General features: G+C 67.8%; 202 protein-coding genes, 2 tRNA genes and 8 pseudogenes (2 of these 212 only partly in view). 84 read left to right on the forward strand and 128 right to left on the reverse strand.

Features of this window, described 5'->3' with window-relative positions:
* The 3 genes from ACHMXA_RS18700 to ACHMXA_RS18710 all read right to left on the reverse strand — a co-directional run.
* Positions 1–364, reverse strand: partial view of a tripartite tricarboxylate transporter substrate binding protein gene (locus tag ACHMXA_RS18700; RefSeq protein WP_176664121.1) — the start only. 626 nt of this gene lie to the left of the window's left edge; only the first 364 of its 990 coding nucleotides appear in the window; it begins with the start codon at positions 362–364; the stop codon falls past the left edge of the window.
* A 97-nt stretch (positions 365–461) separates the two neighbouring features.
* On the reverse strand, positions 462–1,871 hold the full coding sequence (locus ACHMXA_RS18705; RefSeq protein WP_395316140.1) for a sensor histidine kinase: 1,410 nt from the start codon (positions 1,869–1,871) through the stop codon (positions 462–464).
* Positions 1,864–2,571, reverse strand: a complete 708-nt coding sequence (locus ACHMXA_RS18710; RefSeq protein ID WP_395316141.1) for a response regulator transcription factor — start codon at positions 2,569–2,571, stop codon at positions 1,864–1,866. Before ACHMXA_RS18710 ends, ACHMXA_RS18705 begins: the two co-directional genes overlap by 8 nt.
* Positions 2,572–2,766: 195 nt before the next feature.
* Here ACHMXA_RS18710 and ACHMXA_RS18715 point away from each other — a divergent pair, with 195 nt between their 5' ends.
* Genes ACHMXA_RS18715 through ACHMXA_RS18735 form a run of 5 tightly spaced genes read left to right on the forward strand, consistent with a single transcriptional unit; the run spans position 2,767 to position 9,267 of the window.
* A complete protein-coding gene (locus ACHMXA_RS18715) occupies positions 2,767–3,930 on the forward strand; it encodes an efflux RND transporter periplasmic adaptor subunit (protein ID WP_395316142.1) in 1,164 nt (387 codons plus the stop codon).
* Positions 3,923–7,018: an efflux RND transporter permease subunit gene (locus ACHMXA_RS18720; protein ID WP_395316143.1), complete on the forward strand. Its 3,096-nt coding sequence runs from the start codon at positions 3,923–3,925 to the stop codon at positions 7,016–7,018. The genes ACHMXA_RS18715 and ACHMXA_RS18720 overlap by 8 nt, the downstream gene beginning before the upstream one ends.
* Positions 7,019–7,031: 13 nt before the next feature.
* A complete protein-coding gene (locus tag ACHMXA_RS18725) occupies positions 7,032–8,534 on the forward strand; it encodes an efflux transporter outer membrane subunit (RefSeq protein ID WP_395316144.1) in 1,503 nt (500 codons plus the stop codon).
* Entirely contained in the window at positions 8,531–8,911 is a 381-nt protein-coding gene (locus ACHMXA_RS18730) for a RidA family protein (RefSeq protein ID WP_395316145.1), read from the forward strand. Before ACHMXA_RS18725 ends, ACHMXA_RS18730 begins: the two co-directional genes overlap by 4 nt.
* Positions 8,911–9,267, forward strand: coding sequence for a hypothetical protein (locus ACHMXA_RS18735; protein WP_395316146.1), 357 nt, complete (start codon positions 8,911–8,913; stop codon positions 9,265–9,267). The genes ACHMXA_RS18730 and ACHMXA_RS18735 overlap by 1 nt, the downstream gene beginning before the upstream one ends.
* Here the strand turns inward: ACHMXA_RS18735 and ACHMXA_RS18740 are convergent.
* The 6 genes from ACHMXA_RS18740 to ACHMXA_RS18765 all read right to left on the reverse strand — a co-directional run bounded on the left by ACHMXA_RS18740 (position 9,231) and on the right by ACHMXA_RS18765 (position 15,310).
* Entirely contained in the window at positions 9,231–10,304 is a 1,074-nt protein-coding gene (locus ACHMXA_RS18740) for a phospholipase (protein ID WP_395316147.1), read from the reverse strand. The genes ACHMXA_RS18735 and ACHMXA_RS18740 overlap by 37 nt on opposite strands.
* Positions 10,301–10,714, reverse strand: coding sequence for a type II toxin-antitoxin system VapC family toxin (locus ACHMXA_RS18745; RefSeq protein ID WP_395316148.1), 414 nt, complete (start codon positions 10,712–10,714; stop codon positions 10,301–10,303). The genes ACHMXA_RS18740 and ACHMXA_RS18745 overlap by 4 nt, the downstream gene beginning before the upstream one ends.
* A gap of 7 nt (positions 10,715–10,721) precedes the next feature.
* A complete protein-coding gene (locus ACHMXA_RS18750) occupies positions 10,722–10,979 on the reverse strand; it encodes a type II toxin-antitoxin system Phd/YefM family antitoxin (RefSeq protein WP_176664130.1) in 258 nt (85 codons plus the stop codon).
* A 66-nt stretch (positions 10,980–11,045) separates the two neighbouring features.
* On the reverse strand, positions 11,046–13,421 hold the full coding sequence (locus ACHMXA_RS18755; protein WP_176664131.1) for a Tex family protein: 2,376 nt from the start codon (positions 13,419–13,421) through the stop codon (positions 11,046–11,048).
* 81 nt (positions 13,422–13,502) lie between these two features.
* The gene (locus ACHMXA_RS18760; protein ID WP_395316149.1) at positions 13,503–14,507 is read right to left on the reverse strand and encodes a sensor histidine kinase; all 1,005 of its coding nucleotides are present in this window, start codon (positions 14,505–14,507) and stop codon (positions 13,503–13,505) included.
* A gap of 8 nt (positions 14,508–14,515) precedes the next feature.
* Positions 14,516–15,310, reverse strand: a complete 795-nt coding sequence (locus tag ACHMXA_RS18765; protein WP_395316150.1) for a LuxR C-terminal-related transcriptional regulator — start codon at positions 15,308–15,310, stop codon at positions 14,516–14,518.
* Between the two features lie 383 nt (positions 15,311–15,693).
* Here ACHMXA_RS18765 and ACHMXA_RS18770 point away from each other — a divergent pair, with 383 nt between their 5' ends.
* From ACHMXA_RS18770 to ACHMXA_RS18800, 7 genes are all read left to right on the forward strand, one after another.
* Positions 15,694–16,383 (forward strand): hypothetical protein, encoded by a 690-nt coding sequence (locus ACHMXA_RS18770; protein WP_176664134.1) that lies wholly within the window; start codon positions 15,694–15,696, stop codon positions 16,381–16,383.
* A 78-nt stretch (positions 16,384–16,461) separates the two neighbouring features.
* A complete protein-coding gene (locus ACHMXA_RS18775; RefSeq protein WP_395316151.1) occupies positions 16,462–17,310 on the forward strand; it encodes a hypothetical protein in 849 nt (282 codons plus the stop codon).
* A 16-nt stretch (positions 17,311–17,326) separates the two neighbouring features.
* Complete coding sequence (locus tag ACHMXA_RS18780) at positions 17,327–17,656, forward strand: hypothetical protein (RefSeq protein WP_395316152.1); 330 nt, start codon at positions 17,327–17,329, stop codon at positions 17,654–17,656.
* Between the two features lie 64 nt (positions 17,657–17,720).
* Complete coding sequence (locus ACHMXA_RS18785; RefSeq protein WP_176664137.1) at positions 17,721–18,227, forward strand: hypothetical protein; 507 nt, start codon at positions 17,721–17,723, stop codon at positions 18,225–18,227.
* Positions 18,228–18,283: 56 nt separating this feature from the next.
* Positions 18,284–18,646, forward strand: coding sequence for a GIY-YIG nuclease family protein (locus tag ACHMXA_RS18790; protein ID WP_395316153.1), 363 nt, complete (start codon positions 18,284–18,286; stop codon positions 18,644–18,646).
* A 115-nt stretch (positions 18,647–18,761) separates the two neighbouring features.
* Entirely contained in the window at positions 18,762–19,328 is a 567-nt protein-coding gene (locus tag ACHMXA_RS18795; RefSeq protein ID WP_176664139.1) for a DUF2239 family protein, read from the forward strand.
* A 50-nt stretch (positions 19,329–19,378) separates the two neighbouring features.
* Positions 19,379–20,752, forward strand: a complete 1,374-nt coding sequence (locus tag ACHMXA_RS18800; protein ID WP_176664370.1) for an MATE family efflux transporter — start codon at positions 19,379–19,381, stop codon at positions 20,750–20,752.
* A 24-nt stretch (positions 20,753–20,776) separates the two neighbouring features.
* Here the strand turns inward: ACHMXA_RS18800 and ACHMXA_RS18805 are convergent, their stop codons facing one another.
* Positions 20,777–21,253: a VOC family protein gene (locus tag ACHMXA_RS18805; protein ID WP_176664140.1), complete on the reverse strand. Its 477-nt coding sequence runs from the start codon at positions 21,251–21,253 to the stop codon at positions 20,777–20,779.
* A gap of 166 nt (positions 21,254–21,419) precedes the next feature.
* On the opposite strand from ACHMXA_RS18805, the gene ACHMXA_RS18810 reads away from it, so the two are divergent.
* Positions 21,420–22,742 carry a serine hydrolase domain-containing protein gene (locus ACHMXA_RS18810; RefSeq protein WP_395321321.1) on the forward strand — a complete coding sequence of 441 codons (1,323 nt, stop codon included), beginning with the start codon at positions 21,420–21,422 and terminating at the stop codon, positions 22,740–22,742.
* Here the strand turns inward: ACHMXA_RS18810 and ACHMXA_RS18815 are convergent.
* Positions 22,727–23,065 (reverse strand): antibiotic biosynthesis monooxygenase family protein, encoded by a 339-nt coding sequence (locus tag ACHMXA_RS18815; protein WP_176664141.1) that lies wholly within the window; start codon positions 23,063–23,065, stop codon positions 22,727–22,729. The genes ACHMXA_RS18810 and ACHMXA_RS18815 overlap by 16 nt on opposite strands.
* 119 nt (positions 23,066–23,184) lie before the next feature.
* On the opposite strand from ACHMXA_RS18815, the gene soxR reads away from it, so the two are divergent.
* Together soxR and ACHMXA_RS18825 are read left to right on the forward strand one after the other, a co-directional pair.
* Positions 23,185–23,658, forward strand: a complete 474-nt coding sequence (soxR, locus tag ACHMXA_RS18820; RefSeq protein ID WP_395316154.1) for a redox-sensitive transcriptional activator SoxR — start codon at positions 23,185–23,187, stop codon at positions 23,656–23,658.
* A gap of 136 nt (positions 23,659–23,794) precedes the next feature.
* Positions 23,795–24,319 (forward strand): HD domain-containing protein, encoded by a 525-nt coding sequence (locus tag ACHMXA_RS18825; protein WP_395316155.1) that lies wholly within the window; start codon positions 23,795–23,797, stop codon positions 24,317–24,319.
* Here the strand turns inward: ACHMXA_RS18825 and ACHMXA_RS18830 are convergent.
* The 11 genes from ACHMXA_RS18830 to ACHMXA_RS18880 all read right to left on the reverse strand — a co-directional run bounded on the left by ACHMXA_RS18830 (position 24,316) and on the right by ACHMXA_RS18880 (position 37,060).
* On the reverse strand, positions 24,316–25,794 hold the full coding sequence (locus ACHMXA_RS18830; RefSeq protein ID WP_395316156.1) for a flavin-containing monooxygenase: 1,479 nt from the start codon (positions 25,792–25,794) through the stop codon (positions 24,316–24,318). The genes ACHMXA_RS18825 and ACHMXA_RS18830 overlap by 4 nt on opposite strands.
* Positions 25,795–25,812: 18 nt before the next feature.
* Positions 25,813–27,414 carry an MFS transporter gene (locus tag ACHMXA_RS18835; protein WP_395316157.1) on the reverse strand — a complete coding sequence of 534 codons (1,602 nt, stop codon included), beginning with the start codon at positions 27,412–27,414 and terminating at the stop codon, positions 25,813–25,815.
* Positions 27,415–27,562: 148 nt separating this feature from the next.
* The gene (locus ACHMXA_RS18840; RefSeq protein ID WP_395316158.1) at positions 27,563–28,195 is read right to left on the reverse strand and encodes a membrane integrity-associated transporter subunit PqiC; all 633 of its coding nucleotides are present in this window, start codon (positions 28,193–28,195) and stop codon (positions 27,563–27,565) included.
* Entirely contained in the window at positions 28,192–29,853 is a 1,662-nt protein-coding gene (locus ACHMXA_RS18845) for an intermembrane transport protein PqiB (RefSeq protein WP_176664147.1), read from the reverse strand. Before ACHMXA_RS18845 ends, ACHMXA_RS18840 begins: the two co-directional genes overlap by 4 nt.
* The gene (locus tag ACHMXA_RS18850; RefSeq protein ID WP_256098944.1) at positions 29,850–30,494 is read right to left on the reverse strand and encodes a paraquat-inducible protein A; all 645 of its coding nucleotides are present in this window, start codon (positions 30,492–30,494) and stop codon (positions 29,850–29,852) included. Before ACHMXA_RS18850 ends, ACHMXA_RS18845 begins: the two co-directional genes overlap by 4 nt.
* Positions 30,495–30,601: 107 nt before the next feature.
* Positions 30,602–31,249: a paraquat-inducible protein A gene (locus ACHMXA_RS18855; protein ID WP_395316159.1), complete on the reverse strand. Its 648-nt coding sequence runs from the start codon at positions 31,247–31,249 to the stop codon at positions 30,602–30,604.
* 20 nt (positions 31,250–31,269) lie between these two features.
* Positions 31,270–32,742, reverse strand: coding sequence for an MFS transporter (locus ACHMXA_RS18860; protein WP_395316160.1), 1,473 nt, complete (start codon positions 32,740–32,742; stop codon positions 31,270–31,272).
* On the reverse strand, positions 32,742–33,974 hold the full coding sequence (locus ACHMXA_RS18865) for a multidrug effflux MFS transporter (RefSeq protein ID WP_176664150.1): 1,233 nt from the start codon (positions 33,972–33,974) through the stop codon (positions 32,742–32,744). The genes ACHMXA_RS18860 and ACHMXA_RS18865 overlap by 1 nt, the downstream gene beginning before the upstream one ends.
* Before the next feature lie 72 nt (positions 33,975–34,046).
* On the reverse strand, positions 34,047–35,378 hold the full coding sequence (locus ACHMXA_RS18870) for an LLM class flavin-dependent oxidoreductase (protein ID WP_395316161.1): 1,332 nt from the start codon (positions 35,376–35,378) through the stop codon (positions 34,047–34,049).
* A 10-nt stretch (positions 35,379–35,388) separates the two neighbouring features.
* Positions 35,389–36,249: a CmcJ/NvfI family oxidoreductase gene (locus ACHMXA_RS18875; protein WP_395316162.1), complete on the reverse strand. Its 861-nt coding sequence runs from the start codon at positions 36,247–36,249 to the stop codon at positions 35,389–35,391.
* A gap of 13 nt (positions 36,250–36,262) precedes the next feature.
* Positions 36,263–37,060: an SDR family NAD(P)-dependent oxidoreductase gene (locus tag ACHMXA_RS18880; RefSeq protein ID WP_395316163.1), complete on the reverse strand. Its 798-nt coding sequence runs from the start codon at positions 37,058–37,060 to the stop codon at positions 36,263–36,265.
* Positions 37,061–37,258: 198 nt separating this feature from the next.
* On the opposite strand from ACHMXA_RS18880, the gene ACHMXA_RS18885 reads away from it, so the two are divergent.
* The 3 genes from ACHMXA_RS18885 to ACHMXA_RS18895 all read left to right on the forward strand — a co-directional run bounded on the left by ACHMXA_RS18885 (position 37,259) and on the right by ACHMXA_RS18895 (position 40,838).
* Complete coding sequence (locus ACHMXA_RS18885; RefSeq protein WP_395316164.1) at positions 37,259–39,130, forward strand: M48 family metallopeptidase; 1,872 nt, start codon at positions 37,259–37,261, stop codon at positions 39,128–39,130.
* 81 nt (positions 39,131–39,211) lie between these two features.
* Positions 39,212–40,507 carry an MFS transporter gene (locus ACHMXA_RS18890; RefSeq protein ID WP_395316165.1) on the forward strand — a complete coding sequence of 432 codons (1,296 nt, stop codon included), beginning with the start codon at positions 39,212–39,214 and terminating at the stop codon, positions 40,505–40,507.
* 166 nt (positions 40,508–40,673) lie between these two features.
* A complete protein-coding gene (locus tag ACHMXA_RS18895) occupies positions 40,674–40,838 on the forward strand; it encodes an HHHH-motif protein (RefSeq protein ID WP_176664156.1) in 165 nt (54 codons plus the stop codon).
* Positions 40,839–40,916: 78 nt separating this feature from the next.
* On the opposite strand, the gene ACHMXA_RS18900 is transcribed toward ACHMXA_RS18895, so the two are convergent.
* Together ACHMXA_RS18900 and ACHMXA_RS18905 are read right to left on the reverse strand one after the other, a co-directional pair.
* Positions 40,917–41,537 (reverse strand): pyridoxamine 5'-phosphate oxidase family protein, encoded by a 621-nt coding sequence (locus ACHMXA_RS18900; RefSeq protein ID WP_395316166.1) that lies wholly within the window; start codon positions 41,535–41,537, stop codon positions 40,917–40,919.
* Positions 41,534–42,703, reverse strand: a complete 1,170-nt coding sequence (locus tag ACHMXA_RS18905; RefSeq protein ID WP_395316167.1) for an MFS transporter — start codon at positions 42,701–42,703, stop codon at positions 41,534–41,536. Before ACHMXA_RS18905 ends, ACHMXA_RS18900 begins: the two co-directional genes overlap by 4 nt.
* Positions 42,704–42,781: 78 nt before the next feature.
* On the opposite strand from ACHMXA_RS18905, the gene ACHMXA_RS18910 reads away from it, so the two are divergent.
* Positions 42,782–43,669: a LysR substrate-binding domain-containing protein gene (locus tag ACHMXA_RS18910; RefSeq protein ID WP_395316168.1), complete on the forward strand. Its 888-nt coding sequence runs from the start codon at positions 42,782–42,784 to the stop codon at positions 43,667–43,669.
* Here ACHMXA_RS18910 and ACHMXA_RS18915 read toward each other — a convergent pair.
* Positions 43,666–44,532 carry an NmrA family NAD(P)-binding protein gene (locus ACHMXA_RS18915; RefSeq protein ID WP_395316169.1) on the reverse strand — a complete coding sequence of 289 codons (867 nt, stop codon included), beginning with the start codon at positions 44,530–44,532 and terminating at the stop codon, positions 43,666–43,668. The genes ACHMXA_RS18910 and ACHMXA_RS18915 overlap by 4 nt on opposite strands.
* A gap of 138 nt (positions 44,533–44,670) precedes the next feature.
* Here ACHMXA_RS18915 and ACHMXA_RS18920 point away from each other — a divergent pair, with 138 nt between their 5' ends.
* Positions 44,671–45,609: a LysR substrate-binding domain-containing protein gene (locus ACHMXA_RS18920; RefSeq protein WP_395316170.1), complete on the forward strand. Its 939-nt coding sequence runs from the start codon at positions 44,671–44,673 to the stop codon at positions 45,607–45,609.
* Positions 45,610–45,666: 57 nt separating this feature from the next.
* Positions 45,667–46,890 (forward strand): MFS transporter, encoded by a 1,224-nt coding sequence (locus ACHMXA_RS18925; RefSeq protein ID WP_395316171.1) that lies wholly within the window; start codon positions 45,667–45,669, stop codon positions 46,888–46,890.
* A 263-nt stretch (positions 46,891–47,153) separates the two neighbouring features.
* Here the strand turns inward: ACHMXA_RS18925 and ACHMXA_RS18930 are convergent, their stop codons facing one another.
* The 6 genes from ACHMXA_RS18930 to ACHMXA_RS18955 form a co-directional block, all read right to left on the reverse strand.
* Positions 47,154–47,975, reverse strand: coding sequence for a DNA/RNA non-specific endonuclease (locus ACHMXA_RS18930; protein ID WP_395316172.1), 822 nt, complete (start codon positions 47,973–47,975; stop codon positions 47,154–47,156).
* A complete protein-coding gene (locus ACHMXA_RS18935) occupies positions 47,969–49,384 on the reverse strand; it encodes a trypsin-like serine peptidase (protein ID WP_395316173.1) in 1,416 nt (471 codons plus the stop codon). The genes ACHMXA_RS18930 and ACHMXA_RS18935 overlap by 7 nt, the downstream gene beginning before the upstream one ends.
* A 110-nt stretch (positions 49,385–49,494) precedes the next feature.
* Complete coding sequence (locus tag ACHMXA_RS18940) at positions 49,495–50,031, reverse strand: methylated-DNA--[protein]-cysteine S-methyltransferase (RefSeq protein WP_395316174.1); 537 nt, start codon at positions 50,029–50,031, stop codon at positions 49,495–49,497.
* A complete protein-coding gene (locus ACHMXA_RS18945) occupies positions 50,031–51,263 on the reverse strand; it encodes a YbfB/YjiJ family MFS transporter (RefSeq protein ID WP_395316175.1) in 1,233 nt (410 codons plus the stop codon). Before ACHMXA_RS18945 ends, ACHMXA_RS18940 begins: the two co-directional genes overlap by 1 nt.
* Before the next feature lie 67 nt (positions 51,264–51,330).
* Positions 51,331–54,408 (reverse strand): FAD-binding and (Fe-S)-binding domain-containing protein, encoded by a 3,078-nt coding sequence (locus ACHMXA_RS18950; RefSeq protein ID WP_395316176.1) that lies wholly within the window; start codon positions 54,406–54,408, stop codon positions 51,331–51,333.
* Positions 54,409–54,465: 57 nt separating this feature from the next.
* The gene (locus ACHMXA_RS18955) at positions 54,466–55,161 is read right to left on the reverse strand and encodes a GntR family transcriptional regulator (protein ID WP_176664166.1); all 696 of its coding nucleotides are present in this window, start codon (positions 55,159–55,161) and stop codon (positions 54,466–54,468) included.
* A gap of 120 nt (positions 55,162–55,281) precedes the next feature.
* On the opposite strand from ACHMXA_RS18955, the gene ACHMXA_RS18960 reads away from it, so the two are divergent.
* The 3 genes from ACHMXA_RS18960 to ACHMXA_RS18970 all read left to right on the forward strand — a co-directional run bounded on the left by ACHMXA_RS18960 (position 55,282) and on the right by ACHMXA_RS18970 (position 58,387).
* Entirely contained in the window at positions 55,282–56,523 is a 1,242-nt protein-coding gene (locus ACHMXA_RS18960) for a pyridoxal-phosphate-dependent aminotransferase family protein (protein WP_395316177.1), read from the forward strand.
* A gap of 85 nt (positions 56,524–56,608) precedes the next feature.
* Complete coding sequence (locus ACHMXA_RS18965; protein ID WP_126181873.1) at positions 56,609–57,586, forward strand: tripartite tricarboxylate transporter substrate binding protein; 978 nt, start codon at positions 56,609–56,611, stop codon at positions 57,584–57,586.
* Between the two features lie 30 nt (positions 57,587–57,616).
* Positions 57,617–58,387, forward strand: coding sequence for a fumarylacetoacetate hydrolase family protein (locus ACHMXA_RS18970; RefSeq protein WP_395316178.1), 771 nt, complete (start codon positions 57,617–57,619; stop codon positions 58,385–58,387).
* Here the strand turns inward: ACHMXA_RS18970 and ACHMXA_RS18975 are convergent.
* A complete protein-coding gene (locus tag ACHMXA_RS18975) occupies positions 58,336–59,298 on the reverse strand; it encodes a LysR substrate-binding domain-containing protein (protein ID WP_395316179.1) in 963 nt (320 codons plus the stop codon). The genes ACHMXA_RS18970 and ACHMXA_RS18975 overlap by 52 nt on opposite strands.
* A 93-nt stretch (positions 59,299–59,391) precedes the next feature.
* Between ACHMXA_RS18975 and ACHMXA_RS18980 the strand changes: the two genes are divergently transcribed.
* Both ACHMXA_RS18980 and ACHMXA_RS18985 read left to right on the forward strand, forming a co-directional pair.
* A complete protein-coding gene (locus tag ACHMXA_RS18980; protein WP_395316180.1) occupies positions 59,392–60,582 on the forward strand; it encodes an MFS transporter in 1,191 nt (396 codons plus the stop codon).
* A gap of 44 nt (positions 60,583–60,626) precedes the next feature.
* The gene (locus ACHMXA_RS18985) at positions 60,627–61,148 is read left to right on the forward strand and encodes a GNAT family N-acetyltransferase (RefSeq protein WP_395316181.1); all 522 of its coding nucleotides are present in this window, start codon (positions 60,627–60,629) and stop codon (positions 61,146–61,148) included.
* Positions 61,149–61,178: 30 nt separating this feature from the next.
* Here ACHMXA_RS18985 and ACHMXA_RS18990 read toward each other — a convergent pair whose 3' ends face one another.
* Positions 61,179–63,944 (reverse strand): diguanylate cyclase domain-containing protein, encoded by a 2,766-nt coding sequence (locus ACHMXA_RS18990; RefSeq protein WP_395316182.1) that lies wholly within the window; start codon positions 63,942–63,944, stop codon positions 61,179–61,181.
* Positions 63,945–64,118: 174 nt separating this feature from the next.
* Positions 64,119–65,552 carry a PLP-dependent aminotransferase family protein gene (locus ACHMXA_RS18995; RefSeq protein ID WP_395316183.1) on the reverse strand — a complete coding sequence of 478 codons (1,434 nt, stop codon included), beginning with the start codon at positions 65,550–65,552 and terminating at the stop codon, positions 64,119–64,121.
* Between the two features lie 102 nt (positions 65,553–65,654).
* Between ACHMXA_RS18995 and ACHMXA_RS19000 the strand changes: the two genes are divergently transcribed.
* Positions 65,655–66,107 (forward strand): carboxymuconolactone decarboxylase family protein, encoded by a 453-nt coding sequence (locus ACHMXA_RS19000; protein ID WP_395316184.1) that lies wholly within the window; start codon positions 65,655–65,657, stop codon positions 66,105–66,107.
* A gap of 34 nt (positions 66,108–66,141) precedes the next feature.
* Here the strand turns inward: ACHMXA_RS19000 and ACHMXA_RS19005 are convergent, their stop codons facing one another.
* On the reverse strand, positions 66,142–66,549 hold the full coding sequence (locus ACHMXA_RS19005) for a PaaI family thioesterase (protein WP_176664174.1): 408 nt from the start codon (positions 66,547–66,549) through the stop codon (positions 66,142–66,144).
* Positions 66,550–66,578: 29 nt separating this feature from the next.
* Entirely contained in the window at positions 66,579–67,295 is a 717-nt protein-coding gene (locus ACHMXA_RS19010; protein ID WP_395316185.1) for an FMN-dependent NADH-azoreductase, read from the reverse strand.
* A gap of 120 nt (positions 67,296–67,415) precedes the next feature.
* Here ACHMXA_RS19010 and ACHMXA_RS19015 point away from each other — a divergent pair, with 120 nt between their 5' ends.
* Both ACHMXA_RS19015 and ACHMXA_RS19020 read left to right on the forward strand, forming a co-directional pair.
* Entirely contained in the window at positions 67,416–68,342 is a 927-nt protein-coding gene (locus ACHMXA_RS19015) for a LysR substrate-binding domain-containing protein (protein ID WP_395316186.1), read from the forward strand.
* Between the two features lie 77 nt (positions 68,343–68,419).
* Positions 68,420–70,006 carry a serine hydrolase domain-containing protein gene (locus ACHMXA_RS19020; RefSeq protein ID WP_395316187.1) on the forward strand — a complete coding sequence of 529 codons (1,587 nt, stop codon included), beginning with the start codon at positions 68,420–68,422 and terminating at the stop codon, positions 70,004–70,006.
* A 66-nt stretch (positions 70,007–70,072) separates the two neighbouring features.
* On the opposite strand, the gene ACHMXA_RS19025 is transcribed toward ACHMXA_RS19020, so the two are convergent.
* Positions 70,073–70,276, reverse strand: coding sequence for a hypothetical protein (locus ACHMXA_RS19025; protein WP_176664178.1), 204 nt, complete (start codon positions 70,274–70,276; stop codon positions 70,073–70,075).
* A gap of 152 nt (positions 70,277–70,428) precedes the next feature.
* Between ACHMXA_RS19025 and ACHMXA_RS19030 the strand changes: the two genes are divergently transcribed.
* Positions 70,429–71,145, forward strand: coding sequence for a hypothetical protein (locus ACHMXA_RS19030; protein ID WP_395316188.1), 717 nt, complete (start codon positions 70,429–70,431; stop codon positions 71,143–71,145).
* A gap of 6 nt (positions 71,146–71,151) precedes the next feature.
* On the opposite strand, the gene ACHMXA_RS19035 is transcribed toward ACHMXA_RS19030, so the two are convergent.
* From ACHMXA_RS19035 to ACHMXA_RS19045, 3 genes are all read right to left on the reverse strand, one after another.
* Positions 71,152–71,415, reverse strand: coding sequence for a hypothetical protein (locus ACHMXA_RS19035; protein ID WP_395316189.1), 264 nt, complete (start codon positions 71,413–71,415; stop codon positions 71,152–71,154).
* Between the two features lie 24 nt (positions 71,416–71,439).
* Positions 71,440–71,685, reverse strand: a complete 246-nt coding sequence (locus tag ACHMXA_RS19040) for a hypothetical protein (protein ID WP_176664181.1) — start codon at positions 71,683–71,685, stop codon at positions 71,440–71,442.
* A gap of 368 nt (positions 71,686–72,053) precedes the next feature.
* Entirely contained in the window at positions 72,054–72,956 is a 903-nt protein-coding gene (locus ACHMXA_RS19045; protein WP_395316190.1) for a LysR substrate-binding domain-containing protein, read from the reverse strand.
* 135 nt (positions 72,957–73,091) lie between these two features.
* Between ACHMXA_RS19045 and ACHMXA_RS19050 the strand changes: the two genes are divergently transcribed.
* Positions 73,092–73,763: an FMN-dependent NADH-azoreductase gene (locus tag ACHMXA_RS19050; protein WP_395316191.1), complete on the forward strand. Its 672-nt coding sequence runs from the start codon at positions 73,092–73,094 to the stop codon at positions 73,761–73,763.
* A gap of 13 nt (positions 73,764–73,776) precedes the next feature.
* Here the strand turns inward: ACHMXA_RS19050 and ACHMXA_RS19055 are convergent, their stop codons facing one another.
* From ACHMXA_RS19055 to ACHMXA_RS19160, 22 genes and pseudogenes are all read right to left on the reverse strand, one after another.
* Positions 73,777–74,682 (reverse strand): SDR family oxidoreductase, encoded by a 906-nt coding sequence (locus ACHMXA_RS19055; protein ID WP_176664184.1) that lies wholly within the window; start codon positions 74,680–74,682, stop codon positions 73,777–73,779.
* An 81-nt stretch (positions 74,683–74,763) separates the two neighbouring features.
* A complete protein-coding gene (locus tag ACHMXA_RS19060) occupies positions 74,764–75,702 on the reverse strand; it encodes a glutathione S-transferase family protein (protein ID WP_395316192.1) in 939 nt (312 codons plus the stop codon).
* 32 nt (positions 75,703–75,734) lie between these two features.
* Positions 75,735–77,379 (reverse strand): annotated as a pseudogene (locus ACHMXA_RS19065) (isovaleryl-CoA dehydrogenase).
* Positions 77,380–77,486: 107 nt separating this feature from the next.
* The gene (locus ACHMXA_RS19070; protein WP_395316193.1) at positions 77,487–78,503 is read right to left on the reverse strand and encodes an NADP-dependent oxidoreductase; all 1,017 of its coding nucleotides are present in this window, start codon (positions 78,501–78,503) and stop codon (positions 77,487–77,489) included.
* Positions 78,504–78,532: 29 nt separating this feature from the next.
* Complete coding sequence (locus ACHMXA_RS19075; RefSeq protein WP_176664188.1) at positions 78,533–78,997, reverse strand: PaaI family thioesterase; 465 nt, start codon at positions 78,995–78,997, stop codon at positions 78,533–78,535.
* Positions 78,998–79,006: 9 nt separating this feature from the next.
* Complete coding sequence (locus ACHMXA_RS19080; protein WP_395316194.1) at positions 79,007–79,804, reverse strand: SDR family oxidoreductase; 798 nt, start codon at positions 79,802–79,804, stop codon at positions 79,007–79,009.
* Positions 79,805–79,832: 28 nt separating this feature from the next.
* Entirely contained in the window at positions 79,833–80,135 is a 303-nt protein-coding gene (locus tag ACHMXA_RS19085; protein ID WP_019652558.1) for a Dabb family protein, read from the reverse strand.
* A 20-nt stretch (positions 80,136–80,155) separates the two neighbouring features.
* Positions 80,156–80,416 carry a hypothetical protein gene (locus tag ACHMXA_RS19090; RefSeq protein ID WP_395316195.1) on the reverse strand — a complete coding sequence of 87 codons (261 nt, stop codon included), beginning with the start codon at positions 80,414–80,416 and terminating at the stop codon, positions 80,156–80,158.
* Positions 80,416–82,269 carry an acyl-CoA dehydrogenase gene (locus tag ACHMXA_RS19095; protein WP_395316196.1) on the reverse strand — a complete coding sequence of 618 codons (1,854 nt, stop codon included), beginning with the start codon at positions 82,267–82,269 and terminating at the stop codon, positions 80,416–80,418. Before ACHMXA_RS19095 ends, ACHMXA_RS19090 begins: the two co-directional genes overlap by 1 nt.
* Before the next feature lie 169 nt (positions 82,270–82,438).
* Complete coding sequence (locus tag ACHMXA_RS19100; protein ID WP_395316197.1) at positions 82,439–83,614, reverse strand: acetyl-CoA C-acyltransferase; 1,176 nt, start codon at positions 83,612–83,614, stop codon at positions 82,439–82,441.
* 64 nt (positions 83,615–83,678) lie between these two features.
* Positions 83,679–85,154, reverse strand: coding sequence for a M20 family peptidase (locus ACHMXA_RS19105; RefSeq protein ID WP_395316198.1), 1,476 nt, complete (start codon positions 85,152–85,154; stop codon positions 83,679–83,681).
* Positions 85,155–85,185: 31 nt separating this feature from the next.
* Entirely contained in the window at positions 85,186–86,304 is a 1,119-nt protein-coding gene (locus tag ACHMXA_RS19110; RefSeq protein ID WP_395316199.1) for a 3-hydroxyacyl-CoA dehydrogenase NAD-binding domain-containing protein, read from the reverse strand.
* A pseudogene (locus ACHMXA_RS19115) lies at positions 86,267–87,292 on the reverse strand (enoyl-CoA hydratase-related protein); the annotation flags it as partial. The pseudogene ACHMXA_RS19115 and the gene ACHMXA_RS19110, both read right to left, overlap by 38 nt.
* 239 nt (positions 87,293–87,531) lie before the next feature.
* The gene (locus ACHMXA_RS19120; protein WP_395316200.1) at positions 87,532–88,227 is read right to left on the reverse strand and encodes an ABC transporter ATP-binding protein; all 696 of its coding nucleotides are present in this window, start codon (positions 88,225–88,227) and stop codon (positions 87,532–87,534) included.
* A 1-nt stretch (position 88,228) separates the two neighbouring features.
* Positions 88,229–88,999, reverse strand: coding sequence for an ABC transporter ATP-binding protein (locus tag ACHMXA_RS19125; protein ID WP_395316201.1), 771 nt, complete (start codon positions 88,997–88,999; stop codon positions 88,229–88,231).
* Entirely contained in the window at positions 88,996–90,339 is a 1,344-nt protein-coding gene (locus tag ACHMXA_RS19130) for a branched-chain amino acid ABC transporter permease (RefSeq protein WP_395316202.1), read from the reverse strand. The genes ACHMXA_RS19125 and ACHMXA_RS19130 overlap by 4 nt, the downstream gene beginning before the upstream one ends.
* 4 nt (positions 90,340–90,343) lie before the next feature.
* Positions 90,344–91,297 carry a branched-chain amino acid ABC transporter permease gene (locus ACHMXA_RS19135; protein WP_176664197.1) on the reverse strand — a complete coding sequence of 318 codons (954 nt, stop codon included), beginning with the start codon at positions 91,295–91,297 and terminating at the stop codon, positions 90,344–90,346.
* 77 nt (positions 91,298–91,374) lie between these two features.
* Entirely contained in the window at positions 91,375–92,616 is a 1,242-nt protein-coding gene (locus tag ACHMXA_RS19140; protein ID WP_176664198.1) for a branched-chain amino acid ABC transporter substrate-binding protein, read from the reverse strand.
* A 198-nt stretch (positions 92,617–92,814) separates the two neighbouring features.
* The gene (locus tag ACHMXA_RS19145; RefSeq protein ID WP_176664199.1) at positions 92,815–94,044 is read right to left on the reverse strand and encodes a branched-chain amino acid ABC transporter substrate-binding protein; all 1,230 of its coding nucleotides are present in this window, start codon (positions 94,042–94,044) and stop codon (positions 92,815–92,817) included.
* 149 nt (positions 94,045–94,193) lie between these two features.
* Positions 94,194–95,837: a 3-(methylthio)propionyl-CoA ligase gene (locus ACHMXA_RS19150; RefSeq protein ID WP_395316203.1), complete on the reverse strand. Its 1,644-nt coding sequence runs from the start codon at positions 95,835–95,837 to the stop codon at positions 94,194–94,196.
* A gap of 114 nt (positions 95,838–95,951) precedes the next feature.
* Positions 95,952–97,835 carry a CocE/NonD family hydrolase gene (locus tag ACHMXA_RS19155; protein WP_395316204.1) on the reverse strand — a complete coding sequence of 628 codons (1,884 nt, stop codon included), beginning with the start codon at positions 97,833–97,835 and terminating at the stop codon, positions 95,952–95,954.
* Between the two features lie 77 nt (positions 97,836–97,912).
* Positions 97,913–99,670: a carboxylesterase/lipase family protein gene (locus ACHMXA_RS19160; RefSeq protein ID WP_395316205.1), complete on the reverse strand. Its 1,758-nt coding sequence runs from the start codon at positions 99,668–99,670 to the stop codon at positions 97,913–97,915.
* Between the two features lie 281 nt (positions 99,671–99,951).
* Here ACHMXA_RS19160 and ACHMXA_RS19165 point away from each other — a divergent pair, with 281 nt between their 5' ends.
* The 6 genes from ACHMXA_RS19165 to ACHMXA_RS19190 all read left to right on the forward strand — a co-directional run bounded on the left by ACHMXA_RS19165 (position 99,952) and on the right by ACHMXA_RS19190 (position 104,707).
* Positions 99,952–100,989: an AraC family transcriptional regulator gene (locus ACHMXA_RS19165; protein WP_395321323.1), complete on the forward strand. Its 1,038-nt coding sequence runs from the start codon at positions 99,952–99,954 to the stop codon at positions 100,987–100,989.
* Positions 100,990–101,051: 62 nt separating this feature from the next.
* Positions 101,052–102,533 (forward strand): YdiU family protein, encoded by a 1,482-nt coding sequence (locus ACHMXA_RS19170; RefSeq protein WP_395316206.1) that lies wholly within the window; start codon positions 101,052–101,054, stop codon positions 102,531–102,533.
* Positions 102,530–102,940 (forward strand): peptide-methionine (R)-S-oxide reductase MsrB, encoded by a 411-nt coding sequence (gene msrB, locus ACHMXA_RS19175; RefSeq protein WP_126020174.1) that lies wholly within the window; start codon positions 102,530–102,532, stop codon positions 102,938–102,940. Before ACHMXA_RS19170 ends, msrB begins: the two co-directional genes overlap by 4 nt.
* Before the next feature lie 29 nt (positions 102,941–102,969).
* Positions 102,970–103,515 (forward strand): septation protein A, encoded by a 546-nt coding sequence (locus ACHMXA_RS19180; protein WP_176664203.1) that lies wholly within the window; start codon positions 102,970–102,972, stop codon positions 103,513–103,515.
* A complete protein-coding gene (locus ACHMXA_RS19185; RefSeq protein ID WP_395316207.1) occupies positions 103,512–103,790 on the forward strand; it encodes a BolA family protein in 279 nt (92 codons plus the stop codon). The genes ACHMXA_RS19180 and ACHMXA_RS19185 overlap by 4 nt, the downstream gene beginning before the upstream one ends.
* Positions 103,791–103,921: 131 nt before the next feature.
* The gene (locus ACHMXA_RS19190) at positions 103,922–104,707 is read left to right on the forward strand and encodes a peptidylprolyl isomerase (RefSeq protein WP_176664205.1); all 786 of its coding nucleotides are present in this window, start codon (positions 103,922–103,924) and stop codon (positions 104,705–104,707) included.
* Positions 104,708–104,830: 123 nt separating this feature from the next.
* Here the strand turns inward: ACHMXA_RS19190 and purL are convergent, their stop codons facing one another.
* Positions 104,831–108,799, reverse strand: coding sequence for a phosphoribosylformylglycinamidine synthase (gene purL, locus ACHMXA_RS19195; protein ID WP_395321324.1), 3,969 nt, complete (start codon positions 108,797–108,799; stop codon positions 104,831–104,833).
* Positions 108,800–108,955: 156 nt separating this feature from the next.
* Here purL and map point away from each other — a divergent pair, with 156 nt between their 5' ends.
* From map to ACHMXA_RS19210, 3 genes are read left to right on the forward strand one after another with little or no spacing between them, the layout of a single operon-like run.
* Positions 108,956–109,780 (forward strand): type I methionyl aminopeptidase, encoded by an 825-nt coding sequence (map, locus tag ACHMXA_RS19200; RefSeq protein ID WP_176664206.1) that lies wholly within the window; start codon positions 108,956–108,958, stop codon positions 109,778–109,780.
* Positions 109,781–109,814: 34 nt separating this feature from the next.
* A complete protein-coding gene (locus tag ACHMXA_RS19205; protein WP_395316208.1) occupies positions 109,815–112,421 on the forward strand; it encodes a [protein-PII] uridylyltransferase in 2,607 nt (868 codons plus the stop codon).
* A 28-nt stretch (positions 112,422–112,449) separates the two neighbouring features.
* Positions 112,450–113,487: a sensor domain-containing diguanylate cyclase gene (locus ACHMXA_RS19210; RefSeq protein WP_176664208.1), complete on the forward strand. Its 1,038-nt coding sequence runs from the start codon at positions 112,450–112,452 to the stop codon at positions 113,485–113,487.
* Positions 113,488–113,502: 15 nt separating this feature from the next.
* On the opposite strand, the gene ACHMXA_RS19215 is transcribed toward ACHMXA_RS19210, so the two are convergent.
* Together ACHMXA_RS19215 and ACHMXA_RS19220 are read right to left on the reverse strand one after the other, a co-directional pair.
* Positions 113,503–114,825 carry a bifunctional diguanylate cyclase/phosphodiesterase gene (locus ACHMXA_RS19215; protein WP_256098924.1) on the reverse strand — a complete coding sequence of 441 codons (1,323 nt, stop codon included), beginning with the start codon at positions 114,823–114,825 and terminating at the stop codon, positions 113,503–113,505.
* A gap of 172 nt (positions 114,826–114,997) precedes the next feature.
* A complete protein-coding gene (locus tag ACHMXA_RS19220; RefSeq protein ID WP_395316209.1) occupies positions 114,998–115,354 on the reverse strand; it encodes a hypothetical protein in 357 nt (118 codons plus the stop codon).
* A 188-nt stretch (positions 115,355–115,542) separates the two neighbouring features.
* Here ACHMXA_RS19220 and ACHMXA_RS19225 point away from each other — a divergent pair, with 188 nt between their 5' ends.
* The 3 genes from ACHMXA_RS19225 to ACHMXA_RS19235 are packed head-to-tail and all read left to right on the forward strand — an operon-like array spanning position 115,543 to position 118,277.
* The gene (locus tag ACHMXA_RS19225) at positions 115,543–116,220 is read left to right on the forward strand and encodes an HAD family hydrolase (RefSeq protein WP_395316210.1); all 678 of its coding nucleotides are present in this window, start codon (positions 115,543–115,545) and stop codon (positions 116,218–116,220) included.
* Positions 116,217–117,872 carry a phosphoglucomutase (alpha-D-glucose-1,6-bisphosphate-dependent) gene (gene pgm, locus ACHMXA_RS19230; RefSeq protein WP_395316211.1) on the forward strand — a complete coding sequence of 552 codons (1,656 nt, stop codon included), beginning with the start codon at positions 116,217–116,219 and terminating at the stop codon, positions 117,870–117,872. The genes ACHMXA_RS19225 and pgm overlap by 4 nt, the downstream gene beginning before the upstream one ends.
* A gap of 6 nt (positions 117,873–117,878) precedes the next feature.
* Complete coding sequence (locus ACHMXA_RS19235; RefSeq protein ID WP_395316212.1) at positions 117,879–118,277, forward strand: PPC domain-containing DNA-binding protein; 399 nt, start codon at positions 117,879–117,881, stop codon at positions 118,275–118,277.
* A 3-nt stretch (positions 118,278–118,280) separates the two neighbouring features.
* Here the strand turns inward: ACHMXA_RS19235 and ACHMXA_RS19240 are convergent, their stop codons facing one another.
* From ACHMXA_RS19240 to ACHMXA_RS19255, 4 genes are all read right to left on the reverse strand, one after another.
* Positions 118,281–119,642 (reverse strand): homoserine dehydrogenase, encoded by a 1,362-nt coding sequence (locus tag ACHMXA_RS19240; RefSeq protein ID WP_395316213.1) that lies wholly within the window; start codon positions 119,640–119,642, stop codon positions 118,281–118,283.
* A 273-nt stretch (positions 119,643–119,915) separates the two neighbouring features.
* Positions 119,916–120,974, reverse strand: a complete 1,059-nt coding sequence (locus tag ACHMXA_RS19245; RefSeq protein WP_395316214.1) for an amino acid ABC transporter permease — start codon at positions 120,972–120,974, stop codon at positions 119,916–119,918.
* The gene (locus tag ACHMXA_RS19250) at positions 120,971–121,975 is read right to left on the reverse strand and encodes an amino acid ABC transporter permease (protein ID WP_395316215.1); all 1,005 of its coding nucleotides are present in this window, start codon (positions 121,973–121,975) and stop codon (positions 120,971–120,973) included. Before ACHMXA_RS19250 ends, ACHMXA_RS19245 begins: the two co-directional genes overlap by 4 nt.
* Before the next feature lie 124 nt (positions 121,976–122,099).
* Entirely contained in the window at positions 122,100–123,134 is a 1,035-nt protein-coding gene (locus tag ACHMXA_RS19255) for an amino acid ABC transporter substrate-binding protein (RefSeq protein ID WP_395321326.1), read from the reverse strand.
* 173 nt (positions 123,135–123,307) lie between these two features.
* On the opposite strand from ACHMXA_RS19255, the gene ACHMXA_RS19260 reads away from it, so the two are divergent.
* Positions 123,308–123,703, forward strand: a complete 396-nt coding sequence (locus ACHMXA_RS19260; protein ID WP_176664217.1) for a DoxX family protein — start codon at positions 123,308–123,310, stop codon at positions 123,701–123,703.
* Between the two features lie 6 nt (positions 123,704–123,709).
* Here the strand turns inward: ACHMXA_RS19260 and def are convergent, their stop codons facing one another.
* The 5 genes and pseudogenes from def to smc all read right to left on the reverse strand — a co-directional run bounded on the left by def (position 123,710) and on the right by smc (position 131,587).
* Entirely contained in the window at positions 123,710–124,249 is a 540-nt protein-coding gene (def, locus tag ACHMXA_RS19265) for a peptide deformylase (RefSeq protein WP_395316216.1), read from the reverse strand.
* A 45-nt stretch (positions 124,250–124,294) separates the two neighbouring features.
* Positions 124,295–124,705: a hypothetical protein gene (locus tag ACHMXA_RS19270; protein ID WP_395316217.1), complete on the reverse strand. Its 411-nt coding sequence runs from the start codon at positions 124,703–124,705 to the stop codon at positions 124,295–124,297.
* A 130-nt stretch (positions 124,706–124,835) separates the two neighbouring features.
* Positions 124,836–126,923: an NAD-dependent DNA ligase LigA gene (gene ligA / locus ACHMXA_RS19275; protein WP_395316218.1), complete on the reverse strand. Its 2,088-nt coding sequence runs from the start codon at positions 126,921–126,923 to the stop codon at positions 124,836–124,838.
* Positions 126,924–126,948: 25 nt separating this feature from the next.
* Positions 126,949–128,053 (reverse strand): annotated as a pseudogene (locus ACHMXA_RS19280) (cell division protein ZipA C-terminal FtsZ-binding domain-containing protein).
* 18 nt (positions 128,054–128,071) lie between these two features.
* Positions 128,072–131,587 (reverse strand): chromosome segregation protein SMC, encoded by a 3,516-nt coding sequence (gene smc / locus ACHMXA_RS19285; RefSeq protein WP_395316219.1) that lies wholly within the window; start codon positions 131,585–131,587, stop codon positions 128,072–128,074.
* 114 nt (positions 131,588–131,701) lie between these two features.
* Here smc and ACHMXA_RS19290 point away from each other — a divergent pair, with 114 nt between their 5' ends.
* Both ACHMXA_RS19290 and ACHMXA_RS19295 read left to right on the forward strand, forming a co-directional pair.
* Positions 131,702–132,460, forward strand: a complete 759-nt coding sequence (locus ACHMXA_RS19290) for a hypothetical protein (RefSeq protein ID WP_176664223.1) — start codon at positions 131,702–131,704, stop codon at positions 132,458–132,460.
* Positions 132,461–132,589: 129 nt separating this feature from the next.
* On the forward strand, positions 132,590–133,282 hold the full coding sequence (locus ACHMXA_RS19295; protein ID WP_395316220.1) for a mobilization protein: 693 nt from the start codon (positions 132,590–132,592) through the stop codon (positions 133,280–133,282).
* A 16-nt stretch (positions 133,283–133,298) separates the two neighbouring features.
* Here ACHMXA_RS19295 and fabG read toward each other — a convergent pair whose 3' ends face one another.
* Genes fabG through ACHMXA_RS19345 form a run of 10 tightly spaced genes read right to left on the reverse strand, consistent with a single transcriptional unit; the run spans position 133,299 to position 142,844 of the window.
* Complete coding sequence (fabG, locus tag ACHMXA_RS19300) at positions 133,299–134,030, reverse strand: 3-oxoacyl-ACP reductase FabG (RefSeq protein WP_395316221.1); 732 nt, start codon at positions 134,028–134,030, stop codon at positions 133,299–133,301.
* A complete protein-coding gene (locus ACHMXA_RS19305) occupies positions 134,027–134,503 on the reverse strand; it encodes a hydroxymyristoyl-ACP dehydratase (protein WP_395316222.1) in 477 nt (158 codons plus the stop codon). The genes fabG and ACHMXA_RS19305 overlap by 4 nt, the downstream gene beginning before the upstream one ends.
* A complete protein-coding gene (locus tag ACHMXA_RS19310) occupies positions 134,500–135,270 on the reverse strand; it encodes a class I SAM-dependent methyltransferase (RefSeq protein WP_395316223.1) in 771 nt (256 codons plus the stop codon). The genes ACHMXA_RS19305 and ACHMXA_RS19310 overlap by 4 nt, the downstream gene beginning before the upstream one ends.
* On the reverse strand, positions 135,267–136,088 hold the full coding sequence (locus ACHMXA_RS19315; RefSeq protein WP_395316224.1) for a polysaccharide deacetylase family protein: 822 nt from the start codon (positions 136,086–136,088) through the stop codon (positions 135,267–135,269). Before ACHMXA_RS19315 ends, ACHMXA_RS19310 begins: the two co-directional genes overlap by 4 nt.
* 17 nt (positions 136,089–136,105) lie before the next feature.
* A complete protein-coding gene (locus ACHMXA_RS19320; protein WP_395316225.1) occupies positions 136,106–138,520 on the reverse strand; it encodes an MMPL family transporter in 2,415 nt (804 codons plus the stop codon).
* Entirely contained in the window at positions 138,520–139,140 is a 621-nt protein-coding gene (locus ACHMXA_RS19325; protein WP_176664378.1) for a LolA-related protein, read from the reverse strand. The genes ACHMXA_RS19320 and ACHMXA_RS19325 overlap by 1 nt, the downstream gene beginning before the upstream one ends.
* On the reverse strand, positions 139,130–140,155 hold the full coding sequence (locus tag ACHMXA_RS19330) for an acyl-CoA synthetase (RefSeq protein WP_395316226.1): 1,026 nt from the start codon (positions 140,153–140,155) through the stop codon (positions 139,130–139,132). The genes ACHMXA_RS19325 and ACHMXA_RS19330 overlap by 11 nt, the downstream gene beginning before the upstream one ends.
* Positions 140,155–141,867, reverse strand: coding sequence for an AMP-binding protein (locus tag ACHMXA_RS19335; protein ID WP_395316227.1), 1,713 nt, complete (start codon positions 141,865–141,867; stop codon positions 140,155–140,157). Before ACHMXA_RS19335 ends, ACHMXA_RS19330 begins: the two co-directional genes overlap by 1 nt.
* Positions 141,868–141,883: 16 nt before the next feature.
* Positions 141,884–142,528 carry a hypothetical protein gene (locus ACHMXA_RS19340; RefSeq protein WP_395316228.1) on the reverse strand — a complete coding sequence of 215 codons (645 nt, stop codon included), beginning with the start codon at positions 142,526–142,528 and terminating at the stop codon, positions 141,884–141,886.
* Positions 142,529–142,532: 4 nt separating this feature from the next.
* Positions 142,533–142,844 carry a phosphopantetheine-binding protein gene (locus ACHMXA_RS19345; protein WP_093194980.1) on the reverse strand — a complete coding sequence of 104 codons (312 nt, stop codon included), beginning with the start codon at positions 142,842–142,844 and terminating at the stop codon, positions 142,533–142,535.
* Positions 142,845–143,084: 240 nt separating this feature from the next.
* Here ACHMXA_RS19345 and ACHMXA_RS19350 point away from each other — a divergent pair, with 240 nt between their 5' ends.
* On the forward strand, positions 143,085–144,605 hold the full coding sequence (locus tag ACHMXA_RS19350) for a helicase HerA-like domain-containing protein (protein WP_395316229.1): 1,521 nt from the start codon (positions 143,085–143,087) through the stop codon (positions 144,603–144,605).
* A 24-nt stretch (positions 144,606–144,629) separates the two neighbouring features.
* On the opposite strand, the gene ACHMXA_RS19355 is transcribed toward ACHMXA_RS19350, so the two are convergent.
* The 3 genes from ACHMXA_RS19355 to ACHMXA_RS19365 form a co-directional block, all read right to left on the reverse strand.
* A complete protein-coding gene (locus ACHMXA_RS19355; protein WP_395316230.1) occupies positions 144,630–145,277 on the reverse strand; it encodes an NrsF family protein in 648 nt (215 codons plus the stop codon).
* Positions 145,274–145,864, reverse strand: coding sequence for a sigma-70 family RNA polymerase sigma factor (locus ACHMXA_RS19360; RefSeq protein WP_395316231.1), 591 nt, complete (start codon positions 145,862–145,864; stop codon positions 145,274–145,276). Before ACHMXA_RS19360 ends, ACHMXA_RS19355 begins: the two co-directional genes overlap by 4 nt.
* A gap of 73 nt (positions 145,865–145,937) precedes the next feature.
* Complete coding sequence (locus ACHMXA_RS19365; RefSeq protein WP_176664238.1) at positions 145,938–146,246, reverse strand: hypothetical protein; 309 nt, start codon at positions 146,244–146,246, stop codon at positions 145,938–145,940.
* A 153-nt stretch (positions 146,247–146,399) separates the two neighbouring features.
* On the opposite strand from ACHMXA_RS19365, the gene ACHMXA_RS19370 reads away from it, so the two are divergent.
* From ACHMXA_RS19370 to ACHMXA_RS19420, 11 genes are all read left to right on the forward strand, one after another.
* Positions 146,400–147,710, forward strand: coding sequence for a GTP cyclohydrolase II (locus ACHMXA_RS19370; protein ID WP_218088127.1), 1,311 nt, complete (start codon positions 146,400–146,402; stop codon positions 147,708–147,710).
* A complete protein-coding gene (locus tag ACHMXA_RS19375; RefSeq protein WP_176664239.1) occupies positions 147,707–149,116 on the forward strand; it encodes a URC4/urg3 family protein in 1,410 nt (469 codons plus the stop codon). The genes ACHMXA_RS19370 and ACHMXA_RS19375 overlap by 4 nt, the downstream gene beginning before the upstream one ends.
* A 44-nt stretch (positions 149,117–149,160) precedes the next feature.
* Entirely contained in the window at positions 149,161–149,793 is a 633-nt protein-coding gene (gene upp / locus ACHMXA_RS19380) for a uracil phosphoribosyltransferase (RefSeq protein ID WP_093194973.1), read from the forward strand.
* A gap of 196 nt (positions 149,794–149,989) precedes the next feature.
* Positions 149,990–150,994 carry a BMP family protein gene (locus ACHMXA_RS19385; protein WP_176664240.1) on the forward strand — a complete coding sequence of 335 codons (1,005 nt, stop codon included), beginning with the start codon at positions 149,990–149,992 and terminating at the stop codon, positions 150,992–150,994.
* 8 nt (positions 150,995–151,002) lie between these two features.
* A complete protein-coding gene (locus tag ACHMXA_RS19390; protein WP_176664241.1) occupies positions 151,003–151,956 on the forward strand; it encodes a 5'-methylthioadenosine/S-adenosylhomocysteine nucleosidase in 954 nt (317 codons plus the stop codon).
* A complete protein-coding gene (locus ACHMXA_RS19395; protein ID WP_395316232.1) occupies positions 151,947–152,696 on the forward strand; it encodes an alpha/beta fold hydrolase in 750 nt (249 codons plus the stop codon). Before ACHMXA_RS19390 ends, ACHMXA_RS19395 begins: the two co-directional genes overlap by 10 nt.
* Positions 152,693–154,297 carry an ABC transporter ATP-binding protein gene (locus ACHMXA_RS19400; RefSeq protein WP_176664243.1) on the forward strand — a complete coding sequence of 535 codons (1,605 nt, stop codon included), beginning with the start codon at positions 152,693–152,695 and terminating at the stop codon, positions 154,295–154,297. The genes ACHMXA_RS19395 and ACHMXA_RS19400 overlap by 4 nt, the downstream gene beginning before the upstream one ends.
* Entirely contained in the window at positions 154,297–155,361 is a 1,065-nt protein-coding gene (locus ACHMXA_RS19405) for an ABC transporter permease (RefSeq protein WP_395321328.1), read from the forward strand. The genes ACHMXA_RS19400 and ACHMXA_RS19405 overlap by 1 nt, the downstream gene beginning before the upstream one ends.
* Positions 155,358–156,281: an ABC transporter permease gene (locus ACHMXA_RS19410; RefSeq protein ID WP_176664244.1), complete on the forward strand. Its 924-nt coding sequence runs from the start codon at positions 155,358–155,360 to the stop codon at positions 156,279–156,281. The genes ACHMXA_RS19405 and ACHMXA_RS19410 overlap by 4 nt, the downstream gene beginning before the upstream one ends.
* Positions 156,281–156,754, forward strand: a complete 474-nt coding sequence (locus tag ACHMXA_RS19415; RefSeq protein WP_176664245.1) for a hypothetical protein — start codon at positions 156,281–156,283, stop codon at positions 156,752–156,754. The genes ACHMXA_RS19410 and ACHMXA_RS19415 overlap by 1 nt, the downstream gene beginning before the upstream one ends.
* A 95-nt stretch (positions 156,755–156,849) precedes the next feature.
* Positions 156,850–158,136 (forward strand): amidohydrolase family protein, encoded by a 1,287-nt coding sequence (locus ACHMXA_RS19420; RefSeq protein WP_176664246.1) that lies wholly within the window; start codon positions 156,850–156,852, stop codon positions 158,134–158,136.
* Between the two features lie 28 nt (positions 158,137–158,164).
* Here the strand turns inward: ACHMXA_RS19420 and ACHMXA_RS19425 are convergent, their stop codons facing one another.
* A complete protein-coding gene (locus ACHMXA_RS19425; RefSeq protein ID WP_395316233.1) occupies positions 158,165–159,010 on the reverse strand; it encodes an NAD-dependent protein deacetylase in 846 nt (281 codons plus the stop codon).
* A 69-nt stretch (positions 159,011–159,079) separates the two neighbouring features.
* Here ACHMXA_RS19425 and ACHMXA_RS19430 point away from each other — a divergent pair, with 69 nt between their 5' ends.
* Positions 159,080–160,075 (forward strand): Bug family tripartite tricarboxylate transporter substrate binding protein, encoded by a 996-nt coding sequence (locus tag ACHMXA_RS19430; RefSeq protein ID WP_395316234.1) that lies wholly within the window; start codon positions 159,080–159,082, stop codon positions 160,073–160,075.
* Between the two features lie 30 nt (positions 160,076–160,105).
* Here the strand turns inward: ACHMXA_RS19430 and ACHMXA_RS19435 are convergent, their stop codons facing one another.
* The 7 genes and pseudogenes from ACHMXA_RS19435 to icd form a co-directional block, all read right to left on the reverse strand.
* Positions 160,106–160,558, reverse strand: a complete 453-nt coding sequence (locus ACHMXA_RS19435) for a DUF3574 domain-containing protein (protein ID WP_395316235.1) — start codon at positions 160,556–160,558, stop codon at positions 160,106–160,108.
* Between the two features lie 23 nt (positions 160,559–160,581).
* A complete protein-coding gene (locus ACHMXA_RS19440) occupies positions 160,582–161,316 on the reverse strand; it encodes a CatB-related O-acetyltransferase (protein ID WP_395316236.1) in 735 nt (244 codons plus the stop codon).
* Between the two features lie 23 nt (positions 161,317–161,339).
* The gene (gene sbcB, locus ACHMXA_RS19445) at positions 161,340–162,779 is read right to left on the reverse strand and encodes an exodeoxyribonuclease I (RefSeq protein ID WP_395316237.1); all 1,440 of its coding nucleotides are present in this window, start codon (positions 162,777–162,779) and stop codon (positions 161,340–161,342) included.
* Positions 162,780–164,226, reverse strand: a pseudogene (cls, locus tag ACHMXA_RS19450) (cardiolipin synthase).
* Between the two features lie 109 nt (positions 164,227–164,335).
* Complete coding sequence (clpA, locus tag ACHMXA_RS19455; protein ID WP_176664252.1) at positions 164,336–166,657, reverse strand: ATP-dependent Clp protease ATP-binding subunit ClpA; 2,322 nt, start codon at positions 166,655–166,657, stop codon at positions 164,336–164,338.
* Positions 166,658–166,724: 67 nt separating this feature from the next.
* A complete protein-coding gene (clpS, locus tag ACHMXA_RS19460; RefSeq protein WP_176664253.1) occupies positions 166,725–167,084 on the reverse strand; it encodes an ATP-dependent Clp protease adapter ClpS in 360 nt (119 codons plus the stop codon).
* Positions 167,085–167,332: 248 nt separating this feature from the next.
* A complete protein-coding gene (icd, locus tag ACHMXA_RS19465) occupies positions 167,333–168,592 on the reverse strand; it encodes an NADP-dependent isocitrate dehydrogenase (RefSeq protein WP_395316238.1) in 1,260 nt (419 codons plus the stop codon).
* A gap of 219 nt (positions 168,593–168,811) precedes the next feature.
* Here icd and ACHMXA_RS19470 point away from each other — a divergent pair, with 219 nt between their 5' ends.
* From ACHMXA_RS19470 to ACHMXA_RS19480, 3 genes are all read left to right on the forward strand, one after another.
* Positions 168,812–169,135 carry a cell envelope biogenesis protein TolA gene (locus ACHMXA_RS19470; protein ID WP_126020304.1) on the forward strand — a complete coding sequence of 108 codons (324 nt, stop codon included), beginning with the start codon at positions 168,812–168,814 and terminating at the stop codon, positions 169,133–169,135.
* A gap of 96 nt (positions 169,136–169,231) precedes the next feature.
* Positions 169,232–169,489 (forward strand): hypothetical protein, encoded by a 258-nt coding sequence (locus tag ACHMXA_RS19475; protein WP_395316239.1) that lies wholly within the window; start codon positions 169,232–169,234, stop codon positions 169,487–169,489.
* 97 nt (positions 169,490–169,586) lie between these two features.
* Positions 169,587–170,057, forward strand: a complete 471-nt coding sequence (locus tag ACHMXA_RS19480; RefSeq protein ID WP_176664255.1) for a DUF192 domain-containing protein — start codon at positions 169,587–169,589, stop codon at positions 170,055–170,057.
* 70 nt (positions 170,058–170,127) lie between these two features.
* Here ACHMXA_RS19480 and ACHMXA_RS19485 read toward each other — a convergent pair whose 3' ends face one another.
* Entirely contained in the window at positions 170,128–170,709 is a 582-nt protein-coding gene (locus tag ACHMXA_RS19485) for a superoxide dismutase (RefSeq protein ID WP_395316240.1), read from the reverse strand.
* Positions 170,710–170,758: 49 nt separating this feature from the next.
* A complete protein-coding gene (gene xseA / locus ACHMXA_RS19490) occupies positions 170,759–172,072 on the reverse strand; it encodes an exodeoxyribonuclease VII large subunit (protein ID WP_395316241.1) in 1,314 nt (437 codons plus the stop codon).
* Positions 172,073–172,385: 313 nt separating this feature from the next.
* Here xseA and ACHMXA_RS19495 point away from each other — a divergent pair, with 313 nt between their 5' ends.
* The 6 genes from ACHMXA_RS19495 (at position 172,386) to adk (ending at position 176,189) form a co-directional block, all read left to right on the forward strand.
* On the forward strand, positions 172,386–173,018 hold the full coding sequence (locus ACHMXA_RS19495; RefSeq protein ID WP_395316242.1) for a MotA/TolQ/ExbB proton channel family protein: 633 nt from the start codon (positions 172,386–172,388) through the stop codon (positions 173,016–173,018).
* A gap of 11 nt (positions 173,019–173,029) precedes the next feature.
* On the forward strand, positions 173,030–173,455 hold the full coding sequence (locus ACHMXA_RS19500; protein ID WP_395321330.1) for an ExbD/TolR family protein: 426 nt from the start codon (positions 173,030–173,032) through the stop codon (positions 173,453–173,455).
* The gene (gene lpxK / locus ACHMXA_RS19505) at positions 173,456–174,469 is read left to right on the forward strand and encodes a tetraacyldisaccharide 4'-kinase (protein WP_395316243.1); all 1,014 of its coding nucleotides are present in this window, start codon (positions 173,456–173,458) and stop codon (positions 174,467–174,469) included. It abuts the gene before it with no gap.
* A complete protein-coding gene (locus ACHMXA_RS19510) occupies positions 174,450–174,632 on the forward strand; it encodes a Trm112 family protein (RefSeq protein ID WP_176664260.1) in 183 nt (60 codons plus the stop codon). The genes lpxK and ACHMXA_RS19510 overlap by 20 nt, the downstream gene beginning before the upstream one ends.
* Positions 174,629–175,402 carry a 3-deoxy-manno-octulosonate cytidylyltransferase gene (kdsB, locus tag ACHMXA_RS19515; RefSeq protein WP_395316244.1) on the forward strand — a complete coding sequence of 258 codons (774 nt, stop codon included), beginning with the start codon at positions 174,629–174,631 and terminating at the stop codon, positions 175,400–175,402. Before ACHMXA_RS19510 ends, kdsB begins: the two co-directional genes overlap by 4 nt.
* Positions 175,403–175,532: 130 nt before the next feature.
* Positions 175,533–176,189: an adenylate kinase gene (gene adk, locus ACHMXA_RS19520; protein WP_176664262.1), complete on the forward strand. Its 657-nt coding sequence runs from the start codon at positions 175,533–175,535 to the stop codon at positions 176,187–176,189.
* 45 nt (positions 176,190–176,234) lie between these two features.
* Here adk and ACHMXA_RS19525 read toward each other — a convergent pair whose 3' ends face one another.
* Positions 176,235–177,200, reverse strand: a complete 966-nt coding sequence (locus tag ACHMXA_RS19525) for an asparaginase (protein WP_395316245.1) — start codon at positions 177,198–177,200, stop codon at positions 176,235–176,237.
* Between the two features lie 73 nt (positions 177,201–177,273).
* Between ACHMXA_RS19525 and lexA the strand changes: the two genes are divergently transcribed.
* From lexA to ACHMXA_RS19570, 9 genes and pseudogenes are all read left to right on the forward strand, one after another.
* The gene (gene lexA, locus ACHMXA_RS19530) at positions 177,274–177,957 is read left to right on the forward strand and encodes a transcriptional repressor LexA (protein ID WP_019652457.1); all 684 of its coding nucleotides are present in this window, start codon (positions 177,274–177,276) and stop codon (positions 177,955–177,957) included.
* 114 nt (positions 177,958–178,071) lie between these two features.
* Positions 178,072–178,482, forward strand: a complete 411-nt coding sequence (locus ACHMXA_RS19535) for a hypothetical protein (protein ID WP_395316246.1) — start codon at positions 178,072–178,074, stop codon at positions 178,480–178,482.
* Positions 178,483–178,571: 89 nt separating this feature from the next.
* Positions 178,572–179,578: pseudogene (locus ACHMXA_RS19540) on the forward strand (D-2-hydroxyacid dehydrogenase family protein).
* A complete protein-coding gene (locus tag ACHMXA_RS19545) occupies positions 179,575–180,732 on the forward strand; it encodes an MFS transporter (RefSeq protein WP_176664265.1) in 1,158 nt (385 codons plus the stop codon). The pseudogene ACHMXA_RS19540 and the gene ACHMXA_RS19545 overlap by 4 nt, the downstream one beginning before the upstream one ends.
* A gap of 150 nt (positions 180,733–180,882) precedes the next feature.
* Entirely contained in the window at positions 180,883–182,403 is a 1,521-nt protein-coding gene (locus ACHMXA_RS19550) for a 3-hydroxyacyl-CoA dehydrogenase (protein WP_176664266.1), read from the forward strand.
* A 33-nt stretch (positions 182,404–182,436) separates the two neighbouring features.
* On the forward strand, positions 182,437–183,219 hold the full coding sequence (locus ACHMXA_RS19555) for an oxepin-CoA hydrolase, alternative type (protein ID WP_395316247.1): 783 nt from the start codon (positions 182,437–182,439) through the stop codon (positions 183,217–183,219).
* A 77-nt stretch (positions 183,220–183,296) separates the two neighbouring features.
* The gene (locus tag ACHMXA_RS19560; RefSeq protein ID WP_093202289.1) at positions 183,297–184,016 is read left to right on the forward strand and encodes a Crp/Fnr family transcriptional regulator; all 720 of its coding nucleotides are present in this window, start codon (positions 183,297–183,299) and stop codon (positions 184,014–184,016) included.
* Between the two features lie 50 nt (positions 184,017–184,066).
* Positions 184,067–185,173: a phosphotransferase gene (locus ACHMXA_RS19565; RefSeq protein WP_176664268.1), complete on the forward strand. Its 1,107-nt coding sequence runs from the start codon at positions 184,067–184,069 to the stop codon at positions 185,171–185,173.
* Positions 185,174–185,201: 28 nt separating this feature from the next.
* Entirely contained in the window at positions 185,202–186,473 is a 1,272-nt protein-coding gene (locus tag ACHMXA_RS19570) for an acyl-CoA dehydrogenase family protein (RefSeq protein ID WP_176664269.1), read from the forward strand.
* An 80-nt stretch (positions 186,474–186,553) separates the two neighbouring features.
* On the opposite strand, the gene ACHMXA_RS19575 is transcribed toward ACHMXA_RS19570, so the two are convergent.
* The 5 genes from ACHMXA_RS19575 to ACHMXA_RS19595 form a co-directional block, all read right to left on the reverse strand.
* Entirely contained in the window at positions 186,554–187,051 is a 498-nt protein-coding gene (locus ACHMXA_RS19575; protein WP_176664270.1) for a GNAT family N-acetyltransferase, read from the reverse strand.
* Positions 187,048–188,385, reverse strand: a complete 1,338-nt coding sequence (gene glmM, locus ACHMXA_RS19580) for a phosphoglucosamine mutase (protein ID WP_176664271.1) — start codon at positions 188,383–188,385, stop codon at positions 187,048–187,050. Before glmM ends, ACHMXA_RS19575 begins: the two co-directional genes overlap by 4 nt.
* A complete protein-coding gene (gene folP, locus ACHMXA_RS19585) occupies positions 188,382–189,200 on the reverse strand; it encodes a dihydropteroate synthase (RefSeq protein ID WP_395321332.1) in 819 nt (272 codons plus the stop codon). The genes glmM and folP overlap by 4 nt, the downstream gene beginning before the upstream one ends.
* Positions 189,201–189,325: 125 nt before the next feature.
* A complete protein-coding gene (gene ftsH, locus ACHMXA_RS19590; protein WP_176664272.1) occupies positions 189,326–191,242 on the reverse strand; it encodes an ATP-dependent zinc metalloprotease FtsH in 1,917 nt (638 codons plus the stop codon).
* A gap of 166 nt (positions 191,243–191,408) precedes the next feature.
* A complete protein-coding gene (locus tag ACHMXA_RS19595; protein WP_126181958.1) occupies positions 191,409–192,077 on the reverse strand; it encodes an RlmE family RNA methyltransferase in 669 nt (222 codons plus the stop codon).
* A gap of 33 nt (positions 192,078–192,110) precedes the next feature.
* Here ACHMXA_RS19595 and ACHMXA_RS19600 point away from each other — a divergent pair, with 33 nt between their 5' ends.
* Positions 192,111–192,590: a YhbY family RNA-binding protein gene (locus ACHMXA_RS19600; protein ID WP_019652443.1), complete on the forward strand. Its 480-nt coding sequence runs from the start codon at positions 192,111–192,113 to the stop codon at positions 192,588–192,590.
* Between the two features lie 5 nt (positions 192,591–192,595).
* Positions 192,596–193,354: a glycosyltransferase gene (locus tag ACHMXA_RS19605; protein ID WP_176664273.1), complete on the forward strand. Its 759-nt coding sequence runs from the start codon at positions 192,596–192,598 to the stop codon at positions 193,352–193,354.
* A gap of 62 nt (positions 193,355–193,416) precedes the next feature.
* On the opposite strand, the gene ACHMXA_RS19610 is transcribed toward ACHMXA_RS19605, so the two are convergent.
* The 21 genes and pseudogenes from ACHMXA_RS19610 to rpsB all read right to left on the reverse strand — a co-directional run bounded on the left by ACHMXA_RS19610 (position 193,417) and on the right by rpsB (position 215,164).
* Entirely contained in the window at positions 193,417–193,842 is a 426-nt protein-coding gene (locus ACHMXA_RS19610) for a DUF4149 domain-containing protein (RefSeq protein WP_176664274.1), read from the reverse strand.
* 11 nt (positions 193,843–193,853) lie between these two features.
* A pseudogene (gene greA / locus ACHMXA_RS19615) lies at positions 193,854–194,331 on the reverse strand (transcription elongation factor GreA).
* Positions 194,332–194,399: 68 nt separating this feature from the next.
* Positions 194,400–195,269, reverse strand: coding sequence for a Kdo hydroxylase family protein (locus ACHMXA_RS19620; RefSeq protein WP_395316248.1), 870 nt, complete (start codon positions 195,267–195,269; stop codon positions 194,400–194,402).
* A 17-nt stretch (positions 195,270–195,286) separates the two neighbouring features.
* Positions 195,287–198,535, reverse strand: coding sequence for a carbamoyl-phosphate synthase large subunit (gene carB, locus ACHMXA_RS19625; RefSeq protein WP_176664276.1), 3,249 nt, complete (start codon positions 198,533–198,535; stop codon positions 195,287–195,289).
* Positions 198,528–199,721, reverse strand: coding sequence for a glutamine-hydrolyzing carbamoyl-phosphate synthase small subunit (carA, locus tag ACHMXA_RS19630; RefSeq protein WP_093202317.1), 1,194 nt, complete (start codon positions 199,719–199,721; stop codon positions 198,528–198,530). Before carA ends, carB begins: the two co-directional genes overlap by 8 nt.
* A gap of 142 nt (positions 199,722–199,863) precedes the next feature.
* A complete protein-coding gene (locus ACHMXA_RS19635) occupies positions 199,864–200,649 on the reverse strand; it encodes an RNA methyltransferase (protein ID WP_176664277.1) in 786 nt (261 codons plus the stop codon).
* Positions 200,650–200,661: 12 nt separating this feature from the next.
* Positions 200,662–201,387, reverse strand: coding sequence for a ribonuclease HII (rnhB, locus tag ACHMXA_RS19640; RefSeq protein WP_256098926.1), 726 nt, complete (start codon positions 201,385–201,387; stop codon positions 200,662–200,664).
* Positions 201,359–202,507 (reverse strand): lipid-A-disaccharide synthase, encoded by a 1,149-nt coding sequence (lpxB, locus tag ACHMXA_RS19645; protein WP_176664278.1) that lies wholly within the window; start codon positions 202,505–202,507, stop codon positions 201,359–201,361. The genes rnhB and lpxB overlap by 29 nt, the downstream gene beginning before the upstream one ends.
* A gap of 10 nt (positions 202,508–202,517) precedes the next feature.
* Positions 202,518–203,307 (reverse strand): annotated as a pseudogene (gene lpxA / locus ACHMXA_RS19650) (acyl-ACP--UDP-N-acetylglucosamine O-acyltransferase).
* Positions 203,308–203,341: 34 nt separating this feature from the next.
* Positions 203,342–203,791, reverse strand: a complete 450-nt coding sequence (gene fabZ, locus ACHMXA_RS19655; protein WP_021007523.1) for a 3-hydroxyacyl-ACP dehydratase FabZ — start codon at positions 203,789–203,791, stop codon at positions 203,342–203,344.
* A gap of 23 nt (positions 203,792–203,814) precedes the next feature.
* On the reverse strand, positions 203,815–204,792 hold the full coding sequence (lpxD, locus tag ACHMXA_RS19660; protein ID WP_176664281.1) for a UDP-3-O-(3-hydroxymyristoyl)glucosamine N-acyltransferase: 978 nt from the start codon (positions 204,790–204,792) through the stop codon (positions 203,815–203,817).
* Between the two features lie 14 nt (positions 204,793–204,806).
* Positions 204,807–205,358 (reverse strand): OmpH family outer membrane protein, encoded by a 552-nt coding sequence (locus tag ACHMXA_RS19665; RefSeq protein WP_176664282.1) that lies wholly within the window; start codon positions 205,356–205,358, stop codon positions 204,807–204,809.
* Positions 205,359–207,791 carry an outer membrane protein assembly factor BamA gene (bamA, locus tag ACHMXA_RS19670; protein WP_176664283.1) on the reverse strand — a complete coding sequence of 811 codons (2,433 nt, stop codon included), beginning with the start codon at positions 207,789–207,791 and terminating at the stop codon, positions 205,359–205,361. It abuts the gene before it with no gap.
* Positions 207,792–207,829: 38 nt separating this feature from the next.
* Positions 207,830–209,203: an RIP metalloprotease RseP gene (rseP, locus tag ACHMXA_RS19675; RefSeq protein WP_176664284.1), complete on the reverse strand. Its 1,374-nt coding sequence runs from the start codon at positions 209,201–209,203 to the stop codon at positions 207,830–207,832.
* A 27-nt stretch (positions 209,204–209,230) separates the two neighbouring features.
* Positions 209,231–210,391 carry a 1-deoxy-D-xylulose-5-phosphate reductoisomerase gene (ispC, locus tag ACHMXA_RS19680; protein WP_395321335.1) on the reverse strand — a complete coding sequence of 387 codons (1,161 nt, stop codon included), beginning with the start codon at positions 210,389–210,391 and terminating at the stop codon, positions 209,231–209,233.
* 26 nt (positions 210,392–210,417) lie between these two features.
* Positions 210,418–211,264 (reverse strand): annotated as a pseudogene (locus ACHMXA_RS19685) (phosphatidate cytidylyltransferase).
* 21 nt (positions 211,265–211,285) lie between these two features.
* Entirely contained in the window at positions 211,286–212,008 is a 723-nt protein-coding gene (uppS, locus tag ACHMXA_RS19690; protein WP_176664287.1) for a polyprenyl diphosphate synthase, read from the reverse strand.
* A gap of 8 nt (positions 212,009–212,016) precedes the next feature.
* Positions 212,017–212,577: a ribosome recycling factor gene (gene frr / locus ACHMXA_RS19695; protein WP_176664288.1), complete on the reverse strand. Its 561-nt coding sequence runs from the start codon at positions 212,575–212,577 to the stop codon at positions 212,017–212,019.
* 11 nt (positions 212,578–212,588) lie between these two features.
* Entirely contained in the window at positions 212,589–213,311 is a 723-nt protein-coding gene (gene pyrH / locus ACHMXA_RS19700) for a UMP kinase (RefSeq protein WP_019652424.1), read from the reverse strand.
* A 96-nt stretch (positions 213,312–213,407) separates the two neighbouring features.
* Complete coding sequence (tsf, locus tag ACHMXA_RS19705) at positions 213,408–214,331, reverse strand: translation elongation factor Ts (RefSeq protein WP_176664289.1); 924 nt, start codon at positions 214,329–214,331, stop codon at positions 213,408–213,410.
* Between the two features lie 80 nt (positions 214,332–214,411).
* A complete protein-coding gene (rpsB, locus tag ACHMXA_RS19710; protein WP_176664290.1) occupies positions 214,412–215,164 on the reverse strand; it encodes a 30S ribosomal protein S2 in 753 nt (250 codons plus the stop codon).
* A 211-nt stretch (positions 215,165–215,375) separates the two neighbouring features.
* On the opposite strand from rpsB, the gene ACHMXA_RS19715 reads away from it, so the two are divergent.
* On the forward strand, positions 215,376–216,698 hold the full coding sequence (locus tag ACHMXA_RS19715) for an amidase (protein WP_176664291.1): 1,323 nt from the start codon (positions 215,376–215,378) through the stop codon (positions 216,696–216,698).
* Between the two features lie 53 nt (positions 216,699–216,751).
* A complete protein-coding gene (locus tag ACHMXA_RS19720) occupies positions 216,752–218,005 on the forward strand; it encodes a D-amino acid dehydrogenase (RefSeq protein WP_176664292.1) in 1,254 nt (417 codons plus the stop codon).
* Here the strand turns inward: ACHMXA_RS19720 and ACHMXA_RS19725 are convergent.
* Positions 217,995–218,423, reverse strand: a complete 429-nt coding sequence (locus ACHMXA_RS19725; RefSeq protein WP_176664293.1) for a hypothetical protein — start codon at positions 218,421–218,423, stop codon at positions 217,995–217,997. The genes ACHMXA_RS19720 and ACHMXA_RS19725 overlap by 11 nt on opposite strands.
* 53 nt (positions 218,424–218,476) lie before the next feature.
* On the opposite strand from ACHMXA_RS19725, the gene ACHMXA_RS19730 reads away from it, so the two are divergent.
* Positions 218,477–219,937 (forward strand): NAD(P)H-hydrate dehydratase, encoded by a 1,461-nt coding sequence (locus tag ACHMXA_RS19730; RefSeq protein ID WP_176664294.1) that lies wholly within the window; start codon positions 218,477–218,479, stop codon positions 219,935–219,937.
* 5 nt (positions 219,938–219,942) lie between these two features.
* On the opposite strand, the gene ACHMXA_RS19735 is transcribed toward ACHMXA_RS19730, so the two are convergent.
* A complete protein-coding gene (locus tag ACHMXA_RS19735; RefSeq protein ID WP_176664295.1) occupies positions 219,943–220,707 on the reverse strand; it encodes an SDR family oxidoreductase in 765 nt (254 codons plus the stop codon).
* 58 nt (positions 220,708–220,765) lie between these two features.
* Positions 220,766–223,036 (reverse strand): ribonuclease R, encoded by a 2,271-nt coding sequence (rnr, locus tag ACHMXA_RS19740; RefSeq protein ID WP_371132159.1) that lies wholly within the window; start codon positions 223,034–223,036, stop codon positions 220,766–220,768.
* Positions 223,037–223,117: 81 nt separating this feature from the next.
* Between rnr and ACHMXA_RS19745 the strand changes: the two genes are divergently transcribed.
* Together ACHMXA_RS19745 and ACHMXA_RS19750 are read left to right on the forward strand one after the other, a co-directional pair.
* Positions 223,118–223,202 (forward strand) — tRNA-Leu (locus ACHMXA_RS19745).
* Between the two features lie 209 nt (positions 223,203–223,411).
* Positions 223,412–223,496: transfer RNA gene (locus ACHMXA_RS19750), tRNA-Leu, on the forward strand.
* Positions 223,497–223,577: 81 nt separating this feature from the next.
* Here the strand turns inward: ACHMXA_RS19750 and rimO are convergent.
* Positions 223,578–224,041, reverse strand: partial view of a 30S ribosomal protein S12 methylthiotransferase RimO gene (rimO, locus tag ACHMXA_RS19755; RefSeq protein ID WP_176664296.1) — the end only. It continues 943 nt past the right edge of the window; only the last 464 of its 1,407 coding nucleotides appear in the window; the start codon falls outside the window, past its right edge — the gene reads right to left on this strand; its stop codon occupies positions 223,578–223,580.

The following is a 224,041-nucleotide window of genomic DNA, read 5'->3' on the forward strand; positions in this document are numbered from 1 at the left end:
CCAGGTCTTTTCGCGGGTCGTAGGGCAGCTTCGGGTAGAGCGTGGTGTTGGCCGCATAGGCCGCGATGACAACACCGAAAGTGCTGCCGTCTGGCGGCGCCTTGGCGACGGCGTCGACACCGATCAGGCTGTTGGCGCCGGGCTTGTTGTCGATCAGCACCGGCTGGCCGAGCCGGGTCTGCAAGCCCACCTGCACGAGCCGCGCCATCTGGTCGGTGAAGCCGCCTGGCGTGTACGGCACGACGATGCGCACCGGCTTGTTGGGCCATGCGCCCTGCTGCTGCGCGAACGCCGGAAGTGCAAGGCTCGCGGCGGCCGTAGCAAAAGTGAAGCGGCGGCGCGAGAGCAGCGTGGCATGAGGCATGGTGGGGGTCTCCTTCGTTGGTTCGGAATGCATCCGGCCATTCTCGGAAGGGCCGGCCATACCCGCGGTCAGGGTTTGCCCGCCGCGCCTTTCGTATTCAGCGCGCCAGCCGCAACCGCATGTCGAAGCGCGCACCGCCGCCCGCTTCGTTCGCCGCCTCCATGCGCCCGCCTTGCGCATGCACCACCGCCTGCGACAGCGCCAGCCCCAGGCCGAGGCCGGGCGTCTTCTCGTCGGAACGCGCGGCGGCGCCGCGGTAGAAGCGCTTGAACAGGTGCGGCAGTTCGTCGCCGCGAATGCCCGGCCCGTGGTCCGACACGCTGACGATCGCCTCGTCGGCCTCCAGGTCGGCGCGCACGCTCACGTTCACCACCGTGTCGGGCGGCGAGAACTTGAGTGCGTTGTCCAGCAGGTTGGCCAGCGCCAGGCTGGCCGCACCGCGGGCGACGCGCGCGTCGACGGGGAACGGCGCGTCCAGCGACAGGGCGAGCCGGCGTTCGCGCGCCAGCGGCTCCAGGCGCCGCAGGGCCTCCTCGGCGAGCTGGTTCAGCGACACCGTTTCCACCGCGTCACGCTCCTGGCCGGCGTCGAGGCGGGCCAGCACCAGCAGTTCCTCGACCAGCAGCGTGAGCGACTCGACCTCCTCCAGCGAGGAGCGCAGCGTCTCGACGTACTCGGCCGGCTCGCGCGGCCTGCGCAGCGCCAGTTCGAGTTCGGTGCGCAGGCGCGAAAGCGGCGAGCGCAGCTCGTGCGAGGCATCGGCGGTGAAGCGCCGCTGCGCCTCCATGCCCTGCTCGATGCGCGCGAGCATGTCGTTGAGGGTGTCGACGAGGCGGCCGATCTCGTCCCTGGTGCCGGGGTGCGGCAGCCGCTCGCCGAGGTTCGCGTCGCCGATGCGGTGGGCCTGCAGCACCACGTCGTCGATGGCGCCGAAGGCACGCCGGGTGATGAGCGCGCCTGCCGCGCCCAGTGCCAGCAGAAGCGCGCCGCCGAGGATGATGAACAGCGCGCTGGCCATGGCCACAGTGCGGTTCACGTCGTCCAGCGACCCCGCCACCTGCACCGCGAGCAGCGATCTGCGGCCCGGCACGGGCACCGAGACCATGCGCGTGGGCTCCTCGCCGTAGCCGTCGAGCGTCTCGAAGACGGTCTCGCCTGCGGCGAGCCGCTCGCGCAGAGCGGCCGGAATGGGCAACTGCGCCTCGCCGAGGTTGCTGCTGCGCGCGAGCACGCGGCCGTCGGCATCGACGATCTGCACCAGCCGGTCGAGCCGCACGAACGAAGGCGCGCCGGGGCCCGGCGGCGCCTCGTGGACGATGACAGTGTCGCCCTCGCCGGCCGCCAGCAGCATGCCCATCTCGGTCTCGGCCAGCGCCAGCAGCGCGGCGTCGAGTTCGCGGTGCACGTTGCGCGAGAACACCAGGTAGGAGGCGAAGGCGGCGACCGCCATCACCACCACGATCACGCTGACGTGCGCCAGCGCCAGCCGCTTGCGGAAACTAATCATGAAAGACGCTTCCGCCCCCGTTGGCATCCTCGGCCAGCGCCAGCCTGAAGCCGCGCCCGCGCACCGTGTGGATCAACGGCACGCACGGCGGCGCATCGACCTTGCGGCGCAGGTTGCTGATGTGCACGTCGATCAGGTTGTCGATGGAGATCAGGTCGTCCTTCCACACCTGCTCGGCCAGGCGCGAGCGGCTGACCACCTCGCCCGCGTGGCGCAGCAGGATCTGCAGGATCGCGAATTCCTTGTGCGTCAGCTCCAGCACCATGCCGCCGCGCAGCACCCGCTGGCTCATCGGATCGAGGCTCAGGTCGGCCAGCGCGAGCACCACCGGCCGCACCAGTTCGGAGCGGCGCAGCAGCGCGCGCACGCGGGCCAGCAGCTCGTCGAAGGCGAAGGGCTTGGTCAGGTAGTCGTCGGCGCCGGTGTTGAGCCCAGCCACGCGGTCGCCGAGCGCGTCGCGGGCGGTGAGCATGAGCACGGGCGTCTTGCAGCCGCGCTGGCGCAGGTCGCGGCACAGGGTTAGGCCGTCCTTTCCGGGGAGCATCCAGTCGAGCACGATCAGGTCGTAGGCGACGACGAAAGCCTCCTCGTCGCCCTCTTCCGCGGTGTGGACCACGTCGACCACGAAACCCTCCTCCTGCAGGCCCCGGGCCAGCAGCCTAGCGGCCTTGCGGTCGTCTTCGATCAGCAGAATTCTCATGGCGCGGATCATGCCGTGCGTTCCTGACCAACGGCCACCGGGCCACCGGCCCGGATCCTTAAGAGAACTTCAGGATTTCTTGGGAGCTTCTTCAGGCGACTTTTCCTACGCTCTGCGGCAGGAGACGGGAGCGGATCGAGGGCATGGGAAGGCGTCCCGTGCACGGCGCGCCCGTCCCGCGAGATCCGTATCGCGATGAAGAAGAAATCCCTCTACCAGATCACCCCCGCGCGCATCGTCTTCGGCGTGATGACCTGCGCGGCCCTGTGCGTCGACTCCTTCGACGGCGCCGCCCATGCAGCCACCACGGTGGCCGCCGCCCCCGCGCCGATGCTGGTGCGCCAGGGCAACCGCCTGAGCGTGCCCGCCGGCTCGCCGCTGCGCGACCGGCTGCTGGTCGCCACCGTCGGCCAGGGCACGCTGCCGCACGAGGTGAGCCTGCCCGCCACGGTGGAAGCCAACCCGGCGAGCACCGTCAACATCCTTCCGCCGCTGACCGGCAGGCTGCTCGAGCTCAAGGTGCGCCTGGGCGACACCGTCAAGCGCGGCCAGGTGCTCGCCACGATGAGCTCGCCCGACCTCGCGCAGGCCGTGGCCGATGCCCAGAAGGCCCGCGACGCGCTCGACCTCGCGCAGCGCGCGCTGGTACGTGCGCGCGGCGTGAACGAGGCCGGCTCCAACGCCGCCAAGGACGTGGAAGCGGCCCAGAGTGCCGTCGCCCAGCAGACGGCCGAATTGCGCCGCAGCGAGGCGCGCCTGCGCAGCCTGGGCGCGGACGGCGGCGGCACCCAAGCCGGCCAGGCCGGGCAGGTGCTGAAGATCGTCGCCCCCGCCTCCGGCACGGTCACGGCGCTGAACGCGGCCGCCGGCTCGAACCTGAACGACGCCAACGCGGTGCTGATGACGGTGTCGAACCTCGATTCGGTCTGGGTCACGGTCAACGTGCCCGAGAGCGCCGTGGGCACGGTCGCGCCCGGGCAGAACGTGGTGGTCACGCTGGCCGCCTACCCGGGCCGCAGCTTCAGCGGCAAGGTCGCCTTCGTGAGCGCGGTGCTCGACGCCGACACGCGCCGCGCCCGCGCGCGCATCGTGTTCGCCAACCCCGACGGCATCTTCAAGCCCAACATGTACGCGACGGCAGTGCTGGGCGTGCCGCAGGGCTCACAGCCGCAGGTGCCGTCATCGGCATTGCTGATGAACAACGACAGCGTGAGCGTCTTCGTCGAGGCCGAGCCCTGGACCTTCGTGCGGCGCACGGTGGAGCTGGGCCGGGAAGACGGCGACAAGGTCCGCATCCGCAACGGCCTGTCCGCGGGCGAGCGCGTGGTGGTGCGTGGTGGTGTGCTGCTGAATGATTAACCTCATCATCACCCAGTTCTTCCGCCGCAGGCACCTGGCCTGGGCGATGTCGGTGGCGCTGGTGCTCTTCGGTGCGTGGTCTTGGACGCAGATGACCGTGGAGGCCTACCCTGACCTCGGCGACGTCACCGTGCAGGTGACCACGCAGGTCAACGGCCTGGCCGCCGAGGAGATCGAGCAGCAGATCACCACGCCACTGGAGCGCGCGCTGAGCAACACGCCGGGGCTGGCCTCGATCCGTTCGAGCAGCACCTTCGGCCTCTCGCTCATCACGCTGACCTTCAAGGACGGCACCGACGACTACTTCGCCCGCCAGCGGGTGACCGAGCGCATCGGCCAGGTCAGCCTGCCCTCCGGCGCGCAGCCCGGCCTGGGGCCCGTGGCGGGACCGGCCGGCGAGATTTACCGCTACACGCTGGAGTCGGACACCAAGAACCTGATGGAGCTGTCGGAGCTGCAGCGCTGGAAGGTGATTCCCGCGCTCAAGCAGGTGGCTGGCGTGGTCGACATCAACAACTTCGGCGGCTTCACGCGCGAGTTCCAGCTGGAGCTGGACCCGGCGCGCCTGCAGAAGTACGGGCTGGTGCTCAACGACGTGGTCACGGCCATCAACAACAACAGCGCCAACGCCGGCGGCGGGCGCATCGCGCGCGGCGACCAGAGCTACGTGGTGCGCGGCATCGGCCAGATCCGCACGCTGGACGACCTGGGCTCCGTGGTGGTGTCGCAGAGCAGCGGCTCGCCGGTGCTGGTGCGCGACCTCGGGCGGCTGCAGTTCGGCCACCAGGAGCGCGGCGGCATCCTCGGCAAGGACACCAATCCGGACACCATCGAGGGCATCGTGCTGATGCTCAAGTACGAGAACCCCTCGCGCGTGCTGGAGGGCGTGCACAAGAAGATCGACGAACTGCAGGCCGAGCTCGCGCCCATGGGCGTGAAGATCGTGCCCTACATCGACCGCGACGACCTGGTAAAGCTCACTGTCGACAAGGTTACGCACACGGTGCTCGAAGGCATGGCGCTCGTGTGCTTCGTGCTCATCCTCTTTCTGGGCAGCCCGCGCAGCGCGGTGGTGGCGGCGGTGGCCATTCCGATGTCGCTGGTGACGGTGTTCATCGTGATGCACTTCACCCGCATGCCGGCCAACCTGTTCTCGCTGGGCGCGATCGACTTCGGCATCATCGTCGACGGTGCGATCGTGGTGATGGAGGCCATCCTGCGGCGGCGCGAAGAGGAGCCGCACGCCACGCTCACCGAGGGCAACATCCTCGAGACGGTGAGCCACGTGTCGGGGCCGATCTTCTTCGCCACGCTGATCATCATCACGGCGTACTTTCCGCTCTTCGCCTTCGAGCGCGCCGAGGGCAAGCTGTTCAAGCCGATGGCCTTCACGGTCGGCTACGCGCTGGTGGGGGCCCTGCTCTGCGCGTTGACGCTCATTCCCAGCCTGGCCTACGTGGCGCTGCGCAAGCCGAGCAAGCCCTTCGTCAACAAGCCGCTGGTGTGGCTGACGGGCGCCTATCGCCGGGTGCTGGCGCGGCTGCTGGAGCTGCCGGCCATCGCCTACGGCCTGAGCGTGGCGGCGCTGGCCGCGGTGGTGGTGCTGGGCGCAACGGCCGGGCGCGAGTTCCTGCCCGACATCGACGAAGGCGCCTTGTGGCTGCAGGTGCAGCTGCCCTCGGGCCTGTCGCTGGACAAGGCCAGCGAGATGGCCACCGAGCTTCGGCACGTGCTGCTCGAATACCCCGAGGTCTCGTACGTGGTGACGCAGCTCGGTCGCAACGACGACGGCACCGACCCGTGGACGCCCTCGCACATGGAGGTGCCCGTGGGCCTCAAGCCGTATGGCGAGTGGCCGGCCGGCGTGAAGAAGGCCGACTTCGTGCGCACGCTGACCGAGCGCTTCGCGCGCATGCCGGGCTTCGACGTGGGCATCAGCCAGCCGATCATCGACGGCGTGAACGACGCCGTGGGCGGCGCGCACAGCCCCCTGGTGCTGCGCATCTACGGCGACGACCTGAAGGAGAGCCGCCGCATCGGCAACCAGATCGTCGACCTGCTCCAGACGGTGCGCGGCACGGCCTCGGCCTCGCTGTTCCAGGAGCCGCCGATTCCCCAGGTAGTGATCCAGCTCAACCGCGAGGCGGCGGCGCGCTTCGGCGTGAACGCGAACGACGTCGCCAACCTGATCCAGACCGGCATCGGCGGCGCGCCCGTCATCACCGTGTACTCGGGCAACCGCACCTACAACGTGTCGGTGAAGATGCCCAAGAGCGCCAAGGGCAACACCGAAGCCATCGGCGCGCTGCTGCTCAACAGCTCAAGCGGCGCGAAGGTGCCGCTCGCGCAGGTGGCCGACATCCGGCTGCAGACCGGCGAAAGCACGATCTCGCACGAGATGAACGAGCGCCAGATCACGGTGCGCGTGGACAACCGAGACCGCGACCTGGCCTCCTACCTCGACGAGGCGCGCGAGCGCATCGCGAAGGAAGTGAAGTTCGACCCCACGAAGACCCGCCTGCAGTGGGCCGGCCAGTTCGAGAACCAGCAGCGCGCGCAGGCGCGGCTTGGGGTCTCGCTGGCCATCGTGGTCGGGATCATGGCGGTGCTGCTGTTCTTCCAGTTCGGAAAGATCCGGCAGGTGGCGCTGATCCTGGGCGTGGTGCCGATGGCCACGCTGGGCGGGCTGATCGCGGTGCACGTGGCCGGCGAAACGCTGAACGTCGCCACGGCCGTAGGCTTCATCGCGCTCTTCGGCGTGTCCATACAGAACGGGATCATCATGGTCGCCAACTTCCGCCGCGTGCGCGGCGAAGGGCTGGCGCTGCAAGCTTCGGTGCTCGAAGGCGCGACCGAGCGGCTGCGGCCGGTGCTGATGACGGCCACGGTGGCCTCGGTGGGCATGCTGCCCGCCGCCCTGGCCACCGGCGTGGGCACCGACGTGCAGCGCGGCCTGGCGACCGTGGTGGTCGGCGGGCTGGTGGTGTCGACGCTGCTGACGCTCTTCATCCTGCCCACGCTGTACTTCGCGATGGAACGCCTGTTCGAACGCAAGGGCTGGGGCACGCGCTCGCGGCGCGACCGGTAGGGGGAACAGAGAAATGAAAAAGAAGACGAACCTGGCCACGCTCGTCACGGCCGGCATCGCGGCGATGCTGCTGGCCGGCTGCGCGGTCGGTCCTGACTATGCGCGCCCGCAGCTGAACCTGCCCGAGCGATACACGGCTGAGCCGCCTGCGAGCCAGGTGGCCGAAGGCGTGCCGCTCGCGCATCTTTCGCCCGAGCTCGACGTGCCCGCCCAGTGGTGGCAGGCCTTCTGCAGCGAGCCGCTGAACGCGCTGGTCACCCAGAGCCTCGCCGGCAACCCGACCATCGAGGCGGCCGATGCCGCCCTGCGAGCCGCGCAGGAGAACGAGGCCGCCGATCGCGCCGCTTTCTGGCCCAGCGTGGCGCTGGGCTATTCGCCGACGCGGCAGCGCGTGGCCAAGGCGGTGGCGAGCCCGGTGTCGTCCAACGCGAGCCTCTACACGTTGCATACGGCGCAGGTGACGGTGTCGTACACGCCCGACGTGTTCGGCGCCACCCGCAGGCAGGTGGAAGGCGCGCAAGCCAATACCGAGCTGCAGCAGTTCCAGAGCGTGGCCGCAAAGCTCACGCTCAGCAGCAACGTGGTGACCGCCGCGATCACCGAAGCCTCTTTGCGCGCGCAGCAGGCGGCCACGCTGAAGATCATCGCGGGCCAGAAGGAAGTGCTGCAGGCCTATCGCCGGCAGCTGGCGCTGGGCCAGGCAGCGCCGGCCGACGTCGACGCGCAGGAGGCCGCGCTGGCCGCCACCGAAGCGACGCTGCCGCCGCTCGACCGGCAGCTGGCGCAGCAGCGCAACCTGCTGGCCACGCTGGCCGGCCGCTTTCCGAGCCAGGGCGTGGAGGCGCGCTTCGATCTGGATGCCCTGCAGCTGCCGGCGGAGCTGCCGCTGACCTTGCCTTCCAGCTTGGTCGAGCACCGCCCCGACGTTCGCGCGGCCGAGGCGCAGCTGAAGTCGGCGAGCGCCGCCATCGGCGTGGCGGTGGCCGCGCGGCTGCCGAACGTGACGCTGGGCGTGAATTCGTACGGCTCCTCGGCCTACCGGCTGGCGGATCTGTTCAAGTCGTCCTCGCTCTTCTGGACGGTGGCCGCGAGCGTGACACAGCCCATCTTCGACGGCGGCGCGCTCAAACACCGCGAGGCCGCCGCCCGCGCATCGTTCGACCAGGCGGCCGCGCAGTACCGCGCGACGGTGCTCGCCGCCTTCCAGGACGTGGCGAACACGCTCGAAGCCATCGACGCCGACACCCGCGCGCTGCAGGCGGCGGTGAAGGCCGAGCGCGCGGCGTCGCAGAGCCTGGCGCGCACGCAGGCGCAGGTACGGCTGGGCGATGCCAGCGCGCTCTCGCTGCGCATCGCCCAGCAGGCCCAGCAGCAGGCGCTGCTCAACCTGGTGCAGGCCCGCGCGCTGCGGCTGACCGACGCGGCCGCCCTCTTCCAGGCGCTGGGCGGCGGCTGGTGGAACGCGCAGCAACCTGCCATCGTCTCGTCCTCCTCCAAATCTCCCGCATCGCCATGAACATCATCCGCCACGACATGGGCCCCCGCTTCAGCGAGATGGTGACCGTCGACCTGGGCGCCGCACGCCTGCTGTACCTCTCGGGCCAGGTGGCCGAGAACCCCTCGCTCGACATCACCGGGCAGACGCGCGAGATCCTCCATCACATCGACCGCCTCCTGGCCACGCAGGGCGCCACCAAGCAGGATCTGGTGAGCGTGACGATCTACCTGCGCACCGTGGGCGACTACGCCGCGATGAACTCGGTGTGGGACGAATGGGTGCCGGCGGGACACACTCCCGCGCGCGCCACGGTGGGGGCGAAACTGATCGACTCCGAGTACCGCGTCGAGATCCAGGCCACGGCAGCGATCGCGGTGACAAGGCCGGCACCGTGATGCGACTGTTCCTGCTTGGAGTGCTGACGCTGGGCGGCTGCTCGGCCTTCGATGCGCATTCCTTCGACCGCTCCGCCGGCTGGCGCGCCGCCGAGGTCGTCAGCGTCGGGCGCGCGGACGAGCTTGCCGCCACGGCCGATCGCGATTGCGGCTCGGACGGCGGTGCCGCGGCGCCCTATGCCGTCGTGCGCTACCGCAACACAGGCGTGCACAGCCGCTCGCTAGGCACCGGGCGCTGGCCTGCAGGCGCCCGGCTCAATGTCGGCGACGCGGTGGAAGTGAACGTGCTCGACTGCGCCGTGCCCCTGGCGCTGCCGGGTCAGAGCGGCAGCAGCTCCGGCACGCCGTCGCGCTGAAGCCAGCCCTCGAACTCGTCGGACAGCCGCCGCGCCTCGCGCGTGGCCCGGCCCCAGGCGCCGATGCGCGCCTGCGCGTCGTTGGCGAAATGGATGAAGTCCTTGCGGTCGGGCAGCTTGCCGTTGGGCAGCGACCGGACCCATTCGGGGTCGGGCGCGAGCACCACCATGCGGTCGAGAAAACCGCTTGCCTTGTGGCGCCAGCGCAGGCCCTTGTCGAGCCAGCCCGGCACCACCGCCTGCTGGAAGTGCGGGTACAGCACGATGCCTTCGTCGGCCGGCTGGTAGTCCAGGTGCAGGTGGTAGTCGGTGATGCCGCCGTCCCAGTAGGCGCCGCGCGGCGCGCCGGGAATGTCGTGCACCGCCGCCAGCAGGAACGGGATGGAGCACGAGGCCTGCAGCACCATGTTGAAGTTGGCCTCGCTCAGCGCGTGCTGGCGCGTGCGGAAGTCGCGCGTGGCGAAAGGCAATGGCGCGCCGGGCGTCGAAAACACGCAGCGCTCCAGCCACGCGCCCAGGCTCTTGCGGTGCAGGCTGTTGGTGGCGAAGGCGCCGAGGTACCCCACCGGCGTGCGCGCCCTGCCCTCGCGCCCCAGGATGTGCCGGCCGCGCGACGTCACCACATGCAGGCGGTAGCGCGGATGGCTCAGCACCTCGCCGATGCGCCCGCCGTAGAACGATTCGAGGCTCTCGGCGAAGCGCTCGCTGAGCTGGCTCGGACTGAGCTTCTTCTGCCCCGGCGGCACCTCGAACTGCTGGTGCACGTAGTCGTGCTCGAAGCGCTCGAAGGCCACGTCGGGATCCGACAGGCAGGCCGTGGACAGCCGCCACGCGCCGATCGACGCGCCCACCAGGTGCACCTGCTGGCTCGACTGCGGCAGCCAGCGTCCGAAGATGAAGCGGTCGAGCGGCCCCAGGATCAGTCCCTTCGGTCCGCCCGCCGCGCCGGGAATGGTGCGCACGTCCTGCGGTCGCAGGCCATGCTGCTCGATGTGCTTGCGGGCTGCGGGGCCGGCGTAGATGCGCAGGGCTTTCATGTCTTCGCCTGCTCGAATGGGTTCAGCACCTCGACGCCGAACCCGGCGAAGTCGCTGACGTTGCGCGTCACCACGGTCAGCGCGTGCTGCCTGGCGGTGGCGGCGATCATCGCGTCCTCGTACAGCGTGTCCGAACTGCGATGCATCAGCTTCGCCCAGAGCCTGAAGGTTTCCGCATCCATGGGCAGGACGTTGTACGAGGCGGCAACCATGGCCGCCCATTGCTCGATCTCGTCGGCCTTGGCTGCGTCCTGCTCGCGCGTGAGTTCGATGCCGGCCTGGATCTCTCCGAGCGTCACCGCCGAGAGATGCAGGTCGCCGTCCGCGATGGGGGCGATCCACGCGAGCACCGCGCCGTGCGGGCGGGGCCTGCGGAGTTCGGAAATGACGTTCGTGTCCAACAGGTACATGCCGGCCTCAGCGCATCGGGGTGACGCGGCGCCTGCGAGCGCTACCCCGCTGAGGGACGAGAAATTCGGTGCGGGCTTCCTCCGAAAGCAGCAGATCCTTGAGCGACGGCTTGGCGCTCGCGTGCAGGCGCCGCCACTCAGCAGCCGGAACGAGCACGGCTGCTTCAGCGCCGCGCTTCGTCACCATCTGAGGCCCGTCGACCAGGCAAGCCTCCAGGAATTCACTGAAACGCGCCTTGGCGTCTTGAACCGGCCAGGTTTTCATGGCGGATCACCCATTCATAACTAGTTAGATGACTAGTTTAATGGGCAATCGCCCTTTCGGCAGGACTTACTTGCGAAGCCCCTGCAGCTTGGCGAAGGCATTGGCCATCTGCCCCGCCGGTTGCGGCGAGCTGTCGCGGCGGCCGTGCTGCTGCTGGCCGCGGCCTGCCCCTTCGAAGCGGTTGTCGCGCGGGCCATCGCGGCGTGCGGGGGCGGCGTCGAGCTTCATCGACAGGCCGATGCGCTTGCGGGCCACGTCCACTTCCATCACCTTGACCTTGACGATGTCGCCGGTCTTCACCACCTCGCGCGCGTCGTTCACGAACTTGTGGCTCAACTGGCTCACGTGGACCAGGCCGTCCTGGTGCACGCCGAGATCGACGAAGGCGCCGAACTGGGCCACGTTGCTCACGGTGCCTTCGAGCACCATGCCCTCCTTCAGGTCGGCGATGTCTTCCACGCCGTCGTTGAAGCGCGCCACCTTGAAGTCGGGGCGCGGGTCGCGGCCGGGCTTCTCGAGTTCGCCCAGGATGTCCTTGACGGTGATGACGCCGAACTTCTCGTTGGCGAAGAGCTCGGGCTTCAGCGTCTTGAGCATGTCGGCGCGGCCCATCAGCTCGGTGATGGGCTTGCCGGTCTTCACGATGATCTGCTCGACCAGCGGATAGGTTTCGGGGTGCACGCCGGTGATGTCCAGCGGATCGGCGCCGCCGCGGATGCGCAGGAAGCCCGCGCTCTGCTCGAAGGCCTTGGGGCCGAAGCCGGTCACGTCCAACAGCTGCTTGCGGGTGGAGAACGCGCCGTTGGCTTCGCGCCAGCGCACCACCGCCTTCGCCACGCTGGACGACAAGCCCGACACGCGGCTGAGCAGCGGCACGCTGGCGGTGTTGAGGTCCACGCCCACGGAGTTCACGCAGTCTTCCACCACGGCCTGCAGCGTGCGGGCGAGTTCGCTCTGGTTCACGTCGTGCTGGTACTGGCCCACGCCGATGCTCTTGGGGTCGATCTTCACGAGTTCGGCCAGCGGGTCCTGCAGGCGGCGCGCGATGGAGGCGGCGCCGCGCAGGCTCACGTCCACGTCGGGCATTTCCTGCGAGGCGAATTCGCTGGCGGAGTACACCGAGGCGCCGGCCTCGCTCACCACCACCTTGTCGACCTTGAGTTCGGGCGCGCCGGCCTGCGCGGCCATCTTGGCCAGCAGCTTGATGAGGTCGGCGGCCAGCTTGTCGGTCTCGCGGCTGGCAGTGCCGTTGCCGATGGCGATCAGGTTCACGCCGTGCTTGGCGCACAGCTTGCCCAGGGTGTGCAGGGAGCCTTCCCAGTCCTTGCGCGGCTCGTGCGGGAACACGGTGGCGGTCTCGACCAGCTTGCCGGTGGAATCGACCACGGCCACTTTCACGCCGGTGCGGATGCCGGGGTCCAGGCCCATCACCACGCGCGGGCCGGCGGGCGCGGCCAGCAGCAGGTCGCGCAGGTTGTCGGCGAACACCTTGATCGCGACCTTCTCGGCGTCTTCGCGCAGGCGGGTGAACAGGTCGCGCTCGGTGGACAGCGCCAGCTTCACGCGCCAGGTCCAGGCCACGCACTTGCGGATCAGGTCGTCCGCCGGGCGGCCCGAATGGCTCCAGCCCAGGTGCAGCGCGATGCGGCCTTCGGCGATGCTGGGCTTGCCTGGTTCGGGCTCCACGGGCAGCACCAGCTTGGCGTCCAGGATCTCGAGCGCGCGGCCGCGGAACACGGCCAGCGCGCGGTGCGAAGGCACGCGGCCGATGGGCTCGTCGTATTCGAAGTAGTCGCGGAACTTGGCGACATCGGCGTTGTTCTCGTCCTTGCCGGCCATGAGGCTGGAGCGCAGCAGGCCCTCGTTCCAGAGCCATTCGCGCAGGCTCTGCACCAGCGCGGCGTCTTCGGCCCAACGCTCGGAGAGGATGTCGCGCACGCCGTCGAGCACGAGCGGCACAGTGGAGAAATCGGGGCCCGGCTTGCCGTCGTCGAGCGTGGTGGCGGGTTGCAGGAAGGCCTTGGCTTCCACGGCGGGGTCGAGCGTGGGGTCTGCCAGCAGCTTGTCTGCCAGCGGCTCGATGCCGAACTCGCGGGCGATCTGGCCCTTGGTGCGACGCTTCTGCTTGAACGGCAGGTAGAGGTCTTCAAGCTCCTGCTTGGTGGGCGCCAGCTCGATGGCGGCGCGCAGATCGGGGGTCAGCTTGCCCTGTTCGTCGATGGCCTTGAGCACGGCCACGCGGCGGTCTTCGAGTTCGCGCAGGTAGGAAAGACGCGCTTCAAGTTCGCGCAGCTGGGTGTCGTCGAGGCCATCGGTGGCTTCCTTGCGGTAGCGGGCGATGAATGGAACCGTGGCGCCTCCGTCGAGCAGTTCGACGGCGGCCTTCACCTGGTTCTCGCCGACCTTGATCTCGACGGCGAGCTGGCGAATGATTTTCTGCATGTCTTGAGCGCGTCCCTGGCAAAGCGCGGGAGTTTGCCATAGGCGGGAACGGCATCCGCGCCGGGTCGCCCGGCGGGCGTGTTACAGCATGCTTTCGTGTTCGGGCCGTGCTTCGGGCTGCTGCGGCGGCTGGCCGGCCGCCTCGCAGGGCACCACCAGCCGCACGCACAGGCCGTGCGGCGCCACGAGAGAGATGTCGAGCTCGGCCCCGATCGCCTCGGCGCGCGAATGCATGCTGCGCAGCCCCTTGCCGAGGCTCTCGGGAAAGTGCCCTTCCCCGGCCGGCAGGCTGCCCGGCGCGCCCAGCCCCCGGCCGTTGTCCCGCACTTCGAGCGACATCGCCCGGCCGCTCTGCTGCGGCTCCACGCGCAGCTCGACGCGGGTCGCCCGGGAGTGGCGCAAGGCGTTGGACAAGGCCTCCTGCGCCACGCGACAGACCTGCGACGCGGTTTCAGCCGGCATGGGGAAGGTTTCGGAGTCGGGCGAGACGCTCCAGTCGAGCGCGATGCCCATGCGCTCGAACGCGGGCCTCAGCCGGTAGCGCAGATGGCCCAGCCGCTCGACCACGGTGCTGTCGCCCTGGTCGTCCAGGTCGTCCACGGTCATCTGCAGTTCGAGCAGGCAGGCCTGCAGCGCCATGGAAAGGCTGTCGGACCCGCCCGACCTGGGGTCCTGGCTGGCCAGCAGCGCCACCAGCCTGGAGCCGACGCCGTCGTGCAGGTCGTTGGCGATGCGGCGGCGCTCGGCCATCACCGCCTGGGCCTGGCGGCAGCGCGATGCGCGCCGCTGCGAGAAATACCAGATGCCCAGGATCATGCCCAGCACCAGCACGTTGACCACCTGCAGCGCCCAGAAGGTGAACGGCATGTCCTGCGCCATGACCGTGATGGCCGACCCCGCCCTGATGACCTGCGCGGCTACCGGCGTCAGGTGCAGCGCGCCGGCCAGCGCGGCCCACATCAGCAGCCGCCGGCGCGAGACGCGCGAGTAGAGCCACGTCAGCAGCAGGAGCCACGAGCCGATCGACAACCACACGAACTGGTCTTCCAGAATGTGCGGAAGCTGAAGCACCTGCGGCGCGAGCATGGCATGCCCTACAGGAGCCCCCGATGGGAGGCGAAGCTCACGGCCTGCGCGCGGGTATGGGCGTGCAGCTTGCGATAGATGTTCTTGACGTGCGCGTTGACCGTCTGGGCGCTGATGGTGAGCTGCAGCGCGATCTCCTCGGTCACGTAGCCCGTTGCTACAAGTCGCAACACTTCGCGCTCCCGGGTGGATAACGTGGCCTTGCTGTCCGGCGGGCGCACCGGGTTCACGTTGGAGCGCTTGTGGTCGAGGTGCACGAGCAGCCGGCGGGCCAGCCGCGGCGTGATGGCGGCGCCCCCGTTCACCACCTGCAGCACGGCCTGCGCATAGCTCTGGAACCACGCGTTCTTGACGAGGTAGCCTGAAGCTCCGAGCTCGAAGGCATGCAGCACCTGGGGTTCGTCCTCGAGCGCGGAGATGACGATGATCTCGGCCGCGCTGCGATGGCGCTTGGCCTCCTCGATCAGCTCGAATCCGCTGCCGTCGCCGAGGCGGATGTCGACCATGAGAACGTCGAATTCATGCTGCATCAGCAGCCGGCGTCCCTCGCGCAGGGTAGCGGCCTGGCCCTCGATCTGGATGCGCAGGTCGCCCAGCAGTTCCTGGGCGATGACGCGCCGCACGAAGGGGTCGTCGTCCACCAGCAGGACGCGTACTGGTTTGGTTTGCTGCCCTGTAAGGAAATCGGGCCACGGGAGGGTATCGGCGGAGGGAGCGAGGAGCCCTCCGAACTGCCCCGGGTTCGCATATTTCCTAGACCCATTCCCTGAATCTGTCAACGAAATGTCGAGATCGCTTTCCATTTCAGCCCCTTTGTGACAACAGGTTCACCTTGTTCGTGACGAAAAGTTAATCCATTTCCATTCAGATTTTTGGTTTCAGTTTTTTTGATTACTTTGGTTGCATTCTGTTTCGATTCGAGACCGCTGTCCATCGGAAGTTGTACTTTTCCCTTTGTCCCGGCACGTAAAGATGTCCTCCGGGTCGCTCGCGGGAGGGGCTGGAACACGCCTTTCGCCATAGCCTCCCTCTACCCAGCACTGGGCATTCTTCATTCGCTTCCCCGCCAAGAAACTGCATCCCGGTCGACGCGGAAACCATTTCAGCCCCCGCTTCTGACCGTCAGCTGATGGCCGGATGCTCCGGCGATCGGGTTCGTTTCACCACCATCTCTCGAGGAAGCATCATGAAGAAGACTCTCATCGCCATCGCAGTGGTCCTGGTAGGAAGCGTCGCCTCTGCCACGAGCACCACGGCCCTTGCCGCCACCAGCACGACGACCGGCTCTTCCAGCTCGGCCGGCTCGGTGGCAGCCAGTTCCGGCACGGGCAGCGCACTGAGCTACAACGCGGCAAATTCCAGCTCGTCGGCCTCGGCCAACGCGGGGGGCGGCGCCGTGAGCTTCCCGGGCCTGCGCATCGGCGGCGCCACCGCCAGCGGCACGGCAACGACCCAGGGCAGCGTGACCAGCATGGCCGTGACGACCGGCAACGGCCTCGCAACGGGTGGTGCCAACGCCCAGGCCAATGCAGGCGCATCGGCCAATGCCAACTACAGCGCAGGCGGCCCGAACTCGGTGAGCGGCAGCGCCGGCGGTACCGCCTCCTCCACCACCAACAACACGGCGGCAACGGCGGCCGGCCCCGGCGGCGGCATCGCCATCGTGACGCGCACCTCCGGCACGACGTCGGGCTTCAGCGCCTCCTCGGGCGCCATCAACGGCTTCATCAACGGCACCACCACCTCGGCCACCGCGGGCTCCACCGGCGGCTCCTTCGGCGTGACCAATGTCAGCTTCGGCAACGCGGGCGGCTTCAGCAACGGTGGCGGCACCGGCGGCCTGGCCGGCGCCGGCTCGACGGCTTCGGCACCCTGAGCTTCACCGGCATCCGGTTGTTGCATTCGGAAATGGGGAGGGGTGCGCCCCTCCCCCGCCACCAAAGGAGTCGAGAAAATGAAAAAACTTATTGTCCTGGCCTTGCTGGGCCTGTCCGCGGGCGCGATGGCGCAAACCACGGCGGGCGGAGCCAACAACCAGTCATCGAGTTCGGCCACCACCTCGGCACAGGGCAACAGCCAGGCCGTGAACTTCAACACCACCAACCCGTCGACGGTGACCCAGAACGTCAACAGCAGCGGCGCGACGACCAGCACCATCGACTACCGCGGCAGCTACACCATCAAGAACGTGCCATCGGTCAACGGCCCCAACCTGACGACCAGCAACGACACCTGCATGGGCAGCACCAGCGCCAGCGCGAACGGCCCGGGCGTCGGCCTCAGCTTCGGCACCACCTGGACGGACGAGCACTGCAAGCGGCTGAAGATGAGCCGCGAGCTCTGGAACAAGGGCATGAAGGCTGCCTCGCTCGCCATGGACTGCATGGACCCCGCGGCCTTGGCCGCGCTGGAGATGACGGGTACGAAATGCCCGCAGTCGATGACGGCGGAAGAGCGCGTCTCGGCCTACGGCCCGCAGGCATCGGCCAGCGGTGCGCCGGCCTCGCCGCCTCGCCCGGTGGCCGCCGCGCCTGTCGTGCCAGCCGCGCCTCCTGCATCGCCGGCGATCGTGCCCGCTTCGGCCGCCCCGTTGCCGCCGCCACCGGCTCCCGTCGCCGAGGCGGCGCCGCAGCAGGTGGCCGCCGCGCCCGTTGCCGAGCAGGAGCCGCTCGCCGTGACGACCCCGGTCGCCAGCGCGACGGTGACGCCGATCGACCCGCGCGACGCTGCCGCCATCCGCGCCGCGCACCTGCTCGACGGCCGGTTCGACGACGGCCCCGGCCCGCGGACGGTTCCGCAATGACCGCGCGGAGCCTGAAATGACCAGGACCGTACTTCTCCTCTGGCTGGCGGCCTGCTGCGCGACGACGACGGCCGCGGCCGCTTCCGTCGCGCAGCCCACGCTGCGCGTCGAGCGGATGAACATGGGTAGCGGCCTTCAGAACGCACGGGGTACCGAGAATGCGGAAGCGGTAGGTTCGCTGGGTGTGTGGCACGTGCCGCAGTACATGCCGGGCTACCCCACCGCGGCGACGATCTGGCCGCGCGTGATCGTGATCCAGTGCACCAGCGACCTGTGCGCCGGCTACGAGGTCACGCCCGAGATGGGCCGCGGCGAATACCTGTTCTTCGTGCCCGCCGGCAAATAGACGGGCAGGCTTGGCGAGCAGACGGGGAATGGGGGACGGGACCGCGTTGCCTTACGCTAGCGGGATGCCCACATTCCCGCGCGTCTTGCGCGCCCTGCTCCGCGCCATCGGCACCGCGCTGGTCGTTCCGCTGCTGCTCTTCGAGGAATGGGGCTGGGAGCCGCTGGCGGCGCTCGCGGCCCGGCTGTCGCGCCTTCCCTTCTGGGCCGCTCTCGAAGAAAGGCTGCGGCGCCTGCCGCCCTGGGGCGCGCTGCTGGCCTTCTTCGTTCCGGTGCTGTTGCTGCTGCCGGTGAAGGTGCTGGCGCTGTTCCTGTTCAGCCGCGGCCATGCCGCCACCGCCCTCACCGTGCTGGTGCTGGCCAAGCTCGTGGGCACGGCCATCGTCGCGCGGATCTTCCAGCTGGTCGAAGGGCCGCTGATGCGCATTCCCTGGTTCGCCCGCTGGTATCCGCGATGGAAGGCGTGGAAGGACCACGTGCTCACCATCGTGCGCCAGAGCCGCCCCTGGCGCGTGGTGCGGGCGCTCAACCGGCGGATCGCCCGCGGCTGGCGGCGGTTGAGGGAAGGCTGAATTAATTTACCCGGGTTATATTGCGATTCATATTTAACCCGGGTAATATCCGAAAAATGAACCTCTCCACGGAAAGCCGCCGCGCCCTCGTGCGGCAATACAAGGAAACGCCGCGCCCCGCTGGCGTCTACGTCATCCGCAACGGCTCAATCGGCCGCGTCTACGTGGGTGGCAGCCTGGACGTCGAAGGCGCGATGAACCGCGCGCGCTTCGAGCTGAACATGCGCAGCCACCGCAGCAAGGCGCTCGGGCAGGACTGGATCGCGCACGGCGCAGGCCATTTCAGCTTCGAGGTGATCGACCGCGTCAAGGAGCGCGAAGACCCCGCCTTCAATCGAAAGGCTGAACTCGAAAGGCTTCTTTCGCTCTGGCAGGAAGAGCTGCAGTGCTTCGGGCCGAAGGGCTACAACACGCGTTGAAACATGCACCGGGCACCCATGCGACACATGGCGAAGAGATGACGCGCACCAAAGCGCGGCAGCGAGTAGATTACGCACCTCGTTTCGCTTGGTACCCCCAGGAACAAACACCCGAATGTCATCCGACACCCCCACCACCCTGACCGTTTTCTTCGGCTTCCAGCGCGTCGCACAGGGCAGCAAGGCCGAAGTGCTCGACCAGCTGCGCCGCCGCGACGATCCCGGGCCCTATCTCGTGTTCGACGACCAGACCGGCGCGCAGCTCGACCTCGACATGCGCGAGCTTCCGCCCGAGCTGCGCGACCACGAAACCGAGCATCGCGACGATGCCCCGCGCGGCGTCGGCCGTCCCAAGCTCGGCGTGGTCGCGCGTGAAGTCACGCTGCTGCCGCGCCACTGGGACTGGCTCGGCCGCCAGCCCGGCGGCGCCTCGGTCGCGCTGCGCAAGCTGGTCGACGACGCCCGCCGCGTGAACGCGGAGCGCGACATCGTGCGCGCCGCACAGGAAGCGGCCTATCGCTTCATGACCGCCATCGCGGGCAACCTGCCGGGCTTCGAGGAAGCCACGCGCGCATTGTTCGCCGGCGAGGAGCAGCGCTTCGCCAACCTCATAGAAACCTGGCCCGCGGACGTGCGCGCCCATCTGCAGAAACTGTCGGCCGCCGGCTGGCGCACCCAATGAGAACGACAACCGAGACAACAGGGTCCGGCGGCGCTGCCGACCCGAGCGGAATGCAAGGCGTGCCCGTGGCGCCGGTCAACGCGCCAAGGCCTCTGTGGAAGGTCTTTCTTTTCTTCCTTGCGCCGATGTTGCTCAGCAACATCCTCCAGTCGCTCTCGGGCACGCTGAACAACGTGTACGTGGGGCAGATGCTCGGCGTGGGCGCGCTGGCGGCGGTGTCGAGCTTCTTCCCGGTGATGTTCTTCTTCATCGCCTTCATCATCGGCCTGGGCGCCGGCGCCTCGGTGCTCATCGGCCAGGCCTGGGGCGCGCGCGATGTCGCCAAGGCCAAGGCCGTGGCCGGCACCACGCTCACCGTCGGCGTGCTGATGGGGCTGGTGATCGCCGTGTTCGGCGGCGCGTTCACCACGCCGATGCTGGCCGCCCTGGGCACGCCGCCCGACGTGCTGGCCGACTCCACGCGCTACGCCCGCATCATGCTGATCGCGATGCCGGGCGTGTTCGTGTTCCTGCTGGTCACCGCGATGCTGCGCGGCGTGGGCGACACCGTCACGCCGCTGCTCACGCTGCTGATATCCACGCTGATCGGGCTGGTGGTCACGCCCGCGCTCATCCGCGGCTGGGGCGGCTTGCCGCAGCTCGGCGTGGCCAGCGGTGCATGGGCCTCGGTGCTGTCGTTCGCGGTGGCGACGACCTGGCTGGGCTTTCGCCTGCGCCAGCGCAAGAGCCCGCTCGCGCCCGACGCGCAGTTCATGCGCAACCTGCGCATCCAGCCGCAGCTGCTGAAGGCCGTGCTGCGCATCGGCGTGCCCACCGGCGTGCAGATGATCGTGGTGGCGCTGGCCGAGGTGGTGCTGCTGTCGATGGTCAACGGCTTCGGCTCGAACGCCACGGCGGCCTATGGCGCCGTGAACCAGGTGGTGGCCTACGTGCAGTTCCCGGCCATCTCTATCGCTATCACCGCGTCGATCCTCGGCGCGCAGGCCATCGGCGCGGGCCGGGCCAACCGGCTCGGCGCCATCGCGAAGACGGCGCTGCTGATGAACCTGGTGCTGACCGGCGGACTGGTGCTGCTGGGCTACCTGTTCTCGCGGCCGCTGATGGGCTTCTTCATCACCAGCGCGCCGGTCATCGAGATCGCCCAGACGCTGCTGCACATCATGCTGTGGAGCCTGGTGGTCTTCGGCATGGCCTCGGCGCTGTCGGGGATCATGCGCGCCAGCGGCTCGGTGCTGGTGCCGACGCTGATCTCCATCTTCTGCATCCTGGGCGTTGAGGTGCCGGTGGCATGGGTCATGAGCCACCGCATTGGCCTCGACGGGATCTGGGTCGCCTACCCGGTGACCTTCGGCGCGATGCTGCTGCTGCAGACCGCGTACTACCAGCTGGTCTGGCGCAAGAAGTCGATCCGCCGGCTGGTGTAGCCGCCGCGCTCCTCGACCGTTTTCCTACTTGCCGTCGAAGGCGCGCTGAACCTCGGCAAGGTCGAGCTTGACCATCTTCATCATGGCCTGCATCGCCCGGTTGGCCTTGGCCTCGTCCTTGTCCTGGAACATGCGGATCATGGCCATAGGCGCGACCTGCCATGAGACGCCGAAACGATCGGTGAGCCAGCCGCACTGCACCGGCTCGCCGCCGCCTTCGAGCAGCCTGTCCCAGTAGTAGTCGACCTCGGCCTGCGTTTCGCAGGGCACGAACATCGAGATGGCCGGGTTGAACTTGTATTGCGGGCCGCCGTTGAGAACCATGAACTTCTGCCCGTCGAGCTCGAAGGTCGCGGTGAGCAGCGAGCCCTTGCGCTCGGGGTTGGCATCGCCCCAGAGCAGCGTGTCGGTCACGCGCGAATTCGGGAAGATGCTGCTGTAGAACTTCAGCGCCTCCTCGCCGTTGGTGTCGAACCAGAGACAGGGAATGATCTTCTGCATGGGGTCTCCTTTGTTCAATGATGAACCTGAGAGTTCAGTATCGAAGCACCAGGAGAGCCTTGTCAACCTGTGCCACAGCTGTCAGTGGGAAGTTCCCATGCGCCGATGCGGGCCACAATGCCTGATGCCTGACCCGATCCCAAGCCACTCCAGGCGCCGCAGCGCGATGCTCGCGGGCCTCATCGCCTCCGCCCTCGCATCGGCTTTGGCAGCGCACGCGGCCGACGCTGCAGCCTTTCCCGATGCTGCCGCCAGCGACCCCGCCACGCTGGGCTGGATGACCGGATCGCCGCCCCCCGCCGACCGCACGCTGCGCTTCGAGGACGGCAGCTACTTCCGGTTTCCGGAGATGCGCTGGAGCGTGTCGAACTTCCGCCAGTTGATGCCGACGATGAACGTCTCGCGCGGCCTCGGCGCCCCTGCCATCGTGCCTCAGGCCCTGCGCAGGGACATCGATGCGCTCGGCTTCACGCCCATCGGCGCGACCGAGCCAATGAGCTGGGAACAGTCGCTCGCCGCCACCTACACCGACGGCATCGTTGTGCTGCATCGCGGGCGCATCGTCTACGAGCGCTATTTCGGCGTGCTGAAGCCGGACGGCCAGCATGGCGCGATGTCGGTCACCAAGTCGGTGGTCGGCACGCTCGGCGCGATGCTGGTGGCCGAAGGCACGCTCGACGAGCGCAGCACGGTGGCCGACTACGTGCCCGAGCTGTCGAAATCCGCCTTCGGCAACGCCACCGTGCGGCAGGTGCTGGACATGACCACCGGCCTGAAGTTCAGCGAGGACTACGCCGATCCCAATGCCGAGGTCTGGGCCCATGCGCAGGCCGGCAATCCCTTGCCGAAGCCCAAGGACTACACAGGGCCGCGCAGCTACTACGAGTTCCTGCAGACGGTGCAGCCCGAAGGTCGCCACGGCGAGGCCTTCGGCTACAAGACCGTCAATTCCGACGTGCTGGGCTGGGTGATCGCGCGCGCCACCGGGCGCAACGTGGCACAGCTGCTGTCCGAACGCATCTGGAGCCGCATCGGCGCCGAGAAAGACGCGTACTTCACCGTCGATTCGATCGGCACGCCCTTCGCCGGCGGCGGCCTGAACACCAGCCTGCGCGACCTCGTGCGTTTCGGCGAGCTGCTGCGCAACGACGGCCGCTTCCAGGGCCGGCAGATCGTGCCGAAGGCGGCCATCGACGACATCCGCCGCGGCGGCGACAAGGCCGCCTTCGCCAAGGGCGGCTATCCGCTGCTGCAGGGCTGGAGCTACCGCGACATGTGGTGGGTCACGCACAACGACCATGGCGCCTACATGGCGCGCGGCGTGCATGGCCAGCGCATCTACATCGACCCGAAGGCGCAGATGGTGATCGCGCGCTATGCCTCGCACCCGGTGGCCAGCAACTCGGCCAACGACCCGATCACGCTGCCGGCCTTCGAGGCACTGGGCCGGCACCTGCTGTCGCAGGACAAGCCTCAGGCGATCCGGTAGAAGCCCTGGTCGGGCCGCACGCCCGCGTTGCTGGTGAACGCCACGGGGTCGAAGCCCTCTTCGGCGAACTTCTTCTTCACGAACTCGGCGGCCGAGGCCACGGCCTGCTCGTCGGCCCATTCGACCAGCGTCAGCACGTTGAATTCGCCGTTGCCGCCGGTCTGGTCGAGCACATGGGCACGCAGGCAGCCCGGCAGGGCGCGCAGCGTCTGCTGGATGCGCCGCATCTGCGCGATGAATTCCGCGCGCACGCCGGCCGGCACGACGAACTTGTCGACGCGAAAGACAGGGCCGGATGCGGAAACGGTGGCGTTGTTCGACATGAAGCGGATTCCTTGAAGATAAGAATGAAGAAAAGGCGCACGGGACAGGCGCGCTGGAAGTTATTCTCAAACCTCAAGTAAAGCTGAGGTCAAGCGCTTTCACCGCTTTTCTCTTCCCCATGAACGACGCACTGCAAAAAGCCGGCATCTCCCCTGCACTCACCGTCGGCGAGGTCGCGCGCCGCAGCGGCGTCACCGTGGCCACGCTGCATTTCTACGAGGCGCAGGGGCTCATCGACAGCACCCGCACCGCGGGCAACCAGCGGCGCTATCCACGCACGGTGCTACGGCGCGTGGCTTTCGTGCGGGTAGCCCAGAGGGTAGGCATTTCGCTTGCCGAGATCGGCGCCGCACTGGCTACCCTCCCCGCGTCCGCCGCGCCCAGCCGCGAGGATTGGGCCCGGCTCTCGGCCTCGTGGCGTGCCGAACTGGACGAGCGCATGACGCAGTTGCAGAAGCTGCGCGACACCCTCGACGACTGCATCGGCTGCGGCTGCCTCTCGATCGACCGCTGCAAGCTGCGCAACCCGCTCGATCGGCTCGGCGCCGAGGGCCAGGGGCCGCAGCGGCTGCTGGTGAAACGAGGCGCCTGAAAAAATCAGGCGCCCGCGCCGAAGACTCCCCGTCAGCGAGAGATCTCGGCCGCATTGACCGCGCAGGCCTGCGGCCGCAGGCGCCAAAGATAGTGCGCCGCCACGAAGGCAGAATGGAAAAAACAAAGGACGCCGAATGACGAGTACTTCATCCACCCCCGAGGCCGCCCGCGCCTACGCCGTCGAAATGCACGGCGACCAGAAGTACGGCACGCATCCCTACGTGCACCACCTCGACGCCGTCGCCGCCCTGCTCCAGCCCTACGGCGACAAGGCGCGCATCGTCGGCTATCTGCACGACGTGGTCGAGGACACGGCGGCGACCGTGGCCGACGTGCGCTCTCGCTTCGGCGACCTGGTCGCCTCCTGCGTGGCACTGCTGACAGACGCGCCCGGTGCCAACCGCAAGGAGCGCAAGGCCAGGACATACGCCGCGCTGGCCGAGGTGAAGGGCGACGAGGAGCTCGCGCTGCTGGTGAAGGCCGCCGACCGGCTGGCCAACGTGCGCGCCTGCGTGGCCGACGGCCACCGCGCCCTGTGGGACACCTATCAAGGGGAACACCCGACCTTCAGGGCGGCTGCATTCAGGGCCGGGCAGTGCGATCCGCTGTGGAGCGAGCTCGACACGCTGCTCTCTCCACCGAACGCACCCGCGCCCTAGCCGACACGCGGGTTCGCGAACTCCATCACCCCGTCATCCACCCGGCCGAAACGCAGGCTCACCAGATCGCGCGCGTAGTTCTGGTACGCCCGCCACGGCGCGCGCGAGCCCTGCTTCGGAAAGCTGTCCACCGCGCGCTGCACGTAGCCCGACGAGAAGTCCAGCCAGGGCTCGGGCACCAGGGACGGGTCGGTGTTGCGGGGCGTGCACTGCCTCCAGCCGTGCTTCTGCATGTGGTTGAGCACGCGGCAGACGTACGCGCATGTCAGGTCGCTCTTGAGCGTCCACGAGGCGTTCGTGTAGCCGAATGACGAGGCCAGGTTGGGCACGTCGCTGTACATCATTCCCTTGTAGTTGAAGGTCGCGGCCGGGTTCACGCGGCGGCCGTCCACGTCGATCTGCACGCCGCCCAGCACCTGCAGTTCTAGCCCGGTCGCGGTGACGACCACGTCGGCTTCCAGTTCCCTGCCCGACTTCAGCCTGATGCCGCCCTGCGTGAAGGCGTCGACGTGGTCCGTGACCATCGACGCGCGCCCTGCCCTGATGGCCGCGAACAGGTCGCCGTCGGGCACGAGGCACAGGCGCTGGTCCCACGGGTTGTAGCCCGGCGTGAAATGCGTGGCGACGTCGTAGCGGGGCCCCAGGGCCTGCCGCACGCCGCCGAGGATCATTCGCTTCACACGATCGGGCTTGCGCCGCGCGAGGCGGAAGAAGTACATCGACAGAAGCACGTTCTTCCAGCGCGTGAGGCCGTAGGCCATTCCGGCCGGCAGGAAACTGCGAAGCCGATGGGCGATGGGGTCCCGCGCCGGCCGCGCGACCACGTAGGTCGGCGAGCGCTGCAGCAGCACCACGTGCGAGGCCGTCTTCGCCAGCGCCGGCACCAGCGTCATCGCGGTCGCGCCACTGCCGATCACGATCACCTTCTTGCCGCTGCAGTCGAGATCCTCGGGCCAGTGCTGCGGATGGACGATGCGGCCCCTGTAGTCGCCGGCGCCGGCGAACTCGGGCGTGTAGCCGGCCTCGTACCTGTAATAGCCGCTGCACAGAAAGAGGAAGTTGCAGCGCATGCGCAGCGGAGTCCGTTCGGGGCCGCGCTCGACATCCACGCTCCAGCAGGCGTCGGGCGTGGACCACGAGGCGCGCACCACGCGGTGGTTGAACCTGATCTTCCGGTCGATGCCGTACTGCTGCGCCGTCTCGCGCAGGTAGCCCAGGATCGACGGCCCATCGGCGATGGACTCCTCTTGCGTCCACGGCCTGAACGAATAGCCCAGCGTGTACATGTCGGAATCCGAGCGCACGCCCGGATAGCGGAACAGGTCCCAGGTGCCGCCGCTGCGCTCGCGTCCCTCGAGGATCGCGTAGCTGCGCTCCGGGCAGTTCTTCTGCAGGTGGTATCCGGCGCCGATGCCGGAAAGGCCGGCACCCACGACCAGCACGTCGACGTGCTCCTGCCGATCTTCTTCCTGCATCGACATGTCTCCTTCTGCTCAGTTCTTCCTTTCCGCACCTCCCACCGGAGCGCCCCGGATCATCAGCCACGCGCTCGCTGCACTCAGCACGGCCAGCGCGGCGCTCGACAGCATCACCCAGCGAAAGCCCGCGACGAAGGATTCGGCTACCGCCCGTTTCGCGGCGGCGACCGTGGCCGCATCCACGCTCGGCGGCATCGCCGCGCCGGCCAGCTTGCTGCGCTCGCCCTCCAGAAATGCTGCCACCTGGGCCGAAGCGCCCATGTCGCGCAGGTGATCCGCCAGCACCGCGTCGAAGGCCCAGGCCATGAGCGCGCCGAACACCGCGATCGCCAGCACCGCCGCCGCGCGCGACACGGCGTTGTTCACGCCCGATGCCACGCCCGCCAGCTCCGGCCCGACCGCATTCATGACCGTTGTTGTCAGCGGCGCCACCGTCACCGTCATGCCGAAGCCCAGCACCACCACGGCGGGCAGGAAGCCGCTCCAGTAGCTCGCCCCCACGCCCGGCAGCGCGAAGAGCGCGAAACCCACCGCCGCGATGGCGGGGCCGACGACCAGCGGCATGCGCGGCCCGAAGCGGTCCACCAGCTGCCCGGCCCACCCCGAGAGCGCGAACATGATGAAGATGAAAGGCAGCAGCGCCGCACCCGCCACCGTCGCCGAGTAGCCCTGCACCTGGATCAGGTTGAGCGGAAAGAAATACAGCCCGCCGCCCAGCGCCGCATAGAGCAGCAGCGTCAGCAGGTTCGCGCCGCTGAAGTTGCCGATGCGCAGCAGCTCCAGCGGCAGCATCGGCGCTCGCACCCTGCGCTCCGCAACGAAGAAGCCCGCGCCGCCCAGCGCGCCGATGGCCAGCGCCGAAAGCACGGCCGGCGAACGCCATCCCTGTGTCGGCGCCTCGATGAAGGCGTAGACGATGCCGCCGAGCCCGGCCGTGGCCAGCAGCGCGCCCCACAGGTCGAGCCCGCCGCTGGCGGAAGCGCCGCGGCTTTCGGGCACGTGGCGCCACACGATCCACAGCACCAGCAGCGCCATCGGCACGTTGATGAAGAAGGCCCAGGTCCAGGAAAAATGATCGACCAGGAAGCCGCCCAGCACCGGCCCCACCGCCGCCGTGATGCCGCTGAAGCCCGACCAGGTGCCGATAGCCTTGCCGCGCTCCTTCTCGGGAAAGGCTGCGCTGATCAGCGCGAGGCTGCCCGGCACCAGCAGCGCCCCGCCGATGCCCTGCACCGCCCTCGCGGCGATGAGCTGCTGCACGTTGGCCGCAAGCCCGCAGGCCACCGACGACAGCGCGAAGATGCCGACGCCGATCGCGAAGATGCGCCGCCGCCCGTAGTGGTCGCCGAGCGCCCCGCCCACCAGGAGCAGCGCCGCCAGCAGCAAGGCGTAAGACTCGACCACCCACTGCGCCTGGAAGGCCGTGGCGTGCAGGTCGGACTGGATGGCCGGCAGCGCCACGTTGACCACCGTTCCGTCGATGAAGGCCATGCTGGAGCCGACGATGGCTGCAGCGAGCACCCAGGGCTTGGAGGCATCGGGGCAGCCGCCCTCCTCCGGGCGGGCGCCGTGCAGGATCAGCGTGTCATCGCAGGGCGCCTTGCCGATCTGAGCCATGGGGTCTCCTTATGCGGGATTCCGGTTTTGCTCCTTCCCCCACTGGGGGAAGGTTGGGATGGGGGCTGCCCCCAACCATACGCCATGCTTCATCCGGCGCCGCATGCCCCCACCCCGGCCCTCCCCCAGCGGGGGAGGGAGAAAGAGATCAGGTCACGCAGGCAGTCGCAGACGGATTCGCCCGCGCCGCGCTCACGCTGCGCGCCATCGCAGCGGCCGCCGCCGCCGTGACACGCTGCGCTCCTTGCGCCACCGCATCCATCCCGCCGCCCACCGCTTCGCCCAGGTTCAGCTGGCACACCACCGTGCGCGCCTCGTCCGAGCGCCGCAGCGTCCAGCTGAAGCCGGCGTCGACGCGGCCGCCTTCCACCGCATCGAACTGGCGCAGCTGCACCGCGATACGCCACACCGGCTGCGAGCCCTGCTTGCCGCCCCTGGTCACGTCGAGCGCGCCCAGCCGCCCGGCGATGCCGCTGGCCAGCGCGTCGCGCAGCTCGTTCTCGAAGGACGAGGCCCAGCGGTGCTGCTCCAGCACCTCGACCTGCACGCTGCCGTTGGGCTGGCGCACCACCATCTGCGGCCGCGCGAAGCGCTCGGGCACGGCCACGGGCGCGAGCTCGATGTAGAGCGGCGCGGCGCCGCCGACGGTCGAAGGCGCGGCATCGGCCACGGCCAGCGGGCTCGCCAGCGTGTAGTAGTTGTCGGGCTTGCTGGCGCAGCCCGCGAGCACGGCCAGCAGTGCCGCTGTCGCGGCCACGGATGCGATGTGGTTCTTCTTCATTTCTTGCCGTCGTCCGGTTTGCCGCGCAGCAGCGACTCTGGGTGGCGCTCGAGGTAATCGGTCAGCACGCGCACCGAGCCTGCGGCCCGCGTGAGCTCCTGCAGCGTCTGGCGCATGTCCTGCTGCAGCGGCGAGTCGTCGGCCAACGTGCGCTCGGCGCTGTTCACGGTCTTGCGCACGTCCTTCATGGCCGCGGCCAGTTCGGGCGTGACGTCGTTGTTGATGCGGCTGACCGTCTGCTCGGTGGTCGTGAGCGTCTTGTTGAGCGAGGCGAGCGTGGTGCGCAGGTCGCCCGCGATCTGCTCGTAGGGCACCTTGTTGAGCTTGGTCGCGATCTCCTGCACCTGCGACTGGATCTCGTCGAGGCTGTTGGCCACCGTGGGCAGCTCGATCGGGTTCTTCGACAGGTCGATCTTCGCGGGCGGCGCCTTCGGGAAGAAGTCGAGCGCCACGTAGACCTGGCCGGTCAGCAGGTTGCCGTTGCGCAGCTGGGCGCGCAGGCCCTTCTCGGCCAGGAAGCGCAGCCGCTCCTGCTGGGTGGCGCGCGACTCGGTGCCGCTCTCGCCCGCGCGGCGGCGCAGGCGGTCGGGGTAGACCTGCACCAGCACCGGCATGCGGAACTCGCGCTCGGCGCGGTCGAATTCCACGCCGATGGACTTGACCTCGCCGATCACCACGCCGCGGAAGTCCACCGGCGCGCCCGGCGTGAGGCCGCGCAGCGACTGGTTGAAGTACATCAGCAGGGTCTGCGAGGGCCCGTCGGGCTCCTTCATGGCGGAAGACTCGTCCTGCGCCAGCGTGAAGGCCGCGTTCTCCTTGGCGACCGGGCCCATGGCGTCGTCGGGCGCCTGGAAGGCGATGCCGCCGAGCAGGATGGTCGCCAGCGACTGCGTGCGCAGCGTGAAGCCGCTGGCGCTCAGCTGCGCGTCGATGCCGCTGGCCTGCCAGAAGCGGGTGTTCATGCCCACGAACTTGTCGTACGGCGCGTTGACGAACACGCGCAGCGTCACGCCGCGCCCGTCGCCGTCGAGCTCGTAGGCCGCCACCTGGCCGACCTTGATGCGCCTGAAATACACCGGCGAACCCACGTCGAGCGAACCCACGTCGTTGGCGCGCAGCAGGAACTGCTTGCCCGAGTCGTCGCGCGTGACGATGGGCGGCGTCTCCAGGCCGGTGAACTCGCCCGCCGTTTCCTTCGACACGCCCGCGTCGGCGCCGATGTAGGCGCCCGACAGCAGCGTGTTGAGCCCCGAGATGCCCGAGGTGTCCAGGCGCGGGCGCACCACCCAGAAGCGCGAGTCCTGCGCCGTGAAGCTCTGTGCGTCCTTGTTGAACTGCACCAGCACGCGCACGTGCGAGCGGTCGCGCGCCAGACGGAGGCTGGTGACCAGGCCGATCTGCACGTCCTTGTACTTGACGGCGGTCTTGCCGGCCTCCAGGCCCTCCGCGGTCTTGAAGGTCAGCACCACCTCGGGGCCGCGCTCCATGATGATCCGCGCCACCAGCGTGATGCCCACCAGCGCGGCCACGATGGGAATCAGCCAGATCAGCGACGGCAGCCACTCGCGCCGGCGCACCACGCGCGGTTTGGGCAAGGGCGACTGGTCGGGCTGGCCGGACGGCGCCGCCCCGTCCCTGGATTGGTCTTCTTCACTCATGCTGGTTTCTCGTCCCTGTTTCCATGTGTCTGTGCACCTTCCTCTTCGTCGCGCAGGATGGCCTGGTCTTCCCTGCTGTCCCAGGTGAGCTTCGGGTCGAAGCTCAGCGAGGCCAGCATCGTCAGCACCACCACCGAGCCGAAAGCCGCGATGCCCACGCCCGCGGTGATGACCGCGAAGCCCTGGATCTGCACCAGCCCCGTCAGCAGCGACACCACGAACACGTCGAGCATCGACCAGCGGCCGATGATCTCGATGATGTGATAGAGCTTCGCCCGCTCCCGCCGCCGCCAGCTGCTGCCGCGCTGCGCCAGCACCACGAGCAGCAGCAGCACGGCCAGCTTGAACAGCGGCACCAGGAAGCTGGCAATGAAGACGATGGCCGCCAGCCCGTAGGCACCCGACACCCAGAAATAGATCACCCCGCTCAGGATGGTGTCGTTCTGGGTGCCGAACAGCGTGCGCGTGATCATCACCGGCAGCAGGTTGGCCGGTATGTACATCATGCAGGCCGCGATGAGGAAGGCCCAGGTGAGCTTCAGGCTCTGCGGCTTGCGCGTGTGCAGGTGCGTGCCGCAGCGGCCGCAGGGCTCGCCGTCCTGCGCGTCCTTCCAGACGGCGCCGCAGTGGCGGCAGGCCATGTAGCCGAGCGAGGCAGCGGTGGGAGCCCGCGAGTCCTCGTCGTGATGGTGATGATCGCTGGAGGCCGCGAGGCTTCCGAGGCGCTGTCCAAAGCGGCCCAGCGGCTTCATGCCGATGCCCCACCCTTCTCTTCGACCTTCTCGTCGCCCTTCGGCCGGAACGCCATTCCCCAGAACGCGCCCGGATCGAACGACAGCACCGCCGTCAGCATCACCGTGAGCGCCATGAAGGCCCACAGCGCCGGCCCCGGCACCACCGTCGCCATGCTCGAAAGCTTGACGATGGCCACGAGAACGCCGAGCAGGAACACCTCGATCATTCCCCAGGGCCGCAGCGACTGCATCGCCCGCACCAGCAGCGCGAAGCCCACCGGCCGGTGCTCGCGGCTCAGCGGGATCAGCAGGTAGGCCAGAATGCAAAGCTGCAGCAAGGGAAAGAGGATGGTCGTGGCCAGCACCAGCAGCGCCACCAGCGACATGCCCTCGGCGCTCAGCGCCATCACGGCGCCGGCCAGCGTGGTCTGGCTGCGCAGGCCCTGGAGCTCGATCTCGACGATGGGAAACAGGTTCGCGATGGCGAACATGATGAGGCAGGCCACCGTCAGCGGAAGGATGCGGCGCTCCTGCTGGCCCGGGTGCCGGTCGAGCTCGGTGCCGCAGCGGGGACAGCGCGCCACGTCGCGCGGCTTCAGCGGCGTGCGGGCGTAGACCGCGTCGCAGCCCGGGCAGACCACCGTTTCAGGTACTTCCTTCATGGGTGAGTACCCTAACTGATTCAGCCGCCGTGGCTTGTCGTCCTGAGTCGCAGCGTGCTGAAAACCGCCGCAACCGCGGCAAAACTCGCCGCCAGCACCAGCGCCACCACCGGTCCGTGGCCGCCGTGCGGGCTCCAGACGCTGAAGACGCCCGCCAGCACCACGGCGCCCACGGTCTGTCCGGTAAGCCGGGCCGTGCCCAGCATGCCGCTGGCCGCACCACTGCGGTGCGCCGGCGGCGAGGTCACGATGGTGTGGTTGTTCGGCGACTGGAACAGCCCGAAGCCCAGCCCGCACAGCGCCATGCGCCAGGCGATGTCGGCATTGCCCGGATGCGCCGGCAGCGCCGCCAGCAGCGCCAGCCCGGTCGCCAGCAGGCCCAGCCCGATGCCGCCCAGCAGCCCGTCGGGATAGCGCCCGATCAGCTTGCCCGCGATGGGCGCCATCACCACGATGGCCAGCGGCCAGGCCGTGATCAGCAGGCCCGCCTCGATATGGCTGCGCCCATACACGTCCAGCAGCAGGAAAGGCAGCGCGATGTAGGCCAGCATCTGCGCGCAGAAGGCAGCCACCGAAGTGCCCATCGACAGCGCGAACACCGGAATGCGCAACAGGTCGATGGGGAAAAGCGGCACGGCCAGCTTGCGCTGGCGCCGGAGGTAGACGAAGCCCACGGCCACGCCGGCGAGCAAAATGGCCCAGGCCGAAGCCTGCGAACCGCCCGCGCCCTGCACTGCACCCTCGCGCACGCCCAGCCGGTCGGCGCCCAGGAACACCAGCGAGAACATCAGCACGTTGAGCGCCACGTCCACCGGCGAGAAGCGCAGCCCCGCGGCAGGCGCCACCCGGTTGAACGGCAGCGCCTTCATGCCCAGCGCGAAGGTGACGATGCCCAGCGGCACGTTGATGGCGAAGAGCCAGGGCCAGGAAGCCACCGACAGGATCGCCGCCGCCACCGAGGGCCCGGCCACCGACGAGGTGGCCACCACCAGCGAATTGATCGCCATGCCCTTGCCCAGTTGCGACGACGGGTACGTGAGCCGCACCAGCGCCGCGTTCACGCTCATGATGCCGGCCGCACCCAGGCCCTGGAAGGCGCGCGCCGCGATCAGCGTGCCCAGCGAGTTGGCAAAAGTGGCGGCCAGCGAAGACAGCGTGAACACCGCCATGCCGACCAGGTACACGCGCCGGTAGCCCACGAGGTCGCCCAGCGAGGCCAGCGGCAGCAGCATCACCAGCGTGGCGATCTGGTAGGCGTTGACCACCCAGATCGACTGCGACGGGCTGGCGTTGAGCTCCCGCGCGATGCCCGGCAGCGCCAGGTTGACGATGGTGCCGTCGAGCACCGCCACGATCAGCCCGAGGATGATGACCAGCATCGCCCAGCCGCGCTCCGGCTGGGACAGTCCGTCGACGGGCCTTGGCGCCGTGTTGCCGCCGCTGTTGTTGTCTTCGGCGGCCGGAAGCGCGGCGCCTGCGCGTACCGTGTTCATCAGGCTTGCTGTGTCCTTCCCGTCTTGTCGGTCCGGCCTGTGGGCTCGGAGCGCACGCCGCCCAGCGTGAGCCAGGTCAGTACCAACGCGATGAGCGCGCCGCCGGCCATGCCGGCCACCATCGGCAGCGGCCTGCCGTCGGTGAAGAGGCCCACCACCGCCATGGCCAGCGCACCGGTGAGCATCTGCAGCGTGCCCAGCAGCGCCGAGGCCGTGCCCGCGATGGCGCCGTGCATCTCGAGCGCGAGAACGCCGGTGGTCGGGATCACCAGGCCCATGAAGCCCGAGGCGATGAAGTACAGGACGATCAGCACCCAGATGCTGTCGCCGCCCATCGCGAAGTAGGCGAACATCGCGATCATCGCGGCGCCGCAGCACACGACGCCGAACTTGACGAGCTTGACCAGCCCGTAGCGCTCGCCCAGCGCACCGGTGAACTGCGAGGCGCCGATGAATGCGGCCGCATTCACGCCGAAGGCCACGCTGTAGAGCGCGGGCGACAGGCCGTAGTGGTCGATCATCACGAACGACGAGTTCGCGAGGTAGGTGAAGAAGCCCGCCATCGCGAAGCTGCCGATGAACACCAGCCCGAGGTAGTGCGTGTCGCGCAACAGCAGCCAGTAGGCCGAGAGCGCGCTGCCGAGGCTGCTTTCCACGCGCTCCGATGCCGGGCGGGTTTCGTCGAGCAGCTTGACCATCATCGCGAGGCCGGCCACGGCCGCGATGGTCACGGCCCAGAACACGCCGCGCCAGCCGGCGAACGCGATCACGGCGCTGCCCGCGAGCGGCGCGAGGATCGGCGACACGCTGAACACCAGCATCAGCAGCGACATCAGCCGCGCGGCGTCGGTGCCGGTGTGCAGGTCGCGCACCACGGCGCGCGGAATCGCCATGCCGGCCGCGGCGCCCAGGCCCTGGATGAAGCGCAGCACGATCAGCGTCTGGATGTCGGTCGCCAGCGCGCAGCCGATGCTCGCCAGCGCGAAGAGCAGCAGCCCCGCGTACAGCGGCGGCTTGCGGCCCACCATGTCGGAAACCGGCCCGTACAGCAGCTGCCCCGCGCCCAGCGAAAGGAAGAAGGCCGTGAGGCTCATCTGCACCGCGCCGATGTCGGCATGCAGGCTCTGTCCGATGGCCGGCAGCGCCGGCAGGTACATGTCGATGGCGAATGGCCCGATGGCCGAGAGCAGGCCCAGCAGCAGGGCCATCTTGAAGAAGGGGGAAGAACGCATTGAACCGATTGTCGCGAAGCGCGGCGATCGGTGCAGGCGTGGGGTCGGCCGGGGGCGGTTCAGCCCGCCTTGCTAATTCTGGGCAAAGAAACGGTTGCCGGGCCTCGGCAGCCCGAGGTTCTCGCGCAAGGTACGACCTTCGTATTCGCGCCGGAAGATGCCGCGGCGCTGCAGCTCGGGCACCACCTTGTCGACGAAGGCGTCGAGCCCGCCGGGCAGCCACGGGAACATCACGTTGAAGCCGTCGCAGCCCTCGCTTTCCAGCCACTCCTGCATGCCGTCGGCAATGGTCTGCGCGGTGCCGACGAAGGCCAGGCCGCCGTAGCCGCCCAGGCGCTGCGCCAGCTGGCGCACCGTGAGGTTCTCGCTGCGGGCCAGCTCGATCACGCGGGCGCGGCCGCTCTGGCTTGCGTTGGTCTCGGGCACATCGGGCAGCGGGCCGTCGGGGTCGAACTTCGATGCATCGTGGCCCAGCGCGATCGAGAGCGACGCGATGGCGCTGTCGTAGTGCACGAGGCTGTCGAGCTTCGCGCGGATGGCGCGCGCCTCTTCCACCGTGTCGCCCACCACCACGAAGGCGGCCGGCAGTATCTTGAGGTGGTCGGGGTCGCGTCCTATCGCGCGCATGCGGCCCTTGATGTCGGCATAGAGGCTGCGCGCGCCGGCCAGCGTGCCCGGCGCGGCGAACACGGCTTCGGCAGTCTCAGCCGCAAGCTGGCGCCCCGCCTCGGAGGCGCCCGCCTGCACGATCACCGGCCAGCCCTGCACCGGCCGCGCGATGTGCAGCGGCCCGCGCACCGACAGGTACTTGCCCTTGTGGTTCAGCACGTGCAGCTTCGCCGGATCGAAGAAGCGGCCGCTTTCGACGTCGCGCTCGAAGGCGTCGTCGGCCCAGCTGTCCCACAGTCCGGTGACCACGTCGTAGAACTCGCGGGCGCGGGCATAGCGCTCGTCGTGTTCCATGTGGTCGTCGCGGCCGAAGTTCAGCGCGGCGTCGGGGTTGGAAGTGGTCACGATGTTCCAGCCCGCACGGCCTTCGCTCAGATGGTCGAGCGAGGCGAAGCGGCGCGCGATGTGGAACGGCTCGTCGAAGGTGGTCGAGGCCGTGGCCACCAGCCCGATGTGCCGCGTGTGCTGCGCCAGCGCCGACAGCAGCGTGAACGGCTCGAACGATGTCACCGTGTGGCTGCGCTGCAGCGCGGCCACCGGCATGTTCAGCACCGCGAGGTGGTCGGCCATGAAGAAGGCGTCGAATCTGCCCCGCTCCAGCGTCTGCGCCAGCTGCTTCAGGTGCGCGAAGTTGAAGTTCGCGTCGGGCCACGCGCCGGGATAGCGCCAGGCGCCGGTGTGGATACTCACGGGGCGCATGAAGGCGCCCAGCCGCAGTTGCCTGTTGGTGCTCATCGGACAGGCGCTACTCGCCGGCGGGCCAGAACACGAGCGCGCGCAGCTCGATGCTGCGGCGCGGCGGCGCTTCCGGCGAACCCGTCGGGTCTTCGAAGGCGGTGTGCGCGGTGTAGCGCGCCACGCCCTTTTCGAGCGAGTCGTAGATCTTCAGCAGCAGCGCCTCGTCGGGCCTCAGCCTCGGGAACCAGTACCACTGGTGCTCGGGGTTCCAGGTGAAGGAATAGGTCTCGCCAACCTTGTCGGGATAGACCAGGTCGCTGGGCACCAGGTCCTTCGGCGAGATGGAGCGCGCGTCGCACAGCGCGAGCGGCAGGCGCTCCACCGTGGCCAGCGGCCGCCACAGGTTGACGATCGCGAAGCGGTGCTTCAGGCGCTCCTCGGCCTCTTCGGGCGGCAGGTGGTCGCGCACGCGGCGCGGCGCCGAGACGAAAGTCTGGTCGTTGTGCACGCGCCGCACCGGCTCGCGCAACTCGGCCGTGCGGCGCGAGCCCTGCGCGCTGTCGCGCAGCGTGTGGTCGAAGATCACGACCTTCTCGGCGCCGGTCACGTCGCGCAGCAGCGCCTCGGCCTCGCGGTAGTAGATGTCGCGGATCGCGGCGTCCTGCGAGAAATCGGCGAGCGCGCTGCGGTGCGAGATCTGCGTGAAGCCGCTGCGGTCGAGCGTCAGCTCGTTCAGCGCCACCAGCGGCCGTCCGTCGCGGATCGTCACGCGGCGCGGCTCCAGTTCGCCGGTCACCCAGGGCGTGCCGGGCGGCGGCTCGAATGTGTAACTCACGGGCCGCCCCTGCCCCGCCTTCAGGTAGTTCAGCTCCGCTTCCACCGAGGGCAGCGTGGCGGTCAACATCTGGCCATTCGATCCGACGCTCATGTAGCGTGACTCCTCAAAACGGTTCCTTGAACGGCCGCAGGTCCAGCTCCTGCGTCCATGCGCTGCGGTGCTGCACATGCAGCTGCCAGTAGCTTTCAGCGATGGCTTCGAGCTGCAGCAGACCGTCGTCGCCGGCCTGCTCCACGCGTTGCGGCGCGTTGTTGCGCAGGCGCTCGCCGTCGATGCCGCCATCGATGACCACATGCGCCACGTGAACACCCTGCGGACCGAACTCGCGCGCCAGGCTCTGGCTCAGCGAACGCAACGCGGCCTTGGCCGCGGCGAAGGCCGCGAAAGGCGGCTTGCCGCGCAGCGCCGCGGTGGCGCCGGTGAACAGCAAGGTACCGCGTGCGTGCGCTCCGCCCGCCTCGAAGGGATTGGCCAGCAGGCCGCGCAAGGCCTCATGCCCGAAGATGAAGCCGCCCAGCGCGCTGGTGCGCCAGGCCTGCGTGAACTGTTCGACCGAGAGCTCCAGCGTCGGCGCGCGCACCGCGCTCGCTGCGTTGAAGATGGCCACCGTGAGCGGGCCGAGCGCCCTCGCCTTCTGCGCGATGCCATGAATCTCGGCCTCGCTCGCCACGTCGCCCGCGAATGCATGGGCCCGGCCGCCGGCTGCGACGATTTCGCCGGCCACCGCATCGAGCTGGGCCTGCGTCCGGCCGGTCAGCGCCACGATGAAGCCTTCGGCCGCGAAGCGCCGCGCGAGCGCCGCGCCCAAGCCCGCGCTGGCGCCGACACCGGCGATCCACGCAACGGGCGACGGCCCGGAACCAGACGGCAACGAAGATGGAGTGATGGAGGTGGCAGCCATGAATGAGAACGAAGGCTATACCCGCACCCCGCCGCGAGGAACGATGCAAAAGGGATAACCTTATTCGTTGCAGGCCGGTGCCTCGTGCCGCTTGACGCAGCGCCCCGCTTCACTGCATGCGCCGTGCCCGCTACGCTATCGCCTTCCCGGACCGTTCATAACAACTCACAGCACTAGTCATCCAGGAGAAGATTGCCCATGGCCCTTGCCCGCACGGTACACGCCGACCTCTTTCGCGTGTTCGTTCTCACGCTCGTCTCGCTGTTCGCCATTCCGGCGGCCACGCTCGCCTTCACCGAATACGCACTGCGCTCGCAGGACGCCGAGTTCCTGCAGGCAATGGAAACCCGCATCGCCACGGACGCACGGCTCTCCGCCGCGGACAAGGCCGAAGCCACCGCGTTCTACCGCAGCCACCAGCTCTCCAAGGCCTGCGACGCCACCGCGCCGGAAGACAGGAACTTCCACGACAAGGTGTGCACCCCCTACTCGATGCACTGGCAGTTCCACTGGGCCGACCGCGCCGCCATCTGGACCATCGTGCTCGGCGCCGCGCTGCTCGCAGCGGCGCTGGTGCTGGGCGCGCTGGCATTCGCCAACCGGGGCCTGCGCTACGCCAGCTTCGTCGCGGGCTGGCGGCTCATGACGGTCTCGAGCGCGGTCGAGGTGGTGCTGCAGAGCGCGATGCTGGTGTGGCTGTCTTTCTGGCTCACGGCGTATTTCTGGCACAGCTACTACGTCAAGCTCATTGCGCTGGCGGGCATCGCGGCCGGCGCGGCGGTGTTCTATGCGATCTACACGCTGTTCAAGAAGCTGCCCTCGGGCAACGAGATCGAGGGCGAACTGGTCTCGCAGGCCGACGCGCCGCGCCTGTGGGAGCGCATCCGCCAGCTCGCCACCCGCGTGAAGACGGCGCCGCCCGACCAGATCGTGGCCGGCATCGACACCAACTTCTTCGTGACCGAGGCACCGTGCGAGGTCAAGGGCCGCGCCCTGCAGGGCCGCACGCTCTTCGTGAGCCTGCCGCTGTTGCGCGTGCTCGACCAGACCGAAGCCGACGCCGTGCTCGCGCACGAGCTCGCCCACCTGGGCGGCGGCGACACCCGCAGCAGCGCGGCGCTGGGCCCCAAGCTGCTGCAGTTCGATCAGTACACCTGGAAGATGCGCAGCGGCGGCCTCACCATCGTGGCCCACTACCTGCTGCGCCTGTACCGCATGATCTTCGCCTTCGCGCTGGCGCGCGACAGCCGTGAGCGCGAATACAAGGCCGACCGCGTGGCCGCCGGGCTCACCGCGCCACACGCCATCGTGCAGTCGCTCATCAAGATCTCGGCCTACGCGAGCTACCGCAACGACGTGGAGCGGAAGCTCTTCGAGCAGGACCGCGAGCACGACGGCGCCCTCGGCATCGCCCGCTTCGTCGCCGACGGCCTGCCGCCGTACGCGAACTCGCCGGCCTTCATCGAGGCCATGAAGACGGCGGACGTGCCGCACCCCTACGACACCCACCCGCCGCTGCTGGAGCGCATGCGCAACGTGGGCCATCACGTGCCCGAGAGCGCCTACGGCGGCATCGTCGCCACCGCGCCGCAGGCCTCGTGGGCCGACGAGATCGAGACCGCCCACGCCATCGAGCAGCGCCTGTGGAGCGAGTACGAGCAGCGCTTCGTGCAGAACCACGAACTGAGCCTGGCCTACCGCTACGAACCCGCCACCGAGGAAGAGCGCGCCGTGGTGCTGCGTCACTTTCCGCCGGTGGGCTTCGCGCTGAAGAACGGCGAGCGCGTCGACATCAGCTACGAAGGCATCCACCCCAGTGCCAACGGTGCCGACGCCGGCTCGACCATCCCGTGGGACGAGGTCAAGAACCTGACCTACAAGGACGGCAGCTTCGGCGACACCCTCATCGTCACCCACTTCGACAAGGGCATGCTGGGCGCGCGCACCACCAAGGTGAAGCTCGCGGGCCTCGGCAAGCAGAAAGAGAACCTCAAGGGCGTCGTCGGCCATTACTGGCGTCGCCACCAGATCATGAGGGCCCAGCAACAGCAGCATCGACAACAGCAGTGACACCGGCGGCGGCGGCCGCCCTCCCCCTCCCGCTTTCCCATCGGCCTCCACAAAATCATCCAACACCGGAGACAAGCAACCATGAACCCCGTAGAACAGAGAACCATCTCGAAGATCAGCTGGCGACTGCTGCCGCTTCTGATGGTGAGCTACTTCATCGCCTACCTCGACCGCGTGAACCTCGGCTTCGCCGGCGCGGCCATGTCCAAGGACCTGGGCTTCACCGCCGCCGTGTTCGGCAGCGCGGCCGGCATCTTCTTCCTGGCCTACTTCCTCTTCGAGGTGCCGAGCAACATGGCGCTGGAGCGCTTCGGCGCGCGCCGCTGGATCGCCCGCATCATGTTCAGCTGGGGCGTCCTCTCGGCCGCGCAGGCCTGGGTGGGCGGCTCGACCAGCTTCAACATCGTGCGCTTCCTGCTGGGCATCGCCGAGGCCGGCTTCTTCCCGGGCGTGATCTTCTACATCACGCTGTGGTTTCCAGCGGCGTACCGGGCGCGCATCGTGGGCTGGTTCATGTTCGCCATCCCGATCTCGACGGTGATCGGCTCGCCCATCTCGGGCTACATCCTCAACATGGACGGCATCGGCGGCATGCACGGCTGGCAGTGGCTGTTCATCCTGGAGGCGCTGCCCTCGCTGGTGCTGACCTTCTTCGTGCTGATGTACCTGCCCGACGGCCCGAAGGACGCCAAGTGGCTGACCGACGAAGAGCGCAGCTGGCTGCAGCGCACGCTGGACGCCGAGCGCGCCAACCGCGAGTCGATCAACAAGATCTCGTGGAAGCAGTCGCTGCTGAACCCGCGCGTCATCGGCCTGGGCTTCGTCTACATGGGCATCACGGTGCCGCTGTACGGCCTGAGCTTCTTCCTGCCGCAGATCATCAAGGGCTTCGGCGGGCTGGGCAACGTGGAGATCGGCTTCATCAACGCCTTCCCGTACCTGGTTGGCGCCATCGCCATGCTGTTCTGGACGCGGGCTTCCGACGCGCGCAAGGAGCGCAAGTGGTTCCTGCTGATTCCGCTGGCCTGCATCTTCCTGGGCCTGGTGCTGGCCGCCCAGACCTCCGCGCCGGTGCCGAAGATGGCGGCGGTGACGCTGGCCGCCTTCGGCATCTTCAGCGCCCTGCCCACCTTCTGGACGCTGCCCACGGCCATCCTCAGCGGCACGGCGGCCGCGGCTGGCATCGCCTGGATCAACTCCATCGGCAACCTGGGCGGCTACATCGGCCCGACCATCTTCGGCACGCTGAAGGACAGGACGGGCAACGACTTCTACGCGGTGCTCTTCCTGGCGATGCTGTCGGCGGTGGCCGTCGGGCTGGTGCTGATCATCGGCCACGACGCGCGCACGGAGCAGGCAGCGCCCGGACAGGCCTGACGCGGCGCTGCCCGGGCGTCATTCCAGGTACCGCGATCGGCGCGGTTTCACGCCCGCGCCGTCATCAACTGTCATCTGAATGTTGCATCGAACGTTTTACAGGAGCGCCCGTTGCCCGTTCAGCGACGCAAATCCTCGATCGATGCCTTTGCTTAGAAAGAACCTCATGAAGACCAAGCATTTCATCCTCTCCAGCATCCTCGCGTTCGCCGGCCTCGCCGTGCTGGCACCGAGCATCGCCTCCGCCGCGCCGCACCATCACCCGAAGAAGCACAAGGTGTGCAAGTGGGATGCGCGTCATCACCACCGCGTCTGCCACTGGGTGCGTTGATCCTGGCGGTACAGCCCGCCCCGCGAAAAAGCCCGCATCAGCGGGCTTTTTCATGGGCGAAAGGGATGCGGCGTCGGGTCAATACAGCGTCGCACGCTGCCGCGCCGGCAGCTCCCGGTCGTAGGTTTCCCCGTCGAAAGCCGCTTCGGTCAGCGCCGACAGGATGGCGCCGGGCGTCGGCACCTCGCGCTTCGCATCCGTCGGCAGCGGCGCCCACAGCTTCGAGCGCTGTATCGCCCGGGCGCACTGGAAGAACACCGTCTCCACCGTCACGCGGATCACGCACTGCGGCGGCTTGCCTTCCATGGCGAAGCGCTCCAGCAGCGCCGGCTCGACCGAGATCTGCGCCCTGCCGTTGACCCGCAGCGTCTCGCCCACGCCGGGAATCAGGAACAGCAGCGCCACGCGCGGGTCGGCCACGATGTTGCGCAGGCTGTCAATGCGGTTGTTGCCGCGCCGCTCGGGCATCAGCAGCGTCCTCTCGTCCTGCACCGCGACGAAGCCCGGCGGATCGCCGCGCGGCGAAGCGTCCAGCCCGCCCGGGCCGATGGTGGCGAGCACCGCGAAAGGCGAAGCGGCGATCAGCGCCTGGTAGCTGGGGTGCAGGTACGGCACCTCCTTCTTGAGCGATGCCGCGCCGGGCAGCCCGAACAGGGCTTCGAGCTGGGCGATGGTTTCGATGGCGTGGGAGGTCGTCATGCGCTTTCCTGCTGGATGTTGGTGGATTGTGGCGAGGCGCTGCTCCATCCGCAGGCCAGCGCCGCCAGCGCAAGCAGCAAGGCAGCCACGCCGTAGATCCACGGCGGCGAGGCGATCGGCAGCAGCAGCCCCGCGATCAACGGCCCGGCCCCCGCGCCGATGTCGCGCCACACCGAGCGCGCCGCCAGCGCCTGCACGCGCTCCGGTCCCGGCGTGCGGCGGGCGACGATCGGCGGCAGCAGCGGCAGTTGCAGCGCGCGCAGCACCACGATCAGCGCCGCGCAGCTCCAGAGCCAGCCGAACCCGAAGCCGACGAGCGCGATGGCGGTGACGAGCGAAAGGCTCACCAGCAGGCGCTCGGCGCCGAAGTGCTCGGCCATGCGCCCGCCGACCGGGCTCAGAAGAATCTCCGCGAGGTAGCGCAGCGCCATCAGCACGCCGGCGACGATGACGGCGCCGCCCGGCAGCAGGTCCTTGCCCAGATAGGAAAGGCCGACGATAAAGAGCCCGTCCAGCGCCAGTCCTTCCATGAACGACCAGCTGTCCAGGCTGTTGGGCAGCTTGAAGCGCCGCGCCGGCTTGGTCACCGGATGGGGCGCCGCGGGCAGCCGCCGCGTGACGAAGCACGCCAGCAGCGAGAACACCGCGAGGATCGCGAAGATCGCGCGCGGCCCTGTCCAGTGCGCCAGCAGTGCGCCCAGCGGCAGCGCGAGCACCGGCCCCATCGCGATGAAGGCGCGCGAACGCCCGTTGCGCCGCGCCGCGCCCACCGGGTCGGCCGTGGCCAGCGCCTGCGTCGACAGGTTCAGCGCCGCGAAGCACAGGCCCCACGTCAGCCGCAGCGGCAGCAGCGCCCAGAAGCCCGAGAGCGTGGCGTAGCCCAGCCCGCACACGGCCGCTGCCACGACGGCGATGGTGCAGGTCAGCCGGTCGCCGTTGCGGGCATAGAAGCGAGCGACGAAGCCGTAGCCCGCGATTCGCACCAGCCGGTTGGCCGCGAGTAGCATGCCGGCCTCGGCGAGCGTCACGCCGAACTGGCTGGCGTACATCGGCAGCAGCAGGTAGAGCACCACGTCGGCCGGCAGCGAAAGGCCGAGGGCCATCGCCGCATGGCGGGAGTTCAAATCGGCGGGGGATGTTGGAGAGGCGGGGGCGGTGCGTGACATCGAGCCTCGATGGTGCGCCGCCACGCGCCGTGGCGACAAACGACATTAACGCCCCTCATGCGTGAGAAAATCGCACGCATGCCGCTTCGTGAGCCCCCTTTGAACGCCGTGCGCGCCTTCGCCGCCGCGGCGCGCCACCTCAGCTTCACGCGCGCGGCCCTCGAACTGCACGTCACGCACAGCGCCGTGAGCCGGCAGATCAAGAGCCTGGAGGAGGTGCTCGGCGTCGCGCTGTTCGAGCGGCGCATCCGCCAGGTCGCGCTCACTGCCGAGGGCCAGCAGTTCTTCGCCGAGGTGCAGCCCGCGCTCGCACAGATCAACGCCGCCGCGCGGTCGCTGCAGTCGCAGGGGCCGGCGCGCGCGGTGCGCATCAACGTGCGGCCCTCCTTCGCGGTGCGCTGGCTCATTCCGCGCCTGCCCTCCTTCGTCGAGCGCTTTCCCGAGATCGAACCGCAGGTCGTGACCAGCACCGTCATGCCCGAGGAAGCCGTCGGCAGCTTCGACATCGCGGTGCGCCGCGGCCTCGAAGGCTGGCCTTCGTCGATGGAAGTGCGGCCCTTTCTCGAAGACGAGGTGCTGGTGGTCGGCGCGCCCGCGCTCTTCAAGACCCATCCGCTGCCCGACCTGCGCGCCCTCGCCTCGCACGTGCTGCTGTCTGCCCGCACCCGCAAGGACGACTGGGACGACTGGAAGAAACAAGTCGGCGCGCCGCGTGCCCGGCCGGCGGGCCGGCTGCAGTTCGACCACCTGCACTTCGTGCTGCAGGCGGCAGTCGACGGACTGGGCATCGCGCTCGCGCCGACCTCGCTGGTGTCGCACGACCTGGCCTCGGGGCGCCTGCAGTCGCCGCTGCCCGAGTTGCGCATGACGCTGGAGCGCTACTACTACGGACTCGCGCCCGATGCCGCGCCGGAGGCGGCCTATGTGGCCGAGTGGTTCGAGCAGATGCAGGCCCGGGGCGCCTAGCCGGCTTGGGCAATCAGCGAGCGGATCACATCCGCCACGCCCGCCCCGCCCTTGCGCACGCTCGCATCGTTGCCCTCGAAGCGGATCCATCCTTCGTTGAAACCGTCGAGCATCTGGATGCGCGGCACCGGGTCACGCATGCCTTGCGCCCGGAAGATCGCACCCCAGTTCTCGCGCGGGACCGCCTCGGCGCGCACCGGTCGGCCCAGCACTTGCGAGAGCGCCGCGGCAATGTCGTGCTGCGTCAGCCGCTGCGGTCCTTCGAGCTCGACGACGTGCGGCAGCTCTCCCTCGTGCAGCAGGAGCTCGGCGGCGAGGCGGCCCACGTCGGCCGTGGCCACCATCGGCACCGCGCGGTCGAGTGGCTGGAGGTAGCTGGACAACACGCCATGCTCGCGGGCCTGCGCGATGTCCCAGCGCAGGTTCTCCAGGAACCAGGCGGGCCGCAGGAAGGTGACGGCAAAGGGCAACGTGCGCAGCGCCTCTTCCATCAACGTGCGCTGGCTCAGCAGATTGGGCTGGGCCGCCTGCGCGCCGACCGTAGACAGGCACACCACCCGCGCCGGCCGAGTTGCATCCAGCGCCTGGCGCAGCGCGGCGTTCTCCGCCTTCACTTCGGGAAAGCCCGGCTCGGGGTCGAAGTTGGGTGGCGGCAAGACGAAGACGCCGGCCGCGCCCGAGAAAGCGCGCGTCAGCGCCTCGGCATTGTGCATCTCGGCGACGGCGATCTCGCAGCCGAGTGCGGCCCAGGGGCCGCCCTTGCTTTCATCGCGAACGACCGCGCGAACCGGCTGCCCTTCGGCCAGCAGGGCGCGCGCGACTGCGCCGCCGACCTGGCCCGTGATTCCGGTGATTGCGTACATGAGAGTTCCTTGTTCCTGGCTTGATTCGATGGGTTGGCATTGGTGACGCATGCGACGGGACGAATCGTAGGAACGGCTCATCTTTGAGTAAAGCGACCCCGCGGCATATCATTCATGACACCTGATCACGAATAGAAAATGCCCCTCGACGGACGCCTCCTCTCCAACGTCAGCGTGCTGGCCGCCGTGGTCGAAGGCGGCAGCTTCGCCAGCGCCGCCAATGCACTGGGTCTCACCCCGTCCGGCGTGAGCCGCGCCATCGCGCGCCTCGAGGGCCGCATCGGCATACGGCTGTTCGACCGCACGACCCGCTCGCTGAGCCTCACCGACGAGGGCCGGCAGCTCTACGCCAACATCAATCCGCTGGTGCTCGGCATCGAGGACGCGGTGACGATCGCCGCTGGCGCATCGGGCGCGGTGCGCGGGCGCCTGCGCGTCAACACCGACGCCTTCACTTCGCGCCTGCTGCTCGCGCGGCACCTTCCGCGCTTCCTCGCCCAATACCCCGAACTCACGCTGGAGCTGATCGCACGCGACCAACTCGGCGACCTGGTGGCCGAGGGCTTCGACATCGCGGTGCGCTTCGGCGAGCCGCCTTCGTCGTCGCTCGTTTCCCGCAAGCTGATGGATTCGCGCGTGGTCACGGTGGCTACGCCGGCTTACCTCGCGCGGCACGGCCGTCCTGCAAAACCGGCCGACCTCGCCGGCCATGCCTGCCTCCAGGTGCGCAACCCGGCCACGGGGCAGCCGTATGCGTGGGAGTTCCAGCGCGGACGCAAGCTCGTCGAAGTGCCGACCGCGGGGCGGCTGCTGCTCACCGATCCGGGCACCGTGCTGGAGACGGTACTTTCCGGCATCTGCGTGGCACAGATCAAGGCGGTGGGCATCCAGCCGCAGCTCGACGGCGGCGAGCTGGTCGACCTGTTCCCCGACTGGCCCGACGAGCGGCTTCCGCTTTACGCGCTCTATCCGTCGCGCCACCTGCCGGCGGCGAAGGTGCGTGCCTTCATCGACTTCGTGATGGAGGTGGTCTCGCCGGCAGCGAAACCGATGCCGAAGCCAAAGCCACAGCGCTGACGCTCGCTGGTCCGGAAACGGCCAGCCCGCAACGCCTTCCGCCCGCACGATGCGGGCATGACTCCAACACCGCTGCCCCGCTCCTTCCGCAACCTCGCGTGGTCCAACCTCGCCGCGCAGTCCGCCGAACAGCTGAGCCTCGCGGCCGTACCGCTGGTCGCGGTGCTGGCGCTCGGCGCCGGGCCCGGCGAGATCGGCTTTCTGGCGGCCGTGCAGACGCTGCCCTTCCTGCTGGTCTCGATGCCCATGGGCCTGCTCGCCGACCGCATGTCGCGCCGGCGGCTGATGGTCTGGGCCGAGGGGTTGCGCGCAGTGTCGCTGCTCGTGCTGCTGGCGATGGTGTTCGCGTCGAAGCTCGGCATCGGCTGGCTGGCGGTGCTCGGTTTCCTGGGGGCCGTCGGCACCGTGGGCTTCAGCGTTGCGGCACCCGCGCTTGTGCCGGCGCTCGTGCCGCGCGACGCATTGGCGGCGGCCAACGGCAGGCTGGAGCTGGCGCGCAGCGCGGCCTTCACCGCCGGGCCTGCGCTGGCGGGCGCACTGGTCGCATGGGCCGGCGCATCCGCTGCGTTCGTCTTGGCCGCCGTGCTCTCGGCGGCAGCGGTGGTCCTGCTGCTGCGATTGAACGAGGCGCCACGCGAGCCCTCCAGCGGACGGCATCCGCTCCTCGAAGTGCGCGACGGCGCGCGATTCGTCTGGCAGCACGAAATGCTGCGCCCCATGCTGCTGACCGGCGCGGTCTTCAACATCTCGTGGTTCGTGCTGCAGGCGGGTTACGTGCCGTATGCCGTGCGCGTGCTCGGGCTCGGCGCCCAGGCAGTCGGCTTCACGCTGGCGATGTATGGCGCGGGCATGGTCGTGGGTGCGTTGCTCACGCCGCGCGTGGTGGCCCGCCTGCCGTTCGGCCGCGCGATACAGGTCGGCCCTTCTGTCGCCGTTCTGGCCGCCGCGGCGATGGCCGCCACGCTCGTCGTGCCGACCGCGACGCTGGCGGCGCTCTCGTTCTTCCTGTTCGGCGCGGGGCCGATGGTCTGGGTCATCACATCGACCACGCTGCGCCAGAGCGTGACCGCTGCCACGATGCTGGGCCGCGTGTCGGCCGTGTTCCTCACGATCAATGCCGGAGCCCGGCCCATCGGTGCCGCGCTGGGCGGCCTGGTCGGCGCGGCATGGGGAGAGCCCGCGTGCCTGCTACTGGCGCTTGCGGGGTTCGGGCTGCAGGCGGCGATCATCTTCGCCTCGCGCATCGCGATGCTGCACAGGCTGCCGATGCCGGTCGGCTAGGGCCTGTTCACACTATTTCCGGGGTCGCGTTGGTGCTCCAAGGGGCTGGCTGCAAGGCGCCTGTGCGCAGCAAGGCTGAAGCCTTGCAAGCGCGGGCAACGCCGCAGACGGCCCCTTGGAGCGCCAACCCTGCGGGAAGGGCGGCAAGGGCGGGCCACTCGGCGTTGCGCTCCTAGCGTGTGCGCATGCACACGCGTCGTCACGCGCCTTGATTGGCCCGCCCTTGCTGCCCTTCGTGACCCCGGAAATAGTGTGAACAGGCCCTAGTCCTGCTGCTCGGGAAGCACCATCGACTCGAGCGAATCCAGCGGCAGCCAGCCGTCCGGCGCTTCGGCCAGCGCCGATTCCTGCGCGCGAACCCTCGTGCGTCTTCTCACGGGCTTCTTCGCAAGCGGATCGACCGTGGAAAGCGAAAAGATCCTCCTGGCGGGGCCACCGGTGAAGCTCAGTCCGGTGAGCCGCTCGACCTCGTCGATGCGGACCTGGAATGTCTTGTAGGCATCGAACGGGACCTCCCGCGCCGCCTCGATGCCGAACTCATCGATGACGCCGGACTGATCGAGGATGTAGGCCGTGGCGAAGAGCGCCCCCTTCGACGTGATCGCCGCGACGACTTTCCAGAAGCGCACCGGATACTGGATCTTCGGATACCTGTCCCAGGCCGGGTCGCTCTCCTCGAGGATCGGCCCCGTGATGACCTGGGCCCTGAACTGGTCGAGCTTGATCGCGTCCTCGAATATGTGGCGCTCGATGCCCTGCCAGAGCTCCTTGTTCTGGTTGAACTTCGAGTGCTGCGGCGTGCAGTTGGTCCAGTGGCAGGTGTCGGCCGCGCTGGTGAGCGCGGCGAGCCGGCTGCCGCCGTACTCCATGTCCTCGCGGCGCGTCAGGTGCCCGCGGTCGAACTGGTTGTTCTCGTAGTAGAAGTTCGTCAGTTGCGCGCTGGCGGGAATGCGCGGGTCCTGCCTCCACACGTCCGCCGGCCGGGGCAGCTCGAAGCGGCCGCTGAAGTCGACGTTCGCGGCCGAGTAGAGAGCCAGGCGCCGGGCCTTGTGCATCACGAGGCTGTAGCCGTGATAGTTCAGCACGTTCTCGCCTCGGGCGGCGTCGACCAGTTCCGCGGTCTCCTTGGCGAGGGCCTTTCCGAGCAGCGGCAGGTGTACCGACAGTTCAGGCTTGCCGGGCGCGAGGAAGCCGCTGTCGAAGCCCTTGCGGTCGTCGTAGGTCGCATTGAAGGGTACGTCGATGGCCGGCGCGGGTTTCTTCTTCGCCTTGGCGCCGGACGCTTCGAAGGCGTCCAGCGATTCGCGGGCCGCGGGGCGGGGCCGGAACGCAGCACCGCGACGCTTCCGTCCGCCTCGATGCCCAGCGTGACCGTGAGCGTCCTTCTTCCACCAGATTGCATGTCGTTCATGGTCGTCTTCCGGTTTGGGGGTTGCTGAATGAGCGGGCCGGGAGCCGGCGTGGTCCCGGGAACGTGAGTCGACGTCGACTGCAGCAGGTCGACCGAAGGCAGCATCAGCCGCGAGTTCTCCGGGGTGGCCCCGAAGACCGGCTGCAGCAGCGGATGCGCGGGAAGAGCCGACTGCAGCGTGTCGACGATGCGCGAGATGCGGATGCCCTCGTTGGCGATCCACTTGATGTCCTGCTCGCCGTCCGTCCTGGGGTCGTAGTCGCGGCCCGAGATGGTCTGCGTCCGGCCGTCGCGTTCCTGAGGTACGCCGCTGTGGTGGAGCGCGACCACATACCAGTCGTTGCTGAAGACCGGGGAGCCCGATGAGCCGCCGAGCGTATCGGTCGAATACCAGAGCACGTCGTCCGTGCGCTTGAGAAGCTTGTTTTCGCGCACGCACACCTGTTTGCGGTCGCCGTTGGGGTGCTGGATGATCGTGAGCCACTCGCCGTCCGAGACCTTGCCGGTGGCGCCGACGAGCGGCAGGAACCCGTAGTGCGCGAGCTGGCCCTCTCCCACCGTCGAGGCGGCGGCGACGGCCACGACGGTGAAGTCGAGCCCTTTCGACGTGAAGAAGAGCGCCTGTGTCTCCAGGCCGTAGGTGACCGCGTTGAGCGCCGTGCCGTCGATGTCGAGCTCGAACTCGAACTGGGCCTCGGAGCGGCGACAGGCTTCGATGGAAGGCAGGACGTGGTTGTTGGTGATGAGCACGCCCGGCGCGATCAGGAATCCGGTGCCGTAGCCGCCGAGCCGCCCGGCCGTGTCCCTGATGACGATCCGGCCGACCGCCTTCGCGGCCCGTGCGCCGCGGGCCAGGTAGTTGACGTCCTGTATCTCGCTGCCGGCAATGATGCGCTCGTAAGCGACGGCGGATTTCTCGTCATCGCCCAGGCTCTCTCGCAGGAAGTTCCTGCGGTCCTCGAGCTGCTTGAACGTACCTAGATCGCGCGGCGTCTTGTCTCTTGCGTAGTCGGCAAGAGATTGCAGGTCGACGCCTTCGCTTCGCTCCCGCGCCTTCTCGATCTGCTCAAGCCAGAGTTGCACGTCGCGCCCCCTCGTCCCGTGAGGGTTGCCACTGTGCTCGCTCGCTGCAGCCTCCGCATCCCCATTTCGAGGGATGGCTTAGGCACTACGCCGCCTGGCCGATCATCGGATCAGAAAAGCGATGCCATCCCGTTAGGCCGCGCATCCTCGATGTCGAGCATGCGCAGTTTGGTCAGCGCACCGCCGCCCGCCGAAAAGCCGCCCGGCTTGTTGCCCGCGCCGAGCACGCGATGGCACGGCACCACCGGCGCGAACGGGTTGTGGCCCATCGCCTGCCCGACGGCGCGCGACAGGCCCTTGTCGCCCAGCTCCTCGGCGATCTCGCCATAGGTGCGGGTCTGGCCGGGCGGAATGCGCCGCGCGATCGCGTAGATGCGCTGGTGGAATTCGGACACGCCGCTCATGTCGAGCTCGATGTGGCTCAGGTCGTCGCGCACGCCACGCAGCAGGCCCTGGATGGCCTCGATGGCGCGCTGCGCCATCTCGTTCGGCGGGCCTTCCTGCAGGTCGGGAAAGCGCTGCCGCATGCGTGCCCTCGTGGCGGGCTCGCCGTTGTCTGCGGGCAACTGCACGCCGACCAGGCCATGCGGCCCCCACGCCAGTGCGCACATGCCGATGGTGGTTTCGAACAGGGCAAAGCCGCTCATCACGATGTCTCCCGTTGCAGCGAATGCTGGCGCGACGCGAGCACCGCGCCGAGCCACAGGGCCGTCGCCGAGGCCACGAGCCCGCGCGCCAGTCCGCCCGGGCCGTCGGAGATCCAGCCCGTGACGGTCGGCCCGACGATCTGGCCCAGCGCGAAGATGATGGTGAAGGCGCTGATGCCCTGCGCCCAGCGCGACGGCGGCAGGTTGTGGCGCACCAGCGCGGTGGTCGACGCCACCACCGACAGGAACACCGCGCCGAAGAGCACGCCGGAGATCAGCGCCACCGGCGCCGACGAACTCAGCACCGGCAGCAACGTTGCCACGCCCAGCAGCCCGTTGAGCAATGCCTGCGGCTGCCCGCCGCGATACCGGTCGAGCAGCCCCGCCCACAGCCGCGAAGACGCCACGCAGGCGATGCCGAGCAAGGCATAGAACAGCGTGACGAAGCCGGCACTGGCGCCCTGCTCGCGCAGCAGCGCGATCACGAAGGTCATGTAGCCGATGTAGCCCATGCCGAACAAGGCATAGCCGGCGAGCGCCCAGCCGAAGCGATGCAGCGCGACGGGCGGCGCCGAGCCCGTTGCAGCGACAGGTGCCGCTGGCGTGGCCGGTTGCTCCGGCATCGCGCGGCCCGCCCAGGCCAGCAGGCAGGTGGCCGCCGCGCTTGCCACTGCCAGCGCCCACCACGCCCAGGTCCATCCGTGAGGCACGCCCGCCGCCGCTCGCAGCACCTGCGGTACCAGCAATGCCGACAGCAGGATGCCGAAGCCAGTGCCGCCGTAATAAATGCCCAGCAGCAGGCCGCCGCGCGCCGAACCCGCCTCGCTGAGCCGGGCCGCGAGCAGCCCGCCCGCCACGAACACCCACGCACTGGCCACGCCCGCGAGCAGCCGCTGCAGCAGCAAGGCCGACGCATCGGTGACAAAGCCGCTGCCCGCCATGAAAACGCTGGCGAGCACCGCGCCGAACACCAGCAGCCGCGTCGCGCCGAAGCGCCGCATCAGCGCCGGCGTGCCCAGCGCGCCTACGAGATAGCCGACCGCGTTGGCCGTGTTCATGCCGCCTGCCAGCGCGTAGCTCCAACCCAGGTCGGCGCGCATCGGCGGCAGCAGCAGCGCGTAGGCGAAACGCGTAATGCCCAGCGACACAGCCGCGCCCATCGACAGCGCGAAGGCCAGCCGCAGCGTGGGCTGGGCGGAGATGGGGGTTGGGGAAGCGAGCGTCGTCGGCATTGCGGTGGCGGGCGGCAGGCGAGGCCTATTCTGCGGCAGCCGCCGCCGGCCTGCAGGAGCCCGCCGCTCAACCCGCTTCGGCCACCGGGTCGGCGTGCAGCAGATGCCGCTCCAGCAGCACCGCCACGTGAATCGCCTCGCGCTGCGCACCGTCGCCGATCTGGTGGCGGCAGCTGGTGCCATCCGCCACCACGGTGGCACCCGACTTCGCGCGGATCGCGGGCAGCAGGCTGGCTTCGGCCATCTTCATCGACACCTCGAAATGGCTGGCCTCGTAGCCGAAGCTGCCGGCCATGCCGCAGCAGGAGCTTTCGATGAGCTCGGGCTGCGCGCCAGGAATGAGCTTGAGCACCTCCATCACCGGGCTCACCGCGCCGAAGGCCTTCTGGTGGCAGTGGCCGTGCAGCAGGATCGGAGCCTCGGCAGGCTTCAGCGGCAGCTCGAAGCGGCCTTGCTTGAGCTCGCGCGCGATGAATTCCTCGAACAGCAGCGCATGCCTGGCCACCAGTTCGGCCTTCTCGCCGAAGCCCATCACCAGCGCCTCGTCGCGCAGCGTGAGCAGGCACGAGGGCTCCAGCCCGACGATGGGCACGCCTGCGCGCGCCAGCGGCACAAGCGCATCGATGAGCGCCTCCGCCTTCTTCTTCGCCTCGTCGACCATGCCGCTGGCCAGGAAGGTGCGGCCGCAGCAGTGATGGCCGCCGCTCTTCTCGACCGTGTGCAGCACATAGCCGGCCGCCTGCAGCACGCGCGCGGCGGCGAATGCGTTCTCGCTCTCGAAGGTGCCGTTGAAGGTGTCGATGAAGAGCACCGCCGTCTTGCCGCCTCGCCGTGCGATCGACAGCGCCACCTCGCGCTCGACGAAAAGGCCCGGCTCGTTGGCCTTGGCGCGCCAGAAGGTGTCGCCGCGCCATGCCGGCAGCGAGCGCTTCGCCGAGAAGCCCAGCAGCTTCTCGCCCAGCCAGGCGGCACCGGGCACGCTGTTGCGCAGGTTCAGCAGCCAGGGAAAGCGGCTGGCCTTGTGGGCGTAGTCGGGCAGGTTCGCCACCAGCCTGTCTTTCAGCGTGTGGCCGTGCCGCTTCTTGTAGTGGTCGAGAAACTCGACCTTCATCTTCGCCATGTCCACTCCGGTCGGACAGTCGCGCTTGCAGCCCTTGCAGCCCACGCACAGGTCCATGGTCTCGTGCATGGCTTCGCCGGTGAAGGCATCGGGGCCGAGCTGGCCCGACAGTGCCAGCCGCAGCGTGTTGGCGCGTCCGCGCGTGAGGTGCTGCTCGTCGCGCGTCACGCGGTAGCTGGGGCACATGGTGCCGGCGTCGAACTTGCGGCAGTGGCCGTTGTTGTTGCACATCTCCACGGCCTTGGCGAGGCCGCCCGTGCTGTCGCCGCCGGTGCCGGGCGCGGTGGTCACCTCGGTCACGGGGTCGGCGTCGACGTTCCATGCGGACCAGTCGAGCACCGGCTTGAGTTCGATGCGGCGATACGGCTTGGGCGCCGTGGGTGGCGCGAAGCGGAACAGCGCGCCATCGTCCATGCGCGGCGGGTCGATGATCTTGCCGGGGTTGAACAGGTCGATCGGGTCGAGCTTGCGCTTGATCGCGCGGAAGGCCTCGTTGATGGCCGGGCCGAACTGCCATTCGACCCATTCGCCGCGGCACAGGCCGTCGCCATGCTCGCCGCTGAACGCGCCCTTGTACTTGCGCACCAGCTCGCTCGCCTCCTCGGCGATGGCGCGCATCTTCGCGGCGCCGTCGGTGCGCATGTCGAGGATCGGCCGCACGTGCAGCGTGCCCACCGAGGCATGCGCGTACCAGGTGCCACGGCTGCCGTACCTGGCGAAGACTTCCGTCAGCGCATCGGTGTACTCGGCCAGGTGCTCCAGCGGCACGGCGCAGTCCTCGATGAAGCTCACGGGTTTTCCGTCGCCCTTGAGGCTCATCATGATGTTGAGGCCGGCCTTGCGCACCTCCCAGAGGTTCTTCTGCCGCGCCTCGTCGGGCATCTCGACCACGCTGCCGGGCAGGCCCAGGTCGCCCATCAGCTCGACGAGCCGCTTCAGTTGCGCAAGCAGCGAAGCCTTGTCCGCCCCCGAGAACTCCACCAGCAGGATCGCCGCCGGCTTGCCGATCAGCGCGGTCTCGACCGTCGGCTTGAAGGCCGGGTTGGCCAGGCTCAGCTCGATCATCGTGCGGTCGACCAGCTCCACCGCCGTGGGCCCGAGCTTCACGATGTGCTGGGCCGAGTCCATGGCCGCATGGAAGGTCGGAAAGTTGACGATGCCCAGCACCTTGGCACGCGGCAGGGGCGCGAGCTTGAGCTTCAGGCTGCGGGTGTAGGCCAGCGTGCCTTCGGAGCCGATCAGCAGGTGCGCGAGGTTCACGCTGCCGTCGGCCGTGTAGGACCGCTCGCTCTGGTTGTCGAAGATGTCGAGGTTGTAGCCCGCCACGCGCCGCATGACCTTGGGCCAGTTCTCGGCCATCGCCTCGCGGTGCTGCCGCGCGAGGCTGCGCACGAACTGGGCGATGCCAGCAGCGCGCACGCCCAGCGAACCGACGGTGCCGAACTCGACCAGCTCGCCGTTCGACAGCCACGCGCTCGCGCCCAGCACGTTGTGCACCATGTTCCCGTAGGCGATGGAGCGCGAGCCGCATGAGTTGTTGCCCGCCATGCCGCCCAGCGTGGCCTGCGCGCTGGTCGACACGTCCACCGGGTACCAGAGCCCGTGCTGCTTGAGCTGCGCGTTGAGGTGGTCGAGCACAAGGCCCGGCTCGACGGTGGCCGTGCCCTCCTCCACGTTCACGTCGAGCACGCGGCGGAAATGCTTGCTGTTGTCGATCACCAACGCCGCGCCGGTGGTCTGCCCGCACTGGCTGGTGCCGCCGCCGCGCGCGAGCACGGGCACCTTCAGGTCGCTGGCGACGTCGATGGCGGTGGCAATGTCGCGTTCGTTCGTAGGCACGAAAGCGCCGACGGGCGTGATCTGGTAGATCGACGCATCGGTGGCGTAGCGGCCGCGCGAGGCGTCGTCGAACAGCACCTCGCCCTGCGTCTCGGCGCGCAGGCGGCGCGCGAGCAGTTCGCAGGTCTCGTTGGGCGGAAGAACGGTTCCGGCTGGCTGCATGTGGCTGGCGGGGTCGATGCGCATGGTGGTCAGGTCGCTTTGGCAGGCTTGGCCGATTACTTGGCCGGCTTATTTGGCGGGTTACTTGGCTGATTTGGCAGGTGGATAGATCTCGCCCGCGCGCAGCAGCTCCAGCACGGTGTCGCGCTTGCGCAGCACGTGCGACACGAGCACCTTGCGCATGGCTTCGGCGTCGCGCTTCGAGAGCGCGTCGATCATCTGCTCGTGCTCCTCGACCGCGTGCTTCCACTTCGCCTCGTTCTGGTTGGTGCGAAAGCGCAGCGACTGCACGCGGGCGTTGATGGAGCGGTAGGTGTTCGACAGCACCGGGTTCGCCGCCGCCTCGTTGATGGCGGTGTGGATGCGCGCGTTGAGCCTGTAGTAGCCCGAGAGATCGCGCCGCGAGAAGCAGGCCAGCATCTCGTAGTGCAGCGCGCGCACCTCGGCGAGTTCCTCGTCGGTGATGCGCCGTGCGGCCAGCTCGCCCGACATGCCCTCGAGCATGGCGAGCACCTCGAAGGTGTCGAGCACGTCGGCCTCGGTGAGCTTCACGGCCACCGCGCCCCGGTTGGGCAGCAGGTCGACCAGCCCTTCGGCCGCGAGCAGCTTGATGGCTTCGCGCAGCGGCGTGCGCGACACGTTCAGCTGCAGGCACAGCTCGCGTTCGTTGAGCTTGGCGCCAGGCGCGATGAGCCCTTCGACCAGCATGGTGCGCAGGCGTGCGGCAACCTGGTCGTGCAGCGCGAGCCTGGAGATTTCGATGATTTCGGCAGTCATGGCTTTTCCCTTGAATGTATTTTGAATGCAAAAAAGATGGCCAACAAGCCAGAGATATAAGGGTAAACCATCAATCAAAAATGCATTTTGAATGCAAAACTGAATGCGAAAGGAGAGTTCATGCTGCAACTCGACATCCATCCCACCGGCCGCCACTTCCTTCAGATCCCGGGTCCGAGCCCGGTGCCCGACCGCATCCTGCGGGCCATGAGCCTGCCCACCATCGACCACCGCGGGCCCGAGTTCGGCACGCTGGGCCTGAAGGTGCTGGGCGGCATCCGGCAGATCTTCAAGACGAAGCATCCGGTCGCGATCTATCCCGCCTCGGGCACCGGTGCCTGGGAAGCCGCGCTCGCCAACACGCTGAGCCCGGGCGACCACGTGCTCATGTACGAGACCGGCCACTTCGCCTCGCTGTGGCAGAAGATGGCGACCCGGCTCGGCCTCTCGACCGAATTCCTCGCGTGGTCGGGCGCCGACGCCCAGTTGCCGAACGCACCGAGCTGGCGCCGCGGCGTGCAGGCCGACCTCATCGAGGCCCGCCTGCTCAAGGACACCGAGAAGAAGATCAAGGCTGTGTGCGTGGTGCACAACGAGACCTCCACCGGCGTCACCTCCGACATCGCGTCGGTGCGCAAGGCCATCGATGCGGCGGGCCACCCTGCCCTGCTGATGGTCGACAGCATCTCGGGCCTTGCCAGCGCCGACTACCGCCACGACGAATGGGGCGTGGACGTGTGCGTCAGCGGCTCGCAGAAGGGCCTGATGCTGCCGCCGGGCATCAGCTTCAACGCGCTCTCGCCGCGCGCGCTCGAAGTCTCGAAGACCGCGAAGCTGCCGAAAGCTTTCTGGGCCTGGGACGAGATCGTCGAGATGAACAAGGACGGCTACTGGCCCTACACGCCCAACACCAACCTGCTCTACGGCCTCTCGGAGTCGCTGGACATGATCCTCGGCGAGGGCCTGGACAACGTGTTCGCGCGCCACCAGCGCTGGGCCGCCGGCGTGCGCGCCGCCGTCAACGCCTGGGGCCTGCCGATCCAGTGCGCCGACCCGGCCGTGTACTCGCCCGTGCTCACCGGCGTGATCACGCCCGAGGGCGTGGACGCCGACGCGCTGCGCCGGCTGATCCACCAGCGCTTCGATCTTTCGCTCGGCACCGGCCTGGGCAAGCTCAAGGGCCGCATGTTCCGCATGGGCCACCTGGGCGACAGCAACGACCTGACGCTGGTGGCCATGGTCGCCGGCGTCGAGATGGGCATGAAGCTCGCGGGCATCAAGCTGGCGGGCAGCGGCGTGCAGGCCGCGATGGACCACTTCTCGAGCCACACGGCACCGGCCGCGCTGCAGAAGGCCGCTTAGACGGCATGCAACGCCGCGGACGCGGCACAGGCACGCGGCGCAGCCGGCGCGCATCGGATTTCCACCAACAACGGAGACAAGGAAGATGCAGAGACGTTCGTTGATCCAGGCTGCGGGCGCCGCGGCCGCCACGCTGGGCGTGCCCCGGCTCTTCGCGCAGGAATGGCCGACCGGGCCGGTGCGCATCGTGGTCGGCTTCCCGCCCGGCGGCGGCACCGACGCGCTGGCCCGCGTGGTCGCGCAGAAGCTCACCACCATGTGGGGCCAGCAGGTGATCGTCGAGAACAAGGGCGGCGTGGCCGGCGTGCTCGCGGCCGACTACGTGGCGCAGCAGCCCAGCGACGGCAGCACGCTGCTGATGGCCCACATCAACAGCCACGCGCTCGCGCCCAGCCTGCAGCCCAAGCTGCGCTACAACGTGGAGCGCGACTTCGTGCCCATCGTGCTCGTGGGCGTCACGCCCAATCTGCTGATCGCCAACCCGGCGCAGAAGGCGCTGTCGGTGAAGGACATCGTGGCAGCCTGCAAGGCCGCGCCCGGCACGCTGAGCTTCGGCTCGGCCGGCGCGGGCTCGGCGCAGCACCTGGCGCTGGAGATGTTCAAGCTGCAGGGCGGCGTCGATGCGCTGCACGTGCCCTACAAGGGCAGCGGCCCGCTGCTTGCCGACCTGATGGGCGGGCAGATCCAGTACAGCTTCGAGACCATGACCGCCGCTACGCCCCACGTGAAGAACGGCCGCGTGCTTGCGGTGGCGCAGACGCGCACCAAGCGCGCCAAGGGCCATCCCAACGTGCCGACCATGCAGGAGCAAGGCTTCCAGGGCTTCGAGGCCACCACCTGGTACGGCCTTGCCGGGCCCGGCAAGCTGCCCGCGTCCATCGCGCAGAAGGTGAACCGCGACGTGAACACCGTGCTGGCCATGCCCGACGTGCAGGAACGGCTGGACACCTACGGCGCGGAGGACGGCGGCGGCTCGCAGGACAAGTTCAGGCAGTTCATCGGCACCGAGATCGCGAAGTGGGCGAAGGTGGTGAAGGACGGGAACGTGCACGTCGAGACATGAGGGGACTGCTTTGCTGAGAAGATCCGGAAGATGAATCCATCCCAGACCGCCCTCACCGACGCACTCGTGGCCGCGCGCCGCGGCAACCGCACGCTCGACGCCACGCCCTGGCTCGACACCCTCGAAACGGCCGCGCAAGCCTATGAAGTGCAGGACGCCGTCGCCGCCGCGCTTGGCTGGTTCGACAGCCAGCCCGTGCCACTCGCGTGGAAGTCCGGCGGCGGCTCGCGCAGCGCGACGCTCACGCATGCGCCGCTGCCGCCTGCAGGCGTGCGGCAGAGCCCGGCCGATTTCAGCGATCTCGTGTTCCACACACCCGGCATCGAGGCCGAGATCGCCCTGCGCCTCGGCCAGGACGTGACGCCTGCGCAGGCAGCGAAGCTCGACCACGACAACGCCGCATCGCTGATCGACGCCATGGCGGTTTCCGTGGAGATCGTCGACGCGCGCTGGCAGGACCTGCCTTCCACGCCCGCCCTGCTCCGCCTGGCCGACTCGCAGGTGCACGGCGCACTCGTGATCGGCGAGTGGAAGCCTTTTGCCGCCGTCGACTGGGCCTCGCAGCGCTGCGAGACGAAGATCGGCAATGCAGAAGTGATGGTGCGCGAAGGCACGCACCCGCTGGCCGACCCCGCGTGGCTGCTGCCGATCTGGCTGCGCCACATCACGCGCAACGGCCAGACGGCGCCGGCCGGCACCGTCGTCACCACCGGTTCATGGGTAGGCGTGCTGCCCTGCCGGCGAGGCGATCAGGTGACAGCCGAGTTCCCCGGCATCGGCGCCGTACGCTTGATCGTGTAGCGCCCGCCTCCCACGCCCGAACAGGCCACCAGGAAGTCGAGCACCGCCCGCACCCGCGCGGGCAGCGTGCCGGCCTTGCCGATGTAGACCGCGTGGATCGGCTCCACCTCGGCCGGATTGAATTCCTCCAGCAGCGGCACCAGCCGCCCCGCATCGATGTCGTGCTGTATGTGGTACAGCGACAGCCGCGCCACGCCCGCCCCCGCGATCGCCAGCTGCCGCAGCGTCTCGCCGTCGCCCGCGCGCACCGGTCCGGCCACCGGCAGCCACTGCATGCGGCCGTCCACGCGCAGCGGCCAGTCGGGCGTGTTGCGCCGGTAGCTCCAGCCGAGGCGGTTATGCGCCTCCAGCTCCTGCGGCGTGCGCGGCGTGCCGTATTTCTCCAGGTAGGCGGGAGCGGCGACGATCGCCTGGCTGGTCTCGCCCAGCCGCCGCGCCACGAGGTCGGACGCAGGCAGCTGGCCCCAGCGGATCGCGATGTCGGCGCGCTCGTCCATCAGGTCGACGATGCGGTCGGTCAGCGCGATGTCGAGCGTGATCTGCGGGTGCATCTCCAGCAGCCGCGGCACCAGCGGCACCAGCTTGTGGTGGCCGAACGAGACGCTGGCGTTGATGCTCACGCGGCCGCGCGGCGAGGCGCCGGCCGCGGCGCAGCGCTCCGCCTCGTCCATGTCGGCCAGCACGCGCAGGCTGCGCTCGTAGAACTCGGTGCCCTCGGGCGTGAGCTGCAGCTTGCGCGTGGAACGGTGCACCAGCTGGATGCCCAGGCGCTGCTCGAGCCGCGCCACCAGCTTGCTCACGGCTGAGGGCGTCATGCCCAGCAGGCGCGCAGCGGACGAGAAGCCGCCCGACTCGACCACCTGCACGAAGGCTTCCATCTCTCCGGAACGGTTGACGTCGATGCGCGGCATGGCCTTATTCCAATCTGTGACTTGAAATCACAAGTCTGTGTACCGATGGCATTCTAGTCATCGATGGCATTCGTCCTCACAGTACAGGGCATCATGCCAATCGCTCTACTCGCCCTCACCGCCGGTGCCTTCGGAATAGGCACCACCGAGTTCGTCATCATGGGCCTGCTGATGCAGGTGTCGACGGATCTTCACGTCTCCATCACGGCCGCCGGCCTGCTGATCTCGGGCTATGCGCTCGGGGTCGCGGTGGGCGCGCCCGTGCTCACCATCGCCACCCGCAAGCTGCCGCGCAAGACGGTGCTGCTCGCGCTGATGGCGATCTTCACGCTCGGCAATCTCGCCTGCGCCCTGGCGCCCAACTACGAGATGCTGATGGCCGCCCGCGTGATCACATCGCTGGCGCACGGCACCTTCTTCGGCGTCGGCTCGGTGGTCGCCACCGGCCTGGTCCCGCCAGAGCGCCGCGCCTCGGCCATCGCGATCATGTTCACCGGCCTGACAGCCGCCACGCTGCTCGGTGTGCCGGCCGGCGCATGGCTGGGCCTGCATTTCGGCTGGCGCTCGACCTTCTGGGCCGTCACGGCGATCGGCGTGCTCGCCTTCGCGGTGCTCTCGGTGTTCGTCCCCCGCGTCAAGGACTCGGCCAAGCCCGCGCCGCTGCGCGAGGAACTGGCCGTGCTGGCGCGTCCGCAGGTGCTGCTCGGCCTGGCGATGACGGTGCTCGGCTTCGCGGGCGTGTTCGTGGTCTACACCTACATCCAGCCGCTGCTCACGCAGGTCACGGGTCTCTCGGAATCGGCGGTGTCGCCGATCCTGCTGGTGTTCGGCGGCGGCCTTGCCGTCGGCAACCTGCTCGGCGGCAAGCTGGCCGACCGCGCGCCGATGGCCGCTGTGTTCGGCACGCTGGTGGCGCTGGCCGTGGTGCTCGGCGCGATGCAGTTCACCATCGGCACGCCGTTCACTGCGGTGGTGTTCGTCGGACTGCTGGGAATCGCTTCCTTCGCCACCGTCGCGCCGATGCAGCTGCGGGTGCTCGAAAAGGCTTCCGGCTCCGGCCAGAACCTCGCGTCCAGCCTCAACATCGCAGCCTTCAACCTCGGCAACGCGCTCGGCGCCTGGGTCGGCGGCGTGGTGATCGACCATGGCCCGGGGCTGCGCGCGCTGGGCTGGGTTGCCGCGCTGATCACGCTCGTGGGCCTTGCCATCGCGCTATGGAGCCGCGCGCTCGACAAGCGCGAGCCGCGCGACGCGCTGGCCGACTGCGCTTCGGCCCGGGCCTGAATCTTTCTCCGGCGGGGCCCGCGAGAGCACAATCGCGCGGCCCCATGCTCAGCACCCCTCTTCATATTCGCCCCGCCATCGCCGCCGACGCTCCAGCGCTGGCGGCGTTGTCCATCCAGGTCTGGCTCGGCACCTATGCGACCGAAGGCGTGAACGAGCTGATCGCGCGCTACGTACTCGACGAGTTCACTCCAGCCGCGTTCGCCGGGTGGATGGCCGATGCGGACACCGCCTTGCTGATCGCCGAAACCGGCGGTCACCTCGCCGGCTATGCCCGCCTCCGCCTAGACGCACAGCAGGAGTTCTTTCCTCCCGCCAGCACCGAGCTTTGCACGCTCTACGTGCAGGAGCCTTTCACCCGCTCGGGTGTGGGCTCAGCCTTGCTGCACGAAGCCCTCGCCGCGGCGCGAGATCGCACGGGCAACGGCGCCCTCTGGCTCACGGTCAACGTCCTGAACCGGCGCGCGTGCGCCTTCTACGAGAAGCACGGCTTCACCCGCAAGGGAACGGCTTGGTTCGTCCTTGGCAACGATCGCCACGAGAACCATGTGCTGGGCGTCTCCTGACCGAGGCCCGGAGCGCCCTCCACCCTGGTGTCAGTACTCCAGCCGCGTCGGCGAATCGCTGTTGTGCGATCCACCGGATTGCATGAAGAAGGCGAACCTGTCGCGCCCCGCCGCCTTGGCGTTGTAGAGGGCTACGTCGGCGCGCGCCAGCAGCTCCTCGGCGGTGGCCGACGAGCCGGTCGCGCGGTGGAAGGCGATGCCGATGCTGGTAGTGACGTCCACGCGCTGGCCGTCCACCACGAAGGGCGGCGTGTGGACTCGGTCCACGACCTTTTCCGCCACCACGGCCGCCGCTTCCGGCGCGCTCAGTCCTTCCAGCACCAGCACGAATTCGTCGCCGGCCAGCCGCGCGACCATGTCGGTGCCGCGCACGCAGCCCTGCAGCCGCCGCGCGTATTCGGTGAGCACGGCGTCGCCCACCGCGTGGCCCATGGTGTCGTTGATGGCCTTGAAGTGGTCGATGTCGAGGAACATCAGCGCCATCGCGTGGCCGGTGAGCTGGCTGCGCAGCACCGCGGCGGGCAGGTATTCGTTGAAGGCCAGCCGGTTGGGCAGGCCAGTGAGCGTGTCGAGCCGGGCCAGCTCGATGAGCTTGTGCTCCACCACCTTCAGCGCCGTGATGTCGAGCGCCAGCGAGAAGATGCCGTGCGTCACGCCGTCGGTGCGCACGTCGGGCACGTAGATGACCTGCGTGACGCGCTCGCTGCCCCCGCGCTGCATGCGCGCCTCGAACTCCACGCGCTCGCCGGCCAGTGCCCGCGCGAGCATCGGCTGGCGTGACACGTACACCTCGCGGCCCGAAACCTCCTGCACATGGCGCCCCAGCACCTGCGTCGGGTCGAGCCCTAGCCATTCGCGGCTGGTGGCATTGGCGAAGGTGATCTTCTCGTCGCGGTCGATGTAGGTGATCAGCGCCGGCATGTTGTCGGTGATGGCGCGCAGCCGCAGCTCGCTCTCCGCCTGGCGCAGCTCGGCTTCCTTCAGCGCCGTGATGTTGAAGGACATCAGGTAGAAGCCCACGACCTCGCCGCGCAGGTTCTTGTCCGGGATCAGGTTGACCTGGAAATAGCCCTGCCTGCCGTGCAGCGGCGCGCGCACCGGAAAGCGCACCTTCTTGCCCGAGAACATGACAGGAAGGTACGGTTTGAGCTGGGAATAGATCGTCCTGCCCAGCGCCGAGCGCAGGGTCGTGCCCTGCAGCGGAACCCCCTCGCCCAGGCCCGCCATCTGGCGCGCCCGAATGTTGGCGAACAGGCAGTTCTGCTGGCGGTCGAAATAGCCGACCAGCGCCGGGATGCTGTCGGTCACGTCGCGCAGGCGGGTTTCCTGCTCCGACAGGGCGCGGCGGATCTTGACCTCTTCGGTGATGTCGAAGGTCATCGAGAACACGCCGCACACCTTGCCGTCGGCGTCGAGGTCGGGAATGTAGTGGGCCTTGAAGGTGCGGTCGCCGATGCCCAGTTCCGGGTCGCCCGACTTCTCGATGATCACCTGCTCCCCTGCCAGCGCGCGCATGAAATGCGGCTCCACCACCGCGAAGTCGGCCGGGCCGCGCACGTCGGGCATCAGGCGGCCCACCAGCGGCGCGTTGTTGTGCAGGGCCCGCACGTGGGCATTGACGAAGGTGTAGCGCAGCGAGGCGTCGACGTGCGACACCATTGCCGGAATGCTGTCCGCGATGACGCGCACCTGCGCCTCGCTGTGCGCGAGGCTGCGCTCGATGGCGCGCCGCTGCTCCATCAGCTCGTCGAAGGTGCGGGCGAGGTCGCCGATCTCGTCGCGGGCGTAGTTGCGCTGCGCCATCTCCACCTCGTCGTGGGGCGCGCCCTCCGATGCTTCCTGGGTGAAGCGCATGTGCCGGTGCAGGTCGGCCAGCGGCCTGAGCTGCCTGCGCGCCACGGCCAGCGCCAGGGCGCCCGCGGAAAGCGCCAGCGCCAGCGCGCCGACCCAGGCGCCGCGCTCGATGGCATTCACCGTCGCGAAGGCCTCGCGGCTCGGATACAGCGCGCCGACGATCCAGTTCGCGCTCTCGGCGCGGTCGAAGGCATAGAGCGCGGGCACGCCGGCTTCGTCGACGCCTTCGCTGGAGCCCTGGAAGCCGGCCAGTGCACGAAGGATCTGCGGCGTGCCGCCGCCGTCCGCCTGGATCTGGTTGAGGATGCGCGAGGTGCGCGGATGGTCGACCACCACGCCGTCGGTCGTGGTCACGAACAGGTAGCCGGTCTTGCCGAGCTTGATGTCGGTCAGCGTGCCCAGGACGTTGCGGTCCTTCAGGTTGATGGCGCCGGAAATCACGAACCTCACCTGCCCCGCCTGATCGAGCACCGGCTCGGTGATGGCCACCTGCGCCAGCCCGTTGAGCCTGTTGCGGTAGGGCTCCGACACAAGGCCAGCCCTGGAGGCGACGGTCTGCTGGAAGTAGGGCCGGTCCTTGACGTTCACCTTGCCGATGGCCTGCGCGCCGTTCAGGTTGGCCACCAGGTTGCCCTCCATGTCGAGGAAGGCGACGTTGTCGAAAGCCTGGCGCAGCGAGATGTGCTTTTCAAGGAAGGCTTGCAGCGCCGCGTCGGCCTGGAAGTCCTGCGCCTGCACGCTGCCGCCGAAGGTCCGCAGCAGGATGCGGCGGCTGTCGAACTTCTGGTCGATGGCATCCGCGATGGCGCTCACCCGGGCCAGCTCCTCGGCCGCGATCGAGGCCCGCATGTTGCTCTTGACCAGGTGCAGGGCGACAGTGGCGATCGCGAAGGTGGCCAGCAGGACCACGGCCGCCACGCCGAGGCTCAGGCGGGTATGCAAGCCGAGACGGATTTTCGAGGAGCCTTTTTGAGTCATTGAGCGTGTTCGGACCGGGGCGTCGCCGGCAGGACGGGGGTTTCCGGCCACAGTATCGACGCGTTCTGCGCACCACGGAAGATATAGGAAGCCCTCCATTCTTGCCGTGGCGGGTACGCAGCTGTACCCGTATCGGATTCAACCCATCTGCAGAAGCACGTCGCGTACCCGGTCCAGCGACGGATCGATGTCCGCCTCGTCGATGGCGCCGAAGCCCAGCATCAGCCCCGGGCGCGGCGGCGAGGAATGGAAGAACGGCGCCAGCGGATACAGCCCCACGTCGACCCGCCGGGCCAGCGCGACGAGCTGGCCGATGTCGATCTCGCGCTTGCAGATGGCCGCCATGTGGATGCCGGCCGTCACCGGCAGCAGCTCGAACCAGGGCGACAGGTCGTCCGCGAAGCGCCGTACGATGCGCTCCCGCCGCGCCGCATAGACGGCGTGGCAGCGGCGGATGTGCCTGTGGAGATTTCCGTCGGCGATGAACTTGGCCAGCGCCCATTGCGCTTGCGTCGAGGTGTGCCAGTCGGTCAGGTGCTTGGCCGTGCCCACTGCTTCCAGCACCGCCGGAGGCGCGACCAGGTAGCCCAGCCGCAGGTCGGGCGAAAGCGTCTTCGAGAAGGTGCCTACGAAGGCCACGAGGCCGCGCTCGTCCATGCTCTGCAACGAATCGGCGGGCCGGCCTTCGTAGCGGAATTCGCTGTCGTAGTCGTCCTCGATCACGATGGCGCCCAGCTCGTCGGCGCGCGCCAGCAGCGCCTTGCGGCGGCGTTCGCTCATCGCAACGCCCAGCGGGAACTGGTGCGCGGGCGTCACGTAGATCAGCCGCGTGCCGTCGGGAATGCGCTCCACCACCAGCCCCTCGCGGTCGACCGGCACGCCCACCACCCTCGCGCCCTGCGCGCCCAGCAGCTGCCGTGCGGGCGGATAGCCGGGCTCCTCCATCGCGACCGTGCTGCCGCGCTCCACGAGCACGCGGGCGATCAGGTCCAGCGCCTGCTGCGCGCCGTTGGTGACGAGGATGTCGGCCGCGCCGCAGCGCACGCCCCTGGAAAAGGCGGCATGCCGGGCAATGCCGTCGCGCAGCTCGTGCAGCCCCTCGGCATCGCCGTAAAGGCCGCGCGAACGCGTGCCCTGGCGCAGCGCATGCAGCACGCAGCGGCGCCAGTCGGCATGCGGAAAGAGGCCGCGCGCCGGAGCCCCGCCGATGTACTCGTAGCGCGCGCTGCCCGCCGGCGCGGGGTGCCGCAGCGGCGTGCTCATGCCGCGCCAGTGCTCGACCATCGCCGAGCCCGCGAGCGACCGCGCCGCCGCGGGTGCCGGCTTGCGCGCCGCGCCCTCGGCCACGAAGGTGCCGCTGCCGACGCGCGCGGTGAGCAGCCGGTCGAAGCTCAGCCTGGCATAGGCCTCGGACACCGTCTTGCGCGACAGGCCCAGTCGCTCGGCGAGAAGCCGCGAGGGCGGCAGCTTTTCTCCGGCGGCCAGCCGGCCGGTGTGGATCGCGTCCTTCAGCTGCCGGTAGAGCTGCCCGGCCAGGTCCTTGTCGCCTTCGATGACGACGTGCAATTCCATCGGATTGGTCTCCTGCGAATGCTCCGGATTGGCCGCCGCCGGCGGCGCCCTTCGCTCCTAGCATCGAGCCAGGATTGAACCACTACCGAAGAAGGAACCGACATGCAGTCCCACACAGAATCCCGCCTCGATTTCTACAAGGCCTCGCCCGACGCGCTCAAGGCGCTGATCGCCTTCGAAGTGGCCATCGGCAAGCTCGGCCTGGAGCCGAAGCTGCTCGACCTCGTCAAGCTGCGCGCCTCGCAGATCAACGGCTGCGCCTACTGCATCGACCTGCACACGGCCGACCTGCGCAAGGCCGGCGAAACCGACCGCCGCCTGGCCACGCTGAGCGTCTGGCACGAAACGCCCTTCTTCACCGAGCGCGAACGCGCCGCACTGGCATGGACCGAGGCGGTGACGCAGGTGTCGCTCACGCACGTGCCCGACGAGGCCTACGAGGCGCTCGCGGCGCAGTTCAGCGAGGCCGAGCGCGTCAACCTGACGATGGCGATCAACGCCATCAACAGCTGGAACCGGCTGTCGATCGGCTTTCGCAAGCAGCTGTCGGCCTGAGCGGCCGAGCCCGCGGCTCCCGGGGCGCGCTGCGTCAGGCCTTCACGATGCGCGCGGTCGCGGTGGAGCGCGCGACGATGCGGCCGTCCGCGTCGCCGAGCTGCGCCTCGAGAAAGGCGATGCTCCTGCCGCGCTGCACGACCCGGCCCTCGCCATACAGCAGTCCGGGCTTGGCGGCGGCCAGGAACGACACGCTGAAGTCGATGGTGACGGAGTACGTTTCCTCGCCGTTCAGCACCCACAGCGCCGGGCCCATCGTGTCGTCGAGCATCGCCGCCAGGATGCCGCCCTGCACCGCGCCCGCGGGGTTCAGGAAGGCATCGGTGGCCGTGAAGCTCAGCCGGATGGTGCCCCTGGCCCTGTCGAACCCCAGCACGCGCTGGCCGAGGAGATCCGCGGTCGGTGGACGGGGAAAGCGCTCCAGCAAAGGGTCAGGCGTCATTTTTCGCTCCGGAAGTGGAGCGAAAGATCCTAGGCAGCCGCTGCTGACAGCGTGGTGTCAGCAGCGGCTCTGCGCTCGCGCGGGTCGAGCAGCGCATCGACGAGATCGTCCACCCGCTGCTCGGCGCGCCGCAGCGACTGCGCGAGCTGCTCGCCGCCGAATTCGTCGGATTCCACCGCCGCCTCGAACACCTCGGTGATGCCGATGTAGCCCAGCGCGGAGCGCACGCTGCTCTCGGTGTGGTTGAGGTGGGCGATGCGCCCGCCCGCGTCGTAGCCGTGGTCGCCGCGCGCACCCAGGAGCACAACGCGCTTGCCCATGTCGGCGAGCATCGGCCAGTACGGCACCGCTCCGCGCGAGCGGTCGAAGCCGAAGGTGCGGCCCACGCGCACGATGTTGTCGATCCAGGCCTTGAACTGCGCGGGCACGCTGAAGTTGTACATCGGCAGGCCGATGACGACGAGGTCGGCCGCCACGAGCTGGTCGACCAGACGATCGCTCTCGGCGAGCGCCTCGGCCATCCACGGCTCGCGCGACGCGGGCGGCGTGAAGGCTGCGTGGATCCAGCGCCCGTCGACGTGCGCGGGCGGCTGCTGGCCCACGTCGAGGTAGTCGATGCGGTCGGCGGGCCGCGCCTTCTGCCAGCGCTCGACGAAGCGCGCGGAAAGGCGGCGCGTGTGCGAGCCGTGGAGGTCGGTGTCGGAACGGCCAGGGCGGGCGCTGGCGTCGATGTGGAGGATGTTCATGGTCGCTGTCATGTTTGTGATGGATGAATGGGTGTCTTTCATTCCGCGCTGCCAGAATGCTGCGCAGGCCTCTAATCTAGGTATCGAGGCCATTCCCCACAAACGACGATTTCTCCTCTTATGAACGAGATTGGCTCATCCGTCCGCCCTCCCCGCCGGCTGCCCCCGCTGCTGTCGCTGCGCGCCTTCGAGGCCGCGGCCGCGCACCTGAGCTTCCAGCGCGCGGCACTCGAACTCTCGGTCACGCCGTCTGCCATCAGCCACCAGGTGCGCGGGCTCGAAGACACGCTGGGCCAGCCGCTGTTCCGGCGGCTCACGCGGCAACTCGCGCTGACGCCCGCGGGCCAGCGGCTCTTCGACGACCTGCGCATGGGCTTCGACTTGGTCGAGGCCGGCATCGACAGGCTGCGCCGCCCCGCCGCGTCGCAGGCCGTGACGCTCACCACCAACACCGCCTTCGCGGCGCGATGGGTGCTGCCGCGCATGGATGCGTTCCGCAAGGCCTGCCCCGGCGTGGAACTGCGGCTGCATGCGAGCGACACCGTGGTCGACCTGGCGCGCGGCGATGCCGACATCGCGGTGCGCTCGGGCAGCGGCAACTGGCCGGGCCTGGTGTCGCAAGAGCTGATGCGCGAGCACTACGCGCCACTGTGCAGCCCGATGCTCGGCCTGAAGCGCGCGCAGGAGCTGCCGAAGCACCGGCTGATCCACTGCGACTGGCAGCCGCAGGCGCTCGCGCCAGCCGTGTGGCCGCGCTGGTTCCGCGAGGCCGGCATCTCGCCGCCGCGGGGGCGCTCGATGAAGGCGTCGGACCTGTCGTTCTCCGACGAGACGCACGCGATGCTGGCGGCGCTCGCCGGACATGGCATTGCGCTGCTGAGCCTCACGCTCTCGGCGGAGGAACTTCGCAGCGGCGCGCTGGTGCAGCCCTTCGGGCCCGCGCTCGATACCGGCAGCTACTTCCTGGCTGTCTCGAGCGGGAGGGAAAACGAGCCGGCGATCCGTGCCGTGTGGGAGTGGATCGCATCGCAGGCGGCGGCAGGCTGAGCAATATCCGAGGGACGGTCTTGCATGCAGTTACGGTTCTCGCGCAGACTCCGGCAACAACAAAGCGAGGAGCCCCCATGACGAGGTTTGTCCGCGCGCCCTTTGCCATCGCAACAGGTGCGCTTCTTGTAATAGCTTTGACCTCATGCGGAGGCGGCGGCGGAGGAGGCGGTGGGGGCGGAGGGATCGGCATAGGGCTCGGCACCGGCGGCGGAACCGCCTCGCCGCCGCCTTCTTCCACAACGCCGGAACTGCCCGCGCGCGAAGCGCTCATCGCCCGCGCCAGGAGCTACGAACTCAACACGCCATACGTGCCGCCGCCCGGCGACCCGCTGGAGCACCACACATCCGGCTATGCCAAGGCGATGTGCTCCGCGGCGTTCATCACGGGCCTCGACCCCGACGTGGCGGCTGAGAGCGTCGGCTACTTCACCGGCCCCTACGCGCAGCGCAAGAAGGTCGGCAAGCCGGTGGTGGACAACGTCAAGAAGGAAGTCCGCATCACCATTCCCAACGGCCCGACGCTGACCGCGCGCTACTTCGGCTCGCAGGGCTGCATCACGCTGCCGCCCGGCAGGGACGACGTGTTTTTCACGCCGGTGGCGGTCAAGAGCGCGCTGCCCGACCCGTCGACGCAGCAATGGCCGATGGGCGACCTCACGCCCTCCGGGGCCGCGCCCGGCATCGACACGGCGAAGGTGAGCCAGGCGGTCGATGCGGCCTTCGAGCTGCCGGAGGCCTACACCGCGGCGTTCGTCGTCACGCACAAGGGGCGCATCGTCGGCGAGCGCTACATGAACGGCATCACCTCGAGCACGCCGCTGGAGTCGTGGTCGATGGGCAAGAGCGTCACCGCGACGATGATGGGCGTGCTGATGAAACAGGGCGTGTACAGCCTCGACCAGCCGGCGCCCATTCCGGAATGGCAGGGAGCCGACGACAAGCGCAAGGAAATCAGGATCCAGGACATCCTGCACATGTCGAGCGGGCTGCGCATCAAGGCGCCGGACGATCCGGACTTCGACCCCAACGGAACCTACCCCGACCACGTCTACTTCTACACGGGCCGCATCAACATCTTCAACTACGCGGCCACACGGCCGCAGCAATGGCCGCCCAACACCATCGGCCGCTACCGCAACACCGACCCGGTGCTGGCGAACTACCTGATCCGCCTGGCGGTGGAGAAACGCGGCGAGGAATACCTGTCGTTCCCCCAGCGCAATCTGTTCGACAAGATCGGCATCCGCACGATGACGCTGGAGACCGACCCCTACGGCAACTTCATGGGACAGGGCTACGACTTCATGTCGGGGCGCGACTGGGCGCGGCTGGCCAACCTGTACCTGCAGGACGGCGTGTGGAACGGCGAACGCATCCTGCCCGAGGGCTACGTGAAATTCGTCAGCACGCTCGCGCCGGCCTGGGCCGCGGACAAACGGCCGATCTACGGGGGATTCTTCTGGCTCAACGGCTCGAGCACCTGGCCGGTGCCGACCTCGGCCTACTACATGCTCGGCGCCGGCGGGCAGGTGGTGCTGATCGTTCCTTCGCACGACCTGGTGGTGGTGCGGCTGGGCTACGACAAGGGGGCGAACGCGTCGGTCCCGAGCCTGAAGAAGGCGCTGACGCTGCTGATGCAGGCGGTTCCCAGTTCGTCCTGAGGCCTTGCGCCTGGCGCCAGGAACGCAAAGGCCTCCCGCGGGAGGCCTTCTTCCTGTCCGCCCTGTCTACTCGGCGCGCTTGCTCAGGAGAGTCGGCACGACGTAGCCATCCCGGTACACGGCCTCGATGGTCCCCTCCACCCGGTCGCAGGCATGCGCGGTGACGAACTTCTGCTCCGTCACCCGGTAGACCACCATCGTGCTGGACGAATGCTTGCTGAGCGTGCGGGCCACGCCGGTGGCCTGTCTCAGTGTCGGATATGTCTCCATGGGGCTCTCTTCCTTGTCCTCTCGATGCCCCAAATGTTAACTCTTTGGTATTCGAATATGCCTCAGGGTATTTTCCAGGCGCGAACGCCTGCGATTGTCTTCAGACCGTCTTTCCGGGAATCGGATGATCCGGTCAATACACTGCCATCCCGATGAGCCACGGCCCCCTGATCTCCCACTTCCCAAGCGGCGACACGCTGCGCAGCCGCAGCGTGAGCGACGTGGTGCTGACGGGCACGCTGGACGTGCCTGCCCCGGCGCAACGCCTGCTCGCGGACTGGGACAGGGAGATCGCGTCGCAGCTCTCGCTGGAGCCGGGAGACGTGGAGGCGCTGCCCCTGGCGCGCGCTCGTGCACGCTGGCCCGACTACAGGCTCTGCGTGCAGGCCGTGTCCGACTGGACGCTTGCGCTGGGGCTGCCCGGGGTGCTCGCTTCCGCCGACGTGGCCCTGATGGCCTGCCGGGGCGCGAGGTACCACCACGACGGCATGCAGTACGGCGGCGCGGCCTTCTGCAATCTCTTCGTGAGCGAGGACAAGGGGCTGGACCTGCACTTTCCACATGCGGGCCTTCGGATCCCGCTCCGGCGAGGCACGGCGGTCGTCTTCGACACGGGCCAGCCGCATGGCGTCATCCAGCGCGGCAGTCCGGGCTTCGACGCGGCGGACTTCGCGCACGGCAAGGACTGCAACCAGGTCTTCCTGACCTGGGAGCTTCCCATCGAGGACGCCCATGTCGCGAGGGCCCTGCGCATCGACTTCGATGTCGCATCGCCGGCATCTGCCCGGCCCGATGAAGAGCAGCTCATGCGCAACGGCGCGCCAGCCGTCGTATGCCCGGAATCAGGCCGGTGGCTCGACGCCGGTTGATCGCGCTCAGCGCGCCGCCGCGGACGCGCTGACGGCCAGCGCCCGCAGGCATTCGTTGACCGCCTGCAGGGGCGTCCTCTCATGGCATCGTGCCATTGCCTCGCGGGCGACGGCTTCGCTCAGGCGCCGCTCCTGCGCGGCCTCGACCTGCAGTTCGACGATCCACTTCATGAGCATGGCGAGCACGATCAGCAGCCCGACCATGGCGGCCATCAGGGTCACGCGCCAGTTCCCGACGCGAAGGACGGGAGTTGCGGTCTTGCCGGCCAAGGTGGTTTCTTCCCGAGTGGCCATCTAGCCTGGAAGGTCCGGAAAGACCCACATGCTCAACCCGAGGATCAGGCCGATGCCCAGGGACACGATGGCTGCGGTGGTGAACATCGATGCCGCGACGATGTTCTGCACGAAGACGGCCACCAGCACGAAGCCCACCGAGGCAACGATGCACAGCACCACCGGCAACCAGGCCAGGTACGCGGGCCGGCGCTGGAGCGCCGAGGGCTCGTCCGGGCTGGTTTCGCGCAGGAACGGGGTGCGCATGATCTGCCTCCTCTTCGCGAGTTTTCGCGTGTCTGTCTGTAGCCGACGAAGGCCGAAGGCTCCGAACAGCTGCTCCCTCGCATGGCCTGTTCGCAACCTTTGCTGACCTTCGTCAAAAAGTACCGGCAGGTTATGCAAAACATCGGGCCGGGTTAAGGGATTACTGCGCGAACGCCGCACATGAAAGCAGGCGCGGCACAGAAAGCTCCTCAACCTGCGCAATATTTGACAAGTGTCAACAATGCGCCGAAGCACGACTGCGCCTTTCGTATTCCCGCGGTGCCACGAGTGGCTGCCGCAACCCGTCGGAACGCACTTTAGAAATATGAACAGCGGGTCGCCAGTGCCTAAAGTCACCGCGTACGAAATCAGGTAGCTGCGCCTGGCGGCTGCAGCCCCCTCACCCACTCGAACACCGCCGCCACCGCGGGTTCGGCACGCCGCGCCTCGGGGCACACGAGATGGAACGGGAGCCCCGGCAGCCGGGGGCCGAACGGCTGCACCAGATTGCCCGCGCGCAGCTCGTCCGCGATCAGCGCGAGGCTCACCAAGGCGACGCCCTGTCCCTGCAGCGCAGCCGACACGGTGTGCGTCTCGTCGGAGAACACCGGCCCGGCCGACACGTCGAGGCCCGGCACCTGCGCCTCCTGCTGCCATTCAGGCCACGTGCCCGGCTGGGTCTTGCTGCCCGGCACCTCGAAATGCAGCAACGTGTGCCGCGTCAGGTCGCCGGGGCGGCGCAGCTTGAGCGCGGGGCTGCACGCCGGCGCGAAGACGTTGTCGAACAGCTTCTCCGACACCATGCCCGGCCACTGCCCGCGCCCGTAGCGGATCGCGATATCGGCAGTGATGCCATCGAGCGGCACCGCGTCGTGCGACGCATGGATGCGCAGATCGAGCCGCGGATGCAGCGCGCGCAGCGTGCTCACGCGCGGTAGCAGCCAGCGTGCCGCGACGGCCGGCGTGGCCGACAGCGTGATGGCGGTCCGCTCGGGCGGCGCACGCAGCCGCGCGACCGCATTCGCCATGGCATTGAACGATTCGCTCAGTACCGCCTGCAGTTCCCTGCCCTGCGGCGTGAGCACGAGTTGCCTGGGCTGGCGGATGAACAACGCCACGCCCAGCGAGTCCTCGAGCTGCCGCACCTGGTGGCTGATGGCCGTGGGCGTGACTGAGAGTTCGTTGGCCGCGAGCTTGGCGCTGCAATGGCGCGCCGCAGCCTCGAAGGCTCGCAGCGCCGCCAGCGGAGGGAGTTGCCGAAGGTTGGCCATGGATGAATCAAATTTTCATCGACACAAAGAAATCGTCGTTTGTCGCGCCACTTTCGCCTCCATAAAGTGAGGCCCAAGCCAGCCCGAAAGCTGAATTTCCTTCATCTACCCCTTCATGTCAAAGAGGACTTCGCCATGACTACCTTGCTCCACATCGACGCCAGCGCCCGCCCCGGCCTTTCGGGCACGCATGTTCACGGCTCGCATTCGCGCCGGCTGAGCCATCACTTCGTGACGACCTGGCGCGCCGCACGGCCCGACGACGAAGTGATCTACCGCGACATCGGTGCCACGCCGCCGGGCAACGTCACCGGCGAATGGATCGCGTCGGGCTACACGCCGGCCGAGCAGCGCGAGCCGTGGATGCATGCGGTGCTCGCGGAGAGCGACGCACTGATCGCCGAGCTCCGCCGCGCCGACGTGCTGGTGATCGGCGTGCCGATGTACAACTTCGGAATGCCCGCGCCGCTGAAGTCATGGATCGATAACATCGTGCGCATCGGTTCGACCTTCGACTTCGACCGCAGCCGCGAGAACCCCTACGTGCCGCTGCTGGCCGAGCGCAACCGCCGCACCGTGCTGCTCACCTCGTGCGGCAGCAGCGGCTACGGGCCCGGCGGATTCCAGGCGCATCTTGACCTGCTCACGCCCGGCATCACGGCGCCGCTGTCGCTGCTGGGCCTCAATGAAGTGCACAGCGTGGCGATCGAGCATGCGGAAGACCATGGCGACCTGCTCGACCGCTCCATCGCCAGTGCGCTCGCGCGCGTCGAGGCACTGGTGGCCGGGTTGCAACAGGCCGCGTGAACCGGCCGAACGCTCAGGCCGATCGCAGCTGCTCCCGCAGCTTCTGCCCGATCTCGGGCCGCTCCAGGAACGGGTCGGCCGGATTGGTGATGGAGACGATGTTCTCCATGCGGCTGCGCACGTTGCCCAGCGCCTTCGGATGGCTGAACACGTAGAACTGGTTGTCGCTGATGGCCTCGAACACCTTGGCGGCCACTTCGGCGGCCGTGATCTTGCCGCTGCTGACCGCCTTGTTGCTCATCGCCTGGCCGATCAGCTGGCTCTTGGTGAGCTCGCTCTCCTTCGGCGCGTTCGGGCGGTTGCGCTCGCTGCTGGTGATGCCGGTGGGCACGAAGTACGGGCACAGAAGGCTGGCGCCGATCTGGTCGGTGACGAGGTTCAGGTCCTGGTACATCGTCTCGGTGAGGCTCACCACCGCAGCCTTCGCGGCGTTGTAGATGCCCATGTTGGGCGGCGTGAGCAGGCCGGCCATGCTGGCGGTGTTGGTCACGTGGCCGCGGTAGGACGGGTCCTTGGCCGCGGCTTCCAGCATCATCGGCACGAACAGGCGCACGCCGTGGATCACGCCCCACAGGTCCACTCCCAGCACCCATTCCCAGTCGGCGACCGTGTTCTCCCATACCAGCCCGCCGGCGCCCACGCCCGCGTTGTTGAACACGAAGTGCGGTGCGCCGAAGCGCTCCTTCACGGCAGCGGCCAGCGCTTCCATCTGCGCCGCATCAGACACGTCGACCTTGCGCGCCAGCACCTGCGCGCCGGCTGCTTCCATCTCGGCTGCGGCCTTGTCGAGCGCGTCCTGCTGCACGTCGACCAGCACGAGGTTCATGCCGCGGGCGGCGCCGATGCGCGCGCACTCCAGGCCGAAGCCCGAACCCGCGCCGGTGAGAACTGCGGTCTTGCCCTTGAAGTCCTGAATCATTGGGTGCTTTCCTTTGGTTGTCTCTGCGCCGTCTATTGGACCGCTTCGCGCAAAGATCGCCTGTCGTTCGCGTGACGCGAATCAGCCTTCGGCCTTCTTCAGCACATACCCGATCCGGGGAAAGTGCACATGCACCGTGCCCACGCGCTCGCTGCTGCGCTCCAGCGTGTAGTGCGTGCGCGTGGCGGCGATCAGCGTGCCGGGCGTCTCCTCGAGGCCGAAGCTCTCGGCGCGGATGGTGACCGCGCTGCCCAGCGGGATGCCGTGATCGTCCTGGAAGGTGCTGTCGGTCAGCAGCGAGTGCGGCGTGGAGGCCTTGGCGACGGCGATGGCCTCTTCGCTCGTGAACTTCTCGGGCACGTCGTGGCCGATGGCGGCCATGCGGTCCATCCAGTCGACCACCGCGGGCGTGAGGTCGAGGATGGTGCGGACCGACTCGATGCGCCGCGTGTACCACAGCGGGTGGTAGGCCGAGAAGTCGGCGATGGTGGGCACCTCGCCGAGCAGGTAGGGCTTCTCGTCGAGCATGTCCGACATGCGCCGCAGGTACGACTTGTAGGCGCTGGTGGCGTCGGCCGGGCGCAGGCGGGTCATGTTGCCGGCGCTCATCTTGCCGCGGTCTTCGCCGAAGGCCTTGGCGGCTTCCGGCGGGGCCTTCGCGAACACTTCGGCCGCGCCCCTGGGCTGGAGGTTCCACGCCATGGCGGCCCAGAACAACGAGGTGTCGGCCCACTGCGCGAGGATGCGCGACATGCCCTTCTCGGGCTCGGGGTAGAGCGTGGGCGCGGGCTGCAGGTGCTCGAGCACGTCGGCGATGAGCGCGCTGTCGCAGTAGATGTCCGCGCCGATCTGCAGGAAGGGAGTCTTGCGATAGCCGCCGGTGAGCACCTCCACGTCGGGCTTGGGCATGATCGGCGGGATGAAGACCGACTTCCACGGCAGCTTCTTGAAGCCGAGGATGAGGCGCACCTTCTCCGAGAACGGCGAGGTGAGGTAGTGGTGGAGGATCAGGTCGGCCATGGTGTTTTCCGTGGGTTGTCGTTCGTGTTGCTTCAGCGCGGCTGGGCGCGCTGGATGATGGAGTCGAAATCGGTGCCCGCGCCCAGCGTACCGAAGGCGTTGCCCCAGTCGCCGCCAAGGCGCGACCCGCAGAACGCGCCGGCGACCGCTGCTGGCGCGGTCTGCACGAGCAGCGCAGCCTGCACGGCCAATGCGACATCCTGCGCCAGACGGCGAGCCTCGGCTTCGGAGGCCATCGCCTCGATGCGCGCCGGAAGCGCGTCGGCGAGGCGATCTAGCGCGGCATGCTGGCCGCGCGCGGGCGCCAGTTCCTTCTCGAGCGCGGCTACCGCATCGCCCTTGCGCAGCCCGCGCAGCAGGTCGAGCGCCATGATGTTGCCGGCGCCTTCCCAGATGGAGTTGAGCGGCATCTCGCGGTAGATGCGGGCCATGACGCCTTCGCCGCCCTCCTCCACGTAGCCGTTGCCGCCGAGGCACTCCATGGCTTCCTGCGCGAAGGCGCTGCCGCGCTTGCAGATCCAGAACTTGGCGACGGGCGTGAGCAGCCGGGCCATCAGGCGTTCGTGTTCGTCGGACTGTTTGTCGAAGGCTCGCGCCAGGCGGATGGCGAGCGCGGTGGCGGCTTCGCTCTCCAGCGCCAGATCGGCCAGCACGTTCTTCATCAGCGGCTGGTCGATCAGCGGCTTGCCGAAGGCCATGCGCTGCGTGGCGTGGTTGAGCGCGATGGCCAGCGACTGGCGCATGAGCCCGCTGGTGCCCAGCGCACAGTCGAGCCGCGTCATCGTGCCCATTTCGAGGATCTCGGGGAATGCCGCGCCCCTCCTCGCCCACGAGCCATGCGGTGGCGCCATCGAACTCCACTTCGGAGCTCGCATTGGCCTTGTTGCCCAGCTTGTCCTTCAGCCGCTGGATGCGGATCGCGTTGCGCGAGCCGTCCGGCAGCACGCGCGGCAGGAAGAAGCACGAAAGCCCGGCGGGCGCCTGCGCCAGCACCAGGAAGGCATCGCACATCGGCGCCGAGAAGAACCACTTGTGGCCGGTGATGGCATAGCGCTCGCCCCAGGCGTCGCTGCCGCCTTCGCGCACGGCCTGCGTGGTGTTGGCCCGCACGTCGGAGCCGCCCTGCTTCTCGGTCATGCCCATGCCCATGGTCACGCCGGGCTTGTCGCCGAAGGGCTTGAGCGCCGGGTCGTACCAGAGGCTGCCGAGCTTGGGGGCCCAGTCGGCATGCACCGCCGCATTGCTGCGCAGCGCGGGCGTGACGGCGTAGGTCATCGAGATGGGGCAAAGGATCGAGGGCTCCAGCTCGGTGAAGAGCATGAAGCCCGCCGCGCGCAGCACGTGCGGCGAGGCGGAGGTGCCGGTCCACGGTGTGCCGTGCAGGCCGGCGCCGACGGCGGCGCTCATCAGCGCGTGGTAGCTGGGGTGGAATTCCACCTCGTCGATGCGCCGTCCGAAGCGGTCGTGCGTGTGCAGCTCGGGCGTGTGGACGTTGGCGAGCCGCGCATGCGCCTGCATGCCGGCCGAGCCGAGGGTCGCGCCCAGTTCGTGAAGCTGCGCGGTCTGCAGCGCGGGCGCGTTGAACTTCAGCGCATCGCGCAGCGGCCGGTTGGTGTCGAAGAGGTTGTAGTCGACCAGCGGCTCGGGCTGGTTGAAGACCTCGTGCGTCGAGTTCATTCGAATACCTCCGTGCTCTGCACCGCGGCGCTCGCTTGCTTGGGGCGGCCCGGCGCGGCGCGCATGACCAGCCTACTTGCCGTGCGTTCGGCTCATCGGCGCATCAATCAGACGAGCTTGACCAGTTGCTTGCCGAAGTTGCGACCCTTGAGCAGGCCCAGGAATGCCTCGGGCGCCGACTCGATGCCCTGCGCGATCGACTCGCGCGGCTTGAGCTTGCCGGTGGCCACCAGCGTGCCCAGTTCGGTCAGCGCCTCGGGCCACACTTCCATGTGCTCGCTGACGATGAAGCCTTCGATCTTCATGCGGTTGATGAGGATCAGCGCCGGGTTGGCCAGGGGCAGCGGCTGGCCGTCGTAGCCCGCGATCATTCCGCACAGCGCCACGCGGGCGAAGGCGTTGGCACGCAGCAGCACCGCGTCGAAGATGTAGCCGCCGACGTTCTCGAAGTAGCCGTCGATGCCGTTCGGGCAGGCTTCCTTCAGCGCCGCGCTCATCGACTTGACGTCGGGGTGCAGGCGGTAGTCGATGCAGGCGTCGAAGCCCAGTTCGTCGGTCACGTACTTGCACTTGTCCGCGCCGCCCGCGATGCCGACGACGCGGCAGCCGCGCGCCTTGGCCAGCGCGCCGAAGGCGCTGCCGACCGCGCCGCTGGCGGCGGTGATGACCATGGTTTCACCGGCCTTGGGCGCGATGATCTTCACGAGGCCGTACCAGGCGGTGACGCCCGGCATGCCGACCGCGCCCAGGTAGTGCGACAGCGGCACGTGCGTGGTGTCTACCTTCTTCAGCGCGCCGGGTTGCGAGGCATCGACGACGCTGTATTCCTGCCAGCCGCCGAAGCCGACCACCTTGTCGCCCACGGCGTATTTGGGATGCTTGCTCTCGACCACCTCGCCCACCGTGCCGCCCTGCATGGTCTGGCCCAGCGGCTGCGGTTGCGCGTAGCTCTTGGAGTCGTTCATGCGCCCGCGCATGTAGGGGTCGAGGCTCATGTAGTGATGGCGCACCAGGACCTGGTTGTCCTTGAGTTCGGGGGTCTGGGCCGTGACGAGCTTGAAGTTGCTCGCGACGGCCTCGCCCTCGGGGCGGTTGTCGAGGTGGATCTGCTTGTTGATGGGCATGAAAGGCTCCGGGGAGGAATAGGGTCGGTTCAGTCGGTCGAGGGCGGACGCATCTCGTTGGCGCTGGCCGGGCCGGTCGGCAGCCGGCGCTTCACGTACTTGAAGGTGCCGGTGGCATGGGCGCAAACGCGCTCCTGCTCGTCGTAGATTCTGGCCTCCGTGAAAGCCAGCGTCGCCGTCCTGTGAATGAGCGTTCCGCGCGCATGCAGCGGGCCCACCGAAGGCTGCATGAAGCTGGTTTTCATCTCGATGGTGACCACGCCCATCTCGGGCGCGATGCTGCGCGCGGCAGCGGCCATGGTGATGTCCAGCAGCGTCATGCAGGCGCCGCCGTGCGTCACGTCGAAGGTGTTCAGGTGCTCCGGCTTGGCGGTGTAGAGGATCTCCGATTCGCCGTTCTCGAACTTCGTGAGTTCGAAGCCCAGGTGGCGCGCGAACGGGATGCGGCTCGTGTACGAGCGGAAATTGATGTCTTCGGGTTCAGGCGTTGTCATTTCGGTTCTTCAAGCTGCGCCCAGGACGACGCTCACGCCGCCGTCCACGGCCAGCCACTGGCCGGTGACGTGCTTGCCGGCGTCGCTTGCGAACAGCAGCGTCAGGCCCTTCAGGTCTTCCTCGTCGCCCAGGCGGCCCAGCGGCGCCTGCGCGGCCATCTTTTCCTCGCCGAGCGACTTGATGAGGCCGGCGGCCATCTTCGTCATGAAGAAGCCGGGGCAGATGGCGTTCACGTTGATGTTGTACTTGCCCCATTCGGCCGCCAGGGTGCGGGTGAAGCCGATGACCGCGGTCTTGGAGGTGTTGTAGGCCAGCGTCTGCATCTCGGGCGGGTTGCCGTTGAGCCCGGCGATGGAGGCGATGTTGATGATGCGGCCCGACTTCTTCGGGATCATGTAGCCGTTGGCGACCTGCTGCGACAGGATGAAGTAGCCCCGCACGTTGAGGTTCATCACCTTGTCCCAGGCCTCGACCGGGTGGCTCTCGGCCGGCGAACCCCAGCTGGCGCCCGCGTTGTTCACGAGGATGTCGACCGCGCCCATGCGCTGCAGCGTCTCGTCGGCCAGGCGGCGGGTGTCTTCCTCCTTCGAGCAGTCGGCGGCGATCCAGCGCGCGTCGATGCCCGCGGCCTGCAGCTCGGCGGCGGCCTGTTCCAGGTCTTCGGCCTTGCGCGAACTCAGCATGATCTTCGCGCCCGCCTCGCCCAGCGCATGGGCCATCTGCAGCCCCAGGCCGCGCGAGCCGCCGGTGACGAGGGCGGTCTTGCCCGTGAGGTCGAAGAGTTTCTGGACGGTGCGTGCGGTCATGGGTTGTCTCCGGGGTTCGGGTGGTTTTTCAGATCGTGTAGTCCATGCACTGGCGGGCTTCGCGGACCGCGCCGATGAACGGCTTCAGGGCCACGTGCTGCGGATGGTCCGCATAGGCCGCCAGCGCGGCGGCGTCGGTGAATTCCGAGTACAGGACCAGGTCGTAGGTGGCTTCCAGCCCGGGCTGGGCGATGGCCACCTCGAAGCGCAGCGTGCCGGGCGACAGCTTCGCGCAGGCATCGAGCAGCGCCTTGGCCTTGAGCAGGTTGGTCGCCTTGTCGGCGCCCTCGGCGTGCTCCTTGAACTTCCACATCACGATGTGCTTGAGCATGGCGGGCCTCGTTCAGTCGGTTACTTGCCTGAAGGCGTGTTGGACAGGCGCGAGCGCACGTAGATCAGCACGAAGCCGACCAGCGCCACGACGCCGCCCGGCACGGCGATGGACCAGCCCAGCGAGGCGTCGGTGCGGCCGGTGGCGATGCCCAGGATCACGAGGAACAGGCCGCCGTAGATCAGGATCCAGATCCATTTCTCGAGCCGCGCGTGCGGCTTCGGCGGGTTGGCGGCGGGGGTGTTGTTGGGGGTGGCGTTCGGCGAATCGGTAGTGGCCATCAGAAGGCGTCCTCGGGCAAAGCTGTACAGGTCGGGTCGCGGGTTTCGACCACGTTGAGCCATGCGCCGATTTTCGGCAGCTCGTAGTGGAAGAAATAGTCCGTGGCGCCGATCTTGCCAGCTGTTACCGCCCTCGCCTTTTCCGCGTCGGTTTCCAGGGCCTTGCCCGCGACGTCGAGCCAGATCCAGGCCAGCACCGTGTGCCCGAAGGCCTGCATGTACGGCACCGCGTTGGCCAGCGCATCCGCCGGGTCGCTGGTGGACCATGCGGCCTCGGTGGCGCTGCCGATGCGCTGGAGCGCGGCGCCCAGCGCCTTGGCGTGGGCCGCCAGCGCCGGAACCTTGGCGGTGCGGCCGATGGTGTCGGTCATGCGCGCGGCCAGCAGCTGCAGGCCGCGGCCCTTTTCCATCAGCACCTTGCGGCCCAGCAGGTCGGCCGCCTGGATGCCGTGGGTGCCCTCGTGGATCATGTTCAGGCGGTTGTCGCGCCAGTACTGCTCCACCGGGAAGTCGCGCGTGTAGCCATAGCCGCCGTGCACCTGGATGGCCAGCGAATTCGCCTCCAGGCACCACTCGCTGGGCCAGCTCTTGGCGATCGGCGTGAGCACCTCCAGCAGCAGCCGCGCGTCGTCGGCGGCCTGCGCGTCGCCGGTCTTCTGCTCGTCGACCAGCCGGGCGCAATACAGCTCCAGCGCCAGGGCGCCCTCGCAGTACGCCTTCTGGGCCAGCAGCATGCGGCGCACGTCGGCGTGCTCGATGATGCGCACCTGCGGCGCGGCCGAATCCTTGGCGACCGCCGTGCCGGCAGCCTCGGGCTTTTTCACCAGCCGGCCCTGCGGACGGCTCTTCGCGTATTCGAGCGAGGCGTGGTAGCCGGCCATGCCGAGCATGGTGGCCGCCGTGCCGACGCCGATGCGTGCCTCGTTCATCATGTGGAACATGCAGTGCAGGCCCTTGCCTGGCTCGCCGACCAGGTAGCCCACCGCGCCAGCCTTGCCGTCGACCGGGTACTTGCCTTCTCCGAAGTTCAGCAGCGTATTGGTGGTGCCGCGCCAGCCCAGCTTGTGGTTCAGGCCCGCGAGCGCCACGTCGTTGCGCTGGCCGGTGAGCTCGCCCTTGGTGTCGACCATGCGCTTGGGCACGATGAAGAGCGATATGCCGCGCGTGCCCGGCACCAGCTTGCCGTTCTCGTCCGGGATCTTGGCCAGCACGATGTGCACGATGTTCTCGGTCAGCTCGTGGTCGCCTGCCGAGATCCACATCTTGTTGCCCGTGAGGCGATAGCGCGGACCCAGCGGATCATTCCGGAAGTCGTCGCCGTCGGGCACTGCGCGCGTGGCCACGTCGCTCAGCGACGAGCCGGCCTGCGGCTCCGACAGGCACATGGTGCCCGCCCAGCGGCCAGAAAATTCGTTCTTGGCGAAGACCTCCTTCTGCATCTCGGTGCCATGCACCATCAGCAGGTTGGCGTTGCCGCTGGTGAGCATGTTCGAGCCGATGCTCACCGAGGCCATCGCGAAGAAGCTGTTGGCCGCGGCTTGCAGCGTGTAGGGCAGCTGCATGCCGCCAATGTCGTAGTCCTGCGCCGCGCTCATCATTCCCGATTCGACGAAGGCCTTGTGCGCGTCGTGCGTGGCCTGCGGCAGCACGACCTTCTCGCCGTCGAAGTGCGGCTCCTGCGTGTCGACGATGCGGTTGAACGGCGCGTACTTCTCGCGCGCGATGCGCTCGCAGGTGTCGAGCACCGCATCGAAGGTCTCGCGCGAATGGTCCGCGAAGCGCTCGCGCTGGTTGAGGGATTCGGCGTCGAGCCAGTCGTAGAGCAGGAAGTCGAGGGTGGGACGAAGGCTCATGGTCGGGTCTTGATGTTGAGACTACCGACTTCCACCGGCAGCGCTCGTCGGCCGGCGAAGCCGGGCCCGTTCGTGGAACACCGCGGAACCGGCTCAGCCGGGCCGCTGGTGTTGCCCCCGGAAGGGGGTTGGCGAAGGCGACACGCAGTGCGCCGCAGACTGGGGAGAGTCAGAGTACCTCGAAGACGCCCGCGGCGCCCATGCCGCCGCCGATGCACATCGTGACCACGACCTTCTTCGCGCCACGGCGCCTGCCTTCGATGAGCGCGTGGCCGGTCAGGCGCTGGCCGCTCACGCCATAGGGGTGGCCCACGGCGATGGCGCCGCCGTTCACGTTCAGGCGGTCGCCCGGGATGCCCAGCTTGTCGCGGCAGTAGATCACCTGCACGGCGAAGGCTTCGTTCAGTTCCCACAGGTCGATGTCGTTGACCGTGAGACCCAGGCGCTTGAGCACCTTCGGGATGGCGAAGACCGGGCCGATGCCCATCTCGTCGGGCTCGCAGCCGGCCACGGCGAAGCCGAGGAAGCGGCCCAGGGGCTTCAGGCCCTTCTGCTCGGCGTACTTCTCGTCGACCACCACGCAGGCGCCGCCGCCGTCGGAGAACTGGCTGGCATTGCCGGCCGAGATCACACCGCCGGGGATGGCCGGGCGGATGCCGCTGATGCCTTCCTTGGTGGTGCCGGGGCGGATGCCTTCGTCGTTCTCGACGGTGACTTCCTTGGTGCGCAGGCCCAGCACGGGGTCGGCCACGCCGGCCAGCACGGTGATGGGGGCGATCTCGGCCTTGAAGAGGCCGGCTTCCAGCGCGGCGGTGGCCCGCTGCTGGCTTTGCGCGCCGTATTCGTCCATGGCGTCACGGCCGATGTTGTAGCGCTTGGCGACCTGCTCGGCCGTCTGCAGCATGTTCCAGTAGATCTCGGGCTTGTTCTTCACCAGCCACGGATCGGTCAGCATGTGCTTGTTGGCTTCGTTCTGCACGCACGAGATGCTCTCGACGCCGCCCGCCACGTAGACCTCGCCCTCGCCCGCGATGATGCGCTGGGCCGCGGTGGCGATGGTCTGCAGGCCCGAGGAGCAGAAACGGTTGATGGTCATGCCCGAGGTGGTGATCGGCAGGCCGGCGCGCAGCGCGATCTGGCGCGCGATGTTGGAGCCGGTGGCGCCTTCGGGCGTGGCGCAGCCCATGATGACGTCGTCGACCGAGGCGGGGTCGATGCCGGCGCGCTGCACTGCGTGCTGCACCGCGTGGCCGCCGAGCGTGGCGCCGTGCGTCATGTTGAAGGCACCCTTCCAGCTCTTCGCGAGCGGCGTGCGGGCAGTGGAAACGATGACGGCGCTGGTCATGGTGAGGTCCTTTGGCTTTGAAGCAGTTGGAAGGGAAAAGAGATTGCCGTGGTAGCGGTTGTCGTCATTGCGCCGGAGCAGCGTTGGCGTTGCTCAGGAGCTGGCGGTAGAAGCCGATCATCTCGCCGTAGTTCGAGATGGCCAGGCGTTCGTTGTTGCCGTGGAAGCGCGCGAGGTCTTCGTTCTTCATGCGGAACGGCGAGAAGCGGAAGACGGCGTCGCTCACGATGCTGAAATGGCGCGAGTCGGTGGCCGCGGTCATGAGGCCCGGGGCCACCACCGCATCGGGGAAGCTCTGGCGCACGGCCTGCTGGATCGCGCGGTAGCCGGTGCTGTCGGTCGACGACACGGGCGACGGTTCGGAGTTGCCCGGGTAGGCCTTGATCTTGATGTCGTCGTTGCCCAGCGCCTTGCGCAGGTGCGCCTCGGTGCTGGCGATGGTGTCGCCCGGCAGGATGCGGAAGTTGACGGCGGCCTCGGCGTGGCCGGGCAGCACGTTGTCTTTGTTGCCCGCGCGCACGATGGTCAGCGCGGTAGTGGTGCGCAGCATGGCGTTGCTGCTCGGGCTTTTCTCGAGGATGCCGCGCACCAGCGGCTCGGTGAGCCACAGGTTGGACAGCATCACGCGGTTCACGCCGCTCATCTCGGGGGCAAGCGCGCCGAACATCTGGCCGGCCACGCCTTTGATGCCGCCGGGCATCGGGTCGGCTTCGAGCCGCGCCAGCGCAGCGCTCATGCTGCCGATGGCGCTGTGCTGCGGGGGCATCGACGAATGGCCAGGCGCGGTGTCGAGCGAAAGGAAGAAGGTGGCATAGCCCTTCTCCGCCAGGCCGATGAGCGCCGCCGGCTGCTTGAGGCCGGGCATCACGCCGTCGAGCACCAGCAGGCCCTCGTCGAGCACCCAGTCCAGGCGCACGTTGCGCGACTTGAGCAGTTCGGCGATGGGCAGCGCGCCGCGCAGGCCGCTCACCTCCTCGTCGTCGCCCATCACCAAGTAGACGGTCTGCCGCGGCTTGAAGCCGCTGCCGATGAGCAGCTCGATGGCTTCCATCTGCGCGAACAGGTTGCTCTTGTTGTCGAGCGTGCCGCGCCCCCAGATGAAGCCGTCCTTGATCTCGCCGGAGAAGGGATCGACCGTCCACGCCTTCTCGGTACCGGGCGCGATGGGCACCATGTCCTGGTGCGCCATCAGCGCAACCGGCTTGGCCTGCGGGTCGGTGCCGGTCCAGGTGTAGAGCAGCGCCTTGTTGCCCACCACTTCCTTCTTCAGGGTGGCGTGCACCTTCGGGAACTGCTGCTCCAGGTAGGCATGCAGCTTGTCGAACTCGGCCGCGGTGGCGGCCGGATCGTCCATGCCCGACACCGTGCGAAACGTGATTGCCGTGGACAGCCGCTTGGCGGCTGCCTGCAGGTCGATGTCCAGCTTGGGGGCGGGCGCCACCGCCAGCTGCTGCGACGGCGTGGTCCAGGTCTTGACCGCCACGGCGGCCACCAGCAGCACAACTGCCAGCAGCAGCCCCAGGAAGATGCGTTTCAACATTGGCGGTCTTGGCCCGGTTCCGTCGTCGGTCTCAGCCGAAGGACTTGCCTTCGGCCACCAGCTTCTGGATCAGCGGTGCGGGCTGCCAGAACTCGGCGTCGTCGCGCGGGTTCTTCGCGAAGCGCTTCATCGTCTCGGCCACGTTGTACAGGCCGACCTGCGACGCGTAGTGCATCGGGCCACCGCGATAGATCGGGAAGCCGTAGCCGGTGAGGTACACCATGTCGATGTCGCCCGACTTCGAGGCAATGCCGTCTTCGAGGATGTGCGCGCCCTCGTTGACCAGCGCATAAACCAAGCGTTGCACGATCTCCTCGTCGGAGATCTTGCGCGGCGTGATGCCCAGTTCCTTGCGGTGGTCCTCGATCATCTTGTTGACCAGTTCCGACGGAATCGCATCGCGCTTGCCGGCCTGGTAGTCGTACCACCCTGCCCCGGTCTTCTGGCCGAAGCGGCCCAGTTCGCAGAGCTTGTCGGCCGTGCGGCTGTACTTCATGTCGGCGCGCTCGACGGCGCGGCGCTTGCGGATGGCCCAGCCAATGTCGTTGCCGGCCAGGTCGCCCATGCGGAACGGGCCCATGGCAAAGCCGAACTTCTCGATGGCCTTGTCCACCTGCTGCGGCGTCGCGCCTTCGTCCAGCAGGAAGCCGGCCTGGCGGCTGTACTGCTCGATCATGCGGTTGCCGATGAAGCCATCGCACACGCCCGAGACCACAGCCGTCTTCTTGATCTTCTTGCCAATGGCCATCACGGTGGCCAGCACGTCCTTCGAGGTGGCCTTGCCGCGTACCACTTCCAGCAGCTTCATCACGTTGGCCGGGCTGAAGAAGTGCATGCCGACCACGTCCTGCGGGCGGTCGGTGAAGGAGGCGATCTTGTCGACGTCGAGCGTCGAGGTGTTCGATGCCAGGATCGCACCCTTCTTGGCGACACGGTCGAGTTCCTTGAACACCTTCTCCTTCACGCCGATTTCCTCGAACACGGCCTCGATGATGAGGTCGGCGTCCTTCAGGTCGTCGTAGCTCAGCGTGGTGCTCAGCAGGGCCATGCGCTGCTCGTACTTGTCCTGCTTGAGCTTGCCCTTCTTGACCTGGGCTTCGTAGTTCTTCTTGATCGTGGCAATGCCGCGGTCGAGCGCTTCCTGCTTCATCTTCGAGAATCTTCACGGGGATGCCCGCGTTCAGGAAGTTCATCGAGATGCCGCCGCCCATGGTGCCGGCGCCGATCACGCCGACCGACTTGATCTCGCGCTTGGGCGTGTCTTCGGGCACGTCGGGGATCTTGCTCGCAGCGCGCTCGGCCATGAACAGGTGGCGCAGCGCCAGCGATTCGGGCGTGAACATCAGCAAGGTGAAGATGCGGCGCTCTTCGGCCATGCCGGCGTCGAACTTCAGCTTGGTGGCGGCCTGCACGGCGTCCACGCACTGCAGCGGCGCGGGGTAGTTCTTCGACATGCCACCAACCATGTTCTTCGCGAACTGGAAGTAGGCGTCGCCCTGCGGGTGCTTGCACGGGAGGTTGCGCACCAGGGGCAGGTCCTCGCCCGTCTTGCCGGCCACGCTCTTGGCGAAGGCGACGGCCTCGTCGAAGACCGATTCGGCCGAGGCGGCCAGCTTGTCGAACAGCTTCTGGCCGGGCACCGACGCGAGCAGTTCGCTCTTGACCGGCTCGCCGCTGACGATCATGTTCAGTGCCGTTTCGACGCCCAGAACGCGCGGCAGGCGCTGCGTGCCGCCCGCGCCGGGGATCAGGCCCAGCTTCACTTCAGGCAGCGCGACGCTGGTGCCGGGAGCGGCCACGCGGTAGTGGCAGCCCAGGGCCAGCTCGAGGCCGCCGCCCATGCACACCGAGTGGATGGCAGCGACGATGGGCTTGGGAGAGGCTTCGAGCGCGAGGATCACGCTCAGCAGGTTGGGCTCCTGCAGTGCCTTGGGCGTGCCGAACTCCTTGATGTCCGCGCCGCCCGAGAACGCCTTGCCGGCGCCGGTGATGACGATGGCCTTGACGGCATCATCGGCATTGGCCTTCGACAGGCCGTCGGTGATGCCGATGCGCGTCGAGAAACCGAGACCGTTGACCGGAGGGTTGGTCAGTGTGATCACGGCGATATCGCCGAGCACTTTGTATTCAGCCGTCATGCTGCGTTCCTTGGTGTGTGAAGAAAAAGAAGAAAAAGCACGAGTGTTCTTTTTCAAGGGATTCTAGGCGTTTCGCGTGGCCCAACAATGGCACGCAGTCGCTGGAGAGACAAGGCCAGCCCTGAGGAGGGTTGGGCCTTCGGGAAACACCGCGGAACCGGCTTTGCCGGCCCGCAGGTGTTGCCCCCTGCAAGGGGGTTGGCGCAGTCACACGAAGTGCGCGAAGCCTGGGGGTTTGCCTAGACTTCCAGCCATTCCTTGCGGGTAGTCGCATCCGCGCGCAGGCCGTCGGGCGTGCCGTCGAACACGATGCTGCCGTGGCCCATGACGAGCGCGCGGTCGGAGATCGACATCGCGATGGTGAGCTTCTGTTCGATCAGCAGCACCGAGATGCCCTTGTCCTTGAGCGTGCGAAGGTACTGCCCCACCAGCTCCACGATCTTGGGCGCGAGGCCTTCCGTCGGCTCGTCGATGATGATCAGGTCGGGGTCGCCCATCAGCGTGCGGCACAGCGTGAGCATCTGCTGCTCGCCACCCGAGAGCACGCCGGCCTCGGTGTGCTGGCGCTCCTTCAGGCGCGGGAACATGCCGTACATGTCGTCGAAGGACCAGCGGCTGCCCTTGCCCGAGCCCTTCTGCCCCAGCAGCAGGTTCTGGTGCACCGTGAGCTTGGGGAAGATGTCGCGGTTCTCGGGCACGTAGCCGATGCCGAAGTGCGCGATCTCATAGGCCTTGCGGCGCAGGATGTCCTGTCCCTTCCATTGCAGGCCGCCTTCTGCGTGCACCAGGCCCATGATGGCCTTGGCGGTGGTCGAACGGCCCGAGCCGTTGCGGCCCAGCAGCGCGACGATCTCGCCGGGCTGCACGTCGAAGGAAACGCCATGCAGCACATGGCTCTTGCCGTAGTAGGCGTGGATGTCTTGAAGCTTCAGCATCTCAGTGTCCCGCCCCTTGTGCGTCGGCAACGGAAGAGCCCAGGTAAGCCTCCTGCACGCGCGCATTGGCGCGAACCGCAGCCGGCGTGTCGAAGGCGATCACTTCGCCATACACCACCACCGCGATCTTGTCGGCCAGCCCGAAGACCACGCCCATGTCGTGCTCCACCGTCAGCAGCGTCTTGCCGACGGTGACGTGCTTGATGAGCGAGATGAAGTGCGAGGTCTCCGTCTTGCTCATGCCGGCCGTGGGTTCGTCCAGCAGGATCACGCTGGCGCCGCCGGCGATGGTCACGCCGATCTCCAGCGCGCGCTGCTCGGCATAGGTGAGGTTCACCGCATGCACGTCGCGTTTCTTCTCCAGGCCGATCTGCCTGATGAGCTCCTCGGTGCGCTCGTTGGCGTCGTCGAGGTTCGAGAGAAAGCGCAGGAAGGTGTACTTGTAGCCCAGGCTCCACAGCACGCCGCAGCGCAGGTTCTCGAAGACGGTGAGCTTCGGGAAGATGTTGGTGATCTGGAAGCTGCGCGACAGCCCCATGCGGTTGATCTCGTACGGCTTCATGCCGTCGATGCGCGTGCCGTTGAGCAGCACCTCGCCGCTGGTCGGCGCGAGGCGCCCGCTGATGAGGTTGAACAGCGTCGACTTGCCCGCGCCGTTCGGCCCGATGATGGCAATGCGCTCGCCGGCCGTCACGGCCAGGTCCACGCCGCGGATGATGTCGGTCTTGCCGAAGCTCTTGCGCAGGTTCTTGAGTTCGAGTGAATAGGTCATGCGGTCTCCCTGCGCTTGATCTCGGCTTCGATTTCTTCCTGCGCATGGCCCCAGACCTTCGCGAAGCGCCGGCGCACCACCTCGAACACGCCCAGGCCGACAGCGAACAGCGCCACCGCAACGACCCAGCTCGTGGCCGAGGATGTGTCGAGCTGCAGGCCCGCGAACGGCACCACCGGTCCGAGCGCTGCGTTGAGCTGCATGTGATAGATCATCTCGACGATGGCCGCCGCGCCCGCGAGCATGATGGCCGCGCCCACGAACAGGCCCACGTACAGCAGGTAGAAGCGCTTGATCTTGCCGAACAGCGCCACGCGCACGTTCATCATGATCAGGCTTGCCACGCCGCCCGGCGCGAACATCACCATCAGCAGGAACACCAGGCCCACGTACAGCAGCCATGCCTTGCTGAGCTCCGACAGCAGCACCAGCGCGAACACCAGCAGCGCCGCGCCGATGATCGGCCCGAAGAAGAAGGTCGCGCCGCCCAGGAACGTGAACAGCAGGTAGCTGCCCGAGCGCAGCCCGTTGAGGCTGTCGGCCGCGTTCACGATCTCGAAGTTGATGGCCGCCAGGCCGCCGCCGATGCCCGCGAAGAAGCCCGCGATGATGAAGGCGTAGTAGCGCACGCGCTGCGTGTTGTAGCCGATGAACTCCACGCGCTCCGGGTTGTCGCGCACCGCGTTCAGCATGCGCCCGAGCGGCGTGCCGGTGAAGGCGAACATCAGCCCGGTGCAGATGAAGCAGTAGACGGCGATCAGGTAATACACCTGGTTCTGCGGACCGAAGTTGAGACCGAAGAACGATGCACCGTACACGCGGTTGGTGGTGATGCCGCCCTCGCCGCCGAAGAAGCTGGGGAACATCAGCGCCATCGCGGCGACCAGTTCGCCCAGGCCCAGCGTGATCATCGCGAAGGTGGTGCCCGACTTCTTGGTCGACACGTAGCCGAACAGCACGGCGAAGAACATGCCGCCGAGCCCGCCGACGAGCGGAATGAGCACCAGCGGGATCGGCAGCTTGCCGGCGCCCGCCAGGTTCATCGCGTGGATGGCGATGAACGAGCCCAGGCCAACGTACACCGCATGCCCGAAGCTGAGCATGCCGCCCTGCCCCAGCAGCATGTTGTAGCTCAGGCAGATGATGATGAGATAGCCGATCTGCGACAGCATGGTCAGTGCCAGGCTGCTGGTGAAGATCATCGGCGCCACGATGAGCAGCAGCGCGAAGAACGACCAGATCAGGATGCGGCCGATGTTCAGCGGCTTGAAACGGTAGTACTGCGTCGGCGCCTTGTTGGCCGAAGCGTTCGATGTGGTTGTGGTGGTTGCGGTATTCATGGCATCAGTCCTCCCGCGTTCCGAGAAGACCCTTGGGCCTGAAGATGAGGATCAGCACCAGGAACAGGTACGGAAGGATCGGCGCGACCTGCGAGATCGTCAGCTTGAGCAGCTCGTAGCCGAAGGTCTGGTCGGTCACCGCCACGCCGAAGGCCTGCAGGCCGGTGGCGAGCGACTGGTCCATGGCCACGGCGAAGGTCTGCACGATGCCGATGATCAGCGAGGCCAGGAAGGCACCCGCCAGCGAGCCCATGCCGCCGACCACCACCACCACGAAGATGATGGAGCCGACAGAAGCGGCCATGGCCGGCTCGGTGACGTAGGTGTTGCCGCCGACCACGCCCGCGAGGCCCGCCAGCGCGGCGCCGCCGCCGAACACCAGCATGAACACGCGCGGCACGTTGTGGCCCAGCGCCTCGACCATCTCCGGGTGCTTCAGCGCCGCCTGGATCACCAGGCCGATGCGAGTGCGCGTGAGCAGCAGCCACACCGACACCAGCATCAGCACCGCCACCAGCATGATGAAGGAGCGCGACTTCGGGAACTGCGTGCCGTAGAGCGTGAAAAGCGGCCCCTGCAGCGCCGACGGAAGACCGTAGGGCACCGTGGAGCGGCCCCACACCAGCTGCACGACCTCGAGGATCAGGTACGAAAGACCGAAGGTCACCAGCAGTTCCGGCACGTGGCCGAACTTGTGGACGCGGCGCAGGCAGTAGCGCTCGAAGGCCGCACCCAGCGCGAACACCAGCACCGGCGCGATGAACAGCGCCGGCCAGAAGCCGACGATGCCCGACAGCGTGTAGGCGAAATAGGCGCCCAGCATGTAGAAGCTGGCGTGCGCGAAGTTGAGCACGCCCATCATGCTGAAGATCAGCGTGAGGCCGGAACTCAGCATGAACAACAGCAAGCCGTAGCTCACGCCGTTGAGCAGCGAGATGACGAAGAATTCGACGTTCATCGGTCTTTCGTGTCGGTTGAAAAAGAAAAAGGCCCGAGGTTGAAGTCGGGCCTCGACCTGTCAGGCAGCGGCGGCGGTCAAGAGGCGCCGCCGGGCCGCTTCATCTGGCACGAGGTGGGCGTGCTCGCCACGTACGCGTCGTAGTACTTCACCGGCGCCAGCGTGTAGCCGGTGTTCTCCGGGCTGTACGGATACTTGGCGCTGGCCTTCTCCCACTTGGCGATGTACAGGCCCTGCTGTGCCTGGTGGTCGGTCTTGCGCAGTTCGATGTCGCCGTTGAAGCTCTTGAACTTCATGCCTTCCATGGCGGCCGCCACCTTGACGGGGTCGGTCGACTTGGTCTTCACGAAGGCTTCCGTCAGCGCCTGGAACACCGTGTAGATGTCGGTGGTGTAGAGGTCGTCGTTGAACTTCTTCTTGAAATCCTCGGCGTACTTCTGCATGTCGCCGCCCATGTTGTAGTGGGCATAGCCGACCTGGTAGACCTTGCCGTCGGAAGCCGCGCCCATGGCGGTCGGCGTGCCGGTGGTCACGGCGTAGTAGGTGTAGAACTTGACGTTCAGGCCCGAGTCGTTGGCCGACTTGATGAGCAGCGCGAGGTCGGAGCCCCAGTTGCCGGTGATGACGGTGTCCGCGCCCGAGGCCTTGATCTTGGCCACGTACGGCGCGAAGTCGCGCACCTGTGCCAGCGGATGCAGGTCGTCGCCGACGATCTGCACGTCGGGGCGCTTGGTCTTGAGGTTTTCCTTGGCGAACTTCGAGACCTGCTGGCCGTGCGCGTAGTTCTGGTTGAGCAGGTAGACCTTCTTGATGTCCGGCTGGTCCTTCATGTAGGTGGTCAGCGCTTCCATCTTCATCGACGTGTCGGCGTCGAAACGGTACTGCCAGTAGCTGCACTTGCTGTTGGTCAGGTCGGGGTCGACGGCGGCGTAGTTCAGGTACAGCGCTTCCTTGCCGGGGTTGCGCGCGTTGTTCTTCTCGAGCGCGTCGATGATGGCCAGGGCCGGGCCGGAGCCGTTGCCCTGCACGATGTAGCGAGCGCCCTGGTCGAGGGCCGAGCGCAGTGCGCTGGTGGTTTCCTGCGGGCTGAGCTTGTTGTCGATGCCGATGATCTCGAACTTCACGCCCGCCGCGTTCTTCTTGTTGAACTCCTCGGCAAAGAACTGGAAGGTCTTGAGCTGGTTCGTCCCGACCGCGGCCATGAGGCCCGACAGCGGGTCGAGCCATGCGATCTTGACGGTTTCACCCTTCTGGGCAAAGGCACCGGTGGCGGTTGCAGCGATGACGGCTGCTGCGGCGATTTTCAGAGCGAACTTCAATCTATATCTCCTGGTCAAACCGATTCAAAACGCCGCACGAGAGTACAAGCGTTTGCAGCCCCTCCCCTCAGGGAATGCCCGTAAGAGGGGTGCCGCAAAGGCCCGTTTCTATCGCGCATGCGACACCGCGTTTCTCCAATTTGCTACCCGCTGGTAGCTGCTGCTACCGCCGGGTAGGAAACGCGTTCACAAAGACGCCTAGGGGCGCTTCATCTGGCACGACGTGGGCGTGCTCGCCACGTACGATTCGAAGTACTTCACGGGAACGTTCGTGTAGCCGGTGTTCTCGGCGTCATAGGGGTACTTGGCGCTGGCCTTCTCCCAGCGCGAGATGTAGAGACCCTGCTGCAGCTGGTGGTCGGCCTTGCGCACCTCGACCTCGCCGTTGAAGCTCTTGATCTTCATGCCCTCGAGCGCCGCGGCCACCTTGACCGGATCGGTCGACTTGGTCTTGACGAAGGCGGCATCGAGCAGCGCGAACGCGTGATAGATCGACGACTGCGTGAGGTCGTCGTTCATGCGCTTCTTGAAGCCGGCGAGCAGCTGCTGGATCTCGCCGCCCATGTTGTAGTGGGCATAGGCGACGGTGTAGACCTTGCCTTCCGACGTGGCGCCCATTGCCGTGGGCGTGCCGGCGCCAGGCGCGTAGTAGGTCAGGAACTTGACGTTCAGGCCCGAGTCGTTGGCGGCCTTGATGAGCAGCGACAGGTCGGAGCCCCAGTTGCCGGTGATGACGGTGTCGGCACCCGAAGCCTTGATCTTCGCGATGTAGGGAGAGAAATCGCGCACCTGCGCCAGCGGGTGCAGGTCGTCGCCCACGATCTGGATGTCGGGGCGCTTGACCTTCAGGTCTTCCTTCGCGAACTTCGACACCTGAACACCATGGGCGTAGTTCTGGCCGAGGATGTAGACCTTCTTGATGTCGGGCTGGTCCTTCATCCAGGTGGTCAGCGCCTCCATCTTCATGGATGTGTCGGCGTCGAGCCGGAAGTGCCAGTAGCTGCACTTGCTGTTGGTCAGGTCGGGGTCGACGGCCGCGTAGTTCAGGTACAGCAGCTCCTTGCCCGGATTGCGCGCGTTGTTCTTCTCGATGGCGTCGATGATCGCGAGCGCGGGGCCGGAGCCGTTGCCCTGCATGATGTAGCGCGCGCCCTGGTCCTGCGCGGAACGCAGGGCCGCGGTGGTTTCCTGCGGGCTGAGCTTGTTGTCGAGCGCGATGATCTCGAACTTCACGCCCGACTGGTTCTTCTTGTTGAACTCTTCGGCAAGGAATTGCGTGGTCTTCAGCTGGTTGGTTCCGACCGCGGCCATCAGCCCCGACAGCGGGTCGAGCCAGGCGATCTTGACGGTCTCACCCTTTTGCGCGAATGCGGCGGTGGCGCCCACCAGCATTGCACAGACAGCTACTGACTTGATAGCAAATTGCATGAAGAGTCTCCGGTGTGAAAGGCGGACTGCCAGCGTACAAGCGCCCTTTTCTTCGCCGCACAGGGATTGCCCGGAAGGCAAGCCGCCGAGGCGGCTTTCCTATCGCGTGCGCGACAGTGCGAGCGGGCTTTTGCTTGTTGATCCAGGGGTCAGAGCCCGGGTAGCTTGTAGTCCTTGAGCAGTTCGCGCAGCTTCGTCTTGAGGATCTTTCCGGTGGCGCCGATCGGGATGGCCTCCACGAACACCGCGTCGTCCGGGATCTGCCACTTGGCGGTCTTGCCCTCGTAGAACTTCAGCAACTCCTCGCGCGTGACCTCGGCGTTGGGCTTCTTCACGACCGCGATGATCGGCCGCTCGTCCCACTTCGGATGGAACACGCCGATGCACGCAGCCATGGCCACGCCCGGATGGGCAACGGCGATGTTCTCGATGTCGATGGAGCTGATCCATTCGCCGCCGGACTTGATCACGTCCTTGCTGCGGTCGGTGATCTGCAGGTAGCCCTCGGCATCGATGGTGGCCACGTCGCCGGTGGGGAACCAACCGCGGTTGCGCTCGTCGGGAATGAGCGGATTGCCGCCCTCGCCCTTGAAGTACTCCTTGACGATCCACGGCCCCTTGACCAGCAGGTCGCCGTAGGCCTTGCCGTCCCACGGCAGCTCCTTGCCGTCGCCGTCGATGATCTTCATGTCGACGCCGAAGATGGCGCGGCCCTGCTTCATGCGGATCTGCAGCTGCGCGTCGGCCGGCAGCGACAGGTGCTTGTTCTTGAGCGTGCACAGCGTGCCAAGCGGGCTCATCTCGGTCATGCCCCAGGCGTGCAGAACTTCCACGTTGTAGAGCTCCTGGAACGCCTTGATCATGGCCGGCGGGCAGGCCGAGCCGCCGATCACCGTGCGGTTGAGCTTGCTGAACTTCAGGCCACCGGCCTGCATGTGGCCCAGCAGCATCTGCCACACGGTGGGCACGCCGGCGGCGAAGGTCACGCCCTCGGCCTCGATGAGGTCGTAGACAGACTTGCCGTCGAGCGCAGGGCCGGGGAACACCAGCTTGCAGCCCACCAGCGCCGCCGAGTACGGAATGCCCCATGCGTTGACGTGGAACATCGGCACCACCGGCAGCACCGAATCGCGCGCCGACAAGCGCATCACGTCGGGCAGTGCCGCGGCATAGGCGTGCAGCATGGTCGAGCGGTGGCTGTAGAGCGCGGCCTTCGGGTTGCCCGTGGTGCCGCTCGTGTAGCACATGCTCGAGGCGGAGTTCTCGTCGAAGCTGGGCCACTCGTACTCGGTGGGCTGCGAGCCCATCCAGCTCTCGTAGCTCACGAGGTTGGGCACGCCGCTGTCGGCGGGGAGCTTGTCGGCGTCACACAGTGCAACCCATTTCCGGATCGTGGGACACCGCGCATGCACGGCCTGCACCAGCGGCAGGAACGTGAGGTCGAAGCACAGGATCTGGTCTTCGGCATGGTTGGCGATCCACGCGATCTGGTCGGGGTGCAGCCGCGGGTTGATGGTGTGCAGCACGCGGCCGCTGCCGCTCACGCCGTAGTACAGCTCCAGGTGGCGATAGCCGTTCCAGGCCAGGGTGGCGATGCGGTCGCTGAACAGCAGTTGCTCGCCATCCAGCGCGTTGGCCACCTGCTTGGCGCGCGATGCGATGTCGCGCCACGTGCAGCGGTGGATATCGCCTTCGACACGGCGCGAGACGATCTCGCCGTCGCCGTTGTGGCGCTCGGCGAACTCGATCAGCGACGAGATCAGAAGCGGTTGGTCTTGCATCAAACCCAGCATCTACAAACTCCTATGTGAAATGACTTCTTCAAAGCTCGGGAACAACGCATTCACGCAAGCTTCGGCCATTTGCACAATGACACAAACCCGCACTGCACGATTGAACGAAGCGGCTCAAAGAGGAGCCTTCGGCCCGCTACCCACCGGTACTTTCACCACGTTGGTGCGGCATGGCTGGCGCAGCGTCTTGCCGCAATCCGGCAGCGTGGCGGCATGCGGGTACGGCACGTACCCCAGCACGATGCTCGACGCGTTGGCGGCTTGATGCCACAGCGTGTTGGTCGAAGGCGTCTTGTCGTTGCCGAAGAGCCAGAAGCCGGTCTGCGAGGGCGAGTCCACCGTCACGCGGATGCTGGAACCGGCGCGGAAGACATGAGCGAACTTCTGGATCTCGATACGCACCAGGTTCGGCTGCCCTGGCAGCAGTGCCGCCTCCTTCGGTTGCGTGAAGTCGCCGAAGGGGCGCAGTTCGGTGGATCGGCTGTCGTCCAGCGCGCGCCTGGAGGCGCGCAGCCAGCCGCGCTGCACGAACATCTCCATGCCGTCGGGCCGCACCTCCGACACCGTGACCTGCAGGTCGGTGCTGTCGGCCGTGGCGCTCAGGTACAGGTCGGCCGAGCCTTCGCCGTAGAAGCTCAGGTCCTCGGGCAAGGCAGCGGTGGTGAAAGTGAGCTGGCCGTCTTTCTCGGCATCGGCCACGGCCTGCCAGCCTTCGGCGGCCGGGTTGTTCACCACGGGGCTCTTCGCCGGATACCGGTAGTCGGACGAGGCCGCACCAGCCGTCGGCTTCGCATCGCCGAGCACCCCGTCCGGCTGCATCCACAGCCGCATCGGCCTGACCTTGACCGGCAAGCGGTCGAATTCGGCCACTGCCGTCTGCTTCAGCTTCGCCGCGCCGTTCACCGCCTTCTGGTCGGTCTGCTGCATCTCCTGCAGCAGGCGCACGTGCGGCTCCTTCTCGAAGCCGTTGTCCTCGCCCTTCACGAAATGGGCAAGGAAGCGCTTCAGCGTGCCGTCGATGTAGTCGGAGGTGACGTTGGTGTGGTGGTCGCCGTTGGAGCTGATGAGCCACATCTTCCCGGGCGCCATGGTGTCTTCGTAGTAGCCCGAGCGCGGGCCGATCTGCTCGTCCTGCCACGACTGGGTGCCCAGCGCTGGAATGTCGATCTTGCCGGTCTCGTAGAACGCGCTGCGCTTCACATAGAGGCCGTCGGCGTACGGGTTCTCGAGCCACTTGGTCAGGTCGAGATCGGGACGCTTGATCTTCTCGATGTTGTCGGCCACGGTCTTCGCGCACTCCGTGTCGCCGTCGAGCTTTGCGGCGAGGGCCGCCGCGCGGTTCCAGGTGGTCGGGAAGCCGCCCCACCACTGCGAGGGAAAGCCGACGTTCTTGATGCCGCCCGGGTAGCCCACGTCGCGGTACGGATCGGTCACGTTCTTGCTGGGCGTGATCGCCAACAAGCCCTTGGGGCGGTGCGCCGCCACCCACAGCTGGTTGTAGCCGGAGTACGAATAGCCGACCATGCCGATCCTGCCGTTCGACCACGGCTGCCTGCCGGCCCATTCGATGGCGAAGGCGCCGGCCGCGCCGGTGCTGGCGTCGAAGACCTGGTCTTCGCCGGTCGAACAGCCGGTGCCCGGCACGTTGAGGCCCATTACCGCATAGCCCTCCGACACCCAGAGCTGGCCGATGTTCGGGGTCGAGCCCGAGCTGTAGCCGTCGTACTCGACCAGCAATGGAAAGCTTCCCTTGCCGCCGTTGGGCAACAGCAGCGAATAGCGCATCCTGTTGCCGTCCGGCAGCGTGATGTAGCCCCACTTGCGGACCACGCCCGTCTCTGGCGTGGCCGGCGGCTGTGCCGGCGGCGTTTCGGCGGCCGGCGGGAAGAAGGTGAACCCGCCCCCGGACGAGCCGCCGCCGCACGCGGCGATGCCCACGGCCGTGGCAAGCAGCGACGCGGCAAGGCGCCATCGGGGGAAGTCTCTGAAAGTCCTCATTGTTCTGTCTCCGTTGTCGTTCTGGTTGATGTCGGTGCGTTGCCCAGGCGCGATTCGAGGCCGTGCGGCAGCCCGCGTCAGGGCGCCGCGGTGATCTTCGTGGCGGTAGGCGTGGCGTCGAGCAGCAGTTGCGACGGCCATGGCGCCCAGGTCGCGCCCAGTTCGGCGGTGTTCGGATCGCCCTTTCGCATGAAGGCGCCCACGCTGGCCATGACGGCGCTCGACAGCGCGAGCCGCCCCTTATCGTTGGCCTTGCCGCCAATGGAGCTCGACAGCACCGAGGGACCGAAATTGCCAAACACGAACGGCAGGTCGAAGGCGTGCGCTGCGCCGTAGACGTCGTTCCACGGAGAGGCCTCCTGCGCCCAGTCGAGGCGGTAGTGCCAGATGTTCGACTGGCGCGTCTTCATCGTGTCGAGCAGGTTGTCGCGGTTGGCCTCGAACAGCCCTTTGGTGATGAGGGCCGTGGCCGCGTTGTAGCCAGTGCCTGGCTTGTCTACCGGAAGGTAGAACGGGTCGATGATGTCCTCCACCTTGAGCGTGGGCGCCGCGTCGGGGTTGAAGTTGAACATCATCGAGAAGCGCTGGGCATCGGAGACGATCCAGCCCGGCTTCGGAAAGCCGATGGTGCCCAGCAGCGACGCGAAGAGCTTGCCCTCGTCGCGCGTGTTGCCCGAGAGCATCGGCACCTTCACGTACTGGTCGGCGGCGATGGCGCCGATGGGGTCGAGCGGGATCACCGTGCCGTCGGGAATGGGGCCGACCGCGCCGAGGCCGGCCGCAACCACGGTGGCCAGCATCTTGCCGCCGTCCTGCGAGCGCAGGTAGTCGGCGATCTGCGCCGGCGTGCGACCGGCGATGTAGGCCTTGGCGGCCGTCGCATCGGCGGCGGTGCCGTCGGCGACGAGCAGCTTTTCGAGGATGGCCTCGCCCTGCGCCAGCGAGACCGAGGCCGGCGACAGCGAAGGCAGCGTGCCCGCCGGCAGGTTGCTCGCCAGCGAGATGCCGCCGCTCATCTCGAAGGCCTTGTGGAACAGGCCCTTGGCCATCGGCGAGGTCATCACCGACAGCAGGTTGGTGGCACCGGCCGATTCGCCCGAGAGCGTGACGTTGCCCGGGTCGCCGCCGAAGCTGGCCACGTTGTCGCGGATGAAGCGCAGCGCCGCCATGTTGTCCAGCAGCGCGAAGTTGCCCGAGTCGTCGCCTTCCGTGCCGCCCGGGCGCAGCTGCGGCACGTTCAGGAAGCCCAGGATGCCCAGCCGGTAGCTGGCGGTGATGACCACCGCGTTGGCGGCCTTGGCCAGCGCAGCGCCGTCGTACAGCGGGTCTGCCGTGTAGCCCGAGATGTTGCTGCCGCCATGGATGAAGAGCAGCACCGGCAGCTTCTTCTCGTCCGAGGCCGGGCGCCAGATGTTGACGAACAGGCAATCCTCGCTGCCCGAAGGCTTGCCCAGCATGGTGCCGATGGTCTCGTCATAGGTGTTGTTGGCGCCGGGGCTGAAGATGCGGCCGATCTGCAGGCAGGCGTTGCCGAACTTCGTGGCCTGGCGGATGCCGCTCCAGGGCTCGGGTGCCGCAGGGGCGCGCCAGCGCAGCGCGCCGACCGGCGGCTTGACGAAGGGGATGCCCTTCCAGAACCAGGTGCCGGTCCTGGCGCTGTCGTCCACGCCCTCGACCTTGCCGGCGGTGGTCTGGCGGACCATGGGACCGTCGGCCGCGGGCGGGGCCGGCGCTGGAGTGGGTGCCGGAGGCGGCGCGCTCGGCAGGAAAGCGAAGCCGGACGAACCGGAACCGCCGCCACAGCCCGAAAGAGCGGCCACGGCAGCCGCGGCCATCACCAGGGCTGCGGCTCTCGCCGTCGCCGTCTTTCGCGCCGCCGGCCCCTGCCGGTCTCGCGCGCTTGTGCTTGTCCTTGTCTCCATGTTCTTGTCTCCACACCGGGTTAATCGGAATTCCTGGTCTGGCGCGCGGCGCCCATACTGCGGGGCTGCCGAACGCGTAAAAAAATTCTAGAAACCGGCACGGTTTTCATCGCTATCGCAACAAAGCCAAACGAATGACTTCAGGAGCCTCCACGCCGCCGCGCCAGCGCGGCACCCAGCGCCGGGCGGGCTGCATGCCGCAGCCGGAACTGCGCACCAGTTCAGCCGCGTGGCTCGAGGGGGTTCTGTCGATGTTCGAGGCCGAGGGGCTGGACGTGCCCGCGCTGCTGCGCGAGGCAGGCTTCGACCCCGATTCGCTGCACCGGCAGAACGCGCGCATCCCGGTCGACGAGATCTCCGTGCTCTGGCAGCTCGCGGTCAACCGCGCCGGCCGGCCCACGCTGGGACTGCATCGCGACCTGGCCTCCACGCACAGCAAGCTGGGCACGGTCGGGCATGCGATGTCGTGCAGCTCCACCCTCGAATCTGCGCTCGTCCGGCTCACGCGCTACATGCCCGTGATCTCGGACGCGACCGCCTTCTCCCTGCAGCCCGATCCGCGCGGCTGCTGGATGGTGATGCGGCACACCGGCGGCAGCCTGCCCATTCCGCGCCAGCGCGTCGAATACGCCCTGCTGACCGTGCTCATGCAGTGCCAGTGGCTCACGCGGCGCGACCTGCAGCCGCTGGCCATGGAGTTCGTCTACCCCGCGCCGGCCGACGACCACCTGCATCGCGAGGCCTTCGGCTGCGAAGTGCGGTTCAACGCACAGGCCAACCGACTGCTGCTGTCGGCCGCCGACCTGGCCACGCCGCTGCCCACCTTCCACGAAACGCTGGGCGAGATGCAGGAGCACCTGCTCGACGACCAGCTGAACCTGCTGGGCCAGACCACCACCAGCACGCTGGTGTGCGCCGAGATCGCGCGCCGGCTGCAGTACGGCGAACCGCGCCGGCAGGACGTGGCATCTGGCCTCGGGCTGGCCGAGCGCACGCTGCAGCGGCGGCTGCAGGAGGAGTCGGTGTCCTTCCAGGCGCTGCTCGACCGCACCCGCCGCGAACTGGCGAAGCAGTACCTGGCCGAAGACCGCCACACGCTGACCGATGTGGCCGACATGCTGGGCTTCGTCGACACCAGCAACTTCTTCCGCGCCTGCAAGCGCTGGTTCGGCGTACCGCCGGCGCAGTACCGGGCGCGCATCTGGGACTCGCCGGCCGCCCTCGCGGCCTGACCCTCCACGCCCCCGATGGCCCGTTCGGCCAGGGGTTACGCGCCGTGCCGGACAATCCGGGCATGAGCTTGCTTGCTGAAGACACCGAGGCCGCGGACCTGGGCTTGCGCTGGAAACCGGGTTTTGCCGCCCTGGGACCGGCCTTTTTCACCGAACTGCGCCCCACGCCCCTGCCCGATCCGTATTGGGTAGGCCGCAGCGAATCCGTCGCCCGGGAGCTCGGGCTACCCGCAGGCTGGCACGAATCGGACGCCACCCTGGCCGCCCTCACCGGCAGCCAGCCCGTTGCAGGCACCCGCCCCTTCGCCACCGTGTACAGCGGCCACCAGTTCGGCGTGTGGGCCGGCCAGCTCGGTGACGGGCGCGCCATCATGATCGGCGAGACCGAGGGCGGCCTCGAAGTACAGCTCAAGGGCGCTGGACGCACGCCCTATTCCCGCGGCGGCGACGGCCGCGCGGTGCTGCGCTCCAGCATCCGCGAGTTCCTCTGCAGCGAGGCCATGCACGGCCTGGGCATCCCGACCACGCGCGCGCTGTGCGTGACCGGCTCCGATGCGCAGGTCTACCGCGAGGAGATCGAAAGCGCCGCCGTCGTCACCCGCGTGGCGCCAAGCTTCATTCGGTTCGGCCATTTCGAGCATTTCGCGGCCAACCAGCGCGACGATGAACTGCGCGCCCTGGCCGACTACGTCATCGACCGCTACTACCCCGCCTGCCGCACCACCGACCGCTTCGGCGGCAACGCCTACGCGGCCTTCCTGGAAGCCGTGAGCGAGCGAACCGCCGCCCTGCTCGCCCAGTGGCAGGCCGTGGGCTTCTGCCACGGGGTGATGAACACCGACAACATGAGCATCCTGGGGCTCACCATCGACTACGGCCCGTTCCAGTTCCTCGACGGCTTCGACCCGCGCCACATCTGCAACCACAGCGACACCCAGGGGCGCTACGCCTTCAACCAGCAGCCCAACGTCGCCTACTGGAACCTCTTCTGCCTCGCGCAGGCGCTGCTGCCGTTGATCGGCGACCAGGAAGTGGCCGTGGCCGCGCTGGAGTCGTACAAGACGGTGTTCCCGAACGAGTTCGAGGGCCGCATGCGCGCCAAGCTGGGCCTGGCCGAGGCCGCTGAAGGCGACCGCCCGCTGATCGAAGGCGCGCTCAAGCTGCTGGCCGCGAGCAAGGTCGACTACACGATCTTCTGGCGCCGGCTTTCCGACTGCATGGCCGACGGCAATGTCGAGCCGGTGCGCGACCTGTTCCTCGATCGCGAAGGCTTCGACGCCTGGATGCTATCTTTTTCGGAGCGCCACACCGATACCGATCGGGCCCTGGCCGCCGAACTGATGCGCCGCAGCAACCCCAAGTTCGTGCTGCGGAACCACCTGGGACAGCAGGCCATCGAAGCGAGTCAGCAAAAGGACCACTCGGGTGTGGCAGTCTTGCTGGCTCTGCTGCAGACCCCATTTGAAGAACATCCCGGCGCCGACGCATATGCCGGGTTCCCGCCCGACTGGGCCTCCACGATCGAAATCAGCTGCTCATCATGACCACTCCCGTACAGAAAACCGACGCCGAATGGAAAGCCCTGCTCGCTGAGAAAGGAGCTGAACCCGCGGCCTTCGAGGTGACACGCCACGCGGCCACCGAACGCCCCTTCACCGGCAAGTACGAGGCGCACTGGGAAGACGGCACCTACCACTGCATCTGCTGCGGCGCCAAGCTCTTCGAATCGGCAACCAAGTTCGACGCCGGCTGCGGCTGGCCCAGCTTCTCGCAGGAGGCAGTGCCCGGTGCCATCCGCAACATCATCGACCGCTCGCACGGCATGGTGCGCACCGAGAACGTCTGCGCCAATTGCGGCGCCCACCTGGGCCATGTCTTCCCCGACGGCCCCACCGAAACCGGCCTGCGCTACTGCATGAACTCGGCGTCACTCGACTTCCAGAAGAAATAAGCAACGCAAGCCAGCCAGCAAAGAGCTCAATGAAACTGCTCCTCGACTTCTTTCCCATCCTGCTTTTCTTCATTGCCTACAAGCTGGGCGACATCTACACCGCCACCGGCGTGCTGATGGCCGCCACGGTGGTGCAGATGGCGATCGTCTACGCCACCGAGCGCAAGCTGCAGGCCATGCAGAAGGCCACGCTGGTGCTGATCCTGCTGTTCGGCACGCTCACGCTGGCGCTGCACGACGATCGCTTCATCAAGTGGAAGCCGACGGTGCTCTACGGTGCGATGGCGCTGGCGCTCGCGGTGGCACTCTGGGCGCTGAAGAAGAACTTCCTGAAGATGCTGCTGGGCTCCCAGCTGGAGCTGCCCGATCGCATCTGGGGCCGGCTCAACGTGGCGTGGATCGGCTATTGCGTGTTCATGGCGGCCATCAACGCCTACGTGGCGGCGTACTTCACGACCGAAGCCTGGGTCAACTTCAAGCTCTGGGGCTACGTGTTCCCCATCGTCTTCCTGGTGGCGCAGGGCCTGTACATCGCGCCGCACCTGAAGAACGAAGAAGACAAGCCCGCGGCATGACGAGCACGACAGCCCCTCTCCCCACCACGACCGGACTCGAGGCGGCGCTGCGCAAGGCGCTCGCGCCGACCGCGCTCGAAGTGATCGACGAAAGCGCGGCCCACGCGGGCCATGCGGGTGCCAACGCCGAGGGCCGGGGCACCCATTTCCGGGTGCGCATCGCGTCCCCCCTGTTCGAGGGGAAGCCCCGCGTGGCGCGGCATCGGCTTGTGTATGATGCCCTCCAGGTTTTCATCGCACAGGGTCTGCACGCCATCGCCATCGAGGTGCTCTGAGTCAGTCGTCCAACGCATCGCTCGCACGCCGCGCCCGCATCGGCAGTTGCCCCTTCTTCTCCCAACCCCCTGCTTTCATTACCGCGCAACTCCTACACGCGCATTTCCTTCCCAGCTCGACCATTCATTCCATGAAAAAACAAATCTTGCAGGCCGTCGCGGCCGCAGTGCTGCTCGGTGCCACCTCCATGTCGGCTCTGGCGCAGAACGCAGCCATCGTGAACGGCAAGCCGGTGCCCAAGGCCCGCATGGACGTCCTGGCCCAGCAGCTGGCAGCCGCCGGTCGCCCGGTGACGCCCGAGATGCAAGGCCAGCTGCGCGAGGAAATCGTGGCGCGCGAAGTGTTCATGCAGGAAGCCCAGAAGCAGGGCCTGGACGCCACCGAGGACTACAAGAACCAGCTCGAACTCGCCCGCCAGGCCATCCTGATCCGCGCGCTCTTCGAGAACTACCGCAAGACCAACCCGGTCTCGGACGCCGACGTGAAGGCCGAGTACGACAAGTTCGTCGCGGCCAACGGCGGCAAGGAATACAAGGCCCGCCACATCCTGGTCGAAACCGAAGACCAGGCCAAGAAGATCATGGCCGACCTGAAGAAGGGCGCCAAGTTCGAGGACATCGCCAAGAAGCAGAGCAAGGACCCGGGTTCGGGCGCCAACGGCGGCGACCTCGACTGGGCCAACCCCGCGAGCTTCGTGCCCGAGTTCTCGGAAGCCATGATCAAGCTCAAGAAGGGCGAGACCACCCCCGCCCCGATCAAGACCCAGTTCGGCTGGCACATCATCCGCGTCGACGACATCCGCCAGGCACAGCTGCCGAAGCTGGAAGAAGTGAAGCCGCAGATCACGCAGCAACTGCAGCAGCAGCGCCTGCAGAAGTACCAGGAAGACCTGCGCGCCAAGGCAAAGGTGGAATAACCCCCCAGGCCTGCGGGCCGGCAACGCCGGTTCCGCGGTTGTTCTGGAAATAAAAAAGCGGCCTTCGGGCCGCTTTTTCGTGGGCGCTCGGAACGCCCCAGAGTGACGAAGAGCGCGCTGGCCTCAGCCCACCCAGCGGCGCGCGTTGCGCCAGATCTGCATCCAGGGGCTCAGTTCGCTCCTGTCGCCCGCGGTCCAGCTCATCTGGATGTTGCGGAACACGCGCTCGGGGTGCGGCATCACCGCGGTGAAGCGGCCATCCGGCGTGGTTACCGAGGTCAGGCCGCCGGCACTGCCGTTCGGGTTGAACGGGTACTGCTCGGTCGCCTTGCCGTGGTTGTCGACGAAGCGCATGGCCGCGATGGCCTTGTCGGCGTCGCCGCGGTACTTGAAGTTGGCGTAGCCCTCGCCGTGCGCAACCGCAATCGGCAGGCGGCTGCCGGCCATCCCCGCGAAGAAGATGCTGGGCGACTCGAGCACCTCGACCATCGACAGGCGCGCCTCGAAGCGCTCGCTCTGGTTGGTGGTGAAGCGCGGCCAGGCCTCGGCGCCCGGAATGATGTCGGCCAGCTCGGCGAACATCTGGCAGCCGTTGCACACACCCAGGCCGAAGGTGTCGGCGCGGCCGAAGAAGGTCTTGAATTGCTCGGCCAGCTTCGGGTTGAAGGTGATGCTGCGGGCCCAGCCGATGCCGGCACCCAGCGTGTCGCCGTAGCTGAAGCCGCCGCAGGCAACCACGCCCTTGAAGCTGGCGAGGTCTGCCCTGCCCGACTGCAGGTCGGTCATGTGGACGTCGAAGGCTTCGAAACCGGCTTCGGTGAAGGCGTAGGCCATCTCGACGTGCGAGTTGACGCCCTGCTCGCGCAGGATCGCGACCTTGGGGCGCGACTGCAGGATGGCGGGTGCGGCAGGCTGCACGTTCGGCAGGAACACGTGCATGCCCGGGTCGGCCGGATCGCCGGCCGCGGCGTGTTCGGCATCGGCGCAGGCCGGGTTGTCGCGCTCGCGGGCGATTTTCCAGCTGACCGAGTCCCACACCTGCTGCAGGTCGTGCAGGCTGGCGCTGAACACCGACTTGGCATCGCGCCAGACTTCGAGCTTGCCCTTGCCCGCATCCATCGGCGAGCTGGCGGGGCGCGTCTTGCCGACGAAGTGGCTGTGCGCACTAAGGCCGTGGGCGCGCAGCACCTGCATGACGTCGTTGCGCTCGGCGGTGCGCACCTGCAGCACCATGCCCAGCTCCTCGTTGAACAGCGCCTTGAGCGTGAGTTCCTCGCGCCGCGCGCTGACCTGCTGCGCCCAGTTCTTGGCGTCGCCGGTCTCCATGCGGCTGTCGGAGATGCCGTCGCCTTCGGTGACGAGCATGTCGACGTTCAGCGCCACGCCGACGTGGCCGGCGAAGGCCATTTCGCACGCGGTGGCGAACAGGCCGCCGTCGCTGCGGTCGTGCATCGCGAGGATCTTGCCGTCGGCGCGCAACGCGTTCACGGCATTGACCAGCGCCACGAGCTGCGCAGGGTCGTCGAGGTCGGGCACCGCGTCGCCGCTCTGGTTGAGCGTCTGCGCCAGGATGCTGCCGGCCATGCGGTGCTTGCCCTGGCCCAGGTCGATCAGCACCAGCGTGGTGTCGGGCTCCTCGGCGTCGAGCTGCGGCGTGAACGTGCCGCGCACGTCGGGCAGCGTGGCGAAGGCGGTGACGATCAGGCTCACGGGCGAGGTGACCTTCTTGGCCTCGGCGCCGTCCTTCCACTGCGTGCGCATCGACAGCGAATCCTTGCCGACAGGAATCGACACGCCCAGCGCCGGGCACAGTTCCATGCCGACGGCCTTGACGGTCTCGTACAGCGCGGCGTCTTCGCCGGGCTCGCCGCAGGCGGCCATCCAGTTGGCCGACAGCTTCACGCGCGAGAGTTCGATGGGCGCGGCCAGCAGGTTGGTGATGGCCTCGGCCACCGCCATGCGGCCGGAGGCCGGCGCGTCGAGCGCGGCCAGCGGCGTGCGCTCGCCCATGCTCATGGCTTCGCCGGCGAAGCCCTTGTAGTCGGCCAGCGTCACGGCGCAGTCGGCCACCGGCACCTGCCACGGGCCGACCATCTGGTCGCGGTGGCTCAGGCCGCCCACGGTGCGGTCGCCGATGGTCACGAGGAAGCGCTTCGACGCCACGGTCGGGTTCGCGAGCACGTCGATGGCAGCCTTCTGCAGGTCGACGCCGGTGAGGTCGAGCGGCTTGAAGCTGCGCGCCACGGTCTTCACGTCGCGGTGCATCTTCGGCGGCTTGCCGAGCAGCACGTCCATCGGCATGTCGACCGGCTGCACGTCGGCGCCTTCGTCGGCCACCAGCAGCTGGCGTTCTTCGGTGGCCACGCCGACCACCGAGAACGGGCAGCGCTCGCGTTCGCAGAAGGCCTTGAACTGTTCGAGCGATTCGGGGGCGATGGCCAGCACGTAGCGCTCCTGGCTCTCGTTGCACCAGATTTCCTTCGGCGCCATGCCCGACTCTTCGAGCGGCACCGAGCGCAGGTCGAAGCGCGCGCCGCGGCCGGCGTCGTTGGTGAGCTCGGGGAAGGCGTTGCTCAGGCCGCCCGCGCCCACGTCGTGGATCGCGAGGATGGGGTTGGCCGCGCCCTGCTGCCAGCAGTGGTTGATGACCTCCTGCGCGCGGCGCTCGATCTCGGGGTTGCCGCGCTGCACGGAGTCGAAGTCGAGCTCGGCAGCGTTGGCGCCGGTGGCCATCGAGCTGGCGGCGCTGCCGCCCATGCCGATGCGCATGCCGGGGCCGCCGAGCTGGATCAGCAGCGAGCCGGCGGGGAACTGGATCTTCTTGGTCTGGGTGGCGTCGATGCTGCCCAGGCCGCCCGCGATCATGATGGGCTTGTGGTAGCCGCGCTGCACGGTGTCGACGTCGCTCGCCACGGTCTGCTCGTATTCGCGGAAGTAGCCCAGCAGGTTGGGCCGGCCGAATTCGTTGTTGAACGCGGCGCCGCCCAGCGGACCCTCGGTCATGATCTGCAGCGGGCTGGCGATGTGCTCGGGCTTGCCGTAGCTGCCCTCTTCCGGCCAGAGCTTCGAGACGGTGAAGCCGGTCAGGCCGGCCTTGGGCTTGGAACCACGGCCGGTGGCGCCCTCGTCGCGAATCTCGCCGCCCGCGCCGGTCGATGCGCCCGGGAACGGCGAGATGGCCGTGGGGTGGTTGTGCGTCTCGACCTTCATCAGCACATGGCTCAGGGCGCTATCTTTTTGATAGCTCTGCGAGCCGTTGGCCGGCACGAAGCGCTCGATGGCCGTGCCTTCCATGATCGAGGCGTTGTCGGCGTAGGCCACCACCGTGTGCTGCGGGTTCAGCTTCTCGGTGTTGCGGATCATCGAGAACAGGCTCTGCGGCTGGGCCTGGCCGTCGATGGTGAAGTTGGCGTTGAAGATCTTGTGGCGGCAGTGCTCGCTGTTGGCCTGCGCGAACATCATGAGCTCGACATCGCTGGGGTTGCGGCCCAGGCGGGTGAAGGCGTCCACGAGGTAGTCGATCTCGTCCTCGGCCAGCGCAAGGCCGAAGCCGGTGTTGGCCGCCACCAGCGCGGCGCGGCCGCCGCCCTGCACGTCGACCTGCGCCATCGGCTGGGCCGGCAGCTCGCTGAAGAGGCTGGCGGCCTGCTCGACGGTGGCCAGCACCGATTCGGTCATGCGGTCGTGCAGCGGGCCGGCCACGGCGGCGAGTGCATCGCCTTCGAGCACCGGTGCCTTGCCGATCAGCGGCGCCTTGAGCTTCAGGTGGTATTGGGTGACGCGCTCCATGCGCCGCAGGGCCAGCCCGCAGTTGTGGGCGATGTCGGTAGCCTTGGAGGCCCAGGGCGACACGGTGCCCAGGCGCGGCGTGACCACGACGGTGGCGCCGGCCTTGGCGGGGGCCTCGAAGGGGTCGCCATAGGTGAGCAGCGCGGCGAAGCGCTCACGGCCCGCCTGGTCGAGCGCCGCATCGGTCACCACGAGGTGAACGAAACGGGCCGAAATGCCCTCGATGCGCGGCTCGATGGCCTGCAGCTTCGGCAGGAGCTGCCGTGCGCGGAAGTCGCTGAGCGCGCTGCCGCCCTCGAACATGGTTACGACAGGAAGGGCTTGAGGTGCGGGCTGCGTCACGGTCGATGGGGCCTCGGGGGCCGCGTTGGGAATCAAGGAATCGAGGCGGATGGCCGCTGACTGGGGTCATCCGCGTTAACCCGGAATTTTAGCTTGCCGAATGGGATAATTCGGGCCATGAGCATTAACTACAAAGACGCTGCAGGCATCGAAGCCATGCGGGTCGCCTGCCGCCTGGCCTCCGAGGTGCTGGACTACCTCACGCCCCTCATCAAGCCCGGCATCACGACCAACGACGTCGACCGGCTCGCAGCCGAGTACATGGTCAAGCAGGGCACCACCTCTGCCACGGTGGGCTACATGGGCGCGAGCAGCGTCCCGTTCCCGAAGTCGCTCTGCACCTCGGTGAACCACGTGGTGTGCCACGGCATCCCGAACGACAAGCCCCTGAAGAAGGGCGACATCATGAACGTCGACGTGACCGTCATCAAGGACGGCTGGTTCGGCGACAACAGCCGCATGTTCGTGATCGGCGACGCGTCCATCGCCGCCAAGCGCCTGTGCAGCATCACCTTCGAGGCCATGTGGCACGGCATCCTGCAGGTGCGTCCCGGCAACCACCTGGGCGACGTGGGCCACGCGATCCAGAAGTTCGCCGAGGGCCACGGGTTCTCGGTGGTGCGCGAGTTCTGCGGCCACGGCGTGGGCCAGCGCTTCCATGAAGAACCCCAGGTGCTGCACTACGGCCGCCCGGGCACCATGGAAGAGCTCAAGCCCGGCATGATCTTCACCATCGAGCCGATGATCAATGCCGGCAAGCGCGACGTGAAGGAAGACTTCAAGGGCGGCCAGTACGACGGCTGGACCATCGTCACGCGCGACCACTCGCTGTCGGCCCAGTGGGAGCACACGGTGCTCGTCACCGAGACCGGCTACGAGGTGCTGACCCTGTCGGCAGGCAGCCCGCCGCTGCCCTCCTTCGTCACCGCCACCAAGACCTGACGCGGCAGCGCCGCTTTCCATCGCCTTTCCGCCCGTGATCGAAGCTGCCAACATCGACGTGGCGACGCTGCGCGAAGCCTATCGCGCCAAGAAGCTCGCCCTGTTCGACACCCTGCGCTTCGCGCGCGCCCCCACTCGCAGCGTCCACACGGTGCTGCGCCAGCTCTCGGCGCTGGCCGACGAAACCCTGTGCGCCCTGTGGCGCGAAGCCGGCTTCGGCGATTCGCTCACGCTGGCCGCCGTGGGCGGCTTCGGGCGCGGCGAACTGTTCCCGTATTCCGACGTCGACGTGCTGCTGCTGCTGCCGCCCGAGGGCGAGGCCGGCGGCATCGAGCCGGCCCGCATCGAGGCCTTCATCGGCCAGTGCTGGGACGCCGGCCTGGAGATCGGCTCCAGCGTGCGCACCGTCGAAGAATGCCTGGCGGAGGCCGAGAAGGACGTCACCGTCCAGACCTCGCTGCTCGAGGCGCGCCTGATCGCCGGCGACAAGAAGCTCTTCACCGCTTTCCGCCGCCGCTTCTCGCGCGCCATCGACCCGCAGGCCTTCTTCGTGGCCAAGTCGCAGGAGATGCGGCACCGCCACCAGAAGTTCGACAACACGCCCTACGCGCTGGAGCCCAACTGCAAGGAGTCGCCCGGCGGCCTGCGCGACCTGCAGACCATCCTCTGGATGACCAAGGCCGCCGGCTACGGCAGCCGCTGGGACGACCTCGCCAAGAACGGCCTGGCCACATCCTTCGAGGCGCAGCAGATCAAGCGCAACGAGGCGCTGCTTTCGCTCATCCGCGCGCGGCTGCACGTGATCGCCAACCGCCGCGAAGACCGCCTGGTGTTCGACCTGCAGACGGCCGTGGCCGCCAGCTTCGGCTACGAAAGCGAATCGCAGCGCAAGTCGAGCGAAGCGCTGATGCGGCGCTACTACTGGGCCGCCAAGGCGGTGTCGCAGCTCAACCAGATCCTGCTGCTCAACATCTCCGAGCGGCTGCAGCCCAGCGACGAGCAGCACACCCCGATCAACGAGCGCTTCTACGAACGCGCCGGCCTGATCGAGATCGCGAGCGACGACCTCTACGAGCGCGAACCGCACGCGGTGCTCGAGACCTTCCTGCTCTACCAGAAGACCATCGGCGTGAAGGGCCTGTCGGCGCGCACGCTGCGCGCGCTCTACAACGCGCGCCACGTGATGGACAGCAAGTTCCGCAACGACCCGGTCAACCACCAGACCTTCATGCGGATCCTGCTGCAGCCCTACGGCATCACGCATGCCTTCAGGCTGATGAACCAGACCTCGGTGCTCGGGCGCTACCTGCGGGTGTTCCGCAGCATCGTCGGGCAGATGCAGCACGACCTGTTCCACGTCTATACGGTGGACCAGCACATCCTGATGGTGCTGCGCAACGTGCGGCGCTTCTTCATCGCCGAGCACGCGCACGAGTACCCGTTCTGCTCGCAGCTGGCGGCCGGCTGGGACAAGCCCTGGATCCTGTACGTGGCCGCCCTCTTCCACGACATCGCCAAGGGCCGCGGCGGCGACCACTCCACGCTGGGCGCCCGCGACGTGCAGCGCTTCTGCAAGCAGCACGGCATCGCCCGGGAAGACGCCAAGCTCATCGAATTCCTGGTGGCCGAGCACCTGGTGATGAGTCAGGTCGCCCAGAAGCAGGACCTGAGCGATCCCGAGGTGATCGGCGCCTTCGCCAAACGCGTGGGCAACGAGCGCTACCTGACCGCGCTCTACCTGCTGACGGTGGCCGACATCCGCGGCACCTCGCCGCGCGTGTGGAACGCCTGGAAGGGCAAGCTGCTCGAGGACCTGTACCGCTACACCCTGCGCGCGCTGGGCGGCCGCATGCCCGACCCGGACGCCGAGGTCGAGTCCCGCAAGCGCGAGGCGCTGGTGCAGCTCGCCCTGCACGCCCAGCGATTCGAGGCACACAAGGCGCTGTGGGACACGCTCGACGTGGGCTACTTCATGCGCCACGACGCCTCCGAGATCGCCTGGCACGCCAAGCAGCTCGCGCGCTTCGTGCCGCCGCCCAACGTGCCCGTCGACCCGAAGGCACCGCCCATCGTGCGGGCGCACCTGTCGCCGGTGGGCGAAGGCCTGCAGGTGGTGGTCTACACGCCCGACCAGCCCGACCTTTTCGCGCGCATCTGCGGCTACTTCGACCAGGCCTCCTTCAGCATCCTGGACGCCAAGGTGCACACCACGAGCAACGGCTACGCGCTCGACACCTTCCAGGTCGTCACCACCTTCCTGCCGGACCACTACCGCGACCTGATCAGCATGGTCGAGTCGGGGCTGGCGCAGACGCTCACCGAGGCCGGCGCCCTGCCCCCGCCGAGCATGGGCCGGGTGTCGCGCCGGGTGCGCAGCTTCCCGATCAAGCCGCGCATCAGCCTGCTGCCCGACGACAAGGCGCAGCGCTGGCTGCTCAATATCTCGGCCAGCGACCGCGCCGGCCTGCTGTATTCGGTGGCCCGGGTGCTGGCGCGCCATCACCTGAACCTGCAGCTCGCCAAGGTCACGACGCTGGGCGAGCGGGTGGAAGACACCTTCCTGATCAGCGGCCCCGAACTCCAGGGCCAGAAGACGCAACTGGCCATCGAAACCGAATTGATGGAAGCACTGGCATCCTGAAACCCCGGGAGCCCTCAGAATGTCGGCCATGGAATTCCTGATCGAACAGCTATCCGAATCGGTCTCATCGGCCAAGACGCTGGAAGACCTCGCCCGCCCGATGCTCGAGATGCTCGAGGCGGCAACCGGCCTGGAATCGGCCTACCTCGCGATCATCGAGCCCGACAAGGCCCGCCAGCACATCCTCTTCGCGCACAACACGGGCGAGCTCGCCATTCCCGAGGGCGCCTATGTGCCCTGGGGCGACACGCTGTGCCGCCACGCGCTGGAAGAAAACCGCATCTACGCCGACGACGCCGGCGGCTGCTGGGGCGACGCCGATGCCGCCCGCGAGCTGGGCATCCAGTCCTGCGCCAGCGTGCCGGTCAACATCGACGACGGGGGCCTGCACGGCTCGCTGTGCGTCGCCAGCGCGCGGCAGGTTCCGCTGCCGGCCATTGCCGAGCCGGTATTGCGGCTGTTCGCCAAGCTGATCGGCCAGCAGGTGGAGCGCGAACGGATGATCGCCAAGCTCGACAAGGCCGGCATCGAACTCTCGGCCAATGCCGCGACCGACGTCCTCACCGGCCTGCCGAACCGACGCGCCCTCGTCGACGCGCTGCAGCGCATGCTGGCGCAGGGCGCGCGCAGCGCCCAGAGCGTGCTGGTCGGCTTCATCGACATGGACGACTTCAAGAAGATCAACGACGCGCATGGCCACGCGGTCGGCGACGAGTTCCTGGCGGCCATGGCGAAGCAGCTGTCGAGCTGTGTGCGCGCGAGCGACATGCTGGCGCGTTTCGGCTCCGACGAGTTCGTGGTGATCGGCCTGGGGCCGGGCCTCGGCGAATCGCCGCGTACCGGCGCCATGGCGCTGGGCGACCGGCTGGCGGAAAACACCAAGGGCGAGCTGAAGCTCAGGAACATGACGATCGACTACGCGGGCGCCAGCGTCGGCGTGGTGGCGGTCGACCCCCGCACCACCTCCGCCGAGGAAGCCCTGCGGCAAGCCGATGCCGCCATGTACGCGGTCAAGCACAGCCGCCGCGCCATGGCCCACGACGCCGGCGCACTCCTGCCGGGCTGAGCCCGGCCGTCGCGTTCAGGCGGCAGGCAGCGCGGCCGCGTCGCGTCCCCAGAGCGGCGCCTGCTCGTACTGCGCCACCCACTGCACGACGTCCTTGGCCGCCATCGGCCTGGCGATTCCGTAGCCCTGAGCCAGCGTGCAGCCCAGGGAGAGCAGCGCCTCGCCCTGCTTCGCGGTCTCTACACCCTCGGCCACGGCCGTGAGCCCCAGCGCGTGGAGCAGCGCGATGATGCCCTGCACGATGGCCCGGTCCTGGCTGTTGTCGAGCATGCCGCGCACGAAGGACTGGTCGATCTTCACGGTCGACACCGGCAGCTGCCGAAGGTAGGTGAGCGACGAATACCCGGTGCCGAAGTCGTCGATGGTGACGCCCACGCCCAGCATCTTGCAGGCCTCCACGAACAGCGCGACGTTCGCGAACTGGCTGATCGCCGTGGTCTCGAGGATCTCGAGTTCCAGCATGCCCTCGCCCTGCTTCGGAAACTGCGCCAGGTGCCGGGCCAGCCGCTCGACGAAGTCCCAGCGCATCATGTGGCGCGGCGCCACGTTCACGCTCACGGAGATGTGCAGGCCCGCCATGCGCCACTGGTGCGCCTGCCACAACGCCGTGGCGATGGCCCAGTCGCCGACCTGCTCCACCAGCTGGTCGTCCTCGATCAGCGGCACGAACTGCGCGGGCGGCAGCAGGCCGCGCTCGGGATGCTGCCAGCGGATGAGCGCCTCGACGCCCACCACCACGCCGCGCCGCATGTCGACCTTGGGCTGGTAGACCAGGAAGAACTCGCCCTGCAGCAGGCCTTCCTGGATGCGCTGCCGCTCGCGGATCACCTGCTCGTCGGCGCGGGCCCTGGGAGCGTCGAAGTAGTGCACCTTGCCGTCGGCTGCACGCTTGGCGAAGAAGGCGGCGTGCTGCGCCTGGCGCAGCGCGGTCTCGGGGGGCGGGCCGTTGCTGTCGAGCAGCATCGCGCCGATGCTGGCGTCGATGCTGGCCGTCTGGCCGCGCCAGGCCCAGGGTTCGGCCAGCGAGGTCTGGATGCGCTCCAGCACCTGGGCGCACTGCGAGGCGCCGAGGCCGGCGAACAGGGCCGCGAACTCGTCGCCGCCCACGCGGGCCATCACGCTCTCGCGCGGCAGCTCGGCCTTGATGCGCTGGGCCACTTCCTCAAGGGCGGCATTGCCCGCCACCATGCCCAGGCGCTCGTTCAACTCGGCAAAGCGGTCGACGTCGATGTAGCAGACGGCGGCCAGGCGCTTGCCCACGCGGGCCCAGTCGGCCATCAACGGGCGCAGCACCTCATCCGGCGGAAGACGGGCCGATCCGTCGTAGTACGACGGCAAGGAGACGGGAGGTTGCTGGTTCGACAAAAGACTGGGGCTCCGGAAGTCGCGGACTATTGTTCTCCCAATTCGAACTGTTTCGCCTGTTGCTGCGAAAATTTGTTACAGGCGATGTGTGAACAGCACAACACTTATGGCGAGAAAGGCAACACCGGGCGGCACCGGGAGGTGCTTACCCGCAATACGCACCGACCACGCGGCCGGTGGGCTCGACCTGCACGCTCAGCCGCATCATGTCCTGCGCCGGATCGGCAGGCTCGGTGGCCGGCACGGTGCGCGCCATGCGGGCACCGGCGCGCTGGCGCATTTCCTCCAGCAGTTGCTGGCTGATGCGCAGCCCCAGGCCGAATCGCACGGATGCCGCCTGGCACGCCTCCGGCGGCGTGACAAAGCCCGGGGGCTCCGGGACTTCCGGCGACAGGGGCCGCTCGGCCGGGGGCGCCTGGCAGCCGGCCAGCACGAGGCTCAGGCCCAGGCTCGAAGCCACTGCCGACAGACCAGGCCGGTATCGACCGTTCGTGATGCGCATCTTTCTTGCTCCTTCTTCAAGCTGATCCAAGCTGGCGCAAGCTTATTCAACTCCGGGGGCGCTCCTGTGGCACAGATTAAGCCAGCGAGGCGCGAAGCATCAACTAATTCACGCGGACTCCGACTGGCGTCGCATCCGAGGCGTATGCTGCACGCGGCGCGCAGCCAAGGCCCGTGGGCTTCCAAACCATGACATCACCTCCTGCCACCGTTTTCCTGATCGACGTCGACAACACGCTGCTCGACAACGACGGGGTCATCGCAGACCTCCGCGCCCGCCTCGAACAGTCCTTCGGCGCGCAGGAAGCCAGCCGCTACTGGGTCGCCTTCGAGCAACTGCGCGACCAGCTCGGCTACGTCGACTACCTCGGCGCCCTGCAGCGCTTGCGCGCCGGGGGAAGCCGCCTGGGCATGAGCGACCAGCGGCTTCTGCGGATGTCGAACTTTCTTATCGACTACCCCTTCGCCGACAAGCTCTACCCCGGCGCGCTGGAAGCGCTGAAGCACCTGAGCCGACACGGGCCCACCGTGATCCTGTCGGACGGCGACGTGGTGTTCCAGCCGCGCAAGGTGCAGCGCTCGGGCCTATGGGACGCCGTCGAAGGCCGCGTGCTGATCTACGTGCACAAGGAACAGATGCTCGATGTGGTCGAGCAGCTCCACCCGGCGCGGCACTACGTGATGATCGACGACAAGCTGCGCATCCTGTCGGCCATGAAAGCCATCTGGGGACCGCGTCTTACAACGGTCTTCGTGCGACAAGGGCACTATGCGCTCGACACGCAGGCCATTGCTGCCTACGCACCCGCCGACATCACCGTCGAGCGCATCTCGGATCTCATCAACTTCGACTTCCCATCGACATGAGCCAAGCAAGCAATCCTCTGGCGGGCCAGCCCGCACCCATCGAACTGCTGGTCGACGTGCCGCGCCTGGTTTCGGCCTACTACACCGGCCGGCCCGACCCGTCGGTGCCCGCGCAGCGCGTGGCCTTCGGCACCTCGGGACACCGCGGTTCCTCGTTCGACGACGCCTTCAACGAATGGCACGTGCTGGCGATCAGCCAGGCCATCTGCGACTACCGCAGGCAGAAAGGCATCGACGGACCGCTCTTCCTGGGCATCGACACGCACGCGCTGTCGACGCCGGCCTTCGGCAGCGCGGTCGAGGTGCTGGCGGCCAACGGCGTCGAGCTGATGATCTCGAAGGACGACGAGTACACGCCCACGCCGGCCGTGTCGCACGCCATCCTGGTCTACAACCGCGGCCGCACCGCCGGGCTGGCCGACGGCATCGTCATCACGCCTTCGCACAATCCGCCAGAGAGCGGCGGCTTCAAGTACAACCCGCCCAACGGCGGCCCGGCGGGCACCGACATCACCTCCGCCGTCGAGGCCGCGGCCAACAGGATGCTGGCCAACGGCCTCGAAGGCGTGAAGCGCATGCCGCTCGCGCAGGCGCTGCGCACCTCGACCACGCACCGCCACGACTACCTGAACACCTACGTCGAAGACCTTGCGCAGGTGCTCGACATGGACGCGATACGCGACGTGAACCTCGACCTGGGCGTCGATCCGCTGGGCGGCGCCGGCGTGAGCTACTGGCCCGCGATCGCAGAGCGCTACAAGCTCAAGCGCCTGAACGTGCTCAGCCGCGAGGTCGACCCCACCTTCCGCTTCATGTCGCTCGACTGGGACGGCCGCATCCGCATGGACCCCTCGTCGCCAGACGCCATGCACAAGCTGATCGAGCTGAAGGACCGCTTCGGCATCGCCTTCGCCTGCGACACCGACCACGACCGCCACGGCATCGTCTCCGGCAGCACCGGGCTGATGCAGCCCAACAGCTATCTCGCGGTGATGATCGACTACCTCTACACGCATCGCCCGCAGTGGCCCGCCCAGGCGGCCATCGGCAAGACGGTGGTCAGCAGCCAGATGATCGACCGCGTCGCAAACCGGCTCGGCCGCAGGCTGCACGAGGTGCCGGTGGGCTTCAAGTGGTTCGTCGACGGGCTGGTCGATGCCTCGCTGGCCTTTGGCGGCGAAGAGAGCGCAGGCGCGACCTTCCTGCGCAAGGACGGCTCGGTATGGACCACCGACAAGGACGGCATGGTGCCCGCCCTGCTCTCGGCCGAGATCGCCGCGCGCACGGGGCGCGACCCGGGCGAGCGCTATGCCGAGCTGACGCAGGCGCTGGGCAGGCCGGTGTCCGACCGCTTGGACGCGCCAGCCACGGTCGAGCAGAAGAAGCGGTTGTCGAGCCTTTCGCCGCAGCAGATCCGCTCGACCGAGCTCGCCGGCGACAAGATCGTCGAAGTGCTGAGCCATGCGCCGGGCAACGGCGCGGCCATTGGCGGCGTGAAAGTGGTGACGGCCAACGGCTGGTTCGCCGCGCGGCCTTCGGGCACGGAGAACATCTACAAGATCTACGGCGAGAGCTTCAAGGGCAAGGAACATCTCGCGCGCATCCTCGAGGAGGCGCAGCACGTGGTGGACGGGGCGCTCGCAGGGAACTGAAGTCGCATGCGGACGCTGGTGCTGCGGCTGAATCCGGGCGACGACCTGCGTGCGTCGCTCGACTCGGCCCTGGCCGGAAGCGGCAGCGAAGCGGCTTTCGTCGTCTCGGGCATCGGCAGCCTCAGCGGCGCGAACATCCGGTTCGCGGGCGCGCCGACGCCGACTCGCATCGAGGGCGACCTGGAAATCCTCACGCTCGCGGGCAGCCTGTCACCGGACGGCTCGCATCTGCACATCAGCGTGTCGGACGCCGAAGGCCGCGTCTTCGGCGGGCATGCGGCGCCGGGGTGCGCAGTGCGGACCACGGCGGAGATCCTCGTCGCCGTGCTGCCGGACTGGCAGTTCGCGAGAGCGCACGATCCGCTCACCGGCTACGCCGAGCTGAGCCCGCGCCGAAAGCCCTGAAGTTCAGCCTTCCAGCGACTCCACGCGCAGCGTGGTGACCGCGCCCGCCACTTCGGCGCGCGCCTGCAGCGCATGCACGGCGAGGTCGAACGTGCCCTGCTCCACCGGGCCGGTCAGCACCAGCACCTGCGGGCCCATGCCGGGCCGCTCGGCCGCCAGCGCGACCTGGCGCACCGGCACTTTCCGCTCCGCGAGACTGGCGGCGATCGCCTGGATCTGATTGACCGCATGCACCGGCACACGCAGGTAGTGCGAGGTGTGGACGGCTGCGCGCGGCACCACGGCGAGCGCATTCGTCGCATGGGCATGGACGCCGAGATGCGGCACGTGCTGCGCGGCATTCACTCCGTCGAGCCGCGCGACGTCCACAAGGTCGGCGATCACGGCGGAAGCGGTCTGCTCCGAGCCGGCGCCTGCGCCGTAGTACATCGTGAGTCCGGCCGCGTCGCTCTTCACCATCACGGCGTTCATCGAGCCGTTCACCTGCGCCATCATGTGCGCGGCGGGCACGAGCACCGGCTGCACGCGGAGCTCGACGCCGGCAGCCTGCCGGCGCGCGACGCCGAGCAGCTTGATGCGATGGCCCAGCTGCTCGGCGCAGGCCACATCCACGCCCTGCAGCGCGGTGATGCCCTCGACCTGCGCATCGGCGAAGCGAAGCGGCATGCCGAAGGCGTTGGCGGCAAGCAGGGTCAGCTTGTGGGCGGCGTCGATGCCCTCGATGTCGAAGCTGGGGTCGGCCTCCGCATAGCCCAGCGCCTGGGCCTGCGCCAGCGCGGCGGCAAAGTCCAGGCCCTCGTCGCGCATCTTGCTCAGGATGAAGTTGGTGGTGCCGTTGATGATGCCTGCCACCCATTCGATGCGATTGGCCGCGAGGCCTTCGCGCAGCGCCTTGATGATCGGGATGCTGACGGCCACCGCGCCTTCGTAGGCCACGATCACGCCCTTCTCGCGTGCGGCCGCGAAGATCTCCGCGCCGTGCACGGCCAGCAGCGCCTTGTTGGCCGTGACCACGTGCTTGCCGTGCGCGATGGCGGCCAGCACCCAGTCGCGCGCCGGGCCGGTGCCGCCGGCCACTTCGACCACCACGTCGACGTCTGGATGCGTGGCGACCTGCATCGCGTCGGCCGTCAGCGCGACGCTTTCTCCCACGATGGCGGCGGCGCGCTCCAGGTCGCGCGCGGCGACCATCACCAGTTCTATCGACCGGCCGGCCCGCGCCGCGATGTCGGCACGGTTTCGCGCCAGCACGCGGAAGGTGCCCGAACCCACGGTGCCGATGCCGATCATCCCCACGCGCAAGGTACGAATGGCCGCCTGGCGGTGGTGCAAGGGCTCTAGGGATTCAACGGGATCGCGGTACATGGACAACTCCTGACGAAAAAACAAAACCCAGCTGCCAGAGCTGGGTTCATTCGTTCGGGGAGAGAGCGATACACCAGGTGGCTGCCGGAACGGCCACCTGCGCGTGCTCAGGTGGCCGCGGTGGTAATGGTGGTAATCATTCGAGCAACAACCATCGCCTGCGCGGAGGCAGGCGGCATCATGCGAGCCATCAGGGCTGCGTTGGATGCGGGGTGGAGGTTGTGGCGCGACATGAGAAGGCCCGGAGTGTACAGGAGCCGGGAGGCGGCCAGTTCAGGGCGCTGCCGACAGCCGCTTTTCGAGCCACACGCTGTAGCGCGAGAGACCGAAGCACAGCACCCAGTACACCGCGGCCACGAAGAGATAGCCCTCGAGGTAGAACGGCCGCCAGGTCGGGTCGCCGCCCAGCGCCAGCCCCAGCGCGCCCGTCAGCTCGAAGAGGCCGACCACGGTGACCAGCGAGGTGTCCTTCAGCGTGCCGACCACGTTGTTGGTGAGCGCGGGCACGACGAGGCGCAGCGCCTGCGGCAGCACGATGTCGCGCTGCACCGGCCAGCGGCCGAAGCCCAGCGCCATCGCCACTTCGGTCTGCCCGCGCGGCACGGCCTGCAGGCCGCCGCGGATGATCTCCGCAAGGTAGGCCGCCACGAAGAGCGCCAACCCAGCGAGAACGCGCACCAGCACGTCGGGCTGCCATCCGGCGGGCCACAGCAGCGGCAGCAGGAACGAGGCCATGAACAGCACCGAGATCAGCGGCACGCCGCGCACCAGCTCGATGTAGCTCGCGCTTAGCGTCCGCACCACGGGCCAGTCCGACCGGCGCCCCAGGGCGAGCAGCAGCGCCAGCGGAAAGGCCAGCGCCAGCCCCACCACCGCAAGCCCGATGGTCAGCGGCAGGCCGCCCCAGCGCCCCGTGGGCACATGGCTCAGGCCCAGCACGCCGCCGCGCATCAGCAGCACGAAGAGCAGCAGCGCGACGATCCACAGCGGCACCAGCCACCAGCGCCAAGTGCGCGGCCAGGCGCTGAGCATCGTCACCGCCGACAGCACCACGACCGCGACGGCCGGACGCCACTGTTCCTCGTACGGGAAGCGCCCGAACAGCATCGGCCGCCATTTCTCGGCCACCACGCCCCAGCAGGCGCCATGCTGCACCGCACGGCAGGCTTCGGCGTCGGGCCGGAACACCGCGTGCACGATGCCCCATTCGACGACGTGGAAGCCGATCCACATCAACAGCGCCAGCAGCAGCACCGTGGCGAGCGAACGCAGCGGGGAGCCCCACAGCTCGCGGCGCCATTCGACGGGTTGCCCTCGCGCTGCGACTCTCATCGCCAGCCCCGCAATGCAACGCGCGCGTTGTAGCGGTTCATGCCGAAGGAGATCACCAGCGACAGCGACAGGTAGACCGCCATGATGATCGCGATGCACTCGAAGGCCCGTCCGTTCGTCCCGATGGTGGTGTTGGCCACCGACACCAACTCCGGATAGCCCACCGCCACCGCCAGCGACGAGTTCTTGGTGAGGCTCAGGATCTGGTTGGTGAGCGAAGGCACGATCACCCGCAGCGCCTGCGGCAGCACGACGATGCGCAGTTGCTGCACCGGCGAAAGCCCCAGCGCCTGCCCCGCCAGCACCTGCCCCTGCGGCACCGACAGGATGCCCGCGCGCACGATCTCCGCCACGAAAGCGGCCGAGTAGAGACTCAGGCTCGCCAAGATGGTCACGTACTCGGGGCTGAGCGCCGCTCCGCCGCTCACCCCGAAATCGCCGCGCTCGGGAAGCTCGAAATGCAGCCCGCCCTCGCCCATCATCGGCCAGGGCACGCTGAGGCCGCCCTTGCTCAGCCACACGCCCGGCAGCAAGCGCACCGGCTCGGTCGGGTCGGGCAGCAGGTTCGCCATCGCGAAGGCCAGCATCAGCAGTTGCACCAGCAGCGGCACGTTGCGCACCAGCTCGACGTAAGCGGTGCAGATGCCGCGCAGCAGCACGTGCGGCGCCAGCCGGCCGATGCCGATCAGCGTGCCCAGCACCACCGAGAAGATGGCCGCCGGCACCGCCGCGCGCACCGTATTGATCAGCCCCGCGAGAAAGGCGCGCCAGAACGGCTGGCTGGCATCGAAGTCGAGCCAGCCTTCGCTGATCGAGAAGCCCGCGGGCTCGGTGAGAAAGTCGAAGCCCGAACGCACGCCGCGCGCGCGCAGCACTTCGAGCGCATGGTGAACCACCCAGACCGCGCCGGCCACCACGGCCAGCACCAGCAGGGCCTGGACGGCCCAGGCCAGCCAGACCCCGCGCGATGACGAAGGAACAGCGCTTGTACGGATAGTCATTGCGTCGTGGAGAAGCGATCCGATGCCAGGAACACCGCGGAACCGGCTTCGCCGGGCCGCAGGTGTTGCCCCCGGCGAGGGGGTTGGCGAAGCGACACGAAGTGCGCGAAGCCTGGGGGTGGCCTTACCTCACGGGGGGAGCGTAGATCAGACCGCCCTTGCTCCAGAGGTTGTTGGAGCCACGGGGCAGCTTCAGCACCGACTTCGGTCCGACGTTGCGCTCGAAGATCTCGCCGTAGTTGCCCACGGCCTTGATCGCGCGGAAGGACCAGTCCTTGTCGAGGCCCAGCAGCTTGCCGAGGTCTTCGCCGGCACCGAGCAGGCGCTGCTGCGCAGGGTCCTTGCTGCTGGCCTTGAGCTCGTCGGCATTGGCCTGCGTGACGCCGAATTCCTCTGCCTCGATGAGCGCGTTGGGCACCCACTTGGCAATGGCGAACCACTCGTCGTCGCCGCGACGCACCAGCGGCGCCAGCGGCTCCTTGGAGATCAGCTCGGGCAGGATGATGTAGTCGTCGGGGTTGGTCGCTTCCTTGTTGCGCAGGCCGGCCAGCGCCGACGCGTCGGTCGTGAAGGCCTGGCAGCGGCCCGAGAAGAAGGCCTTGAACGAAGCCTCGAAGCTCTCGAACACCACCGTCTTCACCGGAATGCCCTGCGCGCGGAAGTAATCCGACACGTTCTTCTCGTTGGTCGTGCCCGACTGGGTGCAGATGGTTGCGTTCTTAAGCTGCTTGGCGCTCGTCACCTTGAGCTTCTTGGGCACCAGGAAGCCCTGGCCATCGTAGTAGGTGATGGTGGTGAAGTTGAAGCCCAGCGAGGCATCGCGCGTGAGCGTCCAGGTGGTGTTGCGCGCGAGGATGTCGATCTCGCCGGCTTGCAGGGCCGAGAAGCGCTGCTGCGAATTGAGCGGCACGAAGTCGACCTTCTTGCCGTCGCCGAGCACGGCAGCCGCGATGGCGCGGCAGGTGTCGACATCGAGGCCCGACCAGTTGCCCTGCGTGTCGGGCGCCGAGAAGCCGGCCACGCCGTTGGTCACGCCGCACTTGACGGTGCCGCGCTGCTTGACCGCATCGAGCGTCTTGCCGGCGAAGGCAGGGGTTGCAAAGGCCAGGGCGGCGAGGCAGGCGCCGGCGAGCAACGCCGGTCGGAAGGGTTTGTTCATCATTGGTGTTCTCCTCATCAACAACGGTAAGCAAAAGGCAGTGTACGGGCCGACGCCGGACTCTGCCAAAGAACTCCGGGTTGGATGCATATGCACCTCGTCGGGCTGGCTGGAAGCGCCGCGGGTTCACTACCATACGGCCCTTCAACAACCACTCAATGGGAATCCACACAATGGTCAAATCCGACGACACCGGCAAGTTCATCCTGCGCGTTTCGCTTGGCGTGCTGATCCTGCTGCATGGCATCGCCAAGCTGCAAGGCGGCGTCGGCTTCATCTCGGGCATGCTGGCCCAGCATGGCCTGCCGGGAGCACTGGCCTACCTGGTCTACATCGGGGAAGTGGTGGCGCCCGTGCTGCTGATCATCGGCCTCTACACGCGTCCCGCCGCCTGGATCGTGGCCATCAACATGCTGGTGGCGATCGCGCTGGTCCACACCAAGGAACTGGGCGCGCTGGGCAAGCAAGGCGGATGGGCGCTGGAACTGCAGGGCATGTTCCTTGCCGCGGCGCTCGGCCTCGCCTTCATGGGCGGCGGCCGCTTCGCGCTGAGCAGCAAGTACAACTGAGCGGGCTCAGTCGTCGTCGGACGCATCGAGGCCCGGAAACAGGACCTCTGTGTAGCCGAAGCGCGAGAAATCGCGCACCCTCATCGGGTAGAGCTTGCCCAGGAGATGGTCGACCTCGTGCTGCACCACGCGCGCATGGAAGCCAGTGGCGACCCGGTCGATCGGGTCGCCATACGGATCGAACCCGGTATAGCGGATGTTGGCGAAGCGCGGCACCACGCCGCGCAGGCCCGGCACCGACAGGCAGCCTTCCCAGCCCTCCTCTTCCTCGTCGTTCAGCGGCGTGATGACGGGGTTCAGCAGCACGGTGCGAGGCACCGGCGGCGCGTCGGGGTAGCGGGGGTTCACGACATCGGTGCCGAAGATCACCAGTTGCTGGTCGACGCCGATCTGCGGCGCGGCAAGACCGGCGCCATTGACCGCATGCATGGTCTCGAACATGTCGCGCACCAGCATGTGCAGTTCGTCGGTGTCGAAGGTGGCGACCGGCTGCGCGATGCGCAGCAGCCGTGGGTCGCCCATTTTCAGGATTTCGCGGATGGCCATGGCGGGATTATCGCGACGGCCTCCGGTCTCCACTCCCCAAGGGAATCAGGGAGGGGTCTGGGTGTTGGAGTCGGGCGAGGTCCACAGACGCGCGTTGCCGCGCGGCGGCGTCGGGATGGAGCCGGGGCCGCCACCCGTGACTGGCGGACGAGGCACCACGACCGGCGGCACCGGCCGGCTACCGCCGCCCCATACCGGCGGGCGGGCTGGATAGTTCGGGCGATCGTAGTAAGGCCTGTCGTAATAGCGCGGACGCCGCTCGTAGTAGCCGCCGCCGTTGATGTAGACCGGTGCCGGCACCACCACGGGCGCCGGTTCGCTGTAGTAAGGCCCCGACGAATAGCCCCCGCCATAGCCTCCGCCGTAGTAGGGATCGGCGGGCACGCCCACGCAGCCCGACAGCAGCACGACGCCGCCGACTGCTGCACAGGCACCGAGAACTCGAATTCTTTTCATGAGGGACTCTCCTTGTGGCCTTCAATTAGCTTTCAACGCCAGGTTTTAGACCCTGTTGACTGCGCTCCGATGAAGTCGCGTAACGGCCGGTAAAGAGGACCGGCCGCCGCCTTTGCCGACTGCGCCCCGTTCAGGCCGCCGGAACGCCGTTGGCGAGGATCTCCAGCATACGCGCCTCGTCGATGATCTCCACGCCGGCTTCGCGCGCCTTCTCGAGCTTGCTCCCGGCCTCTTCGCCGGCCACCAGGTAGTGGGTCTTCTTGCTGACCGAGCCGGACACCTTCGCGCCAGCCGCCTCCAATTTATCCTTCGCCTCGTCGCGGCTCAGCGTAGGAAGGGTACCGGTGATCACGAAGGTCAGGCCCGCCAGCGGCTTCGGCGCCCTGGCCGCCGGCTCGCCCTCCTCCCACGTCAGCCCGCACGCGCGCAGCTGCTCGACCACCTCGCGGTTGTGCGGCTGGTCGAAGAAGGTGCGCAGGCTCTGCGCCACCACCGGGCCGACGTCGTTCACCTCGAGCAACTGTTCCTCGGTCGCATCCATGATCGAGTCCAGCTTGCCGAAGTGCTTGGCCAGGTCCTTCGCGGTGCTCTCACCCACGTGGCGGATGCCGAGGCCGAACAGGAAGCGCGGCAGCGTGGTCTTCTTCGAGGCCTCCAGAGCGTCGACGAGGTTCTTCGCCGACTTCTCCGCCATGCGATCCAGCCCCGCCAGCGTGATAAAGCCCAGCTTGTAGAGATCGGGCAAGGTGCGGATCAGGTTCGAGTCGACGAGCTGCTCTACCAGTTTGTCGCCGAGCCCGTCGACATCCACCGCGCGCCGCGCCGCGAAATGCAGGATCGCCTCCTTGCGCTGCGCCGCGCAGAACAGGCCTCCCGTGCAGCGATAGTCGACCTCGCCCTCCTCGCGCACCGCTTCCGAGCCGCAGACGGGGCACTTGTGCGGCATCGTGAAGACCGCGCCGCGCTGGTCGTCGGGCTTGGCCAGGCTTTCAGGCGCGACGCCGACCACTTCGGGAATCACGTCTCCGGCGCGGCGCACGATCACCGTGTCGCCCACGCGCACGTCCTTGCGGCGGGCCTCGTCCTCGTTGTGCAGCGTGGCGTTGGTCACCGTCACCCCGCCGACGAACACCGGCGCCAGCTTGGCCACCGGCGTGAGCTTGCCTGTGCGCCCGACCTGGATCTCGATGCCGACCACCTCGGTCAGCTGCTCCTGGGCCGGGTACTTGTGGGCCACGGCCCAGCGCGGCTCGCGCGAGACGAAACCCAGCTGCCGCTGCAGCTCGATGCTGTCGACCTTGTAGACCACGCCGTCGATGTCGTACGGCAAGGCATCGCGCTGGCGGCCGATGTTCTCGTGAAACGCTATGAGTTCGATAGCACCGGTGGCGCGCGCCGTCTGCGTGGCGACCGGGAAGCCCCATTCGTGGAACTGCTGCAGCCAGTCGAACTGCGTAGGCCACTCGGGCCCGCCCTCGGCCGCCGGCGTGACCTCGCCCAGCCCGTAGGCAAAAAAGCTCAGCGGCCGCGCCGCGGCAATCGCCGGATCGAGCTGGCGCACCGCACCGGCCGCCGCATTGCGCGGATTGACGAACACCTTCTCGTTCTTCTGCCCGTCCGCGATCTTCTGGCGCTGGCGCTCGTTGAGCGCGTCGAAGTCCGCGCGCTTCATGTAGACCTCGCCGCGCACCTCGACCACCGGCGGCGCCTTGCCGTTGAGCCGCAACGGAATCTCGCGAACCGTGCGGATGTTCTGCGTGACATCCTCGCCCACCTCGCCGTCGCCGCGCGTCGCGGCCTGCACCAGCACGCCGTTCTCGTAGCGCAGGTTCATGGCGAGGCCGTCGAACTTCAGCTCGCAGACGTAGCTGACCTGCGGCCCGTCCTCGGCCAGGCCCAGTTCCCGGCGCACGCGCGCATCGAAGGCGCTCGCGCCGCCGGGCGTGATGTCGGTCTCGGTGCGGATCGACAGCATCGGCACCTTGTGGCGCACCTTCACGAAGCCATCGAGCACCTTGCCGCCGACGCGCTGGGTCGGCGAATCGGACGTGCGCAGATCGGGAAACTCGGCTTCGATGGCCTGCAGGCGCTGGAAGAGCTTGTCGTACTCCGCGTCCGGCAGCTCGGGCGCGTCGAGCACGTAGTAGAGATGGGCGTGCCTGTGGAGCTGTTCGCTCAGTGCGGCGGCTTCGCGTGCCGCTTCGTCGCGCGTCGTCATGGTGTCTCCCGGGGAGGAATCGAAATCAGCTGAAGAGTCGCCGCGCCAGCGGAGAACCCGGCGGCAAGGTCGCGCCCGTCGAGCGTGTCGTAGAGCTGTTCGAGGTCGGCGCCGATGACGTCCATGGTCTCGTCGCGCAGCAGCTGGCCGTCGCTGTCGGTGACCACGCCGTCCATCTCGCGCGCCAGCGTGGCGGCGGCTTCGCGCATGCGGCGGAAAGGCTCCTCGGCACGGTCGACCTGCGGCACGTCCAGGCTCAGGCTGAGTTCGCGGATGGCCGACTGGGCCGGATCGTCGGCCAGTGCGGCCTGGGTGTCGAAGGCCAGCCCGAGGATCGGCGGCAGGCCGGCCTCGCTGGCCGGCAGCACCATGCGCCCGGGAATGATGCCCGCCACGAAGCCCAGCCGTGCGGCGTTCTGCTGCACGTAGCCGGGACTCCAGGCCGCATGCAGCGCACGCAGCACGAAGCTCAGCTGCGCATCGTGCGCGCTGGCGAACTGGTCGAGTTCGCGGGCACGCGCCACTTCGTCGAGCATCTCGGGGAACTCGGGAGCACCGTTGACCGCGTCGGCGAAGGCCTGGGCCTTGACCACGAACTCGGAATACTCGATCTCGTTGAGCGCGCCCGTGCGGTTGGCCAGTTGCACGCCGACCTGGAAGGCGCTGTAGCGCTGGCCGGGAACGGGAGGCTCCCACTGGCCCGTGTGCTCGTTCAGGCCCTCGATGGCCACCGGCTTGCTGCCGGCCCGGCGGGTCGAGGGCATGGCAGCAATGGCGGCATCGCCCGAGGCCAGGCCGTCGAGCGAGATCGGCGCGATCACGTCGATCAGTGGATCGAGTCCGCCGCGACGCTCGGCAGTAGGCACAGGTACGCCGCTGGGCGCCGGGAGGTCGGGGTCGAACAGCGGCTCATGCCGGTCGGCGACCTGCACCTTGTTGGGATCGACATGAAGCACCGGCTCCACGTCGTCGGCGCCTGCGGCCAGCGCGCGCTCGGCCTCGTCGAGCGCGACATCGACCGCGTCGGGTTGCCGCGGCGCATTGCGGCGCGACATCATGGCCTCGTAGCCGACGACGGCCGCGAGAACGAGGCCGCCGAAGATTGCCAGGGCGAGTGTGAGATTGCTCATGGATCGTTGCCGCCCGGCTTATGCGGCTTCGACCATGGACACCGCCGACTCCATGTCGACCGCCACGATGCGCGAGACGCCCTGCTCCTGCATCGTCACGCCGATCAGCTGTTCGGCCATTTCCATGGCGATCTTGTTGTGGCTGATGAAGAGGAACTGGGTTTCGCGGCTCATGGCGGAGACGAGTTTGGCATAGCGCTCGGTGTTGGCGTCGTCCAGCGGCGCGTCCACTTCGTCGAGCAAACAGAAAGGCGCCGGGTTCAGCTGGAAGATGGCGAACACGAGCGCGATGGCCGTGAGCGCCTTCTCGCCGCCCGACAGCAGGTGGATGGTCTGGTTCTTCTTGCCGGGAGGCTGCGCCATCACCTGCACGCCGGAATCGAGGATCTCGTCGCCGGTCATCATGAGCTTGGCATTGCCGCCGCCGAAGAGCTCCGGGAACATCCGGCTGAAGTGCTCGTTGACGATCTTGAAGGTGCCGCCCAGCAGGTCGCGCGTCTCGGCGTCGATCTTGCGGATGGCGTCTTCCAGCGTTCCGATGGCTTCGTTCAGGTCGGCCGACTGCGCGTCGAGGAAGGTCTTGCGCTCGCTCGCGATGGCGAGTTCGTCGAGCGCGGCAAGGTTCACCGCACCGAGCGCGACCACCTCGCGGTTGAGGCGGTCGATTTCGCTCTGCAGCCCGGTGAGCTTTACCTTCTCGGTCTCGATCGACTGCTCGACGGCTTCGAGGTCGGCGCCGGCGTCGTCGAGCAGCTGCTGGTATTGCTCGACGCCCAGGCGCGCGGCCTGCTCCTTCAGCTGGAACTCGGTGATGCGCTGGCGCAGCGGGTCGAGCTCGCGCTCGAGCTGCAGGCGGCGCTCGTCGCTGGCGCGCAACTTGAGCGTGAGGTCGTCGTACTGGCTGCGCGCCGCGCCCAGCGCGGCCTCGCGTTCGAGCTTGAGCGCCAGCGCGTCCTGCAGGCCGGCCTGGGCCGCGGCGTCGGACAGGCGGCTCAGTTCGGCACGGGCGCGCTCGTCTTCGTCGGTGAGCGCCACTGTCTGCTGCGCGGCGGTTTCGATCGAGCGGTTGAGCTCCGCGCGGCGGGCTTCGAGCGTGCGCTGCGAGAAGGTGGCCTCCTGCGCCTGGCGTTCGAGGCTGCGATGCTGCTCGCGGCTCGCGGCCAGCGCGCGGTTGGCTTCGATCACGCGCTCGTCGAGTTCGGCATGGCGTTCCTGGCTGTCGGCCAGCTGCATGTCGAGTTCCTCGAAGCGGCCTTCGGCTGCGATGCGCCTTTCCTGCAGTTCCTCGAGCTGCGCGTCGACTTCGCCGAGGTCGGCGGCCAGCTGCTGGCTGCGGGCGCGGGTCTGCTCGGCGAGCTGCGTCATGCGCAGCGTCTCGACCTGCAGTTCGTGCGCGCGCGACTGGGTCTCGGCGGCTTCGCGCCGGGCCGTGACGAGGCGCGAAGCCGCATCCGCATAGGCGGCTTCGGCGCGGACCAGCGCAGTGCGCGCCTCTTCGGTGATGAGCGTCTGGGCGCGCAGCTGGCGCTCCAGGTTTTCCATTTCCTGCTGGCGGGCCAGCAGGCCGGCCTGCTCGGAATCGGGCGCGTAGAAGTTGACGCTGTGCGCAGAGACGGCATGGCCGCTGCGCACATAGATGACCTCGCCGGGCTGCAGCGAACCGCGCTGGGCCAGCGCTTCCTCGAAGCTGGCGGCGGTGTAGCAGCCATGCAGCCAGTCGCTCAGCAGCGCCTGCTGGCCGGCATCGTTCAGGCGCAGCAAGCTCGAAAGGCGCGGCAGCGTTGCCGAGCCCTCGGGCACGGCTGCGGCCGGCGGGCTGTAGAAGGCCAGCTTGGCTGGCGGCGCGTCGTTGCCGAAGGCGCGCACCATTTCCAGCCGGCTGACTTCGAGCGCACCCAGGCGCTCGCGCAGCGCGGCTTCGAGCGCGTTCTCCCAGCCCTGTTCGATGTGGATGCGGCTCCACAGGCCTTGCAGGCCGTCGAGGCCGTGTTTGGCGAGCCAGGGAGCCAGCTTGCCGTCCGTCTTGACCTTTTCCTGCAGCGCGCGCAGCGCCTCGAGACGGGCCGAGAACTCGGCATGGCGGGCACCTTCGGTGTTGACGGCCAGTTGCTTCGCGCGGCGGTCGTCGTCGAGCTGCGGCACGGCTTCCTGCAGCTCCTGCAGGCGCGCGTCGGCTTCGCTCGCGGCCTCCTGCGCCATCGCGTGCTGCTCCTGCATTTCGAGCAGGCGGGCTTCATCGGGCGCGGCCAGCGCATTCTGGTCGGCGCGCAGGCGTTCGCTGCGCATGGTGAGCTGGCGGCTCTGTTCCTCGATGTTGCGCTGGTCGGCGGCCAGCACCTGGATCTGCTGCTGCACCTGCGACACGGTCGTGCGCTGGGCATTGGCCTCGTCCTGCGCGCGCTGCACAGCCTCTTCGAGATCGGGCAGGCGCGCGTCGTGCTCTTCGAGCTGGGCGGCCAGCATGATGGCCTGCTCTTCCGCATCCACGCCAGCGCCGGCCAGGGTCTCGATCTCGGCCTCGGCCTCTTCGCGGCGGCGGCCCCATTGGCCCATCTGCTCGCGCAGCTGGATCAGGCGCTGCTCGACGCGCTGGCGGCCCTCGACCACGAAGCGGATCTCGCCTTCGAGCCGGCCGACTTCGGCGCTGGCCTCGTAGAGCTTGCCCTGCGCCTGGTTGACTTGGTCGCCGGCGCCGTAGTGCGCCTGGCGCACGGTTTCGAGCTCGGCCTCGATGTGGCGCAGGTCGGCCGTGCGCGATTCGAGGTCGTTGATGGCGCGCTCGGAGTCGGCCTTGATCTTGGCCTGGTCGGCGTTGCTCTCGCTGCGCTTGAGGAACCACAGCTGGTGCTGTTTCTTCGTGGCGTCGCCCTGCAGCGCGTTGTAGCGCGCGGCCACCTCGGCCTGCTTCTCGAGCTTCTCGAGGTTGGCGTTGAGTTCGCGAAGGATGTCCTCGACCCGCGTGAGGTTCTCGCGCGTGTCGCCCAGGCGGTTCTCGGTTTCGCGGCGGCGCTCCTTGTACTTGGAGACGCCGGCGGCTTCTTCTAGGAAGAGGCGCAGTTCTTCGGGCTTGGATTCGATGATCCGGCTGATCGTGCCCTGGCCGATGATGGCGTAGGCGCGGGGGCCGAGGCCGGTGCCCAGGAACACGTCCTGCACGTCGCGGCGGCGCACCGGCTGGTTGTTGATGTAGTAGCTGCTGGTGCCGTCGCGGGTGAGCACGCGGCGCACGGCGATCTCGCTGAACTGGTTCCACTGGCCGCCGGCGCGATGGTCGGCGTTGTCGAACACCAGTTCCACGCTCGAGCGGCTGGCCTGCTTGCGGGTGGTCGTGCCGTTGAAGATCACGTCCTGCATCGACTCGCCGCGCAGCTCCGAGGCGCGCGATTCGCCGAGCACCCAGCGCACCGCATCCATGATGTTCGACTTGCCGCAACCGTTGGGCCCGACAACGCCCACCAGTTGGCCCGGCAGCATGAAGTTGGTGGGTTCGGCGAACGACTTGAAGCCCGATAGCTTGATGGAATTAAGACGCACGACTTGTCGGCCTGCCTTGGCTGTACCGCCAAGGTATTGATTTGTAAGGAAAATTGCACGGGCCCGCAGCTTGCAGCAGGCCGCCGCCCCAGCCGTGGATGATAACGTCAGGGCATGCACGATTCCCCGGTTTCACCCCTCGCCGCACGATGGGCCTGCCTCCTGGCGGGCATGGCCGTCGCGCTGGGCACCGCAGGCTGTTCGTCGATGCGCGACACCGAGCGCGCCGAGCCCTACAACAACCAGGAATGGCTCCAGTCCGGCGCCAACCGCATCGCCAACCTGTCGCTGCGCGACAACCTGCAGTCGGTGCGCCGGGTGCAGAGCACGCTCTACAAGCGCAACCCGCGCGAATGGCGAAAGTCGGCGGCCAGCATGGACGAAGCCATCCAGCGCTCCTGGGACGCGGTGCTCAAGGGACCGCCCCTGCCCGAACTCAAGGGCGCCAGCGGCATCGATGCCATCCGCATGGCCTTCGACACCACTCCGCAGGGCTACCAGGGCGACCGCGTGGCGGCGCTGGTCTACGGCTGGGCCACCATGCTCAAGCAAGCCAACGGCGACACCTGGGACCAGACCATGCTCGACGGCGTCAACGCCGAGAACAGCTTCAGGGCCGCACGCAACTTCGAGATCTCGCTGTGGCTCATCTCCTCCAAGACCGGCCCCGACGGCCAGCCGCTGCTTCTGGCCACCGAGATCAGCGACCGCGGCCGCAACCTCGTGGCCGACCGCGAACTGTCGAAGGTGGTTGCACGGCTCGACCTGCTCGCGGCCCAGGCCGACGAGAAGTACCGCCGAGCGGCGCTCGACTTCGGGCAGAACTGGGTGATGGGGGTGGTCATGCCGCTTTTCACGCTCGTGCCCAAGTGAGCCCGCCGGGCGCGCCTCTTGCTGCAAGCCGTTACGCGATCGCAAGAGGCGACGAATCGAAGGAGAAAGCCGACCCCTAGAATGGCCCGGCCCTCCCCCTCCTCAACCCATTCGAGGCAGCAGCAACTCATGAGCTCCATCAATTTCATCGGCGGCGAAAAAGGCGGCGTAGGCAAGTCGGTCACCGCGCGCGTGCTGGCCCAGTACTTCATCGACCACAGCCGGCCCTTCACCGGCTTCGACACCGACCGCTCGCACAGCTCGTTCACCCGCTTCTACGAAGGCTTCGCCTCGCCGGTGGTGGTCGACAGCTTCGAAGGGCTCGATACGGTCGTCAACGGCTTCGAGACGAACCCGCAGCAGAGCGTGATCGTCGACCTCGCGGCGCAGACGCTGGCGCCGCTCGCGCGCTGGATCAAGGAATCCGACCTCTTCGACGTGTTCGCCGAGATCGGCGTCACCGTCAACTTCTGGCATGTGCTGGACGACGGCAAGGACTCGACCGACCTGCTCGGCACGCTGATCGACACCTTCGGCAACCGCCCCAACTACATCGTGGTGCAGAACTACGGCCGCGGCAGCGACTTCGGCATGCTGCTGGGTTCGCAGTCGCTCGCGAAGGCCGCGGCCAACGGCGCGCGCGTGATCGCCCTGCCCCGCCTGCACGACGCGAGCATGCGCAAGATCGATGCGCAGAACACCAGCTTCTGGAAGGCCGTGAACGACCGCGAAGGGCCGCATGCGCTGGGGCTGCTGGAGCGCCAGCGCGTGAAGTCGTGGCTGGCGACGGCCTACGCGGCCTTCGATACGCTGCCGCTGTAGGTTCGTTGCCGGGGCTTCAGATCATCCCGCCGTTGATCGAGATCACCTGCCCCGTGATGTAGCCCGCCTCCTCGCTCGCGAGGAACGAGGCCAGCGCCGCCACTTCCTGCGGCGTTCCGGCGCGCTTCACCGGCACCATCTGGTTGATGACGGCGGGGTCGAACACTGCGTCGGCCATCGGCGACGCGATGATCCCCGGCGCGATGGCGTTCACCGTCACGCCGCGCGAGGCGACCTCAAGCGAGAGCGCCTTGGTCGCGCTGTTCAGCGCCCCCTTGGCCGCGGCGTAGTTGACCTGCCCGCGATTGCCCGCAATGGCCGCCACCGACGAGATGTTCAGGATGCGCCCCCAGCGCGTGCGCATCATCGGCAGCAGCAAGGGCTGCGTGACGCGGAAGAAGCCGTTGAGCGACACGTCGATCACCTTGTGCCACTGGTCGGCGCGCATGCCGGGCAGCACGGCGTCGTCGTGCACGCCCGCGTTGTTGACCAGGATCTGCACCGGCCCGCCTTCGAGGATGCGCGTGCATGCCGCGGCGGCGGCCTCGTCGCTGCACAGGTCGAAGACATGGCATTCGGCCTTGCCGCCCGCGGCCGTGATCGATGCCGCCAGTTGCTCGACCGCCTCGGGCCGCGAGTTGGCGTGCAGCAGCACCGTCGCGCCGTCGCGGGCCAGGCGTTCGGCCATGGCGGCGCCGAGCGCGCCGCTGGCACCGGTGATCAGTGCGCGTTTTCCTTCGAGACTCATGGCGTCGCCGTGCTTTCTGCTGCTGCCAGCGGGGTGTTCAGGACCACCACGGCACGGCCTTCAGCCAGCATGCGGCCGTCGTCGGCCTTCACCGTGAATTCATAGAGGATCTGCCGGTCGTCGCCCGACAGGCGCCGGGCCGCGACCTGCAAGGCGCCGGCGACGTCGTCCAGCCGCGCCACCGCCAGCTTCACGTTGCGCGCGCTCGCGAGGAAACCGGCCGAGGGCGCGCTGCCCTCTTCCGCCAGCAAACCGCCGTGCAGGGCCATCGCCTGCGCGGCGTATTCGATGGCGTTCGGCGCCAGCAGGCCGCTTTCGGTGCGCAGCGGGTTGTCGGCCTGCGAATGGGTGGTGGTACTGCAGCGGATGGTGTCGGCGTCCCAGCCTTCGAGCCGCTCCAGCAGGCACATGCTGCCGCTGTGCGGAATGCGCCGGGCGATGCCCGCGCGGTCGAGCGTCTGCGGCGCGGTCAAGCAGCCGGCTCCAGGTCGGCCACCAGCAGCACGTTGGCGAAGGGAGTGCCCTCGCTCATCGGAATGCTCTGCACGCGGAAGCCCAGGCTGTCCAGCACCGCCGTCCATTCGGCCAGCGTCCGTCCCCAGGTCGGCGAGACCTTGTGGCCGCGGATGCGCGTGACCGTGCGGTCCACCCACTGGCTGATCGCGAAGCCGCGCCGGCTGGACGCATCGCCCACGCGCAGCAGCAGCCGGGCGTGCGGGTTGCCGCCACGGCGCAACGCATCGCGCACGCGCAGCAGCACGCCTTCCTGCGCCTCGAGGTTCACGTAGTGCAGCACGTCGAGGATCACAACCAGATCGCAGTCGGGCAGTTCGGCCTTGCACATGTCGGCGCAGACCAGCCGGGGCGCGGGCTCCAGATGGCCGATGGAGGCCTCGGCGCGCGCCACGTCCTTGGGCATCAGTTCGATGCCGGTGTAGTCGGCGCCGTGCGGCGTGGCTGCCCACGACGACGGCCAACGGCCCTGCTTCTGCATCGCGCTCATCGAAGCCAGCAGGCTCGCGAAAAGGCCCTGGCCGCAGCCGATGTCGACCACGCGCTGGTGCTGCTCGCCGAACAGCCTGCGTTCGAGCAGCCCGCGGAACACCGGGTCGCGCCCCAGCTTGCCGCGCGCGAAGTGCCAGGCGAAGCTGCCGCTCTTCTTGTAGGGGATGGTCGCGGCCTCGTGCAGCTCGCGCCAGGCGGTCTCGGTCGACGACGAAGACGACATCACCGCGCTCATGGCTTCAGGCCTTCGGGCAGGGTCACGGCGCGCAAACCATCAGCGCGCAGGCGTTCGAGCAACAAGGGCAATACCTCCAGCAAAACAGGTTGTCCCGCAGCGGTGCGCGCGGCGTTGCCGTCGTGCAGCAACAGGATGTCGCGCGCCTGCAGGTTGCGGCTCAGGCGCGCCATAACCTTGGCGGCGTCGCCCTCGCGGGTGTCGAAGCCGCGCCGCGTCCAGCTCACGAGCGAGAGGCCGAGGCGGTGCAGCACGGGTTCGAGGAAAGGGTTGCGCAGGCCGGCCGGCGCGCGGAAACAGGTCGGGCGCTGGCCGGTGACGTCGGCGAGGATGTCCTGCGCCCGCGCTATCTCGGCTGCGAAACCGCGCGGCCCGAGGAACGAGAAGTTGTGCCGGTGCCGCGCCGTGTGGTTCTGGATGCTGTGGCCGCGCGCGACGATCTCGCGCGCCAGCGCCGGCTGCGCCAGCACCCGCTCGGCGATGCAGAAGAAGGTGGCGCGCTGTCCATGGGCGTCGAGCAGGTCGAGCACGTGCGGCGTGACTTCGGGCTCCGGGCCGTCGTCGATGGTGATGGCGACCTCGCGACGCGCCGCGGCCGCCTCGGGCAGGCGGGTGACGTTGGGGCCCAGCAGGCTGCTGCGCGGCGTGAGGCCGGCGCCGGTGATCAGCGCGTGGTTCAGCACGATCGCGCCCACGGCCCAGGGCAAGGCGCCCGGCACCAGCACGCCCGCGCCGATGGCTGCGACGTGCCACGCGGCACTGGCGCGGATGGCCGGCGGCCAGGGCCAGGATTCGGTGGATGCAGGCACGGAAGACATGGGGCCGGATTTTCCCCTCATGCGCCGCGCGAAGCCTTCGAAGGCCCCACTCGCCGTGCAAAAGCCGCCGACAGCAGCAGCGCCAGCAGCGCCCCCGGCGCGACCACCCGGCCGATGGACGACAGCGCCGGAATGTCCGAGATGGCGATCAGCCCGAAGGACACCACCGTCGTCAGGTTGGCCAGCATCAGCGAGGCCAGCGTGTCCTCGTCGGCCCGGCCAGTGGTGCGCAGCTGGTCGAAGAAAAGCGCGTAGTTCGAGCCCACCGCCACGATCAGCAGCAAGCCCACCAGGTGCAGGATGCCGAGCGCCGCCTGCAGCACCGCCATGCCGCCCAGCGTGAGCACCACCGCGAACAGCAGCGGCTGGCACACGGCCAGCAGCCGGCGCCACGAACGCAGGTAGATGCCGAGCAGCACCACGACGGCCAGCGCACCGAGCAGCACCTGCACGAAGGCTTCGTGCAGATAGCGCTGGTAGAGGCTCGCGAGCTCTCGCCCGACGTCGACCACCTGCACCTCGGGCAGCCCCGCCAGCGCCGCTTCGAGACGGCCCTGGTCGAACTTCGCGCCTGGATGCAGCACCACCAGCGTGCCCCAGCCGCCGCCGGGACGCTCGTACATCAGCGTGTTCAGGATCGGGCCAAGCGGCCCGTCGGCCAGTTCGGCACGCTGCACCGGCGGCAGCTTGCGCGCGGCCTCCACGTCGGCCAGGAAGGGGCCGAGCCGCGAGGCCGGCAGCGGCAGGCCCTTGGTTGCTTCGGCCAGGTTGGCTCGCAGGGTTTCGGCATCGGGCAGGCCGGCGATGCGCGCCTTCTGCACCTCCAGGCTCGGCAGCACGCGGGTAACGGTCTCGTAGCCGACCAGCTCGCCGCTGTCGACCAGCGCGTCCAGCCGCGCGGCGGCAGCCTCGGTGTGGCGCAGCGCGGCCTGCTCGTCGTCGCCGTAGGCGACCACCAGCACGCCGCCATCGCTCGCGCCGATGTCGTTGCGCAGCATCTCGTCGAGCTGCTGGGAGGCCTTGGGCACCGGGCTCATCGCACCGAGGTCGGCGCGCCACAGATGGCCGCCCTGCCACAGCACCAGCGCCAGTGCGGCCACGCCCAGCGCCGCCAGCGGCCAGCGCAGGCTCGGCAGGCCGCGCACCAGCGCGCCCGCGAGTTGCGCCATGTACCGCCGCATGCCCATGCCGGTGGCGCCATCGGGAGCCAGCACCGGCAGCACGTAGCGCGTGGCCAGCGCGGCCGAGACCAGGCCCGCGATCGAGAACACGCCCAACTGCGCCAACCCCGGGAAGCCAGAGAACACCAGCGCCGCGAAGCCGCATACCGAGGTCAGCAGCCCGAGCCGCACCGTGGGCCAGTTCAGGTCGCGCCAGCGCTGCCAGCCGGTGCCGGCCACCGCGCCCGCCCCTGCCTGCCGCGCCTGGATCAGGTAATAGATGGCGTAGTCCACCGTCTCCCCGATCAGCGTGCTGCCGAAGCCCAGCGTGAGCCCGTGCACCGAGCCGAACACCAGGCTCACGCTAGCGGTGCCGATCACCACGCCCGTGGCCACCGGCAGGAAGGCGATGACCAGCGCGCGCGGCGAGGCGAAAGCCAGCAGCAGCAGCCCGCCCATGACGATGCCGCCCACCACCGCGAGGTGGATCGCCTCGGTCTTGATCTTGTCGCGGCTCATCACCGAGAACGCCGGCGGACCGCTCAGCAGCAGCTTGGGGGCCTCGGCACCCATGTCGCGCACTGCGGCCTCGTAGGCGGCGTGCACGCGCGCGATGGCCACGGCCTGCGCGTCGAGGTCGCTTCCGGCGGCACGCGTGGTGGCGATCATCAGCGCGCGCGGCGCGGTGCGCGACATCCACACGCCGTCCTCGCTGCGCGGCGAGCTCGCGGGCACCAGTTCCATGGCGATGCGCTGGGTTTCGCCGGTCGGGTCACGGTCGAGGAAGGGCTTGATCACGTTGCCGGCCGGGGTACCCAGCATCGACAGCGTTTCGTTGATGGCATCGCGCAGGCCCTCGACGGTGAAATGCCCGGGATTCACGCCGGGCGAGAGCTGGTAGCGGTGCTGGAACACCCAGGTGCCGCTGTCGCTCCAGTCGCTGACGTCGCCGTTCTGGACCAGCTCGAAGAGCTTGCTCTGGCGCATTTCCTTCGCCACCGCGCGCGATACTGCCGCCCGCTGCTCCACGCTGCCGCCTTCGATGCCCAGCATCAGCGTGCGCGAGGCGACGCCGCTTTGCAGCTGCTCGATCAGCACCCGCTGGCGCACGTCGGGGCTCTTGGGCAGGAAGGCCGAGAGATCGGCGCCGATCTGCGTGCGCGCGATCACCACCACGCCGCACAGCAGCACCAGCAGCCATGCCAGCAGCACGACTGCCCTGCGCCGCCAGTCGGGCGGGCCGCCCGACTGCTGCAGTTGCCCCGTCTGCATCACGGCGTGGTGCGTCCGGGAGCGCCGGCCGGCGCGGGAGCGGAAGCGGCCGCCCCCGGGGTGATGTTCATGACCGAGCGGTCGCCGCCGACGAATTCCATCTCCAGCCCCAGCACGTCGCTCGCGCGGCCGCTGATGCGCATGCTGCGCACCTGCGCTGCAAGGCGGCTGTCCAGCGGCGTGAGGTCGAGCGTCCACTTGGCGGCGGAGCCCGAGACGGTGCTGCGGAAGTAGCGCTGCAGCGTGGCGCCGTCGCCAGTCAGCGTGCCGCGCATGGCTTCGACCAGCCCCAGCAGCTCGGGCATGCTGTCGAGCGCCAGCGTGCGGTTGCGCCCGCCGCGCGAGAGCGTCAGCGTGTTGCCCTCGACCGCCATGGTCTCGATGCGCGGCGACAGCGTGCGGCGCACCAGCTTGTCCGGCGCGTCGAAGCTCAGCGTGCCGCTGGCGTCGAGCGGGCCTTCGAGGCCATGTACGAAGCGCTGTTCGGTGAAGCGGGCCTCCCCGCTCTTCTGCTTTGCCAGCAGCGTCATCAGCTCGGGCAGGTCGAACGCCGCCCAGGCCGGCACGGCGCAGAAGGCCAGTGCGAGCACGAATGCCCTGCAAAGCCGGTCAAGCCGCATCTTCGAGCCAGAAATCATGGAAATTGAACCAGTTGTAGGGGTACGCGCGGCACATCGCCTCCAGGCGCGCCACGTAGGCTTCGACGGCCTCGCGGATGCGCTGCTCACGCTCCGCGGGGCTCGCGGCCCGCTCGCCGAAGTCGGCCAGCGGGTCGAACCGGACATCGTAGCGCGCGCCTCCGCCATAGAGCCCCGCCATGAAGAACACCTTGCGGCGCAGCAGCGCGGCCAGGCGGAAGGGGCCGTCGTTGAAGACGGCGGGCTGCCCGAGGAACGGCAGCACGATGTTGTTGCCGCGCTGGTGCGCCGGCTGGTCTTCGCTGCCCGGCAGCGTGCGGTCGGCCAGCATGCCGCCCATGCCGCCGCCGTCGAGCCAGTCGCGCAGCTCGAGCATCGAGTGCGGCCGGCCCAGCGCGATGACGTGGGGTCGCAGCTCGGGCACCGCGATGGCATTGAGGATGCCGGTGATGCGCCGCGCGTTGTCCGGGTACATCAGCATCGCCAGGCGCATGTGGCGCTGGTGCGTCTGCTGCTTGCAGGCGCCCAGCGCCTCGAAGCTGCCGACGTGGGCGCCGAGCAGGAAGGCGCCCCGCCCGTTCGCCAGTTCGACGTCGAGCGGCTCGTTGCCCTCGATCTTCACCTTGAAGAGATCCATGCGCCCGCGCAGGAAATACACGCGGTCGAGCACGGTGGACGCGAAGGCATGCAGCAGCCGGAAACCGTCGACCCAGCCCGCCCGCGGCCCGATGGCGCGGAACAGATAGCGCTTGATGTGGCGGCGCTGCGCCGGCGCGAAGAGCAGGAAGTACAGCGCGATCGGCGGCAGCAGCAGCCGGGTGACGTGGCGGCCGAACACCAGCGCCATCATCACGATGAAGCGCAGCGCGAGCATGTTGCTGCGCTCGGGCGCATGCGCCCAGGCGCCGCTCTCGCCCTTGTGCGCGGCCTTGGGCGCGGCCTGTGCGGTGCGGTCCGCCTCGTCCACGGCGCGCGTCTCCACTTCGGTGTGCTTCATCACGCCGACTCTTGCATGCCCGTCCAGCGGCCGGTGACAGCCACCGCGCCGTCGCAGCGCACGTCGAATCGCACGCCCCGGGCGGCTCCGGCCTCGGGATTCAGCTCGATGGAAAGCACCGCGCCGGGCCGCACGGGCGCCAGGAACTTGGCGGCGGCGAGCGTCGGATGCTCGCCCAGCCGCGCCGCCAGCGCCGGCACGCGGCGAATGGCTTCCATCACCTCGGCCAGCACCAGCGCGCCCGGCAGCAGCGGCTGGCCCGGGAAGTGGCCCGCGAACGCCGGGTGATCGACCGGCACCTCGTGCGCCATCTGCACCGGCGTGTCGTCTTCCGCCAGTTGCGCCAGCGCGAATTCGCGCAGCGCCCGCACGGTGAGCTTGCCCGTGCCTTCGCGCGGAAAGCTCTTCACCTGCACCACGCGCCGCGGCACGAAAACGGGCTCCAGCCGCTGCCGCAGGGCCGCGATGATCTCGCCGGCCGAGAGCGTCGGCGCGACCACGAAGGCCACCGGCCGCACCACGCCGTCGGCCACCTCGTCGGGCAGCCAGAAGGCGCCGTCGTCCACGCCCGGAATGCTGTTGAGGTGGAAGTTCAGGTGCGCCAGCGAACTGCGCCGGCCGGCCACATGGATGAGGTCGTTGGCGCGGCCGAAAAGGCGGAAGCGCCGCTCGTCGAGCAGTTCGAGCACGTCGGCCATCGGCGTGGGCTCGGGAATGAAGTCGCCGCTGAAGACGAAGCGCTCGGGGCCGCCATCGGCCGAGGGTTCGGCATGCACGCGGATCTCGCCGAAGGTCTCCCAGATCTCGTTGTCGGTGGTGCGGCGCGTGGCGACCTGGCCCGACTCGGTGCTGCCGTAGATCTCGAGCAGCACGCCGCCCATCGCCTGCTCGGCCTGCAGGGCGAGCTGCGGCGACAGCGGCGCGGTGGCCGAGAGGATCAGGTCGACCTGCGGCAGCTCGATGCCCGACAGCAGCAGCGTCTTGAGGTGGAAAGGAGTGGTCACCAGCGCGCGCGGGCGGGGCACGGAAGCCAGCGTCTTCGCGACGTCGGCCGGAAAGAACGGCCGGCCGCTCTCGAAGATCGCGCCGCCCAGCATGGCCAGCAGCACGGAAGACTCCAGCCCGTAGCTGTGCTGGACCGGCACGGTGGCCACCAGCGTCAGGCCCTCCAGGCTCGGGCGCTCCAGCACCCGGCACAGGCGCTTGACGGCCACTTCCACATCGCCCACCAGCGTGCGCCAGGTCTTCGCGTGCGGCTGGGGGACGCCGGTGGAGCCCGAGGTCAGCAGGCTGGCGGCGTGCATGCCCGCGTCGATGCGCGGCACGGCCACGGCGGCATTCCCCGCCGGACCGGCCAGTCCCTCGAGCAACAGCCGCTCCATGCCCGGCGTCTGGATGTGCGAGGCGTCGGTGTGCGCGAAAAGCGGCGAGCCGCGGGATTCGAGCAGCCGCGAGATCGTGTCGGGCCGCGCATCGGGCGGCAGCATGCTCGCGCGGCCGCGCACCAGCGCCGCGCCCAGGCTCACCGCGAAGGCATATCGGTCGCCGCAGAGATTGACGGCATCGCCCTCGGCCGGCAGCGCGGGCGCGAAGCGGGCCACATCGGCCAGGAACTGGCGCGCGCTCACCGGCTCGCCAGCGCGCCATGCGAGGGGGGCGTCGAAGTCGCGGTTCGCGAGCAGCGGGAGGAAGCGGGTGTCGTCTGTCGTCACGCGGGCGGCGCCTGTGTCATTGGCCGCCGGGGCTGGTGTCAACCGACGACGTGCCGTAGAACGCGCGCACCGCGTCCACGAGGCGCGTGCGTTCGAATTCGGGATGCAGCCGGTAGCGCACCAGGTGTTCGCCCACGAAAAGCAGCGTCACCATCACGGGCGACAGCACATTGGCGAACAGCGACCAGTCGGAGAACGGCCGTGTGAGGTAGATGACGATCGAGGCCGCCACCATCACCGCGAAGAAGCCGGTCCAGATGCGCGTGAGCTGCGTGGTGTAGGAGAGCATGTGGCCGCGCAGCGGATGCACGCGCTGCGCGAACTGCGTGATCAGCGGCAGGCCCTTGCCGCGCAGCGTGGAGCCAAACCAGCCGCACAGCGCGCCGTTGATGGCCACGTGCTGCATCACGTACAGCCGGTTGGGGTCGCCCGCCTCACCCAGGAAGACGAGCGAGAAGCCACCGATGCCCGCAACCGCGGCAATGGCGACGCCCCATCGGCCGAACCAGCTGCCGGCCAAGCCCATGGCGGCGAGCCAGAGCGGGCCGAGCAGCACGACCACCGCCCACGGCTGCGTCGCGTGGAACAGCGTCATCCAGTGGGAGAGGCCGGCATATGCGACACCCACCACCAGCAGGAGCGCTATTCGCCATCGGGACATGGGATCAGGTGGCGACGCGATGCTGCGCGACGTGAGCCGCGAGCGTGCGCAGCGACTGGAAGATCTGCTGGTTGCGTTCGTCGTCCGAACGCAGCTGGAAGCCATAGCGGCGCGAGACTTCGAGCGCCACTTCGAGGATGTCGATCGAGTCGAGGCCCAGGCCTTCGCCGTACAGCGGCTCGGTGGGCACGATGTCCTCGGGGGCCACTTCGAGATTGAGCGCGTTCACGAGCAGCACGGCCAGCTCTTTTTCGATCGGCGACTGTTCGGAGGCATCGCCGTTGGCGGGAATGGGGGGCTGGGCAGTCGATGACAAAAAAACCTCCTAAAACTTATTCCTGAACCACCGTGCGGGCCGTGGATTATAGGAGTGCCATCCAGGCCGGCCGCGAAGCCGCCTGCAGCGCAAATACGTACTCTTTCGACTTATTTCACCCTGTTGCACACCATGGGCGGACCCCGGGATGATTCGGCCTGCGGACCGGGCCGGCCCGGAGGGAAGAACGCGTGCCGATTCACCCTAGACTACCCGCTTCGTTACGACCCGGAGCGCCCCATGGCCGACCCTCTTCTGATCGCACGGCATGACACCATCGAGTGCAACCTCCTTCCCGGCTTGGCCAATCGCCACGGCCTCATCACGGGCGCCACCGGCACCGGCAAGACCGTCACGCTGCAGACCATTGCGCAGAAGCTCTCCTCCATCGGCGTGCCGGTGTTCATGGCCGACGTCAAGGGCGACCTGACCGGCATCAGCCAGAAAGGCAGCATCGGCGACAAGCTGGCCGCCACGCTCAAGGAACGCGGCATCGAGCTGCCCGAGCCCGCAGCCTGCCCCGTCACGCTGTGGGACGTGTTCGGCGAACAGGGCCACCCGGTGCGCGCCACCATCTCCGACATGGGCCCGCTGCTGCTGGGCCGCATGCTCGACGTGAACGAAACCCAGGCCGGCGTACTGAACCTGGTGTTCAAGATCGCCGATGACAACGGCCTGCTGCTGCTCGACCTGAAGGACCTGCGCGCGATGCTGCAGTACGTGGGCGAGAACTCGAGCCAGTTCACTACCCAGTACGGCAACATCAGCGCCGCCAGCGTGGGCGCCATCCAGCGCGGGCTGCTGCAGATCGAGACCCAGGGCGGCGACAAGTTCTTCGGCGAGCCGATGCTCAACATCGCCGACTTCATGCAGACCGTGGGCGGCAAGGGCGTGGTGAACGTGCTCGCGGCCGACAAGCTCATGAACTCGCCGCGCCTGTACGCCACCTTCCTGCTGTGGATGCTGTCGGAGCTCTTCGAGCAGCTGCCCGAAGTCGGCGACCCCGAGCAGCCCAAGCTGGCCTTCTTCTTCGACGAGGCCCACCTGCTGTTCAACGAGGCGCCCAAGGCGCTGGTGGAACGCATCGAGCTGGTCGTGCGGCTGGTGCGCTCCAAGGGCGTCGGCGTGTACTTCGTCACCCAGAACCCGCTGGACATTCCCGACACGGTGCTGGCCCAGCTCGGCAACCGCGTGCAGCACGCACTGCGGGCCTTCACCCCGCGCGACCAGAAGGCAGTGAAGGCCGCCGCCAGCACCATGCGCCAGAAGCCGGGGCTGGACATCGAGACCGCCATCACCGAGCTTGCGGTCGGCGAGGCGCTGGTGAGCCTGCTCGACGAGAAGGGCCGCCCCAGCGTGACCGAGCGCGTGTTCGTGCTGCCGCCGGCCAGCCAGCTCGGCCCGATCACGCCCGAGCAGCGCAAGGCGCTGATCTCGGGCTCACTGGTCGCCGGCGTCTACGAGAAGTCGGTGGACCGCGAATCGGCCTACGAGAAGCTCAAGGGCCGCGCCGAAAGCGCCCCCGACGCTCCTGCCTCTGCCGCACCAGGCGCCGCCAAGGGCACGGCCGAGTCCTCGGGCTCCGGCATGGGAGGCATGCTCAACGACATGCTTTTCGGTACCACCGGCCCGCGCGGCGCCAAGCACGACGGCCTGGTTCAGACCATGGCCAAGTCGGCGGTGCGCACCATGGGCACCTCGGTGGGCAAGGAGATCCTGCGCGGCGTGCTGGGCGGAATCTTCGGCAGCAAGAAGCGCTGAGCCCCAAGGGCAGCACCTGCCTGCCTACCAGCGCAGCAGGCGCGGCCCGAGCAACGCACCCACGAGCACCGGCACCGCGATCCCGCTCACGTACCAGACGGCAAGGAACGGCGCGGTCAGCTCCATGCAGTGCAGCGCATAGATCGACGCCCCGACGCCGCCGGCCAGCGCCCCAGCCGCCGCGCCCGCCAGCGCGGGCCGCGTGGGCGCCATGCCCTTGAGCGCCACCAGCGCGGCGGCGAACACCGGCAGCGCCATCAGCCCGATGCTCGCGGCGCAGATGCGCCACGAATGCCCCATCAGCGAAGGCATGCGCTGGTCGGCCGGCAGAGTGAACCACGCGATCGCCGCCAGCCCCCACACCCCGAGCACCGGCAGCGCGACTCCTATCCAGGCATGCCGGGGCTTCACGCCCGGCCGCCCCAGCCGCTCGGCGGCCACGAAGCCCGCAGCCGCGATGCACAGCGGAAACAGCACCTTGACCCAGAACATCGGCCAGAACATGGCCTGCACGATGTCGTTGCGCACGCCGTACGCGGCGAACAGGATTGCGAACGAGAACGGCAGCCCCAGCAGCACGGCCAGCCGGATGCGGTAGCTGGCGCGGCGCCGGCCACGCGGCACGGTCACTTCGCCGTTGGCGAGCATCGTGACCAGGTCGTCGGTCTTCATGCCGCCGCCCCCCAGTTGTTGCCGAAACGGGCGGCGAGCGCCTTCAGCCCGCGGTGGATGCCGACCTTGACGGCCGATTCCGACATGCCCGTCAGGCTCGCTGTCTCGGCCACCGAGCGGCCTTCGATCTTCACGTGCACGATGGGCAGGCGCTGGCGCTCGGGCAGCGTCTCGAGCAGGCCGCCCAGGTCGCGCTTCGCGTCGCTGGCCTCCTCGGCGGATTCGGCGAACACGGCCAGGTCGTCGTCCAGCGGGTCATGCAGGTCTTCGCGGGCCGACTTGGCGCGCAGCAGGTCGATCATCTTGTAGCGCGCGATGGCGTGCACCCAGGCCGTCAGCGGCTGGTCGCTCTGGTAGGTGTGGCGCTGGTTGTGCATGGCGAGCAGGCATTCCTGGACAAGGTCTTCCACTTCATCGGGCCAGCCAAAGAGGCGCTTGCCCAGAAAGGCGCGCAGATGCGCGCTGAGCCGCTGCAGGAAGTCGCGGTAGGCCTTCGCGTCGCCGTCGAGGCCGCGAAGGAACAGGCTGCGCAGCGCCGCTTCCGCGTCGCCCGGGTTCGTCCTGCTGCCTACGGTGTTTCGTTCCATCGGGCTGGCTGGTTACAGCCTTGTCGAAAAAGTTCTGACGGATTGTGCCGGGCCCGGGGCCGCCGGCATGGCTTCAAGGCTGCTTCAGGCACTGCTGGATGATCGGGCCGATTCGCGCCCCGACCTTTTCCTGGTCCTGCAGGTCGGCCACGGAGGTGTCCTTCATGACGCCGTCGGCCGCGCAGGTGCACAGCTTCTTGCGCTCTTCCTCCGACTTGTTCCCGCGCTCGCCCGCGCTCTTGACGCAGCTGCCGATGAAGCTCTCCCGGAAGCTGGCCTTGAAGGCGGTGTCGAAGCCTTCGGAGAAACCCTCCCTGGCCTTGTCGCAGGCGCTCAGGCCGAGCAGGCCCAGCGCGAGAAATACACAGGGAAGCACACGCATCGTTCTTTCCTCCATCGCATCCGGTCCGTACGTCCGTCCCGCGCATTGTTCCCCATTCGCGCGGCGGCGGCCGGATGCGCGGCGGTTCGCGCGTGGCGCGTTGCTTGCAAGCCGCACGCGTGATCGGTACATTGCATTTTTTGAGGGCCCCCAATGTCTGCTGACAGCACAACGATCCCTTCCGTCCCCGGCGGCGCCACGCCCCTTCCCCCACTCCACCCCTCCACGTCGACCGGCCACATCCGGCTGACCTCGCATGCCGGCGGCTTCGGCGCGCTGCCCATCCGATGGGGCGCGGCCACCGCGGCCGAGCGCGGGCCGGTGGTCGGGACCACCACCAAGCGGGCCCACCGCAACGTGATCGGCACGCACAGCGGCTCCTACAGCGTCTACCGCGCGCTCGCGGTGGCGGCCGGTGCGCTCAAGCGCGAGCACAAGGCCGATCTGACCAACACCGCGCCCACCGACACGATCGGGCCGTATCCGCAATGGAGCGAGCCGGGCCGCATCGTGTCGCTGGACCCGTGGGGCGCGCAGGTGGCGGAGGTGTTCGCCACCGAGCTTGCGGCGGGCTACGACATCCGCCCGACCATCGCGATCACCAAGGCGCACGTGATCCTGCCCGAGGTGATAGAGGCGCTGCAGAAAGGCCGCCTCAAGGCCGATGGCAAGTTCCTCACCGCCGGCGGCGCGGCCATGGTGACCAAGGCCGCCATCGAGCCCGTGTGGTACCTGCCCGAGGTGGCGCGCCGCTTCGGCTGCTCCGAGACCGACCTGCGCCGCACGCTCTTCGAGGAGACCGGCGGCATGTACCCGGAGCTGGTCACGCGGTCCGATCTCGAGGTGTTCCTGCCGCCCATCGGCGGGCAGACGCTCTACATCTTCGGCAACCCGCGCGACCTGGCGAACCCCGAGGTCGAGCTCACCGCGCGCATCCACGACGAGTGCAACGGCTCGGACGTGTTCGGCTCCGACATCTGCACCTGCCGCCCCTACCTCACGCACGCCATCGAGGAATGCATCCAGGGCGCGCAGCGCGGCGGCGTGGGCCTCATCGCCTATTCGCGCAAGGAAGGCCGCGCGCTGGGCGAGGTGACCAAGTTCCTGGTCTACAACGCGCGCAAGCGCCAGGTGGGCGGCGACACGGCCGACCAGTACTTCGCGCGCACCGAGTGCGTGGCCGGCGTGCAGGACATGCGCTTCCAGGAGCTGATGCCCGACGTCTTCCACTGGCTCGGCATCAAGAAGATCCATCGACTCGTGTCGATGAGCAACCTGAAATTCGACGCGATCACCGGCTCGGGCATCGAGATCGGCGAGCGCGTGAACATCCCCGACGAACTGATTCCCGCGGACGCCCGCGTCGAGATGGACGCCAAGATGGCGGCCGGCTACTTCACGCCAGGCCCGGTACCGGACGCAGAGGAACTGAAGAAGGCCAAAGGCCGAGGACTCAGCGAATGAACAGCAACCGAAACCACGACGACCCGAACCTGCCCGCAGACGGCTCCGGAAGCCTGCGGCCCGGCGGCGCGGGAGAGGTGGATCCGTCCATCGAATTCACCGCCGACACCGCCCACCCGGCAGGCGCGGCCACGCTGCTGCGCACCACCGCCGCCATCCGCGAGCGCGCCAACGCCTTGCTGGCGCGCGCGCGGCGCGGCGAGTCGCAGTGGTTCCGCATCGGCGGAGACGACGCACTCGAGGACGCGGCGCGCACCGTGGCCGAGGTCACGCGCGAACGCTATCCGTGGGACACCATCCCGTATCACAGCCGCTGGCGCCATTTCGAGGCCGGCGGCGTGAACCGCCTCGAGGAACTCGACAAGCTGCTCGGCAAGGTCGACGCACGCCAGCGCGCCAGCGCGCACATCGACCTGGTGCTGGTGAGCGTGCTGCTCGATGCCGGCGCCGGCCCCGGCTGGCACTACACCGAATCGGCCACCGGCCAGCGCTTCACGCGATCCGAAGGGCTGGGCGTGGCGAGCTTCCACGCGTTCACGAGCGGGCTCTTCTCGTCCAACCCCGATCGCCCCTTCCAGGTCGACGCGGCCGGCCTGCGCGGCCTGGTCACCGACCGGCTCGGCGACGCCTTCCAGGTGAGCGAGGTCAATCCGCTGGTCGGCCTCGCGGGCCGCACGGTGCTGCTGCGCCGGCTCGGCGAAGCCATGAGCGAGCAGCCGGAGACCTTCGGCGAAGAAGGCCGTCCCGCGGGCATGTTCGACGCCCTGGTGGCCCCGTTCGGCGCCGCCACGCCGCCCACCGCCGAGATCACGGCGCACCAGATCCTCTCGCTGCTGCTGGAGACGCTCTCGCGCATCTGGCCGGCGGCCAATGCTGTCGACAGCATCGCGGCCGACGGCAGCGACAGCCCCGGCGGCATCGGCTCGGGCGACCCCGCGCTGGCGCTGGGCGACTGCTGGCGCCACAGCGCCGTGCGCGGCCCCGGGCTCACCAACGGCTGGATGCCCTTCCACAAGCTCTCGCAGTGGCTCACCTACTCGCTGCTCGAACCCTTCGAATGGGCCGGCGTGAAGGTGCGGCAGCTCGACGCGCTCACCGCGCTGCCCGAATACCGCAACGGCGGCCTGCTGATCGACAGCGGCGTGATCGTGCCTAAAGACCCGGCCTTCCTCGCCCGCACCTGGAAGGTGAGCGACGAATTCATCGTCGAATGGCGCGCGCTCACGGTGGCGCTGCTCGACGAGGTCGCGCCGCGCGTGCGCAAGGTGCTCGACCGCACCGAGGAAGAGCTGCCACTGGCCTGCGTGCTCGAAGGCGGCACCTGGGCGGCGGGCCGGGCTCTGGCACAGCGCTTGCGAGACGGTGCGCCGCCTCTGCTGATCGAGAGCGACGGCACTGTCTTTTAGACTCGGGTGTTCCCCGTCTTCCAGCAACGCCACAAAGAATTCCAATGAGCAGCAACGTCCACCTCCTCGACCATCCCCTCATCCAGCACAAGCTCACGCTGATGCGCCGCAAGGACGCGTCCACCAACAGCTTCCGCCGGCTTCTCAACGAAATCAGCATGCTGATGGCCTATGAGGTCACGCGCGACATGCCGATGCAGGACATCGAGGTCGAGACCCCGCTGGAGACCATGCAGGCCAAGGTCATCGACGGCAAGAAGCTGGTGCTGGTGTCCATCCTGCGTGCCGGCACGGGCATCCTGGACGGCATGCTCACCGTGGTGCCCGGTGCGCGCGTGGGCCACATCGGCCTGTACCGCGACCCCAAGACGCTGACGGCCGTCGAGTACTACTTCAAGATGCCCGGCGAGATGGAGAACCGCGACGTGATCGTGGTCGACCCGATGCTGGCCACCGGCAACTCGGCCGTCGCGGCGGTCGAACGGCTGAAGGAACTGAACCCCAAGTCGATCAAGTTCGTCTGCCTGCTGACCTGCCCCGAAGGCGTCGCGACCATGCAGAAGGCCCATCCGGACGTGGCGATCTACACCGCGGCGATCGACCGGGAGTTGAACAGCCACGGCTACATCCTTCCGGGCCTGGGCGACGCGGGCGACCGTATCTTCGGGACGAAGTAAGGCTCGCCCCCCAGGCTGCGCGCACTTCGTGTCGCTTCGCCCACCCCCTACCGGGGGCAACACCTGAGGCCCGGCAGAGCCGGTTCCTCGGTGTTTCTGGAATGGGCCGCGGCAGAGTTAGCGCCGCGCCCTGTGGTCGGGCACGAGGATTGCAGCGCTAGTTCTTTCACTACCAATCGAATCGAGGAGAAGTACCGTGACCGCACGCCGTCAATTGATCATCCGTTCCGTCGCCGTTGCCGCAGCGCTTGCTGCGGTGGGCGCCCCGGGCCTTGCGCTCGCTCAGGCCAAGCTGAAGGTGGCGGCGGTGTACACCGTGCCGTTCGAGCAGCAATGGGTGGGCCGCATCCACAAGGCGCTGAAGGCGGCCGAGGCGCGCGGGGAGATCGAGTACAAGGCCACCGAGAACGTGAGCAACGCCGACTACGAGCGCGTGATGCGCGAATACGCCACGGCCGGCAACCAGCTGATCCTGGGCGAGGTGTTCGGCGTGGAGGCGGCGGCGCGCAAGGTGGCGAAGGACTTTCCGAAGGTGGCATTCCTGATGGGCTCGTCGCTCAAACCGCAGGCGCCCAACTTCAGCGTGTTCGACAACTACATCCAGGAGCCCGCCTACCTCAGCGGCATGGTGGCCGGCGGCATGACGAAGAGCAACCGCATCGGCATGGTCGGCGGCTTCCCGATTCCTGAGGTCAACCGGCTGATGAACGCCTTCATGGCCGGCGCGAAGGAAACGAATCCGAAGGTCGAGTTCAGCGTGAGCTTCATCAACAGCTGGTTCGACCCGCCGAAGGCCAAGGAAGCGGCCTTCGCCATGATCGACAAGGGCGCCGACGTGATGTACGCGGAGCGCTTCGGCGTTTCGGATGCGGCCAAGGAAAAGGGCAAGCTTGCTATCGGCAACGTGATCGACACCCAGAGCCAGTACCCCGACACGGTGGTCGCCTCGGCCCTTTGGAACTTCGAACCCGCGGCAGACCGAGCGATCAAGCTGGTGAAGGAAGGCAAGTTCGCCGCCGAGGACTACGGCCAGTACGCGCAGATGAAGCACAAGGGCTCCGAGCTCGCGCCGCTGGGCACCTTCGAGAAGAAGGTTCCGGCCGACATCGTCGCGAAGGTGAAGGCCAAGCAGGCGGACATCCTCTCGGGCAAGTTCACCGTGAAGGTCGACGACAGCCAGCCCAAGTCGACGGCAAAGTGAGGATGCCGATGACGACGACGATCCGCTGGCGTTCCATTCTCGCGGCCAGCGTATTGGCCTTCGGCCTGAGCGGCTGCGTGGGTGTCTACAAGGGCGGCGCCGTCGCCATCAACAGCAGCACCCGGCTCGACGACACGCCGCGCATCGCGGTGCTCTCGGCCTTCGAGCCCGAGCTGAAGCTGCTGCTCACGCGCCTGCAGGGCCCGGTGAAGCACAGCGTGAATGGGGTGGAGTTCACCACCGGCACGCTCGAAGGCAAGCCGGTGGTGCTGTTCCTGTCGGGCATCAGCATGACCAACGCGACGATGAACACGCAGCTGGCGCTCAACCGCTTCCGCGTGACCAGCATCGTGTTCAGCGGCATCGCGGGCGGCGTGAACCCGTCGCTGCACGTGGGCGACGTCACGGTGCCGGCGCAGTGGGGCCAGTACCTCGAAGTGCTGATGGCGCGCGAGACCTCGCCCGGCAAGTACACCGCCCCGCCCTTCATCACCGACGCGACGCTGCCCAACTTCGGCATGATGTTCCCGCGCCCGGTCGAGGTGCGCTCGGCGGCGCGGCCCGAGATCCACCGCAAGTTCTGGTTCGAGGCCGATCCGAAGATGCTCGAGGTGGCGCGCAGCATCCGCAACGTCGACCTGGCCAACTGCAGCGCCGGCAAGTGCCTGCCGCGCAAGCCGCAGCTGGTGGTGGGCGGCAACGGGGTCTCGGGACAGGCCTTCATGGACAACAAGGCCTACCGCGAGTACACCTACAAGACCTTCCAGGCCAACGTGCTCGACATGGAGACCGCGGCGGTGGGCATGGTCGCCTACAGCAACGGCGTGCCCTTCATCGCCTTCCGCTCGCTCAGCGACCTCGCGGGCGGCGGCGACGGCGAGAACGAGATGGGCACCTTCATGGGCATCGCGGCGGACAACTCCGCCAAGGTCATGCTGGCCTTCCTGGCCGCGTGGAAGTGACGGCGGCGCCTGGCGGCTTCATCCGACTCGTTCTGCTTCCGGGCATGGACGGCACCGGCGAACTCTTCGAGCCCCTGGCACAGGCCATGGGGCGGCGCGGCGCCATCGACGTCCTGCGCTACCCCGGCACCGAGCCGCTGGGCTATGACGAACTCGAACGGCTGGTCCGTGCACAGCTTCCTGCGGGTCAGCCCTTCGTACTGCTGGGCGAATCCTTCTCGGGCCCGCTGGCCATCTCCATCGCGGCAGCCCCGCCGCCGGGGCTGCGCGGGCTGATCCTGTGCTGCAGTTTTGCCCGACGCCCCGGACCGGGGCTGGCGCTGCTGCGCGGCGGCCTGCTCGAACTGTCGATGAAATTCCTGCACTCCGGCCTGATGCGCAGACCGATGCGCCGCATGCTGCTGGGCCGCTTCGCCACGCCGCGCCTTGCGGCCTTGCTGCAGGGTTCGCTGCGGCAGGTGTCGACCGCCGTCATGACGCGCCGCATGAAGGAAGTGCAGCGCGTGAACGTGGTCGACAAGCTTGCGCGGGTGCGCGTGCCCGCGATGTACCTTCAGGCCATGGAGGACCGCATCGTTCCCGACCAGGCCGCTCGTACCATCCAGCGTGCGCTGTCGGGCCTTCGCATCGTCCGGCTCGAAGGCCCGCACGGATTGCTGCAGGCCACGCCCATCGCCGCCGGCAATGCCATCGACAACTTTTGCCGCGAGCTCGGCAGTTCCGAGCCCGCCATCCCATGAACCCTCTTGTGCTCCGGCTCGGCGGCATCACCAAGCGCTTCGGCACCCTGGTGGCCAACGACGCCATTTCCCTCGACCTGCACGCAGGCGAGGTGCTGGCGCTCCTCGGCGAGAACGGCGCCGGAAAGTCGACGCTGATGTCGATCCTGTTCGGCCACTATGTCGCCGACGAAGGCAGCATCGAAGTCTTCGGCTCGCCGCTGCCGCCGGGCAATCCCAAGGCGGCACTCGCGGCGGGCGTTGGCATGGTCCACCAGCACTTCACGCTGGCCGACAACCTGAGCGTGCTCGACAACGTGATGATGGGCACCGAGCCGCTGTGGCGCCCGGTGTCGCGCCGCGCAGCCGCGCGCGAGCGGCTGCTCGACGTGGCAAGGCGCTTCGGCCTGCCGGTGCAGCCTGACGCGCTGGTCGGCAGCCTCTCGGTCGGCGAGCGCCAGCGCGTGGAAATCCTGAAGGCGCTGTATCGCGGCGCGCGCATCCTCATCCTCGACGAGCCGACCGCCGTGCTCACGCCGCAGGAGAGCGAGGCGCTGTTCGCCACGCTCGCGCAGATGGTGGCGCAGGGGCTGTCGGTGATCTTCATCAGCCACAAGCTCGACGAGGTGCTGCGCGTGTCGCACCGCATCGCCGTGCTGCGCGGCGGCAAGCTGGTGGCCGAGGCGCGCACTGCCGACACCACGCAGGCGCAGCTCGCGCTCTGGATGGTCGGGCACGCGGTGGAGGCGCCGAAGCGCCGGCCCGCGAAATCGGTGGGCGATGCCGTCTGCGTGCTCGACCACGTGAGCACCGCGGCCTCCGCCAAGGGCGACGGGCGCGACCGGCTGCGCGAGGTGTCGCTGACGCTGCGCGCGGGCGAGATCACCGCCATCGCCGGCGTATCGGGCAACGGACAGGTCGCGCTGGCCGAGCTGCTGTGCGGCACGCGCCGCGCGACCTCGGGCACGGCGCAGCTGATGGGCCGCGCGCTGCCGCCCTCGCCTGCCCGGCTGGTGCAGCGCGGCGTCGCGCGCATCCCCGAAGACCGGCACGCAATCGGCGTGGTCGGCGACCTGCCGGTATGGGAGAACGCGGTGTCGGAGCGGCTGCGCAGCCCCGTGTTCTCGCGCTGGTCGTGGCTCGTGAAACGCGCCACCGCCCGCCTCCATGCGCGGCGCATCGAAAAGGCGTTCGACGTGCGCGGAGCAGGCCTGATGGCGCCGGCCCGTTCGCTCTCGGGCGGGAACATGCAGAAACTGATTCTTGGACGCGCCCTGCTGGCGCCCGAACAACCGGAGCCCGATGCCGGCCAGGACAAGGCCGACAGGAAGCATCCCAACCGGGCCCCGCGCCTGATCGTCGCCCACCAGCCCACCTGGGGCCTGGACATCGGCGCTGTTGCCTACGTGCAGCAGCAGCTGATCGCCGCGCGCGACGCCGGCGCTGCCGTGCTGGTGATTTCCGACGACCTCGACGAAGTGCTCGCGCTGGGCGACCGCGTGGCCGTGATGCACGGCGGCCATCTGGGCGAGGCGCGCCCTGCGGCGGCATGGACGCGCGAGGCCATCGGACTGGCCATGGCCGGCGCGACAGCAACTCCCGCCAAGGGAGCCTCGTCATGATGCGGCTCGAGCGACGCCACGAGACTTCGCGCACGGCGCTGGTGCTCGCGCCCATCGGCGCGATCGTCTTCACGATGGCGATCAGCGCGCTGCTGGTGCTGTGGGCCGGCGCGCCGATCGGCCGCACCTATGCGCTGCTGCTGCAGGGCGGCTTCGGATCGGTGTTCGCGTGGAGCGAGACGCTGACGCGCGCGATCCCGCTGATCCTCACCGGGCTGGCAGCCACCGTCGCCTTCAAGGCGCGGCTCTTCAACATCGGTGCGGAAGGCCAGCTCTACGCCGGTGCGCTGGCCGCCGTCGCCGTGGGCGGCATGCACGGCGGCACCGGCTTCGAGCTGTCGCCGTGGCTGCTCTTCCCGCTGATGATGCTGGCCGCCGCCATTGCCGGCGCGCTGATGCTGCTGGGTCCGGCGCTCATGAAGAACCGGCTGGGCGTGGACGAAGTCGTCACCACGCTGCTGATCAACTTCATCGTGCTGCTGGGCGTGTCGGCGCTGCTCGACGGGCCGATGAAGGACCCGACCGCCATGGGCTGGCCGCAGAGCGTGTCGCTGCAGTCCGACCTGGAACTGGGCAAGCTCGTCGCGCAGACGCGGGTGCACACCGGCCTGCTGTGGGCGATGTCGCTGGCGGTGACGGTGTGGGCGATCTTCAAGTACACGGTGCTGGGCTTCGACATCCGCGCCGTGGGCGCGAACGCGCGCGCCGCCGCCTTCGCGGGCGTGCCGGTGACGCGCACGGTGGTGATGGTGGCGCTGCTCTCGGGCGCGCTGGCGGGCCTGGCCGGCGCCATCGAGGTGGCGGGCCGCACCAGCTACGTCACGCTCGACATGTCGCCGGGCTACGGCTACACCGGCATCGTGATCGCGATGCTGGCGGGGCTGCATCCGCTGGGCGTGATCGCCGCCGCGGTGTTCGTGGCGGGCGTGCTGGTCGGCGCCGACACCATGAGCCGCGCGGTGGGCGTGCCGACCTACATCGCCGACGTGATCGTCGCGGCCTCGCTGATCGCGGTGCTGGTGGCCACGCTGCTCACGCAATACCGGGTGAGGATGACGAAATGAGCGATCTCCTCGACATTCTTTCCAACGCTTCCTTCTGGGTCGCGGTGCTGCGCATCGCCACGCCGCTCATCCTGGGCACGCTCGGCGTGCTGCTGTGCGAGCGCGCGGGCGTGCTCAACCTCGGCATCGAGGGAATCATGGTCGCGGGCGCCTTCACCGGCTGGCTCGCGGTGTATGCCGGCGCGCCGCTGTGGGTGGGCGTGGGCGTGGCCGCGCTCGCGGGCATGGTGTTCGGGCTGCTGCATGCCTTTCTGACCGTGGGGCTGGCGCTCTCGCAGCACGTGTCGGGGCTGGGCATCACGCTGCTGGCGACCGCGCTGAGCTACTTCGGCTATCGCGTGAGCTTTCCGAAGGTGAACACGCCGCCCACCATCACGCCCTTCGCACCGATGGACTGGCTGCCCATTCCGATCCTCAACGCGCAGACCGCGCTCACGCTGTTCGCGCTGCTGCTGGTGCCGGTGGTGGGCTGGGTGCTGTACCGCACGCCGCTGGGCCTCGCGTTGCGCATGGCCGGCGAGAACCCTCAGGCGGCCGAGAGCCAGGGCGTGTCGGTCGCGGCCACGCGCACCGGCGCCATCGTCGCGGGCTCCGCGCTGATGGGCATGGCGGGCTCCTTCCTCACGCTGTCGGCCTTCAACGCCTTCTTCTTCAACATGGTGAACGGACGCGGCTGGATCTGCGTGGCGCTGGTGGTGTTCGCCTCGTGGCGGCCGGGCAAGGCCCTGCTGGGCGCGCTGCTGTTCGCCTTCTTCGATGCGCTTCAGCTTCGGCTGCAACAATCGGGCGACGCCGTGCTGCCCTACCAGATCTACCTGATGCTGCCCTACCTGCTGTCGATCCTGGCGCTGGTGCTGGTGGCACGCAAGGCAAGCTACCCGCAGGCGCTGATGAAACCGTACCGCAAGGGGGAACGCTGATGACCACCAGGACCGCCAACGCCGCGCGAGGCGCCCTGCTCTCGGCATTGCTGGCTCTGCTGGCAATGGGCGGCAACGGCGCCCGCGCGCTCGGCATGAACTACGGCTACGAGGCCTTCAGCACCGCCGACGCCGTGACCTGGGTGCAGATGTGCGGCACCTGGGGCAAGGACCACCAGGGCACCTACCGCGTGGTGCACGCCGAGCAGTACGCGCAGTCGTTCCTCTACGTGCAGTGGATGAGCCGCGACGCCAACGGCAGCCTGCGCGCGGAGCACACGGTCGCCATCGCCGAGCTGGACAACGACCACGCGGAAATCTCCCTGTCCGACCTCACCTGCCGCGCCACGCCGCGCGGCATCGTCGTCACGGCAAAGGCCGATTCGGGGCACGACGAGAAGCTGCGCCGCGTGACCATCGAGGTCGGGCCTGCACCGGGGCAATACCGGTATCGGGCGCAGAACACGCGCTGAGACGCCGGCATCCGGACAGCGACACGAACCTTCCACCAGAACAACTGCCGGGCGCTCCGCCAGGGGCGCGCTGAACACCCCCAAAGGCCTCCACGATGCTCGACCTCCTCATCACCAACGCCACCCTCCCCGACGGTCGCACCGGCATGTCGGTCGCCGTGCAGGACGGGTGCATCGCCGAAGTCACGCCCGGACTCGATGCGCCTGCGCACGAGAAGCTCGACGCGCAGGGCCTGCTGCTATCGCCCCACTTCGTCGACCCGCACTTCCACATGGACGCCACGCTGAGCTACGGCCTGCCGCGCGTCAACCAGAGCGGCACGCTGCTCGAAGGCATCGCGCTATGGGGCGAGCTGAAGCCGCTGCTGACGGCCGACGCGCTCATCGAGCGCGCGCTGGCGTACTGCGACTGGGCGGTGGCCAAGGGGCTGCTGGCGGTGCGCTCGCATGTGGACACGAGCGACCCGAGCCTGCTGGCGGTCGATGCGCTGCTGGAGGTCCGGCGCAAGGTGGCGCCGTATCTCGATCTTCAGCTGGTCGCCTTTCCGCAGGACGGTGTGCTGCGATCGCCGGGTGGCGTCGAGAACCTGGAGCGCGCCCTCGACAAGGGCGTGGACGTGGTCGGCGGCATTCCGCACTTCGAGCGGACCATGGCAGATGGCGCCGCCAGCGTGAAGCTGCTGTGCGAGATCGCCGCGGCGCGCGGCAAGCTGGTCGACATGCACTGCGACGAGTCGGACGACCCGCTCTCGCGCCATATCGAGACACTGGCCTTCGAGACCCAGCGCCTCGCGCTGCAGGGCCGCGTGACCGGCTCGCACTGCACCTCGATGCACTCGATGGACAACTACTACGTGAGCAAGCTTCTGCCGCTGATCGCGGAGAGCGGCGTGTCGGTGGTGTCCAACCCGCTCATCAACATCACCCTGCAGGGCCGCCACGACACCTACCCCAAGCGCCGCGGCATGACGCGCGTGCCAGAGCTCATGGCCGCCGGCGTGAACGTCGCCTTCGGCCACGACTGCGTGATGGACCCCTGGTACGGCATGGGCTCGGGCGACATGCTCGAAGTGGCACACATGGGCCTGCACGTGGCGCAGATGACCAGCCAGGAAGGCATCCGCCAGTGCTTCGAGGCGGTGACGACGAATGCCGCGCGCGTGATGCACCTGGAGAACTACGGCCTCGAGGCCGGCTGCGACGCCAGCTTCGTGCTGCTGCAGGCGCGCGATGCGGTCGAGGCGATCCGCCTGCGCGCCGCGCGGCTCAAGGTGTTCCGCAAGGGGCGGCTGCTGGCCGAGACGCCTGCCGCCACGGCCAGCCTGCACCTTCCCGGCCGGGGCGATTCCACGAGCTGGATGGCGCCGAAGCACGCCGGCTGAGCCCTGCGGTCAGGACGCCGAGCCCACGCTAGGCGAACTCCTGCACCAGCGCCGTCAGCGCCTCGCCGACCGGGCGCTCGACCTTCAGCGAGAGAAGCGGGTCCGCCCGGGTGCGCCCGAGGTTCACGGCCGCCACCGGCTTGCCTGCCGCGGCCGCCGCCTGCACGAAGCGAAAGCCCGAATAGACCATCAGCGACGACCCGGCCACGAGCACCGCATCGGACTCCTCCAGCGCCGCGAATGCGGCTGTGACGCGCTCCTTCGGCACGCTCTCGCCGAAGAACACCACGTCGGGCTTGAGCAGGCCGCCGCAGTGCGGACAGGCCGGCACGTCGAAGTCGGAGAAATCGCGGCCGTCGAGATCGGCGTCGCCGTCGGGCGCGGCGCGGGCTTCCAACTCGGCCCAACGCGGATTGCGCCGCCGCAGTTCGTGCTGCAGTTCGGCGCGCGGCGTGCGCCGCTCGCAGCTCATGCAGCGCACGGTATCGATGCGGCCGTGCAGGTCGATGGCGCCGCGGCTGCCCGCGGCTTCGTGCAGGCCGTCGACGTTCTGCGTGAGCAGCAGCCCGACGCGTCCCGCCTCGCCCAGCCGCGCCAGCGCGTGGTGCGCCGCACCCGGGCGGGCGCCCGCCATGGTCGGCCAGCCGATCAGGCTGCGCGCCCAGTAGCGCTTGCGCGTGGACTCCTCGCCCATGAAGGCCTGGTAGGTGACGGGCGACGGGCGCTTCCATTCGCCGTCGACGTCGCGGTAGTCGGGAATGCCCGATTCGGTGCTGCAGCCCGCGCCGGTGAGCACGAAGAGCTTGCGGTGGCGCGTGGCGAAGTCGGCGAGCCCGGCGTAGGCAGCAGGGTTGGCGGCGAGGTTGGCGGACATGCGGCGAGCATAAGTCGGCGGCCCGATTCCTGCTAAAGCCCAGGCTCTTGTCCGTCGCCGGAGAACGCCATGAACCCATCACGCCAGACACGCCTCAATCGCCCTACACGGCGCGCCGCGCTGCAGATCCTTGCCGCGGGCGTCGCCGGCGCGGCCCTGCCGGCCTTCGCCCAATGGCCCGACCGGGCCGTCAAGATCATCGTCACCTTCCCGCCCGGCGGCTCCAGCGACGTGCTCGCGCGCGTGATGGCGGAACAGCTCGCGAAGAAGCTGGGGCAGCCCGTGGTGGTCGACAACAAGCCCGGCGCGGGCGGCACCATCGGCGGCGCGCTGGTGGCGTCGGCACCGGCCGACGGCTACACGCTGATGCTGTCGAACACCACGCCGATCGCGCTCGGGCCTTTCACGCTCGACAAGCTGCCCTACGACCCCGTCACGGGCTTCACGCACGTCGCCTACCTCGGCGCGGCGCCGCTGGTGGTCATGGCGAGCAAGGGCTCCGGCCTCAAGACATTCGCCGACTTCGAGGCGCTGGCACGCAAGGAAGGCCGCATCGACTTCGGCTCGGGCGGCCCTGGGTCCATCGGACACATCCACGGCGAGCTGCTGAAGAAGATCACCGGGATCAACATGGTGCACGTGCCCTATCGCGGCGGTGCGCCGATGAGCACCGACCTCCTCGCCAACACCATCCCGGTGGGCATCGACGTCATCACCTCGTACGTTCCCTTCTTCAAGAGCGGTCAGCTGGTGCCGCTGGCCGTGACGGGCACGCAGCGTTCGCCGCTCATGCCCGAGGTGCCGACGATGGTCGAGCTGCATCAGCCGAAGCTGGTGCTGGAGAACTTCTTCGGCCTATCGGGCCCGGCCAAACTGCCACCGGACGTGGTCACGCGGCTGAACGCCGCCTGCAACGAAGTGCTGGCCATGCCCGAGATCCAGAAGAAGCTGACCGAACTGGGCATCGTCGCAAAACCGGAGTCGGTGGCCGTGTTCAACGGCTTCGTGAAGGAGCAGGTCGAAGTGCTCGGGCCGACGGTCAAGGGGGCGGGCATCAAGCTGTAGCCTCGCGGCCACGGCCCATCCGAGGGCCCTTCAGAACCGGACGCAGACGGCCTGCCTCTCCTGCAGCACGGCCTCCTGCGCGAATCGCTGGCGGTAGGCGCCGACGATGGTGGTGATGGCAGCGTCGTCCTTCTCGCTGCGCGGGTGCAGCAGCACGACCAGCTTGGAGCGCTCGCGCACCACCTCACCCGACACGCTGCGCCACTGGCCGCCGGCGTCGATCACCGTCAGACCCTGCGGAAAAGCCGGCGTCACTGTGCTGTCGAGGAAGGCCGTCCATTCGGCGTCCGACACCTGGCCGCCCGAAGGAATGGCGCGGCCGAAGTACAGCGTGTCGCGCTCGAAGCTTTCGAAGCCGCTCCCGCAGGCCCTCGCGCCGCCGGAGGCCGGGGGCGGCAGGGTGCCGCAGCCGGCCAGCGCCAAGGCCGCCACCGTGGCGGCAAGTGCGCCGCGGACGGGAGACAAAGTGGCCCTCGTCGTCATGCGAACACCTCCTTGCATCGTTTTCAGCCCGGCAGAAAGACCAGCGGCGCGGCCTGGCCCTCGCCCGGCGGCTGGCCACGGTCGAGCAGCCGCCAGCCGGGATTCCAGCGCGAAACGCGGCCGTCGGCAACCGCCTCTTCCAGCATCGCCTGGGCCTGCTCGGGGTGCTGCCAGTCGAGTGCCAGCGCGCGCAGGTCCCAGTCCCACCACGGGCAGGCGCGGATGCGCTCGACCAGCGCGTCGGGAAAGCGCTGGCGGATTACCCGGGCCGGCACGCCGCCCACGACGGTGAAAGGCTCCACGTCGCGCGTCACGATGGCGCCGGCGCCTATCACCGCGCCGTCGCCGATGGTGATGCCGCTCTTGAGACTGACACGCGAGCCGATCCACACGTCGTTGCCGATGGTCACCGGCGAATGCGACGGGAACTGCGCCACGGACTGATGCCGGTACGGCTCCGGAAAATTGGGCGCGTAGGCCAGCATGTGCGTGGTGAACCAGTCGGCGGGGTGGTCCGACAGGGTCTGCACGCCGTCGCCGATGGAGCAGTAGCGCCCCATGCCCACGTCGACCAGCAGCGCACCGGGCGAGATGCTCGAATAGGCACCGATGGAGCACCGGCCGTGCAACTGGGCCGAATGCCAGATGCGCACCGGCGTCTCGAAGCGCAGCGGCGTCGGCACCAGGCAGCCCTCCGACAGGTAGAGCCCGTAGCCTTCGAGCCCCTTCGAAAGTTCGGCGTTGATGCTCAGGCTCATGGCTGCGCCGTCCGGTCCGTCGATCAGGCCTCGGGCGCGATGGCTTCGGCGTATTCGTAGAGCGCGCCGAGGATTTCTTCCCCGCGCTCGTCCGCGTTCTCGGAGAGCGCGTCGACCTCGCTGAACAGCATCTCGATGGTGCGCGCCCCGCCCTCGCCCTTGAAGAGCTTCGCGACACGCAGCGCCTCCCAGCGCTCGACCTCATCCTCGCTGAGCAGCTCAGGCCAGTTGCGCGCGCGGTAGCGGAAGACGATCTCGTCGAGCCTGCCGTCGTCGAAGCCGGTGCGATCCTTCGCCAGTTCCTCGGGCGACAGGCCGCGCAGCTGGTTCAGGCGGCGCCGGTCGGCATTGCCAACGAAGCCGCCGTACAGGTCTTCGTCGACATCGGGCGTGGCTTCCTTGGGCCGCGCGTAGACCTGCGACCAGATGGCGCTCATGTCGGGCAGACCACGCGCGATGGCTGCATGGCGCATCGCAGCCTCGAGATCCACGCCCCAGCGCTCGGCCATCGGCGCCGCGAGCGTGCGCAGGTTGCCGACGACCATCGGCGACTTGTTGAGGTGCACACCCTTGATCGGCAGGCGCACCACGCCTTCGGGCAGGTCGGCGGTGCGGGTGAAGAGGCGCAGCCGCAGCGTCTCGACGTCGATGTCGCGCAGCTCGCTGGGGTCGTGGGCCAGGTCCCAGGCCAGCAGCTCGTTCTTGTTGGTGGGATGGCTGGCCAGCGGCCACATTACGGCGAGGCAGCCGCGCTCGACGGGGAACATGCCCGAGACGTGCAGGAAGGGCTTCGCGGTCTCGCGCGTCGCGGGCAGACCCAGTTCGGTGGCGACGCGGTCCTTCCTGTGCAGGCCGAAGGCGAAGTCGAACAGTTTGGGCTGCTTGCTGCGGATGAGGCGGGCCAGCGCGATGGTGGCGCGCACGTCCGACAAGGCATCGTGCGCCGACTCGTGCAGCAGGCCGTTGGCGCGTGCCAGGTCTTCGAGCTTGAAGCTGGGCTTGCCGTCTTCCTTTTTCGGCCACTCGATGCCCTCGGGGCGCAGCGCGTAGGTGAGGCGCACCACGTCGAGCAGGTCCCAGCGGCCGCAGTCGTTCTGCCATTCGCGGGCGTACGGATCGATCAGGTTGCGCCAGAACAGGAAGCGCGTGACCTCGTCGTCGAAGCGGATAGTGTTGTAGCCCACGCCGATGGTGCCGGGCTGCGAGAAGGCGCGCTCGATGTGCGTGGCGAATTCGTGCTCGGGAATGCCGCGCTCCAGGCACAGCTGCGGCGTGATGCCGGTGATCAGGCAGGCCTCGGGGCTGGGCAGGTAGTCCGGCGCGGGCTTGCAGTAGATCATCAGCGGCTCGCCGACTTCGTTGAGCTCCGCGTCGGTGCGCACGGCCGCGAACTGCGAGGGGCGGTCGCGGCGCGGCACCGCGCCGAAGGTTTCGTAGTCGTGCCAGAGAAAAGTGTGGTTCATTCAGAGCAGGGGTGAAAACAGGCGCGCGATGGCGTCGCCGAGGCGGCGCCAGAAAGTCTGGGGCCGGTTGGCGCGCACCGCGCCGGAACTGTGGAGGTCGGTCTCGAACTGCGACGCCAGCGGCCGGGTCAGCTCGGGACCATACGACCACCGCGCAGACCTCGAAGTTGAGACGGAAGCTGCGGTTGTCGAAATTGGCGGTGCCGATCATTGCGCAATGGTCGTCCACCACCAGGGTCTTGGAATGGAGCATGCGCGCCTTGTACTCCCAGACCTTCACGCCGGCGGCGATCAGTTCGTCGAAGTACGAGCGCGCCGCCGCGCTCACGATGGCCGAGTCGCTGCGGCGCGGCACCAGCAGGCGCACGTCCACGCCGCGCAGCGCGGCGCTCGTGAGCGCCATCAGCGCGGGCTCGCCGGGCACGAAGTACGGCGTGGTGAGCCAGGCGCGGTGCGTGGCCGAATGGATCGCCTCGACGTGCATGCGGTGGATGGCCTCCATCGGGTTGTCGGGCCCGCTGGTGACAATCTGCACGGGGATGTCGCCCGCCTCCAGTTGGGGAAGCATCGCGTTCATGGCATCGTCCAGGCCGCGCAGGTTCTCGCCGGTGGCGTAGGCCCAGTCTTCGAGGAAGGTGGTCTGCAGCCAGCGCACCGCGCTGCCCTCGATGCGCAGGTGCACGTCGTGATAGGCGTCGGGATTGGTGCGCTTGTCTTCCTCGTCGGTGATGTTCACGCCACCCGTGAAGCCGACGCGGCCGTCGCACACCACGATCTTGCGGTGGGTGCGGTAGTTGGTCACCGGGCGCAGGCGCCGGCCGATCTTCGTGTCGTGGAAGAGCGCCACCTCGACGCCCGCCTCGACCATCGGCGCCAAGAACTTGTGGCCGATGCGCTTGGAGCCCAGCGCGTCGATCAGCAGGCGCACCATCACGCCCTCCTTTGCGCGCTCGATCAGCAGGTCGCGCAGCGCGGTGCCGATGCGGTCGGGCTCGAAGATGTAGTACTCGAGGTGGATGTGGTCCCGCGCGGCGCGCACCGCGTCGAAGATCGCGTCGAAGGTGCGTGCGCCGCCCGAGAGCAGCTCGACATCCACGGCGCTCGATACCGGCAGCCCGCAGGTCGCGGTACCCAGCTTCGCCATCTGCTGCAGCGCTGGCGGCGCGTTCTGCGCCGCGTCGCGCAGCCGGGCCACGTCGGCCTGCGCCGAGGCCCCGGCGCGGCTGCGCAGCCGCTTGAGGCGCTGCTTCTTCAGCCGCTGCGGCCCCAGGAAGTAATAGACGACGAAGCCCGCGAACGGCAGCAGCGCGAGCGAGAGGATCCAGCTCATCGTCGACACCGGCGCGCGCTTCTGCATCACGATCCAGACCGACAGCACCGCGATGTAGCCGCTCCATGCGAGGGAGAGGCCGGTTTTCCATTCGTGGCTGAGTTCGGGGAGGATCAAGGCGGGAAAGCGGCTGGAACGGTGATTCGATACGGGTCGGCCCAAAGAAAAAGGCCGGTAGCGATGCTACCGGCCTTTGGCTTCATTTCAGAAGACGCGATGGACTGGCTCAGCCTGCCGCGGTTTCCTCTGCTTCGGGCTTCTGCTTGCCTTCCTTCTTCGGAAGGGGCTGGATGTCCAGCAGCACTTCGTCCTTGTCGTCGAGGTCGACTTCGAGGCGGCCACCGTCAGTCAGGCGTCCGAACAGCAGCTCGTCGGCCAATGCACGACGGATCGTGTCCTGGATCAGGCGCTGCATCGGACGTGCGCCCATCAGCGGATCGAAGCCCTTCTTCGCCAGGTGCTTGCGCAGCTTGTCGCTGAAGGTGACTTCCACCTTCTTCTCGCCGAGCTGGGTTTCCAGCTGCAGCAGGAACTTGTCGACCACGCGCAGGATGACCTGTTCGTCGAGCGCCTTGAAGTTGACGATGGCGTCCAGCCTGTTGCGGAACTCGGGCGAGAACAGGCGCTTGATGTCGCCCATCTCGTCGCCGGCCTGCCTCGGGTTGGTGAAGCCGATGGTCGCCTTGTTCATGGTCTCGGCACCCGCGTTCGTCGTCATGATGATGATGACGTTGCGGAAGTCGGCCTTGCGTCCGTTGTTGTCGGTCAGCGTGCCATGGTCCATGACCTGCAGCAGCACGTTGAAGATGTCCGGATGCGCCTTCTCGATTTCGTCGAGCAGCAGCACCGCGTGCGGCTTCTTCGTGACAGCCTCGGTCAGCAGGCCACCCTGGTCGAAACCGACGTAGCCCGGAGGCGCGCCGATCAGGCGGCTCACCGCATGACGCTCCATGTATTCCGACATGTCGAAGCGGATCAGCTCGATGCCCATGATGTAGGCCAGCTGCTTCGCCGCTTCGGTCTTGCCGACGCCGGTGGGGCCGGAGAACAGGAACGAACCGATCGGCTTGTCGCCCTTGCCCAGGCCCGAGCGAGCCATCTTGACCGCCGAGGCGAGCACTTCGAGTGCCTTGTCCTGGCCGAACACCACGCTCTTGAGGTCGCGCTCGATGGTCTGCAGCTTGCTGCGGTCGTCGTTGCTGACGTTGGCCGGGGGAATGCGCGCGATCTTCGCGACGATTTCCTCGACTTCCGTCTTGCTGATGGTCTTCTTGCGCTTGCTCGGCGGCAGGATGCGCTGGGCTGCGCCGGCCTCGTCGATGACGTCGATCGCCTTGTCGGGCAGGTGACGGTCATTGATGTACTTGGCGCTGAGCTCGGCCGCAGCCTGCAGGGCCGCCACGGCGTATTTCACGCCATGGTGTTCCTCGAAGCGCGACTTCAGGCCCTTGAGGATGTCGACGGTTTCCTGCACCGACGGCTCGACCACGTCGACCTTCTGGAAACGACGCGACAGGGCCGCGTCCTTCTCGAAGATGCCGCGGTATTCCGTGAAGGTGGTCGCGCCGATGCACTTGAGCTGGCCGCTCGAGAGCGCCGGCTTGAGCAGGTTCGACGCGTCGAGCGTGCCGCCCGAGGCTGCGCCCGCACCGATCAGGGTGTGGATCTCGTCGATGAAGAGGATGGCGTTCGGCTTGTCCTTCAGCGACTTCAGCACGCCCTTCAGGCGCTGTTCGAAATCGCCGCGGTACTTGGTGCCGGCCAGCAGCGCGCCCATGTCGAGCGAGAACACGTTCGACTCGGCCAGGATCTCCGGCACGTCGCCCTGCGTGATGCGCCATGCAAGGCCCTCGGCGATCGCGGTCTTGCCCACGCCGGCCTCGCCGACCAGCAGCGGGTTGTTCTTGCGCCGACGGCACAGGATCTGGATGACGCGTTCGACCTCGTACTCGCGGCCGATCAGCGGATCGATCTTGCCGTCCTTGGCCATCTGGTTGAGGTTCTGCGTGAACTGCTCGAGCGGCGACGCCTTCTCGTTGCGTTCGCCGCCGCCCTCCTCGCCTTCGCCCGAGGGAGCTTCGCCGCTGCCCTTGACGGCTTCCGGCGGATCGCTCTTCTTGATGCCGTGGGCAATGAAGTTGACCACGTCGAGGCGGGTGACGCCCTGCTGGTGCAGGTAGTACACCGCGTGCGAGTCCTTCTCGCCGAAGATCGCGACCAGCACGTTGGCGCCGGTGACTTCCTTCTTGCCGTTGCCGGTGGACTGCACATGCATGATGGCGCGCTGGATCACGCGCTGGAAACCCAGGGTCGGCTGGGTGTCTACATCGTCGGTACCCGCCACCTGGGGCGTGTTGTCCTTGATGAAGTTGGTGAGCGACGCCCGCAGGTCGTCGACGTTGGCCGAGCAGGCGCGCAGAACTTCCGCGGCGCTCGGGTTGTCCAGCAAAGCGAGCAGCAAATGCTCCACGGTGATGAACTCGTGGCGCTGCTGCCGGGCCTCGACGAAGGCCATGTGCAAGCTGACTTCCAGTTCCTGGGCAATCATGTGATTTCCTTTTGCCTTGCTGTAAATAAGTTCTCAGATGGGTTGGAGCTTGCGCAATTCAACTGGTTCATGCAACAGGTTCGCTGACGCATTGGAGCGGATGCCCGGCCTGCTGCGCGGCTTCCATGACCTGGTTGACCTTGGTGGCTGCCATGTCGCGGGAATAAACCCCACAGACGCCCCGGCCATCGAGGTGGATCTTGAGCATGATCTGGGTGGCGGTCTCGCGATCCTTGTTGAAATATTCCTGCAGCACGACGATCACGAACTCCATGGGCGTGTAGTCGTCGTTCAGCATCACCACCTGGTACATCTGCGGCGGCGCGGTTCTTTGCGGCCGGCGCTCCAGGACGACCGAATCTCCGTCGTCCCCGGCCGGTTTCTGGGCCGGCGGAGTGCTGGGAGTTTTTGGAGTTCTCGTTGCCATGAAAATCATTCTATAGAGCGTGCAAGCGCCGTGCCGAGCGAAAAAAACGTGGTGGCGCGTATCCGACAATTCAAGGGGTTTGCGACCGCTGCGACAGTATTTCCGCAACGGCATGCCAGGCAGGAGTTTTAGGCAAAAAAGCCCGCCGCAATTGGCTGAAGAAGCAGCAAAAAGCCCTTGAATTCCTTCCGGAAGTTCAAGGGCTCCTCGTGTTGCCGCGACGCCGCCAGGACGTCGAAGCGCGGCAACTACATGTTGTCGATCATCACCTGGCCGAAGCCCGAGCAACTCACCTGCGTCGCGCCGTCCATCAGGCGGGCGAAGTCGTAGGTGACTTTCTTGCTGGCGATCGACTTCTCCATCGAGCTGATGATCAGGTCGGCGGCTTCCTTCCAGCCCATGTGGCGCAGCATCATTTCGGCCGAGAGGATCTCGGAACCGGGGTTCACATAGTCCTTGCCGGCGTACTTGGGAGCCGTGCCGTGGGTGGCCTCGAACATGGCGACGGTGTCGCTCAGGTTCGCGCCCGGGGCGATGCCGATGCCGCCGACCTGCGCGGCCAGGGCGTCGGAAACGTAGTCGCCGTTGAGGTTGAGCGTGGCAATCACGCTGTATTCGGCCGGGCGCAGCAGGATCTGCTGCAGGAACGCGTCGGCGATGCTGTCCTTGACGGTGATTTCCTTGCCGGTCCTGGGATTCTTGAACTTCATCCATGGGCCGCCGTCGATCAGCTCGGCGCCGAACTCCTTGGCCGCCAGGCCGTAACCCCAGTCACGGAAGCCACCTTCGGTGAACTTCATGATGTTGCCCTTGTGCACCAGGGTGACGCTGGGCTTGTCGTTGTCGATCGCGTATTGCAGCGCCTTGCGCACTAGGCGCTCGGTGCCTTCCCGGGACACCGGCTTGACGCCGATGCCCGAGGTTTCGGGGAAGCGGATCTTCTTGACGCCCATTTCGTCCTGCAGGAACTTGATGAGCTTCTTCGCCTTTTCGCTCTCGGCTTCGAACTCGATACCGGCGTAGATGTCTTCGGAGTTCTCGCGGAAGATCACCATGTTCGTCTTGTGCGGTTCACGCACCGGGCTCGGAACGCCTTCGAAATACTGGATGGGGCGCAGGCACACGTAGAGGTCGAGTTCCTGGCGCAGCGCGACGTTCAGCGAGCGGATGCCGCCACCGACTGGCGTGGTCAACGGGCCCTTGATGGAGACCACGTAGTCGCGCACGGCGTGCAGCGTTTCCTCGGGGAGCCAGACGTCGGGGCCGTAGACCTTGGTCGACTTCTCGCCGGCGAAGACCTCCATCCAGTGGATCTTCTTCTTGCCGCCGTAGGCCTTTGCCACCGCAGCGTCCACCACCTTCAGCATCACCGGCGTGATGTCCAGGCCGGTTCCATCGCCCTCGATGAAGGGAATGATCGGTTGGTCAGGCACATTGAGGGAGTTGTCGGCGTTGACCGTGATCTTCTGGCCTTCGGTCGGGACTTTGATGTGCTGATAACTGGTCATGAGAGGGGAAGGCTCCGGGATCGACGTACTTTTAAGAACTGTCAGCGAATTCAGACACGGCGCGTATTCCGCTGTACAGCCGGCGAACAAATCGCTGTACATTTTAGACGCAACCCATCAGCAAGCGTTTGTCAACCGGCGGCCCAACGGCGTCGTTAGTGGCTGACCTTCTGCTCGCCGGGAGGCGTTTCCAACCAATTCTCGATAGAGGAATCACCAATGAGCAAAATTCTCGCAGTCATGATCGCCGGCCTGTTCGCCGCTGGCGCCTACGCCCAGAACCCGGCCGGTACGACGCCCGAGCAAGGCAACGCCACCAACAGCAAGTCGCAGCAACGCGCCGAAGCCAAGAAGGCTGCCAAGCCCGCTGGCCAGGTCAAGGCTCCGGCTGGCGACGAAGCCAAGACCCCCGAAGGCGGCGCCATCGGTGCCGACAAGGCTGCGGCCTCCGGCGAGAAGCGTGCTGAAACCCGCGACCAGCGTCGTCGCAACAAGGACGGCAGCGTCAAGCGCAAGTCGACCCAAGGCGGCACCCCGAAGTAATTCGGCCTGCCCCGCAAAGGAAGCGCTCTTCGGAGCGCTTTTTTTTCGTGCAAAGGCAGCTTTGTCCTGTCAACCGCTGAAAACGGCCTCCGTTGAATGTCTACCTTCCGCAAGAAGGCCAATCCAGATCAACGAATTTCAAAGGATATGTTCATGAACAAGCTGCTCGCAGCCCTGGTCGCCGGTCTCTTCGCCGTCGGCGCTTTCGCTCAACAAGCCGAGCCCACCACGGCAGCTCCGGCTCCCGCAGCCAAGGCTGCCAAGCACGCTTCCGTCAAGAAGCACGCTGCGGCCAAGAAGCACAAGGTTCGCCACGTTGCCAAGGCCCACACGGCCGCCGCCAAGAAGGTGTAAGCTTCCCCGCTCACCGGCAATGCCCGCATCAGCGGGCATTTTTATTGGCATTTTTAATCCAGGCCGGGCCCTGGCCCCGCCCTGAAAGAGTCGTCCGATGCTCATCAAGCGTCTCGCCGCCCTGCTCTCCCTGCTCCTCGCATCCGCATCGTTCACGATGCAGGCACATGCCCAGCAGCAACCCCAGACCGACCTGCCACGCACCCAACTTTCGGTCGGCCTGTACAAGATCGACGCGCAGGTTGCGCAAACTCCTCTTCAACGTGAAATCGGCCTGATGTTCCGCAAGGAGATGCCCCAGGCCGAAGGCATGATCTTCGTGTTCGAGCAGCCCGCCACGCAGTGCTTCTGGATGCGCAACACGATCCTTCCGCTGACCGCCGCCTTCGTTGCCGACGACGGACGCATCGTCAACCTGGCCGACATGCAGCCCATGACCGAGAACACGCATTGCTCGCAGGAGCCGGTGCGCTACGTGCTCGAAATGAACCAGGGCTGGTTTGCCAAGAAGAACATCAAGAAGGGCGCCAAGCTCGGCGGCGAGCTGTTCGCAGCCGGCAAACGATGAGCGCCTGCCGTCCATAGCCAACAAAAAGCCGACCCATGGTCGGCTTTTTCGTTTTTAGCAGAACGCGGGATCAGCCGAAGTTCTTAGCAGCGAAGTCCCAGTTGACCAGCTTGGCCAGGAAGGTCTCGACGAACTTCGGGCGCAGGTTGCGGTAGTCGATGTAGTAGGCGTGCTCCCAGACGTCCACGGTCAGCAGCGCGGTGTCTGCAGTCGTCAGCGGCGTGCCGGCTGCGCCCGTGTTCACGATGTCCACGGTGCCGTCGGGCTTCTTCACCAGCCAGGTCCAGCCCGAGCCGAAGTTGCCCACGGCCGACTTCACGAAGGCTTCCTTGAAGGCGTCGTAGCTGCCCCACTTCGCTTCGATGGCCTTGGCCAGCGCGCCGGTGGGAGCGCCGCCGCCTTGGGGCTTCATGCAGTTCCAGAAGAAGGTGTGGTTCCAGATCTGCGCGGCGTTGTTGTAGATGCCTCCGCTGGACTTCTTGACGATCTCCTCGAGCGTCAGCGATTCGAACTCGGTGCCCTTTTGCAGGTTGTTGAGGTTCACCACGTAGGCGTTGTGGTGCTTGCCGTAGTGGTATTCGAGGGTTTCCTTCGAATACTCGGGTGCCAGTGCGTCCAGGGCGTACGGCAGGGGTGGGAGCACATGTTCCATGGTTTTTTCTCGTGGGTTGGTTGTGGGAATGAAGGATTCTAGGAAGTAATTATCGAGACGGCGTCGGACGCGTTCCCGTCGCGCCGCCCAAAGCGACGGTCAGGTCGACCTCGCCATCGGCGAGCCGCGCCTTGACCGCATCGCCCGGTGCGAGTTGCGTGGCGCTGACGATCGCATGACCATCTGTATCGGTCAGCCACGCATAGCCGCGTTGCAAGACCAGTGCCGGATCGAGCAATCGCATGCGCAGGGCCACGCGCTCCAGCCGATCGCGACGCTGCACGACCGCGCGCCCCATCTTCAGCGGAAAGTCAGCGGCGATCTGGCGCGGCAACTGCGTCAGCCGCTCCCTTCTGGACATCACGCTGTAGCGAAGCCGCTGCGCATGATACGCAAGGCGCAACTGCTGGCGAGTCACCAGATTCGAAGGCCGGCCGAGGCGCCCCGCGGCCTGGTCCAGACGCTGTCCGAGCACGTCGAGGCGACTGCCCAGCGCATCGCCGAGCCGCTCCTCGAGCAGATCGAGCGCACCCAGCCACACGTCGCGAGGCGCGCTCACCAGTTCCGCCGCGGCCGTGGGCGTAGGCGCGCGCAGGTCGGCGCAGAAATCGGCGATGGTGAAGTCGGTTTCGTGCCCCACGCCGCTGACCAGCGGCACCGGACTCTGCACGATGGTGCGAGCCAGCGCCTCGTCGTTGAAGGCCCAGAGGTCTTCGATGGAACCGCCGCCGCGCACCAGCAGGATCACGTCGACAGCGGGCGCGAGGCCATAGAGCGACTGCAGCGCCCGCACCAGTTCGCCCGGCGCGTTGGCCCCCTGCACCGCCGCCGGGGCAAGCACGACCGGAATGTGTGGAACACGCCTTCGCAGTGCAGTGACCACGTCGTGCAAGGCAGCCGCGCCCAGCGATGTGACGATGCCGATCGAGCGGGGCATGGTCGGCAACGCCCGCTTGCGCGCTGGATCGAACAGGCCCTCGGCCTCCAGGCGCGCCTTGCGCTGCATGAACTGCTCGAACAGCGCGCCCTGCCCCGCGCGGCGCAGGCTCTCGACCACCAGCTGCAGATCGCCGCGCGGCTCGTACACCGCAAGTCGCCCGCGCACCTCGACCTGATCGCCGTCGCGCGGCGAAAAGTCGAGCAGCCCGGCGGCGCGGCGGAACATCGCGCAGCGCAGCTGGCCGGATTCGTCCTTGAGCGCGAAGTAACAATGTCCACTTGAGGCGCGCGAAAAGCCGGATATCTCGCCACGCACGGACACCGGATTGAAGCGGGCGTCGAGCGCGTCGGCGACCGCGCGGCACAAGGCGCCGACAGCCCAGACTCGCGGCCCGGGCGCGGAATTCGGTTCACGCAAGTTCACAAAACGCCCGCTCGGCCGGATGCCACTCTTCCACAACGGGCGGCATGGCCCCCAGCTTCGGCCCCCAGGGCAGGACAGGCGCACGGTTTCTCGTGCAAGCCATTGATTTCATTGAAAAAAGTGCTGCTCAAAATTCAGTCGATCCAGCGAAAAGGCCACCCCATGCGGGTCGCGGCGAGTTGCGCAGCAGGTTAATCACAAAGTTATCCACAGAATCTGTGCGTCCTTGCTGACACAAAAACAAGGCGCGTGACGATGGTGGGCTCAGTGGATAATCGCCGCGCATTTGCAGTCTACGGGCCGGAGGATTTTCTTGTTTTCCATCATAGTTGCCGCGGGTTGGCCGATCTGGCCCTTGCTCGCATGTTCGGTCATTGCGCTCGCGCTGGTTATAGAACGTTTCACGAGTCTCAAGACCGTGAGGGTACTGCCGCCGAAGCTGCTCGACGAAACCATCACCGCGTCGCACGGAGCCATTCCCGGTCCGGACGTCGTGACCAAACTCGAACGCAACTCGATGCTCGGCCAGGTCCTGGCCGCCGGCCTGCGCGCGCTGAACGCCAATCCGCGCTGCACCGAAGACGACCTGCGCGCCGCCATGGAGGCCTCCGGCCGCACCGTGGCGCACAAGCTCAAGCGCTACCTGCCGGCGCTGGCCACCATCGCTTCGGCAGCCCCTTTGCTGGGCCTGCTGGGCACCGTGATCGGCATGATCGAGATCTTCGGCTCGCAGTCGCCGGGCAGCGGCGCGGTGGGCTCGGGCAACCCGGCTCAACTGGCGCACGGCATCTCGATCGCGCTCTACAACACCGCCTTCGGCCTGATCGTGGCCATCCCGACGCTGATTTTCTGGCGCTACTTCCGCAGCCGAGTCGACGAGTACCTGCTGAACCTCGAGCTCTCCGGCGAGCGCTTCGCGCGCCATCTCAACGCACTGCGCAAATGAGCCGCGCTCGCATGCAGTTCCGCCACGGCGCGCGCGACGAGCCGGAGATCAACCTGATCCCGTTCATCGACGTGCTGCTGGTGATCCTGATCTTCCTGATGCTGTCGACCACCTACAGCAAGTTCACCGAGATGCAGCTGCGGCTGCCCACGGCGGACGTCGATGCGCAGCGCGACTATCCGAAGGAAGTGATCGTGGCGGTTTCGGCCGATAGCCGCTACTCGGTCAACAAGAACGCCGTGGCCGACCGCAGCGTGGAAAGCGTGACGGCTGCCCTCGCCGCCGCGGCCACCGGTGGCAAGGACAGCGTGGTGATCATCAGCGCCGACGCGACCAGCCCGCACCAGGCCGTGGTGACGGTGATGGAAGCCGCGCGCCGTGCCGGCCTGATGCAGATCACCTTCGCGGCCCAGTCGACGGCACAAGCCGGGCACTGAGTGCCTACCGGCGGCAGCAGAAACACGGGTTCGCGCCTGCAGGACGCCTGGCTGCGCCGCGGCCTCCTGGCCTGCCTGCTGTGGCCGCTGTCTCTCGTCTATGCCGCGCTGTTCGCGGTGCGCGGCCTGCTCTATCGCGCGGGATGGCTGAAGACCGAGCGCGTGCGAGTGCCGGTGATCGTGGTCGGCAACGTGATTGCGGGCGGCGCCGGCAAGACGCCGGTGGTGATGGCCGTCGTCCGGCACCTGCAGTCGCGGGGAATGCAGGTCGGCGTGGTGTCGCGAGGCTATGGCCGCCGCACCGACGACTGCCGCGAAGTGCTCGGCGACAGCGATCCGCGGGATGTGGGCGACGAGCCTGCGCTGATCCATCACGCCACCGGCGCGCCGGTGTTCGTCGCGCGCCAGCGCATCGATGCCGCACGCGCGCTGCTCGAACGGCATCCGACCACGCAGGTCATCGTGAGCGACGACGGACTGCAGCATCTGGCGCTCGGGCGCGACATCGAGATCTGCGTGTTCGACGACCGGGGCATCGGCAACGGCTGGCGATTGCCCGCAGGCCCGCTGCGCGAAGCCTGGCCACGACGCTGCGACCTGGTGCTGCACAGCGGATCGCGACCGGCCTTCGCAGGCGGCCACACTGCCACCCGGTCGCTTGCGAGCGACGCCTTGGGCAGCGATGGAAAACGCGTACCGCTGGCCTCCCTTGCAGGCCGGCCGTTGACCGCACTGGCGGCGATCGCACGGCCCGAGGCCTTCTTCGAGATGCTGCGGAACCGCGGCCTGACGCTCGCCGACACCATCGCGCTGCCCGATCACTTCGATTTCGAGAGCTGGCAGCCCCCGTCTGGCGCGGACATGCCTCTCGTCTGCACCGAAAAGGACGCCGTCAAGCTCTGGCGCAAGGCTCCCGATGCATTGGCCGTGCCGCTGGAGTTCGTGCCTTCCGCGGAATTCTTCGCCGCCCTCGACGCAAAGCTATCATCGCTCGATGGATACCAAGCTGCTTGAACTGCTCGTCTGCCCCGTCACCAAGGGGCCGCTGACCTGGAACCCCGAGAAGCAGGAGCTGTGGTCCCGCAGCGCCCGCCTGGCATATCAGGTGCGCGACGGTATTCCGGTGCTGCTCGAGAACGAGGCGCGCACGCTCTCCGACGAAGAGCTCGGGCTGTGAGCTTCACCGTTCTGGTTCCGGCGCGGCTGGCGTCGACACGGCTTCCCAACAAACCTCTCGCCGACATCGCCGGCGTGCCCATGGTCGTGCGCGTGGCGCAGCGTGCCGGCGAATCCGGCGCGGCGCGCGTGGTGGTCGCGGGGGACGATCCATCCATCATCGAGGCTTGCAGGGCGCATGGTGTCGAGGTCGTCCTGACGCGCCAGGACCATCCGAGCGGCACCGACCGGCTGGCGGAAGCCTGCGAACAACTCGGGCTCGATGGCGACGACATCGTCGTCAACGTGCAGGGCGACGAGCCGCTGATCGACCCGGCACTGATCGATGCGGTGGCGAGCACACTGTCCACGCACGCCGAAGCGGCGATGAGCACCGCGGCCCACGAGATCGATTCGGTGGGCGACTTCATGAATCCCAACGTGGTGAAGGTCGTGCTCGACGCACAAGGCAACGCGATGTACTTCAGCCGCGCGCCCATTCCATGGTGGCGCGACGGCTCCGCCAACGGTGCCGCGCCTGCCGTGTTGCCCGCCGCCCCTGCGCCGCTGCGCCACATCGGGATCTATGGCTATCGCGCGGGCTTCGTGCGGCGCTTTCCTTCGCTGCCCCCGGCGCCCGTCGAGTCGACGGAAGCACTCGAGCAACTGCGCGCGCTGTGGCACGGCCATCGCATCGCGGTGCATGTGAGCCATGTCGCGCCGGGCCCCGGCATCGACACGCCCGAAGACCTTGCGCGCGTGCGCGCGGTCTTCGCAGCCGCAGGCGCCTGAGCGTCCCGGCGGCTGCAGGAGCGGGATTTCCCCAAGGGCACGCATGCTATCCTCGAAACAACTCCGCCTTGCCCAGCCACGGGGCCGATGCACGGCGCGACACAAGATCTAAGAACCGTCCGAGGACACCATGAGACTAATTTTGCTGGGCGCGCCCGGGGCGGGCAAAGGCACGCAAGCGGCCTTCATTTGCCAGAAGTACAGCATTCCCCAGATTTCGACCGGCGACATGCTGCGCGCAGCCGTCAAGGCCGGCACCCCGCTCGGACTGCAGGCCAAGGCGGTCATGGACGCCGGCGCGCTGGTCAGCGACGACCTGATCATCAACCTCGTGAAGGAACGCATCGCGCAGCCCGATTGCGCCGGCGGCTTCCTCTTCGACGGATTCCCCCGCACCATTCCCCAGGCCGACGCCATGAAGGCGGCCGGCGTCAAGCTCGACTACGTGCTCGAGATCGATGTGCCCTTCAGCGACATCATCGAGCGCATGAGCGGCCGCCGTTCGCACCCGGCTTCGGGCCGCACCTACCACGTCAAGTTCAATCCGCCCAAGGTGGAAGGCAAGGACGACGTGACCGGCGAGGACCTGATCCAGCGCGAGGACGACAAGGAAGAAACCGTGCGCAAGCGGCTCGAGGTGTACAGCCAGCAGACGCGTCCGCTGGTCGACTACTACTCCGCCTGGGCGAAGGCAGACCCGGCCGCAGCGCCGAAGTACCGCGCCATCAAAGGCGTGGGCACGGTCGACGAGATCACGCAGCGGGCCTTGGCCGCGTTGAGCAGCTGACCTGACTCCAAGAAAACCGCCCCTTCGACAGGGGCGGTTTCGTTTTCACCCCAGCAGTTCGAGCATCAGGGCGATGCGCGCCTTGACCGGCGTCAGTGCGCCTGCATCGCGCAGCGGATCGCCGGCCTTCGGGAGGATGCGCCCGCTGGTGCAACGCGTCGCCCTGACCACCGAGACACCGGCGTCCTGCGCCCTGAGCGCAGCCGCCTCCAGAGCATGGTGAAGGGTGCCGTTGCCGGTAGTGGCAAGCACCAGCCCGCGCAGGGGCTCCGCGCCCCCAGGCAGCAGGAGCGCATCGATCACCGCCCCGCTGGCACCGGCATGGCTCATCACGATCTCCACCCGGGGCCACTGCACCGCGGTCGTCCCCAGGATCTTCGCCGCCGACACAGCCTGCCCCTGCGGCCAGGCGCGGACGAGGCGCACTTCCCCCTCCTCGACATAGCCGATCGGTCCTGCATCGCCTGAGGCAAAGGCGTCGAGCCGATAGGTATGCACCTTCTGGATGTCGACGCCGCCGTGGACGGCGCCGGCGCACACCACCGTCACGCCCTTGGCGCCCTGCGTCATTGCGACGCCGATCGCATCGCGCACGTTCTGCGGCCCGTCCGGCGACAGCGCGGTGGCCGGACGCATCGCGCAGGTGAGCACCACGGGCTTGGATGGTGCCAGCACGGAGTGCAGGAAGAACGCCGTCTCCTCGATGGTGTCGGTGCCGTGCGTGATAACCACGCCGGCCACATCGGCCTGCGCCAGCCAGTGCGCGCAGCATCGCGCCAACTGCTGCCAGATGTCGAAGGACATGTCCTTGCTGTCCACCTGGGCCACCTGCTCGGCCTCGAGGGTCACGCCGTCAGGCGCCTCGATACCGCCCAGCAGGTCGGCCACGCCCACCTGCGCGGCGGTGTAGCCGATGTTGTCGTCGCTGCTGGCGGCCCGGCCCGCGATGGTGCCGCCGGTACCCAGAACCACCGCGCGTCGGCGCAATTCAGGCGAAGAGGAATTGACCATGGCTTGTCAACTTAAAAAAACTGGTTAAAAATACAGCCACTGGATATCCAGCCAGTACCGCAAGGAACCACATATGCAGTTCGCCGTGAAGCTTACAGCCCGCCAGCAGCAGATCCTGGATCTCATCCAGAGCGCCATCGCACGTACCGGTGCGCCGCCCACCCGCGCCGAGATCGCCAACGAACTCGGCTTCAAGTCAGCCAACGCCGCGGAAGAGCATCTGCAGGCGCTGGCGCGCAAGGGCGTCATCGAGCTCGTCAGCGGTACCTCGCGCGGCATCCGCCTCAAGGGTGACGCGCTGCGCTCGCTCAACGAAACGCGCCATCGCGAAGGCAACCAGTTCTCGCTCTCGCTGCCCGGCATGGCCCAGCTTGCGCTGCCGCTCATCGGCCGCGTCGCGGCAGGTTCGCCGATCCTGGCGCAGGAGCACGTCGACCAGACCTACTACGTCGAGAACACGCTGTTCCAGCGCCAGCCCGACTACCTGCTCAAGGTGCGAGGCATGTCGATGCGCGACGCCGGCATCATGGACGGCGACTTGCTCGCGGTGCAAGCCACCAAGGAGGCCCGCAACGGCCAGATCGTGGTGGCCCGGCTGGGCGACGAAGTGACCGTCAAGCGCCTGAAGCGCAACAAGCAGGTCATCGAGCTGCACGCCGAGAACCCCGACTACCCGACCATCATTGTGCAGCCCGGAGAGCCTTTCGAAATCGAAGGCCTCGCTGTCGGACTCATCCGAAACACGATGCTGATGTAGGCCCCGGGCGGCCTGCTTTCCGCAGCACGCATCCCCATCCGGCCTCGACAGGTGGCGGGCGTATGGCGAAGAGTCGCCATCACCCTGTCGCGGCCGATTCAAGAAATCCTGCCTGTGTTCAACCTCTACTTTCTTGGAGTTCACATGGGAATCGCCCTCCTCGCCATCGCCGATATCTGGATGCCCTTGCAATCGCTGGCCAGCCGCCTGATGCCGGCACGTCGCGATCGTCGCGGGAATCACATCGACACGACCGAATCCTCTGCCGGACTGCGCTATGTAGCGGTGCGCCCCGCCTGCACGGCCCGCTCGGGTGGCAGTGCCTCGCCCAGCCAGGCGGCCACCGTGCCAGCACGCCCGTTGCGAGTGGTCCGCGTCGTCGACGACAAGAACAGGCAGTGCAGCAGCAATCGCGTCCGAATCTCCGGCCGCATGGCCGATGTCTGCGCCGAGCTCGACCGACTGGCCGCGCTCGAGGCCGCCGAAACCATGGCCACGGCACCGCGCTCGACCCGCCTGCACTGAGCCCGAACGGCCCTGCGAGCGGCTTCGGGGTGGGTATCCAAACGTTCGCAGGCGCGACATTCCAATGCTGCGAGGCACAATGGCGTGCCATGAACATTGTGATCCTCGACGATTACCAGGACGCCGTACGCAAGCTGCGCTGCGCTTCCAAGCTGGACGCATACGCGGCCAAGGTCTATACCAACACGGTGAAGGGCATTGGGCAGCTATCGGTTCGCCTCAAGGACGCCGACGTGATCGTGCTGATCCGCGAGCGCACCCAGATCTCGCGCCAGCTGATCGAGAAGCTCCCCAAGCTCAAGCTCATTTCCCAGACCGGGCGCGTTGCCGGACACATTGATGTCGCGGCCTGCACCGAGCGAGGCGTGGCCGTGGCGGAAGGCTCCGGCTCTCCGCAGGCGCCTGCCGAACTCACATGGGCGCTCATCATGGCCGCCATGCGCCGGCTGCCGCAGTACATCAGCAACCTCAAGCATGGCGCCTGGCAGCAGTCGGGGCTCAAGTCGGCCTCCATGCCGCCCAACTTCGGCATCGGCTCGGTGCTCAAGGGCAAGACGCTTTGCATCTGGGGCTATGGCCGCATCGGCCAGTTGGTCGCGCGCTACGGTCAGGCCTTCGGCATGCAGGTCGTGATCTGGGGCCGTGAGCCAGCTGCGCCAAGGCGCGTTCCGATGGCTTCCAGGTGGCACAGAACCGACACGAGTTCTTCGCCGCGGCCGACGTGCTGTCGGTGCACCTGCGGCTCAACGAAGAGACCAACGGCCTCATCACGCTGGAAGACCTCTCGCGCATGAAGCCGACCGCCCTGTTCGTGAACACCTCGCGTGCGGAACTGGTCGAGGCCGACGCCCTGCTCGCGGCGCTCAACCGCGGGCGCCCCGGGCTGGCGGCTGTCGATGTGTTCGAGAGCGAGCCGCCGCTGCAGGGCCACGCGCTGCTGCGCCTGGAGAACTGCATCTGCACGCCGCACATCGGCTACGTCGAGCAGGAAAGCTACGAGAGCTACTTCGGCCAGGCTTTCGACAACGTCGTGAGCTACATCAACGGCAACCCCACGAACATCGTGAATCCCGGCGCGCTGCAGGTCCGCCGGTGAGCCGGCCAGCGTCCAGGGGTGCGCTCTGGGCGCTGCTCGTCGGCAATTTCGTGATCGGCACGGGCGTGATGGTCGTGCCCGGCACGCTCAACGAGATCAGCGCCTCGCTCTCGGTCACGGCCGCCACGGCGGGGCAACTCATCACGGCCGCTGCGGCGGTCATGTGCATCGGTGCACCGCTGCTGGCTGCCGCGGTCGCAGGCTGGGACCGCCGGCAGCTGCTGGCCCTCACCCTGCTCTGGTACGCGGCCGGCCACGTTCTCTGCGCGCTGATGCCGAGCTTCGGCGCGCTGCTGCCGGTGCGCATGCTCACGGTGATCGCGCCAGCCATCTTCACACCCCAGGCTGCCGCCTGCGCCGGCCTGCTGGTGCCGCCCGAGCACCGCGGGCGCGCCGTGACCTTCGTCTTTCTCGGGTGGTCGATGGCCTCGGTGCTGGGGCTGCCCATCGGAGCGCTGATCGGCGGGCACCTGGGCTGGCGCATGGCTTTCGCCGCCATCGCGCTGCTCAGTGTCGCGAGCGCGACATCGATCTGGCTCACCTTGCCGAACGGCATCAAGCCCGCCGCGCTGACGGCCGCCGCATGGTCGCGCGTGCTGCGCAGCCCCGTGCTGATGGGCATCGTGTCGGTCACGGCACTGCAGGGCGCGGGCCAGTTCGTGCTGTTCAGCTACTTCGGCCCGATCCTCAAGCAGAGCTTCGGCGCGGACGCCACCACGCTGAGCGTGATGTGGGCGCTCTTCGGCGCCTGCGGGCTGGTCGGCAACATGGTGGTCAGCCGGTACATCGACCGCGTGGGTGCCGGCCGCATGGTGCTGGTCACGACGGTGCTGATCGCCGCCAGCCTGCTGCTGTGGCCGCTGGCTTCCACGCTTGCCTGGCTCGCGGTCGTGCTCGTGCCCTGGGGCCTGGGCTGCTTCTCCACGAATTCGGCGCAGCAGGCCCGGCTGGTAGGCCTTGCGCCCGCGCTCGCGCCGGGCTCGGTGGCGCTCAACAGCTCCGGCATCTACACCGGCCAGGCCGTCGGCGCGGCGCTCGGCGGCTGGCTGCTCGCCAACGACGCCGGTGCCTGGATGAGCTGGGTCGGCCTCGGCCTGGTGCTCATCGCCATTTCGCTCAGCGTGGCCATCGACCGCAGCCGTCGTGCGCCCTGAAAGCGCGCCCCCGCGTAAAACCCGTCACGCCCCGCCCGCGCGGGGCTGCAAAATCGAAGACTTCGACAGCGGTGCCGATGCGTACGGCACCTGTGTCGACGCCTGCCCCGCAGGCCCGGATACCACCCAACCAGTGAAAATCTCCAGCAAATGACAGTGAACTACTCCCGAATCGGCGTCGTCGGCGCCGGCGCCATGGGGCGCGGTATCGCGCAGATCGCCGCACAGGCGGGCAGCGAGGTGCTGCTGCTCGACAGCTTCGCGGGCGCCGCCGAGCGCGGGCGCGAAGCCCTCTGCGCCCAATGGAACAAGCTGCACGAGAAGAACAAGATCGACGCGGCCATGCGCGATGCGTACATCGCCCGCGTGAAATCCGTCGATTCGGTCCAGGCCCTGGCGGGCTGCGACCTGGTGATCGAAGCCATCGTCGAAGACCTGGAAGTCAAGCGCAAGCTGTTCCGCGAACTCGAAGGCGTGGTGACGGAGACCGCCACGCTGGTCACCAACACTTCCTCCCTCTCGGTGACGGCCATCGCCGCAGGGCTGAAGCACCCCGAGCGCATCGCCGGCTTCCACTTCTTCAACCCCGTGCCGCTGATGAAGGTGGTCGAGGTGGTAGCGGGCTTCAAGACCGCGCCCGAGGTCTGCAAGCAGCTCGCCGGCTACGCCACGCAGATGGGCCACAGCGCAGTGCAGGCGCAGGACACGCCGGGCTTCATCGTCAACCACGCCGGCCGCGGCTACGGCACCGAGGCGCTGCGTATCGTGGGCGAAGGCGTGGCCGACTTCGCGACCGTCGACCGCATCCTCAAGGACCAGGCCGGCTTCCGCCTCGGCCCCTTCGAGCTGCTGGACCTGACGGCGCTCGACGTGTCGCACCCGGTGATGGAGTCGATCTACCACCAGTACTTCGAAGAGCCGCGCTTCCGCCCCAGCGTGATCACCGCGCAGCGCCTGGCCGCTGGCGCGCTGGGCCGCAAGACCAACGAAGGCTTCTATCGCTACAACGACGGGGTGATGCAGCAGGTGCCCGAAGCGCCCGCGCCGGTGGTCGAGGGCACGCCTTCAGTGTGGGTGTCGCCGCGTGCGGCACGTCGTGCCGAACTGCTTCGCCTGGTGAACACGCTGGGCGCGCAGATCGACAGCGGCGCCACTGCCGCGCCGCAATCGCTGATCCTGGTCGCGCCGCTGGGTTTCGACGTGACCACGGTGGCCGCCGTCGAGCGCCTGGACGCCACCCGCACCATCGGCATCGACATGCTGATCGACGACGCGGCCACCAAGCGCCGCGTGCTCGCCACCAACCCGGCCACGCGCCGCGACATCCGCGATGCCGCGCACGCCCTCTTCGCACGCGACGGCAAAGCCGTGAGCGTGATCCGCGACAGCGGCGGCTTCGTCACGCAGCGCGTGATCGGCACCATCGTCAACATCGCCGCCGACATGTGCCAGCAGCGCGTGTGCACGCCGGCCGACCTCGAGACCGCCGTGCAGCTGGGCCTGGGCTATCCGCGCGGCCCGCTGGCCATGGGCAACCTCTACGGCCCGACCAACATGCTCGAGGTGCTGTTCAACCTGCAGACGGTGTATGGCGACCCGCGCTATCGCCCGAGCCCGTGGCTGCGCCGCCGCGGCGCGCTGGGCCTGAGCCTGCTGCACGAAGAAGAATGATCGCGAAATAAACGAGGAGCACGGAACCGAGCCATGAGCACAGCAGAACTCAAGAGCACGAGCGAGGGCAGCACCATGGTGCTGACGATCTCCAACCCCAGCCAGCGCAACGCGCTGGGTCCCGACATCTACGCGGCGGGCATCGAGGCGCTCAACGGCGCCGAGAACAGCGCGGAGATCCGCAGCGTGGTCATCGTGGGCGAAGGCTCATGGTTCTGCGCCGGCGGCTCGCTGCAGCGGCTGCTGGCCAATCGGCAGCTCGACCGCTCGGTGCAAGCCGAGAGCATCGAGGGCCTACACAACTGGATCGACTCGATCCGCACCTTTCCCAAGCCGGTGATCGCTGCCGTCGAGGGCGCGGCCGCCGGCGCGGGCTTCTCGCTTGCGCTGGCCTGCGACTTCGTGGTGTCGGCGCGCGATGCTGTCTTCGCGGCCTCGTACAGCAACGTGGCGCTTTCGCCCGACGGCGGCCTGAGCTGGCACCTGGGCCGGCAGCTGCCGCGCCAGCTTGCGAGCGAATGGCTGATGAACGGCGAGCGCATCGCGGCTTCGCGCCTGCACGAACTGGGCCTCGTCAACGAGCTCACCGAAAGCGGCCAGGCCCTCGCGGGCGCGCTGGCGCTGGCGGGCCGGCTCAATGCGCGCGCGCCGAACTCGCTGGCCAGCATCAAGGAGCTGCTGAGCGAGGCCCGGGGCGCCACGCTGGCATCGCAGCTCGCGCAGGAGCGAGACCACTTCGTGCGCAACCTGCACCACGCGAACGCGGGCATCGGCATCGCCGCGTTCCTGAAGAAGAAACCGCCGCAGTACGAATAGCCCAGTAACCGAGCAGCGCCGGACGGCGTCGCTCCCGTGACACCCATCAGCTTTCCAGTCGCCGAGAGGACAGACCAATGGACGACCCCATTCTTACCATCGAAGAACGTGAAGCGATCAACAGTGGTCGCTGGTTTTCTTCCCTTTCTCCATCGCTGCGGCACGACATCCTCCGATGCGCCTTCGTCAAACGCTACAAGGACGGCGACCTGATCGCTGCCCGCGGCGATCCGCCCGAACACTGGATCGCCTGCGCCAAGGGCGCGGTGCGGGTGAGCTCGACGGCCGTCTCGGGCAAGCAGGTGACGCTGACCTACGTGGAGCCGGGCATCTGGTTCGGCGACGTGGCGATGTTCGACGGGGACCGGCGCACGCACGACACCTACTCGCACGGCGACACCACCATCCTGTGCGTGGCGCGCGCCGACTTCCAGAAGATCCTGGCCTCGCACGTGGAGCTGTACGAGGCGCTGATGCGGCTGCAGGCGCGGCGCATCCGCACGCTCTTCGGGCTGGTGGAAGACCTCAACACCCTGCCCCTGCGCGCGCGGCTGGCCAAGCAGCTCATCCACCTGGTGCGCAGCTACGGCGTGCCGAATCTGGAAGACGGCAGCCAGATGCGCATCGGCCTGCAACTGGCGCAGGAAGAACTGGCGCAGCTGCTGGGCGCGTCGCGCCAGCGGGTCAACCAGGAGCTCAAGACCATGGAGCGCGAGGGCACCATCCGCATCGAGCCGGGCGGCCTCGTGGTGCTCGACCGCTCGGCGCTCATGCGCGTCTCGGAAGCTGAGAGCTAGAGCGACAAATACAAGCAGAACAACAGCCACAGGCAGACAAACATACCGACATGAGCCAGGACTTCTCCTCCTTCATCGGCACCCGTGCCGTCTCGCAACAGCACGCCTTCGACATCGATGCGCTCGCGGCCTGGCTCGGGAAGAACCTCGACGGTTTCAAGGGCCCGCTGACGGTCGAGATGTTCAAGGGCGGCCAGTCGAACCCGACCTACAAGCTGGTCACGCCCACGCAGAGCTACGTGATGCGCGCAAAGCCGGGCCCGGTCGCGAAGCTGCTGCCCTCGGCCCACGCGGTGGAGCGCGAGTTCAAGGTGATGAGCGGCCTGGCCGGCACCGACGTGCCCGTGCCGCGCATGTACTGCCTGTGCGAGGACGAGAGCGTGATCGGCCGCGCCTTCTACGTCATGGAGTTCATGCAGGGCCGCGTGCTGTGGGACCAGTCGCTGCCCGGCATGAGCAACGCCGAGCGCGCCGCCCACTACGACGAGATGAACCGCGTGATCGCGGCGCTGCACACCGTCGACTTCGCGGCGCGCGGCCTGGCCGACTACGGCAAGCCCGGCAACTACTTCGAGCGCCAGATCGGCCGCTGGAGCAAGCAGTACAAGGCCTCGGCCGACGGCGCGGGCGAGCTCTCGCAGCCCATCGAGGCCATGGAGCGGCTGATCGACTGGCTGCCCGCGCACATGCCCGCGAGCGCGCGCGACGAGAGCAAGGTGTCGATCGTCCATGGCGACTATCGGCTCGACAACGTGATGTTCCATGCCACCGAGCCGCGCATCATCGCCGTGCTCGACTGGGAACTGTCGACGCTCGGCCACCCGCTGGCCGACTTCAGCTACCACTGCATGTCGTGGCACATGCCCCCGACCACCGGGCGCGGCATCGGCGGTGTCGACGTCGCCTCGCTGGGCATCCCCACCGAGAACGAATACATCCGCCGCTACTGCGAGCGCACCCGCATCAGCACGCCCGAGGCGCTCGCGCCCGACTGGAACTTCTACCAGGCCTACAACCTGTTCCGCATGGCCGCGATCCTGCAAGGCATTGCCAAGCGGGTCGAGGCCGGTACCGCGTCGAGCGAGCAAGCCGTGGCTTCTGCCCGCGGCGCCCGCCCCATGGCCGACATGGCCTGGCAGTTTGCCCAAAAGGCATAAGCCGCCCCACCCCACCAGGAGAGACAAGATGGACTTCGAATACTCGGCCAAGACCAAGGACCTGCAGAAACGCGTCCAGGCATTCATGGACGACCACATCTATCCGGCCGAAGCCGAGTACCACGCCGAACTGGCCGCCAACACGGCAGCCGGCAAGCGCTGGTCGGCGCTGAAGACAGTCGAGAAGCTCAAGGAAAAGGCCAAGGCCCAGGGCCTGTGGAACCTGTTCCTGCCGGTCGACAGCGCAGCCGCCTCGGGCTACGAAGGCGCGGGCCTGACCAACCAGGAATACGCACCGCTGGCCGAGATCATGGGCCGGGTGCCATGGGCCTCGGAGGCCTTCAACTGCTCGGCGCCCGACACCGGCAACATGGAGACCATCGCGCGCTACGGCTCCGAAGACATCAAGGCCCGCTGGCTCAAGCCGCTGCTCGAAGGCCAGATCCGCTCGGCCTTCGCCATGACCGAGCCCGAGGTGGCCTCGAGCGACGCCACCAACATCTCCACGCGCATCGAGCGCCAGGGCGACGAGTACGTCATCAACGGCCACAAGTGGTGGATCTCGGGCGCGGCCGACCCGCGCTGCGCGGTCTTCATCACCATGGGCAAGAGCGACCCCGAGGCGCCGCGCCACTCGCAGCAGAGCATGATCGTGGTGCCGGCCGACGCCAAGGGCATCCGCATCGTGCGCCCGCTGAACGTGATGGGCTACGACGACGCACCGCACGGCCACGTCGAGATGTACTTCGAGAACGTGCGCGTGCCCGCCAGCAACATGCTGCTGGGCGAAGGCCGCGGCTTCGAAATCGCCCAGGGCCGCCTCGGCCCCGGCCGCATCCACCATTGCATGCGCCTGATCGGCCTGGCCGAGCGCGCGCTGGAACTGATGTGCAAGCGCGCCTCCTCCCGCGTGGCCTTCGGCAAGACCGTCGCCTCGCAGACCGTGACGCAAGAGCGCATCGCCGAGGCCCGCTGCAAGATCGACATGGCCCGCCTGCTCACGCTGAAGGCCGCATGGCTGATGGACGTGGCCGGCAACAAGGTCGCCAAGAACGAGATCGCCATGATCAAGGTGGTGGCGCCCTCGATGGCCTGCCAGGTGATCGACTGGGCCATGCAGGTCCACGGCGGCGGCGGCATGTGCGACGACTTCCCGCTGGCTGCCGCCTATGCCGGCGCACGCACGCTGCGCTTCGCGGACGGTCCGGACGAAGTGCACCGCAACGCGATCGCCAAGTGGGAGCTGGGCAAGTACGCGCCGGGCAAGGCCGACGCCGAAATGCCGGTGACGCGCTTCTGATTCGACTTGCTCCCTCTCCCCTTGGGGAGAGGGCTGGGGTGAGGGCCGACGGCGATGAATTCGCCTCGGCCCTTTTCTTTTCAGAGCTTCTTCTGAAGAAAGACGGCGGTACCGAACGCTGGGTCGAGCTGGTAACCCGCGAAGCCTTCCCGTTCGTAGGCGCGCAGCGCCGGTGCGTTGCCCGACAGCACCTCCAGCGTGAGCTTGCAGGCACCGCGCCTGCGGGCTTCCTGCTCCACCAGCGCGAACATCCTCTGCGCCACGCGTTTCCCGCGATGGCTGGGCAGCACCACCACGTCGTGGACGTTGACCAGCGGCCTGGCGGCGAAGGTCGAGAAGCCCTCGATGCAGTTGACAAGGCCCACGGGCTGGTCGCCCTCATACGCCAGCACGCTGAAGGCTTGGGGACGCGCAGCCAGCTCGGCCGGCAGGCTCTCGCGCACGGTGGCATCGAGCGGCTTGCCGCCGCCGGCCGGGTCGCTGGCATAGGCGTCGAGAAGATCGACCAGCGCGGCTGCGTGGGCGGCGTTGCGGTAGTCGGCGATCAAGACTTCGATCGGCGCCGCTGCTGACGTCATCGCGCGGGCTCCAGCGTCGCCGCAAGGCGCCTGGCGCAGGATTCGGCCTGCTTCGCATCCCGGGCCTCGACCATCACGCGCACCAGCGGCTCGGTGCCGCTCGCGCGGATCAGCACGCGGCCGGAATCGCCGAGTTCGGCCTCGATGCGCTCGGTTTCGCTGGCCAGTGCCTTGTTGGTCTTCCAGTCCAGGTCGGGTGAGATGCGCACGTTGATGAGCGTCTGCGGGAACAGCGTGACGCCTTCGAGCAGCTGCGCCACCGTCTTGCCGCTGCGCACGCAGGCCTGCAGCACCTGCAGCGCGCTCACGATGCCGTCGCCGGTGGTGTGGCGGTCGAGCGCCAGCAGGTGGCCGGAGCCCTCGCCGCCCAGCAGCCAGCCGCGCTTGTCGAGCTCTTCGAGCACGTAGCGGTCGCCGACCTTGGCGCGCACGAACTCGATGCCCTGCCCGCGCAGGGCAACTTCGACGGCCTTGTTGGTCATGAGCGTGCCGACCACGCCCACCGGCTTGTCGCCGCGCGCGATGCGCTCGGACACCATGAGGTACAGCAACTCGTCGCCGTTGAAGAGGCGCCCGCTCGCGTCGACCAGCTGCAGGCGGTCGGCGTCGCCGTCGAGTGCGATGCCGTAGTCGGCCTTCTGCGCCGTCACCGCGGCGATCAGCGCCTCGGGGTGCGTGGCGCCGAAGCCCTTGTTGATGTTCAGCCCGTCCGGCGCGACGCCGATGCTGGTCACTTCCGCGCCCAACTCGTGGAACACGTTCGGCGCCACCTGGTAGGCGGCACCGTGTGCCGCATCGACCACCAGCTTCATGTCGCGCAGCGTCAGGTCGTTGGCAAAGGTGCTCTTGCAGAACTCGATGTAGCGGCCGGGCGCGTCGTTGAGGCGGCGCGCCTTGCCGAGGTTGGCGGAATCGACCCACACCGGGTCTTCTTCCAGTGCGGCCTCGACGGCCAGCTCCCAGGCGTCGTCGAGCTTGGTGCCCTGGGCGCTGAAGAACTTGATGCCGTTGTCCGGATACGCGTTGTGGCTGGCGCTGATCACCACGCCCAGGCTCGCACGCTGCGCGCGGGTGAGATAGGCCACGCCGGGCGTCGGCAGCGGGCCGAGCAGCACCACGTCGACACCGGCCGAGTTGAAGCCCGATTCGAGCGCGGATTCGAGCATGTAGCCAGAGATGCGCGTGTCCTTGCCTATCAGCACCGTAGGGCGCGACTGCGTCTTCTTGAGCACGCGGCCCACGGCGTGAGCGAGGCGCAGGACGAAGTCGGGAGTGATGGGCGCCTTGCCCACGGTGCCGCGGATGCCGTCGGTGCCGAAATATTTGCGGGTCATGGTGTGAGTACCTGTCCTTGTGTTTGTTGTTGTGACTCTTGCGCCTTCATGGCGTGCCATACGGCGAGTGCGGCGACGGTGTCGCGTACGTCGTGGACGCGCACCACGGCCGCGCCACGATCCGCAGCCAAAACGGCAGCCGCGACGCTGGGCACGATGCGCTCTCCCGCCGCCTCGATGCCGGTGACCGCACCGATCGACGACTTGCGCGACCAGCCCAGCAGCAGCGGGTAGCCTCCCGCGAGCAGCTCGCGCTGCCGCGCAAGCAAGGCGAAGTTCTGCGCCACCGTCTTGCCGAAGCCCACGCCGGGGTCGAGCGTGATGCGCGAGGAATCGACGCCCTTCTCGCGCAGGAGTTGCACCTGCGCCGAGAGGAATGACAGCACTTCGGGAATCACGTCGCCAGCCATGGGCACGGCTTGCATGGTCTGCGGATCGCGGTGCATGTGCATCAGGCAGATGCCGCACGAGGGATGGGCGGCGACCGCCTCGCGCGCGCCCGGCTGGCGCAGCGCCCAGATGTCGTTGACGATGTCCGCGCCCAGGTCGAGCACGGCGCGCATGACCTCGGGCTTGTAGGTGTCGATGGAGATCGGCACGTTCAGCTTCACCGCCTCGCGCACCACCGGCAGCACGCGCGCCAGTTCGGCATCGAGCGGCACCGCCGGGCTGCCGGGACGGGTCGATTCGCCGCCGATGTCGAGGATGTCGGCGCCCTCCTTCAGCAGCTGCTCGCAGTGCCGAAGGGCCGTCTCGGTGGAAGCATGAGCACAGCCGTCGGAAAAGGAATCGGGCGTGACATTGACGATGCCCATCACGCGCGGCTGCGCGAGGTCGATGCGGAAGCGGGAGGTCTGCCAGAAGGCGGCACCCGCGGTCGGGTGTCCGCCATCGAAAACGGGGCCAGAGGCCCCGTTGTGGTTTGACGCCTGGCTCGCGCTCACGCTGCGTTGGGCGCCGGGTCGGTCGACACAGCGGGCGTACCGCCGCTGCCACCGCTGCCCGAAGGCGGGATGCGCGGCGTCCAGTCCTTGGGCGGACGGGGCGCGCGGCCGGCCATGATGTCGTCGAGCTGCTCGGTGTCGATGGTTTCCCATTCGAGCAGCGCCTTGGCCATGGCGTGCATCTTGTCGCTGTTCTCTTCGATCAGGCGACGCGCCAGGGCGTACTGCTCGTCGATGATGCGGCGGACTTCCGAGTCGACCTTCTCCATGGTCTGCTCGCTCATGTTCGTGGTCTTGGTGACCGAGCGGCCCAGGAACACTTCGCCTTCGTTCTCGGCGTAGACCATGGGTCCCAGGGCATCGCTCATGCCGTACTTCATGACCATGTCGCGCGCCAGGTTGGTCGCACGCTCGAAGTCGTTGCTCGCGCCGGTGGTCATCTGGTGCATGAACACTTCCTCGGCAATGCGGCCGCCGAACAGCATGCTGATCTGGTTCAGCATGTACTCGCGGTCGTAGCTGTAGCGGTCCTGCGAGGGCAGGCTCATGGTCACGCCGAGGGCGCGGCCGCGCGGAATGATCGTGACCTTGTGGACCGGGTCGCATTTGGGCAGCAGCTTGCCGATGAGCGCGTGGCCGGACTCGTGGTAGGCCGTGTTGCGGCGCTCTTCCTCGGGCATGACCATGCTCTTGCGCTCGGGGCCCATGAAGATCTTGTCCTTGGCCTTCTCGAAGTCCTGCATCTCGACCACGCGCGCGTTGCGGCGGGCGGCCATCAGGGCAGCTTCGTTGCAGAGGTTGGCCAGATCGGCGCCGGACATGCCGGGCGTGCCGCGGGCGATCACGCTCGGGTTCACGTCCTGGCCCAGCGGGACCTTGCGCATGTGCACGCCGAGGATCTGCTCGCGGCCGCGGATGTCGGGCAGCGTGACGTAGACCTGGCGGTCGAAACGGCCGGGGCGCAGCAAAGCGGCGTCCAGGATGTCGGGGCGGTTGGTGGCAGCCACCACGATCACGCCGAGGTTGGTTTCGAAGCCGTCCATCTCGACCAGCATCTGGTTGAGCGTCTGCTCGCGCTCGTCGTTGCCGCCGCCGAGGCCAGCACCACGCTGGCGGCCCACCGCATCGATTTCGTCGATGAAGATGATGCAGGGAGCGTTCTTCTTGGCGTTCTCGAACATGTCGCGGACACGGGCGGCCCCCACACCCACGAACATTTCGACGAAGTCGGAACCGGAGATCGAGAAGAAAGGCACCTTGGCTTCGCCGGCGATCGACTTGGCCAGCAGCGTCTTGCCGGTGCCCGGGGGGCCGACCAGCAGCAGGCCGCGCGGAATGCGGCCGCCGAGCTTCTGGAAGCGCTGCGGGTCCTTCAGGAAGTCGACCACTTCACGGACTTCTTCCTTGGCCTCGTCGCAGCCCGCGACGTCGGCGAAGGTGACCGTGTTGTTGTTCTCGTCCATCATGCGGGCCTTACTCTTGCCGAAGCTGAACGCCCCGCCCTTGCCGCCGCCCTGCATCTGCCGCATGAAGTAGATCCAGACGCCGATCAGCAGCAGCATCGGGCCCCAGCTGACCAGCAGGGTCATGAGCAGGGAGCTTTCTTCGCGCGGCTTGACGTCGAACTTGACGTTGTGGTCGATCAGGTCGCCCACGAGGCCGCGGTCGAGGACCGTGGCGGTCGTGCGGATCTTGCGGTCGTCGTTGGTGACGGCGACGATCTCGCCGCCGGCGGCGCCCTCAGGAATGACGGCGCTCTTGATCTGGTTGTTCCGGACCTGGTCCAGAAACTCGGAGTAGCTGACTGTCCCCGAGCCGACGCCACCGCGGGTGTCGAACTGCTTGAACACAGTGAACAACACCATGGCAATGACGAGCCAAACGGCAACTTTGGAAAACCACTGATTGTTCAAACGAAACTCCAGGCTAAGGCGCGTGACACGTGGATGAAAAAACGCGCTGTGGGTACGCAATTGCGCCCCATTTTAGGCTTTTCAAGCTACGAAAAGCTGGCATTTCCCTAATGCAGCCATAGCCTGACATGGGTTTGCGCCGCAAAGGATGTTGCTCGGGCCGGTATCAAGGCGTATCCGCTGCCTTCAGCCCCACCCCGACCAGGAAGGTCTCGGCCGATTTGTCCCGCGACGCCTTGGGCTTGAAAGGTTTCACGACACGGAAATTGGCCTTGAAGAGCTTCACCAGCTCGTCGTAGCCGCTGCCATGGAAAACCTTGGCCACCAGCGCCCCCTCGGGCTTCAGGTGGTTCTGGGCGAAGTCGATGGCCAGCTCGATCAGGTGCGAAACGCGGGCCGCGTCGGCCGAATGGATGCCCGACAGGTTGGGCGCCATGTCCGACACCACAAGATCGGCCTTGCGTCCAGCGAGCACGCCGAGCAACTGCTGCAGCAGGTCGTCCTCCCGGAAATCGCCCTGCAGGAAGGTCACGCCCTCGATGGGCTCCATCGGCAGCAGGTCGAGCGAGATGATGGTGCCGTTCAGTTCACCTGCGGCAGCCCCGCCCGGCGACATGCGCCGGCGCAGGTACTGGCTCCAGGCGCCCGGCGCGGAGCCGAGGTCCACCACCAGCTGGCCCGGCTTGATCAGGCCGAGCGACTCGTCGATCTCCTTGAGCTTGTAGGCGGCGCGAGCCCGGTAGCCCTCCTTCGTGGCGAGCTTCACATAGGGGTCGTTGATATGGTCGTGCAGCCACGCCTTGTTGACTTTCTTGCTTTTGGCTTTGGTGCTCATGGGGGTCTTCGTGTACGGGTCGATAATACGGGGATGCCCGCCATTCAACTTACCCCTGCCGAGCGCAAGGTGCATCGCGCCGAAGCTCACCACCTGGATCCGATCGTCATGGTCGGTGGAGACGGGCTCACCCCTGCCGTGAAGAAGGAAGCCGACGCGGCGCTCAAGGCCCATGGCCTGATCAAGATTCGCGTCTTCTCCGACGACCGCCTGGCCCGCGACGCCATGCTGCGCGAACTGGCCGACGAACTCGATGCCGCCCCGATCCAGCACATCGGCAAGCTGCTTGTGCTGTGGCGCCCGAAGCCCGAGAAGGAACGCGTGGTCGACGAAGACCGCATGCCCGGCCCGCGCGACGTGAAGATCGTCAAGTACAGCAAGCGCGGCGGCCAGCGCCCTGAAATCAAGACCCTGCGCGTGCTGGGCAACCAGCGCCTCACCCCGGGCGGCACCATCAAGCGCGCCAAGGCGAAGCGGCCGCTGTCGGCCAAGAAGCGCAACCAGGCGGATTGAGCCTGGTGGCAGCCGCCGAAGGCGCTCAGCGCCACATCCTCTGCATGAAGTGGGGCACGAAGTACGGCCCCGAGTACGTCAACCGGCTCTACGCGATGGTCCGCCGCCACCTGAGCGGCGACTTCAAGTTCGTCTGCCTGACCGACGATGGCAACGGCGTGCGTCCCGAGGTGACCTGCCTGCCGATTCCGCCGCTGAACCTGCACCTGGCCCCCGGCCAGCGCGATGGCGCCTGGAAGAAGCTCACCACCTTCGAGAAAGACCTGCACGGCCTGCGCGGCCCCGCCCTCTTCCTCGACCTCGACGTGGTCGTCGTGGGCAGCCTGGACGCCTTCTTCGAGCAGCCGGGCGAGTTCCTGATCATCCACGACTACGACCGTCCCTGGCGGCGCGGCCGGATCACGGGCAACTCCTCGGTTTATCGCTTCGAGCTCGGCGCCCATGCCGATGTGCTGGCGTATTTCCGGGCCAACATGGACAAGGTCCAGGCCGAATACCGCAACGAGCAGACCTACCTGTCGGACGTGCTCCACAAGCAGGGCAAGCTGTCCTACTGGCCCGATGGCTGGTGCCCGAGCTTCAAGTACCACGGCATTCCGACCTGGCCGACCAACTACTGGGAAGAGCCCTTCGTGCCCGAGGGCGCCCGCATCATGGTGTTCCATGGCGAATGCAACCCGCCGGACGCTTTGGCGGGCCGCCGCAACCGGGCTTTCCGGTTCATCAAGCCGGCTCGCTGGGTCGCGGAATACTGGAAAGAGTAGGAGCGGCAGCGGAAAAGCAAAAAGGCGGCCCGGGCCGCCTTTTTCTTTGTTTGTCGTCGCCCTCAGCCAGCCGTGCGCGCTCCCACGCGCCACAGCACCACGCCGGCGCACAGCCACTGCACGAAGTACATCCCTGTGCCCATGGCATGCCAGAGCTTGAGGTTCTCCCGCGCCACGATGCGCGGCGCCACCGCGTACTGCTGAAGCAGCGCCAGCAGCAGCGCACCCAGGACAAAAAAGATGGTCGTCATCGCCGGCCCGCTCATGCGCTCGTCGGCCTTGGATCGGAAATGGATCAGCAGGATCACCCCGCAGGCGATGGCGATCCAGCTCTGCGCCTCGAAAAGCTGCGCCGCGAAATTGCCCGCCACCGCCGGATTGCCCAGCTTCGCGAACAGCATCGGCACGACGAGGAATCCGATCGTCGTCAGGCTGCCCCACCAGAAGGCAGCCAGCATCAGCGCAATACGGTCCTTCAGGTCCTTCATGCGCGCGACGATCAGACGTAGCTGACCGCCACGATCTCGTAGCGCTTCAGGCCGCCAGGCGTCTGCACCTCGGCAGTGTCGCCCTCTTCCTTGCCGATCAGCGCGCGGGCGATCGGGCTGGACACGTTGATCAGGCCCTGCTTCAGGTCGGCCTCGTCCTCGCCCACGATCTGGTACTTGACGGCGTCGCCGCTGTCTTCTTCCTCGAGTTCGACGGTGGAGCCGAACACCACCTTGCCGCCTGCGTCGAGCTCGCTGGGGTCGATCACCTGCGAGGCAGAAGAGCTTGCCCTCGATCTCCAGGATGCGGCCTTCGATGAAGCCCTGGCGGTCCTTGGCGGATTCGTATTCGGCGTTTTCGCTGATGTCACCCTGCGCGCGCGCTTCGGCGATCGCATTGATGACGGCGGGGCGGTCCACCGACTTGAGCCGGCGCAGTTCTTCGCGCAGCTTCTCCGCGCCGCGCTTGGTGATGGGGATGGTCGCCATGTCTAGTTTTCTCTCCATAAAGCGAAACCGCCGAACGCTGCCGTTCGGCGGTCGATGGGGGACTGCGCTCAGACGAGCGTCCGTCCTGTCAGCCGGCTCAGGATGGCGAGCGGGCTCGATTCGGGATTGTATTGCTTGGAAGCAGCCAGATGAAGGGTCTGCTCGAGCATGTACTGGCCGGCCATCACGGCGTGCGAGGTCTGGTCCGAGAAGCAGACCCACACCGAACCGGGCGGAAACTTCGCGGTTTCCTGCGGCGAGTTTTCCTGATAGGCCATGTCCGACTTCATGCCGTCGTGCAGCTGCAGCATCAGGTGGTCGTATTCGCTGCGGAACGACTTGGTGACGTGGAGCGCCTGCAGCAGCTTGGCCTGCCAGCGCGAGTAAGGCTTGGCGCGGGGCAGGAAGCGCTTTGCGATGTCCTCGAAAGGCTCGCCCACGCGCCAAACGCGCGGCGCGCCGTCGGGGTTCACGTTGGTGAAAACGCGCAGGATGCGCTCGCCGTAGTTCGGCCGCGACGGGAATGCATCGACATGCAAGCGCCGGTCGTCGGCGCGCCACGACTGCACGCGCGTCTCGACCTGCGCCGGCCGGTAGCTGGTCGGCGCCAGCCGCAAGGCCGGCGCGTAGTGCGGCAGCAGCCCATGGATGAGCTGCGTGGCCTGCGCCCTGAAGCGCCCCACCATCGCGGCCGCAGTGCGCTGCACCGTCTCGTCGCCCACGGCGCCCTTGAGCTTGCCGTTGGCGTCGAGGCTGATGTTGCGCACGTCGGGCGACAGCAGGCTGGGTGTGAGCAGGCTGCGCTCTTCGGGCAACAGCTCGAAGCCCAGGCGCGGAAAGTACAGCACCTTGCCCGCCTCCAGCTCCGCGATCCACGCCTCGTTGGGCGTGGCCGCGTTCCAGTCAGTCAGGCCGAGTTCGACGAGCTGCGTTTCCATGTGCCGATGCTCGACGCTCAGGCCGCAGCCAGTTGCGCGTGCATTTCCTGCACCGAGATCACGCCGAGCTCGTCCATGAAGCCCATGCCTTCCACCGCGGCTTCGGCGCCGAAGATCGTGGTGAAGGTCGTCACGCGCGCCTGCAGCGCCGAGGTGCGGATCTGGCGCGAGTCGGTGATGGCGTTGCGGCGCTCCTCCACCGTGTTGATGACCAAGGCAATCTCGTTGTTCTTGATCATGTCCACGATGTGCGGACGGCCTTCGGTCACCTTGTTCACCGTCGCGCACTCGATGCCCGCAGCGTTGATGGCGGCGGCCGTGCCCTTGGTGGCGATCAGCTCGAAGCCCAACTTGGCCAGGCCGCGCGCCACTTCGACCGCGCGCGCCTTGTCGTTGTTCTTCACCGAAATGAAGGCCTTGCCCGACTTCGGCAGGTGCGTGCCCGCACCCAGCTGCGACTTCACGAAGGCTTCGCCGAAGGTCTTGCCCACGCCCATCACTTCACCGGTCGACTTCATTTCGGGGCCGAGGATGGTGTCCACGCCCGGGAACTTGACGAACGGGAACACCGCTTCCTTCACGCTGAAGTACGGCGGCGTCACTTCCTTCTCGATACCCTGCGACTTCAGCGACTGACCAGCCATGCAGCGTGCCGCCACCTTGGCGAGCTGGATGCCGGTGGCCTTGCTCACGTACGGCACGGTGCGCGAGGCGCGCGGGTTCACTTCGAGCACGTAGATGACGTCCTTGCCGTCCTTCTGCTGGATGGCGAACTGCACGTTCATCAGGCCGACCACGTTCAGCGCGGCCGCCATGGCGGCGCTCTGGCGCTTCAGCTCGGCCACGGTCTCGGCGCCCAGGCTGTACGGCGGCAGCGAGCAGGCGGAGTCGCCCGAGTGCACGCCGGCCTGCTCGATGTGCTCCATCACGCCACCGATCAGCGTGGCGCCTTCGCCGTCGCGGATGCAGTCGACGTCGCACTCGACAGCGTCGTTCAGGAAGCGGTCGAGCAGCACCGGCGAATCGTTGCTGACCTTGACGGCCTCGCGCATGTAGCGCTCGAGGTCGCGCTGCTCGTGCACGATTTCCATCGCGCGGCCGCCCAGCACGTAGCTTGGGCGCACCACCAGCGGGTAGCCCAGTGCCGCGGCCTTTTCAAGGGCTTCGGCTTCGGTGCGCGCGGTGGCGTTCGGCGGCTGGCGCAGGCCCAGCTCATGCAGCAGCTTCTGGAAGCGCTCGCGGTCTTCGGCTGCGTCGATCATGTCGGGCGAAGTGCCGATGATCGGCACGCCATTGGCCTCCAGGTCGAGCGCGAGCTTCAGCGGCGTCTGGCCGCCGTACTGCACGATCACGCCCAGCGGCTTTTCCTTGTCGACGATCTCGAGCACGTCTTCCAGCGTCAGCGGCTCGAAGTACAGGCGGTCCGAGGTGTCGTAGTCGGTCGACACGGTCTCGGGGTTGCAGTTGACCATGATGGTCTCGTAGCCGTCCTCGCGCATGGCGAGCGCGGCGTGCACGCAGCAGTAGTCGAACTCGATGCCCTGGCCGATGCGGTTGGGCCCACCGCCGAGCACCATGATCTTCTTCTTGTCGCTGGGGTTGGCTTCGCACTCGTCTTCATAGGTCGAGTACATGTAGGCCGTGTTGGTGGCGAACTCGGCCGCGCAGGTGTCCACGCGCTTGTAGACCGGGCGCACGCCCAGGGCGCGGCGCTTCTCGCGAATGGCCGTGTCGGTGGTGCGAAGCTGCTTGGCCAGGCGGCGGTCGGAGAAGCCCTTCTGCTTCAGCAGGCGCAGCGTGGCGGCGTCGATGTCGTCGAGCGACTTGGTTTCCAGTTCGAGCTCGATCTTCACGATCTCCTCGATCTGCACCAGGAACCACGGGTCGATCTTCGTGAGCGCGAACACTTCATCGACGCTCATGCCCAGCGCGAAGGCATCGCCCACGTACCAGATGCGCTCGGGGCCGGGCTCGCCGAGCTCCTTCTCGAGCACTTCGCGGTCCTGGGTTTTCTCGTTCATGCCGTCGACGCCGACTTCAAGGCCGCGCAGCGCCTTCTGGAACGACTCCTGGAAGGTGCGGCCCATGGCCATCACCTCGCCCACCGACTTCATCTGCGTGGTCAGGCGCGAGTCGGCCTGCGGGAACTTCTCGAAAGCGAAGCGCGGAATCTTGGTGACGACGTAGTCGATCGAGGGCTCGAACGACGCCGGCGTGGCGCCGCCGGTGATCTCGTTGCGCAGCTCGTCGAGCGTGTAGCCCACGGCCAGCTTGGCCGCGACCTTGGCGATCGGGAAGCCCGTGGCCTTGGAGGCCAGCGCCGACGAACGCGACACGCGCGGGTTCATCTCGATGACGACCATGCGGCCGTCCTTCGGATTGATGGAGAACTGCACGTTCGAGCCGCCGGTGTCCACGCCGATCTCGCGCAGCACGGCCAGCGAGGCGTTGCGCAGGATCTGGTATTCCTTGTCGGACAGCGTCTGCGCGGGCGCCACGGTGATCGAGTCGCCGGTGTGCACGCCCATGGGGTCGAGGTTCTCGATGGAGCAGACGATGATGCAGTTGTCGGCCTTGTCGCGCACGACTTCCATCTCGTACTCCTTCCAGCCGAGCAGCGATTCTTCGATCAGCAGCTCGTTGGTCGGCGAGGCTTCGATGCCGCGCTTGCAGATGGTCTCGAACTCTTCCGGGTTGTAGGCAATGCCGCCGCCGGTGCCGCCGAGCGTGAAGCTGGGGCGGATCACGGTCGGGAAGCCGACGTTCTTCTGCACCGCCCAGGCCTCGTCCATGGAGTGCGCGATGCCGGAGCGGGCCGAGCCCAGGCCGATCTTGGTCATCGCGTCCTTGAACTTCAGGCGGTCTTCAGCCTTGTCGATGGCCTCGGGTGTGGCGCCGATCAGCTCGACGGGCTTGTTGGTGGCGGCGCCCGTGTACTTGTCGAGCACGCCGTTGCGCCACAGGTCGAGCGCGCAGTTCAGCGCGGTCTGGCCGCCCATGGTCGGCAGGATCGCGTCGGGGCGTTCCTTGGCGATGATCTTCTCGACCGTCTGCCAGGTGATGGGCTCGATGTAGGTGACGTCGGCCGTGGCCGGGTCGGTCATGATCGTCGCGGGGTTGCTGTTGATCAGGATGACCTTGTAGCCTTCTTCGCGCAGCGCCTTGCAGGCCTGCACGCCGGAGTAGTCGAACTCGCAGGCCTGGCCGATGATGATCGGGCCGGCGCCGATGATGAGGATCGATTTGAGGTCTGTGCGCTTAGGCATTCTCTTTCTCCGTCTTTTCCGTCTTGTTCTTTTCCATGAGTGCCGTGAAGCGATCGAACAGGTAGCCGATGTCGTGCGGGCCCGGCGAGGCTTCGGGGTGGCCCTGGAAGCAGAACGCGGGCTTGTCGGTGCGCGCCAGGCCCTGCAGCGTGTTGTCGAACAGGCTGATGTGGGTGGGACGCAGGTTGGCCGGCAGCGACTTCTCGTCGACCGCGAAGCCGTGGTTCTGGCTGGTGATGCTCACGCGGCCGTTGTCGAGGTCCTTGACCGGGTGGTTCGCGCCGTGGTGACCGAACTTCATCTTGAAGGTCTTGGCGCCGGAGGCCAGCGCCATGATCTGGTGGCCCAGGCAGATGCCGAAGGTGGGAATGCCGGTCTCGATCAGCTCCTTGACGGCGCTGATGGCGTAGTCGCAGGGCTCCGGGTCGCCGGGGCCGTTGGCCAGGAAGATGCCGTCCGGCTTGAGCTTGAGCACGTCGGCAGCGGGCGTCTGCGCCGGCACCACGGTGATGCGCGCGCCGCGCTGGGCGATCATGCGCAGGATGTTCTTCTTGACGCCGTAGTCGAAGGCCACGACGTGAAAGCGCGGCGTGATCTGCACGCCGTAGCCCGAGCCCAGCTTCCACTCGGTTTCGGTCCACTCGTAGGTCTGCTTGACCGACACTACCTTGGCGAGGTCGAGGCCCGCCATGCTCGGCGCGGCCTTGGCGGAGGCGATGGCCTTGTCGATCAGCGCCTGCGTCACGGTCTCGCCCGCGGCCAGGCCCAGGATGCAGCCGTTCTGCGCGCCATTGGTTCGCAGGTGGCGGGTGAGCTTGCGGGTGTCGATGTTCGCGATGGCCACGGTGTTGCCGGACACGAGGTACTCGGTCAGCGTGGCGGTCTTGCGGAAGTTGGAGGCGACGAGGGGCAGGTCCTTGATGATCAGGCCCGCGGCATGGATCTTGTCGGCTTCGATGTCCTCGCCGTTGACGCCGTAGTTGCCGATGTGCGGATACGTGAGCGTCACGATCTGCTGGCAATAGCTCGGGTCGGTGAGGATTTCCTGGTAGCCGGTCATGGCGGTGTTGAACACCACTTCACCGGTCGTGGAGCCGGCGGCTCCGATCGAGTTGCCGAGAAAGACCGTGCCGTCTGCGAGCGCCAGGATGGCGGGCGGGAAACTTCCCTTGAGAGACAAAAGCACTGGGTTCTCCGGATGGTTACGGTCGCCCGGAGCCTCAGGCGTATAGCCTGGGGACTGCTGCTTAAGGGGAAGATGGCGTTGTAGGCGGCCGGGCGACGCTGATTTGCGAGTAAGCCCCCGATTGTAGCCCGGACTGGGTGTGTTATTTGGCCAGCAGGGCTGCTCCGCTCGCATGAAGGCAGATTGCGGCGGCGGCGGCCACGTTCAGCGACTCCTCCCCGCCCGGCTGGGCGATCCGGATGTGGTGCAACGCCCGAGCCTCCAGCGCCGCCGAGACGCCCTGCCCTTCGTGCCCCATCAGCCAGGCGCAGGGATGCGGCAGATCGGCGTTGTGAAGCCAGTCGCCGCGGTGGGAACTGGTCGCAACCAGAGGTACCTTCAGGCCGTCGAGCGCGTCAGCGTCCACGCCCTCGATCAGCCGCAGGCCGAAATGCGCCCCCATGCCGGCGCGCAGCACCTTGGGCGCCCACAGCGCGGCCGTGCCCTTGAGCGCGATCACCTGGGTGAAGCCGAAGGCAGCGGCGCTGCGCAGGATGGAGCCGGCATTGCCTGCGTCCTGGAGGCGGTCGAGCACGACGCTCGGCGCATCGGGCAACAATTCAGGGCGGGCTGGCACGTCGAGCACGAAGCCCATCGGCGCCGGCGACTCCAGGCCACTGATGTCGCGCAGGAGGTTGTCGGCGACCACTACGGTTTTGATAGCACCAACCGACCACTCGGCCGGCGCCTTGGGCCAGAAAGACTCCGAGAACACCGCCACGGCAGGCTTGACGCCACGTGCCAGCGCAGCCCGGCACAGATGATCGCCTTCGAGCCAGATCCGCCCCAGCTTGCGATAGGCGCCCGGGTCCTGTGCGAGCTTGCGCAGGTCCTTGAGCAGCGGGTTGTCGCGCGAGCTGATGTGGCTGGCGCCGGTGTCGGAAGTCATCGGGGATAGGGCTCAGGGAGCAGCACGCAGCTCGGGCCGCGCGGCCGCGATGACACCGAGGTCCATCGCCGGCTGCCCGTCGGATTCGGCCGGCAGCATCACGTTCAGCACGCCGCCGGTACGGACGAGCGCCGCGGCCACAGGGCTGAAGGACTTCCGGTGATGCACGCAGGCACCATGGCGCTGCAGCGCCTCCAGGTGCTCCGGCGTGCCATAGCCCTTGTGGCCGGCGAAGCCGTAGTGCGGAAACTCGACGTGCAGCTGCTCGCAAAGCCGGTCGCGATGCACCTTCGCCAGGATCGACGCGGCGGAAATCGCCTTGACCCTCGCGTCGCCCTTCACGATGGCCTCGGCCAGCACGTCGAGCGTGGGCAGGCGGTTTCCGTCGACCAGCACTTTCGCCGGCTTGAGCCGCAACCCCTCGACGGCCCGGCGCATCGCGAGCATGGTCGCCTGCAGGATGTTGTGGGTGTCGATCTCTTCGACGGTGGCCTGCGCGATGGAGCAGCACAGCGCCTTGGCCAGGATCTGGTCGTGCAGGCGTTCGCGCTGCAGGGCCGTCAGCGTCTTGGAATCCGCGAGGCCGCGAATGGGCCGCAGGTCGTCGAGGATCACGGCCGCCGCCACCACCGGCCCGGCCAGGGGCCCGCGGCCCGCCTCGTCGACGCCGGCGATCAGGCCCGGCGCGTCCCACGCCAGCGGGGCCTGCTCAGCCTTCAAGAACTTTCTGGATCGCATCGGCGCAAAGTGTGGGCGTATCGCGCTGCAACTGGACATGCAGCTCTGAAAATCTTTGTTGCAGCGCCCGCGTCTTCTCCGGCGCGTCCAGCCAGGCCAGCGTGGCCCCGGCCAACGCCTCGGGCGTGGCGGCTTCCTGCAGAAGCTCCGGCACGACGAACTCCCGGCAGAGGATATTGGGCAATCCCACCCAGGGCTGCAGCTGCTTGCGCCGCATGAGGCGCCAGGAGAGCGCGTTCATGTTGTAGGCGATGACCATCGGCCGCTTGAAGAGGGCCGCCTCCAGCGTGGCGGTGCCGCTGGCGATCAGCGTGACGTCGCAGGCAGCCAGCACGGCGTGCGACTGGCCGTCGAGCAGCTTCACGCGCCCGGCCATGCCGCTGGCCTGGAGCAAGGCCTCGACCTCCGAGCGCAGGCCCGGGATGATCGGTGCCACGAACTGGAGCTCGGGCCGCGCCTTTTGCATCAGCGCGGCGGCAGCGAAGAAGCGTGCGGCAAGGTAGCGGATCTCGGACCGCCGGCTGCCCGGCAGCAAGGCGACGACCGGCGCATCAGGCGAAAGGCCCAGCGCGGCGCGTGCACCGGCCCGGTCGGGCGTCATCGGGATCACGTTGGCGACGGGATGGCCGACGTAGCTCGCGGCCACGCCCTGCTTCGCCAGCAACTCGGGCTCGAACGGGAAGATGCACAGGACATGGTCGGCCGCGGCCCGGATCTTCTCGATGCGCTCCGGCCGCCAGGCCCAGATCGACGGGCAGACGAAATGCACCGTCCTGATGCCCTGGCTGCGCAGCCCGGCTTCGAGGTCGAGGTTGAAATCGGGCGCGTCCACGCCGATGAAGAGCCCTGGCCGCTCCTGCAGCAGCCGGGCCTTGAGCTGGCGGCGGATGCCGGCGATCTCCGCGTAGTGCCGCAGCACTTCGATATAGCCGCGCACCGCGAGCTTTTCCTGCGGCCACCAGCTCTGGAAGCCATGAGCCAGCATCCGGGGACCGCCGATACCGGCAGTCTGGAGATCGGGCCAGCGCGACAGCAGGCCGTCGAGCACCAGGCCGGCGAGCAGGTCGCCGGACGCTTCGCCCGCGACCAGCGCGAAGCGTCGCTGTCCGTCGTTCTGCATGGCCGGCACTTCAGCGCGCGATGCCGCGCGTCGAATTGGCGAGGAAGGATTCCATCAGCGCGACGTCGCCGGCCGCCTCGGGCATTTCGGTCGCCAGCGCGGCAATGCCTGCACGGGCCTCGTCGAGCGTCTTGCCCTGGCGGTACAGCAGGCGGTGCATCTGCTTCACCGCCGCGATCCGCGGGGCAGAGAAATCGCGCCGGCGCAGTCCGACGATGTTGAAGCCGCGCACCGCCAGCGGGTTGCCGTCGACCAGCATGAAGGGCGGCACGTCCTGCGTGACGGCGCTGGCAAAGCCGAGCATGGCGTGGGCGCCGACCGAAACGAACTGGTGGATGCCCGTGAGCCCGCCGACCGTGACCCAGTCGGCCAGGTGCACGTGCCCGGCCAGCGTGGTGTTGTTGGCCAGCGTGGTGTGGTCGTCCACGCGGCAGTCGTGGGCGATGTGCGTGTACGCCATGATCCAGTTGTCGTTGCCGACACGCGTGACCCCCCCCCGCCCCCGGCACGCCGAGGTTGAAGGTGCAGAACTCGCGGATCACGTTGCGGTCGCCGATGACGAGTTCGGTCGGCTCGCCGGCGTATTTCTTGTCCTGGGGGATGGCGCCGAGCGACGAGAACTGGAAGATCCTGTTGTCGCGCCCGATGGTCGTGCGCCCTTCGATCACGCAGTGCGCGCCGATGGTGGTGCCCGCGCCGATCCGCACGTGCGGGCCGATCACGGTATAGGGCCCGACCGACACCGAGGCGTCGAGCTGTGCCTGGGGGTCGACGACGGCCGTCGAGTGAACCTGGGTCATGCCTTGTGAATGAGCGACTGGCTGTGGCCGGTCATCAGTTGATCTGGCGCATGGCGCACATCAGCGTCGCCTCGCAGGCGAGTTCGCTGCCCACCAGGGCCCGGCCCTTGAACTTGGAAATGCCCGCCTTCATGCGCTCGATCTCGACTTCGAGGGTGAGCTGGTCGCCCGGCTCCACGGGACGCTTGAAGCGGGCGCCGTCGATCGCGGCGAAGTAATAGACGGTGTTGTCGTCCGGCACGATGTCGAGCGAATGGAACGACAGCAGCGCGGCAGCCTGCGCCATCGCTTCGAGCATCAGCACGCCCGGCATCACCGGACGGTGCGGGAAGTGGCCATTGAAGAACGGCTCGTTCATCGTCACGTTCTTGAGCGCCGTGATGCGCTTGCCCTTTTCCATGTCCAGCACGCGGTCCACCAGCAGGAACGGGTAGCGGTGAGGCAGCAGCTTGAGGATTTGATGGATATCGAGCGTCGTCGTCATGATTTTCTGTTCCTGCATCGTCGTCATTTTTTCGAGGGAGCCTTCTCCAGCGCCTTCAGTCGTTCGCGCAGGCTGTGCAACTGCTTGAGCGTTGCAGCGTTCTTTTCCCAGCTCGCATTGTCATCGATGGGAAACATGCCGGTGTATTGGCCGGCCTTGTGGATGGAACGGGTAACCACGGTCGCGGCCGACACGTGCACGCCGTCGGCGACCGTCAGGTGCCCCAGCACGATGGCGCCGCCGCCGAAAGTGCAGTTGGCGCCGATGGTCGCGCTGCCGGCCACGCCGACGCAGCCCGCCATGGCGGTGTTCTTGCCGACCCGCACGTTGTGGCCGATCTGGATCAGGTTGTCGAGCTTGACGCCGTCTTCGATGATGGTGTCGTCGAGCGCGCCGCGGTCGATGCAGGTGTTGGCGCCGATCTCGACGTCGTCGCCGATGCGCACAGCTCCCAACTGCTCGATCTTGACCCAGCGCCCCTCGTGCGGAGCGAGGCCGAAACCGTCCGCGCCGATGACCACGCCCGGATGAAGCAGGCAGCGCTCGCCGACGATGCAGTCCTCGCTGACCGTCACCCGCGACTTGAGCACGGTGCCCGCCCCGATGCGCGCACCCCGCTCCACCACGCACAGCGCGCCAATGCGCGCCGTGGCGTCGACATGAGCCTCAGGATGAATCACTGCGCTGGGATGGATGCGGTCGACCTCCGGACGGGCGTGATGCGCCTTCCAGAGCTGGGTGAGCCGGGCAAAGTAGAGATACGGATCAGGCGTGACGATGTAGGCGCCACGCGCCGCGGCTGCCTCGCGCATGGCCGGCGACACGATCACGCAGGCAGCCTTGGAGGCCGCCAGCTCCTGCTGGTATTTGGGATGGCTCAGGAAGCTGAGCGCATCGGGCTGCGCATTCTGCAGCGGCGCGAGCCGCTCGATGGACAGCGCCGCATCGCCATGAAGCTCGCCCCCGAGGGCGTCGACAATGGCTCCGAGCTGCAGTGACACGCCGGTTCGCGGCGTTACTTGCCGGTCGTGGGGGCGGGAGAAGTCACCGACGCGTTCAACGCCTTGATCACCTTGTCGGTGATGTCGTGCTTCGGATTGATGTAGATCGCTTCCTGCAGGATGGCGTCGTACTTCTCGGCCTCGGCGACCTGCTTCACCACGCGGTTGGCACGCTCGTAGACCTGCTGGAGCTCTTCGTTCTTGCGCGCGTTCAGGTCTTCCTGGAATTCACGGCGCTTGCGTTGGAAATCACGATCCTGGTCGACCAGCGAACGCTGGCGCGTGACCCGCTGGCTTTCGGACAGCGTGGGCGCCTCGCGCTCGAACTTCTCCGAAGCGGCCTTCAGGGCATCGCCCTGCGCGGTCAGGTCCTTTTCGCGCTTCAGGAACTCCGCCTCGAGCTTTGCCTGGGCGTTCTTGGCCGGCTGGGCTTCGCGCAGCACGCGGTCCGGGTTCACAAAACCGATGCGAAAGGTTTCCTGAGCCTGCGCTTGCGCGGGCACCGCAACCAGCGCAAAAGCCGGGATCAACAACGCGCCAGCCGCGGCGCGAATCAAATGCTTCATTTAGAAAGACGTTCCGATCTGGAATTGGAGGCGCTGAATTCTATCCTTCGGGATATAGCCTGCCGTGAACGGTTGCCCCACTTCCTTCTGGGACTTGATCGGGAAGGCGTAGGCCAGGCGCAGCGGGCCCAGCGGCGAGATCCAGCTGATGCCCAGACCGACGGACGCGCGCAGCTTCTTCTCGGCCTTCCATTGCTCGTCCGTGATACCGGCGGCACGCGAACCGAAGACGTTACCGACGTCGAAGAAGCCGTACAGGCGCAGCGTGCGGTCGTTGCCGGCACCCGGGAACGGAGTGCTCAGCTCTGCATTGAAGATCGCCTTCTTCGTGCCGCCGATCGCCGCACCTTCGCTCTGGAGGAACAACGGGGCGTCACGAGGACCCAGCGAGTTCTGCTCGAAGCCCCGCACCGAGCCCAGGCCGCCCGCATAGAAGTTCTTGAAGATCGGGTAGACCTTGCCGCCGAGCGCCTTGGCATAGCCGACTTCACCATTGATCGAGAAGGTGTACTGCTTGTTGATCGGGAAGAACTGCTGGTACTGATAGTTCGTCTTGACGTACTTCATGTCGCCGGCAGCGCCCACCTCGAGGTTGGCGCGCTGCACGCGGCCGGTGGTCGGAATCAGCGCACTGTCACGGCTGTCCCGGCCCCAGCCGATGCTCAGCGGAACGCCCCAGACGCTCTTCTGATCACAGCCGACCACCAGCAGACCCGTGGAATCCTTCTTGCACTGGAAGTAGTTGAGATACGACGGCGGCGTGTACAGGCCGGAGAACGCGGTCGAACTGTTCGGGTCGAAGGCGTAGCGCTCGATGCCGACGCCGAAGAAAACGGTATCGACTTCGCTGAACGGCACACCGAAGCGAACCGAGGCGCCCTGGTTCACGAGCTTGTAGTCGCCGTCGGTCGAGGTCTGGTAGGGACGCGTGGTGGTGTGGTAGACGCTGAACGTACGCGAGATGCCGTCCGGCGTGAAGTACGGATCGGTGGTGGTCAGCGACAGCGTGCGGTTGTACTTGCTGGTGTTGACCTGCACGCCCAGGAAGTTGCCCGAGCCGAACACGTTTTCCTGCGAGATGCCGAAGGTCAGCGCGACCTTCTCGGCGCTCGAATAGCCGGCGCCGAGCTGCAGGCTGCCGGTGGGCTTTTCGGTCACGTTGACGGTCAGGTCCACCTGGTCGGGCGAGCCGGGCACCTCCTGCGTGTCGACATTCACTTCGTTGAAGAAGCCCAGGCGGTCCACGCGGTCGCGGGAAAGCTTGATCTTGTCGCCGTCGTACCAGGAGGCTTCGTACTGGCGGAACTCGCGGCGGATCACTTCGTCGCGGGTCTTGTTGTTGCCGCCGACCGACACGCGGCGCACGTAGACGCGGCGCGAGGGTTCGGCCTGCAGCGTGAGGGCCACACGGTTGTTGACGCGGTCGATCTCGGGACGCGCCTGCACGCGAGCGAAGGCGTAGCCGAAGGTGCCGAAGTAGTCGTTGAAGGCCTTGGTGGTCTCGGTGACCTGCTCGCCGTTGTATGGCTCGCCCGGCTTGATGGTGATGAGCGACTTGAACTCGTCGTCGCGGCCAAGGTAGTTGCCGTCGAGCTTGACGCTGGACACCACGAACTTCTCGCCTTCGGTGATGTTCACGGTCACCGTCAGGTCCTTGCGGTCCGGAGAGATGGCGACCTGCGTCGAGTCGATGCGGAACTCGAGGTAGCCGCGCGTGATGTAGTACGAGCGCAGGGTCTCCAGGTCGGCGTTGAGCTTGGCGCGCGAATACTGGTTCGACTTCGTGTACCAGCTCATGAAGCCGCCGCTGTCCTGGTCGAACAGGCTCAGCAGGGTCGATTCGCTGAAGGCCTTGTTGCCGACCACGTGCACTTCGCGGATGCGGGCCGAGTCGCCTTCGGTCACGGTGAAGGTCAGGTTGACGCGGTTGCGCTCGATGGGGGTGACGGTGGTCACGACCTGCGCGTTGTAGAGGCTGCGGCTCACGTACTGGCGCTTGAGCTCCTGCTCGGCGCGGTCGGCCAGTGCCTTGTCGTAGGGCCGGCCGTCGGCAAGGCCCACTTCGCGCAGCGCCTTCTGCAGCGCGGCCTTGTCGAATTCCTTGGCCCCGACGAAGTCGACATCGGCGATGGTCGGGCGCTCTTCCACGATGACGACCAGCACGTTGCCGTTCACGTCGATGCGAACGTCCTTGAACAATCCCAGATCGAACAGCGCGCGGATGGCGGCGGAACCCCGTTCGTCGCTGTAGGTATCGCCCACGCGCAGCGGCAGCGACGCGAAGATCGTGCCGGCCTCGACGCGTTGCAGGCCCTCGACGCGGATGTCGCGCACCGTGAAAGGCTCGACGGCCCAGGCGGCCGTAGCCGCAAGCGCACTGGCAACTACCGCAGCAACGCTACGCAGGCGAAAGCGACTGAGTTTTTTGTTCATCTGTGAATTGAGCCGGCACGGAAAGGGCCGGCAGAAAGTTAACCAAAGAGCCGCGTGACGTCGTTGAAGAGTGCGACCGACATCATGACCAGCAGAAGGGCTACGCCCCCGCGCTGAAGCCGTTCCATCCAGGCGTCAGAGACGCTCTTGCCGGTCAGGCCCTCCCAAAGATAATACATCAGGTGTCCCCCATCGAGGACCGGCAGCGGCATGAGATTGAGGACCCCGAGGCTCACGCTGATAAGCGCCAGGAAGACCAGGTACTGAGTGAAACCGAGGCTTGCGGACTTGCCGGCGTAGTCGGCGATCGTTAACGGACCGCTCAGGTTCTTGAGCGAAGCCTCGCCGATCACCATCTTGCCCATCATGCGCACGGTCAGCGCGGACACCTCCCAGGTACGCACCACGCCGCGCCAAACGCCGTCGACCAGCCCCTGGCGCACAGTCACCATTTCCGGAGGCGCGCCAACGTAGGCGCCGACACGCCCCACCTTGGCGCCGCCCTCCTCCCGCACCTCGGGCTTCACGTCGATGACGAGCGAGCGGCCGCCGCGGTCGATCCGCCAGGCCTGGACGCGGGGCTGATCGCCGTCCACGGAGGCGCGGATTACCTCGCGCAGCTGCTGCCCCTCGATGATCTCTGTGCTGCCGATGGCGCGCACGACGTCGCCATTGCGCAGCCCGGCGGCCTCGGCCGCACTGCCTTTCATGACCTCGCCGATCTCCGGCCGGGTCAAGGGAGCCAGCACGCCGATCTTGCGGAACATCTGCGGATCGGCGTCCTTCGTCTGCATCCGGCTCAGCGGAAGCACCAGCTGACGCGCCGGCCGGCCACCCTCGCCCGCGACTTCGAGCGTCAGGTCATGGCCGTCGAGCGCACCGCGCGTCATGCGCCAGCGCAGATCCTCGAAGGACTGGACCGGCGAGAGATCGCCGTCGAAACCCGCCCGCACGATGTGCTCGCCGCCCTTCAGCCCTGCGGCTTCGGCCAGCGAACCGGCCACCGGTCGCGCCAGCGTGGCCACGGGCTCCTGCACCCCGATCCAGTTGACGGCCGTGTAGAGCGCCACCGCCAGCAGCAGGTTGGCAATCGGGCCGGCGGCCACGATGGCCGCACGCGAGCGCAGCGGCTGGGTGTTGAAGGCGCGATGACGCTCCTCGGGAGCCACGGGGCCTTCGCGCTCGTCGAGCATCTTCACGTAGCCGCCGAAGGGGAATGCGCCGATGACGAACTCGGTCTGCTGACCCGGATGCTGCCGCTTCGGCTGCCAGCGGACCAGCGCCTTGCCGAAACCGACGGAGAAGCGCTCCACCTTGACGCCGCAGGCCACCGCCACGCGATAGTGGCCGTATTCGTGCACCGCGATCAGGACGGCGAGCGCAACCACAAAGGCTATGACAGTAAGCAGCATCGGAGTCCTTGGTTTCCGGAGGAGGCGTCAGGCGGCGAAGCGAAGCGCCGCGGCATTGGCCGCCGCACGGGCGCTGGCGTCGATCGCCAGCAGGTCGGCCAGCGATGCCGGCTTGGAGGGAGCGACTCTTTCCAAAGTTTCCATGTTCACCGCATGTATGCAATCGAAGCGCAGGCGGCGGTCGAGGAAAGCCTCCACCGCGACCTCGTTGGCGGCATTGAGCACCGCCGTCGTGCCCGGCGCGGCCCGAAGTGCGTGCCACGCAAGGCCCAGTCCCGGAAAGAGTTCCGCGTCGGGAGACTCGAACGTGAGCGACCCCATCTGCCGGAAGTCGAGCCGTGCGGCGCCGCTCTCGATGCGCTCGGGCCAGGCAAGCCCCACCGCGATCGGCACCCGCATGTCGGGCGTGCCGAGCTGGGCGATGACCGAGGCGTCGGTGAACTGCACCATCGAATGCACCACGCTCTGCGGATGGATGACGACCTCGATCTGCTCCGGCGACACGCCGAACAGGTGGCGCGCCTCGATGACTTCGAGCGCCTTGTTCATCATCGTGGCCGAGTCGACCGAGATCTTGCGTCCCATCACCCAGTTCGGATGGGCGCAGGCCTGCTCGGGCGTGACCGCGCTCAGGGTTTCCGGTGCGCGCGTGCGGAACGGGCCGCCCGACGCCGTCAGGATGATCTTGTCGACGCGCCGCGCCCAGGTGGACGGGTCTTCGGGCAGCGACTGGAAGATGGCGGAATGCTCGCTGTCGATGGGCAGCAGCGTGGCGCCGCCCTCGCGCACGGTGCGCATGAAAAGCTCGCCACCGACGACGAGCGCCTCCTTGTTGGCCAGCAGAAGGCGCTTGCCGGCACGCGCGGCTGCCAGGCAAGGCCCGAGGCCCGCGGCGCCGACGATAGCGGCCATCACGGAATCGGTCTCTTCGTGGGAAGCTATGGTTTCGAGAGCATCGTCGCCCATCAGGACGGCCGTTTTCAGGCCGTTCTGCTTCAGCTTCTCGGCCAGCGCAGCGGCATGCGGGGCACTGGCCATCACGGCGAACTTCGGCGAGAACTGCGCGCACTGCGCCAGCAATTCGTCGACCCTGGTGGCCGCGGAAAGCGCGAACACCTCGAAACGCTCGGGGTGGCGCGAAATGACGTCGAGCGTGCTGACACCGACCGAACCGGTCGAGCCGAGCACCGTCACGCATTGTTTTCTGGAAGAGTTCACAGGAAAGCCAGCATCATGGCAATAGGAAGCGCCGGCAAGAGGGCATCCACGCGGTCGAGGACGCCGCCGTGGCCGGGCAGCAGCCGGCTGCTGTCCTTGGCGCCGGCGCTGCGCTTGATGAGGGATTCGACGAGGTCGCCCACGACGCTCATGGCCGAAAGGAACAGCGCGGCGAGCAGCAGCAGCCACCAGCCCCGCTCGTTGAGACGGGTGTACAGGCTGGCCACCGTGGCGCCCGTGGCCTTGTCGGCCCACACCCAGGCGAATGCCAGCACCACCACGCCGATCATGCCGCCCCACACGCCCTCCCAGCTCTTGCCGGGGCTGATGGAAGGGGCGAGCTTGCTGCGGGTGAACTTGAGGCCGAAGGCGCGGCCGGCGAAATAGGCGAACACGTCGGCAACCCACACCAGCACGAGGATCGACAACAGGAAGTTGATGCCGATCATCCGCGCCTGCACCGCGGCCAGCCACGCGACCCAGAGCGCCAGCAGGCCGCCGACCAGCCGCAGCCCGCGCGGAATGCGCGGCCAACCCGGCACCGCCACGCGCAGCAGCGCAGCGCCACCCAGCACCCAGGCCGCGCTGGCAAGGGTCCACATCAGGACCAGCGGCTGCTCCAGCAGCCCGAGCCACCAGGACAGCGCGCACAGCACGATCGTCTCGGCGCCGAGGAACAGCGACACGCCCTGCCCGTAGCCGTTCAGGCGCCCCCATTCCCAGGCCGACGGCCCCGATGAGCACCAGCATGACGCAGCCGAAGGGAACGTAGCTGGGGTAGAACAGCGCCGGCAGCAGGATCGCGAGGAGCACGATCGCCGTGATGATGCGTTGCTTGAGCATGCGGAAGGGGTTCCCGCGCCTTCAGGCCGCGGCGGTGGATGAGACTTGCGCCGAGGTCTGGCCGAAACGCCGCTCGCGGCCCTGGAACGCGGCAATGGCCTCGTCCAGCGCTGCCTCGTCGAATTCGGGCCATAGCTTGTCGCTGAAGAAAAGCTCGGCGTAGGCACTCTGCCAGAGCAGGAAATTGGACAGACGCTGCTCGCCGCCGGTGCGGATGAACAGGTCGGGATCGGGCACGTGGGCCAGGGCCATGGCGCGATCGAGGCTGAGTTCGGTGATCGCCTCGCCCTGCGCCGCGAGCCTTGCGGCGGCTTGCGCGATGTCCCAGCGACCGCCGTAGTTGAAGCAGACGTTGAGCATCAGCCGGGAGTTGTGCGCGGTGGCGGCCTCGGCGTCGAGCAGGCCGTTCACCATCTTGGGCGACAGGCCCGCGCGTTCGCCGACGAAATGCAGTCGCACGCCGTCGGCGCTGAGCTTGGGCACCTCACGGGCAAGCGCACCGACCATCAGCTCCATGAGCCCGGAAACCTCCTCGACAGGACGATTCCAGTTCTCGGACGAGAACGCGAACACGGTGAGCACGGCCACGCCGCGCTCGACGCAGGCCTTGACGCAGCGGCGCAGCGATTCGACGCCCTGCTTGTGCCCCGCGATGCGGGGCAGGAAGCGCCGCGTCGCCCAGCGGCCGTTGCCGTCCATGACGATGGCAACGTGGTGGGGAATGCGCGGCGCTGAAGAGGCCATGGCAGGCCTCAAACGGCCATGATCTCCGCTTCCTTGGCCGCGACCAGGCGGTCGATTTCCGCGATGTGGCGGTCGGTGACCTTCTGGATCTCGGCCTCGGCGCGCTTCTGGTCGTCTTCCGACGCCAGCTTTTCCTTGACCAGCTTCTTGACCGCTTCGTTCGCATCGCGGCGCAGGTTGCGCGTAGCGATCTTGGCGCTCTCGCCTTCGTTGCGGACGAGCTTGGTCATTTCCTTGCGGCGCTCTTCGCTCATGGCGGGCAGCGGCACGCGGATCAGGTCGCCCATCGAGGCGGGGTTCAGGCCCAGGTCGCTTTCGCGGATGGCCTTCTCGATCTTCGCGCCCATGCCCTTTTCCCAGGGCTGCACGCTCAGGGTGCGCGAGTCGAGCACCGACACGTTGGCCACCTGGCTCAGCGGCACCTGCGAGCCGTAGTACTCGACGTGGACCGCATCGAGCAGCGCCGAGTTGGCACGCCCCGTGCGGATCTTGGTGAGGTTGTTCTGGAATGCCGCGATCGACTGGTTCATCTTCGCGTCAGTCGTGCTGCGGATGTCTGCAATGGTCATCTCAAATACTCCTAGGCATGCACCAGCGTGCCTTCGTCCTCTCCCATGACGACGCGCTTGAGCGCGCCGTTCTTGAAGATCGAGAACACCTTGATCGGCAGTTTCTGGTCGCGGCACAGCGCGAAGGCCGTGGCGTCCATGATGCCGAGGTTCTGCGCGATCGCCTCGTCGAAGGTCAGCGTGGCGTAGCGCGTTGCGTCGGGATTGGTCTTGGGGTCGGCGGTATAGACGCCGTCGACCTTCGTCGCCTTGAGCACCAGCTCGGCGCCGATCTCGGCACCGCGCAGCGCGGCGGCCGTATCGGTGGTGAAGAACGGATTGCCCGTGCCGGCCGCGAACACCACGACCTTGCCCTCTTCGAGGTACTGCAGGGCCTTGGGGCGAACATAGGGTTCGACCACCTGCTCGATGGCGATGGCGGACATCACACGGGCCACCAGGCCCTGCTTGTCCATCGCATCGGCCAGGGCCAGCGAATTCATGACCGTGGCCAGCATGCCCATGTAGTCGGCGGTGGCGCGGTCCATGCCGACCGAGCCGCCCGCGACGCCGCGGAAGATGTTGCCGCCGCCGATCACGACCGCCACCTGGACGCCCATGTTCACGACCTCGGCCACCTCCTGCACCATGCGCACGATGGTCGCGCGGTTGATGCCGAAGGCATCGTCACCCATCAATGCCTCTCCCGACAGCTTCAACAAGATTCGCTTGTGGGCTGGGCGGGCATCAGACATGGGCAATTTCCTTTGGTTGGGGCGAGACGAGTGTAAAACGTGGCGATGAAAAAACGACGGTGCGCGCGAACGCACCGTCGTTGGAGCCGTAAAGGCTTAAGCGGCAGCCTTGGCTGCGGCGACTTGTGCAGCGACTTCTGCGGCGAAGTCGTCAACTTTCTTCTCAATGCCTTCACCCACCACGTACAGGGTGAAGCCCTTGATCGTGGTGTTGACGGCCTTGAGCATCTGCTCGACGGTCTGCTTGTCATTCTTCACGAACGGCTGGTTGTGCAGCGAGACTTCCTTGAGGAACTTCTGCACGCCGCCTTCGATGCGCTTGGCAACGATGTCGGCCGGCTGCGGCTTCTTGCCTTCGGCTTCGGCCGTCTTGCGGTCTTCTTCCGCCTTGCCGGCTGCCACGGCACGCTCTTTCTCGATCAGCTCGGCGGGCACGTCCGAAGCGGCGACCGACACGGGCTTCATGGCGGCGATGTGCATCGCGACGTCCTTGGCGGCGGTGTCGTCGCCTTCGAACTCGACCATCACGCCGATGCGCGTGCCGTGCAGGTACGAGGCCAGCTTGCCGTTGCCGGCGAAGCGCTTGAAGCGGCGGAAGGTCATGTTCTCGCCGATCTTGCCGATCAGGCCCTTGCGCACGTCCTCGAGCGTGGGGCCGAAGCCGTCCTGCTCGTAGGCCAGGGCACCCAGCGCGGCGATGTCGGCGGGATTCTTCTCGGCGATGAGCTTGGCTGCGGCGTTGACCAGGGCCAGGAAGCTGTCGTTCTTCGAGACGAAGTCGGTTTCGCAGTTGACTTCGATCATGGCGCCGGCATCACCGGCAACGTACGCGGCCACCACGCCTTCGGCGGTGATGCGGCTCGATGCCTTGCCAGCCTTGTTGCCGAGCTTGATGCGCAGCAGCTCCTCGGCCTTTTCCATGTTGCCGTCGGCCTCGGTCAGGGCCTTCTTGCATTCCATCATCGGTGCGTCGGTCTTCGCGCGCAGCTCGCCGACCATGCTTGCGGTGATTGCAGCCATTTTGTATCTCCGTGAATTCAAAAATCAGGTTAAAAAAAAGGGGCACAAAAGCCCCTTCTTCAGGCTCGCGGGCGCGCCAATCAGGCCGAGGCGCCCTCTTCGACTTCGACGAATTCGTCATTGCCTTCGGCGATGGCCTTGACCACGTCGCCGGTAGCGCTGTTGCGGCCTTCGATGATCGCATCGGCGATACCGCGGGCATACAGCGTGACGGCCTTCGACGAGTCGTCGTTGCCGGGGATCACGTAGTCGATGCCTTCGGGCGAGTGGTTGGAGTCCACCACGCCGATCAGCGGAATGCCCAGCTTCTTGGCTTCGGCCACGGCGATCTTGTGGAAGCCCACGTCGATCACGAAGATGGCGTCGGGCAGAGCGGTCATGTCCTGGATGCCGCCGATGTCCTTCTCGAGCTTCTCGATTTCACGCGTGAACGTGAGCTGCTCTTTCTTGCTCAGGTTGTCGAGGCCAGCTTCCTGCTGGGCCTTCATGTCCTTCAGGCGCTTGATCGAGGTCTTGACCGTCTTGAAGTTGGTCAGCATGCCGCCGAGCCAACGGGTGTCGACGAAAGGCACGCCGGCGCGACGGGCTTCAGCCGCCACGATCTCACGGGCCTGGCGCTTCGTACCGACCATCAGGATCGTGCCGCGGTTGGCGGTGAGCTGCTTGGCGTACTTCATCGCCTCCTGGAACATCGGGAGCGACTTTTCCAGGTTGATGATGTGGATCTTGTTGCGATGGCCGAAGATGTACGGAGCCATCTTGGGGTTCCAGAAGCGGGTTTGGTGACCAAAATGGACACCTGCTTCCAGCATTTCGCGCATGGTGGTAGACATTGAAATTACTCCAAAGGTTGGGTCTAAAATCCAGCCCGTTTTGCGCTCTTTGGATCGAGTCGCAACACCTTGATTGGGCCGGTTTGCGGATGTGTCTGGCTGGGATGCAACGAAAGCCGTTGCCCGACCAGCGAAACCCAAAGAGTATAGCACGGCCGCCGCCCCCTCCCCTGAACCAAGCCGTTGCCCTGACGGCCCCTGCAGCCTCCCCATGAACGACCTTCACGCCACCCGTCTCGACCTTCTGGCAGGTGGCACCGACGCACGCACCGAAATGGAGCGCGCCATCGGCATCGCCCAGTCGCCGGCCTGCGCCCACGCATTCACCCGCACCATGTTCGACGAGGCCCGCCAAGCGGCGGCCGCGTCGGATCCGGGCAGCCGACTTGCAGGCCTCGCCTTCACCGCCAAAGACCTGTTCGACGTCGAGGGCCAGCCGACGCCCGCCGGCTCCGCCGTTCTGGGTCACGCTCCGGCCGCCAAGGCCGATTCGCCGGCCGTGGCCCGGCTGCGCGCGGCAGGCGGCGTGATGACGGGCCGCACCAACATGACGGAATTCGCCTTCTCGGGCGTCGGCGTCAATCCGCACCACGGCACGTCGGCGAACGTGAGCGACTCCGCCGTGCCGCGCATTCCGGGCGGCTCGTCGTCCGGCGCGGCGATCTCGGTGGCCAGCGGAGCCGCATTCATCGGCCTGGGCTCCGACACCGGGGGCTCGATCCGCATCCCGGCAGCCCTGAACGGCATCGTCGGCTTCAAGAACACGGCCCGGCTGACGCCCACGGCCGGCGCGCTGCCGCTCTCGACCACGCTGGACACCGTCTGCGCCATGACGCGCTCGGTGCGCGACGCCATCACCGCGCACGAGATCCTCGCCGCGCGCCGAGTAACGGCTGGCAACGCACCCCTCGCCGCCTACAGGCTGGCGGTGGTGAAGAACGTGTTCTTCGACGGCATCGAAGCCCCGGTGGCCGCCGCCTTCGAGCGCTCGCTGAAGACGCTTCGCGCCGCCGGCGCCCGCATCGTGGAAATCGAGCTGCCCGAGCTCGCCGAACTGGCAGGCATCAATGCCACCGGCGGCTTCTCGGCCGCCGAGTCGTACGCCTGGCACCGGCTGCTGCTGGAGCGCAGCGGCGCGGGCTACGACCCCCGTGTGGCCCAGCGCATCCTGCGCGGCGCCGCCATGAAGGCGCATGAATACATCGACCTGATCAATGCCCGGCGCGACTGGATCGCCCGCGTCGAAGCCGCGCTCGCGCCGTTCGACGCAGTGCTGTCACCAACCGTGCCGATCACCGCGCCGCCCATCGCCAGCGTGGCGCCGGGCGCCGAGCGCGACGAGGAGTTCTTCCGCGTCAACGCCCTTCTGCTGCGCAATCCGTCGATCGTCAACATGCTCGACGGCTGCGCCATCTCGCTGCCCTGCCACGCCCCCGGCGAACTGCCGGTCGGCCTGATGCTGTGGCACGCCGCGCTGCACGACGACGCCATCCTCGCGGTGGCGCTCCAGACCGAGCGCGCGCTGCAAGAATAAAGGCCGTCGCGTCCGCCTCTGCGGGCGCCAGCCATCTCTTATCTGAACACTCAATGAAAATCGCGATCGTGGGCGCCGGCATCATCGGCGTCACCACCGCCTGGGAACTGGTTTCCGACGGCCATGAAGTGACCGTGTTCGAGCGCCGCGGCGCCGCCGCCGAGGAAGCCAGCTTCGCCAACGCCGGCGTGGTCGCTCCCGGATACGTCACGCCATGGGCCGGTCCCGGCATGCGCGGCAAGGTGCTGCGCTCGCTGCTGTCCTCGCACGGCGCCATCAAGCTGCGCTGGCCCCTGGGCTCGCGCGACCTCGGCTGGCTCTCCCGCTGGCAGAAGGCCTGCAAGCTCGAAACCTACCTGGCCAACCGCGCGCGCATGCAGCGCCTGGCCTTCTACAGCCGCAACCGGCTGCACGAAGTGACCGAGGCGCGCGAACTCAGCTACGAACGCAGCGACGGCTACATGGTGCTGCTGCGCTCCAAGCGCGACAAGAAGCTGGTGCAGCCCGGCCTGGACGTGCTGCGCGCCGCCGGGAGCGTCTTCAAGGAAATCGACGCCGACGAAGCCCGGCTGATCGAGCCCGCCCTGAATCCCGACACCCCGCTCGTGGGCGCCATCCACCTGCCCGAGGACGAGGTGGCCAACTGCCGCCAGTTCGCGCTGCTGCTCAAGTGGGAGGCCGAGTCGTTCGGTGCGCAGTTCCATTTCAACTGCGACATCGCCCCGCTGAGCCGCGCGGCGCCCACCTCGCTGTCGCTCGCCAGCGGCTCAGACCCGGTCCGCTACGACGCCGTGGTGGTCTGCGCCGGACTGCAATCGGCCGCGCTGCTGCGCCCGCTGGGCCTGCGCATCCCGATGGCGCCGGTCTACGGGCATTCGGTGAGCGCGCCGATCCGCGAGCCGCTCAATGCGCCGCGCAGCGCGGTGATGGACGAGCGCTTCAAGGTCGCCATCTCCCGGCTGGGCCAACGCGTGCGCGTGGCCGGCAGCGCCGAGATCGGCGGCTCGTTGGAAACGATGAATCCGGCCGCCGTGCAGACGCTCTATAAGGTGCTGCACGACTGGTTTCCGGGTGCCGCCACGCTGCAGTCCGGCATCCAGCAATGGAAAGGCGCCCGGCCGATGCTGCCCGACGGTCCGCCGGTGCTGGGGGCCAGCGGCATTCCCGGCGTGTGGCTCAACCTGGGCCATGGATCGAGTGGCTGGGCGCTGTCGTGCGGCAGCGCGCGGGTGCTGGGCGACCTGATCGGCGGGCGTGAACCGGGAATCGACCTCGAAGGGCTCGGGGTCGAGCGGCTCAGTCTTTAGGACCCCATCGGCGCAAGGCCTCGGGACTTGCCGGCTTTTCGACGGGAAGCTCCGGCTCCGGAGGCGGCCGGAACCTGCCGGCCACCCAGCCCAGCAATCCGGGGCAGATCAACGCGAAGAAGACCAGGCACAAACCGGCGCCGCCCAGCAGTGCCAGGCGTTCCAGGCCGGAAGTCGCCTCGGCCGGCAGGTCGAACCAGCGCATAACGCTGATGCCGAAGCCGACATTGGCCGCCCAGGCCACGTCCCGCAGCGGAATCCATCGCCTGAACTCGGCCAGCAGGAAAACGCCCCATACGAGGCACAGCAGGCCCAGGACCCATGCGAACCCGGCGATCCACGCCAGCGTGGCGGCAAGGAACGCCACCAGCGCCGCGACGAGCAGGACAAGCACCCAACCGACGCCCTTGAAATTCATCCCGGGATCATAGGCAGGCAAGCCGCCAGGCAGGCCAGCGGCACAATGCGCCGATGCGACGCATCACCTCCGCCACCGCTGCCGATCTGTTCGACATCGCCGCCACGCGCCGCATCGAACACGCAGCGTCGGCCGCCCTGCCCGCCCACACGCTGATGCAGCGCGCGGGCCTCGCGGTGGCGCGGCTCGCGATGGCGATCGCGCCACACGCGCGCACGATCTGGGTGGCCTGCGGCCCCGGCAACAACGGCGGCGACGGCTTCGAGGCTGCCGCCCAACTGCGGCACCGGGGCTTCTTCCCGGTCGTCACCTTCCTCGGCGACGAAGGCAGGCTGCCACCCGACGCCAAGGCATCGCTGCAGCGGGCCCGCGACGCAGGCGTCACCTTTGCCGCGACGCCGCCTTCGGCCTACGAACTCGCGATCGACGCATTGCTCGGCATCGGCTCGACGCGTCCGCCCGACGGCACAATGGCCGATTGGCTCGAGCAGATGCACGCCAGCGGCCAACCCGTGCTGTGCGTCGACGTGCCCTCCGGGCTGAATGCGGATACCGGCACGCTGCCTCAGGGCGCCGGTCATGCACGGGCAGCCGCCCGCAGCTGCATCACCTTCCTCACGCTGAAGCCCGGCCTGTTCACGGCGCAAGGCCGCGATGCGGCGGGCACGGTCTGGTTCGACGACCTGGGTTGCGGCGCCTTCAGGGACCAGCCCGTGGCACGCATCGCCGGAGCGCCCGAGGCGCAGCCTCGCAACCACGCCTCGCACAAGGGCAGCTATGGCGACGTCGCGGTGATCGGGGGCGCTTCCGGCATGGCAGGCGCGGCGTTGCTGGCCGGCTCGGCGGCGCTTCACGGGGGCGCGGGCCGCGTGTTCGTCGGGCTGCTCGATCCGAGCGCGGCGCCCGTCGATGCCGCGCAGCCCGAACTGATGCTGCGCGACGCTCGGACGCTCGATCTTTCCGGCATGACGGCCGTCTGCGGCTGCGGCGGAGGAGAAGCCGTGCGCGAACTGCTGCCGCGCGTGCTCTCGACGGCGGCCGCCCTGGTGCTCGATGCCGATGCGCTCAATGTGATCGTGGCCGATGGCGCACTGCAAACGCAGCTGTCATCGCGCGGAAAAGACGGATCGCCCACGGTAATCACGCCGCATCCGCTGGAAGCGGCGCGCCTGCTGAACTGCACGGTCGGCGAAATCCAGGCCGACAGGCTGGCCGCCGCGCGCGAACTCTGCGCGCGCTTCAATGTGGTGGGGGTGCTCAAGGGCTCGGGCACCGTCATCGCCGGCGCTGCCGATACCCTGCCCGTCATCAACCTGAGCGGCAACGCCCGCCTGGCAAGCGCGGGCACAGGCGACGTGCTGGCCGGAATGATCGGCGCGGCGCTGGCGGCGGGCCGACCCGCCTTCGAAGCGGCCCGCGAATCCGTCTGGCTGCATGGCCACATCGCCGACACATGGCCGGCCGACGCGGCCACGCTCACGGCCGGCGCTCTGGCCCGCCGCGGAGCCGGCTGAAGACGCTAGCCGCGGCCGACGAAGGGCATCTTCGTCGCCATGATGGTGTGGAACAGCACGTTGGCTTCCAGCGGCAGGTTCGCCATGTAGAGCACCGACTGGCCGACGATCTTGACGTCGATCAGCGGCTCGATGGCGAGTTCACCGTTGGCCTGCGGCACGCCCTTGGCCATGCGCGCCGCCAGCTCGGTCATGGCGTTGCCCACGTCCACCTGCCCCACGGCGATGTCGTACTTGCGGCCATCGAGCGAAGCGGTCTTGGTGAGCCCTTCGACCGCATGCTTGGTCGCCGTGTAGGCGGCCGAGTTCGGACGCGGTGCCGTGGCCGAGATGGAGCCGTTGTTGATGATGCGCCCGCCCATCGGCGTCTGCGCCTTCATCGTGCGGAATGCCTGCTGGATGCAGAAGAACATGCCGGTCAGATTGATGTCGACCACGCCCTGCCACTGCTCGGGCGTCCAGTCCTCGAACGGGCCCGGCGGGTTGCCCACGCCGGCGTTGTTGAAGAGCAGGTCGACGCGGCCGAAGCGCTCGACGGTGGCGGCGAACAGGGCCTGCACCGAGGCCGCGTTCGACACGTCGGTGGGCACCGCGAAGGCGCGCGCGCCGGCGCCCGATTCTTCCGCCACCTGCTCCAGCGGCTCCAGGCGGCGGCCCGCCAGAGCGACGCTCCAGCCGTCGCCCAGCAGCGCCAGCGCGGCAGCGCGGCCGATGCCGGAGCCCGCACCCGTGACGATGGCGATGCGGCCCTTGTTGTCTTCAGCGCTCATGCTGTCTGTCTCTTTCTTTTCGGTTTGTCGATGGTTCGTTCGGTTGTGCGAGGCCAGGTCAACGGCGCGGCTTGCGCCCCTTGCCCTTCATCTTGCTGGCGGCTTTCTTCACCGCCGACTTGAAGGCCTGCATCGCCGACTGCGCCCCGGCCGTGGCCGAAGTCGGCCGATCGCCGCGCGGCTCGGCCTTGCCGGCTTCCGCCTTGTTGCGCGTGCTGCGCTTGGCCGAGGCCTTCAAGGGCACGCCCGATGATGCCGCCCCCTTGTCCTTCATGGCCCGCGTCGTCAGCTCTTCGCCTTCGCGCACGAGGCGGAAGTCGATCTTGCGGCCGTCCAGGTCGACGCGGCTCACCTGCACCCGTACCCGCGTGCCGATGGCATAGCGGATGCCGGTGCGCTCGCCGCGCAGTTCCTGGCGCATCTCGTCGAACTTGAAGTACTCGCCGCCGAGCTCGGTGATGTGCACCAGGCCCTCGACGTACATCGCATCGAGCGTGACGAAGATGCCGAAGGTGGTGGCCGCCGTGACCACGCCGCCGTATTCCTCGCCGAGATGCTCGCGCATGTACTTGCACTTGAGCCAGGCCTCGACGTCGCGGCTGGCCTCGTCGGCACGGCGCTCGTTGGCGCTGCAGTGCAGGCCCGCGGCCTCCCATGCAAGCACTTCCTTGCTGGGCGCAACGGTGGCTTTCTGCGGCTTGGCGGTGGGCGCCTTCACGCGCGATGCGAGCCGCTTGGCCAGCTTGGCATGTGCCTCGCCGGGGGTCGGCAGCATCGGCAGCTGGTAGCGCGTGTTGCCGAGGATCGCCTTGATCACGCGATGCACCAGCAGGTCCGGATAGCGCCGGATCGGGCTGGTGAAGTGCGTGTAGGCCTCGTAGGCCAGGCCGAAGTGGCCGCTGTTGATCGGCGTGTAGATCGCCTGCTGCATCGAGCGCAGCAGCATGGTGTGGATCTGCTGCGCGTCGGGGCGGTCCTTGGTGGCCTCGGCGATCGCCTGGAACTCGCCCGGCCGAGGGTCGTCGGTGATGCTCAGGCCCACGCCCATCGCCTTCAGGTAGCCGCGCAGGATCTCCTTCTTCTCGGGCGTCGGGCCTTCGTGCACGCGATACAGGCCCGGGTGCTTGCCTTCGGCGATGAAGTCGGCGCTGCAGACATTGGCGGCAAGCATCGCCTCTTCGATCAGGCGGTGCGCCTCGTTGCGCGTGCGCGGCACGATCTTCTCGATGCGGCCAGCCTCGTCGCAGATGATCTGGGTCTCGGTAGTCTCGAAGTCGACGGCGCCGCGCTTGCCGCGCTGCTTGAGCAGCGCCTTGTAGACGTCTGCAAGGTTCAGCAGGTCCTTGACACGGTCCTTGCGCTTCGCAGCCTCGGGACCGCGCGTGTTGCCCAGGATGGCGGCCACCTCGGTGTACGTGAAGCGCGCGTGGCTGAACATCACGGCCGGGTAGAACTGGTAGGCGTAGATCTCGCCATCGGCGGCGACCAGCATGTCGCACACCATGCACAGGCGCTCGACCTCGGGGTTGAGCGAGCACAGGCCGTTCGAGAGCTTCTCCGGCAGCATCGGAATGACCCGGCGCGGAAAGTAGACGCTGGTGGCGCGGTCGTAGGCGTCGATGTCGATGGGCGAACCGGTCTGCACATAGGCGCTGACGTCGGCAATGGCCACCAGCAAGCGCCAGCCTTTGCCACGGCCTACTTTCGCGGGCTCGCAGTAGACGGCGTCGTCGAAGTCGCGGGCGTCTTCGCCGTCGATGGTGACGAGCGGGATGTCGGTGAGGTCGACGCGCCCCTTCTTGTCCGCGGGGCGGACCTTCTCGGGCAATGCCTTGGCCGCTGCCAGGCACTCCGCGGAAAACTCGTGCGGCACGCCGTACTTGCGCACGGCGATCTCGATCTCCATGCCGGGGTCGTCGATCTCGCCCAGCACTTCTTTCACCCGACCCACGGGCTGGCCGAACAGGGCCGGCGGCTCGGTGAGCTGCACGACAACGACCTGCCCCACCTTCGCGGGACCGGTCGCTCCCTTGGGAATCAGGACGTCCTGGCCGTAGCGCTTGTCTTCCGGTGCGACGAGCCAGATGCCGCCTTCGTGCAACAGGCGGCCGATGATGGGCTGCTCTGGGCGCTCGACGATCTCCACCACGCGCCCTTCAGGGCGTCCGCGGCGGTCCTGGCGCACGATGCGCGCCTTGACGCGGTCCTTGTGCAGCACCGCTCGCATTTCATTCGGAGGCAGATAGATGTCCGCCTCGCCGTCGTCGCGCTGCACGAAGCCGTGCCCGTCGCGATGTCCTTGGACAGTTCCTTCGATTTCATCCAGCAGGCCGCTGGAAGTAACGTTATTTTTGATATGATCTCCTTCTTTCCTGAAATTCAAAACGCAGTTGCTTCTGCAACTACGTGGGCCCAGATGGCGGAATTGGTAGACGCACTAGTTTCAGGTACTAGCGAGTAACATCGTGGAGGTTCGAGTCCTCTTCTGGGCACCAAGTTTAAACAGACCTTTACCGGGTCAATCGATTCAAGCCACCGGTCTCCGGTGGCTTTTTTCATTGCCGATCGAATCCGCATCGAACGGCCGGCGCAACCGGACAGGCAAGAGCCGGACCAGTGCCAAATTTTTTGCGCGCGCGCCGTTTTTTCCGGGCAGCCGCGACAAATTGTGTATACTCGCAGTCTTTGCTGAAAAGCAGAGTCAGCCCAGATGGCGGAATTGGTAGACGCACTAGTTTCAGGTACTAGCGAGTAACATCGTGGAGGTTCGAGTCCTCTTCTGGGCACCAGATCCGAATTGACCCCCGCCAGGTCATCCGAAAGAAGCCACCGGTCTCCGGTGGCTTTTTTCTTGCTCATCCGGATCTGCATCAAACGGGCAGCGCGATCAGGTCGTGGCCCTCGGCACCCACGATGCGCGCGCGGGTGAACTCACCCACCTTCAGCGTCTTGCTGATCTTCTCGGGCGGCAGCAGCCGGACCGTGCCGTCGATTTCCGGTGCATCGGCATACGTGCGCCCCACTCCGCCCTTGCGACCCATGGCAGGCGCCGAGTCGACCAGCACCTGCATCGTCGAGCCGATGCGCCTTTGCAGCTTGGCAATCGACACGGCCTCGGCCACCTCCATGAAACGCGCACGGCGCGCCTCGCGCTCGGCCTCGGGCAGCATGCCCGGGATGTCGTTTGCCGTAGCGCCCTCGACGGGGCTGTAGGCGAAGCAACCGGCGCGATCGATCTCGGCCTCGCGGATGAAGTCGAGCAGATGTTCGAACTCCCGCTCAGTCTCGCCAGGGAAGCCGGCAATGAAGGTGCTGCGGATCACGAGTTCCGGAC

Source organism: Variovorax sp. UC74_104 (assembly GCF_044055375.1).
In the GTDB taxonomy this organism is placed as follows: Bacteria; Pseudomonadota; Gammaproteobacteria; order Burkholderiales; family Burkholderiaceae_C; genus Variovorax.

Bases quoted from the DNA above. Each gene is read 5' to 3' on its own strand.
- ACHMXA_RS18775 (WP_395316151.1), top strand. From the start codon at position 16,462: ATGAAAAAACTTATTGTCCTGGCCTTGCTGGGCCTGTCCGCGGGCGCG.
- ACHMXA_RS18995 (WP_395316183.1), bottom strand. From the start codon at position 65,552: ATGGAATTGCACGTCGTCATCGAAGGCGACAAGGACCTGGCCGGGCAG.
- icd (WP_395316238.1), bottom strand. From the start codon at position 168,592: ATGACCAGTTATCAGCACATCAAAGTCCCGACCGAAGGCCAGAAGATC.
- ACHMXA_RS19485 (WP_395316240.1), bottom strand. From the start codon at position 170,709: ATGGAACATGTGCTCCCACCCCTGCCGTACGCCCTGGACGCACTGGCA.
- lexA (WP_019652457.1), top strand. From the start codon at position 177,274: ATGCAGTTCGCCGTGAAGCTTACAGCCCGCCAGCAGCAGATCCTGGAT.
- ACHMXA_RS19180 (WP_176664203.1), top strand. From the start codon at position 102,970: ATGAAACTGCTCCTCGACTTCTTTCCCATCCTGCTTTTCTTCATTGCC.
- ACHMXA_RS19405 (WP_395321328.1), top strand. From the start codon at position 154,297: ATGCGGCTCGAGCGACGCCACGAGACTTCGCGCACGGCGCTGGTGCTC.
- ACHMXA_RS19390 (WP_176664241.1), top strand. From the start codon at position 151,003: ATGACGACGACGATCCGCTGGCGTTCCATTCTCGCGGCCAGCGTATTG.
- uppS (WP_176664287.1), bottom strand. From the start codon at position 212,008: ATGGCCTCTTCAGCGCCGCGCATTCCCCACCACGTTGCCATCGTCATG.
- ACHMXA_RS19620 (WP_395316248.1), bottom strand. From the start codon at position 195,269: ATGGAAACGCAGCTCGTCGAACTCGGCCTGACTGACTGGAACGCGGCC.
- ACHMXA_RS19225 (WP_395316210.1), top strand. From the start codon at position 115,543: ATGACATCACCTCCTGCCACCGTTTTCCTGATCGACGTCGACAACACG.
- ACHMXA_RS19030 (WP_395316188.1), top strand. From the start codon at position 70,429: ATGAGCCACGGCCCCCTGATCTCCCACTTCCCAAGCGGCGACACGCTG.
- ACHMXA_RS19310 (WP_395316223.1), bottom strand. From the start codon at position 135,270: ATGAGCGCGGTGATGTCGTCTTCGTCGTCGACCGAGACCGCCTGGCGC.
- ACHMXA_RS19165 (WP_395321323.1), top strand. From the start codon at position 99,952: ATGCCGCAGCCGGAACTGCGCACCAGTTCAGCCGCGTGGCTCGAGGGG.
- ACHMXA_RS19480 (WP_176664255.1), top strand. From the start codon at position 169,587: ATGCTCATCAAGCGTCTCGCCGCCCTGCTCTCCCTGCTCCTCGCATCC.
- ACHMXA_RS18760 (WP_395316149.1), bottom strand. From the start codon at position 14,507: ATGCTCGCGCCGCAGGTGCTTCAGCTTCCGCACATTCTGGAAGACCAG.
- ACHMXA_RS19610 (WP_176664274.1), bottom strand. From the start codon at position 193,842: ATGAAGGACCTGAAGGACCGTATTGCGCTGATGCTGGCTGCCTTCTGG.
- ACHMXA_RS19295 (WP_395316220.1), top strand. From the start codon at position 132,590: ATGAGCTCCATCAATTTCATCGGCGGCGAAAAAGGCGGCGTAGGCAAG.
- ACHMXA_RS18720 (WP_395316143.1), top strand. From the start codon at position 3,923: ATGATTAACCTCATCATCACCCAGTTCTTCCGCCGCAGGCACCTGGCC.
- ACHMXA_RS19270 (WP_395316217.1), bottom strand. From the start codon at position 124,705: ATGAAAAGAATTCGAGTTCTCGGTGCCTGTGCAGCAGTCGGCGGCGTC.
- ACHMXA_RS19245 (WP_395316214.1), bottom strand. From the start codon at position 120,974: ATGAGAGTCGCAGCGCGAGGGCAACCCGTCGAATGGCGCCGCGAGCTG.
- ACHMXA_RS19160 (WP_395316205.1), bottom strand. From the start codon at position 99,670: ATGGCCGCGGCTGCCGTGGCCGCTCTTTCGGGCTGTGGCGGCGGTTCC.
- ACHMXA_RS19360 (WP_395316231.1), bottom strand. From the start codon at position 145,864: ATGGAACGAAACACCGTAGGCAGCAGGACGAACCCGGGCGACGCGGAA.
- ACHMXA_RS19440 (WP_395316236.1), bottom strand. From the start codon at position 161,316: ATGAGCCTGAGCATCAACGCCGAACTTTCGAAGGGGCTCGAAGGCTAC.
- ACHMXA_RS18915 (WP_395316169.1), bottom strand. From the start codon at position 44,532: ATGTACGCAATCACCGGAATCACGGGCCAGGTCGGCGGCGCAGTCGCG.
- ACHMXA_RS19435 (WP_395316235.1), bottom strand. From the start codon at position 160,558: ATGACGACGAGGGCCACTTTGTCTCCCGTCCGCGGCGCACTTGCCGCC.
- ACHMXA_RS18870 (WP_395316161.1), bottom strand. From the start codon at position 35,378: ATGAGCACCAACAGGCAACTGCGGCTGGGCGCCTTCATGCGCCCCGTG.
- ACHMXA_RS19430 (WP_395316234.1), top strand. From the start codon at position 159,080: ATGAACCCATCACGCCAGACACGCCTCAATCGCCCTACACGGCGCGCC.
- sbcB (WP_395316237.1), bottom strand. From the start codon at position 162,779: ATGAACCACACTTTTCTCTGGCACGACTACGAAACCTTCGGCGCGGTG.
- ACHMXA_RS18840 (WP_395316158.1), bottom strand. From the start codon at position 28,195: ATGAAGAAGAACCACATCGCATCCGTGGCCGCGACAGCGGCACTGCTG.
- ACHMXA_RS18755 (WP_176664131.1), bottom strand. From the start codon at position 13,421: ATGCAGAAAATCATTCGCCAGCTCGCCGTCGAGATCAAGGTCGGCGAG.
- ACHMXA_RS18975 (WP_395316179.1), bottom strand. From the start codon at position 59,298: ATGCCGCGCATCGACGTCAACCGTTCCGGAGAGATGGAAGCCTTCGTG.
- ACHMXA_RS19150 (WP_395316203.1), bottom strand. From the start codon at position 95,837: ATGCTGGGTTTGATGCAAGACCAACCGCTTCTGATCTCGTCGCTGATC.
- ACHMXA_RS18845 (WP_176664147.1), bottom strand. From the start codon at position 29,853: ATGAGTGAAGAAGACCAATCCAGGGACGGGGCGGCGCCGTCCGGCCAG.
- rnhB (WP_256098926.1), bottom strand. From the start codon at position 201,387: ATGCGATCCAGAAAGTTCTTGAAGGCTGAGCAGGCCCCGCTGGCGTGG.
- msrB (WP_126020174.1), top strand. From the start codon at position 102,530: ATGACCACTCCCGTACAGAAAACCGACGCCGAATGGAAAGCCCTGCTC.
- ACHMXA_RS19010 (WP_395316185.1), bottom strand. From the start codon at position 67,295: ATGAACATCCTCCACATCGACGCCAGCGCCCGCCCTGGCCGTTCCGAC.
- ACHMXA_RS18860 (WP_395316160.1), bottom strand. From the start codon at position 32,742: ATGAACACGGTACGCGCAGGCGCCGCGCTTCCGGCCGCCGAAGACAAC.
- ACHMXA_RS18765 (WP_395316150.1), bottom strand. From the start codon at position 15,310: ATGGAAAGCGATCTCGACATTTCGTTGACAGATTCAGGGAATGGGTCT.
- ACHMXA_RS19185 (WP_395316207.1), top strand. From the start codon at position 103,512: ATGACGAGCACGACAGCCCCTCTCCCCACCACGACCGGACTCGAGGCG.
- ACHMXA_RS19135 (WP_176664197.1), bottom strand. From the start codon at position 91,297: ATGAACGTCGAATTCTTCGTCATCTCGCTGCTCAACGGCGTGAGCTAC.
- ACHMXA_RS19715 (WP_176664291.1), top strand. From the start codon at position 215,376: ATGAACGACCTTCACGCCACCCGTCTCGACCTTCTGGCAGGTGGCACC.
- ACHMXA_RS19635 (WP_176664277.1), bottom strand. From the start codon at position 200,649: ATGACTTCCGACACCGGCGCCAGCCACATCAGCTCGCGCGACAACCCG.
- ACHMXA_RS18745 (WP_395316148.1), bottom strand. From the start codon at position 10,714: ATGTACCTGTTGGACACGAACGTCATTTCCGAACTCCGCAGGCCCCGC.
- ACHMXA_RS19085 (WP_019652558.1), bottom strand. From the start codon at position 80,135: ATGCTCAAGCACATCGTGATGTGGAAGTTCAAGGAGCACGCCGAGGGC.
- tsf (WP_176664289.1), bottom strand. From the start codon at position 214,331: ATGGCTGCAATCACCGCAAGCATGGTCGGCGAGCTGCGCGCGAAGACC.
- ACHMXA_RS18815 (WP_176664141.1), bottom strand. From the start codon at position 23,065: ATGTCGAACAACGCCACCGTTTCCGCATCCGGCCCTGTCTTTCGCGTC.
- ACHMXA_RS19080 (WP_395316194.1), bottom strand. From the start codon at position 79,804: ATGACCGCACGCACCGTCCAGAAACTCTTCGACCTCACGGGCAAGACC.
- ACHMXA_RS19190 (WP_176664205.1), top strand. From the start codon at position 103,922: ATGAAAAAACAAATCTTGCAGGCCGTCGCGGCCGCAGTGCTGCTCGGT.
- ACHMXA_RS19000 (WP_395316184.1), top strand. From the start codon at position 65,655: ATGCAGTCCCACACAGAATCCCGCCTCGATTTCTACAAGGCCTCGCCC.
- ACHMXA_RS18905 (WP_395316167.1), bottom strand. From the start codon at position 42,703: ATGTCACGCACCGCCCCCGCCTCTCCAACATCCCCCGCCGATTTGAAC.
- ACHMXA_RS19570 (WP_176664269.1), top strand. From the start codon at position 185,202: ATGGACTTCGAATACTCGGCCAAGACCAAGGACCTGCAGAAACGCGTC.
- ACHMXA_RS19050 (WP_395316191.1), top strand. From the start codon at position 73,092: ATGACTACCTTGCTCCACATCGACGCCAGCGCCCGCCCCGGCCTTTCG.
- ACHMXA_RS18725 (WP_395316144.1), top strand. From the start codon at position 7,032: ATGAAAAAGAAGACGAACCTGGCCACGCTCGTCACGGCCGGCATCGCG.
- ACHMXA_RS19320 (WP_395316225.1), bottom strand. From the start codon at position 138,520: ATGCAGACGGGGCAACTGCAGCAGTCGGGCGGCCCGCCCGACTGGCGG.
- ACHMXA_RS18980 (WP_395316180.1), top strand. From the start codon at position 59,392: ATGCCAATCGCTCTACTCGCCCTCACCGCCGGTGCCTTCGGAATAGGC.
- adk (WP_176664262.1), top strand. From the start codon at position 175,533: ATGAGACTAATTTTGCTGGGCGCGCCCGGGGCGGGCAAAGGCACGCAA.
- glmM (WP_176664271.1), bottom strand. From the start codon at position 188,385: ATGACCCGCAAATATTTCGGCACCGACGGCATCCGCGGCACCGTGGGC.
- ACHMXA_RS18945 (WP_395316175.1), bottom strand. From the start codon at position 51,263: ATGCCGACGACGCTCGCTTCCCCAACCCCCATCTCCGCCCAGCCCACG.
- ACHMXA_RS19075 (WP_176664188.1), bottom strand. From the start codon at position 78,997: ATGACAACGCCTGAACCCGAAGACATCAATTTCCGCTCGTACACGAGC.
- clpS (WP_176664253.1), bottom strand. From the start codon at position 167,084: ATGGCAACGAGAACTCCAAAAACTCCCAGCACTCCGCCGGCCCAGAAA.
- ligA (WP_395316218.1), bottom strand. From the start codon at position 126,923: ATGACGACGCGCGACGAAGCGGCACGCGAAGCCGCCGCACTGAGCGAA.
- ACHMXA_RS19500 (WP_395321330.1), top strand. From the start codon at position 173,030: ATGCAGTTCCGCCACGGCGCGCGCGACGAGCCGGAGATCAACCTGATC.
- ACHMXA_RS18910 (WP_395316168.1), top strand. From the start codon at position 42,782: ATGCCGCTTCGTGAGCCCCCTTTGAACGCCGTGCGCGCCTTCGCCGCC.
- ACHMXA_RS19400 (WP_176664243.1), top strand. From the start codon at position 152,693: ATGAACCCTCTTGTGCTCCGGCTCGGCGGCATCACCAAGCGCTTCGGC.
- ACHMXA_RS19350 (WP_395316229.1), top strand. From the start codon at position 143,085: ATGGCCGACCCTCTTCTGATCGCACGGCATGACACCATCGAGTGCAAC.
- ACHMXA_RS19155 (WP_395316204.1), bottom strand. From the start codon at position 97,835: ATGAGGACTTTCAGAGACTTCCCCCGATGGCGCCTTGCCGCGTCGCTG.
- purL (WP_395321324.1), bottom strand. From the start codon at position 108,799: ATGTTCGAGGGCGGCAGCGCGCTCAGCGACTTCCGCGCACGGCAGCTC.
- ACHMXA_RS18805 (WP_176664140.1), bottom strand. From the start codon at position 21,253: ATGCAGAAGATCATTCCCTGTCTCTGGTTCGACACCAACGGCGAGGAG.
- ACHMXA_RS18810 (WP_395321321.1), top strand. From the start codon at position 21,420: ATGCTCGCGGGCCTCATCGCCTCCGCCCTCGCATCGGCTTTGGCAGCG.
- ACHMXA_RS19040 (WP_176664181.1), bottom strand. From the start codon at position 71,685: ATGCGCACCCCGTTCCTGCGCGAAACCAGCCCGGACGAGCCCTCGGCG.
- ACHMXA_RS19020 (WP_395316187.1), top strand. From the start codon at position 68,420: ATGACGAGGTTTGTCCGCGCGCCCTTTGCCATCGCAACAGGTGCGCTT.
- ACHMXA_RS18865 (WP_176664150.1), bottom strand. From the start codon at position 33,974: ATGCGTTCTTCCCCCTTCTTCAAGATGGCCCTGCTGCTGGGCCTGCTC.
- ACHMXA_RS19415 (WP_176664245.1), top strand. From the start codon at position 156,281: ATGACCACCAGGACCGCCAACGCCGCGCGAGGCGCCCTGCTCTCGGCA.
- ACHMXA_RS18965 (WP_126181873.1), top strand. From the start codon at position 56,609: ATGCAGAGACGTTCGTTGATCCAGGCTGCGGGCGCCGCGGCCGCCACG.
- ACHMXA_RS19055 (WP_176664184.1), bottom strand. From the start codon at position 74,682: ATGATTCAGGACTTCAAGGGCAAGACCGCAGTTCTCACCGGCGCGGGT.
- ACHMXA_RS18730 (WP_395316145.1), top strand. From the start codon at position 8,531: ATGAACATCATCCGCCACGACATGGGCCCCCGCTTCAGCGAGATGGTG.
- upp (WP_093194973.1), top strand. From the start codon at position 149,161: ATGAGCAGCAACGTCCACCTCCTCGACCATCCCCTCATCCAGCACAAG.
- ACHMXA_RS18885 (WP_395316164.1), top strand. From the start codon at position 37,259: ATGGCCCTTGCCCGCACGGTACACGCCGACCTCTTTCGCGTGTTCGTT.
- ACHMXA_RS18835 (WP_395316157.1), bottom strand. From the start codon at position 27,414: ATGGCTCAGATCGGCAAGGCGCCCTGCGATGACACGCTGATCCTGCAC.
- ACHMXA_RS19730 (WP_176664294.1), top strand. From the start codon at position 218,477: ATGCGACGCATCACCTCCGCCACCGCTGCCGATCTGTTCGACATCGCC.
- fabZ (WP_021007523.1), bottom strand. From the start codon at position 203,791: ATGACGACGACGCTCGATATCCATCAAATCCTCAAGCTGCTGCCTCAC.
- ACHMXA_RS19235 (WP_395316212.1), top strand. From the start codon at position 117,879: ATGCGGACGCTGGTGCTGCGGCTGAATCCGGGCGACGACCTGCGTGCG.
- fabG (WP_395316221.1), bottom strand. From the start codon at position 134,030: ATGAGTCTCGAAGGAAAACGCGCACTGATCACCGGTGCCAGCGGCGCG.
- bamA (WP_176664283.1), bottom strand. From the start codon at position 207,791: ATGAACAAAAAACTCAGTCGCTTTCGCCTGCGTAGCGTTGCTGCGGTA.
- ACHMXA_RS19555 (WP_395316247.1), top strand. From the start codon at position 182,437: ATGAGCACAGCAGAACTCAAGAGCACGAGCGAGGGCAGCACCATGGTG.
- pgm (WP_395316211.1), top strand. From the start codon at position 116,217: ATGAGCCAAGCAAGCAATCCTCTGGCGGGCCAGCCCGCACCCATCGAA.
- ACHMXA_RS18970 (WP_395316178.1), top strand. From the start codon at position 57,617: ATGAATCCATCCCAGACCGCCCTCACCGACGCACTCGTGGCCGCGCGC.
- ACHMXA_RS18795 (WP_176664139.1), top strand. From the start codon at position 18,762: ATGTCATCCGACACCCCCACCACCCTGACCGTTTTCTTCGGCTTCCAG.
- ACHMXA_RS19510 (WP_176664260.1), top strand. From the start codon at position 174,450: ATGGATACCAAGCTGCTTGAACTGCTCGTCTGCCCCGTCACCAAGGGG.
- ACHMXA_RS18900 (WP_395316166.1), bottom strand. From the start codon at position 41,537: ATGACGACCTCCCACGCCATCGAAACCATCGCCCAGCTCGAAGCCCTG.
- ACHMXA_RS19375 (WP_176664239.1), top strand. From the start codon at position 147,707: ATGAACAGCAACCGAAACCACGACGACCCGAACCTGCCCGCAGACGGC.
- ACHMXA_RS18940 (WP_395316174.1), bottom strand. From the start codon at position 50,031: ATGAGCGGCTTTGCCCTGTTCGAAACCACCATCGGCATGTGCGCACTG.
- ACHMXA_RS19260 (WP_176664217.1), top strand. From the start codon at position 123,308: ATGGTCAAATCCGACGACACCGGCAAGTTCATCCTGCGCGTTTCGCTT.
- ACHMXA_RS19410 (WP_176664244.1), top strand. From the start codon at position 155,358: ATGAGCGATCTCCTCGACATTCTTTCCAACGCTTCCTTCTGGGTCGCG.
- ACHMXA_RS19525 (WP_395316245.1), bottom strand. From the start codon at position 177,200: ATGGTCAATTCCTCTTCGCCTGAATTGCGCCGACGCGCGGTGGTTCTG.
- ACHMXA_RS19325 (WP_176664378.1), bottom strand. From the start codon at position 139,140: ATGCGGCTTGACCGGCTTTGCAGGGCATTCGTGCTCGCACTGGCCTTC.
- ACHMXA_RS18985 (WP_395316181.1), top strand. From the start codon at position 60,627: ATGCTCAGCACCCCTCTTCATATTCGCCCCGCCATCGCCGCCGACGCT.
- rpsB (WP_176664290.1), bottom strand. From the start codon at position 215,164: ATGTCTACCACCATGCGCGAAATGCTGGAAGCAGGTGTCCATTTTGGT.
- ACHMXA_RS19025 (WP_176664178.1), bottom strand. From the start codon at position 70,276: ATGGAGACATATCCGACACTGAGACAGGCCACCGGCGTGGCCCGCACG.
- ACHMXA_RS18770 (WP_176664134.1), top strand. From the start codon at position 15,694: ATGAAGAAGACTCTCATCGCCATCGCAGTGGTCCTGGTAGGAAGCGTC.
- ACHMXA_RS19425 (WP_395316233.1), bottom strand. From the start codon at position 159,010: ATGTCCGCCAACCTCGCCGCCAACCCTGCTGCCTACGCCGGGCTCGCC.
- ACHMXA_RS18955 (WP_176664166.1), bottom strand. From the start codon at position 55,161: ATGACTGCCGAAATCATCGAAATCTCCAGGCTCGCGCTGCACGACCAG.
- ACHMXA_RS19220 (WP_395316209.1), bottom strand. From the start codon at position 115,354: ATGCGCATCACGAACGGTCGATACCGGCCTGGTCTGTCGGCAGTGGCT.
- ACHMXA_RS18800 (WP_176664370.1), top strand. From the start codon at position 19,379: ATGCAAGGCGTGCCCGTGGCGCCGGTCAACGCGCCAAGGCCTCTGTGG.
- ACHMXA_RS18950 (WP_395316176.1), bottom strand. From the start codon at position 54,408: ATGCGCATCGACCCCGCCAGCCACATGCAGCCAGCCGGAACCGTTCTT.
- ACHMXA_RS18750 (WP_176664130.1), bottom strand. From the start codon at position 10,979: ATGAAAACCTGGCCGGTTCAAGACGCCAAGGCGCGTTTCAGTGAATTC.
- ACHMXA_RS19090 (WP_395316195.1), bottom strand. From the start codon at position 80,416: ATGGCCACTACCGATTCGCCGAACGCCACCCCCAACAACACCCCCGCC.
- ACHMXA_RS18740 (WP_395316147.1), bottom strand. From the start codon at position 10,304: ATGAAAGCCCTGCGCATCTACGCCGGCCCCGCAGCCCGCAAGCACATC.
- ACHMXA_RS19110 (WP_395316199.1), bottom strand. From the start codon at position 86,304: ATGAAGCAGGAAGCGCTCGACCGCGGCATTGCCACGATCAAGAAGAAC.
- ACHMXA_RS18735 (WP_395316146.1), top strand. From the start codon at position 8,911: ATGCGACTGTTCCTGCTTGGAGTGCTGACGCTGGGCGGCTGCTCGGCC.
- ACHMXA_RS18825 (WP_395316155.1), top strand. From the start codon at position 23,795: ATGACGAGTACTTCATCCACCCCCGAGGCCGCCCGCGCCTACGCCGTC.
- map (WP_176664206.1), top strand. From the start codon at position 108,956: ATGAGCATTAACTACAAAGACGCTGCAGGCATCGAAGCCATGCGGGTC.
- ACHMXA_RS19250 (WP_395316215.1), bottom strand. From the start codon at position 121,975: ATGACTATCCGTACAAGCGCTGTTCCTTCGTCATCGCGCGGGGTCTGG.
- ACHMXA_RS19070 (WP_395316193.1), bottom strand. From the start codon at position 78,503: ATGCCCATCAACAAGCAGATCCACCTCGACAACCGCCCCGAGGGCGAG.
- ACHMXA_RS19005 (WP_176664174.1), bottom strand. From the start codon at position 66,549: ATGACGCCTGACCCTTTGCTGGAGCGCTTTCCCCGTCCACCGACCGCG.
- ACHMXA_RS19470 (WP_126020304.1), top strand. From the start codon at position 168,812: ATGAGCAAAATTCTCGCAGTCATGATCGCCGGCCTGTTCGCCGCTGGC.
- frr (WP_176664288.1), bottom strand. From the start codon at position 212,577: ATGACCATTGCAGACATCCGCAGCACGACTGACGCGAAGATGAACCAG.
- soxR (WP_395316154.1), top strand. From the start codon at position 23,185: ATGAACGACGCACTGCAAAAAGCCGGCATCTCCCCTGCACTCACCGTC.
- ACHMXA_RS19565 (WP_176664268.1), top strand. From the start codon at position 184,067: ATGAGCCAGGACTTCTCCTCCTTCATCGGCACCCGTGCCGTCTCGCAA.
- ACHMXA_RS19170 (WP_395316206.1), top strand. From the start codon at position 101,052: ATGAGCTTGCTTGCTGAAGACACCGAGGCCGCGGACCTGGGCTTGCGC.
- ACHMXA_RS19015 (WP_395316186.1), top strand. From the start codon at position 67,416: ATGAACGAGATTGGCTCATCCGTCCGCCCTCCCCGCCGGCTGCCCCCG.
- ACHMXA_RS19370 (WP_218088127.1), top strand. From the start codon at position 146,400: ATGTCTGCTGACAGCACAACGATCCCTTCCGTCCCCGGCGGCGCCACG.
- ACHMXA_RS18790 (WP_395316153.1), top strand. From the start codon at position 18,284: ATGAACCTCTCCACGGAAAGCCGCCGCGCCCTCGTGCGGCAATACAAG.
- ACHMXA_RS18920 (WP_395316170.1), top strand. From the start codon at position 44,671: ATGCCCCTCGACGGACGCCTCCTCTCCAACGTCAGCGTGCTGGCCGCC.
- lpxB (WP_176664278.1), bottom strand. From the start codon at position 202,507: ATGCAGAACGACGGACAGCGACGCTTCGCGCTGGTCGCGGGCGAAGCG.
- ACHMXA_RS18895 (WP_176664156.1), top strand. From the start codon at position 40,674: ATGAAGACCAAGCATTTCATCCTCTCCAGCATCCTCGCGTTCGCCGGC.
- ACHMXA_RS18780 (WP_395316152.1), top strand. From the start codon at position 17,327: ATGACCAGGACCGTACTTCTCCTCTGGCTGGCGGCCTGCTGCGCGACG.
- ACHMXA_RS19210 (WP_176664208.1), top strand. From the start codon at position 112,450: ATGGAATTCCTGATCGAACAGCTATCCGAATCGGTCTCATCGGCCAAG.
- ACHMXA_RS18855 (WP_395316159.1), bottom strand. From the start codon at position 31,249: ATGAAGGAAGTACCTGAAACGGTGGTCTGCCCGGGCTGCGACGCGGTC.
- ACHMXA_RS19550 (WP_176664266.1), top strand. From the start codon at position 180,883: ATGACAGTGAACTACTCCCGAATCGGCGTCGTCGGCGCCGGCGCCATG.
- ACHMXA_RS19105 (WP_395316198.1), bottom strand. From the start codon at position 85,154: ATGTTGAAACGCATCTTCCTGGGGCTGCTGCTGGCAGTTGTGCTGCTG.
- ACHMXA_RS19340 (WP_395316228.1), bottom strand. From the start codon at position 142,528: ATGTCCCGATGGCGAATAGCGCTCCTGCTGGTGGTGGGTGTCGCATAT.
- ACHMXA_RS19725 (WP_176664293.1), bottom strand. From the start codon at position 218,423: ATGAATTTCAAGGGCGTCGGTTGGGTGCTTGTCCTGCTCGTCGCGGCG.
- ACHMXA_RS19365 (WP_176664238.1), bottom strand. From the start codon at position 146,246: ATGCGTGTGCTTCCCTGTGTATTTCTCGCGCTGGGCCTGCTCGGCCTG.
- ACHMXA_RS18960 (WP_395316177.1), top strand. From the start codon at position 55,282: ATGCTGCAACTCGACATCCATCCCACCGGCCGCCACTTCCTTCAGATC.
- ACHMXA_RS19575 (WP_176664270.1), bottom strand. From the start codon at position 187,051: ATGACGTCAGCAGCGGCGCCGATCGAAGTCTTGATCGCCGACTACCGC.
- ACHMXA_RS19255 (WP_395321326.1), bottom strand. From the start codon at position 123,134: ATGAACAAACCCTTCCGACCGGCGTTGCTCGCCGGCGCCTGCCTCGCC.
- ACHMXA_RS19420 (WP_176664246.1), top strand. From the start codon at position 156,850: ATGCTCGACCTCCTCATCACCAACGCCACCCTCCCCGACGGTCGCACC.
- ACHMXA_RS18880 (WP_395316163.1), bottom strand. From the start codon at position 37,060: ATGGCTGCCACCTCCATCACTCCATCTTCGTTGCCGTCTGGTTCCGGG.
- ACHMXA_RS19315 (WP_395316224.1), bottom strand. From the start codon at position 136,088: ATGTCTTCCGTGCCTGCATCCACCGAATCCTGGCCCTGGCCGCCGGCC.
- ACHMXA_RS19060 (WP_395316192.1), bottom strand. From the start codon at position 75,702: ATGGCCGACCTGATCCTCCACCACTACCTCACCTCGCCGTTCTCGGAG.
- clpA (WP_176664252.1), bottom strand. From the start codon at position 166,657: ATGATTGCCCAGGAACTGGAAGTCAGCTTGCACATGGCCTTCGTCGAG.
- ACHMXA_RS19720 (WP_176664292.1), top strand. From the start codon at position 216,752: ATGAAAATCGCGATCGTGGGCGCCGGCATCATCGGCGTCACCACCGCC.
- ACHMXA_RS18785 (WP_176664137.1), top strand. From the start codon at position 17,721: ATGCCCACATTCCCGCGCGTCTTGCGCGCCCTGCTCCGCGCCATCGGC.
- ACHMXA_RS19095 (WP_395316196.1), bottom strand. From the start codon at position 82,269: ATGAGCCTTCGTCCCACCCTCGACTTCCTGCTCTACGACTGGCTCGAC.
- folP (WP_395321332.1), bottom strand. From the start codon at position 189,200: ATGGGCATCGTCAATGTCACGCCCGATTCCTTTTCCGACGGCTGTGCT.
- ACHMXA_RS19130 (WP_395316202.1), bottom strand. From the start codon at position 90,339: ATGAATACCGCAACCACCACAACCACATCGAACGCTTCGGCCAACAAG.
- ACHMXA_RS19560 (WP_093202289.1), top strand. From the start codon at position 183,297: ATGGACGACCCCATTCTTACCATCGAAGAACGTGAAGCGATCAACAGT.
- ACHMXA_RS18705 (WP_395316140.1), bottom strand. From the start codon at position 1,871: ATGATTAGTTTCCGCAAGCGGCTGGCGCTGGCGCACGTCAGCGTGATC.
- ACHMXA_RS19240 (WP_395316213.1), bottom strand. From the start codon at position 119,642: ATGTACCGCGATCCCGTTGAATCCCTAGAGCCCTTGCACCACCGCCAG.
- ACHMXA_RS19735 (WP_176664295.1), bottom strand. From the start codon at position 220,707: ATGAGCGCTGAAGACAACAAGGGCCGCATCGCCATCGTCACGGGTGCG.
- ACHMXA_RS19595 (WP_126181958.1), bottom strand. From the start codon at position 192,077: ATGAGCACCAAAGCCAAAAGCAAGAAAGTCAACAAGGCGTGGCTGCAC.
- ACHMXA_RS19475 (WP_395316239.1), top strand. From the start codon at position 169,232: ATGTCTACCTTCCGCAAGAAGGCCAATCCAGATCAACGAATTTCAAAG.
- def (WP_395316216.1), bottom strand. From the start codon at position 124,249: ATGGCCATCCGCGAAATCCTGAAAATGGGCGACCCACGGCTGCTGCGC.
- ACHMXA_RS18890 (WP_395316165.1), top strand. From the start codon at position 39,212: ATGAACCCCGTAGAACAGAGAACCATCTCGAAGATCAGCTGGCGACTG.
- ACHMXA_RS19045 (WP_395316190.1), bottom strand. From the start codon at position 72,956: ATGGCCAACCTTCGGCAACTCCCTCCGCTGGCGGCGCTGCGAGCCTTC.
- ACHMXA_RS18925 (WP_395316171.1), top strand. From the start codon at position 45,667: ATGACTCCAACACCGCTGCCCCGCTCCTTCCGCAACCTCGCGTGGTCC.
- ACHMXA_RS18830 (WP_395316156.1), bottom strand. From the start codon at position 25,794: ATGCAGGAAGAAGATCGGCAGGAGCACGTCGACGTGCTGGTCGTGGGT.
- ACHMXA_RS18715 (WP_395316142.1), top strand. From the start codon at position 2,767: ATGAAGAAGAAATCCCTCTACCAGATCACCCCCGCGCGCATCGTCTTC.
- ACHMXA_RS18875 (WP_395316162.1), bottom strand. From the start codon at position 36,249: ATGAGCGTCGGATCGAATGGCCAGATGTTGACCGCCACGCTGCCCTCG.
- rseP (WP_176664284.1), bottom strand. From the start codon at position 209,203: ATGCTGCTTACTGTCATAGCCTTTGTGGTTGCGCTCGCCGTCCTGATC.
- ACHMXA_RS19290 (WP_176664223.1), top strand. From the start codon at position 131,702: ATGCACGATTCCCCGGTTTCACCCCTCGCCGCACGATGGGCCTGCCTC.
- ACHMXA_RS19100 (WP_395316197.1), bottom strand. From the start codon at position 83,614: ATGACCAGCGCCGTCATCGTTTCCACTGCCCGCACGCCGCTCGCGAAG.
- ACHMXA_RS19120 (WP_395316200.1), bottom strand. From the start codon at position 88,227: ATGCTGAAGCTTCAAGACATCCACGCCTACTACGGCAAGAGCCATGTG.
- ACHMXA_RS19125 (WP_395316201.1), bottom strand. From the start codon at position 88,999: ATGACCTATTCACTCGAACTCAAGAACCTGCGCAAGAGCTTCGGCAAG.
- ACHMXA_RS19600 (WP_019652443.1), top strand. From the start codon at position 192,111: ATGCCCGCCATTCAACTTACCCCTGCCGAGCGCAAGGTGCATCGCGCC.
- ACHMXA_RS19145 (WP_176664199.1), bottom strand. From the start codon at position 94,044: ATGCAATTTGCTATCAAGTCAGTAGCTGTCTGTGCAATGCTGGTGGGC.
- ACHMXA_RS19665 (WP_176664282.1), bottom strand. From the start codon at position 205,358: ATGAAGCATTTGATTCGCGCCGCGGCTGGCGCGTTGTTGATCCCGGCT.
- ACHMXA_RS18710 (WP_395316141.1), bottom strand. From the start codon at position 2,571: ATGAGAATTCTGCTGATCGAAGACGACCGCAAGGCCGCTAGGCTGCTG.
- pyrH (WP_019652424.1), bottom strand. From the start codon at position 213,311: ATGTCTGATGCCCGCCCAGCCCACAAGCGAATCTTGTTGAAGCTGTCG.
- ACHMXA_RS19355 (WP_395316230.1), bottom strand. From the start codon at position 145,277: ATGAAGACCGACGACCTGGTCACGATGCTCGCCAACGGCGAAGTGACC.
- ACHMXA_RS18850 (WP_256098944.1), bottom strand. From the start codon at position 30,494: ATGGCCTGCCGCCACTGCGGCGCCGTCTGGAAGGACGCGCAGGACGGC.
- carB (WP_176664276.1), bottom strand. From the start codon at position 198,535: ATGCCTAAGCGCACAGACCTCAAATCGATCCTCATCATCGGCGCCGGC.
- ACHMXA_RS19330 (WP_395316226.1), bottom strand. From the start codon at position 140,155: ATGAAGCACACCGAAGTGGAGACGCGCGCCGTGGACGAGGCGGACCGC.